This window comes from Brachybacterium sp. NBEC-018 (assembly GCF_024860185.1).
Taxonomy (GTDB): Bacteria; Actinomycetota; Actinomycetes; order Actinomycetales; family Dermabacteraceae; genus Brachybacterium; species Brachybacterium rhamnosum.
The window spans coordinates 3,603,812-3,824,852 of record NZ_CP100650.1 but is presented as its reverse complement, the minus strand read 5'-3'; the positions used below and the strand labels follow the sequence as shown (position 1 = coordinate 3,824,852).

Here is a 221,041-nt window from a genome sequence, read left to right as displayed (position 1 = left end):
CGGCCTGCGCCTGCAGCATGGCGGAGCGGATCTCGTCGCCCATGGAGCCCACGGCGCCCGGGTTCGAGGGCAGGTACAGCACGTTCGAGCGGCCGTTGCGGGCCACGTCCTGCATGGTGTCGAAGTACTGGGTCATGAGCAGCAGCTGCTCGGCGGAGGACTCGATGCCCACCCGGCGCAGCATCTCGTACTGCTCCGCGATGCCGAGCGCGATCGCCTTGCGCTGGGCGGCGACGCCCTCACCCTGCAGGCGCTTGGACTCGGCCTCGGCCTCCGCCTGGGTGACGCGCTTGATCTTGTCCGCCTCCGCGAGGGACTGCGCGGCCACGCGGTCGCGCTGGGCGGCGTTGATCGAGTTCATCGAGTCGCGCACGCGGGCGTCCGGGGAGATGTCCTGGACGAGCGTGTTGACGATGTTGAAGCCGAACTCCTGCATGCGCACCGAGAGCGTGTTCTCGACGCTGCGGGCGATGTCGTCCTTCGACTCGAAGGCCTCGTCGAGCTCGAGGCCGGACAGCGCCGAGCGCACCGTGTCGAACACGTAGGAGCGGATCTGGTTCTCCGGGTTGGAGAGGCGGTAGTACGCGTCGACGACCTGCTCCTCCTTGATCACGTACTGCACGGCCACCGGCACGGTGACGAACACGTTGTCCTTGGTCTTGGACTCGATGTTCACCTCGAGCTGCTGGATGCGCAGGGAGATCGGCCGGGTGGTGCTGTCCACGAACGGGGCCTTGAAGTTCAGGCCCGGTCGCGCGACGCGACGGAACTTGCCGAAGCGCTCGACGATCACGTTCTCCTGCGTGTGCACGGTGAACATGATCGAGGTGCGCAGCCCGCCGAAGAGCAGCGCTCCGAGGATCGCGAGCACCACGACGATGACGACGAGGACGATGAGGACGGCGACGACGCCTTCCATGGGGTTCCCCTTTCCAGGAGGTGGTCGATGTGAGCCACGCTACCGAATGGTCCCGGCCCGAGGGGGCCGACGAAGGGAGGGGATCCGAGGAAAGGTGAGGCGCGCCCTCAGCGGCCGAGCCGCTGCAGCTCGACCTCGATGCGGCGCGCGATCCGCGCGGGCGGCACCGGCGGCGCGTAGCGGCGCAGCACGTGACCGTCGGCGCCCACGAGGAACTTCGTGAAGTTCCAGGCGATGCGGCCGCCGAGCACGCCGGCCTTCTGGCCGCGCAGCCAGGCCCACATCTCCGGGGCGCCCGGCCCGTTGACGTCGGTCTTCGCGAAGAGCGGGAAGGTCGTCTCGTAGCTCGAGGTGCACACCTGCTCGGTGTCCTCGTCGGTCCCCGGGTCCTGGTGGAACTGGTCCGACGGGAAGCCGAGCACCGTGAAGCCGCGGTCGCCGAACTGGCGCTGGAGGGACTGCAGCCCCTCGAGCTGGGGCGTGAAGGTGCACTGGGTCGCGGTGTTGACGACGAGCAGCACCCGGCCCTCGTAGTCGGAGAGGTCCTGCACGTCCCCGCGGATCGTCCGGGCGGAGAAGTCGTGGAGGGTGCGGTCCCCGCCGGGGAGGGGTGCGGAAGGATCCGATGCGTCGAGCTTCGTCATCGACGGGCCTCCTGCCTGCTGTGGTCGCGACCACCCATCCTAGGGGCGGGGACCGGTGATCGGGGCGCTCAGCCGTCCAGGAAGGCGTCGACCTCGGCCCGGGTGGGGGCGGACTGCGGGCCCCAGCGGGTCACCGCGATGGCCGCCGCGGCGTTCGCCCGGGTGGCCGCGGACTCCCAGTCCGCGCCGAGCGCGCGCTCGGCGAGCATCGTGCCGGTGTGCGTGTCCCCGGCGCCGTTGGTGTCCACCGCCTTCTGCGGGAAGGCGGGGATGAACGTGCCCCGGCCGTGGTGGAAGACCGTGCAACCGCGGTCGCCGTCCCGCACCACGACGACGGTGCCCGGACCGATCCGGCGCCGCAGCGCCTCCGGGGTGTCCTCGAGATCGTCGAGGCCCGTGATCGCCCGGGCCTCCGCCGCGTTCGAGGTCCACACGGTGGTGCGCGCGAGCACCCGGTCCTGCAGCTCCACGGGGAAGGAGGCGAAGGGCTCGCCCGGATCGAGCACCACCTCGACCCCCTCGGGCAGGGACTCCAGGAGCGCGAGCAGCGGATCGCGCGTGGGCTCGAACAGCGAGTAGCCGGAGATGCACAGCAGGTCCCCGGGCCGCGGGTCGAGCCTCGCGAAGGACTCGGCGGTGACCTGCCGCTCCGCCCCGTAGACGGTGACGAAGGAGCGCTCCGCGGAGGGCTCGACGAGCACCACGCAGTAGCCGGAGTCGTCGTCCTCCCGCGGGGAGTCCGCGAGCGTCACCCCCGCCTCGGTGAGCACCTCGCGGATGAGGTCGCCGTTGGGGCCGGTGCCGTGGGCGCCGCCGTGCACGGCCTCCGCCCCGGTGCGCGCGGCGGCCACGAGGATCGTCGCGGCGCCTCCCGCGTAGCGCTCCTCCGAGCGGGCGTTGACGTTGTCGCCGCGCACGGGCAGCGAGGGCACCTCGACCACCATGTCGACGAGCGCCTGGGAGGTGTGGAGCACGCGGGGCATGGGGCGAGTCTAGGGGCGGGGATGGTGGACGATGGTGGCATGGCCACCTCAGCTCGCCGCCCCCGCCGTCGCGCCCCCTGGATCATCGGCGTCGCCGCCCTCGCGGTGATCGCCCTCGTCGTGGGCGGGGTGCTGCTGTGGCGGGCCCGGGTGGACGGCGGCCGGGCGGAGGCGGAGGCCTTCGCGGAGGCACTGGACAGCGGGGACTTCTCCGGGGTCCCGCTCGCCGGGAGCACCGCCGAGGAGGCGGCCGCGATCCGGGAGCACGTGACCGCGTCCGTCGTCGCCGCGACCGGCGTCGAGCCCACCGTCGCGCTCACCGACGCCGGTGAGGTGGAGGACGGCGTCCGCACCGCGACGTACACCTGGACCTGGGACCTCCCCGAGCCGATGGGCACCTGGACGTACGAGACCACGGCGACCTTCTCGGGCGACGACGGCACGTGGTCCGCGACGATGCTCCCGAACGTCGTGTACCCGGGGCTCGACGACGACTCCGGCTCCCTCGACGTCGAGATCACCCGCGGCACCGCCGGATCCGTCACCGACCGGGACGGGAACATCCTGGTCGCGCCCACGGACGTCATCGACGTGGGGCTCGACCTGTCCCAGATCGCCGGCAACGAGGACGCCGCCGGGACCGCGCGGGAGCTCGCGGGCCTGCTCGGCATCGACGCGGACTCCTACGAGCAGAAGGTGATGGACGCGCAGGCCGCCGGGGAGACGGCGAGCATCGTCCCCGCGCTCACGATCCGTGCCTCCGCGAAGGGCCAGCACCCGCTCGACACGGCCGCCGCCCTCCCCGGCTACAGCGCGGTCGAGGGCACCCTCCCGCTCGCCGCGGACCGCAGCTACGCCCCCGGCGTGCTCGGCACCTTCCGCGAGGCGACCGCGACGGACGCGGAGGAGTCGGGCGGCGAGATCGTCCAGGGCGAGCTCATCTCCTCGGGCGGGGTGACGGCCGCCCGCCGCGACCAGATCGTCGGCACCGAGGGGCTGCAGATCATCGCCCGCGGGTTCAACGGCTCGAGCGAGGTCGTCAAGGAGAGCGAGCCGACCGACGGCACCGACGTCCAGATCACCCTGGACCCCGAGCTCCAGGAGGCGGCGACCGCGACCGTCGCCGGGCAGGACTCGCCGAGCGCCGTCATCGCGATGAGCGCCTCGACCGGGCAGGTCCTCGCCACGGGCCTCGGCCCGAGCGGCCAGTCCTACCCCGTCGGCCTCGTCGGGCAGTACGCCCCCGGCTCGACCTTCAAGATGGCGACCGCCCTCGCCCTGCTCCGCACCGGCGACACCCCGGACACGCAGGTCGACTGCCCCGCCACGGCGAGCGTGGACGGCCGCTCCTACAAGAACGCGGACTCCTTCGAGAGCGACCTCGTGGGCTCGATGAGCCTCGCCGAGGCGATCGCCCACTCGTGCAACACGGCGATGGTGCTGCAGTCGGGGAACGTCTCCCAGGACGCTCTCGTCGACGCCGCGACCACCCTCGGCATCGGCCAGGACGCCCCCGCGGGCCTCGACGCGTTCATGGGCTCCGTGGACCCGGAGGACACCGGCTCCGAGCACACCGCGGACCTCATCGGCCAGGGCAAGGTGCTCGCCTCCCCGCTCGCGATGGCGACCGCGCTCGCGAGCATCAGCTCGGGCAGCACCGTCCACCCGCGCATCCTCATGGACGACGACGCCGCCGCGGCCGACGTCCCCACCCCGCTCACCGAGCAGGAGGCGGCCGACATGCGCGCCATGCTCGCGCGCACCGTCACCGACGGCACGCTCACGAGCCAGCTCGGCGACCTCTCCGGCGGCGAGGTCATCGGCAAGACCGGCACCGCCGAGTGGACCGACGCGAACGGCGAGGCGAAGCTCCACTCGTGGGTCGTCGCCGCCCAGGGCGACGTCGTGGTCTGCGCCTTCGTCGAGGACGGCGGCTACGGCGCGACGACCGCCGGGCCGCTCGTGCGCCAGGTGCTCGAGGCCGCGCAGTCCGCCGGCCTCGAGTGAGGGATCAGAGCGCCGCGGCGACCTCGACGGCCTGACGGATCGCCCGCTGCGCGTCGAGCTCGGCGGCGACGTCGGCCCCGCCGATCACGTGCACGCGCGGCAGGCGGCCGCTGCGCGCCTCGAGCAGCTCGGCGGCGAGGCCGGTGACGCTCTCCTGGCCCGTGCACAGCACGACCGTGTCCACGTCGAGCACCCGCTCCTCGCCGTCCTCGAGCAGGTGCAGACCCTGCTCGTCGATCCGCTCGTAGGCGACGCCCGTGTGCTGCACGACGCCGGCGCGGCGCAGCTCCGCACGGTGCACCCAGCCGGTCGTGCGGCCCAGGCCCGCGCCGATCTTCGTCTCCTTGCGCTGCAGCAGGTGCACCTCGCGGGCACGGCGACCGTCCGTCGGCGGGTCCGCCGGGGCCTCCGGCGGCGTCCGGCGCGCGGCGACCCCGCCGCGGTGCGCCGAGGGGTCCAGCACGCCCCAGTGCTCGCGCCAGGTCGCGGCGTCGAGCGTCGCCGAGGGGATGGGGCTCGTGAGGTACTCGGCGACGTCCACGCCGATCCCGCCCGCGCCGATGATCGCGACCCGCTCCCCGGCGACCGCGCGCTCCTCGAGCAGGTCCTGGTAGGTGACGACCTGCGGTCCCGTCGTGGGCGCCTCGGCCTGCGGGGCGAAGCCGGGCAGGTCCACGAGCCGCGGCGTCACGCCCGTCGCGACGATGACGTCGTGGAACTCCTGGAGGTCCTCCGCGGAGGGCCGGGTGCCGAGGCGGATCCCCACCCCGGCCGCCGCGAGCCGCATCCGCCACGAGCGCAGCGCGAGGGCGTAGTCCTCCTTGCCGGGGATGCGGGCGGCGAGCCGCAGCTGCCCGCCGATCTCCTGCGAGGCCTCGAAGAGGGTGACGACGTGCCCGCGCTCCGCGGCCGCGAGGGCCGCCTCGAGACCGGCCGGACCGGCGCCGACGACGGCGACCCTCCGGGCGCGGCGCTGGACCACCGGGGTGAGCACGAGCTCCGTCTCGTGGGCCGCGCGGGGGTTCACCAGGCAGCTCGCCCGCTGGTGGTCGAAGACCTTGTCCAGGCAGGACTGGTTGCACGCGATGCACGCGACGATCTGGCCCGAGCGACCCTCGGCGAGCTTGCGAGGGAGATGCGGATCCGCGAGCAGCGGCCGCGCCATCGACACGAGGTCCGCGTCGCCGCGGGCGACCACCGACTCCGCGAGGTCCGGGTCGTGCAGCCGGTTCGAGGCGATGACCGGCAGGTCCACCTCACGCCGCAGCTGCGCGGTGAGCGGCACGAAGGCGCCGCGCGGCACGGAGGTGACGATCGTGGGCACGCGCGCCTCGTGCCACCCGATCCCGCTCGAGAGCACGTCCACGCCGCGCTCCTGCAGGCCGCGGGCCAGCACGATCGTCTCGTCCCAGGTCTGCCCGCCGGGCACGAGGTCCACGAGCGAGAGGCGGTAGGTGAGCAGGGCATCGGGACCGATCGCCTCGCGCACGGCGGCGGCGACCGCGAGCGGCAGCGCCCGCCGGCCCTCCGCGCCGCGGCCCCAGCGGTCCCGGCGTCGGTTCGTCGCCGGGGCGAGGAACTGGTTCAGCAGGTAGCCCTCGGAGCCCATGATCTCGACGCCGTCGTAGCCGGCCTCGACGGCCCGCCGGGCGGAGGCCGCGAACTGCTCGATCGTGCGGGACACGCCGCGGCGGGTGAGGCGGCGCGAGCGGAAGGGGGAGAGCGGGGAGCGGCCCGCGGTCGCGGAGGCCGCGAGCGGCTGGGCGGCGTAGCGGCCCGCGTGCAGGAGCTGCAGCACGATGCGGCCGTCGGCCTCGTGGACCTCCTGCGTGATCCGGGTGTGGCGGCGCAGCAGGTGCTCGCTCGCCTGCGCGCCGTCCAGGCTCAGGCGTCCCGAGCGGTTGGGGGAGAAGCCGCCGGTGACGATGAGGCCCGCGCCGCCGCGGGCGCGCTCGCCGAGGAAGGCGGCGAGGCGGCCGGCGTCCCCGGGATGGTCCTCGAGCCCCGTGTGCATGGACCCCATGACGATCCTGTTGCGCAGGGTCAGGGGACCGAGGTCGAGCGGGGAGAGCAGGGTCCGGTACCGCGACGCTGCGGCAGAGGGGTGCGGGCTGGCCATGTCGAGCATTGTCGCAGGCCCGCCCGCCCCCTCGTGTCAGCCGACGCGCGCGAGGGCCAGCGCGAGGTTGTCCGGCGCCCCCGCCTCGAGGGTCTCCTCGACGATCCGCGCTGCGAGGGCCTCCGGCGCATCGACGCCGGTCAGCAGGCTCGCGAGCCGCGCCGGGTCGAGCACCGCATGGACCCCGTCGGAGAGCAGCGCCACCAGGTCCCCGGGCTCGATGCGGCGGATGAGCAGGTCGGGCGCGGTGGGCGCGCCCGCGGCGAGGGCACGGTTGAGCACCGCCCGCTGGGGGTGGCCCTCGGCCTCCTCCGCGGTGAGGCGCCCGGCGGCGACGAGCGAGCGCACCTGCGTGTGGTCCTGGGTCACCGGGTCGACCCGGTCGCCGTGCACGAGCAGCGCCCGCCCGTCGCCCACATGGGCCACGTGCAGGCGGCCGCCCGTGAGGAGGGCCGCCGTGAGGGTCGAGCCGGACTCGTCCCCCGGGGGGACGAGCACCTCGGCCGCCGCCCACGCCTCCTCGAGCGCGGCCGTCGGATCCGCCCCGGCGGCGAGCGCGTCGCCGACGGCGGCCTCGAGCGCCGCGAGGATCCGGGCGGAGAGCGCGTCCTCCGCGCCGAAGCCGTCGGCCACGGCGAGCAGCAGGGTGCCGGGGCCGAGCTCGGTGTGCAGGACGGCGTCCTGCTGGGCGGGCCGCACGTGCCCGCGGTGCAGGGCGGAGGCGGCGATCAGGGCGGGATGGTCGGTCATGTCGGTCATGGCGGTCTCCTCGGGGAGCTCCCCGAGATCGCGGACGAGGAGGCCGACGGCGGCGGCGCGGGAGAGGGAGTCGGCCTGCTCCTGCCGCCACCAGGAGCGCAGCTCCCAGGCGGCGGCCGCCGGCTCGAGGTCCAGCAGCACCCCGATCCGGGCCAGGCCCATGCCCACGCCGCGCAGGGCGGCGATGCGGCGGGCCCGCGGCACCTGGTCGGCGCCGTAGGAGCGGTACCCCGAGAAGGGGTCCACCCGCCGCGGGGGCAGCAGTCCGGACTCGTCGTACAGCCGCAGCGCCTTCGCGCTCAGCCCGCTCGCGGCGGACAGCTCGCCGATGCTCAGCAGGGGCTCCTGGTCCACGCCGTCTCCTGTCGGTCGTCCTCGCCCGATCCCTCGGGCACCGGGGCGATCCCGGCACGCACGACGCTCGGGACTGCCCCCGGGGCAGAGTCAAGCAGGTCGCGGAAAATCCGTCGACGCCGCCGGTCAGGCCGTGGTCGACTGCCGTCATGCACGTGACGATCCGCCCCCTGGACCTCTCCTCCGACGCCGAGCTCATCCAGTACAACGCCCTCGACGAGGCGCTCGACCTCGACGCCTTCGGCGGCGTGCAGCCCTTCACGCTCGCGCAGCGCCGCAGCACCCTCGAGGACACCCCCTACCACCGCTCGCGCCGCTGGGTCGCGATCGCGGAGACGATCGAGGGCGGCGAGCAGCTCGTGGGCCGCGCCGGCACCTTCGAGCCGCTCCAGGACAACCTCGAGATGATCTCCGTGGGCTGCGCCGTGCACCCCGCCTTCCGCGGCCGGGGGATCGGCACCGCCCTCGTCGAGGAGGCGCTCCTGCCGGCGATCCGCGAGTCCGGCCGACCGCTCGTCGACGCCTGGGGCGAGATCGGGGCCGACGGCGACCCGGACGAGCCGTCCCTGCCCGCGAACCGCATCGCCGCCCGGCTCGGGGTGTCGCGCAAGAACATCGGCGTGTGCCGTGCGCTCACGCTGCCGCTGGATGCGGGGATGCTCGACGAGCTCCGGGCGCAGGCGGAGGAGAAGCTCGGCGACTACCGCATCGAGATCTGGGAGGACCCGGTGCCCGAGGAGCACCTCGCCTCCTACGGGGCGCTGCTGCGCCAGCTCGACCTCGACGACCCCGACGAGGACCTCGAGTACGAGGCTCCGGAGTACACGCCCGAGCGGATCCGCACGTCGGAGCGCCGCCGCGCCGAGCAGGGCATCCTCCAGTACCAGTCCGTCGCGATCGCGCCGGACGGCACCGTCGCCGGGAACTCCGTCATCCACCTCAAGCAGGGGGAGGAGGCGACCCTCGGCTGGCAGGAGAACACGCTGGTCATGCCCGATCACCGCGGGCACCACCTGGGTCTCGCGCTCAAGGTCGCCACGCACCGCGAGCTCGCCGCGCGCGCCCCGCACGTGCGGCGCCTGATCACCTTCAACTCGCACGTGAACCCGTGGATGATCGCGATCAACGAGCAGCTCGGCTACGAGGTCGCCTTCCGCGAGGTGGGGTATCAGGGGCGGCAGCAGCCGGCGTGATCCCCGCCCGCTCCGCCGTCCTCCTCGAGGAGGGCGGAGACGGGCTGGGCGCAGGCCTCGCCGCGCCACGCCTCGAGGCCCTCGCGCACCGCGAGCGCCGCGATGGCGAGCGCGGCGACGGGATCCGCCCACCACCAGCCGAGCAGGGCGTTCGCGAGCAGCCCGAGGAGGACGGCCCCGGAGAGGTAGGAGCAGAGCAGGGTCTGGCGGGAATCGGCGACGGCGCTCGCGGATCCCAGCTCCGTCCCGGCCCGTCGCTCGAGCAGCGAGAGGGCCGGCATGAGCAGCACGCTCACGGCGGCGAGCACGATCCCGGTCGTGGAGCGCTCCGGGGTGGCGAGGCCCAGCAGGGTCGAGACCGCGCCGGCGCTCACGAGCACCGCGAGCCCCAGGAAGGACACGGCGATCAGCCGCAGGGCCGTGCGCTCGCGGCGATGCGGGTCCTCGGCGGAGAACTGCCAGGCGACGGCCGCGGCGGAGAGCACCTCGACGATCGAGTCGAGGCCGAAGCCGATCAGGGCGATCGAGGTCGCGGCGCGCCCCGCCGCGAGGGCGATGACCGCCTCGACCACGTTGTAGGTGATCGTCGCGGCGACGATCAGGCGGATCCGTCGGCGGAGGACGAGGCGACGGTCGGGGGTCAGCTGCATCGGCACTCCGTCCCGGTGCAGCAGTCCGGTTCGAGCGCGAGGGTGAGGCGCAGGAGATCGTCGAGGGTCCCGGCGAGTGCGGGATCGACGAGCGTGTACCAGGCGCTGCGCCCCTCCTTGGTCGCGGTGACGAGCCCGCATCCGCGCAGGCAGGCGAGCTGGTTGGACATGACCTGGCGGGTGACGCCGAGCTCCGCGGCGAGGGTCGAGGGCTGCGCGGGACCGCCGCGCAGGGCGAGCAGGATCCGGGTGCGGGTGGGATCGGCGAGGGCGTGGCCCACGCGGGTGACGGCCGCGGTGTGCCCGGTGGTGGTCGGTGCGCTCATGCCACGAGACAGTACACGCAACGCTGAACCATTGAGAGGGTCGACAGTGGTTGGATGACCCCATGACCGATCAGCCCCAGCCGGGGGACCAGCCCCGCATCGTCACCGCCTCCGCCGAGGTCGCCGCGCCCGCCGCGGAGATCTTCGAGCTCATCGCCGACCCCGCTCAGCAGCCCCGCTGGGACGGCAACGACAACCTCGGCTCCGCCGCGGAGGGCCAGCGGGTCCGCGCGCTCGGCGACGTGTTCCGCATGACCCTCACCAAGGGCTCCGTGCGCGAGAACCACGTGACCGTCTTCGAGGAGGGCCGCTCGATCGCCTGGAGGCCCTCCCCGGAGGGGGAGCCCACCCCGGGCCACGAATGGCGCTGGGATCTCGTGGACCTCGGGGACGGCCGCACCCGCGTCACCCACACCTACGACTGGACGGACCTCGAGGACGAGGCGCGGATCGTCAAGGCCCGCGCCACCACGAGCGCGAAGCTGCAGGCCTCCGTGGACCGCCTCGCCGCCCTCGTCGAGGGACGGTGACCCGCTGAGCGGACTCTCGCGAGCACTGCTCGTCACGGTCACGACCGTCGCGGGGCTGCTCGCGCTCTCCGGCGCCGCGACGCTGCAGGCGACCCGCGCCGTCCGCGCCGCGGCGCCCCCCGGCCCGGCGGCGCCCCGGCGGGAGGTCGTCGTCGTGCTCGGCTACGGCAACGCGCCCGGTGAGCTCAACGGCGTGAACCGGCGCCGGCTCGAGCGGGGGCTCCGCTCCCGCCACCCCCGCGCCGCCTCCTCGGTGCTCGTGCTCAGCGGCGGCGCCGTGCGCTCCACCGTCCCCGAGGCCGAGCTCATGGCCGCGCACCTGCGCGGACCGCTCGGCTACCGGGGCGCCCTCGCCCTCGAGACCGAGAGCCGCTCCACCGAGGACAACGTGCGCCTGTCCGTGCCCTTCCTCGAGGGGGCGGACCGCATCGTCCTCGCCTCCGACCCGCTGCACGAGCTGCGTGCCCAGGAGTTCCTGCGCCGCCTGCGCCCCGACCTCGCCGCGCACCTCGCCCCCGCGGACCGCTCCCGCCCCCTCGAGGGCTGGTGGCTGCGCCCCGCGGAGGCCGTGATCGGCATCGAGGGCTTGCGCCGCGCGCGCATGCTGGGATCCTGGAGGGCATGAACCGCGAGGAGGCCAGGGTCCAGGGCGAGATCGAGCAGGCGATCGCCCGCGGCGACTTCGACGACCTCCCCGGCGCCGGCAAGCCGCTGAAGCTGCCGAGCACGCATGATCCGGACTGGTGGATCAAGCAGCGCCTCGACGAGGAGGACGTCGACCGCGACGCGCTCCTGCCCGTCGTCGTGCTGCTGCGCCGCGAGCACGAGCAGCGGGACGACACCCTCCGCGAGCTGCCCGACGAGCAGTCCGTGCGCGAGTACGCGGAGGACTTCACGCGGCGCGTGCGCGAGGATCGCGCGGCGAGCCCGATGGCCCGCATGCTCGCCCCGGAGATGCCGGCCGACGCCGCCGTCGAGCGCTGGCGCGAGCTGCGCGCGGAGGAGGAGCCGGTGATACCGGCGCCGGTCGCGGAGGTCGCAGCGCGGCGGCGACCCTGGTGGCGCCGCCTGCTCGGCGGGAGCTCAGGCGAGGGGGCGTGACCGCTCCGCGTCGATGATCTCCCAGTTGCCGAGCCTCCGGAATCCGGCGGACTCCGCGAGGGCGATCGAGGACGTGTTCTCGACCTGGCACCGGTACTGCGGCTCGTAGCCGCGATCGAGGGCCGCCGCGCTGATGCCCCGCACCGTGGCACGGCCCAGCCCCTGCCCCCGCTGCTCCGGCAGCGTGATGACGCCGAGGTCCGCGAAGCGGGTCTCCCCCCAGGGGTACATGCTCGAGACGCTCGCGAGCCGCCCCTCCACGACGGTGCCGACGACGAGCCAGTGATCGAGCTCGACGAACGCCTCGTCGAGATCGTCCTCCGGGGCCGCGCGGGTGAACTCCTCGAACAGCGGGGCGTCCGCGGCGGTCAGCTCCCGGGTGCGGGGATCGGGCCCCTCGGCGCGCAGCGCCGTCTGCTCCGCGAGGGGCAGGATGAACAGCACGTCCGGGTCGTTCAGGGTGATCCCGTGCCGGTCCAGCCGGGCCCGGAGCTCCCGGGGCTCGACGTCCTCGCCGCTCGCGAGGCCGAGCTGGTCCGATCGCGCGGGGGAGAGCGTGAGCAGCGACGGGCCCTCCTCGGGATGCAGCAGCGACACGGACCTCCGCTCCGTGAGCGTGGGGTCGACGGCGACCGCCACCCGGTCCGATGCCGCGGGGCGGGCGGCATCCGGGCTCCACTGCGCGTGGACGAGCGGGGAGAACACGAGTGGGGCCTTCCGGTGGGGAGAGAGAAAGAGAGGGTCAGATCCGGTCGAGCTCGGGGAGCGCGGCCGTGTAGTGGTCGATGTCCCGCGCGAGCGCTGCGGGGTCCGGACGGTCGCGCTGCATCGCCTCGGTGGTGAGCACGCGGAAGAGCAGGCCGCGCGCGACGGCGGCCCTGCTCACCCCGGTCCTCCGTGCGAGGTCCGCGCGGGCGCCGTGCCAGCACAGGGCGTCAGCGACGACGATGCCCTCCGCGTACGCGGCGGGCCGCCAGAGCGGGGAGACGTCGATGATCCCCGGCGGCGACCCGGGCTCGAGGAGGACGTTCCCCGTCAGGTCCGCGTGGACGATCTGGTCCGGGCCGAGCGGCTCGAGGAGCGGCTCGAGCGCCTCGACCAGCGGGCGGAGCGGGGCCATGACCTCCTCGGTCCGGTCGCCCCACGCGGCGCGGTCTCCGTGAGCCCACCAGTCGCTGCGCTCCGCGAGCCATGCGGGCCGGGGCAGCGCGCGGGTCGCGGCGTGGAAGGCGCGTCCGGCGTCGAGCACCGTCGCCCAGTCGACCGACCCCGTCTCTGACGAGGTGCCCGGCAGGAAACCCGACGCGCCCCAGCCGTCGACCACCCAGCGACCGTCGCCGGCCCGGCGCACGTCGGCCAGGCGGAACCCGACCTGGTCGAGGGGGCCGAGCGCCGTGCCCGTCCACTCCTGGTGCAGCGGGTCGACGCCCTGCTTCAGCACCGTCCCGCCCACGCGCCAGGCGCCGGCCTGTCCGCCCGTGAGCGGCGTCGGATCGCCGGCGAGACCGAAGGCGCGCAGGACGTCCGGCGGGGGAGGTGACTCGCTCACGACGGCCGGTTCTCGCGCCCCAGTCGTCGCTGCGTCGCGCGGACGAGGGCCAGGGCTCCGGAGGCGAGTTCTGCGGGGTCGGACAGTGAGAGGGCGGCGGCCGCCGCGTCGGCGAAGCCGTGCGTGTCGATGTGCAGTGCTGCGACGCCGGGCACGAGTCCCTTCTCGGTCGTCGCCCACTCTCCGGCCTCGGCGTGCCAGGCGTGCGCGCACCACAGGAGGGCGCTCGCCGCGCACATCTGCACGAACGCCAGGTCGCCGCGGCCGGCGACCTTCGCCCCGCCCGCGGCGATGAACTCGGCGGTCCACAGGTGCCCGATCAGCGTGTCCCGCAGCGCAGACGGATAGGGGAGGAGGCCACTCCGGAGCACCTCGGCCAGGCCGCCGGGATCGGCGAGCGGGCGGCAGATCGCGACCTCAGCCGCATAGGCCACATCGAGGAAGCCCAGCGGATGGCCCGTCTGCTGGTGGACGGTGAACTCGCCGCGCAGCGCCCGGTCCCGCTGCTCCCGCACCCTCGAGGCGTCCCGCAGGATGAGGTCCACCGCCGTGCCGTCGATCCGCAGCCACGCGCCGCCGTCCACCCACGGGCCCCATCCGCCGGGCCCCGCGACCTCGACCTCGGTCCCGGCGATCTCCGCGGCGGCCGCCCGCAGCGCCGTCAGGTCGAGGCCACGCGCGGTGTACAGCAGCCCCAGGTCCACGTCGGAGTCCGGGTGATGGGTGCCGCGGGCGCGGCTGCCTCCCAGGACGACCGCCTCCACGCCGGGAACCTCGACGAGGCGCCCGGCGATCGCGCCGAGGTGGTCGTCCGTGAGCACGGCTCAGTCCATGCCCTGGGCGAGCAGGTCGATGACGTGGGGGACGGCGTCCTCGTCCCCGGAGAGCTCCACCTGGCGGGCGCCGCCGGGCAGGCGGTCCAGGCCCGGCGAACGGCCCCACAGCCACAGGTAGATCGCGAGCGCGGTGCCCTCCGCCTGCGCGAAGGGGAGGGCGTCGGGGTCGGCGTCCTCCGGGAGCGGTCGCGCGACGAGGTGGTCGAACTCCTGGCCGTCGCGGGGACGGGTCCCCGTCCAGTGCGCGATCTCGACGTCCAGCGCCTCCCCGCCCTCGGGCAGCAGGCGCAGCAGGGCGAGCGGGGAGAGCTCCGCCCACTCGGGGATCCAGTCGTGGCCCGCCGCGAACATCACGGCGACGGCGTGGTCGAGACCGTCGGCCGCGACCTCCTCGGAGATCGGCGAGAGGGTCTCGGCGCCCGCCGTGAGCTCGGCGTCGACGCGGTGCATGGTCGCCTCGTGCACCTGCATCCGCCGGGTGAAGCCCACGCTCTGATCCGCGGAGAACCACGTCCACGCGGCCTGGTCGTCGGGACGCTTCTCGAGCTGGGCGAGCAGCGAGGCGGTCGCGCGGGCGCGCCGGTCGACGAGCTGCTCGCGGGCGTCCTCGCCCTCGGGCCGGGGGTCCTTCATGCCGTCGGCCTTCTCGGCGTCCTCGTCGGTGCGGGCCTCGGTGGCGAGCACGGACGCCCAGAACTCGTGGACCTCGGTGACGTGCCACAGCAGGTCCAGAGCGGTCCAGTCCGGGCAGGTGGGGACGGGGGCGGCGGGATCGGTCGCGGCGAGCACGGAGGAGGAGCGGGCGGCCTCCGCGTCGATGAGGGCGAGCGGATCGGGGAGGGCGGCGGAGGACGGTGAGGGCGTCATGGGCTGAGCCAAGCACGACCGGGAGGGCCCCACAACCGAAATCGGACGACAGGGCGGCGCCGGGCGCCGAGACTGGGGCCATGCATCTCGAGAACGTGGTCATCGACGCCGTGGAGCCGCTCGTCACCGGGCCCGAATGGGAGGAGCGGCTGGGCACCGAGCGGCTCACCACGCTGCCCGAGGGTGTCGAGACCCGGATCCATCTGCCCGGGGAGGCCTTCCTGGACCTGTGCGTGATCGCCGTGCCGGAGGCGGAGGAGGAGCCCGAGCGGCTGCACCTGGTGCTGGGCCCGGGGGAGCAGGGGCGCGAGCGGCTCGAGGAGATCCGCCTCGAGAGCGCGGACGTCCCCCGCGACCTCGCCTTCTGGACCTGGCTCTCGGCGTGGGAGCCGGAGGCCGGCGGGCTCCGCCACCCCTCCGGCGAGGGTCCGCTGCTGCGGCTCGTGCCGGAGTCCGCACCCGCGGGGCCGCTCAAGAACCGGGCGCACCTCGACATGCGGCTCGCGCCGGGGGAGGAGCCGGACGCGGCCGCCGCGGAGCTGGTGCGCCGCGGCGGCCGCGAGGTGACGGAGGATCCCACGCTGCCGTGGCGGGTCTTCGAGGATCCCTCCGGCAACGTGCTGTGCCTGCTGCCCGCCCCTGCGCCGGGGAGCTGAGGCTCAGGCCCGGGGACGGAGCGCGAGCAGCACGATCCCGGCCGCGGCGAGCATGAGCACGAGGCCCACGCTCGCCGTGATCGTCACGCCCGAGTCGAAAGCGTGGCGGGCGGAGTCGAGCAGCGCGTCCCCGACGCCTGTGGGGAGCTGCGCGGCGACGGAGGTCGCCCCGCCCAGGGTCTCCCCGGCGGCGGCGGACTGCGCGGCGGTGAGGCCCTCGGGCAGCTCGACGTGGGCGCGGTAGGCGGCATTGAGGATGCTGCCGAGCACCGCGGTGCCGAGCACGGCGCCGGTCTCGTAGGCGGTCTCCGAGATCGCGGAGGCCGCACCGGCCTTCTGCGCAGGGACCGCGGAGAGGATGAGGTCGTTGGAGATCGTCTCCGCCATGCCCACGCCCGCGCCGAGGATCATGAACGCCGCGACGAGGGCGGCGTCGGACCCGGCGCGGCCGCCGGTGAGGATCACCGCATAGCCGACGGCGTTCAGCACGAGGCCCACCGCCATGGCGTGGGCGGGCCGCACCCGCCTCACGAGGCGCACCACGAGCAGGCCCATGACCACGGTGAGCACGAGGCCCGGCACGAGCAGCAGGCCGGCCTGCACCGGTGAGCGGCCGGAGACCAGCTGCAGGTGCTGGGCGACGAAGTACAGGAAGCCCACGAGCGAGAACACGCTGAGCAGGTTCGCGGCGATCGAGGCGCTGAAGGCGGGGACCGCGAAGAGGCGCACGTCGAGCATCGGGTCGCGGCGCACCAGCTGGCGGCGCACGAAGGCGAGACCGCTCAGCAGGCCGAGGCCCGCGGCGAGCACCACGCCCACCGTCACGCCGTCGTGGGCGAACGTCTTGATCGCCCACACGAGCGGGATCATCGTGGCCATGACCAGCACGATCGAGGCGGGGTCCACGGGGCCCGGCTGCGGGTCGCGGGACTCGGGCACGAGCTTCGGGGCGAGCACGAGCAGCGGGACGAGCATCGGCAGGGCGAGCAGGAACACGGAGCCCCACCAGAAGTGCTCGAGCAGGAGGCCGCCGATGATCGGACCCAGCGCGGAGCCGCCGGAGAAGCCGGCCGCCCAGATCGCGATCGCGAGCCGGCGCTCCTCGGGGTCCGTGAAGATGTTGCGGATCAGCGAGAGCGTCGCGGGCATGAGCATCGCGCCGAAGACGCCCATCCCGGCGCGCAGGGCGATGAGCGCGCCGGCGCTCGGGGCGAAGGCCGCGACGGCGGAGACGAGCGCGAAGCCGGCCGCGCCGATGAGCAGCAGGCGGCGACGGCCCAGCCGGTCGCCGAGGGAGCCCATGGGGACCAGCAGGCCGGCGAGCAGCAGCGGGTAGATGTCCACGATCCACAGCAGCTGCGCGCCGCTGGGCTGCAGGGCGGTGGAGAGCGCGGGCAGCGCGAAGGAGAGCACGGTGTTGTCCACCGAGATCAGCAGCACCGGGAGCACGAGCACCACGAGGGCGGCCCAGCGGCTTCGAGCGGTGGTCACGGCGGTGGTGGGGACGTGGGTCGACATGGTCTCGCCTCCTCGGAGCGGATCGGGGGTGCCGCCACGGCCGGCGACACGCTCACGCTAAACCGTCCAGACGGTACAGTAAAGCGCGAGCGCCTATGGTGCTCGTCATGTCCGCCCGTGAAGATCTGCTCGACGCCCTCGAGGGGCTGCTCATCGACGACGGCGAGCGCGCCGCGACCCTCGACGCCGTCGCCGCCCGTGCCGGCGTCTCCAAGGGCGGCCTGCTCTACCACTTCCCGTCGAAGACCGCGCTCTTCGACGGCCTCGCCGGCCGCCTGCGCGACCTCGCCGCCGCGGACCTCGAGCTCATGGCCAGTGCGCCCGACGGCCCCTCCGCCTACTACGTGCGCTCCTCCGTCTGGGAGGACACCGCCTTCGACCGCACGCTCGTCGCGGCCTCCCGGCTCTCCTGGACCGAGGACGCCCCCGTGCGCCGCGCCTTCGCCGACGTCCGCGCGAGCTGGCTCGCGCTGATCCTCGAGGAGGTGGGCGACCCCGCTGCCGCCGAGGCGATCATGCTGATCGGCGACGGGCTGTACTACAACGCGCTGCTCGGCGAGGCCGTCGGTGCCGGTGGGCATTCCGCGGCTGACCTCGTAGGTCTGCTCGAGGTCGTCGCGAGGCTCAAGGCATCGCGCTAGGCGCTCCGCCGCGCCGCCGGCGAGAACAGCAGCAGCCACACCAGGTAGGCGCCGCCGATCGCGGCGGTCACGAGGCCGACGGGGATCTGGAAGGGCGCGAGCAGGCGCTGCGCGAGGAGGTCCGCGCCGACGAGCAGGCACGCCCCCATCGCCATCGCGGGCGGCAGCGAGACGCCGGGGGAGCGGGCGAGGCGGCGCGCGAGCTGCGGGGCCGCGAGGGCGAGGAACCCGATCGGCCCCGCGACCGCGACGCCGGCAGCCGTGAGCCCCACGCCGCAGGCGATCGCGAGCAGCCGGGCCCGCCGCAGCGGCAGCCCCACCCCGGCGGCGAGGTCGTCGCCGAGCTCGAGGGCGCGCAGGGACCGTGACTGCGCGAGACCCAGCGGCACGAGCACCGCGAGGGCGATCGCGAGCGGGAGCACCGGCCCCCAGGTGATCGCGTTGAGGCTCCCGTGCTGCCAGGCGCGCGCCGTCTCCTCCTGCTCGATCGGGGCGCGCGTGAGCAGGTAATCGTTGAGCGCGGCGAGCAGCGCCGCGATCGCGATCCCGCCCAGCACGAGACGGTCCCCGGTCAGGCCCCGACGGGCGGCGACGGCCACCACCGCGGCGGCGGTGAGGAGCCCGCCCGCGAAGGTCCCGAGACCCACGGTCCCCGCGGTCGCCGAGCCCGCGAGCAGGATGACGGCGAGGCCGCCGGTCGCGGCGCCGGTCGTGAAGCCGATGATGTCCGGGCTGCCCAATGGGTTCCGCGAGAGCGACTGGAAGCTCGCCCCGGCCCCCGCGAGCGCGAGACCCACGAGCGCCGCCGCGATCACGCGCGGCAGGCGCTGCCCGACCACGACGAAGCGGTCGAGGTCGCTGCCGGCCCCGGCGAGGGTGCGCAGCGCCTCCCCGGCGCTGATCTCGTAGGCGCCGGTGAGGACCGTCGCGAGCGCGAGCAGCAGGGTGACGAGCGTGAGCACGGCGGTGACGACGGCGGTGCCGCGATGCACGAGCAGGCTGAGCCCTCCCGGCAGCCGCAGCAGCGCATGGCCCGCCGGGACCAGATGGGGCCGCACCGTCGGCGCCGTCATCGCGACCTCGCCGAGAGCACGAGGGCGAGCAGCACCGGGGCGCCGATCGCCGCGGTCACGATGCCGACCTCGAGCTCGCCGGGCGGCGCGACCAGGCGCCCCAGCACGTCCGCGCCGAGCACGAGCACCGGCCCGAGCACCGCCGAGAGCGCGAGCACAAGGCGCTGATCCACCCCCACGAGCAGCCTCAGCACGTGGGGCACCACGAGCCCCACGAAGCCGATCGGCCCGGCCGCGGCCGTCGCCGCCCCCGCGAGCAGCGTGATCGCGGCGAAGGTCGTCACCCGGAGCACGGGGAGCCGCACCCCGAGGGCGGTCGCCTGGTCGTCCCCGAGGGCGAGCGCGTTCAGCGCCGGGGCGGAGACGGCGGCGAGCAGGAGGCCGATCCCGAGCGCCGGGGCGAGCGCGAGCAACGGCTCCGTGCCGCGATCCGCGACCGAGCCGACCATCCACAGGCGGTAGGAGGTGAAGGCGTCGGTGTCGAACAGGGTGATGATCCCCGTGCAGGCGCCGAGGCATGCGCCGAGCGCGGCGCCCGCGAGCACGAGCCGCGCGTGGTCGCTCGCCCGGGAGCGGCGTGCGCTCACGGCGTGCACGAAGCCGGCCGCGAGCCCGGCGCCGAGCAGCGCCCACCAGAAGTACTCGCCGACGCCGCTCGCGCCGAGCACGGAGATCGCGATGACCACCGCGAAGGAGGCGCCCGCGTTGACGCCCAGCAGCCCGGGCTCCGCGAGGGGGTTCCGCGTGAGGGCCTGCATGAGCACCCCGGCGACGGCGAGCGCGCAGCCGGCGCCGATCGCGAGCAGGGTGCGCGGCATCCGCAGCTGCCACACGATGATCGCCTCCCGGGAGCCGTCCGGATGGATCAGGCCCCGCCAGGCCTCGTGGACCCCGATCGGGTTCGATCCGAGCGCGAGGCTCAGCAGCACGAGCACCCCGAGCGCGAGCAGCCCGCCGCCCAGCACCCCGAGCGGCAGGGCGCGGCGGCGGGGCGGCGATGAGGGCGGCGTCACGGTGGCCGGAGGAACGAGCGTCACGTGAGGTGACCCTAAGCTATTTACATGACCGCCCCTTCCCACATTTCGCGTCGCGTGGCCCTCGGTCTCGCCGCCCCCGCCGCCCTGCTCGCCCTCGCCGCCTGCGCGGACGCCACCGGGAGCGGGAGCCCGGCGAGCGACGGCGGCGGGGTCGCGGCCGCGACGGAGCCCACCACCCCGCGCACCATGCCGGAGGGCAAGGGCAGCGGCGAGGCCGACGGCGTCTTCCCCCGCACCGTCGTCCACTTCGCCGGCGAGACCACCATCGAGACGGAGCCCGCCCGCGTCGTCGTCATCTCCACCGGGCAGATGGACGCCCTGCTCACCCTCGGCCTCGTCCCCGTCGGCTCGACCGCCGGCGACGGCGGGGACCTGATTCCCGGCTACCTCGCCGAGGCCTTCGCCGAGCAGAAGGCGCAGCTCGACGAGGTCACCTTCGTGGGCAGCCGCGTCGACCCCGACCTCGAGACGATCGCGAACCTCGCCCCGGACCTCATCGTGCTCAACGTCGCCGGGAAGGACGACGCCGAGACCTTCGTCGCGAGCGCGAGCGAGATCGCGCCGACCGTCGCCACGCAGGGCACGGGCCTGTACTGGAAGCAGGACCTGCTGCTGCTCGCGGACGCGCTCGGCAGGACCGAGCAGGCGCAGACCTGGCTCGACGCGTTCCACGCCGACGCGGCCGCCGCGGGCGAGGCCGTCGAGGGGGACCCGACCGTCTCCTTCCTGCGCAAGAACGGCGACCGCACCCGCGTGTTCGGCGTCGCCTCCTTCTCCGGCTCCGTCGCCGAGGACGCCGGGCTCTCCCGCCCCGAGTCCCAGGCCTTCACCGACACGACCTCCGTCGACATCAGCGCCGAGCAGCTCGACCAGGCCGACGCCGATTGGATCCTCTACGGCGTCCAGGGCGGCGACGAGACCGAGCTGACCTCGCTCGCGCTGTGGCCCGCGCTCGGCGCCGTGGCCGCCGACCACGCCGTCGAGGTGGACGACGACGCCTTCTACCTCAACACCGGGCCCACCGCCGCCCGGCACGTGCTCGCCACGCTCCAGGAGACCCTGGCCTGAGCCCTCAGCGGGCCCGCGGCATCGCGGCGGCGACCCACTCCTCGGCGTCCACGAGGCGCGGATCCGCTCCGTGGGCGCCGAGCCAGCTGCACACGTTGCGGCAGTCCCGGCGCAGGAACTCCTCGCCGTGCGGGTTCGCCACGAGGTCCAGCACCTGCGGCACGTCGATCACCACGAGGTCCTGCCCGCCGGTGCGGGGGTCCACGAGCACGTTGTAGGGGGAGAGGTCCCCGTGGACGAGGCCCAGCTCCTCGCCGAGCGTGACGACGACGCGCCGCAGCTGCGCCGCCCAGCGGTCCGCGAGATCCGGCTCGGGGCGGGCCTCGTGCAGGCGCGCGCCGGCGGTGGGCGTGCCCTCCTCGGTGCCCACGAACTCCATGAGCAGCTCCGTGCCCTGCACCTGCACCGGGTACGGGACGGGCAGGCCCGCGGCGCTCAGGCGGGTGAGGACGTCGAACTCGGCGCGCGCCCAGCGGTCCGCGGCCGCCTCCCGGCCGAAGGCGGTGCCCTTGGCGATGGCGCGCGCCTCCCGCGAGTCCTTCACCCGCCGGCCCTCCGTGTACTGCGCCGTGCGATGGAAGGAGGAGTGCTTCTCGGAGCGGTAGCGCTTGGCGACGTAGAGCGCGCGCTCGCCGGGGGCGCCGGTGCGCCGGTGCTCGGGCAGGGCGCGCTCGAGCAGGAAGGCGTCGGCCTCCTTGCCGGTCTTGAGCACGCCGAGCTCGGTGTCGATCGCACCATCGTGCTGCACGACCCAGTCGGGGAAGGGCTGCGGGCCGCGGTCCATCGTGTGGGCCGTCTGCGGCCACGTGGACCAGCGCTGGTCAGAGCCGGGCTCGTCGGGCACGGAAGGGAACTCGTCGGGATCGGCGAGGCCGGAGGAGACGAGCGAGGCGGAGTAGAAGGTGTCCCAGTCGAAGGACGAGGCCATGGGGGTGTCTCCCGGGGAGAGGGACCCGCAGGAGCTCAGCGGGTCGAGGGGTGGTGGAGGACGGCAGGGGTCAGCACGGTGACAGCCATGGGGTCCTCCTCTCCTCGGGGCGCGCCCCGCACGGGGCGGCGACTGCGCACACCGTAGACGGCGACCGTCGGCCCCGTCGAGCGAATAATCGTCCACGGGGGGATCGGGCGGAACGGACGTGGCTCAACCGATTCAGGGGATCCCCTTTCCCTCGTGGGAATTGATCGCTAGGTTCGTCGCAGCCCGACCCGCAGGAGCCATCCCATTCCCCCTCAGGAGGAGGCGACGATGACGTCAGCCCAGCACTCCCGCTCCCTTCCCGCCCTCCGCCGCCGCAGCGTGCTCGCCGGAACCGCAGGCGCTGCCGGCGCCGCCGCGCTCGGCCTCGGCACCCCGGCGCTCGCCGCCCCGGCCGCCCCCGGCGCCCCGTCCGGCGGCGACGGCCCCGGTCGCGGCGTCCGCTGGCGCAAGGACCACGTGTTCCCGAGCTTCCGCGGCGCCGGCACCGTGCGCGTCGCGGACCTCGGCGAGCTCGACGGCTTCGACCGCCTGCTGCTCATCACGCTCCAGGGCCTCGTCAACCGCGAGAAGCCCCAGCTGTACCTCATCGCCGACCCGGTCGACGAGACCTGGGTCGAGGACCTCGGCGTGCGCACCCTGCGCGAGAAGGATCCGCTCGACCTCGTGGACCGCTACCGCGAGCGGATCGGCGGCGCCGTCGTCTACGACATCGACGTCCCCCACACGATCAACCTCGCGACCACCATCGCCGGCCTCCGGGGCCTCGTCGTCGCGACCGCCAAGCAGGCGGAGACCCACGGGATCGAGATCGTCGAGGACCTCCGCGGCCGCTTCGAGGACGATCCCGCCGCGATCCACGACTGGGCCATGGCCCACCTGTGGGAGCAGTGCACCGACAAGATCCTCGTCGGCCTGCCGCCCACCCACACCGTCGCGGTCGAGGGCGTCGAGTGGACCGAGCTGCTGCGGGAGGAGGAGCGCGTCACCGACTCCTCCAACCTCGACACCTACACCCTCGACCTCACCGGCCACGGCGGCGAGGAGGGCCTGTTCCTCAAGGTCGGCGACTCGTTCCCCGACGACGGCTGGGGCGGCGCCGTGCACCACGTCGAGATCACCGCCGATGGCGAGGTCCTCGCCTCCTTCGTCCCCGGCACCGCCGAGGAGGAGCCCTTCCTCTTCGACGGCTCCGGCTCCTCCACCAAGGAGGGGCTCCGCTTCGCCGACGGCGGCGCCTCCTTCGTCTACCGCGTCGAGGTGCCCGCCGGGGCGAGCGCTGTGAGCGCCGCGATCGAGATGGAGAACGAGTTCGTCGTCTCCGCCGCCTCGTCGGCACCCACCCGCGTCGAGCCGTTCTCCTCCTTCCGCGACCTCGCCGTCGCGACCGGGGCGCTCGTGAGCTGGCTGCCGCCGTCCGGCACGAGCGGCTCCCAGTTCGAGGACCTGCTGGAGCGGGTCGAGGCCGGGACCGTCTACGCCGGCTGGTTCTCGAACGACGTGGCGGGGGAGTGGTCCGGCGTCGAGCTGTGCAGCCGCGCCGGCGTCATCGTCGTCGCCGCGGACTTCTACATGAACGCCTCCGTGCTCTCCGCGATCCCCGCCCCCACCCGGGCGAAGCCCTCGAAGCCCTCGCAGCGGCGGCCCGAGGACCGCGTCTACGTGACCCTCACCGTGGGCGAGGGGGACAACATCCAGTACTGCCAGCGGCACATGCGCGAGCTGTGGGACGACCCGAATCGCGGCCAGGTGCCCCTGAACTGGACCGTCACCCCGCTGCTCGAGGACATCGGCCCCGCGATCCTCCACCACTTCCAGCGCACCGCCACCGAGAACGACCTGCTCGTGTGCGGACCCTCCGGCGCCGGCTACACCTACGGCGACTCCTGGCCGCAGGACGAGTTCGGGGTCTTCACCCGGCTCTCCGGCCTGTACCAGGAGCGCACGGGCCTCGACGTCGTCTACGCGTACTCGACGCCCGAGCCCGGCGAGGCGCCGCCCGTGCTGCCGGACTGGGCCCTCGAGGCCTACGCCCGGGACGTGCCCCTGCGCGGCATCATGCAGACCGACGAGGCCGGGACGATCTCCGAGCCCGGCGCCGCCGTGCCGCTGATCGGCATGTTCTACCCGCCCGGCGGCGTCGACGTGTTCCGCACGGCGCTGCTCGAGAGGATCGAGGAGCACGGCGGGAAGGGACCGCTGTTCATCGCGGGGCTCATCAACGCCTGGAGCTGGACGCCCAGCCACGTGCTCGAGCTCGTCTCCGACCTCCCCGGCGAGGTCGAGGTCGTCCTCGCCGACGAGTTCTTCGATCTGTTCTCCCGCACGGCATGATGCCCGGGTGACCTCTTCCGACACCGCCCTCGCGCAGCTGCTCGCCCTCTACGACGCGCAGCTGCGCGAGGGCACCGAGGTGCTCGGCGCCGGGTGGTCCGCGCGGCTCGGGCCGCTCACCCTCGCCGTGCACCCCGGCGGCGGAGGCTTCGTCACCTACCGCACTCTCGCGGGGGAGACGGACCTCCCCGTGCTCGTCGGCGCCGCCGTCGAGAGGCTGCAGGAGGCGGGTGCCGGCGAGATCGAGTGGAAGACCCGCGGGCACGACCACGCCCCCGGCCTCGAGGAGGCCCTCGCCGGCCGCGGCTTCGCGGCGGAGGAGACCGAGGCGATCATGATCGGCCCGCTCACCGGCCTCACCGGCGAGGTCCCGCTCGCCCCGGGCTCCCGCGTGCGGCGCGCGCTCGAGGCGGAGGACGTGCGCGCCGTGAGCGCCATGACCGACCGCGCCTTCGGCCAGCAGGTCGACCCCGCCCGCGCCGACGCCCTCGTCGAGGCCGTCGCCGCCGGGGACGGGACGCAGCTCTGGGTCGCCGAGGTCGACGGGGAGATGGCCTCCGCCGGGCGGCTCATCACCGTGCCCGGCACGGATTTCGTGGGCCTCTGGGGCGGGGCGACCCTGCCCGTCTTCCGCGGCCGGGGCCTGTACCGGGCGCTCACCGCCGCCCGCTCCCGCGCCGCCCTCGCGCAGGGCTTCCGCTACGCCCACAGCGACTCGACGCCCTTCTCCGAGCCCATCCTCGAGCGCTCCGGCCTGGCGCGAGTCTCCACCACCACGCCCTGGGTGCGCGCGAGGAGTCGCGATACCCTCACGGGGTGAGCTCTCCCGACCCCCACCGCCGTTTCCTCGCCGTCCTGTTCGGGGGGATGGGCGTCCTCCACTTCGCCGCGCCGTCCGGATTCGACGAGATCGTGCCCCGTGCGCTGCCCGGCCGCGCGCGGTTCTACACCCTCGCCTCGGGCGGTGCCGAGCTCGTCGTCGCAGGGCTGCTCATGTCGCCCCGGACCCGGGGCTGGGGCAGTGTGGCGGCGGTGGCCCTGCTGGTCGCCGTGTTCCCGGCGAACCTCCAGATGGCGCTGGACTCCCGTGACGCCTCTCCGCTGCGTCACGCGGTCGCCCTGGGTCGACTGCCGCTCCAGGGGGTCCTCATCGCCCAGGCTGTGGGAGCCGGGAGACGCTGATCGGCCGGCGACCTCCGGCCCTCAGCGGGAGAAGGCGAGACCGGCCGCGACGAGTGTCGCGAGCGGGCGCACAGCGCGGAGCCGCGCCGCCGCCTCGCGGGCGGCGACGTCCACGAGGAGCCCGTCGGCTCCGAGGGGCACGTCGCCGAAGGGATCCTCCTCGAGCAGCACGAGATCCGCGGGTCCGCCCACGGCGAGCGAACGGATCCCGTCGGTCGAGGCGGCGAGCGCCTCGCGCGGCTGCAGCTGCTGGGCGGGGAACCAGCCGGGACGGTGATCGGCGCTGCGATGCACCGCCGCGGCCATCGCGAGCCACGGGTCCACCGGGGCGACCGGCGAGTCCGAGCCCAGCAGCAGCTCCACCCCCGCCTCCGCCAGGTCGCGGAAGCGGTAGGCGAGACGCGCGGCCCCCGGCAGGAACTCCTCGGTGGGGTCGCGGTCGTCCAGCAGGTGCGCGGGCTGCACCGAGGCGCGCACCCCGATCGCCGCCATCCGGGCCACGTCCTCGTCCGCGAGCAGCTGCGCATGCTCGATCCGGCCCGTCACGCCCGCGCCCGCGAAGGCGTCGAGCACCACGCCCACCGCGGCGTCGCCGATCGCGTGGACCGCCGGCTCGAGACCGAGGGTCGCCGCACGGCCCAGCAGGGCGGGCAGCTCGTGGGCGTAGTCGCTGAGCACGCCGACCGGCCCGCCGGGATGGCGGCAGTAGGCGGAGCGGGAGCCCAGGGAGCCGTCCGCGATGACCTTGAGCGGGCCCATCGTCACGAGGCCGTCGGCCGTGAGCGGCGTGCCCGTCGGCCCCGGCACCGTGTCGAGCCCCGAGGCGTAGGTCGCCGCGCGCACCCGCATGCGCGCACCGCGCCCCTGCCACAGCCGCCAGTTCTCCGCCCACTCCATGTCCGTGAGCCCCACGAGCCCGCAGGCCAGCGCGTCCTCCTGCAGGCGGACGATCCCCGCGGCGAGGCCGGCGGCGACGCCGGGCAGGTCGTCGAGGTGGGGGACCGCGTCGAACCACTCGTCCTCCGCGACGACCCCCGTGCGCGGCGGCAGGCCCAGGCCCCGGAGCGCGGCGGAGCTCATCCAGGCGTGGTGCGCGTCCCCGCCGATCAGCACGATCGGCACTCCGCTGCCGTCGTCACCGCCCACCGCGTCGAGGGCGGCGACCGTCGGCTCCCCGGTGAGGTCCACGAGCCGGTGACCGAAGCCCACGAGCGCGGAGCCGTCGTGCGTGTCCCGCGCGGCGAGAGCCTCCCGGGCCAGGCGCACGACCTCCTCCGCGGAGCCCGCCGCGGAGGTGTCGAGCCGGGCGTAGCCCTGCGCCGTCTGCCCCGCGTGCACGTGGTGGTCCCACAGGCCGGGGATCGCGAGCGCGCCGCTCGCCTCGAGGACCTCCTCGCCCTCCCGCGGCAGGTCGGGGCCGATCGTGGCGATCAGGCCGTCACGCAGCAGCAGGTCCACGGGGGAGGAGGCGCCGAGCAGGCGCACGTCACGCACGAGCACCCCGGCAGGGTACCCATGACAGCCGTCATGGGCAGGTCGTGACGGCGGCCGATGGGCCCGCCCCGCCTCCCCGGCGGAGGGTGGAGCCATGAACGACACGACCCTCGCCCTCGCGCTCACCGGGCTCACGAAGAGCTTCGGCGAGCTCACCGCCGTGGACCATGTGGACCTCACCGTCCCCCGCGGCCAGATGCTCGCCCTGCTGGGCCCCAACGGCGCCGGCAAGTCCACGACCACCGAGATGATCCTCGGCCTCGCCACCCCGGACTCCGGCACGGTCGAGGTGTGCGGCACCGCCCCCGTGACCGCCGCCCAGGAGGGGCGCGTGGGAGCCATGCTCCAGAACGGCACGCTCCTCGAGGACGTGCCCGTGCGGCTGCTGCTCTCGCTCGTCGCCGGGGTCTGCGCGCATCCGCTCCCGCTCGACGACGTCATCGAGCGGGCCGACGTCTCCGGCCTGCTCCGCAAGAGCACCTCCCGCCTCTCCGGCGGCGAGGCCCAGCGCGTCCGCCTCGCCCTCGCCCTCCTGCCGGATCCGGAGGTGATCCTGCTGGACGAGCCGACGGTCGCGATGGACGTCGAGACCCGCCACCGCTTCTGGGAGCGCATGCGCCATGTCGCCGCGGAGGGCCGCACCGTCGTCTTCGCGACCCACTACCTCGAGGAGGCGGACCAGGAGGCCGGCCGCGTCGTCGTCATGGACCGCGGCCGCATCGTCGCCGACGGCACCGGAGCCCAGATCAAGGAGCGGATCGGCGGGCGGGTCCTCACCCTCGCCCTCCGCGGCGGCGCGACCGACGCCGCCCCGCTCGCGGCCCTGCCCGGCGTGAGCGCCGTCGACCTGCTCGAGGACGACCGGCTGCGCCTCGCGACCACCGACTCCGACGCGACCCTCGCGGCCCTGTTCGCGCCCGGGGGCCTCGGCGCGACCGGCGCCGCGCGCGACATCGCCGTGACGACCCCGAGCCTCGAGGACGCGTTCCTCCAGCTCACCACCCACTGACCAGCCCGCATCCCGACACCCAGGAGCCCGTCATGACTGCCGTCCCCGCCGCCGCGGAGCCCGTTCCCGTCGCGCACACCCTCGCCGGGCCGCGCACCGTCCCGCAGCTCGTGCGCACCGCCCGCTATGCCGTCGCCACGACCCGCACCACCCTGCGCAACGGCATGTTCGTGTTCTTCACGATCGCCCTGCCCGTGCTCATGTTCCTCATGTTCAACCAGATCTACGGCACCCAGGCCTCCGGGGAGGCCGGCCAGAGCGTCGGCACCTTCATCATGGTGAACATGGCCGCGTACGGCGGCCTCGGCGCCGCGCTCAACGCGGGCGCGATCATCCAGACCGAGCGCAGCAACGGCTGGCTGCGCCAGCTCATGGTCGCCGGGCTCATGCCCCGCAGCTTCGTCGCCGGGAAGCTCGTCGCCGCGATGGTCGTCGTGCTGCCCGCCCTGCTCGGCGTGTTCCTCGCCGGCATCCTGCTCGCCGGGATCGACCTCAGCGCCCTCGAGCTCACGCGCTCCCTGCTCACCCTCTGGGTCGGCATGATCCCGCTGGTCCTGCTGGGCCTCGCCGTGGGTCTCGCCCTCAAGCCGAGCGCCGTCGGCCCCGTCACCACGATCGGCATGATGATGCTGGCCCTCGTGGGCGGCCTCTGGTTCCCCTTCGAGATGTTCCCCGACTGGCTGCAGAGCGTCTCGCTGTACACGCCCACCTACTGGCTCGGCCTGCTCGGCGCCTGGGGGATCGTGGGCGAGGACCTGCCCGTGCGCGGCGTCGTGACCCTCGCCGTGTGGGCGGTCGGCCTCGCGCTGGTCTGCGCGCTGCTGCTGCGCCGCGCCGCCCGCGGCGCCTCCCGACGCTGACGTCACGCCACCGCGGCGGAGCAGGAGAGGGGAGACTGGGGCCATGACCACCGAGACCGCGCGCCGGCGCCGCCGCCGGTCCCGCACGGCCGCCGCCGTCGGGCTCGAGTTCCCGCGCACGGCGCGCGGCGTCCACCAGGCCGCGCGGGCCTCCGGGGCCCTCGCCTACAACGCGCCCTCGCTGCTCTTCCTGCTCTATGTGCTGATCCCCGCGTGGACCGAGCTGTCGCCCGTGCGGGCCGTGGTCGTCACTGCGCTGTGCCTCGTCTACGCGCTGCTGTTCGCGTACACCGCAGGGCTCCGCGCCTACCCGGTGCGGGACCGCCTCGTCTGGCTCGGCGCGAGCTGGGTCGTGCTGGGCCTGCTGGGCCTCCTGATCCACGGCGAGATCCTCTACATGATCATGTTCGTGCAGGTCATGCACGGGATCCTTGTACCGATCACGGTGGCGAGGTTCGTGGTGCCGGGCCTCGCCGCGGTCGCGGTGCCGATCGCCGTCGTCCTCGAGCAGCCGATCGCGATCATCCTCGCGCTCGTGGGCGTCGTGCTCTCCCTCGGCGTCGCCGAGGGGATCGAGCGCTCGATCCTGCAGGAGAAGCTCGACGCGGCGGAGCGGCGCAGCGCCGTCCTCGCCGTCGCCGCGGAGCGCGAGCGGATCGGCCGCGACCTCCACGACATCCTCGGCCACTCGCTCACCACGATCACGGTCTCCGCGCAGCTCGCCCAGCGGCTCCTGGACGCCGACCCCGCCGCGGCGAAGCAGCAGCTCGCCGAGATCGAGCGGATCTCCCGGCAGTCCCTCGCGGACGTCCGCACCACGGCGAGCGGCATGCAGCAGGTGCGCGCCGCGAGCGAGATCGCCTCCTCCCGCAGCGTGCTCGAGGCGGCCGGCGTGCGACCCGAGGTGCCCCCGGCCCTGCCCGCCCTGCCGGACAACCGCGCCGAGCTGTTCGGCTACGTCATCCGCGAGGGCGTCACCAACGTGGTGCGCCACGCCCGCGCGACCCGCTGCACGATCCGCCTCGAGGAGGACATGGTGCAGGTCGCCGACGACGGCGCCGGCATCCCCGAGGACCGCGCCCGCAGCGGCCTCGCGGGCCTCGCGCGCCGCGTCGAGGAGCACGGCGGAACCCTCGACGTGGACTCCGACGACACCGGCACGCGGCTCACCGCGCGCCTCCCGCGCCTCACCGAAGGAGTCCCCGCATGACCGCCCCGATCCGCGTCGCGCTCGCCGACGACCAGGCCATCCTCCGCAGCGGCCTCGCGGCGCTGCTCCGCCTCGAGAGCGACCTCGAGGTCATCGGCGAGGCGGCGACCGGCGCGGAGACCCTCGACCTCGTCGAGCAGGCCCGGCCGGACGTCCTGCTCCTGGACGTGCAGATGCCCGCCGGCACCCGCGCCGACGGCGCGCCCGGCCCGGCCGACGGCCTCGAGGTCGCCGAGCGCCTGCACGCCACCGGCTCGCCGACCCGCGTGATCGTGCTGACGACCTTCGGCCGCGCCGGCTACCTGCGCCGGACCCTCGAGGCCGGCGCGGGCGGCTTCATGGTCAAGGACGCCCCCGTCGAGCGGCTCGTCGACGCGGTGCGGCGCGTGCACCAGGGCCTGCGCGTCGTGGACCCCGAGCTCGCAGCGCAGTCCCTCGCCGCCGGCCCGAACCCGCTCTCCGCGAAGGAGACCGAGGTGCTGCGCGCCGCCGCGCTCGGCGGGACCACCGGTGACATCGCCGCGCGCGTGTTCCTCTCCGAGGGGACCGTGCGCAACCACCTCTCCTCCGTGATCGGGAAGCTCGGCGTCACCAACCGCGCCGAGGCGGTGCGCTCCGCCACGGACAACGGCTGGCTCTGACGCCCGGCACCGGGGCCGCGTAGGCTTCTGCGGTGCGTGCGATCGAGGACATCCTGGTGGGGCTGATCCATGTCAGCGTCCCCGTCTTCGCGATCGCCTCGATGCTGTCGATGGGGCTGCGCACGCCGCTGCGCTCCTTCGGCTCCCAGCTCCGGGACCGCCGCACCGTGCTCGCGGTGCTCGGCGCGAACTTCGTCGTCGTCCCCGCCGTGGGCACGCTCGTGCTGTGGCTGCTGAGCGGGATCCTGCCGGCGCAGACGGGGGAGGGCTTCGTCATCGCCCTGTGCGCGGCCGGCGCCCCGTTCGTGCTGCAGCTCGGGGCGATGGCCCGCATCCCCTACGGCGAGACCGCGGGGCCGATGACGGTGCTGCTGCTCGGGTCGATCGTCTTCATGCCGATCGTCGTGCCCTTCCTCCTGCAGGACGTCGAGGTCGACGGCTGGGCGGTCGCTCGACTGCTGCTCGGCACGATGCTCTCGCCGATGATCGCGGGGATCGTGCTCGCCGCCGTCTTCCCGCGGCGCGCGGACCGGATGGCCCGCGTGGCCGGCGCCGCGGCGGCGGTCTCCGCGGTGCTCATGTTCCTCTCGGGCTTCGGCGCGAACTCGGGCGTCGTCATCGAGCTCATGCTCTCGCCCGCGCTGCTCGTCGCCGCGGGTCTCGTGGCCATGGCCTTCGTCGTCGGCCGCGCCGCCGGGGACCTCGCCGGCCCCACGCTCACCGTGCCCGACGGCCCCGCGATCCTCTCGAGCCAGCGCAACATCGCCGCCGCGCTGCTCGTCGCCCGCGGGGACGGCATCGACCCGTCGGTGGTCGTCGCGATCCTCGTGCTGAGCGCCGTGGGCTTCGTCCTGCTCGTGCCCTACGCCCTGGTCACCGGGGCGGTGCGTCGCCGCCGCGACGGGGAGCGGATCACCGTCGGCGTGCTGCTCGGGATCGTCGGCCCCCGCTCGGACTGACCGCCCCCACACGCGCCACCCGCGGTCGAGCGACGCCTGCTTCCCCTGTCCGGAAGCAGACGTCGCTCGAGCTTCCGCGTCCCCGCCCCGCTAACCTCGTCGCATGTCGCCCCTGTCCGTGCTCGTGATCCTGCGCGGGAACTCCGCCTCGGGGAAGTCGACCATCGCCCGCCGCGTCCAGCACGCGCTGCCGCGGGGCCGGGTCGCGGTCGTGGGGCAGGACCACGTGCGCCGGGACCTGCTGCGCGAGCGGGACGTCGACCCCGTCGAGACGATCGACCTGCTCGAGCTGATCGTGCGCCGCTGCCTCGAGCGGGGCCGCGTCGTGATCCTCGAGGGCATCTTCAAGGAGGCCACCTACGGCCCGATGATGCAGGGGCTGCTCGCCGGCCACGACGGCCCCGCGCTCGTCTACTACCTCGACGTGAGCCTGCCCGAGACCCTCTGACGCCATGCGACCAAGCCCATCGCCGGGCACGTCGACGGGCCGACGGTCGCCTCCTGGTACGAGCCCCACGACCTGCTCGGTGCGCCCGGCGAGGTGGTGCTCGGCGAGGAGCTCTCGGAGGACGCCATGGTCGAGCGGCTGCTGGCGGACCTCGCCGCGCTCTGAGCCGTTCCGCGCTCGGTGAACGGGAGGGCCCGGCCGCGTCGCGGGTCGGTCCCAGCGCCTAGCCTGGGACCGTGTCGTCCCTCCTCCGCATCGTGCGGTTCACGCGCTCCCTCACCCCCCTCTACCTGACGATCATCGCGGCCTCGGTGCTCACCGCCGTCGCGAACCTCGCCGTCCCCTTCATCATCGGCCGCGCCACGGACACCGTAGCGGGCGCCGTCGGCGGCGACCTCGCCACCGGTGACGCCGTGCGCACCGTGCTCTGGCTCGCCGGGGCGCTGCTCGCCGTCGAGCTGGCCACGACCGTCGTCTCCAACGTCGGCGGCTGGTTCGGCGACGTCATGGCGAACCGCCTGCGCACGATCCTCTCGGTCCGCTACTACGACAAGCTGCTGCACCTGCCGCAGCGCTGGTTCGACACGGAGCTGACGGGCACGATCGTCGCCCGCCTGAACCGCTCCATCGCGGAGATCTCGCAGTTCGCGAAGACGATGTCGAACTCGTTCGCGACCATGCTCATCACGACCGCGGCCGTGCTCGGCATCAGCGCCTTCTACTTCTGGCCGCTCGCGGTGCTGCTGATCATCGTGTTCCCGATCTACGTCTGGCTCACCTCGCTCACCTCGGTGAAGTGGCAGAAGCTCGAGGGCGAGAAGAACACCGAGATCGACATCGCCTCGGGGCGCTTCGCCGAGGTGATCGGCCAGATCCGGGTCGTGAAGTCCTTCGTGCGCGAGCGCGGTGAGCTCGGCGACTTCTCGCGCCGCTTCCGCTCCACGGACGCCACCACCCGCGCCCAGTCGACGCACTGGCACTCGATGGACGTGCTGCGCCGCGCGGTCCTCAACATCATCTTCTTCGCGGTGTACGCGATCATCTTCACCCGCACCGTGCAGGGCCACTTCACGCTCGGCGAGATGGTGCTGCTGATCCAGCTCATGAGCATGGCCCGCCAGCCGGTCGAGTCGATGAGCTGGGTCATCGACGCCTCGCAGCGCGCGATCGCCGGCTCGAAGGACTACTTCCGCGTCATGGCGACCCCGGTCGACGCCCGCACCGCGGCGATGCTCGCCGCCCAGGAGGACGCCGACGGATCCGACGGGGCCGACGGGACCGGGGCCGAGGAGCCGCGGCGCGCTCCCGGCTCCGCGGCCGTCGGCACCCTGGACTCGGTGCCCGGCGCTCCCGTCGTCGCCTTCCGCGGCGTCGACTTCGCCTACGAGGACGGCGAGGACGTGCTGCACGGGATCGACTTCGCGGTGGACCGCGGGGAGAAGGTCGCGCTCGTGGGGGAGTCCGGCGGCGGCAAGTCCACCATCGTCAACCTGCTGCTCGGGCTCTACGAGCCGCGCGAGGGCCGGGTCGAGGTGGGCGGCCTGGACACGGAGCAGCTGCCGCTGGACGCCCTGCGCTCGCGGATCGGCGTCGTCTTCCAGGACGCCTCGCTGTTCTCCGGCACGATCGCGGAGAACATCGCCTACGGCCGGCCCGGGGCGAGCCAGGAGGAGGTGGCCGACGCCGCGCGCCGCGCGAACGCGGACGCCTTCATCCGCCGCTTCCCCGGCGGCTACGAGCAGCTGATCGGCGAGCGGGGGCTGAAGCTCTCGGGCGGTCAGCGCCAGCGCATCGCCGTGGCCCGCGCGATCCTCAAGGACGCGCCGGTGCTCGTGCTCGACGAGGCGACGTCGGCGCTCGACACGAAGGCGGAGCGGCAGGTCCAGCGAGGCCTGGACGAGCTGATGGAGGGGCGCACCTCGCTGATCATCGCGCACCGCCTCTCGACGATCGCCTCCGTGGACCGCATCGTCACGCTCGAGGACGGCCGGATCGACGAGATCGGCACCCCGGCGGAGCTCGCGGCCTCGGGCGGCATCTACGCGCAGCTGCTCGCGCTGCAGGACTCGGGGCAGACCAAGCGCCTGGCGAAGTTCGGCATCACCGGCTGACGGGCGCGGCGAGCATCCCGGCGAGGCGGGCCGCCTCGGGGGTGCTCACGAGGATCTCGTCCACGCCGGTCACGTCCCGGTCCACGGCGAGACGCAGCAGCGGCATGCCGCGGCGCATCGCGACGAGCCGGCGCGTGCCGTCCGGGTGACGGAAGGTGCCGAGCTTGCGGAACCCGGAGACCACGAGCCCGCTGCGGATGCCGAGCATCTCGTGGGTCCAGCCCTCCTCGGCGCGGGCGCCGCGCACCGCGGTGAGCGGCACCGTCATCCGCGACCGGCCGGTCATCATCGCCTCCCATCCGGGGAACTCGATGGTGAGCTGGGTGCTCTCGAGCCTGGTGTGCGTCATCGTCCTCACCGCTCCTCCTCGTGACCGTCCCGATAGACTGGTCTCATAGCGAGAACGTTATCAGTATGAGAATGATTGGGGAAGGCATGCCCGCGGATCCCTCCGCCCTCGACCTCGTCCTGCACCCCGTGCGCTCGCGGATCGTCCAGCAGCTCGGCGGTCGCACACGCACCACCGCCCAGCTGCGCGAGGCGCTGCCCGACGTCACCCAGGCGACTCTCTACCGCCACGTCACCGCGCTCCTCGACGCGGGCGTCGTCACCGTCGTCGAGGAGCGGCGCGTGCGCGGCGCGACCGAGCGCACCCTCGCCCTCGGCGACGCCCTCGCCCACGTGGACCAGGAGGGCCTGCGGGCCATGAGCACCGCCCAGCTCGCCTCCGCCCTGCGCGTCTTCCTCGCCGACCTCGCGGCCGACGCCGACCGCGCCCTCGCGGCCGACGCCCCCGCCCTGCGCGACCTCTGGGGCTTCGGCCGCGGGCCGATCCACGTCGACGTCGACGACCTCGCCGCGATCCAGGAGGGCTTCGCCGCGCTCCTCGCCCCGTACCTCGAGGACGGCGGCGAGGGGAAGCACCGCGTGAGCCTCGCGACCGTGCTGCTGCCCGAGCCCCCCGAACCCCCGTCGGCCGGGAATCCGCAGGACTGACCTCCGAGCCCGCCGCGCCGCGAGCTGTCACAGTGGGGGAATGCGGACCTGGGCGGGCACGGCGGCGGCGTATGGACGCTCCTTCGCGACGCTCTGCGCCGGCACGATCCCGACCCTGCTCGAGGCGACGAGCACCCCGGCGCCGCACGCGATCGAGCTGCTCGACGTCGGCTGCGGCGCCGGTGATCTCGCCCACGCCGCCGCGGCGGAGGGGCGGCAGGTGCTCGCCGTCGACCCTGACCCCGGCATGGTCGCCCTCAGCCGAGAGGCGAGCACGGCCGGCCCCGGCACGGTGACGGTGCTCGAGGCGGGCGCCCCACGACTCCCCGTGGCCGATGGCGCCGCCGGCGCGGTGACCGCGAACTTCGTCGTGAACCATGTGCCCGATCCGCGGGCGAGCCTGCGCGACATCGCCCGGGTGGCGGCCCCCGGTGCGCCGGTCGCGCTGACGATCTGGCCCGCCGGTGCCGGACCTCATCTGACGGCCTACGCGAAGGCGGCGCAGGCGGCCGGGGCCCGGCCGGTGCCCGCCGAGCGGCTGGCGCCCGAGCTCGACTTCCCTCGCACGCAGGAGGGGCTCGCCGGCCTGGCCCGGGCCGCCGGGCTGCAGGTGGAGCGCGCCGAGGAGGTCCGGTGGATCTGGCAGGTGTCGCCGGACGACCTCATGGCCGGGATCGACGGCGGGGTCGCCGGGCCGGGCCGGCTGCACCGCGCCCAGAGCCCGGAGGTGCGCGAGGAGATAGAGGCGCGGGCCCGCGCGCTCTGGGAGGCGCACCGCGACGGTGACCTGCTCGCCTTCCCCGTGCGGGCTGCGCTCGTCGTCGCCCGGCGCTGAGCCCGCCGGGAGCTCGGGCCCAGCTGCTGTCCGGCTGATGTCCAGGGCCCGCCGCTACGATGGTGCGCGTCACATGACGGGGGATATCGAAGGAGACACCATGGGCTTCATCCAGGCATTCAAGGGCGCTCTCGGCGGCATGCTCGCGGACCAGTGGAAGGACTTCCTGACGGTCCCCGACGGCCTCCCGCCGACGGCGGCGCTGTTCGCCGCGGTGCCGCGGGGGACGAACGCGGGGCGCGGCTCGAACACCCGCGGCAGCGAGAACGTCATCACCAACGGCTCGAAGATCGTGGTCCCGCAGGGCTACGGCCTGATCACCGTGATCGACGGCCGCGCGACAGCGCTCATCACCGAGGCCGGCGGCTACGAGTTCTCCGACTCCTCGCCGGACGCCCAGTCCGTGTTCGCGGGGGAGGGCTTCCTCGCCTCGACGATCGGCATGTCCTGGGAGCGGTTCAAGTTCGGCGGCCGCCCCACCTCCCAGCAGCTCGCGTTCTACGTGAACCTCAAGGAGATCCCGGACAACCGCTTCGGCACGCAGTCGGAGATCTACTGGGACGACGCGTACCTCAACGCCCAGGTGGGCGCAGTGACCCGCGGCTCGTACACCCTGCGGATCGTGGACCCGCTGCTGTTCGTCCACAACTTCCTGCCCGCCACGTACCTCTCCGCGAACGCCCCGGTCTTCGACTTCGGCGACGTGGACAACCCCGCGGGCGGCCAGCTCTTCCAGGAGGTCGTCGGCTCCCTCGCCGCCGCCTTCTCGAAGTACACGAACGATCCCGACAAGGGCAACCGGATCACGAGGATCCAGGGCGACTCCGTGGGCTTCGCGCAGTCGCTCTCCGCCGCCGTCGAGGAGAACTACCGCTGGTCCACCGATCGCGGCCTCGCGATCGTGAAGACGGCGATCGTCTCCATCGAGTACGACCAGCGCACCCGCGAGCTGCTCACCGAGGTGCAGAAGGCCGATGCGCTCTCGGGCGCCCGCTCGCAGTCCTACCTCAACCAGTCCGTCGCCCGCGGTGTGCAGGCCGCGGGGGAGAACGGCGGCGGCGCGGGCCTGGCCATGTTCGGCGCCGGTGCGGGCGCCGCGGGCGGTCTCGTGAACCCCGTCCAGCAGACCGGCGTCCCGCAGCAGCAGCCGCAGCAGCAGGCGGCCCCCCAGCAGCAGGCGCCCGCCCAGGGCGGCGGGGACGACCCCGTCGCCAAGCTCGCCCAGTACAAGCAGATGCTCGACCAGGGGCTCATCTCCGAGGCGGACTACGAGGCGGCGAAGAAGAACGCCCTGGGTCTGTGACCGGAGGCCGCTGAACCGTCATGTCCGTGCCCCCGCAGCAGCCGCCGTGGCAGCAGCCGTCGGGCCCCTCCCAGGGGCCCGGCGGCCCGCCCGCCCCGCAGCGGCAGCCCACCCCGCCGCAGGGGGAGCAGCCGGCCGCTCCTCCGCAGGAGGCCGCCGCCCCGCAGGTCCCGACGGGGCCGCCGACCGGCGGCGACCGCGTCGTCGACACGAGCTCCTCGGTAGGCGACGGCCTGCACAAGTGCCCGCGCTGCGGCAGCGCGGAGATCCGCTACTCGATCCCCGCCCGCGCCCTGGAGTGCGCGTACTGCCGCCACCGCTGGAACGAGGAGGTCGCGGAGCAGAAGTTCGGTCTGGACTCCTCGATCGCGGAGCTGCAGGGCCACACCCTCGCCTCCGGCACGGCCGACGTCCGCGAGGACCTCACCACCGTCACCCTGAAGTGCCAGGGCTGCGGCGCCGAGGTCGTCATCAACATCGCCGAGCAGATGCAGTCCCGCTGCCACTGGTGCCGGCAGACCCTCTCCGTCAACAGCCAGATCCCCGGCGGGGCCGTGCCCGACGCGGTGCTGCCCTTCCTCCTCACGCGGGAGGAGGCCGTCGAGCGGATCTCCGCCTTCGTCGACAAGCGCCGCACCTTCGCGAGCCCACGCTTCAAGCGCGAGTTCGTGCCGGACAACGTCATGGGCGTCTACATCCCCTACATGGTGGTCGACGGCAACATGCATGCCGAGCTGCGCGGCACGGGCGAGGTCACGACCCGCTCCTACACGGTGCGCCGCAAGGTGGGGGACAACTACGTCACCGAGCAGTACTACGACGCGGACGTCTACCAGGTCCAGCGCGGCTTCGACCTGCTCGTCAACGACCTCGCCGTCGAGTCCGCCCGCCGCTTCCAGGCGGAGGACGCCTCCCAGGCCACGAACAACGTCCTGAACGCGGTGCAGCCGTACGACACGGCGAACGCCGTCGTCTACAACTCGAGCTACCTCACCGGCTTCACCTCCGAGCGCCGCGACCTCAACGTCCGCGACCTCGACCAGGACGTCGAGGAGGACTTCCTCGCGATCGCCCGCTCCAAGGTGCAGCCCACCGTCGCGAACTTCGACCGCGGGGTGCGCTGGGAGCAGGAGGGCGTCGCCGTGCGCGGCACCCGCTGGGTGTCCGTGTACGTGCCGGTGTGGCTGTACAGCTACGCGGACAGCGCCAAGGGCGACGGCTCCCTGATCCACTACATCGCCGTCAACGGCCGCAACGGCAACACGATGGGCTCCGTGCCCGTCTCCCACCCGCTGATCTTCGCGCTCTCGTGCGTCCTCGGGACGCTCGCCGCGGTGATCGGCGGGGCCATCGGCCTCGCATGGTTCCTCAGCTGAGCCCGCACCGGAAGGACAGGACCCCATGAACGACCTGCTGCTCGCCCTCGCCGGCGATCCCGGCGTCACCACGCTGCTGGCCGGGAACTCCTCCGGGGACGGCGCCGCCGGGATCCTCTTCCCCTTCCTCGCGGGGCCCGCCGTCTTCATCGCGGTGTACCTCGGGATCTACCGCTTCTACCGCAACACCGACAAGCGCCACGAGTTCGAGCGCAAGACGGAGGTCTCCGTCGGCAACCTCAGGAGCGCCGACCGTCGCGTGGGCTCGAACAACCGCCAGCGCTCGCGCCGGATGAACGGCTCCAACGAGGACGACCACCTCGTGCGGGTGCAGCGGATCCAGGTGCGATGAGCACCCCGCGCGGGGGCGGTGGGAGCGAGGCCGACGCGATCGTCGTCGGCGCCGGGCTCGCCGGGCTCGTCGCCGCGTGCGAGATCGCCCGGGGCGGGCGGAGCGTGCTGCTGCTCGAGCGGGAGGGCGAGCAGGACCTCGGCGGGCAGGCCTGGTGGAGCTTCGGCGGGCTGTTCATGATCGACACCCCCGAGCAGCGCCGCCTCGGCATCCGCGACAGCCTCGACCTCGCCCGGCAGGACTGGCGCGGCACCGCCGCCTTCGACACCCCCGAGGACCACTGGCCCCGCCGCTGGGCGGAGGCGTACCTGCAGTTCGCCGCGGGGGAGAAGCGCTCCTGGCTGCACGCCCTGGGGCATCGCAGCTTCCCTGTCGTGGGCTGGGCGGAGCGCGGCGACGGCCGCGCCGAGGGGCACGGCAACTCCGTGCCCCGCTTCCACGTCACCTGGGGCACCGGCCCCGGCGTCGTCGAGCCCTTCGCCCGCCGCCTCGCCGAGCTCCGCGCGAGCGGGCAGGTGCGGCTGCTCACCCGGCGTGCGGTCACCGAGGTGCTCGTCGAGGGCGGCCGCGCCGTCGGCGTGCGCGGTGACGTGCTCGCCGAGGACCCTGCTCCGCGCGGGAGCGGCTCGAGCCGCGAGGTCGTGGGCGAGTTCGAGCTCCGTGCGCCCGCCGTGCTCGTCGCGACCGGCGGGATCGGCGGGAACGCGGAGCTCGTGCGGGAGCGCTGGCCCGAGGAGCTCGGCACCATGCCGTGCGACATCGTCCACGGGGTGCCGGAGAGCGTGGACGGCAGCGGCATGATCGCCGCCCACGCCGCGGGCGGCAGCTGGATCCACCAGCGGCGCATGTGGCACTACACCGAGGGCGTGAGGAACTGGGACCCGGTGTGGCGCGGCCACGGCATCCGCATCCTCCCCGGCCCCTCCTCGCTCTGGGTGGACGCCCGTGGGCGGCGCCTGTCCGCCCCCGCCTTCCCCGGCTTCGACACCATGTCGACGCTGCGCCACCTGCGCACCACCGGCCACGACCACTCCTGGTTCGTGCTCACGCCCGCGATCATCGCGAAGGAGTTCGCGCTCTCCGGCAGCGAGCAGAACCCCGATCTCACGGGCCGCGACTGGCGGCAGGTCCTCTCCCGGGTGCGCCCCGGCGCGCCCGGCCCCGTGCAGGCCTTCCTCGACCACGGCGAGGACTTCCTGCAGGCCGGGAGCGTCCCCGAGCTCACCGCCGCGATGAACACGCTCGTGGGGGAGGAGCTCGTGGACGCCGCCGCCCTCGAGCGGACGATCCGCGCCCGCGACGCCGAGGTCGTCAACGACTTCGGCAAGGACGCGCAGATCACCGCGCTGCGCGGCGCCCGCCGCTACCTCGGGGACCGGCTGATCCGGACCGCCGCCCCGCACCGCCTGCTGGACCCGGCGGCGGGCGGGCTCATCGCGGTGCGCCTGCACGTGCTGCTGCGCAAGACCCTCGGCGGGCTCGAGACGGACCTCGGCGGGCGCGTGCAGCGGGCGGACGGCACCGGCACCCTGCCCGGGCTGTACGCGGCGGGGGAGGCGAGCGGCTTCGGCGGCGGCGGGATGCACGGCCACAGCGCCCTCGAGGGGACCTTCCTCGGCGGCTGCCTCTTCTCCGGCCGGGAGGCCGGCCGCGGGATCGTGGCGGACCTCCGATGAGCGCGGGCCCCGGGCGCGGCGCCGGCCGCGCGCTGCTGATCACCGGCGCGGTGGGCGTCGGCAAGACGACCACGGCCGACGCGGTGGGCGATGAGCTCGAGGGGCGCGGGATCCCCGGGGCGGTCCTCGACGTTGACGCCCTGCGCCGCGCCTGGCCCGCCCCGCCCGGCGACCGCTTCCGCGCAGCCCTCACCCTGCGCGCCCTCACGGCGCTCTCCGCGATCCACCGCGAGGCCGGCGCGCAGGTGCTCGTCGCGGCCGAGGTCATCGAGGAGCGCTCCGCCCGCGACGCCTACGAGCAGGCGATGGGCCTCCCACTCACCGTGGTGCGGATCCGCACGCCGCGGGAGCTCGTGCGGGAGCGGCTCCGCGAGCGTCACGCCCTGGACCCCGAGGGCCTCGCGTGGCACCGGGACCGCTTCGACGAGCTCACCGCGATCCTCGACGCCGCCGCCGTGGAGGACGTGTCCGTGGAGCAGGTCGGCTCCCCGCGCGAGACGGCCCGCGCCGTGCTCGCCGCGGCGGGGATCGGGGACCGTCAGACCCGGTGACCACGCGGGCGGACCGCCCGCGTCGCGAGCGGTGAACTTAGGGTAGCCTCACCATATCGTCGCCCCGACATGAACTGCGGGCGGCCCGTCCCCGAGAGGCTCCGCTCCCATGCACGTCCCCCTCTCCCGGCGCGCCCTCCCGCTCTGCGCGGCCGCCCTCACCACCGCCCTCCTGCTCGCCGGCTGCGGCGGCGCGGCCGACGACGCCGCGGACGCCGCCGGCACCGGCAGCGGCGCCGGCACCCGCAGCGTCGAGCACGCCCGCGGCACGAGCGAGGTCCCCGCGGATCCGCAGCGCGTCGTCGTGCTCGAGCCGGTCGAGCTCGACACCGCCGTCGCCCTCGGCGTGACCCCCGTCGGCGCCGCCGTCGCGAGCAACGTCGCCGGCATCCCCGCCTATCTCGGCGTCGACGGCGTCGAGCCCGTCGGCACCGTCCCCGAGCCGGACCTCGAGGCGATTGCCGCGCTGAAGCCCGACCTCATCCTCGGCACCGAGTCGCGCCACTCGAAGCTCTACGACCAGCTCGACGCCATCGCGCCCACGGTCTACATGGCCTCCCAGGCGGATCCCTGGCAGGAGAACGCCCTGCTCGTCGGCGAGGCCCTCGGCCAGGAGGAGCAGGCGCAGGCGCTGCTGGACGACCACGAGCAGCGCTGCGAGGAGATCAAAGGCGAGCTCGACCTCGACGAGGGGACCACCGCGAACCTCATCCGCCCCCGCGACGAGACCACGCTCAGCCTCTACGGCCCCACCTCCTTCGCCGGCAGCGCCCTCGAGTGCGTGGGCCTGACCATCCCCGACCGCGAGTGGCAGGACGGTCTGCAGGCGGACCTCTCCCCGGAGAACATCCTCGACGCGAGGGCGGACCACGTCCTCGTGACCACCGCCGACGTCGAGGACGAGTCCACGATCCCGGCCTCCATCACCCAGAACGCCGAGGCGTTCCCCTCGGTGACGCTCGTGGACACGAGCTACTGGGTCTCCGGCGTGGGCCCCAAGGGCGGGGACCTCGTCCTGTCCGACATCGAGAAGATCCTCTCCGCGCAGCAGTGAGGACCGCACCCTCCTCGGTGTCGGCGCCGGCGGCGGCACCCGCGGCGTCCTCGCCGGTCCTCCGCCGCCGGCGCCGCCGCGCCGCGCTGGGCCTCGTGGGCCTCGGCGCGGCGCTCCTGCTCGCCGTCGCGCTCTCGCTCATGATCGGCTCGAACTCCCTGCCGCTGCCCGTCGTGCTCGAGGTGCTGCGCGGCGGGGGCGACGCTGAGGCGCGCTACGTCGTCGCCGAGCTGCGGATCCCGCGCACCGTCGCGGGGCTGGCCGTCGGGGCCGCCCTCGGCGCGGCGGGCGCGCTGATCCAGGCCTTCACCCGCAACCCGCTCGCCGATCCCGGGATCCTCGGGGTCAACGCCGGCGCGGCCTTCACGGTCGCCCTGGGCGTCGCGCTGCTGGGCCTGCGGGACGTCTCCGCCCTGCTCTGGCTCGCCTTCCTCGGCGCGCTCGTCGTGACCGTCGCGGTGTACCTCATCGGCTCCTCGGGACGGGGCGCCGCGGATCCGATCCGCCTCACCCTCGCCGGGGTGGCGCTCGGCGCGGTGTTCTCCGGCGTGACCACCGGCATGACGCTGAGCGACCCCGACGCCTTCGACCACATGCGCTCCTGGAACGCGGGCTCCCTGCTCGGGCGGGGCTTCGACGTGATCGGCCCGGTGCTGCCGTTCCTCGTGCTCGGCGTGCTGGGGGCGCTGCTACTCGCCCCGGGGCTGAACGCGCTCGCGCTCGGCGACGACGTGGCGCGCGCCCAGGGCGCCCGCGTGCGCGGCATCCGCCTCGGCGTGATCGCCGCCGTGACGGTCCTCGCCGGCGCGGCGACCGCGCTCGCGGGCCCGATCGGCTTCGTCGGCCTCATGGTCCCGCACGTGGCCCGGTGGCTCCTCGGCGTCGACCAGCGGGTCGTCATCGTGATCTCCGTGCTGCTCGCCCCGGTCGTCGTGCTGCTCTCCGACGTGCTGGGCCGGGTGCTCATCGCGCCCGCGGAGATCCCCGTGGGGATCGTGACCGCGTTCGTCGGCGCCCCGGTGCTCATCGTCCTCGCCCGGCGGAGGAGGGCGAGCACGCTGTGACGACCGTGATCCCTCGCCCCGCCCACTCCGCCCACCCCGCCCGTCGCGTACTGCTCGACGTCGGCCACCGCCGTCTCGTGCTGCGCCTCGCCGGCCGCTCCGCGACCCTGCGCAACCGCTCCCTCGTCACGGGCACGGTCCTGCTCGCCCTGCTGCTGGCCCTCGCTGTCGCGGCGCTCGGCCTCGGCACCTACCCGCTCTCCCCGGGCGCGGTGGTGCGGGTGCTCCTGGGCGGCGGCGAGGCGCTCGACCGCACCGTCGTCATCGACTGGCGGATGGCGCGGATGCTCGCCGCCGTCACCCTCGGCGGGCTCCTCGCCGTCGCCGGCGCCCTCGTCCAGACCGTCACCCGCAACCCGCTCGCGAGCCCGGACGTGCTCGGCCTGTCCAACGGCGCGTTCACGGGGATGCTGCTGAGCGTCGTCCTGGCGCAGGCGTCGTGGCCGCTCATGACGGCGGGCGCCGTCCTGGGCGGCCTGCTCACCGCCCTCGTGATCTGGGGCCTCGCCCGCCGCGACGGCGTGCAGGGCTTCCGCCTCATCGTCATCGGGATCGGCGTCGCCGCGATCCTCGCCTCCGCCAACACGTGGATGCTGCTCGAGGTCGAGCTCGAGACGGCGATGTTCGCCTCCGCCTGGGGGACCGGCTCGCTCAACGGGGTCACCGGCCCACCGCTCGCGGGCGCCCTCGCGTGCGCCGCGCCGCTGCTCGTGGTGCTCGCCGCCCTCTCCCCGCGGCTGCGGCAGCTCGATCTCGGCGACGACATGGCCACCGCGACCGGAGCCCGCCCCGGCCTCGTGCGCACCCTCGCGCTGCTCGTCGCGGTCCTGCTCGTCTCGATCGCGACCGCGGTGATCGGGCCTGTCGCCTTCATCGCCCTCGCCGCACCGCAGGTCGCCCGTCGCCTCGCCGCGACCCCGCACCTCTCCCTGGGCCTCGCCGCGCTCGTCGGCGCCGTGCTCCTGCTCGGCTCCGACCTCGTCGCCCAGCACGTCCTCCCCGTCACCCTGCCCGTCGGCGTCGTCACGGTCTCCGTCGGAGGCCTGTACCTCGTCGCGACCCTGATCCAGGAGATCCGCCGCCGTGCCTGAGCCCCGCCCCCGCCCCGACCGCCCCACCTCCCGGCTGCACGCCGAGTCGATCGCCCTCGGCTACGACGGCCGCACGATCGTCCCCGAGCTCTCGGTGACGATCCCCGACGCCTCCTTCACCGTGATCATCGGCCCCAACGCCTGCGGGAAGTCCACCCTGCTGCGCGGCCTCTCCCGGCTGCTCACCCCGGAGAAGGGGCAGGTCGTCCTCGACGGCCGCTCCATCTCGAGCCTCCCCGCGAAGGAGGTCGCCCGGCGCCTCGGGCTGCTCCCGCAGTCGGCCCTCGCCCCGGACGGCATCACGGTCGCGGACCTCGTCGCCCGCGGCCGCTTCCCCCACCAGGGCCTGCTGCGACAGTGGTCCGAGGCCGACGAGGCCGCCGTGCAGGAGGCCCTCGAGGCGACGGGCACCGAGGAGCTCGCCGCCCGCCGCGTCGACGAGCTCTCCGGCGGCCAGCGCCAGCGGGTGTGGGTCGCCATGGTCCTCGCCCAGCAGACGGACCTGCTGCTGCTCGACGAGCCCACGACCTTCCTCGACATCGCCCATCAGATCGAGCTCATGGAGCTGCTCGCGCGGCTCCACCGCGAGGGCCGCACGATCGTCGCGGTCCTCCACGACCTCCACCACGCCGCGCGCTACGCGGACCACATCATCGCCATGCGGGACGGCCGGGTGGTCGCCTCCGGCAGCCCCGCCGAGGTCGTCACGAGCACCCTGGTCGAGGAGATCTACGACCTGCCCAACGTCGTCATCGAGGACCCGATCACCGGCGGCCCGCTCGTGGTCCCGCGCGGCGCGCCGCTCCCGGCGCGTGAGGCGGGGACGCGGTGACCGCGCCGATCGCGCCGGGAACCGCAGGGGCGGGCATGCGGCCCTGGGAGTACAGCGCCTTCCCGGTGCAGGTGCGCCGACGGGAGCAGGTCAGCCCCGGCTTCGTGCGGATCACCCTGGGCGGCCCCGCGCTCGCCCGCTTCGCCCCGTGGGGGCTGGACCAGGGCATCAAGCTCGTCCTGCCGATGGCCGACGGCTCCGCCCCCGAGTTCGGGCTGCTCGACGAGCCCACCCCGCACCCGCGCGAGTGGTACACGCGCTGGAAGGCCCTCCCCGTCGCCGAGCGCAACGTGCTGCGCACCTACACCCCCTCGGCCATCCGCCCCGAGGCGGGGGAGATCGACGTCGACGTCTTCGTCCACGAGCCCGCCGGCCCGGCCTCGACCTGGGCGATGACCTGCGCGGTGGGCGACGGCCTCGTCCTCACCGGTCCCGACGTTCGCGCCGGCCGCACCGGGTACGGGATCCATTACGCCCCGCCGCGCGACCCGCCGCAGGTGCTGCTCGTGGGGGACGAGTCCTCCCTGCCCGCGATCCGCAACATCCTCGCCGCGCTCCCGGAGGGGACGGGCGGCGACGTGCTGCTCGAGCTCGCCGATCCGGCCGACGCCCTGCTCCCCGCGCTCCCGCCCGGCATCGCGCTCGAGGTGATCGGCCCGCGCGGACCTGCGGGGACGGCGCTCGAGGCGGGCGTGAGCGCCTGGGGCGCCCGCCGCCCGCACGCACCGGGGGAGGAGCGGTACGCCTGGGTCGCGGCGGAGTCCGCTGCGGCCGCACGCATCCGGCGCCGTCTCACCGCGGAGCTCGGCCTCCCCAGGAAGCAGGTCGCCTTCCGCGGCTACTGGACCCTCGGCGGCCCGCTCACCCTCTGAGCGCGCACAGAAAGGGCTGGTCAGCCGCCGGTGGGGCGCGCCCCCGGCAGCAGCACGGTCGAGAAGTCGTGGTCGCCGTGTCCCGCGGCGATCTCCGCCTCGAGGGAGGCGAGGGCCCCGCGCAGGGCAGGGAGGTCCGCGCCGGGGCGGGAGCCGTCGGCCCCGTCGGCACCGGTGGCCCCGTCGGACGCGGAGGCGACCGTGTCGATCATGAGCCGGGCGTCCTTCGCGATCGCATCGGCCGTGAAGTCGCCACCCTCGGTGCCGCGCTCGCCGCGCACGAAGGAGCCCTTCATGCCGGCGATGAAGGCGAGGCCCGTCGAGCCGAGCATGTCGAGGGTCTCCTCGTCGCTCACCCCGGCGGCAGCGCCCAGGGCGAGCGCCTCCCGCAGGCCCTGCGCGCTCACCGCGAGGGCGAGGTTCGCGAGCAGCTTCCCGGTCGCCGCGGCCCGGGCGGAGGCCACGCCCCGCAGCCGCTCCGGATCCGCCCACGGCGCCACGAGGTCGAGCACCTGCTCGCGCAGGGCGTCGTCCGCCGTGCCCACGTAGACGCCGAGCGCACCGGCGCGGGCCGGGCCGAGCGTGCCGACCACGGGCACCGCGACGTAGGTGGGGACCGCGGCCGCGAAGTCGTCGGCATCGGCGGGGGAGACGGTCGTCGTGTCCACCCACGGCACGCCTGCGGGGACCAGCCCGGGCGCGAGCACCGTCTCCCGCACCGCCGCGGGTCCGAAGAGCGAGGTGACGATCAACTCGGCGCCGTCCACGGCCTCCGCCGCCGTCGGCGCCACCCGTGCTCCCGCCTCCGCGAGCGGGGCGGTGCGGGCGGCGGTGCGGTTCCACACCGTCAGCTCGTGCTCGGTCAGCAGGTGACGGGCCAGCTCGGTGCCCATCCGTCCGGTTCCCAGGAAGGCGATCCTCATGCCGCCAGTCTGGCACCGTGACCGTTCCCGGCGCCGTCCGGTCCGGGGCCCGGGAAGCGCACCGGACATTCTCGGAGTGTTCACCCACGGCCCCGGCCCCGGCTGGCGAGCCGCACCGGGAGCCGTGCATGATGGAGCCCATGACCTCGAAGATCACCCGTCGTGGAGCTCTCGCCGCCGCAGCCGCCGCCGGACTGGGGGTGCCCGCCGCGGGCACCGCGGCCCGCGCCGCCCAGCCGGCCCTCGGGCGTCGCGGCGAGGGGGTGCGGATCGCGACCTACAACGCCTCGCTGAACCGCGCCTCCGCCGGGCAGCTCGTGAAGGACCTCGAGTCCGGGACCGACGCGCAGATCCGGGCCGTCGCCCAGGTCATCCAGATGAACAACCCCGACGTCCTGCTCGTCAACGAGTTCGACGTCGACGAGGAGGGCCGCGGCGCGGACCTCTTCCGCAGCAACTACCTCGAGGTCAGCCAGAACGGCTGCACCCCCGTGCACTACCCGTACGTGTACTCCGCACCGGTGAACACCGGTGTGCCGAGCGGCCTCGACCTCGACCGCGACGGCACCGTGGGCGGCGCGAACGACGCCTGGGGCTTCGGCGAGTTCCCCGGCCAGTACGGGATGCTGCTGCTCTCCCGCTTCCCGATCCTCACCGAGCAGGTGCGCACCTTCCAGAACCTCCTGTGGAAGGACATGCCCAGCAACCTCCTCCCCACCGAGTTCTACGGCGAGGAGATCTCCGCGCAGCTGCGGCTCAGCTCGAAGTCCCACTGGGACGTGCCCGTGCAGATCGGCACCTCGACGCTCCACGTGCTGTGCGCCCACCCCACCCCGCCCAGCTTCGACGGGCCGGAGAAGCGCAACCAGCGGCGCAACAACGACGAGATCCGCCTGTGGGCGGACTACCTGCGCGCCGGGAAGTCCTCCCGCTGGATCGTCGACGACGCCGGGACCGCCGGCGGCCTCGACACGAGCGCCTCCTTCGTCGTCCTCGGCGACCACAACTCCGACCCGCTCGACGGCGACTCCTGGCCCGGCGCGATCGACCAGCTGCTCAAGCACCCGCGGATCCAGGACCCCCGCCCCACGAGCACCGGCGCGGTCGAGGCCGCGACGGAGCAGGGCGGCGTGAACCTCGAGCACGGGACCGACCCGAAGTACGACACCGCGGACTTCGGCGAGAACCCGCGCCCCGGGAACCTCCGCGTGGACTACGTGCTCCCCTCGAAGAACCTCAAGGTCACCGACGCCCGCGTCTTCTGGCCGAAGAAGGGCGAGGCCGGCAGCGAGCTCACCGGCGAGTACCCCTTCCCGACCTCCGACCACCGCCTGGTGCGGGTGGACCTCCGGATCACCGGCCGCTGAGCCGGCCACCCGGCGGCGGGGGAGCGGGCGCTAGGGTCGGCCCATGACTGACGCGCTGCCCCCGGTCCTCGACGTCCCCGCCCTCCACGAGCTGCTCGCGCAGGAGGGGGCTGCGGTGCGCCTGCTCGACGTGCGCTGGGCGCTCGACGGCTCCAAGGGCCACCACTCCTACCTCGAGGGGCATCTGCCGGGCGCGGTCTACGTCGACCTCCCCACCCAGCTCGCCGCCCCCGCGGATCCCGCCGCCGGCCGGCACCCCCTGCCCTCCCCGGAGGCGTTCGCGGCGACCCTCCGCGGTCTCGGGATCGACGCGGGCACGCGCGTGGTCGCCTACGACGACACCGACCGCTCGCCCTCGGCCCGTCTCGTGTGGATGCTCCGCGCGATCGGTCAGGACGCCGCCCTCCTGGACGGCGGCCTCGCCGCCTGGGACGGACCGCTCGAGAGGGAGGACGTGCGGCCGGAGCCCGGTGACGTCGGCCCCCGGGAGTGGCCCGCGGCCGCGATCGCCGGGATCGACGAGGTCGCCGCGGCGGAGGGCCCCGTGCTCGACGCCCGCGCCCCCGAGCGCTACCGCGGCGAGGTGGAGCCCGTGGACCCGCGTGCCGGCCACGTGCCCGGAGCGCTGAACCTGCCCTATGCCGGGAACCTCGACGAGCAGGGCCGCTTCCTGCCGCCGGAGGCGCTGCACGAGCGCTTCACCGGCGCGGGCCTCGACCCCGACCAGGAGGTGCTCGTCTACTGCGGTTCCGGCGTCACCGCGACCCACGACGTGCTCGCCCTGCAGCGCGCGGGGTTCTCCCGCGTGCGTCTGTTCCCGGGATCGTGGTCCGAGTGGAGCAGCGACCCGCAGCGCCCGGTGGCGACGGGCCCCACGCCCTGAGCGCGACCCGCTGAGCCCGGCCCGCGCGCGCCGGGCTCAGCCGCGGGCGACCTCGCGGATCGCCTTCACGATCCGCTCGTGCCGGCGCCGCTGCTCGTGCTCGCCGCCCGGGGCGACGTCCTGGCCCAGCGCGGCCGCCCAGATCGGCACCATCTCCTCGCGGTAGGAGTGCCCGTGCCCGCCCTGGGCGCGCACCGAGAGCGGCATGTCCAGGGCGACCTGCCAGAAGGTGATCCACGGGAACCAGCGCATCGCCGGGGTCACGTCGTGCCCCACGCGCTCGCGCAGCCAGTCGGGCTCCTCCCACAGCAGGGACGGCCGCCACCAGGCGACCGGGTCGGAGGGGTGCTGGGCGTAGACCACGCGCGGGGAGCGCCACGGCTCGTACAGCCCGCCCCAGTAGTTGCGGTGCAGGTCCCGGGGCCGGGTCACGACCCGCACGTGCCGGCCCTGGTCGATGATCGGCGCGATCGCGGGGGATCCCGGCCGGGAGCGGCCCGTGACCTGCTGCCACAGCGGGGTGAAGGACGGGGTGCCCGTCCAGACGGCGCCGTCGACCTTCGCGAGCAGGTCCGGGAGGTCCCGGAACGCCGCCTGGCCGCCGAACGAGCCGAGCGACTCTCCGGCGACGAACAGCCGGGGCCGGCTCCCCGGCTCCATCGCGTCGAGCCGTCGCCGCACGGCCTGGAAGAGCAGCCGCCCGGCCTGCTTGGGGCTGCGCCGGTCCACGACGTAGCTCAGCCCCGAGGTGTAGACGGAGTACTGCATCGACGCGGTCGCGCAGTCCCCGGCGGTGAGGAACTCGATCGCGGAGAGCGACCACTCCTGCAGCCAGCCGGTCCCGGTGCCCGTGAACAGCACGAGCACCTCGCGGTCCCAGGCGCCCGTGCGGTCGAGCTCCGCGAGCACCGCCTGCACCGTCTCCTCCATCGTGCGGGAGGTCGACTTCCCCGCGTACACGCGGATCGGGTCCATGGCGGGAGCGCCGATCGCCGCGGAGATCGCCTCGGGGCTCGCGCCGCCCGAGACGATCTTGCGGCCGGGGGCCCCGAGGGACGGCCACGACTCGTGGGAGGCGGGGCTGCCGGAGCGGGCGGGGGAGTCCGGGCGCGGCACGTTCGGGGAGATGAGCCGGTTCGCGGCCTCCGCCTGCTCGATCATCTGCTCGAGCACGCGCCCGCGGATCAGGCGGTCCACGGCGACGGCGACCGTCGCGAGGGTCAGCACGAGGGACACCGCGCCCAGCAGACGGGTGGGCAGGTACGGGCGCAGCAGGGCGCGGTAGAGATCCGCGGTCGCCCCGATCGCGCGCACCGCCGCGAGCACGCCGAGCGAGGCGCCGAGCCCCGCGGCCGTCCCCACGAGGTGCGTGGCGAGGTTCTGGGGGCGCTGCTGGACCAGGTGGCTGATCTCGCGCTGGCGCAGCACGCCCCGCACCCACGAGTAGGCGGAGATCCCGATCAGTGCGGAGGCGCCGAGCAGGCGTGCGCGGCGACGGTGGTCCTCGGCGATGCCGACCTCGAGGCCGAGCGCCGCGGCGCCGCGGCGCACGAGCCGCTCGGCGAGCACGCCGGTCGTGTAGCCGTAGGACTGCGACAGCCCGATGTTCACGGCCCACATCCACCAGGTGCGCGGGAGCATCGACGGGGTCGTGGCGACCCAGCCCGCGGCCGCGGCGCCCAGGAAGCCGCCGCTCGAGAGCGGCCGGGTGACCTCCGCGCGGCGCACGCCGCGGCGGGTCGCGCGCGTCACCGAGCGCAGCGTGCGGGCCGTGCGGGTGAGCAGGTGGGCGAGGCGGGGAGCGGAGGGGCCAGGGCCTGGTCGCATGGTTCGAGGCTAGTCCACGGGGCCTCCGTCGGACCCCCTGCGAAGGTCCATCCCCGTAGGCTGGGACGATGAAGATCCTGCTCCCGGACACCATGCCCCTGGACCCTGCGCTGCCCGAGGGCTGGGAGGCGGTCGAGGTCGACGCGCGCGCCCCGATCCCCGCCGCGCACCACGACGCCGAGGCGATCGTGCTGTGGGGACCCAGCCGTTCCTACCTCGAGTCCGCCGCGCAGGACCTCAGCGGCGTGCGGCTCGTGCAGTCGCTCTCCGCCGGGGTCGAGAACATCGTGGCCGCGGGCTTCCGCGACGGGGCCGTGGTCACGACCGGGGCGGGCCTGCACTCGCTCACCGTCGCCGAGCACACCGTGGGCCTCGTGCTCGCCCTGCTGCGCAGCCTTCCCGCCTCCCTCGCCGCGCAGTCGCGCCACGAGTGGGACCGCTCGATCGGCGGCCTGCAGCCGCTGAACCCGCCCGAGCGCCTCAACAGCCTCGTCGGCGCCGAGGTGCTCATCTGGGGGTTCGGTCAGATCGGGCAGACGGTCGCCCCGGTGCTCGCCGGGCTCGGCGCGCACGTGCGCGGCGTCGCCCGCAGCGCGGGGGAGCGGTCCGGCTTCGAGGTGATCGCGGAGGCCGACGTCGCCGCCGCGCTGCCCGCGACCGACGTGCTCATCGACATCCTCCCCGCGACCGCGAGCACCGCCCACGCGATCGACGCGGCCGTCCTGGACGCCCTCCCGGACCGCGCCGTCGTGGTGAACGTGGGCCGCGGCGCGACCGTCGACCAGGCGGCGCTGCGGGAGGCGCTCGTCGCCGGCACGATCGGCGGCGCCGCGCTCGACGTCACCGACCCCGAGCCGCTCCCGCAGGACGATCCGCTGTGGGACGCGCCGCGGCTGATCATCACCCCGCACTCCGCGGGCGGGAAGCCCGTGGGCGCGGATCAGCGGATCGCGGAGAACCTCCGCCGGCTCGAGGCGGGCGAGGAGCTGCTGCACCCCGCGGGCTGAGTCCCCTCAGCCGCGGGCGAGCCGCGCGGCGAGCTCCTGGACCGCGAGCGCGGAGGTCTGCGCGACCTCGTCGAGCTCGAGGTGGAACTGCTGGCCGGCCGCGGGACCGCACAGGTCGGAGACGGCGCGCAGCGCCGCGAAGGGCACCCCGAGGGCCTCGGCCGTGCGGGCGGAGGCGGTCGTCTCCATGTCCGCGCTGAGCGCGTCGGGGAAGCGCTCGCGCATGGGGGCGGCGAGCGGGGCCGTCACGAAGGCGTCGCCCGCGAGCATGAGGCCGCGGCGCACGCCCGCGCCCTCGTCGACCGCCCGGGCGGAGGCCTCCGCGAGATCCGCGATCGCGGCGTCGGCGACATGGCGCTCGGGCCCGCCCGGCACCTGCCCCGGCGCGTAGCCGAAGGCCGTGGCGTCCGCGATCGACCAGGTGAACGCGTCGCCCACGACCAGGGTGCCCACCTCGACATCGGCGGCGAGGCCGCCGCACGAGCCGGCCGCGACCGCCGCCCGCGGCCGCAGGGAGAGGATCGCCCAGGTCGCCGCCGCGGTCGAGGCCGCGACGCCGATCCCCGTGGTGACCACGGCAGTGTCCTGGCCGCCGAGGGACCCGCGCACGGCCGCGACCCCGGCGAGCGGGACCGCGAGCGGCTCGGCGTCCGCCATGAGCGCGGTGATCGCGGCCGCCTCCTCGGGCATGGCCGCGAGGACCAGCAGCGGTCCGGCGGGACGGGCGGGGGCATCGGGGCCGACGGGCACGTCGGAGGCTTGGGTCATGACCGTGAATCTATCGTGCAGGCGGGTTCGTTAGGCTGGGGGAGACCGTCGGCGAGGCGACCTGCGGGTCGCAGGCAGGAGGCAGCAATGGGACGCATCGGGGACGTCGTGCTCCAGGGGGCGCGCACCGTGCGCCGGATCCCGATCCCCTCGGCGGTGTCGCTGCCCGCCCTGCGCGAGGCGCGCCGTGCGCGCCCGCAGGCCGGGGTGCTCAAGCGGCACGGCGTCGAGATCGAGATGATCGGCCGCACCCGCTGCGTCTGGCTCGACGAGCACCGCGCCGACCAGGGCGTCATCGTGCACCTCCACGGGGGCGCCTACGTCTCCGGCCCCTTCGCCTCGGACTGGGCGTGGCTGTCGCGGCAGGCGGAGGCGCAGGGCTGCGCCGCGCTCATGGTCGACTACCGCACGGCCCCCGACCACCAGCACCCCATCGCGATCGAGGACACCGAGTCGGTGCTCGCCGCGCTCGCCGCCGCAGGCCGTCTCGAGGCGCCCTGGGTGCTCACGGGCCAGCACTCCGGCGGCGGCGTCGCCCTCACCGTCGCGCGGCGCCTGATCGAGCGCGAGGACGTGCCGTCCCCCGGCGGGGTCGTCGTCATGTCGCCGTGGCTGGACCTCGAGCTCGCGAACGCGGGCATCTCGGAAACGGGCGAGTCGGATCCCGTGCACGAGCGCCGGGCGCTGCGCGACGCCGCCCGCGCCTACGCCGGCCGCACGCCGCTGGACGACCCGGAGCTCTCCCCGATCAACGCGGGCCATCGCGGCCTGCCGCCGGTGCACCTCGGCGTCGGGATGAAGGACCTGTTCCTCTCCGACGTCCGCGTGCTCCGCCTCCAGCTCGAGGAGGAGGGCGTCGAGGTCGCCCTGCGCGAGGTGAGCGGCCGCCTGGGCCTGCAGCTGTGGCAGCGGCGCGGCGAGGACGTGGACCGCCTGCACCGTGAGCAGTCCGAGGCGATAGGGCGCGCGCTCGGCCGCTGAGGCCGGGCGTCCCGCCCGGAGCGGGAGTGCGCTCTAGCTCTCGACGATGACGAGGGCGGCGCCGGACTGCGCGGGCGTCCAGCGGCGCGAGGGCAGCAGCTGCACGATCCCGGCGACGAGCAGTCCGTGGCCCGCGATGTACGTCGCCATGACCCACACGTCGCTCATGGGGATCGCGGCGCCCGGGAGGAACCAGTCCATCGCGAGCACCGAGCTCGAGACGAGGAACAGCGTCCCGCCGACCCAGGTCAGCGGGTTCCCGCCGGCCGCGATGAAGGCGGTCACGCCGAGGCCCACCGCATAGGCCGCGACGAGCGGGAGCTGGCTGCCCGCGCCGTCCGCGCACGCGACGAAGAGCCCGATGACGACCGCCCCGTAGGGGATCGCGAGCGCGAGGCGCATGGGGTCGCGGTTGTGCGCCCACTGCGGGGCCAGGGCCGCCGCGTAGAGCAGCAGCGCCACGAGGAAGGCCACGGGGGCGATGAGGTGGCTCGGGTCCGGGACCAGCTGGCCGAGCGAGTCCCCGGCCCAGGCGGCGACGAGGCCGCCGAGGGTGAGGACGGTCGTGCGCTGCATCCGCGGCGCGGCGGTGACCACGGCGGCGATGAGCAGCGGAGCCAGCAGCGGCTGGGTGAGCCGGCGCAGCGTCTCGGCCTCCGCCGCGACGGCGAGCACGTGAATCACCCCGATCAGGGCATAGCTCCCCCAGATCGCGACATGAGCTCGTCGACACAGGGGCACGGCTCCAGGCTATGGAGGTTTCCGCCGCCGTGGCCAGCGGGAATGCAGGGTGCGCGGGGCACGGCTTGGTAACGGCCGGGCACGGTCGGGTAACGGTCGCGTCACCCGGGGCCGTGCCCGGCGTCGTCACATCTGCTGCGGGGCGGTCACGCCGAGCGCGTCCAGACCCTCCACGAGCACCCGCTCGGTGAGACGCGCGAGGGCGAGGCGCCCGGCGCGGACGCCCTCGTCGCTCTCCTTGAGGATGGGGGAGGCGTCGTAGAAGGCGGTGAAGGCCTGCGCGAGCGAGAAGAGGTACGCGGCGAGGCGGTGCGGCTCGTAGGCGGCCCCCACCTGGGTGAGGACAGGGCCGTACTGCAGCAGCTGCAGCGCGAGCGCCCGCTCCGCGTCGTTCTCCACGAGCGGCGCGGCGGCCGCGGTCACGCCCTGCGCCTCGGCGCGGCGCCCGATCGAGCGGATGCGCGCCACCGCGTACTGCAGGTACGGGGCGGTGTTGCCGGTGAGGGCGAGCATCCGGTCCAGGTCGAAGGTGTAGTCGGAGTCGTGCGCGGTGGAGAGGTCCGCGTACTTCACGCCGCCGATCCCGATCGCCCGGGCGATCTGCGCGCGCTCCTCCTCGGGGAGGTCGGGGCGCAGCTCGTCGATGACGGTGCGGGCCTTCGTCACGGCCTCCTCGAGCAGCGCCGCGAGGCGCAGCGAGACGCCGGAGCGGGTGCGCAGGATCTTGCCGTCCTCACCGAGCACGGAGCCGATCTTCACGTGGGTCGACTCGACCTCCGCGGGCAGCCAGCCGGCCTCGCGGGCGGTCTCGGCGACCATCGAGAGGTGCAGCTCCTGCGAGGTGCCCACGACGTAGGCGATGCGGTCCGCGCCGAGGTCCCGCACCCGGCGACGCACGGCGGCGAGGTCCGTGGTCGCATAGCCGTAGCCGCCGTCGGACTTGCGGACGATCAGCGGCAGCGGCTGCTCGTCGCGGCCGGTGAACCCCTGCGGGAAGACGCACAGGGCGCCGTCGGAGATCCGGGCGAGGCCGTCCGCCTCGAGCTCCTTGCAGACGATCTCGAGGTCCGCGTTGTAGGTGGACTCCCCGGCGAGGTCGTCGTCGGTGAGGGTCACGTCGAGCAGGTCGTAGATCCGGTGGAAGTACTCCTTGGACATGCCCACGAGGTCCGTCCAGATCCGCAGCGACTCCGCATCACCGGACTGCAGGGTCGCGACGCGCGCACGGGCCCGCGCGGCGAAGCCCGTCGCCTCCGGGTCCGCGTCGAACTTCGCGCGGGCGGCCTGGTAGAAGGCGTTGGGATCGGTCGTCAGCAGGCCCGCCTCGTCGCTGTCCTCGCCCACCTCGAGGAGGTGCTCGATGAGCATGCCGAAGGGGGTGCCCCAGTCGCCGATGTGGTTCTGGCGCACGACCGTGTGGCCCAGCTTCTCCAGGGTGCGGGCGATCGCGTCGCCCACGACCGTGGTGCGCAGGTGGCCCACGTGCATCTCCTTGGCGACGTTCGGCGCCGAGTAGTCGATGACGACGGTGTCCACGTGCTCGGGGACGGGGACGCCGAGCGCCTCGTCCTCCGCGAGCTCCGCGGCCTGCGCGGCGACCCAGTCGGTGCGCAGGCGGATGTTGAGGAAGCCCGGTCCGGCGATCTCCGGCGTCTCCGCTACGCCCTCGAGGTCCACGGCGGCGAGGATCTCCGCGGCGATGTCGCGGGGCTTGCGTCCCAGGCGCTTGGCCAGGCCCATCGCGGCATTGCACTGGAAGTCCGCGAACTGGGAGGGACGGATGATCGGATCGGCGTCCGCGTACTCCGGCCCGAAGGCGGCGACGAAGGCGGACTGGAAGCGCTCGGTCAGCGCGATCTCGGGAGCAGGCATGGGATCCAGCGTACTGGGGAGCGGACACGGGGGTCTTCCCCCTGTCGGCCCGGCCACACCGCCCCTACCGTGGAGGCCATGCGCTCCCTCATCACCCTGGTCCTGAACATCATCTGGCTGCTGACGGCCGGCTGGTCCCTGTTCCTCGCCTACGTCGTCGCGGGCCTCCTCGCGTGCCTGCTCGTCGTGACGATCCCCTTCGGCCTCGCCTCGTTCCGCATCGCCGGCTTCGTCATCTGGCCCTTCGGCCGGGAGGTCGTGGACACCGGCCGGGCGGGCGCCGCGAGCGCGATCGGCAACGTGATCTGGTTCCTCGTGGCCGGCTGGTGGCTGGCCCTCGGGCACGTGGTCACCGCCGTCGCCCAGGCCGTGACGATCATCGGACTGCCCCTCGCGTGGGCGAACGTGAAGCTGATCCCCGTGACCTGCTTCCCCTTCGGCAAGGACGTCGTGGACTCCTCCTCGCTGCGCGCGCAGATGTTCCCGACCGCCCGCTGACCTGCCTCACACGCGGCGCGCCGTCGCCTCCGGGCGGGCCGGCGCTTCGTAGAATCGCCCCGGAGGAGTGCGCATCGGCGCACACCGGCTCGCAGGACGAGGAGACGCAGGGACGATGGCAGGGACGAGGACAGGCGATCCACGCCGCGGGGACAGCCCGGACGACGCGGACTGGATCTTCGCCTCCTCCGATCCGCGCACGCTCCCCACGGAGCGCCTGCCCTCGCGCTCGGAGTTCGACCGCTACGCCGCGCCCCTGCTCGCCCGCCGCGAGGAGCCCGCGCTGCCGCCGGGGGAGGGCGAGACCGCGGACCTCTCCGAGATCGACGCCGCCGCCCTCCGCGCCGCGGGCAAGCCCCGTCGGCCCCGCCCGGCCGTGGGCCGCGGCGACGAGCCCGACGCCGCGACCGGCGTGATCCCGGCCGTCGACGGCGAGGACTCGGCCGGCGAGGGGACCCCGGGCGAGGACGGCGACACCGGCGCCGCGGCGCCGCGGCGCAGCTACGCGCGCTCCGGCACGACCCCGAACGCGGAGGACGACGGCCGCGCCCAGCTCTCCACCATCACCATCCCCGCGCGCTTCCAGGACCTCGGCATCTTCGACGCCCTCCGGGACGTGCTCGCCCTGATCTGCCTGCTCGCGGCGCTCACCACGAGCTTCACCCTGGGCGCGCTGCCGGTCGTGGACCTCGTGGGCCGGATCGCGCTCGGCGTCGCCCTCGTGGCCCTCGTCGCCGTGCACCTGCTGCGCTGGATCCCGGCCACCCCGAACCTGCGCCTCGTGCGCGCCGTGCGGATCATCGGGCTCCTGCCCGCCCTGCTCACCGCGATCGGCACGATCGTCGCGGACCTCGTGCTCTCCGTGCCCGTGCTCTTCGCCTCGCTGCCCGACGGCCCCCCGGTGGGCCTCGGCGTGGGCGTCTCGCTGCTGCTGCTCGGATCGGTCGTCGGCATCGAGCCGCGCGCGCACGAGGGCTACGTGCCCCAGCAGCGGGCCCGCAGCTGGTCCCGCCGCCTGCTCGGGGGCGTCGCCGGCGCGGCGGCCCTCGCGCTGGTCGTGGCCCTCGTGATGATCGTGGGCCGTGTCTTCACGACCGGCTGGCAGTACTCGCTCAACACCTTCGGCAGCACGGTGATCTCCGTGGTGCTGCTGGGCATCGTGCTGGGCTCGGCGCTGCGGCCGGACCTCCTGGGCCGCGACCGCTCCTGGTTCGTGTTCTCGACCGGGGCCGTGGGCGGGCTCGTGGTCCTCGCGCTCGCGGACAACACCGTGCGCCTGCAGTTCGCGGCGCCCGCGAGCTTCGCGACGAGCTACGTCTACCTGCCGTTCCTGTTCGCGGCGTTCGGCCTGATGATCTCCCGCTCGTTCGTGCGCTCGATGCCGGTCTCCTTCCGCCGCGCGGACTGGCTCGTGTACACGGTGCGGGCGATGGAGTTCAGCGCCCTCCTGCACGCCGCGGCGGTGCTGTGGCACCTGCTCGCCGCGATCACCGGGACCGCCGGGATCACCCTGGGCGGCCCCGTGCTGCACCTCGTCGACGCCGCCGTCTGCGCGTGCTTCGTCGCGGTGTCGCTCTTCGCCCGGAAGGCGCTGCTCGAGCGGCCCGCGGCCCTCGCCCGCGCGACGGGCGTCGTGGCGAGCGTGGTGCTCGTGGTCGTCGGCTTCCTCGACATCATCGTCAACTCGATCGCGATCGGCGCCGGTGCGGGCCTGACCACCGGCGGCACCGCGCTCGCGGTCGGAGTGGCCGCGGCGCTCATGCTCACCGTGCCCGCGCCCGTGCGCGACGAGTTCGGCGCCCCGGACCTCTCCCGGATGTTCGCGGACTTCCGCACCCACGGCTCCGGCCGCGAGTCGCTCCTGGCGCGCGTCCCGGACGTCACCGAGGAGCGCTCGCGCAAGAAGAGCTTCCCCGGCTCCTGACCCTCCGCCCGGCATCCCCCTCCCGCTCCTCCCCTCAAGGACGCCCCATGTTCCGCTGGACCCTGCACGGTGACGGCCGCACCGTCGCCCCCACCGCGATCGTCCGCCCGGAGGAGCGCCTCGCCTGGCCGCTCACCGTCGGCATCGGCGCGCAGCACGTGGTCGCAATGTTCGGCGCGACCTTCCTGGTGCCGGTGATCACGGGCTTCCCGCCCTCGACCACGCTGCTGTTCTCCGGTCTCGGCACCCTGCTGTTCCTGCTGCTCACCCGGAACCGGGTGCCCAGCTACCTGGGCTCCTCCTTCGCCTTCATCGCCCCGATCACCGCCTCCACGCAGGCGGACTCGATGGGCGCGGCGCTCGGCGGCGTGCTCGTCACCGGCCTGCTGCTCGCGGCGCTCGGCCTGGTGGTGCAGAAGGTCGGCACCGGCTGGATCTCCCGGCTCATGCCGCCGGTGGTGATGGGCTCGATCGTCGCGCTGATCGGGCTGAACCTGGTGCCCTCGAGCTACGAGAACAACTTCTCCAAGGCCCCCGTCACCGCGGCGCTCACCCTGGTCGCGATCATCCTCTGCACGGCCCTGTTCAAGGGGCTGCTGGGGCGCATCAGCGTGCTGATCGGCGTGATCGTCGGGTACGTCATCGCGGTGCTGCGGGGCGAGGTGGACTTCTCCCCGGTGCGGGACGCCGACTGGCTGGGCCTGCCCGAGTTCCACCACCCCACCTTCGACCTCACGCTGCTGCCGATCTTCCTGCCGGTGATCGTGGTGCTGCTCGCGGAGAACGTGGGGCACGTGACGAGCGTCGGCCTCATGACGGGGAGGAACCTCGACCACATGGTGGGGCGGACCCTCACGGCCGACGGCCTCGCGACCGCGCTCTCGGCGACCTTCGGCGGCTCGCCCACGACCACCTACGGCGAGAACATCGGCGTCATGAGCGCGACCCGCGTGTACTCCACCGCGGCCTACTGGGTCGCAGGCATCGTGGCGATCCTGCTCTCCCTCTCGCCCAAGGTCGGGGCGGTCATCAACACGATCCCGGCCGGCGTGCTGGGCGGTGTCACCTTCGTGCTCTACGGCCTCATCGCGATCGTCGGCTTCCGCATGTGGGTCGACGGGAAGGTCGACTTCTCGCGCCCCAAGAACCAGATCACCGCGGGCGTCTCGCTCACCATCGCGATCGCGGACCTCCACTGGCAGCTCGGCGGCTTCGCCTTCACCGGGATCGCCCTGGGCACCCTCGCGGCGCTCGCGATCTACCACGGCATGGGCGGCCTGGGCCGCCTCACGGGGACCGACGCCCCGGCCGGGGACGCGGCCGCGGAGCCCGTCGCGGCGGGTCCCGCGACGTCGCAGAGCTGACCGGGCGGCGCCCGGGAATCCTCTGGCGTCGCGGTCCGGCGCCGGGGGAGGATCGGGGGCATGAGCACCCACGAGCCCGCCTCCGGTGATCCCGTCCTCACCGGCATCGCCGACACCCGGGACGGCGGCCCGAAGCTCGGCGGGGAGCGCGAGCTCCTGGACTCCTGGCTCGAGGAGTACCGTCTGACCGCCCTGCTGAAGATCCAGGGCCTCACGCCCGCGCAGCTCGCGGAACGCTCGTGCCCTCCCTCGACGCTGAGCCTGCTGGGCGTGCTGCGCCATCTCACCGAGGTCGAGGCGTACTGGCTGCGAGCGGTGCTCCACGACCTCGACGTCCCGGACCGCTACTCGACGCCCGAGCAGCCCGACGGCGACCTCGAGGGCGCCGCCGCCGGCACCGCCGCGGCGGATGTCGAGGCCTACCGCGAGGAGGTCGCGCGCGCCCGGGAGTCGGCCGCGGCCTGGACGGATCTCGATGCGCCGGTGCGCGGGCTGCGGAAGGGCGAGCAGCTGAACCTGCGCTGGATCCTCACGCATCTCATCGAGGAGTACGCCCGGCACCTGGGGCACATGGACCTGCTGCGGGAGCGGGTGGACGGGGCGACCGGCTACTGAGGCCCCTGTCGCCGAGCGTCGTTGCCGAATTGACGCATGGACCGGCTTTCGTAATGAGGTGAGGCGAGGCTAAGCTCGCTCGCGTGCCCCAGTCCTCCGCTCCCGCCCCGACCGTCCCCGCCCCGGCGCTGATCGGCGAGGAGCTCGTGCTCCGCTACGGCCGCACGCCCGTCGTCCACGGGGTCGACGTCGCGCTCCGGCCCGGCACGGTCACCGCCCTCCTGGGCCCCAACGGCAGCGGGAAGTCCACCGTGCTGCGCGCGCTCGCGCGGCTCCACCCGCTGAGCGGCGGCGAGGTGCGCCTGCAGGACCAGGCCGACGGCGGCCCCCGCGAGCGCTCCACCGCGCTGCTGTCCCCGACGGAGCTCGCCCGCGCGATGACCCTGTTCACCCAGACCCGCTCGAGCCCGCAGGGCCTCGCGGTGCGCGAGGTCGTGGCCTTCGGCCGCCATCCCCACCGCCGCCGCTTCGCCGGGCTCTCCCCGGCCGACCGCGCCGCGATCGACCACGCCATGGCGCTCACCGGGATCACCGCCCTCGCGGACCGCGGCGTCGGCGAGCTCTCCGGCGGCGAGATGCAGCGCGTCTGGCTCGCCTCCTGCCTCGCCCAGGACACCGGCATCGTCCTGCTCGACGAGCCCACGAACCACCTGGACCTGCGCTACCAGATCGAGACGCTCGACCTCGTGCGGGACCTCGCCGAGCTCCACGGCACCGCCGTGGGGATCGTGCTCCACGACCTCGACCACGCCGCCCGCATCGCCGACCAGGTGCTCCTCCTGCGCCGCGGTGAGGTCCATGCGGCGGGCGGCGCCGCGGAGGTGCTCACCTCCGAGCACCTCACCGCGGTCTACGAGATCCCCGTCGACGTGGTGCAGGAGCCCGGCACCGGGCGCCTGCGCATCGACGCCCGCGGCCGGCACACCCGCCGCGAGCAGCCGGGAGGCGACGCCGCGCACCGCGGCGACCGCACCGGCGACCCCGAGCTCAGCGCCGCGGCAGCCCGCGCCTGAGCACCCCGCGCCGAGGACCCCTCCGCGCGCCACCCCACCCTGACCCGAGGATCCCGATGACCCCCATGCCCCGACGCCTCGTCGCCGCGCTCGCGAGCTCCGCCGCCGCCCTCACCCTCGCCGCCTGCGGCACCACCGAGGTCGCCGATCCCGCCACCGGCTCCGGCTCGGACGGCGGCGGCGCGGCCGCCGCGATCTCCGAGAGCTGCGCCGCCGACACGACCGCCACCAGCACCGACCCCGTCACCCTCACCGACGGCGTGGGCCGCACCGTGAAGCTCGAGAAGCCCGCCCAGAAGGTCGCCGTCCTCGAGTGGCAGCAGACCGAGGACCTCCTCAGCCTGTGCGTCGCCCCCGTCGCCGTCGCCGACGTCGAGGGCTTCACCACCTGGGACACCGCGGAGACGCTCCCCGAGGGCACGACGGACGTCGGCACCCGCGGCGAGCCCAACCTCGACGCCCTCGCCGGCGCGGACCCCGATCTCATCATCGTCGAGGTCTCCTCCGCGGACGACGAGGTCATCGCCCAGCTCGAGACGCTCGGCGTGCCGGTCCTCGCGACCGTCGGCGCCGACGCCGCGGACCCGGTCGGCCACATGAAGGAGCTCTTCACGCTGATCGGTGACGCGACCGGCCGCTCCGAGCGCGCCGATGTCGTGCTCGGCGAGTTCGACGAGCACGTCGCCGCCGCGAAGGAGGAGGTCGCCTCCGCGGACCTCCCCACCACCGACTTCGTCTACTTCGACGGCTGGGTCGACGGCGGCACCGTCTCGATCCGCCCGTTCGGCAAGGGCGCCCTGTTCAGCGCCCTCGGCGAGGAGCTCGGGCTCACCGCCGCCTGGACCGGCGAGACCGACCCGCAGTACGGCCTCGGCCAGACCGACATCGAGGGCCTGACCACGGTGGGCGAGGCGAACCTCTTCTACACCGGCACCGACGACCCGGCCGGCGACTACGTCACCGAGCTCGAGAAGAACGAGCTCTACGCGACGCTTCCCGCCGTGACCGAGGGCCGCGCCCATGCGTTCCCCACCGGCATCTGGACCTTCGGCGGCCCGCGCTCCGCGGAGCAGGCGATCGACGCCTACGTCGACGCCATCGCCGGCTGATGCCGCGCACGGCGAGCGCACCGACGGCGACCGGGGGCCGCCCGGCCCCCGCGGGCCGGCCCTCGGCCGACGGCGCCCCGACCCCCGGCGCGATGCCGGGGCGGACGGGCGTCGCCGGCCTCGCGGGAGGGGTCCTCACCCTCGCGCTGCTCGCGCTCGCCGTCGCGGCCGTCGGCCTGTGGCACCTCACCCAGGGGACCTCCGGCATCGGGGTCGGGGACCTGCTGCGCCACCTGCTCGGCGCGGACCGCCCCGGCACCGGGCCCGCGATCGGGGAGATCCTCACCGCCTCCCGCGTGCCCCGGCTGCTCGCGGGCGTCGTCGTCGGCATCGCCCTCGGCGTCGCCGGCGCGCTCCTGCAGTCCGTCTCCCGCAACGCCCTCGCCTCCCCGGACACCCTCGCGGTGACCGCCGGCTCCTACTTCGCGATCTGCCTCGTCGCCGCGCTCGGGCTCTCGGTCCCGCTGTGGGCCTCGGGCGGCGTCGCCTTCGTGGGCGGCCTGCTCGCCGCGGGCGCCGTGCTCGCCCTCGCCGGCGGCGCCGGCACCTCGACCACGCGGCTCGTGCTCGCGGGATCCGCCGTCGCCATGGCGCTCCAGGCGGGCACCTCGATGCTGCTCATCCTCTTCGAGCAGGAGACGACGGGGCTGTACGCGTGGGGGAGCGGCTCCCTCTCCCAGCTGAACCTCGACGCCTCGCTGCGCGCCCTGCCGGTGATCGCGCTCGTGCTCGCGATCGCGCTGCTGCTCTCGCGCCGCCTCGACGTGCTCGGCGCGGGGGACGACACGGCCGCGACGCTCGGCGTCCCGGTGCGGCGCACCCGTGTGCTCGCCGTGCTCGCCGCCGTGGTGCTCACCGCGACCGCGGTGACCGTCGCGGGGCCGCTCGCCTTCGTGGGTCTCGGCGCCCCGGTGCTCGCCCGGCTCGTCGCCTCGCGGGTGCCCGCCCTGCATCGCCATCTGCTGCTGGTCCCCGCGGCGGGCCTGATCGGCGCGCTCGTCGTGCTGCTCGCCGACGCGACGGTCCGTGCGGCGCTCGGCGCGACCGCCGCGGCGAGCATCCCCACGGGGGTGCCGACGGCGCTGCTGGGCGCCGTGGTGATCGTGGTCCTCGCCCGCCGGATGCGGGACGCGGGCCCCGCCCGCCGCCCCCCGGAGGCGAGGACGGGCCTGCGCTCCTCCCGCAGATTCTGGATCGTGGGCGGTGTGCTGGTGGTGCTGCTGGTCGCCGTCGCGATCGGCGGGCTGCTCGGCGGGAGCCTCCTGCTGCGCACGGGGGACCTGCTGCTGTGGATCCGCGGCGACGCCCCCACCCTCGTCTCCCGTGCGCTCGGGGAGCGCCTGCCGCGGATGTCCGCCGCCGTGCTCGCGGGCGCCGCGCTCGCCCTCGCCGGCGGGATCGTCCAGTCGACCGTCCGCAACCCGCTCGCGGAGCCCGGCCTGCTGGGCATCACCGCGGGAGCCGGCCTCGGCGCGGCGCTCGTCGTGACGACGATCGGCGGCGGCCGGCCCGCGATGATCGTGCTCGCCGTGGTCATGGGGCTCGCGACCTTCGCCCTCACCGCCCTCCTCGCCCGGCAGGGCAGGGGACTGGCGCCCGAGCGCTTCGTGCTGATCGGGATCGGCGTGGGCTACGGGATGACGGCGCTGACGACCTTCGTGCTGCTGCGCTCGAACCCCTTCGACACCCCGCGCGTGCTCACCTGGCTCTCCGGCACCACCTACGGCCGCTCCCTCGCGGACGTCGTCCCGGTGCTCGTGGTGCTCGTGCTCGCCCTGCCCGTCGTGCTCGCGCTGCACCGGGAGCTGGACCTGCTGACGATCGACGAGGACACCCCGCAGATCCTCGGCGTGCCCCGCGAGCGGGCGCGGCTCGTGGTGCTCGTGCTCGCCGCGGTGCTCGCCGCGATCAGCGTGGTCGCGGTGGGGGTGGTCGGCTTCGTGGGCCTCGTCGCCCCGCACCTCGCCCGCGCCCTCGTGGGCGGCCGGCACCTGCGCATGCTCCCCGTCGCGATGCTGCTGGGCGGGGTGCTCGTGGGCGTCGCGGACCTCCTGGGCCGCACGCTCATCGCCCCGGCGCAGGTGCCCGCCGGCCTGCTCGTCGCCGTGATCGGCGCGCCCTACTTCCTCTGGCTGCTCTGGCGGTCGCGGGCCTGAGCCGTCGGGGCGAGCGCCGCGACGTCGGAGGCGCCGGCGTCCTTCCCGTGGCCTGAGCCGTTCCCCTTTCCGTTCCCGTTGCCCTTGCCGTTCCCGTGACCGTTGCCGTTCCCGTTGCCGTGTCCATGGCCGGGGGTGTCGCCGCGCGGGTGCTGCGCCTGGACGAACACGGCGACGCTCTGCGCGGGCACCGTGGCCGTGCCCTTCTTCCAGCGGGACTCCTTCACGACCGGGTCCGCGCCCTTCGCCTGGATCTTCGAGAGCGCGAGCTTCGTGCCCTCCATCCCCTCGATCTCCTCGGTGATCGGCTCCCCGGAGGCGTTGATGACCACGACGAGGCCGTCGAGGGCCGGGTCCACGTCCTCACCGGCGGTGTCGTCGATCCGCATGACGAGCAGGCCCGGCGTCGCCTCGGGACCGGCGTTGGGGAAGCTGACCTTCTGCTCGATGAGCTCCGCGTCGCCCAGGGTGAACAGCGGCGAGGAGGAGCGCAGGCGCAGCAGGTCCAGGGTGCTCGCCTCGGAGTAGGCGACGTCCTCGGCGGTCGGTCGTTTGGCGGGGTCCTCGAGCATCGGGGTCATGAGGTCCCAGGCCTCGCCGTTCTTCCCCTCGGGCGGGAGGCCGCGGCCGTAGCCCGTGTCCTCCCCGCTCCAGTCGATCGCGTTGAAGTGGTCGCCGGAGTCGTAGGAGTCGCGGTCCAGGGACTTCGAGCGCAGCACGTCCGTGCCGCCCGCCCAGAACGACGGGGACTGGCCGAGCGTGACCGTGGCGAGGGAGAGCGTGTTCATCCGGGCGCGGGTGGCGCTGGACGCGTCCTGCGGCAGCTTCCACACGTTCATGTCGTACAGCGCCTCGTTGTCGTGCGCGTCGACGTAGTTCACGGACTCCTCGGGCCGGGTCGCGAAGCCCGCGGGCACGCCGTTGTAGTCCAGCTCGTCGCCCCGCGTGACGGTGCCGTCGGAGGCGAGCAGCTCGTAGTCCGCGAGGTTCCCGGCCATGCCGAGGCGGACGAGGTCCGTGCGGTGGCGCAGATCCGCCAGCTGGGTCTCCTCGTCATCGGGGGAGGAGCCGTTGGGCATGGTGACCAGGCCGTTGCCGAAGCCCTGGTGGGTGCGCTTGTCCGTGTCGAAGGGGCTGCCGCCGTGCACCGCGTCCCGGAGCCGGTCGTTGAAGGCGCCGATCGAGGTGCCGCCCAGGTTCCCCTGGGTGGCCTGGGTGAAGCGGGCGCCGTCGGCCACCTCGCCGAACTTCCAGCCCTCGCCGTAGAGGTAGATGCTCCTCCCGTCCACGCCGTCGTGCTCGAGGGTCAGCTCGTCCAGCGCCGCGCGCACGTCCTGCATGGTCGCGGCCGAGTGGTGCCCCATGAGGTCGAAGCGGAAGCCGTCGACGTGGTACTCGCGGGCCCAGAGCACCACGGAGTCCACCATCAGCCTGTTCATCATCGCGTTCTCGGTCGCGGTGTTGGAGCAGCAGGTCGAGTTCTCGACGTCGCCGTCGAGGTCCAGCCGCTGGTAGTAGCCGGGGACCACGCGGTCCAGCACGGAGGTCTCCGCCTGGCCGCTCGCCGCGGTGTGGTTGAAGACCTGGTCGACGACGACCTGCAGGCCCATGTCGTGGATGCTGCCCACCATCGAGCGGAACTCGGCGGTGCGCTCCCCGCCCACCTGGTGCCCGGCGCGGGCGTAGGAGCCCTCGGGCGTCATGTAGTGGAAGGGGTCGTAGCCCCAGTTGTAGGCGTCCTCGCCCGCGGCGGCGGTGACCGCGGCCTGCTGCTCGGTGGAGGCGGGCCCGGCCTCGGGGATCTCGGGGGTGACCTGCGCGGAGCGGTCCTCCTCGATCGTCGCGATGTCGAAGGTGGGCAGCAGGTGCACGGTCGTCATGCCGGCATCCGCGAGCTCCCGCAGCCGCGCGGAGCCCTGCGAGTCGGGGTGCCCGAAGGCGGCGTAGGTGCCGCGGAGGTCCTCGGGGAGCTGCTCGTCCCCGGCGGAGAAGTCCCGCAGGTGCATCTCGTAGATGGTCTGGTCCGCGAACTGCTCGACGACCGGGGCGGGGGTGTCCTCCCAGATCGCGGGCGACCAGCGCGGGTCCTCGAGGTCCACGAGCATCGAGGCGGCGGAGTCGAGGGTGAGCCCCACCGAGTAGGGGTCGGTGACCTCGCTCGTGACGACGCGGCCCAGCGCGGGGTCGTAGACCTCGACGGCGAAGCGGTAGGCGCGGTCCTCCCAGTCCGCGGGCCCCTCGACGCTCCACACGCCGCTCGCCGCGTCCCGCTCGAGCAGGACCTCGGTGTACCCGGCCGATCGCACGGCCGCGGGATCGGCGAGGGTCTCCGGGTCCGACGGGTCCAGGAGCTGGAGGGTGACGGAGCGGGCGGTGGGCGCCCACAGCGAGAGGGACACGCCGTCGTCGGAGACGACGGGGCCGAGCTGCGCCTCGGCGGCGGCCTCGGCGTAGAGGGCGTCGAGCCCGCCGGGGATCTGCACCCCGGTGAGCGCCGTGACCCCGTCGGTCCCGGTGCGGGCGACGGCGAGCTGGCCGCGCAGGGCCTCCGCAAGCTGATCGCGGTCCACCCCCGTCAGGTCCAGGGCGAGGAAGTCGGCGAGGTGGCCGCGGCCCTCGAGCTCGGTCTCGGTGAGCCCTCCCTCGCGCAGGGTGAGCGTGCCGAGCGGGGTCCCGCCGGTGACCGCCCCGTCCTCCACGGTGATCCCGCCCTCGGGGGCGGCGTGGAGGGTGAAGGTGTCGCCGGCGGTGACGGGGCCGCCGAGGTCCGCGGGCCAGGCGATCGTGTCCGCGTCGACGAGATGGGCGCGCTGGACGCCGGCGCCGGCCATGAGCGGGTCCTCCGTCTCGATCGTCAGCAGGTGCGTCTGCGGGTCGTAGCTGAAGGTCACGACCTTGCCCTCCTTCGTCGAGAACGGGATGTCCGCGCCGCCGGCGGCGCCGCCCTCACCGTAGTTCTCGTCCCAGGAGCGGTCGTGGGCGACCTTCACGGCATAGGAGCCCTCGGGCAGCGCTGTGGTGGTGAAGGTGTACAGGCCGTCGCCGTCGGCGTCCTGCATCCAGGTGGCCATGCACTCCGGCGTCCAGTCCCCGGGGCAGCCGAGCGCCGCGTCGATCGTCCCGGGGAGGGTGATCAGCGGGCCGTCGGCCGTGGTGGCGACGACGTGGGTCGTGGGGTCGTACCAGAAGCTGATCTCCCCGCCCTCGTGGTGCAGCGGCACGTCGGCCCCGCCGGGCACACCGCCGGCGCCGTAGCTCACGTCCCAGGTCCCGCCCTCGGCGACCTTGTAGGTGTAGTCCCCGGCCGGGAGCTCCGCGGTGAGCGAGTACTTCCCGGAGTCGGCGTCGAGGGTCATCGCCGTCGCCGTGCAGTCCGGCTGCCAGTCGCCGGGGCAGCCGAGCGCGGTGCCGAAGGACCCGGGGAGCGTCACGAGGGTCCCCGTCGTCCCCGCGCCGTCCGGTGCGGTGGGTGCGGTGGGGGCGGCCGGGGCCTGCGGGGCGGGCAGCGCGCTCGCCGGCCCGGTGCCGATCAGGCACGCGGCGAGCAGCAGCAGCCCGCTCAGCGCGGCGAGCACCCGGGCCTGCGGCGAGGCGGTGGGGAGGAGGCGGGGGAGCGGCATGCGGGGGACTCCTTCGTCCGGTGCCGGCGGGCGGGGCGGGGGAGCCGCGTGGGGACGCGGCGGCGCCCCGGGGGAGGGGCGGTTCTTGCGAATCTTGCAGGCTTCCCGGGGCATCGATGCGCAGGGGACCTGCCATGAACCTACGAGCTGTGACAGCGACCTTCAACCGCGCAGGCAGAACCCGCAAGAACTTTCAGCTCGGGGGTGGGTCTCACGGGACCGGGGCGAGCACGTCCACGAGCGAGAAGAGATCCTTCGGATCGTCGGGATCGGCCACGAGGTCCACGGAGGCCTCCAGATCCGTGCCCGCGGTCGCGTCGCGCGCGCAGCGCAGGGCGGAGAAGTCCGAGATCGCGAAGCCCACCGAGTCGAGCACCGTGATCTCCTCCGCGTCGCGGCGTCGCGGCGCGGCGCCCGTGAGCACCTCCCACAGCTCGGTGACGGGGAAGTCCGGCGCCATCTGCTGGATCTCGCCCTCGATGCGGGTCTGCGGGGCGAACTCGACGACCACGCGGGCCCGCTCGAGGAGCGCGGCCTCGAGCTCGGTCTTGCCGGGGCAGTCGCCGCCGATCGCGTTGACGTGCACGCCGGGCCGCACCTGGTCCGCCCGCAGCACCGTCGCCCGGGTCTTGTCCGCGGTGCAGGTGGTGATGACGTCCGCCCCGTCGACCGCCTCGTCCACCGTCTCGGCGTCGTGGATCCGGAAGCCGAGCGGCTCGAGGTTCCGGCGCAGCTTGGCCATGGCCGCCGGGTCGACGTCGACCACGCGCAGCTCCTCGATCCCCAGCAGGCCGCGCATCGCGAGGGCCTGGAACTCGGACTGCGAGCCGGCGCGCACCAGGGCGAGCACCCGCGAATCCGGCCGGGCGAGGTACCGGGCCGCGAGGGCAGAGAGCGCCCCCGTGCGCAGCGCCGTCAGCAGCGTCATCTCCGCGAGGAACACGGGATAGCCGTTGTCGACGTCGGCCAGGGCGCCGAACGCGGTGACGGTCTGGAACCCGCGGGCGGGGTTCGAGGGGTGGCCGTTGACGTACTTGAAGGAGTACGTCTCGCCGTCGGAGGTGGGCATGAGCTCGATGACGCCGAGCGGCGTGTGGCTCGCGATGCGCGGGATCTTCTCGAAGCTCTCCCAGCGCCGGTAGTCCGCCTCGAGGTACTGCGCCATGCGGGTGAGGATCCGCTCCGCGCCGTCGCGCCGGATCCATCGCGCCGCACCCGTCACGTCGAGCAGCTGGGTCATCGTCCTCACCTCCGGGGCGGGCCGGTCGGGGACCGGCAGGGAGTCCTGGCCGTCATCGTAGGACCCCGCACCGGCCGCCGCCGCGGGAACGCACGGACGGGCCCGGCCGCCCCGAGGGAGCGACCGGGCCCGTCCGTGCGGAAGGTCCGGCGGGGAGGTCAGTACTCGATGACCACGCGGCCGTCGATCTTGCCCTCCTTCATCTCACCGAGGATCTGGTTGATGTCGTCGAGCGGCCGCTTGGTGAAGGTCGGGTGGATCTTCCCTGCGGCGTAGAACTCGATCGCCTCCGCGAGGTCCTGACGGGTGCCGACGATCGAGCCGCGGATCGTGAGGCCCTTGAGCACGATGTCGAAGATCGGGGCGGGGAAGTCGCCCGGGGGCAGACCGTTGAAGACGATCGTCCCGCCGCGGCGGGTCATGCCGATCGCCTGGCCGAACGCCTTGGGGTGCACGGCCGTGACGAGCACGCCGTGGCTGCCTCCCACCTTCTCCTGGATGACGGCGACCGGGTCCTCGCTCGACGCGTCGACGACGATCTCCGCGCCGTGCTTCGTGGCGAGGTCGAGCTTCTCCTGGGCGATGTCCACCGCGATCACGCGCATGCCCATCGCGACCGCGTACTGCACGGCGATGTGGCCGAGGCCGCCGATCCCGGAGATGACGACCCACTCGCCGGGGCGTACCTCGGTGCGCTTGAGGCCCTTGTAGACGGTGACGCCGGCGCACAGCACGGGGGCGATCTCGTAGGGGTCGGCGCCCTCGGGGATGCGGGCCGCGAACTTGGTGTCCACGAGCATGTACTGGCCGAAGGAGCCGTCGACGCTGTAGCCGCCGTTCTCCTGCTGCTCGCACAGCGTCTCCCAGCCGGTGCGGCAGTACTGGCAGTCGCCGCAGGCGCTCCACAGCCAGGCGTTGCCGATCGTGTCGCCGACCTCGACGTCCTCGACGCCCTCGCCGATCTTCTCGACGACGCCCACGCCCTCGTGGCCGGGGACGAAGGGCGGGGAGGGCTTCACGGGCCAGTCGCCCTCGGCGGCGTGGAGGTCGGTATGGCACACGCCGGAGGCGATGAGCTTGACGAGGGCCTGGCCGCGGCCGGGCTCGGGGAGGGTGTAGTCCTCGACGGTGAGCTCGCTGCCGAACTCGTGGACGACGGCGGCGGTCATGGTGCTGGTCATCGTTCTCTCTCCTTGATCGGCCCGTCATCGGGCGCGGGGTGAGGGCGGGACGTCGGCAGGGTGCCGGCGGACCGTTCGTGCTGTCTTCGGTCGGACTCCGCGACGGTGGTCGCCGCGGTGCTGCCGACGGGGGCGGGGCTGGCGCCGGGCGGCGCGGCTCGGCCGCCCCCGTCGGGGCTCGGGGTCGGCTCAGAAGAAGCCGAGCTTCTGCTCCGAGTAGGAGACGAGGAGGTTCTTCGTCTGCTGGTAGTGGTCGAGCATCATGAGGTGGTTCTCGCGGCCGATGCCGGAGGACTTGTACCCGCCGAACGCGGCGTGCGCAGGGTAGGAGTGGTAGTTGTTCACCCACACGCGGCCGGCCTGGATGGCCCGCCCGGCGCGGTAGATGGTGTTCTGCTGCCGGCTCCACACGCCCGAGCCGAGCCCGTAGAGGGTGTCGTTGGCGATCGAGATCGCCTCGTCGTAGTCGGAGAAGCGGGTCAGGGCCAGGACGGGACCGAAGATCTCCTCCTGGAAGATCCGCATCGAGTTGTTCCCCTCGAACACGGTGGGGGTCACGTAGTAGCCGCCGGAGAGGTCGCCGCCGAGGTCGGCGCGCTCGCCGCCGGTGAGCAGCTTCGCGCCCTCCTGGGTGCCGATGTCGATGTAGGACAGGATCTTCTCGAGCTGGTCGTTGCTCGCCTGCGCGCCGATCATCGTGTCGGTGTCCAGCGGGTCGCCCTGCTTGGTGGCCTCCACCCGCTCGAGGCCGTCGGCCACGAAGGAGTCGAAGATGCTGTCCTGGACGAGGGCGCGCGAGGGGCAGGTGCAGACCTCGCCCTGGTTCAGGGAGAACATCGCGAAGCCCTCGAGGGCCTTGTCGTAGTAGGAGTCCTTCTGCGCGGCGACGTCCTCGAAGAAGAGGTTCGGGCTCTTGCCGCCCAGCTCGAGGGTCACCGGGATGAGGTTCTGGCTCGCGTACTGCATGATCAGGCGGCCGGTCGTGGTCTCGCCGGTGAAGGCGATCTTCGCGATGCGCTTGTTGGAGGCGAGCGGCTTGCCGGCCTCGACGCCGAACCCGTTGACGATGTTGACGACGCCGCCCGGGAGCAGGTCGCCGATGAGCTCGAAGAGCACGAGGATCGAGGCGGGGGTCTGCTCGGCGGGCTTGAGCACCACGCAGTTGCCGGCCGCGAGGGCGGGGGCGAGCTTCCAGACGGCCATGAGGATCGGGAAGTTCCACGGGATGATCTGGCCGACCACGCCGAGCGGCTCGTGGAAGTGGTAGGCGACCGTGTCCTCGTCGATCTGGGAGAGCGCGCCCTCCTGGGCGCGGATCGCGCCGGCGAAGTAGCGGAAGTGGTCGATCGCGAGCGGGATGTCCGCGTTGAGGGTCTCCCGCACGGGCTTGCCGTTGTCCCAGGTCTCGGCGACGGCGATGTGCTCGAGGTTCTCCTCGATGCGGTCGGCGATCCTGTTGAGGATCACCGCGCGCTCCGCGGGGGAGGTCGTGTTCCAGGTGGGGGCCGCGGCGTGGGCGGCGTCGAGCGCGAGCTCCACGTCCTCCGCGGTCGAGCGGGCGACCTCGGTGAAGATCTCGCCGGTGACCGGCGTGGGGTTCTGGAAGTACTCGCCCTTGGTGGGCGGTACCCACTGGCCCCCGATGTAGTTCTCGTAGCGGGAGCGGAAGGAGACCTTCGCTCCCTCGGTGCCGGGGCGTGCGTAGACGGTCATGAGGTTCCCTTCGTCGCGAACGTAATTGCCGTCCGTTCCGTCGCCGGGGACCGATCGGGGTCCGACGGCGGCGTCGGAGTGATTCGACTGTAATCCGGGTCACGTTGCGGCGACGTTGCACGGCCGCTGCGGTGCCGGCCGCTCCGGGCCCGGCGCCGGCGCGCTCGGAGGTCGGGCGTGCTCGGAGGACGGCAGCGGTCAGAGGACGGCAGTGCTCAGAGGTCGGCGCCGCGCAGCTCCTCGAGCCGCACCACGGCCTCCGCGCGCTCGGGGGCGTCCGGCGGGGCGAGGGACAGCACCGCCATGAGCACGTCCTCGCCCTCGCGGGCCTCGGGGAGCCGGGAGTACCTCCACAGCTGGTCCCAGCTGCCGTTGTCCATGAGCAGCTGGTGCACGAGCGCGGCCGTGCGCTCCCGCAGGTCACGGATCGCGGGGGCGTCGGAGGAGGGCAGCAGCGCGCCACGGTAGCTCGCGAGCACCTGGTCCACGTCACCGCGGGTGATCGCCTCCCGCGCCTCGTGGAGGTCGCTCGTGATCCCGCCCGTGAGGCGGTAGGGCCGGGAGGCGAGACCGGGCCGGGAGGCCTCGGGCCCGGGTAGCGCGGCGAGCACCTTGCGCAGGCGCACGAGCTCCGCGCGCACGGTCCCCTCGGCGGCGCCGGAGTCGTGGAGGTCCTGGGCGAGCTCCCCGCCGCTCAGCCCGTCGCCGGCCCGGTGCAGGAGCGTGAGCAGCTCGGCGTGCCTCCCGCTCAGCTCCACCTGCTCCCCGCCGACGACGAGCAGCGGCGTGCGGCGGCCGAGCACGAGCAGCCGCGCAGCGGGGGACGCCGCAGCAGCGGGCCGGGGCGAGAGGATCGGGAAGGACCGGGGTGAGGCGGCCGTCGGCAGGGCGGATCCGGAGCCGGAGGCGGGGGCCCCTCCGCCGCCGGACTCCTCGGCGAGCAGGGAGCGCAGCTCCTCCTCCGCGGCGCGGGCGGCGGAGGCGAGCAGGGGCAGCACGAGCGGGGCGACGGCGTCCTCGCCGCCGGTGACGTCGATGACCCCGAGGGTCTGCCGGGTGAGCGGATGGAGCACGGGCACCGCGGAGCAGCTCCAGGGGTGGACCGCCTCGACGAAGTGCTCCGCGCCCACGACCTGCGCGGCCGCGCTCGTGGAGAGGGCGAGGGCGGGGGCGGAGGTGCCCATCGCCCGCTCGGACCAGTCCACCCCGGGGGTGAAGCCCATCCGCTCGGCGCGCGCGAGCATCGGCCGCTGGCCCTCGACCCACAGCAGGCGGCCGCCCGCATCGCCGAGGGCGACCACGAGCCCGGCGGAGACCGCGGGGTCGATGAGCCGGTCGCGCAGCAGCGGCAGCACGCGGGCGAAGAGGTGCTCGCGCCGCAGCTCCTCGAGGTCGTCGTCCACGACCGCCGGGTCGACGGCCGCGGCGCCGCGGGCGGAGAGGCTCGCGATCGAGCGCACCCAGCTCTCGAGCACGGGCGCGCGGACGGCGCCGAGCGTGCCGCGGGCGGGATCGAGCGCGGAGCGCAGGTCCTCGTGGGCGCGCAGCACCTGCTGCTGGTAGGCGCGCTCGGTGGGCGGGACCGGGGAGGCGGTCATCGCGCTCCTCGGTCGCCGATGTCGCCGTCGTCGCGGCGGTCCGACCCGCGCGCGCAGGCGCCCGCGAGCCGTGCTCGGTCGGTCACGATCCACCTCGTCGTCCGTCGTGCCGGGAATGGTCCGACGGTACCCGGGGCGACGGGGGAGGGCAACGGTGCTCGGGACCGACGGGGAGGCGGGGGAGAGGACGCGCGAGGGGCGAGGCCCCGCGTGCGGTGATCATGCGGTGACCTCCGCGAGCAGCTCGAGCACGTGGCGGTACTCCTGCCCGGTCGCGGCGTGCATGCCCAGCTCGCAGGTGCGGTTCGCGCTCACGTACGCGGTGGTGGGGCGGGCGGCGACCTCGGCCGCCTCCGCGGCCGTCGCGGAGGCGGTGAGCTCGGGGTGCAGCATGCCGCGGTCCCCGGCGTAGGCGCAGCAGCCCCAGGCGACGGGCACGACGACCTCCTCCGCCGCGGCCTCGGCGAGGGCGACGAGGTCCTCGGTCGCGCCGAGCGCGGTCGTCGAGCACGTGGGGTGCACGGTCACCGAGGGCACGCGGCCGCGGATCTCGAGGCGGGGGAGGAGGTGACGGCGGGCGAAGGTCACGGCGTCGATCACCTCGACGTCCACGCCCTCGCGGTGCAGGCTCTCGAGGGCGCCGAGCACACCCTCGGTGCAGCTCGCGGCGTCGACGACGACCGGCAGCGCTCCGTCCTGCGTCGCCGTGCGCAGGCTGCGGCGCAGGTGCTCGTGCATGCGCTCCTTCGCCGTGGTCATGCCCTTCGAGGAGAACGGCGTCCCGCAGCACAGGGAGGCGGCGTCGTCGGGGACGGCGAGGCGCACCCCGGCCCGCTCCGCGAGCACGGCGAGCGCCCCGGGGGCCCCGGCGCCGGCCGTGCCCCCTGTGCTCCCTGTGCTCCCTGTGCCGAACATCGTGTGGACGCAGGCGGGGAGGTGCACGGCCGCGGTCACGGCGGAGGCCCGGCCCCGCCCCCCGCCCCGCCGCACCGCCCCGCCGCGGCGGGGGAGCTCCGCGGTGTAGGCGGGCACGCGGTCCGCGCCGAGCAGCGCCCGCGCCGCCCCGGTGGCCGCGGCGGGGAGTCCGCGGGGCAGCGCCCCGGCCGCACCCATCGCGAGGGAGGCTCCGCGCGTGACCGTGTCCCAGCTCCCGGCCGCGGCGGCCCAGGCCGCGCCCTCGAGCGGGCCGGCCTCCTCGGCGCGCAGGCGTCGTACGAGGTCCCCGGTGTTGATGCCCACGGGGCAGGCGCTCTGGCACATGCCGTCCGCGGCGCAGGTCGCGAGGCCCTCGTACGGGTAGGCCTCGCGGATCGCGCGGGCGGTGCCCTCGTCCCCGGAGCGCTCCGCGGCGCGCAGGTCGCGGCGCAGCACGATCCGCTGCCGCGGTGTGAGGGTGAGGTCGCGGCTGGGGCACACGGGCTCGCAGTACCCGCACTCCACGCAGCGGTCCACCTCCTCCTCGACCTCGACCACGGGCTTGAGGTCCCGCATGTGGGCCCGGGGGTCGTCGGTGAGCACCACGCCGGGGTTGAGGATCCCGCCCGGGTCCACGAGCGCCTTGATCTCCCGCATCACGGCGTGCAGCGCGGGGCCGTACTGCCGCTCCACGAAGGGCGCCATCACGCGTCCCGTGCCGTGCTCGGCCTTGAGGTTCCCACCGTGCCCCAGCACGAGCTCGACCATGTCCTCGGTGAAGGCCTCGAGCCGGTCCCCGCGGTCCAGGTGCTCGTCGAGCAGGAAGTGGATGTTGCCGTCCTTCGCGTGGCCGAAGATCACCGCGCCGTCGTAGCCGTGCCGGGTGAAGAGCTCCTGCAGTCCCGCGCAGGTCGCCTCGAGGGCCGGCACCGGCACGGCGACGTCCTCGAGCAGGGCGGTGGAGCCGGCAGGCCGGGCCCCGGCGACCGCCGCGTACAGACCCTTGCGGGCCGTCCAGAGGGCCGAGCGGCGGCCCGGGTCGGTGGTCATGGCGAAGCCGGCGGCGGGGTCGAGCCCGCGGGCGAGCTGCTCGGCCCGCTCGACGCGCTCCGTGAGCTCCGCGGGGTCGTCGGCCCGCTGCTCGAGCAGCAGCGCCGCATGACCGCGCAAGTCGAGCGCCGTGATCTCCTGCGGGGCGCCCGCGAGGGCGCGGGCGACCTCGAGCGAGCGCGCGTCGAGCAGCTCGACGGTCGCGAAGCCCTGCTCGGTGAGGGCGGGCAGGGCGGCCGTCGCACGGCGCAGGTCCGGCAGCACGAGCAGCCCGGTCGCGGTGTGCGCGGGGACGGCGACGGTGCGGAACACCGCCGAGGAGACGAAGGCGAGGGTCCCCTCGGAGCCGATGACGAGGTGGGCGAGGATCTGGGCGGGCTCGTCGAAGTCGAGCAGCGCGTTGATCCCGTAGCCCATCGTGTTCTTCAGGGCGAAGCGCTCGCGGATCACGCGCACCGCCTCCGGATCCGCCCGCACCCGCGCCGCGAGTGCGTCGAGACCCGCGTGGAGGGCGGGCTCCGCCTCGCGCAGGAGGGCGTCGGCGCGGGGGTGGGAGGTGTCGAGCACCGTGCCGGAGGGGAGCACGCAGCGCAGCGACTCGAGGGTGCGGTACGTGTTCTCCGTGATGCCGGCAGCCATGCCGGAGGAGTTGTTCGCGATGATCCCGCCGATCGTGCACGCGGTCTCCGAGGCCGGGTCCGGTCCCAGGCGCCGTCCGTGCGGGGCGAGGCGCGCATTGACCTCGCGCAGGGTCGCCCCCGGTCCCACCCGCACCCGGGCGCCGCCCCCGAGCACCTCGACCGAGCGGAAGCCGCGACGCACGTCGGCGAGCACCGAGGAGGTCTGCGCCTGCCCGGAGAGGCTCGTCCCGCCGGAGCGGAAGGTCACCGGGCGCCGCTCCTGCACCATCCGGGCGAGCAGCGCCGCGACCTCCGCCTCGTCCCGGGGCACCGCGACCGCCGCGGGCAGCAGCAGGTAGTGGGAGGCGTCGTGGGAGAGCGCATGGCGGGTGACGGGCGAGGTGTCCAGCGACGGTGCGGGGCTCATGCGCCCACGCTATCCCCGTACGGCCCGCCCCTCGGGCGCGGCGGACCGGTACGGTCGGGGCGTGACCAGCGCACTGAGCACCTACCTCGACCGCCTGACCACCGAGCTCTCCGCGGCCGCCTGCACGGAGACCGACGACGCCGCCCCGCAGGACGCGGTGCTGCTGGACCGCGGCATCATCGGCTCCGCGGAGGTGGCGGGCGAGATCCCCGAGCTGTCCCGCCTCTCCGGTGCCCGGGAGGACCACGTCGGCGTCGCCCTCTGCGGGATCGACGGGGAGATCATCGGCGCCGGGAACGGCCGCGAGCACGCCTTCCCCGTGCAGTCGATCTCGAAGGCCTTCGCCTACGGCGCCGCGATCGATCTCCACGGCATGGAGCACGTGGACTCCGTCGTGGATGAGGAGCCCACGGGGGAGGAGTTCAACGCCCTCAGCCTGGACCCGCACACGAAGAAGCCCAAGAACCCGCTCGTGAACATCGGCGCGATCCGCACGCACGCGATGCTCGGCGCCGAGCAGTCCGAGCGCACCCAGCGCCTGCGCGCCGTGCTCGACGCCGCGGCCGGGCACCCGCTCGAGCTGCACCGCGAGACCTTCGAGGAGGAGCTCGGCACCGCTGACCGCAACCTCGCGCTCGCATACATGCTCCGCGCCGCGGGATCGATGGAGGAGGACGCCGCGGAGGTCGTGGGCGGCTACGTCCAGGGCTGCGCCGTGCTCACCACCGTCACGGACCTCGCGGTGATGGCCGCGACCCTCGCCTCGGGCGGCACGAACCCGCTCACGGGGGAGCGCGTCTTCTCCCGCGTCGCGGCGCGCCAGGTGCTCTCGGTGATGATGACCTGCGGCATGTACGACAACGCGGGGGACTGGGTGAGCGACGTCGGCCTGCCCGCGAAGTCCGGCGTGGGCGGCGGGATCATCGCGGCGCTGCCCTCCCGCTTCGGCGTCGCGAGCTACGCCCCGCAGCTCGACCTCCACGGGAACTCGGTGCGCGGCACCCTCTTCTTCGAGCGGTTCAGCGCGGACTTCGCCCTGCACCTCCTGGACGGCGTGCCCCCGCGGGACCTCCACGAGCGCGCCGAGGAGCTGATCCGGGAGAGGCACGTCGTGCACGGGGACGATCGCTAGACTCGCGTCCATGAGTTCTGCCGCGAGCAACGACCTGGTCCGACGTCCCTTCGAGGGGCTGCCGAACGAGCGGGACCTGGTGGCCATGCGCCAGCTGGTCCCCGCCGCGACCGCCCCGGCGCGCACCACCGCCGAGCACGGGGACGTCCCCGTCGTGCTCGCGACGATCCTGCCGATGGCCTGGCCCGCGGTGCGCCGCTCCGACGGCTCCGTCATCGTCGGCGTCCAGGCGAGCTACCCGGGCGGTGACCTCTCCCGCGGGATCGGCCAGGCGCTCGCCTCCGCGCTGGCCTCCGAGCCCGGCACCCCGGTCACCGCCGTCGAGGTGACGGCGGAGTCCCCGCGGCTGCAGGACCTGCTGGACCCCGCGTCGATCGGTGAGCTGACCGTGCACGACACCTTCGACTTCTGGCTGGACCCGGGTGCCGAGCGCACCGCGGAGATCGAGCACTCCCTGCAGCACGCGAACGAGTCGATCATGGCGACCGCCGCGGTGGAGGGCCTGCCCCATGCGTTCTGGGTGGACGCCGGGGCGAAGGAGCACCTCCGCTGGGTGCTCGACGCGGACGAGGACCGCGTCATCGACGCCGTCACCCGCCTGCACGCGCGGCGTGAGTCCGCGATCGGCGAGGGCACGAAGTACGTGGGCTCCTTCCGCGCGGAGGGCATGACGATCCCCGTGTGGGACCTGCCCAAGGGCTACGGGGCCGCCGGCGTCGCCGCGGAGGCGGAGGCCTTCCGCTCCCGCTTCGAGGAGGCGCTCGCGAGCACGGACCCGCTCACGCCCGCCGAGCGGCGCGCCCGCGGCGGCATCGTCGCGCGGCAGGTGACCCTGCGATGAGCACCGCGGGGCCGCTCGCGGCGAACCGTCCTGAGCGGGTCGCCGTGGTGATCCCCGCCAAGAACGAGGCGGAGCGGATCGAGGCGACGATCGACGCGGCGCGCACGCTCGTGGGCGTCGACCTCGTGGTCGTCGTCGACGACGGCTCCACCGACTCGACCGCCGCGATCGCCATGGGCGCGGGCGCGGTCGTCGTCCGCCACCGGGTGAACCGGGGCAAGGCCGCCGCGATGGGGACGGGTGCTCAGCTCGTGGCCCTGCGGGAGGCGGCCGCGACGGCCGACGGCGGTGCGGACTTCACCGAGGAGATCCACGCCGAGCCCCGGGTCGCCGGCCACACGGGCCCGCTGCCGGTCATCGTCGACCACGAGGCCGACGACGCCCCCGTGCAGCGGGCACTGCTCTTCCTCGACGCGGACATGGGGGCCTCCGCCTCCGCCGCGCAGCCCCTCGTGGACGCCGTGCTCGTGACCGGGGTGGACATGGCGATCGCACTGCTGCCCCCGCAGGTGGGAGCCTCCGGCATGGGCATCGTGGTGCGCACGAGCCGCAACGGGATCCGCCGCGCCACGGGATGGGAGCCGCAGCAGCCGCTCTCGGGCACCCGCTGCATCACCCGCGAGGCATGGGAGGCCGTGCAGCCCCTCGCCGGCGGGTGGGGCGTGGAGACCGGGCTCAGCATCGACGCGGTCACCGCGGGGTTCTGGGTGAAGGAGATCCCCTGCGACCTCCACCATCGGGCGACCGGCAAGGACCTGCGCGGGCAGCTGCACCGCGCCGCCCAGCTCCGGGACGTGGTGCGCGCCCTCGCCGCCCGTCGGCGCCTGTCCCCGGAGATCCCAGGGGAGGAGGAGACCGACGGCGCTGCGCTCACGGACGGCAGCTCTCTCGTGGACGGCGGCTCCTTCGAGGCGAGCGGGGCCGACGCTCCCGCTCCCGCCGCGTACGACGATCCCGAGGAGGGTGCGGCCCCTCTCGACCAGGACGATCCCGAGGAGGGCGTGACGCCCCTCGTCGCGCCGGCTCCCACGACGGCTGACGCCACGGCCACGACGAGCGATGCCCCCTCGGCCGGTCCGCGACCCGGACCGCGCGCCGTCGAGGTGACCGTCGGAGAGGAGTCAGGCGAGGTCCACGAGGCCGACCCCGCTGACCCCGCCGAGATCGGCGTTGCCGCCGATGCCGACTCCGCCGATTCCGCCGATGCCGACGCTGCCAAGGAGGCCGGCGAGGCCGAGACTGCCGTCGAGCCCGAGCCCGAGGCGGCCGTCGAGCCAGAGACGACCTCGCACTCCTCGCTGAGCACGAGCGGATCATCGACGGCGTCCGCCTCCCGGCGTGCCGGCACGACGGGCGGCACCGCATGGGTCCGCCCCGCCGGCCTCCGGCAGCGCCTCGCCGCGCTCCCCGTGGACGGGGAGTTCGAGGAGGACGACCTCACCCGCCTGGAGGACACGGACATCGAGGCGCTCGATCGTGCCCTGCGGGACCTCCCCGTCGAGGGGCTCTTCGACACGGACGACATCGCCTACCTGGCGGGCGTGGACCTCGATGCCCTCGCGGCCCGGCTGCACGCCGCCCCGGTGACCGGGCCCTTCGCACCGATCCACGCGGTGATCATCGCTTCCCATCTGGGGTCGCCCGAGCCGCAGATCCCGGAGGCGCTGCGCGACTCCCTCGCTGCGGACGAGTACACATCCCTCGTGGTCCATGAGGCCGTCGACGCCCAGAACGGCGCCTCCTCTGCGGGTGAGGATCCGGGCCACCCCTCCGCCTGAGCGGATCCGGGGCCCGGACACGCCTCTGACCTGCAGTGATGCCCTTGCGTGAAGAAAAGTGGCCGAGGCCACTCCGAAAAGGGGCCTCTCAAGTTGACCGGACCCGGGGATCCACGTAATGTTCTTCCTCGTGCCCGGGAGATCGGGACAGCGGGAAGGCCAGAAGTGGCGGAACGCGAAATCGACTCCCACCAGGCGCTTCGGATAACTTCAGAACTGATGAGGCGCGGTTCACACCGCACCGAATTGACATGGAGAACCGGATCCCCTAAGTTATAGGGGTTGCCTCGGAGCGAGGAACTCGGAAGGGTTCTGATACTGAGTGCGCGTGTTGCTTGATATCTCAATAGCGTGTCTATTTGTTGATGCCAATATTTGATTGGCAGAATATACGGATGATTAGCAGTTACATGCTGGTTGTTTGTTTTTTGTCAGGTTTATAGTTTTTCATGTTTTTTCATGGAGAGTTTGATCCTGGCTCAGGACGAACGCTGGCGGCGTGCTTAACACATGCAAGTCGAACGATGACGGCCGAGCTTGCTCGGCCTGATTAGTGGCGAACGGGTGAGTAACACGTGAGCAACCTGCCCTTCACTCTGGGATAACCTCGGGAAATCGGGGCTAATACCGGATATGAGCTCCTGTCGCATGGCGGGTGTTGGAAAGTTTTTCGGTGAAGGATGGGCTCGCGGCCTATCAGTTTGTTGGTGAGGTAGTGGCTCACCAAGGCGATGACGGGTAGCCGGCCTGAGAGGGCGACCGGCCACACTGGGACTGAGACACGGCCCAGACTCCTACGGGAGGCAGCAGTGGGGAATATTGCACAATGGGCGAAAGCCTGATGCAGCGACGCCGCGTGAGGGATGACGGCCTTCGGGTTGTAAACCTCTTTCAGCAGGGAAGAAGCGAAAGTGACGGTACCTGCAGAAGAAGCGCCGGCTAACTACGTGCCAGCAGCCGCGGTAATACGTAGGGCGCAAGCGTTGTCCGGAATTATTGGGCGTAAAGAGCTTGTAGGTGGCTTGTCGCGTCTGCCGTGAAAACCCGAGGCTCAACCTCGGGCGTGCGGTGGGTACGGGCAGGCTAGAGTGTGGTAGGGGAGACTGGAACTCCTGGTGTAGCGGTGAAATGCGCAGATATCAGGAAGAACACCGATGGCGAAGGCAGGTCTCTGGGCCATTACTGACACTGAGAAGCGAAAGCATGGGGAGCGAACAGGATTAGATACCCTGGTAGTCCATGCCGTAAACGTTGGGCACTAGATGTGGGGAACATTCCACGTTTTCCGCGTCGTAGCTAACGCATTAAGTGCCCCGCCTGGGGAGTACGGCCGCAAGGCTAAAACTCAAAGGAATTGACGGGGGCCCGCACAAGCGGCGGAGCATGCGGATTAATTCGATGCAACGCGAAGAACCTTACCAAGGCTTGACATGCACCGGACGACTCCAGAGATGGGGTTTTCTTCGGACTGGTGCACAGGTGGTGCATGGTTGTCGTCAGCTCGTGTCGTGAGATGTTGGGTTAAGTCCCGCAACGAGCGCAACCCTCGTTCCATGTTGCCAGCGCGTAATGGCGGGGACTCATGGGAGACTGCCGGGGTCAACTCGGAGGAAGGTGGGGACGACGTCAAATCATCATGCCCCTTATGTCTTGGGCTTCACGCATGCTACAATGGCCGGTACAAAGGGTTGCGAAACTGTGAGGTGGAGCGAATCCCAAAAAGCCGGTCTCAGTTCGGATTGGGGTCTGCAACTCGACCCCATGAAGTCGGAGTCGCTAGTAATCGCAGATCAGCAACGCTGCGGTGAATACGTTCCCGGGCCTTGTACACACCGCCCGTCAAGTCACGAAAGTCGGTAACACCCGAAGCCAGTGGCCCATCCTCGTGAGGGAGCTGTCGAAGGTGGGATCGGTGATTGGGACTAAGTCGTAACAAGGTAGCCGTACCGGAAGGTGCGGCTGGATCACCTCCTTTCTAAGGAGCTACACCAATGATTGGTGGCTGTCTGCTCACCCGCGTGTGGTGAGGATGGTTGCTCAAGGGTGGAACATCAACGAAGAGGCACTTCGCCGGCGGTGACCGGCTCTAGTACGACCCCGAGTGGGTCTGGAACGAGCGGGGGAGTCGTTGGTTTGAGGTGGAGGCACGCTATTGAGTTGTGAGGCTGCACGCAGCCCTGGCACTGGTCTTCGGGTCGGTGTGGGGTGTGTGGCTGGTCCTCCCCTGCATGGTCGGCGCGGTTGCGTTGGTGGTGTGGGTGTGGGGTTGTTTCTTGAGAACTACATAGTGGACGCGAGCATCTTGTAAGCAATTTTAGTGTCTTTGTGTTGCCAAGTCTTAAAGGGCACACGGTGAATGCCTTGGCAAGAGGAGCCGATGAAGGACGTGGGAGTCTGCGAAAAGCCTCGGGAAGGTGACAACCGACCTGTGATCCGAGGATGTCCGAATGGGGAAACCCACCAGGGGTCATGCCCTGGTACCCGCCACTGAATGTATAGGTGGTGTGGAGGGAACGCGGGGAAGTGAAACATCTCAGTACCCGCAGGAAGAGAAAACAAATAGTGATTCCGTGAGTAGTGGCGAGCGAAAGCGGATGAGGCTAAACCGAGCCTGTGTGATACCCGGCAGGGGTTGCAGGTTGGGGGTTGTGGGACGTGCTGGACTGTTCTGCCGGACGGTCGACGTGAATGTGTGATGGTAGTCGAAGTCGTGTTGAGTGCGACGGCGTAGAGGGTGTGACCCCCGTAGACGAAACTGTTGCATGGCGTTGGGCGCTGTTCCCGAGTAGCACCGGACCCGTGAAATCCGGTGTGAATCTGCCAGGACCACCTGGTAAGCCTGAATACTACCTCTTGACCGATAGCGGACAAGTACCGTGAGGGAAAGGTGAAAAGTACCCCGGGAGGGGAGTGAAATAGTACCTGAAACCGTGTGCTTACAATCCGTCGGAGCCTTACGGGGTGACGGCGTGCCTTTTGAAGAATGAGCCTGCGAGTTAGTGGTCGGTGGCGAGGTTAACCCGTGTGGGGTAGCCGTAGCGAAAGCGAGTCTGAACGGGGCGTTCAGTCGCCGGCTCTAGACCCGAAGCGAAGTGATCTATCCATGGGCAGTGTGAAGCGCGGGTAAGACCGCGTGGAGGCGCGAACCCACTTCAGTTGAAAATGGAGGGGATGACCTGTGGATAGGGGTGAAAGGCCAATCAAACTTCGTGATAGCTGGTTCTCCCCGAAATGCATTTAGGTGCAGCGTTGCGTGTTTCGTGCCGGAGGTAGAGCACTGGATAGGCGATGGGCCCCACCGGGTTACTGACCTTAGCCAAACTCCGAATGCCGGTACGTGAGAGCGCAGCAGTGAGACTGTGGGGGATAAGCTTCATAGTCGAGAGGGAAACAGCCCAGAACATCAGCTAAGGCCCCTAAGCGTGTGCTAAGTGGAAAAGGATGTGAAGTTGCTGAGACAACCAGGAGGTTGGCTTAGAAGCAGCCACCCTTGAAAGAGTGCGTAATAGCTCACTGGTCAAGTGATTTTGCGCCGACAATGTAGCGGGGCTCAAGTACACCGCCGAAGCTGTGTCATTCCGGTTCTGCCGGGATGGGTAGGGGAGCGTCGAGCAGCCAGCGAAGCCGCGGGGGAACCCAGTGGTGGAGGCTGTTCGAGTGAGAATGCAGGCATGAGTAGCGAAAGACGGGTGAGAAACCCGTCCGCCGATTGATCAAGGGTTCCAGGGCTAGGTTAATCCGCCCTGGGTTAGTCGGGACCTAAGGCGAGGCCGACAGGCGTAGTCGATGGACATCGGGTTGATATTCCCGAACCGATCGTAGGAGGACCCATACCGAGGCAGTCGATGCTAACCACCCGATCAGTCCTCTTGCCCTTCGGGGTGAGGGATGCTGTGAGGCTGGGAACCAAGGTTGTAGTAGGTCAGCGCGAGGGATGACGCAGAGAGGTAGCTTCCGCGGACTTAATGGAATAGTCCGTCTAAGCGTGCAGCCCGACCCCGGGTAATGCTGGGGTCATCAAGGGTCAGACGTGAAGGGGATCCCGTATGGGCGTAGGTGAGTGATCCTGTACTGCCAAGAAAAGTTCCGGCGTGACGAATACGGTCGCCCGTACCCTAAACCGACTCAGGTGATCAGGTAGAGAATACCAAGGCGTTCGAGAGAATCGTGGTTAAGGAACTCGGCAAAATGCCCCCGTAACTTCGGGAGAAGGGGGGCCTGAAGGGTGAGAGCCCTGAGGGCCGCAGAGACCAGGGAGAAGCGACTGTTTACTAAAAACACAGGTCCGTGCGAAGTCGTAAGACGCAGTATACGGACTGACGCCTGCCCGGTGCTGGAAGGTTAAGAGGACCGGTTAGCTCTTTGGAGCGAAGCTGAGAATTTAAGCCCCAGTAAACGGCGGTGGTAACTATAACCATCCTAAGGTAGCGAAATTCCTTGTCGGGTAAGTTCCGACCTGCACGAATGGCGTAACGACTTCTCCACTGTCTCAACCGCGAACTCGGCGAAATTGCATTACGAGTAAAGATGCTCGTTACGCGCAGCAGGACGGAAAGACCCCGGGACCTTTACTATAGTTTGGTATTGGTGTTCGGAACGGCTTGTGTAGGATAGGTGGGAGACTGGGAAGCATTCACGCTAGTGAGTGTGGAGTCATTGTTGAAATACCACTCTGGTCGTTCTGGATTCCTAACCTCGGTCCGTGATCCGGATCAGGGACAGTGCCTGATGGGTAGTTTAACTGGGGCGGTTGCCTCCCAAAAAGTAACGGAGGCGCTCAAAGGTTCCCTCAGCCTGGTTGGCAATCAGGTGTTGAGTGTAAGTGCACAAGGGAGCTTGACTGCGAGACAGACATGTCGGGCAGGTGCGAAAGCAGGAACTAGTGATCCGGCACCTCATTGTGGAATGGGTGTCGCTCAACGGATAAAAGGTACCCCGGGGATAACAGGCTGATCTTGCCCAAGAGCTCATATCGACGGCATGGTTTGGCACCTCGATGTCGGCTCGTCGCATCCTGGGGCTGGAGTTGGTCCCAAGGGTTAGGCTGTTCGCCTATTAAAGCGGTACGCGAGCTGGGTTTAGAACGTCGTGAGACAGTTCGGTCCCTATCCGCTGCGCGCGTTGGATATTTGAGAAGACCTGTCCCTAGTACGAGAGGACCGGGATGGACTGACCTCTGGTGTGCCAGTTGTTCTGCCAAGGGCATGGCTGGTTGGCTACGTCGGGAAGGGATAACCGCTGAAAGCATCTAAGCGGGAAGCCTGCTTCAAGATGAGATATCCGTGCCCCTTGTGGGTGAGAGGCCCCCAGTAGATGACTGGGTTGATAGGCCAGATGTGGAAGCACAGCAATGTGTGGAGCTGACTGGTACTAATGGCCGATGACTTATCAACATCAAAGTTTGTTGTTTGCTGGTGTTCGCGTCCACTGTGTGGTTCTGGAGAAGCAACTCCTGCCATCGCGTCCCCGTGGGGGTGTGGTTGGTCAGGGCTGGTTGGTCTCGCCGTGTTACGGCGGTCATAGCATCGAGGAAACGCCCGGTTCCATTCCGAACCCGGAAGCTAAGCTCGATTGCGCCGATGGTACTGCACTCGGGAGGGTGTGGGAGAGTAGGTCGCCGCCGGACATCTTCATCGGGAAGGGTGGAGGACGTCGCTGGGATGCTCGTTCGAGTGTCTCGCCGTCCCCCGCCCTTCCCTTTTTTCATGCCGATTTCCAGTGCCGGCTCGGGCGCTCGCTCGCGGTGAGCACTCCGCACGTTCACGAGTCCGGCGACAGCCACCCGCGCCTTCAGCTGGACGTTGCCCATCGCTGCACAACGATTACACGCTGAGGCCCGGGATCTCATCGCGCTGAAGCGTGGGAGCCAATGCTGCTCGGCTCGTTCAAGGCCCCGAGAGCAGAGTGCTGAGCGGAGTGGCTCAACGGGAGAGAGTGGGCCGAAGCCGTCGCCCCCAATGACGTTCTCCGGGATCGCCGGCTCGCTGGCTCATGGATTCATCGGCTAGGCGGATCGTTGCCTCGTTGCCTCGTTGCCTCGTTGCCTCGTTGCCTCGTTCGCTTGTTCCCTCGGCGGAGAGGTGGAGAAGGCGTGGGGGCAGGGAGGGTCTGGGTCGGGCACAGCGCCCGTTGACGCACCAGGCGCTGCAGCGGCCTCAGCAGCGCAGCTGAGCGATTCTCAGAGACATCCCGTGTGGGAGGCGTCCTTCATGGAGGCATGACCGCCTCGTCGCACGCGGGGGCCGGCCCCACGCTCTGGCGTCGGCGTCGGCGTCGGCGTCGGCACCGGCACCGGCACCGGCACCGGACCAGCCTTGGGCAGACCTTCTCAGCGTCCCTCGGCGCTCAGACGGGCGCTGGTGCTGTCATCGGTTCCTGTGCCGGTCGCGTGGGCCGTCGGCCCGTCGCCTGGGTTGGGGAGCGCCGGGGGGAGCAGCACGAGGACGATCCCGAACATGGCCGCGACGAGCACCGGACCGGTGTCGTTCACCGCGTAGCCCAGCCAGCCGCCCGCGACCACCGCGATCATCGTGTGCAGCGCGGAGGGGTGCTCCTCGTACAGCGCGGCGAGCCGTGAGAGTCGGGCCCGGCGGGGCATGAGCGCGGCCACCGAGCAGGCGAGCGCGAGGACCAGGAGCACCGTGAGGGCGGGATAGCCGAGCGTCATCCCCACGTTCTGCGCGAGCTTGCGGACCACGACCGCCACGAGCTTGCCGGAGAGCAGCTCGTCGATGAAGCGCCCCAGATGCGTGCGGTCCTCCGGCGGCCGCAGCCAGTCCAGGAAGGACACCCCGAGCACGAGCACCGCGCCGCCGGCGAGCAGCGAGACCACGTGCCACGGCCGCAGGCGGATCCCCGAGACGAGCAGCGCGAGCAGGCCGAACGTCGGGACCGTCGCGAGCATCGACCCGAAGTCCGCGCCCATCGACGGCGTCACGCACACCACCGCGACGGCGACACCCACGCCGAGCGTCCACAGCACCCGTGCCCGCGCCGTGCGGAGCATGGTGAACAGGCACAGCAGGGCGATCAGCGACGCCGCGAGGACGATCCCGAACAGATGGTTGGAGAGCCCGTAGAAGCGGCCGCCGGAGATCGGCTGCGCGCCCAGCGGGGAGCCCAGCTGCAGCCGGGATCCCATCGCGGACTCCAGCAGGACGATGCCGCCCACGAGCGCCGCGCTCACCGCGACCGAGCCGCGTGGGACCCGCCGCCAGGGACCGGCGAGGACCACGAGCGCGAGCAGCGCGGAACCCGCCCAGACGACGCCCGTGAGAGCGAGCGCAGGATGCTCCGCGCGCCACCAGGGCACGAGCGAGGCCATGAGGCCCACCGGCAGGGCGAGCGGGGCGATCGTCGTCAGCGCCCGGCCGAGGGCGCGCACCCGTGGCCGGCGCGCGAGGGCCGGGACGAGCAGCAGGACCAGCCCCACCACCCCGAGCGCGAGCCAGGAGCCCAGCGCCGGGACCGTCGCGTCGTCCACCTCGAGGGCGGCGAGCGAGCGGTCCTTCACGAGCTGCTGCGGGTCCGCGCTCTCCGACCCCCGCAGGGGCTGGCCGTTGAGGAGACCCTCGGAGCTCGCCCCGTAGGAGGCGAGGATCGTGGGCGCGACGTCCGTCAGCATGACCACGCCCGGCTGCTTCGTCGCCCCCGAGGTGAGGGCACGGCCCGGGAGCGCGGAGTCCATCGCGACCTGCAGCCCCGCCGAGCGGGAGGCCATCGCCCCGGTGCGCTCCGTGGAGTCCGGATCCGCCGGGTCGATCGCCGCGACGGAGAGGGTGAGCGTGCGCGGCAGCGAGGCCGCGTCGCAGCCCCCGGCGGCGTCGATCACCTCGCCCGCCCGCGCGTCCAGGGCGGTGAGGGCGTCGGCCCGCTCCGGGTCGGCGCGGTCCGGCAGACCGCCGAGGTCCACGAGCACGATCCCGTCCTCCGCGCCGAGGCCCTCGGAGATCTCGTCGGCGGCGCCGTCGGGGAGGGTCGCCGCGGTGGAGACCGCCGGATCCGCGGGCTCGTCGGATCCCGCGGCGTCGTCGGACCCGGCGTCGTCCGGCCCGCCGCCTCCGTCGACCTCCGTCACCGGCACCCCCAGCTGTTCCCACTGGTCGACGGCCGGGTTCGGGATGCCGGCGGTGCGAGGGGCGTCCGCCGCGAGGCCGCGGAAGCCCGAGCGGATCGTCTCCATGCCCTGGCGCATCGTGGAGACCACGGAGACCGAGGTCGTGTTCATGGCGCCGAGGCCCGAGCGGTCCGCGAGGCACTGCAGGTGCGGCGTGAGCTCGGGGGTGACGTCGCGCCAGTCCAGGCCCGCGGTCGCGATCACGAGGCGGACGGGCTCGTCCGCCGTGATCGCGCCCTGCCCGTCCCCGCCCTCGGCCTGCGCCGAGGGGGCGCCCGCGAGGACCAGCGTCGCCGCGCAGAGCAGGGCGAGGAGCAGGGCCGGGAGCGCGGTGACGGGGCGGGGGAGGGACGGCATGGATCGATCGTACGGGCGTGGCCGTGCCCGCCCCTGGACCAGCGGTGACGACGCCGAGGAGGAGTGGGGGAGATCCCGGGACCCGGCGCTGCCCGCCCGCCGCGACCGGCCTGCGGTCGGGCACCGGCCCGGCAGCGGCGGACCGATACGCTCCTGGGCATGCGCTACGGATTCCTGGGCCCCGAGACCACCTTCACCCACCAGGCGCTGCTGCAGGCCTTCGAGGGCCCCGCGCCGGTCGCGGACCCGGCCGAGGTGACGATGGTGCCCTTCTCCTCCGTGGCGACGGCGACCACCGACCTGCTCGCCGGGGACATCGACGCGCTCATGGCCCCCATCGAGAACTCCGTCGAGGGCGGGGTCTCCGGCACCCTCGACGTGCTCGCCGCGACGGACTCGATCACCATCGTCGCCGAGCAGGTGGTGATCATCAGCTTCGTCCTCGCCGCGCGGGAGCCGATCGCGCTCGAGGAGCTCACGACGATCTCCTCCCATCCCCATGCGCAGGCGCAGGTGCAGGGCTGGCTGCGCACGCACGTCCCCGGCGCCCGCGTCGCGACCTCCTCCTCGACGGCCGCCGCCGCGCGCGACCTCGCCGAGGCGACACCGGAGCAGGCCCGCGGCCGCGCGGCCGTCTGCTCGCGGCTCGCGGCGGAGCACTTCGGCCTCGAGATCCTCGCCGACGGCATCGAGGACACCGCCGGCGCGCAGACCCGCTTCGTGCTCGTCACCCGTGAGGGCCGGATCCCCGCCCGCACCGGCGCGGACAAGACCACGATCGTCGTCCAGCTGCCCCACAACCGCTCCGGCGCGCTGCTCGAGGCGCTCGAGATGCTCAGCGCGAACGGCGTGAACATGTCCCGCATCGAGTCGCGGCCGATCGGCGACTTCCTGGGCCGGTACTCCTTCTCGATCGACCTCGAGGGCCACCTCGAGGACCGACGGGTCGCGGCCGCACTGCGCTCCCTGCACCGCATGTGCCCCGTCGTCCACTACCTCGGCTCCTACCCGCGCGTGGACGGGGAGCGCACGGAGGTGCGGGAGGACTTCGCCGACGAGACCTACGACGAGGCCCATGACTGGCTCGCGCGGCTCAGCGGGATGATCGAGGCGCCGCGCGGCTGAGGCGGGTGCGCCGACGGGCCCCGCGGACCGTCGGCCCCGGGGGAGAGGGATCAGCGGGCGCGGGAGCGCGAGCTGACCGGCACCCGCAGGCGCAGCACCCCGGGGTCCACGCGCGCGATGAAGTGCGTGGCCTCGTCGTCCGTGTCCCCGTCGAGCTGCACCGGCTGCGGCGCCGCCGTCACGACCTGCACCGCGGGGGAGTGGTAGCGCTCCATCGTCGAGAGCCGGTTCGCGATGCGCGTGCGGCGGCTGGGCACGAGACGCGGGTTCACGACCTCGGTGACGACCTGGCTGAAGCCGGCCGCGCCGCGCCAGCCGGCGACGACGATCTCGAGCCGGCCGTTGTCCACGGTCGCGCCCGGCATGAGCACGAAGCCGCCGGGGAGGCGGCCGACGTTGCCGAGGAGCACGGTGCGGGCGCGATGCGTGTGACGGGTGCCGTCGGGCAGGTCGAGGACGACGTCGACGCTGCGGCCCATGACGGTGCGCACCCCGCCGAGCACGTAGGCGATCCAGCCGATCCGCTTCTTCATACCGTCGTCGGTGTGGCCGATCATCTCGGCGTCCGCCCCGAAGCCGGCGATGACGAGGAAGATCTGCGGGGAGGCGGCGGTCGCCTCGGCGATCGAGCCGCCCGTCTGCAGCCAGCCGACGTCCACGTGGCGGTCCTGGCCGGTGAGCGCGGCGGTCATCGCGGCGGCCGGGTCCTCGAGCGGGACGTCGACGTTGCGGGCGAGCAGGTTGCCGGTGCCCGAGGGGATGATGCCCATGCGCACGTCGGTCCCGGCGAGAACGGAGGCGACCATGCGGACGGTCCCGTCGCCGCCCGCTGCCATGACGAGGTCCGCCCCCTCGGAGATCGCCTCGCGGGCCTGTCCCTGCCCCGGGTCCTCGACGGTCGTCTCGTAGAAGGCGATCTCCGCCTCCTCGACGCGCTCGACGACCTCGCGCAGGCGCGTGCGGAAGGCGTCGGCGTCCGCGAACTTCGAGGGGTTCAGGACGACGGCGACCTTGCGCAGCCGCGCGGGCGGGTCCTCCTGCGCCGTCGGCTCGCCGTCGGCCCCCGCCGCCTCGCCGCCGTCGACGACGGGGATCGCCCCGGTGGTCGCGGCGCGCAGCTCGGCGAGCTCGCGACGGTGCCGGCCCAGGGAGCGCAGCACCAGGGCGAGCAGGACGATCGCGACGACCCCCACGACGAGGCCGATGATCGAGAGCACTGCACCGAGATCCATGGGCACAGCGTACTGAGGTGCGGCGGTGCGGCCCGACCGCGTGGAAGACTCCCTCCCATGGCCACCAGCTCCTCGACGGACCTCGTCGACCCCGACAGCGTCCTGCCGCCCTTCGAGCAGATCCGCCGCGGCATCCTCGCCCAGCTCGCCACCGGCATCCTCCGCCCCGGGGACCGGCTCCCCGCGATCCGTGCGCTCGCCACGGACCTCGGGCTCGCCCCCGGCACCGTCGCCCGCGCCTACAAGGAGCTCGAGGCGGCGGAGGTGCTGCACACCGCACGCGGCGCCGGCACCCGCATCGCGGACCCGCTGCCCGCCGGCGTCGCCGTCGCCCCCGCCGGGGACCTCGACCCCGAGCTCGCCCGCCTCCTCGCCGCCCCGATCGCCGAGGCCCGCGCCGCCGGGCACGACCCCGAGGCCGTGCTCACCGCCGTGCGGACGCTGCTCACCTCCGCGGGCGAGGGACCCGCCGCCGCGGGTACCCTGGACGAATGATCGATCTGCGGCAGCTGCGCGAGAACCCCGACCTGGTCCGAGACGCACAGAGGGCGCGCCGGCGCGACGCCGGCGTGGTCGACTCCGTGCTCGCCGCGGACTCCACCTGGCGCGAGGCCACCGCCGCCTTCGAATCCGCCCGCGCGGAGCAGAAGAGCTTCGGCAAGAAGGTCGCCCAGGCGAAGGGCGAGGAGAAGCAGGAGCTGCTCACCCAGGTCAAGGGTCTCGCCGCGGACGTCAAGCGGCTCGAGGCCGAGGCCGGCGACGCCCTCGCCGAGCGCGACCGCCTGCTGCGCACGATCCCCAACCTCGCCGAGGGCGCCCCCGAGGGCCTCGAGGAGGACTTCGTGCTCCGCGAGACCGTCGGCGAGATCCCCGCGTTCGAGGCGCCCGTCAAGGACCACCTCGAGATCGCCGAGGGGCTGAGGGCGATCGACATGGCGCGCGGCGCGAAGGTCTCCGGCGCCCGCTTCTACTTCCTCACCGGCGTCGGCGCGCAGCTCGAGCTCGCGATCCTCAACGCCTCGATCGACCAGGCCACGCGCGCCGGCTTCACGCCGATGATCACGCCCACGCTCGTGCTGCCCGAGTCGATGGAGGGCACCGGCTTCCTCGGCGAGCACGCCGACGAGGTCTACCACCTCGACAAGGACGACGACCTCTACCTCGTGGGCACGAGCGAGGTGGCCCTCGCGAGCTACCACCGTGACGAGGTCCTCGACCTCTCCGACGGCCCGATCCGCTACGCCGGCTGGAGCGCCTGCTACCGCCGCGAGGCCGGCAGCTACGGCAAGGACACTCGTGGCATCATCCGCGTGCACCAGTTCCACAAGGTCGAGATGTTCTCGTACTGCCGCATCGAGGACTCCTACGCGGAGCACGAGCGGCTCCTGGACTGGGAGCGGGAGATGATGGCGAAGATCGACGTGCCCTACCGCATCATCGACACCGCCGCCGGCGACCTCGGCACCTCCGCCGCCCGCAAGTTCGACTGCGAGGCGTGGATGCCCTCGCAGGAGACCTACCGCGAGCTCACCTCCACCTCGAACACCACCCAGTTCCAGGCCCGGCGGCTGAACATCCGCGAGCGCACCGAGGACGGACTGCGCCCCGTCGCGACCCTCAACGGCACCCTCGGCACCACGCGCTTCATCGCGGCGATCCTCGAGAACCACCAGCAGCCCGACGGCTCCGTGGTGGTCCCCGAGGGCCTGCGCCCGTTCCTCGGCGGCCGTGAGGTCTTCGAGGTCGTCGCCTGAGATGACGGGAGCGGAGCGGAAGGGCCTCGGGCGGCGGATCCTGGCGGCGCTCCGTCATCGTCGGTTCACCCGTTCGTCAGGCGGGGCTGGAACACTGGACGGCATGAATCCCGCGCCCGCGACGACCGACGTCGAGGCCACCCGCGCCCGCCTCGCCGATCACCTCGACCAGCTCGCCGGGGAGCACCTGCTCATCGGGCTCGACGTCGACGGCACCCTCGTGGACCACGACGGCGCGATGAGCGCCCCCATGCGCGAGGCGCTCCAGCGCGCCGCCCGCGGGTCCACCGTCGTCATCGCGACCGGCCGCTCCCTCGGGGCGACCGTGCCGATCGTGCGCGCCGCCGGCATCGAGCACGGCTACGCCGTCTGCTCCAACGGCGCCGTGACCCTCGAGATGGACCCGTCGGCCCCCGAGGGCTACCGGGTGATCGACACCCGCACCTTCCAGCCGGGCCAGGCCCTCGCCACGCTGCGCGAGGTCGCCCCGGACGCGCACTACGCCGTCGAGATGGCCAGCGGCGCCTTCCGCGCCACCCCCGGCTTCCAGGACGCGAGCTTCGGCGTCGAGGCGATCGAGAGCGACCTCGACCAGCTCATGGACCTCGAGGCCGTGCGCGTCGTCGTCCATGTCCCCGACCTCTCCCCGCAGGAGTTCAGCCGCGTGATCGCCGAGTCCGGCGTCCACGGCGTCGAGTACGCGATCGGCTGGACCGCCTGGCTCGACATGGCCGCCCCCGGCGTCTCCAAGGCGAGCGCCCTCGAGGTGGTGCGCGAGCGGCTCGACATCCCCCGCGAGCGCACCCTCACCGTGGGCGACGGCTTCAACGACGTCGAGATGCTCGACTGGGCACAGGTGGGCGTCGCCATGGGACAGGCGCCGCAGGGCGTCAAGGACGTCGCGGACACCGTCACCCTCTCCGTCTACGAGGACGGCACCGTCCTCGTGCTCGAGGCCGTCGCCCGCTGATCCCGCGGGGCCTCAGCGCCGGCGAAGGCCGGCGTGGATCGACTGCTCCGTCCGACGGTTCCGATCGCGCAGGGGACGCGCCCAGCGGGGGTAGAAGGCGCCCGGCAGCGGGAGGAACGTCATCATCGCCCAGAGGAGCGTGACGAAGGCGCCGAGGCCGAGCGGCACGGCCAGCCATGCCAGGTACCTCCCGACCTCGGGGAGCACGATCGCCGCCGCGCACAGGCACAGCACACCCAGCATGGGAGCACCGAGCACGGTCATCCTCTCGTCCCGGGTGAAGCTCCCGAACTCGTTGCCCATCCAGCGCCGTGCGGCCGGGGATCCGCCGTGGCGGGCCCAGGCGGTGTACGCGAGCAGCGCGACCCCCACCAGGGTGAGCCCGGAGGCGACGAGGAGCCGTGCGGTGAGCTGAGAGGTCATGGGCAGCAGTCTCTCATCGGTCCCGCAGGTGAGGGGGGCCGGAGATGGGGACCTCTCCCCATCGCGCCCGGGGATGAACCGCTGGATGATGTCCGGGACAGGTGATGAGATCAGGGGAGAGCATGGGCTTCTACGGAATGGACACCGCGCAGGGCGAGCAGTTCGCCCAGCTGCTGGCGGACCGCAAGGGGACTCTCGAGGAGAGGGCAGGCCAGCTCGACGGGGTGATCCAGGGCATCGACGGGTTCTGGAGGGGCCCTGACGCCGACACCTTCCGCGACGAGTGGGTGCGCATCGACACCTCGCTGGTCGAGCAGGCGGTCGAGCGGCTGATGGAGCTCGCCCGCGAGATCGCCGAGCACGCCCAGGCGCAGGACATCGCCTCGGCGGCGGGCGTCATGGACGCGATGGGGGAGCGTCTGAGGGACATCTTCTCCTTCGACGGCGGGTGGGAGAACCCGCTCTCGGCGTTCGGCGACTGGCGGAACTGGGCGACCGGCGCCATGGGGGTCTTCACCGGCATCGGCGACGACATGCTGAAGAACGCGTGGAAGGTCTTCGCGAAGGGCGGCGAGGATGCGATCGTGCCCTGGCTCCGCACGGCCTACGGGTTCAAGAGCGCCGGCAAGGTGCTGGGGCCCGTCGGCACGGTGCTCACTGGGGTCTTCGCGGGGGTCGACCGATGGAACGAGGACGCCGGCGATCCGAGCCTCAGCACCGGTGAGCGGGTCACTCGCGCCGCCGTCGACGGAGGGGCGAACATGGCCGGCGCGGCGGCGGGTGCCTGGGGCGGCGCCGCCGCCGGTGCTGCGATCGGCTCCATCTTCCCCGGACCCGGCACCGTCATCGGTGGTGTGGTCGGCGGGATCGTCGGTGGCATCGTCGGCGGCGGCGTCGCCGATGCCGTCGTGGACTGGGCGCTCGGATGACCCCCACGGCGCGCACCACTTCCCCGCACCGACCGAGAGAGGCATCGCACTCATGACGACAGAGCTGATCACCCACGAGGTCTCCGTCCCCGGGGTCCCCGAGGTCACCGCCACGGTGGGAGTGCCCGCCGGATGGATCACGGGAGACCTCGAGGAGCCCGCGGCGTTCATCGCTCACATGACGCCCGAGCAGGCAGGGCCCTTCGGCGACAACCTCCTCGTCAGCATCGAGCGGCTCGGGGACGATGCTCCTGCCGACCTCGAGGAGCTCCAGGGTCTCCTCTACGCGCAGGCCTTCGCCACCGTGCCCGACTTCCACGCGATCGACGACCGAGAGCTCGAGGTCGCGGGGAGGGAGGGGTGGTTCCGCGCGTCGCTGCAGACCACCCCGGTGGGCATCACCGCTGTCAACCGCCAGGTCTTCACACGGCGCGGGGACGTCCTCGTGACCCTGTCGCTGACGACGATGGCGTTCCGCGACCGTGAGCACGACGGGCTGTTCGACGATCTGCTCGAGGCCTTCACCATCGACGACCAGGAGGACGACGCCTGATGACGATCGACTACGACCCGGCCACGGGCACGCTCCGAGGGACTCCTCCCGAGGTCGAGGGGGCGAGGCGGCTTCTGACGGAGGGGGACCTCTCCGTCGGCGGCGCGCTGCCCTCGGACGACCCGATCCTCCGGGCGATGGCGGCGTCGCTGCGCACGCCGATGCTCACCCTCGAGATCACGAACTCCGGTCCCGGCGGTCACCATCGGCATCTGATCGACGTCGGCACGAACGCGGTGACGGTGCGGTGGAGCAGCACGGGAGCGGATCTCGCCGAGCTCGTCGGCTCGCCGTTCCAGGTGCTCCCCGGAGCCATCACGCGACTGGTGGGCTTCCTCCCGGGGCGCCCGCCGGTCGAGGGGACCGCGCCCGTGCGCGTTGGAGCCGAGCAGGTGACCGCTCTTGCGTCCGAGGACCGGGCGGAGCGCGCCGCCGCGTGGCCCGGAGTGCGTGATCTGCTCGGCTCCGCGATAGACCCTGCGGAGGCCGACGCCTCCTGGCAGCTGGTCCGTGCGCACAGCGCATGGACCGGGTCCGACGGGGCGCCCGAGGAGGACCTCGCCGTCTACCTGCGAGCCGGCGACACCTATGCCGTCCTGGTCCAGGACGGGGATCGGCTCGACCTCGTTCCCGTGCCGTCGATCACGGCGTGGGAGGCCATGGTCCGGGTGCTCCCGGGGTCCGGCGAGATCAAGGACCCGCGGTCCTGACCGTGGTGCCGCCCTCGGTCTGATCAGTGGGCCGTCACCTCGAGGACGACCTTCCCCAGGTGGCCGCCCTCCCGGAGCACGGCCTGGGCCTCCTCGGCGCGGTCGAGCGGGAAGCGGGCGTGCACGGGCACGCGCAGGGAGCCGTCCTCGAGCATCGGCCACACCAGCTCGCGGGTCGCCGCGAGGATCTCGCGCTTGCCCTCGGTGCTGCGCGAGCGCAGCGTCGTGCCGATCACCCGGGCGCGCTTGCCCATGAGCAGGCCCACCGGCAGCTCGCCGCTCGCCCCGCCGAGAGTGCCGATGATGACGAGGCGGCCGTGCTCCCGCAGCATGCCGACGTGGCCGGCGAGGGCCTCCCCGCCGCCCACCACGTCGAGGATCACGTCGGCCCCGCCGGCCTCGCGGACGGCGGCGAGGAGGTCCGTGGTGCGGCGGTTCCAGGCAACGTCGGCGCCGAGCTCCCGCGCGCGGGCGACGGCGCCGTCGGAGCCGACGGTCGTGAGGACCCGCGCCCCGAGGCGCCGGGCGAGCTGGATCGCGGTCGTGCCGATGCCGCCCGTGCCACCCTCGATCAGCACCGTCTCGCCCTCGCGCAGGCCGCCCTCGACGACGAGGTTCGAGACCACGGTGGCCGTGACCTCGACGACACCGGCAGCGTCGCGGAGGTCCATGCCGGCCGGGACCGGGAGCAGCTGCCCCTCCGGCACGGCGACGACCTCGGCGTAGCCGCCGCCCGCGAGCAGGGCGACGACCTCCTCACCGGTGTCGCGGCGCCGGCCGGCGACCTCGAGGCCCGGCAGCTCGGAGGCCCCGGGCGGCGGCGGGTAGTGCCCCGCGACCTGGGCGAGATCGGCCCGGTTCACGCCCGCGGCGACGACGTCCACGAGCACCTCTCCGTGGCCGGGGACCGGCTCGGGGACCTCGGTGAGCTCGAGCCGGTGCTCCGCGGTGATCGTCATGGCGCGCATGGGACCACCGTAGCGAGCGCGGCCAGGGCGTGGGGGAGAGGGGGAGAGGGCTCAGCGGGAGACGACGACGATCGTCTTCAGCGAGCTCTCGCCGGGGACCTGGGTGAGCGCCGCCTCCGCCTCCTCGAGCGGGAACTCCGCCGTGACGAGCGCGTCGAGGTCCACGCCCGGCGCCTGGGCGGCCGCGATGACCTTGGGCCAGGTGTCGACGTAGCGGAAGATGCCCGTCAGCACGATCTCCTTGTTCATGACCTCCTGCACGGGGATCGGCATCTCCTCCGCGCCGAGCCCCACCATGACGGCGGTGCCTCCCGGGCGCAGCGCCTTCAGCCCCGCGAGCAGGGCGGGGGTGGCGCCGGAGCACTCGATGAAGGCGTCCACGCCGAGCGCCGCCGGGTCGAAGCCCGGGTCCAGGGGATCCACCGCGGAGGTCGCGCCGAAGCCGAGGATCTGCTCGCGGCGCGAGGCGACCGGGTCCGAGACGATGATCTCGGTGGCGCCGTAGGAGCGGGCGGCGATCGCGGTGAGCGCGCCGATCGGCCCGGCCCCGGCGATGAGCACGCGGCTGCCGGGGGCGAGCTGCGCCTTGCCGACGGCCCACATGCCGACGCTGAACGGCTCGAGCAGCGCGCCGGCGTTGTCGCTCAGCGCATCCGGGATCGGGAAGGCGAACTCCGCGGGCGCGGTGACGTAGTCGCAGAAGGTGCCGTCGATCGGCGGGGTCGCGTAGAACTTCATGTCCGGGCAGAGATTCAGGTGGCCCGTGGTGCACTGGCGGCAGGTGCGGCACGGCCGCTGCGGCTCGACGGCGACGCGCTCGCCGATGCGGGAGGGGTCCACGCCCTCGCCCACGCCCGCGATCACGCCGGAGACCTCGTGGCCCAGGATCAGCGGCTGCTCGACGACGAAGTCCCCGATCCGCCCCTCCTTGTAGTAGTGGACGTCGGATCCGCAGACGCCCACGGCGCGCACGCGCACGAGCACCTCGCCCGGCGGCGGGGTGGGGACGGGGCGCTCCTGCATCTCGACCTCGCCCTGGCGCAGCAGCACGGAGGCGCGCATCGTGGCAGGGACGTCGGGCGCGAGGACCGGCCCGGTCGAGGGTGCTGTGCTGGTGGCGGGGGCGGGGACGGACATGGATGCTCCTTCGGATCACGGGTCGGGACCATTGTGCGGGACAGCGCGTTCCCGCGGCAGGTCGCGCCCGTCCCTCGGGCGTCCCCCGCCTCTCCCCGCGCCGGTATGATCTCGGGGTGCCTCCGGGCACCGGGAGGGTTGACAGAGCGGCCGAATGTGGTGGTCTTGAAAACCACTGTGCAGTGACCCTGTACCGCGGGTTCGAATCCCGCACCCTCCGCCCGACGGCCCGTCCGGGGCCTGCCGCACCGGGACGGACCCCCAGCGTGGAGCCGCGCGTCCCGCGTAGCATGAGCCGAGCCCGCGGACCCGGCCCGGCCGGCACACCCCTGCGGCGAACGCGAACGGTTCAAGGGAGAGAACGAGCCATGGCCCAGTACACAGGCGTCCCCGTCAGCCCCGGCCGGGTGGTCGGCACCATCCGCACCATGGCACCGCCGGTCACCGAGCCGTCGGCCTCCCAGAAGGTGCCGGACGGCGTCACCCCGGAGGCGGAGGCGGAGCGCATCCCCGCCGCCGCCGCGGCCGTGCAGAAGGCGCTCACGCGCCTCGCCGAGCGCGCGAACGGCGACGGCAAGGCGATCCTCGAGGCGACCGCCCAGATGGCCGCGGACCCGTCCCTCGCGACCACCGCGAAGGGCCTCGTCGTCACCGCCGGCAAGAGCGCCGAGCGCGCCGTGTGGGAGGCCGGCGACCAGGTCGCCGGCATGCTCGAGAACATCGGCGGCTACATGGCCGAGCGCGCGACCGACGTGCGCGACGTGCGCTCCCGCATCGTCGCCGAGCTGCGCGGCGAGCAGGCTCCCGGCATCCCCGACGTCGACGAGCCCTTCGTGCTCACCGCGATCGACCTCGCCCCCGCGGACACCGCGACCCTCGACCCCACGCGCGTGCTCGCCCTCGTCACCTCCGACGGCGGCCCCCAGTCCCACACCGCGATCCTCGCCCGCCAGCTGGGCCTGCCCGCGATCGTCGCCGCCCGCGACATCCACGAGTTCGCCGACGGCACCGAGGTCTTCGTCGACGCGGGCTTCGGCACGATCACCGACGAGGTCACCGAGGAGCACCACCGCTTCGCCGAGGCCTGGGCCGAGCTGCAGAAGAACCCGCTGACCTACGAGGGCGGCGGCGGTGTGCTCGCCGACGGCACCCGTGTGCAGCTGCTCGCCAACATCGGCGGCGCGAAGGACGCCGAGAAGGCCGTCGCCGCCCATGCCGACGGCGTGGGCCTGTTCCGCACCGAGTTCCTCTTCCTTGACCGGGAGGACGAGCCCTCCGTCGAGGAGCAGACCGCCGCCTACCGTGAGGTCTTCGCGCACTTCCCCGGCCAGAAGGTCGTGGTGCGCACGATCGACGCCGGCGCGGACAAGCCCCTCCCGTTCCTCACCGACGCCGACGAGCCGAACCCGGCCCTCGGCGTGCGCGCCTACCGCACCTCGTGGGAGAAGCGCTCGGTGCTCACCAACCAGCTCGACGCGATCGCCGCCGCGACCGAGGGGACCGAGGCGACCCCGTGGGTCATGGCGCCGATGATCTCCACCCTCGAGGACACCGAGGACTTCGCGGCCCTCTGCGCCGAGCGCGGCCTCGACCCCGCCGGGATCATGGTGGAGACCCCCTCCGCCGCGATCACCGCGGACCGCCAGCTCACGGCCTGCGACTTCGCCTCGATCGGCACGAACGACCTCACCCAGTACACGATGGCGGCGGACCGCATGCTCGGCTCCCTCGCCCACCTGAACAACCCGTGGCAGCCCGCCGTGCTCGCCCTCGTGAAGGCCACCTGCGACGGCGCCCGCACCGCCGGCGGCGACGCCGGCGCCTACGGCGATAAGGCCGTGAAGCCCGTGGGCGTGTGCGGCGAGGCCGCCGGCGACCCGGGCCTCGCGGTGGTCCTCGTGGGCCTCGGCGTGAACTCCCTGTCGATGACGCCCCGCTCGCTGCCCGCCGTCGCGAAGGTGCTCTCCACCGTCACGATCGAGCAGGCCCAGGAGCTCGCGGCCGCGGCGGTCTCCGCCCGCACCGCGGACCTCGCCCGCGACGCCGTGCGCGCGGGCCTGCCGATCCTGGGCGAGCTCGGGCTCTGAGCCGCTCTGAGCGACGCCTGCTTCCACGAACGGGAAGCAGGCGTCGCTCCGTGTCGCCGCGGGGTGCGCGCTGCCGGGTCGTGCCGCTGCCGGCCTCCTCTCCCACGCACGATGCCGCCTAAGCGACATCCGCTTCCGGGATGGGGAGGCAGGCGTCGCCGCGACGTCCGTCGGCGCCGTCGTCGTACGATGTCGCCCGCGGCTGCGGCTTGCGCATCCCACCTCGAGCGACATCTGCTTCCGGGAAGGGGAAGCAGGTGTCGCTCGGTGGTGTCGGTTCCGTGCCGCCGGCCGCGGGAGGTCATGAGTCCCTCACGCGGTGAGGGGTGTTCTCGCGTCCTGGCGGGCGAGGAGTGCTCGGAGCCGGAGCAGAACGTCCGCCGGCTCGTGGAGGTCCTGGGCCGTGAGGCGGAGGACCGCCCAGCCCATCCGATGGAGCGCCTCGTCCTTGACCCTGTCGTCGGCCTGCTGCTCCGCCACCGTGAGATGTCGCAGGCCGTCGTACTCGACGGCGATCCGCTGCGCCTCGTAGGCCAGATCGATGTGGAAGCGCCGGCCCGTCGCCGGATCCACCACGGCGAGGTTGTTGACCGGCTCGGGGAACCCGTTCCGCCACAGCATCAGACGGGTGCGCGTCTCCATGGGCGACCAGACGTTCGCGCGCACCATCGTGATCGCTCGCCGGAGCGAGGGTGCGCCGCGGCCGGTCTCGGCGAGGACGAGGGACGTGAGCTCCGCGAGCGGGACATGGATCGCGGCGCCGTGCCGGCGCGTCGCCAAGGAGTCCATGGCGATGACGAGGTCGTCGAGAGCCCAGTGCCGGGCGCTCTGCGCCAGGGCGGTCACCGGTGGGGCGAGGTCCATGCCGTGATGCCGGAGCCGGGCACTGACCGAACCTCGATGAACGGCCAGGGTCGAGGTGCGGCGGGCGGAGCCGGAGCGAGGTGCCACACAGTGCACACGCTCGCCCTCGGCCCACCCGCGACCTGAGGGGAGGGGGACCTCGAGGAGCTCGAGCGCGGTCTCGTGGCTGACCACGGCGCCGGGGATGACCTCACGTTGGAGCGTCTGCACGACAGCCCGCAACGACGCCGGCTTCGCGACCGTCGTGACCCAGCCGGGCAGCACGCTCCGCACCAGATCCGGGTCGGCGAGGAAGCGCGGGTGCATACCCTGCTCGAGCAATGAAGCACGGCGGTGGACGTCGAAGGGCGGCAGGTCGCGGGGATGCAGGGCCATGCCGAGGAGTGTGGAGGAGCGCCCGCTCTCGCGGATCCATCGGTGCCGGCGATGTGGATGGACGGCCATGGGGGAGGGACGACCGCCGGCTGAGGGCGTTCCTGTCTCACGGGGCGACGTGCGCTTCCCAGATGGGGAAGCAGGTGTCGCTCGGGTGAGTTGGGCGGCCGGGCGGGGCGGGCGTTGCCTGCCCGGCGCTGAGAGCACGCCGCCCCTGACGCAGCACCGCCCGCCGCCGGCGTGGGCCGGGGGCGGGCGGTGCGGTGGTACCGGTGCCGGATCAGGCGTCGGCGTCGAGGTCCTTCTCGAGCAGCGCGGCGAGGGCCGCAACGGCCTCGTCGGCACCCTCGCCCTCGGCGCGCAGGGTGACCTCGTCGCCGTTGCCGGCGCCGAGGGTCATGAGCATGAGCATGCTCGAGGCCTGGACGGGGCTGCCGCCGACCTTCTCGATGGTGACCTCGGCGGGCTGCTCCGCGGCGGCCTTGGAGAAGATGGTCGCCGGGCGGGCGTGGAGCCCGGAGGCGCTGGCGATCTTGACGGTGCGCTCTGCCATGGGAGTGCCTTTCGTTCGGGGCCGCGGCGCGGCCGGTCGCGGACGGGCCGCGGTGGAGGTGTACGGACAGGGACGATATCGGACGGGCCGGGGTGACGCCGGGGAACGCTCGCTCCCCGGCGCCGCCCCGAGGTCAGAGCTGCGCCTGGCGGGCCGCGACGCGGTCGCGGAGCGCAGGGGTCAGCGGATGCTCGGGGGCGAGCCCCGTGATCTCCGCGGTCGCGGCATCGGCGTCCTTCGACGCGAGCAGCTCCTGGAGACGCGTGACCTCCTCGTCGCCCTCGGGGGTGAAGGCGAGCGCGGCGGCGAACGCGTCCTGCAGCGCGGAGGAGCCGAGCTCCCGCTCCGCGAGCTCCGCGGCCGGGCCGACGATGCGGTCCTCCCGGGAGAGCTTGCGCAGCGGCGAGCGGCCCACGCGCTCGACCGGATCGGGCAGTGACGCATTCGCGAAACGGCCCTGCACCTTGGTGCGGTAGGCCTCCATCTCCTCCGGTGCGAAGCCGTGCTTGGCGACCAGCAGCGCGGAGGTCTCCTCGAGCACGGCGGCGACCTGCGCGGCGACGGCGGGATCCGCGACGGACTCCGCGATCGTCGCGTGGCCGGCCGCGAAGCCGTGCCAGGCGGCCGTCGCGTGGCCCGTGTTGACGGTGAAGAGCTTCCGCTCGATGTACGGGCCCAGCTCGTCCACCCAGGTGATGCCGGGGACGTCGGGGACGGTGCCGCCGAAGGGACCGCGCTCGACCGCCCACTCGTGGAAGTCCTCCACGGTGACGTCGAGGCCGGCGTCCGCGTCCTGCACGGGGACGATGCGGTCCACGGCGGTGTTCGCGAAGAACGCCTTCTCGTCGAGGTCGTCGCCCTCGTAGGCCGCGCGGACCTCCTGCTCGAGGATGTCCGTCGCGTTGATCGCGTTCTCGCAGGCCATCACGGCGACGCGCGGGGCGCCGGCCGGCCTGGCCGCGATGCCGGCGGCGATGTTCGGCGCGACGAAGCGCAGGATGCGCACGCCCACCGCGGTGGTGACCACGTCCGCGTCGGCGAGCTCCTCGGTGAGGACCTCGGGCTGCTGCTTCGAGTTGACGGCGCGGAAGCCGGTCACCACGGTCTCGGTCGGGTGCTGGCCGACGGTCGCGACGGTGTAGCTGTCCGCCTGCTGCAGCTGGGCGATGAGGGCGTCGGCGACGTCGGCGAAGACGAGCTCATAGCCGGCCTCGTGCAGGAGCAGGCCGACGAAGCCGCGGCCGATGTTCCCTGCACCGAAATGGACTGCCTTCATGGGTGGATCACTCCTTGTCGGAACCGAAGATGTCGAGGATCTCGTCCGGGCTGGTCGCCTTCTCGAGGCGCTCCACCTGGGCGGGATCGGAGAAGGTCATGGCGACCTTCTGGAGCAGCTCGAGGTGCTCGTTGCCCTGGCCGGCGATGCCGACGACGAAGGTCACCGGGCTGCCGTTCCAGTCGATGCCGCCCGGGTAGCGGGTGAAGGTCATCGCCGAGCGGCGGATCGAGGACTTCGCCTCGTTCGTGCCGTGGGGGATGGCCAGGCCGTTGCCCATGAACGTCGAGACGGAGGCCTCGCGGTCGTGCATCGCGGAGACGTAGTCCTCGCCCACGGCGCCCGCGGCGACGAGCAGGGAGCCCGCCTCGTCGATCGCGGAGTCGGCGCCGGTCGCGGAGCCCTGCAGGACGATCGAGTCCCGGGAGAGGATCTGCGGCGCGGCGTCGGCCGGTGCGCCCGCGCCCGTCGCAGGGGCATCCGACGGGGCCTCCGCCGCATGACGACCCCGGGTCGAGGACTCGGCCCCGGCCGCGGTGGCGCCCGCGGCAGCTGCGCCTGCGCCCGCGCCGGCGGCAGCGGTGAGGGATTCGTTGCCGCCGTCGGCCGTCGCGGCGGTGTCGGCCGTGTCCGCTGCGTCGGAGGCGTCCTCCCCGTTGTTGCGGCTGCGGACGAGGTCGACGACCTCGTCGTAGCGCGGGGAGTTCATGAACTGGTCCACGCTCACATGGATCGCGGAGCCCGTGCGCTGGCGGGCGCGGTCGGTGAGCTCCTTCTGGGTCACGACCACGTCCCACTCGTCGTTCAGCGACGAGATCGCCTTGTTGGTGACCTCGACGTCGTCGAAGCCGGCGCCGCGCACCTTCTTGCGCAGCACGGTCGCGCCCATGGCGGAGGAGCCCATGCCGGCGTCGCAGGCGAAGACGATCCGCTGGATCGGGCCGGTGTGGCCGGAGGTGTCGGCCGCGGAGGCGGCACCCGCGCCCGCCGCGCCGGCGCCGGTGAGGGCGCCCGCCACGGAGGACTTCTTGCCCTTCATCTGCTCCATCTTCGCGGTCGCCGAGGCGATGTCGCCGTCGTCCTGCTTGCCGATCTTGAGGAACAGCGTCGACAGCAGGAAGCTCACGAGCGCGGCACCCAAGATCGCCAGTGAGATGCCCAGGTAGGAGTCCCGGGAGGCCACGCCGAAGATCATGAAGACCGAGCCGGGCGAGGCCGGAGCGATGAGCCCGGTCCCGAAGAGCATGTTGATGAGGACGCCGGCCATGCCGCCGCCGATCGCGGCGAGGATGAGGATCGGCTTCATGAGCACGTACGGGAAGTAGATCTCGTGGATGCCGCCGAAGAACTGGATGATCGCCGCACCGGGGGCGGAAGCGCGCGCGGCGCCGCGGCCGAAGATCGAGTACGCGAGCAGGATGCCGACGCCGGGACCGGGGTTGGACTCCAGGAGGAAGAGGATGGACTTGCCGTTCGCGTCCGCCTGGGCGAGCCCGAGCGGCGTGAGCACGCCATGGTTGATCGCATTGTTGAGGAAGAAGACCTTCGCCGGCTCGATGAGGATCGAGACGAGCGGGAGGAGGTGCGCGTTCACCAGCACCTCGACGCCGGCGGAGAGCGCGCTCATCAGACCGTTGACGAGCGGGGCGAGGCCGAAGAAGCCGATCACCAGCATCACGAAGCCGAAGATGCCGGCGGAGAACATGTTCACGAGCATCTCGAAGCCGGCCGGGATGTGGTCCTGCCACAGGCGGTCGAGCTTCTTCATGAGCCAGGCGGCGAGCGGCGCCATGATCATCGCGCCGATGAACATGTGCACCTGGCCCAGCTCGGCATACTCGCCGGCCGCATTGCCCTGGGCGACCCACTGCTCGAGCAGACGGGCGTTCTCCTGGGCGATCAGCCAGTCCGAGCCGCCGATCACCCCCATCGTGGCGATGACACCGACGACGGCGCCGCGCGCCTCGTAGATCATCCGGCCGCCCGTGTTCGCGATGAGCAGCGGGAGCAGGTAGTGGATCATCGGACCCACGACGCTCGCGAGCGGCGCGTTGGGCGTCCATCCCTTCTCGATGAAGAAGGCGGTGAGGACACCCCACGCGATGAGCGCGGGGATGTTCGGCATCACCATGTTCGACAGCGAGGTGCCGACCTTCTGGAGCGCCACCCGCGGGCTGAACCCGCGGGGCGCCTCGGTTGCTGTGGTCATCACGTGTCCTCGTGGACGGCCGGGGGACCGACGGCGGTGCCCCGGGGGACGGGCCTGGCGCGACGGGTGACGCGCTGCGGTCGCCGGGTGCCCGGGGAAGGGCAGAGGAAGATCCCGGCGGCTGGACGCAGTCTAGTTCTCCGCGGAGCCGCCGGTCAGGCCTTGCCGACCGCGATACCCGGGTCCTGCGCCGCCTCGCCCTCCGCGGGCGCCTGGGCGCGCGTGCCGCGCCAGCGCCGGAAGGCGAGCACGGTGAGCACGATCACGAGAGCCCAGGAGCAGCCGAGCACGACCCCGTGCGGCACGTCCGGCGAGCCCATGAAGGCGCCCACCGCGACGAGCGAGAGCTGTCCCGGCAACGACGCGAGGACCGTCGCGACGAGGAAGTCCCGGGCCGTGATCCCGAGGGCGCCGCTGCCGTAGTTCACGGGCCAGTAGGGGATGCCCGGCATGAGGCGCAGCGTGCACACCGCGTAGAAGCCGCCGCCGGCCAGCCGGTCCTCGACCACTGCGGCGTGGGAGCCGAGCAGGCGCATCACGGTACTCTCCCCGAGCAGGCGGGCGATGCCGTAGCCGCCCAGGCAGCCGGTCACGACGCCGATCAGCGACAGCAGGGTCCCGAGCGGCACCCCGAAGATCATCCCGCCGGCCACGGCCATGATCGTCACCGGGATGGGGGTCGTCGCGACAACCGCGTAGAGCAGCACGAAGACGATCGGGCCCCAGGCGCCGGCGGCGTCGACGTCGGCGCGGATCCCCGCGATCGAGGGCAGGCGCACGTTGAACGCGAGCCAGATCATGACCAGGACGACCACGACGAGGGCGACGTTGCGCAGCACCGTGCCCCAGGGGACGTGGCCGCGCCCGCCGACAGGGCCCTCCGTCGTGGTCACCGGGTCGTCAGCGCTCGGTCGGCTCGACGCGGCGCTCGCCGGCGCGCACCGGGATCGGCAGGTGGTTGCCCTCCGGGGGCTTCGGGCAGGTGCCGAAGGCGCTGAAGGCGGAGGGCCAGTTCATGGCGAGGTTGAGGTCCACGCGGGCGCGCTCGCCGTCGATCTCGACCGGGACCTGGCGCCAGTCCGACGTCTCCGTCCCCGAGGTCTCGTCGGTGAGGATCAGCGTGCCGTCACCCGTGACCCGCAGCTCGACCTGCTCGCCGTCGACGTCGAGGACGACGACGCCGGGGGAGGGCAGCTGCTGGGTGAGCCACGGCAGCGCGGAGCCGACGGTCACCGTCGTCGGGTCCGCGCGGAAGCTCCCCTCGAGCACGGCCGACGGGTCGTGGGGGAAGACGGGGACACCGGTGAAGCCGGCGCGGCGCGGGGTCGCCGGGTCCAGGGGGCGCAGCCCCGTGCGGTCACCGCGACGGACGACGTCGATCCGCACACCCGCGTCGGTCACGCCGAGCTGCACGTCGCCCGGGTCGAGCAGGGTGAGGGTGCGCTCGCCGTCCACCTCGATGACCTGCACCTGTGCGGGCTCGGCGAGGACGGTGAAGTCCGAGGGCGCACCGCGGGAGACGAGCCGGCCGCCCTCGAGCGCCCAGGTGCCCGGCACACCGGGGAAGCTCCGCTCCCCGGCGCCCGCCTCCACCCAGTGCAGGCCCACCTGGGCGAGCACGGAGTGCGGGGCGGCGAGGCCCGCGTCGCGACGTCGGCGGAACTCCTCCCAGTCCTGGGCGTCGGAGACGGTCACAGCAGGCCCTGCTCCGGGGTGCCGGCGGCGATCGGGGTCATGCGGGTGACGACCGCGGGCTTCGCGACGAGATCCGCGACGTCGCCGCGGAGGATCTCGACGACGCTGCCGGAGCCGTGCGCGTCGAGGTCCTCGGCGCTCGACCACTTCTCGATCATCGTGACGGTGCCGTCCTCGGCGGCGTGGATCGCGTACTTCTCGCACCCGGCCTCCTCGTGCACGGCGGCGATGCCGCGCTGCATGGCCTGGGCGAGCTCCTGCTGCTTCCCCTCGGCGGGGAAGAACACGGCGGTGACGACGACGGTCATCGGGACTCCTTCGGGTCGGTGGCGTGACCGTATCAACGGGCCGTCACCAGGGGCGAGGGTGTTCCATCGGCCGGCCCCGTGCGGGGCGGCGGGCCGGGCGGGAATCTCGGGGGGACTACAGTGCCTGTGCCCGTGTCGCCACCGCGGCACGGCATCCAGCACGTCTGCACCGCAGCACCGCGCCTGCGCCCGCATTCCTCCTCACGAGGTCACGTCGCCGCCGGCGACCGTCGGGCCGGGGCGCCCGAGGAGGTCCCTGTGCCCGATCCGTACCCCACCCCGTCGCTCGCGCGGCACCCCGAGCTGCTGCGGAGGCTCGGCGCGCTGCTCGCGGTGACCGTCCTCGCCGCGCTCGCCGTGCTCGCGGGCCCCACCGCCGCCCAGGCCGAGCCGAAGGACACCTACGTCATCGGCACGGACACCACGTTCGCCCCCTTCGAGTTCACCGGGGAGGACGGGAAGCTCCAGGGCATCGACATGGACCTCATCCAGGCGATCGCCGAGGACCAGGGCTTCGAGGTGGAGATCCGCCCGCTCGGCTTCGACGCGGCGCTCCAGGCCCTGCAGTCCGGCCAGGTGGACGCCGTGATCGCCGGCATGACCGTCACGGACGAGCGCGAGAAGACCTTCGACTTCTCCGACCCGTACTTCACCGGCGGCGTGCAGCTCGCCGTGCCGGAGGGCTCGGACATCTCCTCCTACGAAGGGCTCAAGGGCCAGACGGTCGCCGTGAAGAACGGCACCACCGGCAAGGAGTACGCCGAGGAGAACGCCGAGAAGTACGGCTGGACGGTGGACACCTACCAGGAGACGACCGACGTCGTCGACGCCGTGAAGTCCGGCCACGCGGTGGGCTACTTCGACGACTACCCCGTCATCCAGTACGGCATCACCCAGGGCTCCGGGTTCCAGACCGTGGGCGATCCCGTCCTCGGCGGTGACTTCGCGATGGCCGTGAACAAGGGGGAGAACCCCGAGCTCGTGGACGCCTTCAACACGGGCCTCGCGAACCTCGAGGAGAGCGGTAAGTACGACCAGATCGTCGACACCTACCTCAACGCCGACGGCGGCGCGCAGCAGTCCCGCGACGTGCTCTCCGTCGCCGCGACGTACTGGCCGACCCTCGTGCGGGGCCTCGGCCTGACGATCCTCGCGACCGTCGTCTCGATCGTCGCGGCGTTCGTGCTGGGCATCGTCTTCGGTTTCGGGCGCATCTCCCGGATCGCGCCGCTGCGCTGGATCTCCACGGCCTATGTCTACGTGTTCCGCGGGACGCCGATCCTCGTGCAGGCCTTCTTCGTCTTCTTCGCGATCCCGCAGCTGTTCCCGGAGCTCAAGATGGGGGCCTTCGTGGCCGGCGCGATCACGCTCTCGCTGAACACGGGCGCCTACATGACCGAGATCATCCGCGGCGGCATCCAGGCCGTGGACCCGGGACAGACGGAGGCCTCGCGCTCCCTGGGCCTCGGCCACTGGAAGTCGATGCAGAAGGTCGTCCTCCCGCAGGCGTTCCGGATCATGATCCCGTCCTTCGTGAACCAGGGCATCATCACGCTCAAGGACACCTCGCTGCTGAGCGTCATCGGCCTCGCCGAGCTCACCTACCAGTCCCGGCAGATCATCGCCTCGACCTACATGTCCTCGCAGATCCTGGTGATCGTCGCGGCCATGTACTTCATCGTCATCACGGCCCTGACCCTGCTCTCCCAGCGTCTCGAGAGGACGTACGCCGCATGAGCGCGAACGCGAAGATCATCGTCCAGGACCTCCACAAGAGCTTCGGTGACAACGAGGTGCTGAAGGGCATCGACCTCACCGTCGCCGAGGGCGAGGTCGTCGCCGTGATCGGCCCCTCCGGCTCCGGCAAGTCCACGTTCCTGCGCTGCCTGAACCGGCTCGAGGAGCCCTCCGGCGGCACGATCGTCGTGGACGGCGCGGATCTCTCCGCGAAGGACGTGAGGATCGACGAGGTGCGCCAGCGGATCGGCATGGTGTTCCAGCACTTCAACCTGTTCCCGCACATGAGCGTGCTCGAGAACGTCACCCTCGCGCCCGTGGAGCTGGGCCGGCTCTCGAAGGCCGCGGCCGCCGAGCGCGGGCGCACGCTCCTGGAGCGGGTGGGCCTCGGGGACAAGGCCGCCGCGAAGCCGGCGTCCCTCTCCGGCGGGCAGAAGCAGCGCGTCGCGATCGCCCGCGCGCTCGCCATGGAGCCCGAGGTCATGCTGTTCGACGAGGCCACGAGCGCCCTGGACCCCGAGATGGTGGGCGAGGTGCTGCAGGTGATCCGCGACCTCGCCGAGGGCGGCATGACCATGGTGCTCGTGACCCACGAGATGGGCTTCGCCCGCGAGGTCTCCCAGCGCACCGTGTTCATGGACGGCGGCGTCGTCGTCGAGGAGGGCCCGCCGGCGGAGATCTTCGGGAACCCGCAGAGCCCCCGCCTGCGCGACTTCCTCTCCAAGGTGCTGTGACGGCGCGCCCGTGAGCGCCGACGACGCCCTGCACGAGGGGCAGCACTCGCTGACCCGCGCCGTCGCCGAGCGGCTGCTGCGCGAGCAGGCGCCCGCGCACGTCGAGCTGCCCGCCGACGCCGAGATCCACCTGCTCCCCGGGGCCGGCACCACGAGCCACGTGGTGCGGGTGGGGGAGGGGCTCGTCGCGCGCTTCCCGCTCACCGGGGAGGATCCGCGCGCGGTGCGCGCGTCGCTCGGTCGCGAGCACGCCGCGATGGCGGAGCTCGCCGGAGCCGTCCCGGTGCCCGCGCCGCGGCCGCTCATGATCGGCCGCGGCGGCCACGGCTACCCGCTCCCGTGGTCCCTGCAGACCTGGGTCCCCGGAGAGATCGCGACGCCCACCGGCGCGGCGGGATCCGTGCCCCTCGCCCTGGACCTCGCCCAGCTGCTCGAGGCGCTGCGGGCCGTTCCCACCCGCGGGCGGACGTTCTCCGGCACGGGCCGCGGCGGGGACCTGCGCGCGCACGACGCCTGGATCGCCGAGTGCCTCGCCCGCAGCGAGGACCTCCTGCCGGTCCCCGCGCTCACCTGCGCCTGGGAGAAGTGGCGGGAGCTGCCGCGGGAGGACGCCGACGTCATGAGCCACCAGGACCTCATCCCCGCGAACCTGCTCCTGGACGGCGGGACCGCGCCCCGGCTCGCGGGGGTGCTGGACAGCGGCGGCTTCGGCCCCGCGGATCCCGCTCTGGACCTCGTCGTCGCCTGGCACCTGCTGGACGCCGGCCCCCGTGCCCTGCTGCGCGAGCACCTCCGCGTGCCCGAGTTGACCTGGCGGCGCGGCGAGGCCTGGGCCTTCGCCCAGGCGATCGGTCTGGTCTGGTACTACGAGACGACGTCGCCCGCGATGGCGGAGCTGGGACGCAGCACGCTCGCGCGGCTGCTGGCCGACGCGGGGAGCTGAGCGGCGGCAGGAGGCCCGTCGGCCTGCTGCGACCGGAAGGGCGCTCAGCCCTCCCCGGCGAGGTGCGCCCTCAGGTGGCGGCCGGTCGCGCTCGCCGGATCCGCGGCGACCTCCTCGGGGGTGCCGAGGGCGACCACGCGGCCGCCGGCCTCGCCGCCGCCCGGGCCCATGTCGAGGACGTGGTCCGCGTTGGCGATCATGTCGAGGTCGTGCTCGATGACGACCACGCTCGCCCCGCGCTCCACGAGCCGGTCGAGCACGGCGAGCAGGGTGCGGACGTCCTCGGGGTGCAGGCCCACGCTCGGCTCGTCGAAGACGAAGAGGGCGTCGTCCTGGCGGCGGTCGATCTGCCCGGCGAGCTTGAGCCGCTGCGCCTCCCCGCCGGAGAGCGCCGGGGTGTCCTCCCCGAGGGTCAGGTAGCCCAGGCCCAGGTCGATGAGGGCCTGGAGCCGGCGGCGCACGGAGGGGAGGTCGTCGACGAGCCCGATCGCCTCCCGCACGGAGAGGGACAGCAGGTGGGGGAGGGAGATCCCGCCGGGGCCGTCGGCCCGCGGGCGGAGGACCGCGTCGGCCTGCGGCCCGTAGCGGTGGCCGCCGCACTCGGGGCAGTCGATGTCGACGTCCGGGAGGAACTGCACGTCGAGGGAGACCTGCCCGGTGCCCTCGCAGCGCGGGCAGCGCAGGGAGCCGGTGTTGTAGGAGAAGTCGCTGAGGGTGAGCCCGCGCTCGCGGGCGTCCTCGGTGCGGGCGAAGGCGCGGCGCAGCTCGTCCATGACGCCGGAGTAGGTCGCGACGGTGGAGCGGACGTTCACGCCGATCGGGCTCGCGTCGATCCGGTGCACGCGCCGGATACCGGGCGCCTCGAGGGAGCGCACGTGGCCGGGTAGGGGGCGGTCGTCGATGAGGGCCTGCACCGCGGGGACGAGGGAGTCGAGCACGAGCGTCGTCTTCCCGGAGCCGGAGACCCCGGTGACGGCGGTGAGGCGGCCGCGGGGCAGCTCGACCTCGAGCGGGTGGACGGTGTGGATCGCGTCGGTGACCAGGCGCAGCGACTCCCCGTCGCCCGCGGCGCGCTCCCGCACGATCACCTCCTCGCGACCGTCGAGGAAGCCGCCGAGGCGGGAGGCGGGCGCCGCGGCGATCTGCTCGACGGTGCCCTGGGCGATGACGGTGCCGCCCTCCGCGCCGGAGCCGGGTCCGATCTCGACGAGGTGGTCCACGGCGCGCAGCACCTGCACGTCGTGGTCGACGAGGACCACGGAGTTGCCGTCGGCGAGGAGGTCCTCGACGAGCCCCAGCAGGCCCTCGATGTTCGAGGGGTGCAGGCCGATGCTCGGCTCGTCGAGCACGTAGAGCACCCCGGTGGTGCGGTTGCGGACGGCGCGGGCGAGCTGCACGCGCTGCAGCTCGCCGGTGGACAGGCTCGAGCCGGCCCGGTCCAGGGCGAGGTAGCCGAGGCCCAGCTCGGTGAGCCGCCCCGCCATCGAGACGAGCTGCTCGACGAGCACCCGCGCCATGGGGTGCATGCTCTCCGGCAGGGGGTCGATGATCGTGGGCGCCCAGGCCAGGAGCGCGTCGAGGGTGAGGGCGGTGGCGCCGGCGAGGCCCAGGTCGCCGATCCGCGGTCCGCGGGCGCGCGGGGACAGCCGGGTGCCCTCGCAGTCCGGGCAGACGCTCTCGGTGAGGAAGCGGTCCACGCGGGCGAGCCGCTTCTCGGTGTCCGCGCGGCGCAGCTCCTCGGTGACGGTGAGGCGCGCGTTGCGGAAGGTGAAGTCGAGCTCGTGCAGCCCCTTCTTCGAGGTGACGGTGATGTGCTTCTTCTCCTCGGGGCCGTCGAGGACGATCTGCCGCTCCCACTCCTCGAGGTCCTGCCAGGGCACGTCGATGCGCACGCCGAACTCGCGGGCGATCGCGGGCTGCACGTTGAAGCCGAACATCTGCCAGGGGACGACGGCGCCGTCCTCGAGGGTCCGCGTGGGGTCGGGGACGAGGGACGCGTCGTCGACGGAGCGGATCGTGCCGACCCCGTCGCAGCGCGGGCAGGCACCCTCGGCGTTGAAGGCGAGCTCCTCGGCGCCCGGGGCGATCACCTGCTCCCCGCACTCGGGGCAGGAGAAGGGGACCTCGGCGGCGACGTCGAGGGTGGGCGGGACCCGGTGGCCGTTCGGGCACAGGTGCGCGGCGAGGCGGGAGAAGATCAGGCGCAGCACGTTCAGCAGCTCGGTGGAGGTGCCGAAGGTGGAGCGCACGCCGGGCACGGAGGGCCGCTGGCGCAGGGCGAGCGCGGCGGGGACGTGGGCGACCTCGTCGACGTCCGCCCGCGGCGCCTGCGAGAGCCGGCGGCGGGTGTAGGTGGACAGCGCCTCGATGTAGCGCCGGGAGCCCTCCGCGTAGAGCACGCCCATGGCGAGGGAGGACTTGCCGGAGCCGGAGACGCCGGCGATGCCGACGAGGGACTGCAGCGGGATGTCCACGTCGATCCCGCGCAGGTTGTGCACGCGTGCGCCGCGCACGGTGATCGACGTGGGGATCGGCGGGGGAGTGCTGCGGCGATCGGTCACGGGGCCGAGGCTACTCGCGGGGCCCGACGGACGGAGCGCCGACGGGCGGAGCGCCGACGGGCGGCGGCGCCGCGCCGGCCACGTCGGTCCGCGCTCACCAGGACATGGTGTGCTCGCCGGGGCCGACGCTCCGCTCCGGGGCGCCGGGGAGCCGTACGAGGGCCCGCATCGACGCCGGCACCGTCAGCACGAGGCACCGCGACGCGCGGTCCATGTCCACGGCGAGGTCACCGCGCACGGTGCGCCGGGTCATCGCGATGCGGGCGACGTCGACGTCCGGATCCGGGGCGATGATCGCCTCGCCCCAGCCGTCGGGGCCGCGCCGCAGGCCCACCACGTGCTCGTGGATCCACGTGACCGGCGTGCCCATGAAGTAGTGGGAGCAGGAGCGGGGGTTCTCCCACATCTCCATGAAGCTGCTGTTCCCTGCCTCGAGCCAGTCCCGCCAGCCCGGCGCCCCGGAGGCGCCGAGCACCCGCTGGGCGAGCCGGCCGTGGCCGTGGGCGGAGAGCACGGGGAACAGGTGGCGCACCCCGAGGTGCCCGCAGTCGTGATGGGCGTCGCGGGCCTCGAGATCCGCGACGAGGGCGCCAAGCACCCGGCGCTCGAGCTCGGGAGGGACGATGCCCGCGGCGAGCGGGAGGATCTGGCTCGTCTGCCGCACGAGGCCCGTGCCCGGGTCGCGGTAGAGCCCGCGGCCGGGGTCGAGGAAGACGTGGTTCACGGCCTGCTCGAGGTCGCCCGCCTGCGCTCGCAGCGCGGCGGGGGCGGGCACGCCGGTGAGATCCGGGAGACCGGCGAGATCGAGGGCACGGGCGAGGGAGCGCAGGCCGCCCGCGACGGCGAGGGTGCCGCTGAGCCGCTTCTCCTCCGGGGCGGGGCCGGGGCTGCCGGGGGTGAGGTAGTCGCCGAGCACCCCGCTGATCAGGCCGTCCTCGTCGCGGCGGGCGAGCTCGTGCTCGAGGTGGCGGGCCGCGGCGGCCGCATGCTCCCGCAGCGGCTCCGCGTCTTCGTACTCGAGCAGCAGCTCCTCGAGCACGGCCGGCAGCAGGCAGGTCCACTCGGGGGCGGGGGAGAGCTCCTCGTAGCCCCAGCCGGGCGTGGGGGCGATGACGGCGAGGGCGCCGTCGGGGCGCAGCGTGTCCGCCTGGTCGGTGGCCCACTTGGCGAGCATGTCGTGCATGTCGAAGCTCGTGGTCATCGCGGAGAGGGCCGTGAGGGCGTCCCCGGTCCAGCCGTTCTTCTCGTGCATCGGGGTGTCGGTGGGGACGTGGTGCATGTTGTTGGACAGGGAGCGGCGCATGGCGTCGTCGAACCGCTCGAGGAAGGGATCGGAGCTGTTCAGCGTGCTCGCCGTGGTGAGCGCGGCGTGGGCGAGGATCCCCGTGGTCCCCAGGTCGCGGAGGGTGAGCGGCTCACCGCGATCCGCGCCCGCGGGATCGGGCACGCGGTCGATCTGCACGTAGCGGAAGCCCTTGTAGCTGTGGCGCGGGGCGAACGTGCGCGCATGCCCCGGCTCGAGGCGCACCCGGTCCTCCTGGAAGCGGTCGCCGCGCACGTGCTCGTTCGCGCAGTCCACCTCCCCGCTCGCGAGCAGCTTCTCGCCGTGCCGGGCCCGCAGCCGCAGGGCAGGGGCGTCCGGCGGGACCGACGCGGCCAGGGCGTACTCGCACCAGCCCGCGATCACGCGCCCCATGTCGAGCACGAGGCGGTCCGAGCTCGCGGAGACGACGGCCGGGGTGATCCGCTCGATCTCGCGCACGGGCGGCTGCCGCTGCGGCACGAGCGGGCCGTCGGCCGCGTCGTCGGCGAGCACGGACTGCGTCCAGCCGTCCTCCTCCGCCCCCGGCACGAGCCACGCGCCCGGGTCGCCGCTCGGCTCGAAGGTCTCGCCGGCGTACATCGAGTCCGCGGTGATCGGTCCCGGGCGCACCTGCCAGTGCTCGCCGGTGGCGACCTCGAGCGTGCTGCCGTCCTCGAGCTCCGCGACCAGATGGGCCCAGGCGCGCACGGGCCCGTGCCAGGGAGCCTGCTCCCAGCGCCACACGGTGGGCGTGGTCAGGGCGTGGAAGCCGCGGCCCAGCTCGATGCCCAGCACGGAGCGGCCGGGGCTGAGCAGCGCGGTGACGTCGAGCTCGCACACCTGGATCCGTGCGCGGGGATCGGTGAGGCCGGGGTCGAGCCGGCCGGGCCCCACCTCCCGGCCGCCGAGGTGCGCACGGAAGGTGCCGAGCCCCGTGACGCGCAGCGTGGCGGAGCGGACGGGCGCGGGCACCTCGACCACGGTGCGCAGCTGCGGGTTCTGGGGATCCGGCCCGGGCGCCGTGATCCAGCGGGCCGGGGAGGCGTCGATCGGGGGCACGCGGCAGCACCTGCTTCGGCGGAGGGGGCGGGGCGCGGCCAGTCTGGCACGCGGCCGTCGGCCCCGTCCGGCGTTCCGCCCGCCCCGGAGCAGGGACGGTGGGCCGATGGGACGGTGGGCCGAGGGGCCGCTCAGGCGCCGAGCCGGCCCGAGAGCCGCTCCATGCGCCGCGCGCTCGCCCCGTCGAGGCCCACGATCCGTGCCCGCTTGCCGCGCTCGGCGTACTTGGTGACCACCGCGTCCAGCGCGGCGACCGTCGAGGCGTCCCAGACCTCCGCCGCGGAGAGGTCCACGACGACCTCCTCCGGGTCGCCCGCGTAGTCGAACTGGTGGACGAGGTCGTTGCTCGAGGCGAAGAACAGCTGGCCGCGCACCCGGTAGCGGCGCACGGTGAGCGTGCCGCCGTCGACCCCGTCGACCCCGTCGGTCCCGTCGGTCCCGCCCGCCGTCGTCCCCTCCGGCTCCACGCGCACGAGATGCGCGACCCGCCTCGCGAACAGCACGATCGCCGTGAGCACGCCGAGCACCACGCCGATCGCGAGGTTGTGCGTCCACACCGTCACGACCACCGTCACCGCCATCACCACCGTCTCCGAGAGCGGCATGGCGCGCAGGGTCGAGGGGCGCAGGCTGTGCCAGTCCACGGTCGAGGCGCACACCGCGAGCATGACCCCGGCGAGGGCGACCATCGGCACCCGGCCCACGGCCTCGCTCAGCAGCAGCACGAGGATCAGCAGGAACACGCCCGCGCTGAAGGTCGACAGCCGGGTGCGGCCCCCGCCCTGCTTCACGTTGACCATGGTCTGGCCGATCATCGCGCAGCCGCCCATGCCGCCGAAGGCGCCCGCCATGAGGTTCGCGACGCCCTGGCCCCAGGACTCGCGGGTCTTGTCGCTGCGGGTGTCCGTGATGTCGTCGACGAGCTTCGCGGTGAGCAGCGACTCCATGAGCCCCACGAGCGCCATGGCGAGCGCGTAGGGGGCGATGATCCGCAGCGTCTCGAGCGTGAAGGGGACGTGCGGCAGTCCCGGGATCGGCAGCGAGGAGGGCAGCTCGCCCTGGTCCGCGACGTCCGGCACCTGCCAGCCGGTGACGGCCACGAGCACCGTGACCGCGACGATCGCGACGAGCGGGGCGGGGACGGCCGACGTCAGCCGCGGCACCACCACGAGCAGCACGAGGCAGAGGGCGAGCAGCGGGTAGACGAGCCACGGCAGGTCCCGCCCCACGAGGTGCGGCAGCTGGGCCAGCAGGATCAGCACCGCGAGGGCGTTGACGAAGCCCGTCATGACCGAGCGCGGGATGAAGCGCATGAGCCGCGCGACGCCGAGCAGCGCGAGCACGATCTGCAGGAGCCCCGCGAGCAGCACCGCCGCGACGAGATAGGCGGTGCCGTGCGCGGCGACGAGCGGCGCGATCACCAGCGCCGTCGCCCCCGCCGCGGCGGAGACCATCGCCGGTCGCCCGCCGACGACGGCGATCGTGATCGCCATGATCACCGCGGTGAACAGGCCCACCTTCGGGTCCACGCCCGCGAGCACGGAGAAGGAGAGCACCTCGGGGATCATCGCGAGCGCGACGACGAGGCCGGAGAGCAGCTCGATCCGCAGCCGGCGCGGGGAGCGCAGCGCGGAGAGCACGGTGGGCGGCCGCTCCTGGGAATGGGCAGGGGCGTCCGCGGTCACGGCGGGGGAGGGGGTCATGGCGTCCTCGGGGATCGGGGCGGGGCCGGAGCCGGGCGTCCCCGGCGCTCACCGCCGCATGCCAGGGTACGGCGGTGAGCGTCCCCGGCACCTGCCCGCCCGCTCCCAGGGCGCGCCGGGCCGGCCCTGGCACCATGGCCGGATGGACCTGCCCACGCTGCTCGGCGAGATCGGGGACCGCGCCGCGCCCGGACCGGTGCCGAGCGGGACCTGGTGGCCCCTCGTCTCCCTCGCCCTCGCCCTGGTCGCCGTGCTCGTCGCCCCGCTGTGGCGGCTGCTGCGCCCCGCCGTGACGATCGTCCACGAGCTCGGGCACGCCGTGACGGGGATCCTCGCGGGCCGCCGCTTCACCGGCTTCGTCGTCTCCGCGGACATGTCCGGCCACGCGATCACCGTGGGCCGCCCGCGCGGGCCGGGCCGTGTGATCTCCGCCTGGTCCGGCTACCCCGCGCCCGCCCTCCTCGGGGCCGTGCTGATCCAGGTCGCGCTCGCCGGCGCCGCCGGGACCGCGCTCGCCGTCGCGCTCGCGGCGCTGCTCGTCTCCCTCGTCTTCACCCGCTCCGTGCACACGGTGCTCGCCGTGCTCGGCAGCGCCGCCGTCGTGGGGGCCGTGTGGTGGTGGGGCAGCCCCGCGCTCGTCGCCCTCGTGACCCTCGCCGTGGGCGCCTTCCTCCTGATGGGCGCCTGGAGGCACGTGCTCGTCGTCGCGAGCAGCGGCGGCCGCGGGGACGACCCCGCGCAGCTCGCCCGCCTCACCCCGCTGCCCGCCGCCGTGTGGATCGGCAGCTACCTGCTCGTGCTCGCCGCCTGCACGCTCTGGGCCCTCGCCGTGCTCGCACCGGGCCTGCGCGACCTGCTCTGAGCGGCGCCGCGGTCACCGCGCGCTGCGCGCGTCGGCGCTGGTCTACCCTGGTCGCTCCCGTGCCCGTCCCTCCCCGAGGAGTCCGATGACCGCCCTGGCCCCCGCCGTCCCCACCCGCCGACCGGTGCTCGCCGACGCCCTGCTGCATCGCACCTCGTGGCTGCTCGACGCGGTCCTCGTGGTGGCCGGCGCTGCGATCGTCGCGCTGCTCGCCCAGGTCGAGATCCCGCTGCCGATCGTCCCGATCACGGGCCAGACCCTCGCCGTGCTCGTCGTCGGCTCCGCCCTCGGCGCCCGCCGCGGCGCCGCCGCCCTCGTGACCTACATGGTCGCCGGCCTCGCGGGCCTCCCCGTGTTCGCGGGCTTCTCCGGCTCGCTCGCCGCGATCATGACCCCGAGCTTCGGCTTCATCCTCGGCTTCGTGCCTGCCGCGTTCCTCGCCGGCTGGCTCGCCGAGCGCGCCTGGGACCGCCGCCCGTGGCTCGCCCTCGTGGGCTTCGTCGCCGCGAGCATCGTGCCCTTCCTCGTGGGCGTGCCCTACATGGCCTACATCCTGAACGTCGTCATGGGCGCCGGCTACGACCTCGCCGGCATCCTCGCCGTGGGCGTCACCCCGTTCCTCGCGGGCGGCCTCGTGAAGGCCGTCATCGCCGCGGTCCTCATCCCCGCCGCCTGGCGCGGCGTGCGCGCGGTCGACGCGCACTGGCGGTGAGCGAGGAGCAGCAGGCCCCGCGCTACGAGCGCGAGGAGAGCCGCGCCGAGACCCTCGACCGCAACTGGAACGAGCTGCTGCAGGAGATCCGGGTCCTGCAGACGGGATCCCAGATCCTCGCGGCCTTCCTGGTCGTGCTGCCCTTCCAGGCGCGGTTCCCCGAGCTGGACGCCTTCCAGACCGCGCTCTACCTCGGGCTCCTGCTGCTCGCGCTCGTCATCGTCGCCCTGCTGCTCACCCCCGTGAGCCTGCACCGGCAGCTGTTCCGCCAGCGCCTCAAGGACCGGATGATCCACACGGTCGACGTGCTCGTGCAGGTCGCCCTGCTCCTGCTGGGCCTGCTGCTCGTCGCGGTCGCCGTGTTCGTGCTCGACGTCGTCGTCTCCCGCGGGGCGGCGCTGGCCGCCGGTGCGGGCCTCGCGGTGCTGCTGGTGGCGCTGCAGATCCTGCTCCCGCGGGGTCTGGCACCGCGCCGGGAGGGCTGAGCGACGCGCGCGCCGGGCGTCCCGGGGGCGTCCGCAGCCGCTCCCCGCCTGGCCTACGCTGGCCCCGTCACAGCAGGGTCCGGCCAGGGACCTCGAGCGGAGGAGCACTGATGGGCGACCCCATCGAACCGCGCCGCGGCCCGAGCCGCGCCGACCGCCGCACCGCGCGGCGACGCCTCGGGCCCGGCCTCGTGTTCCTCGTCGTGGGGCTCACGATGATCGGCGGCTACGCCACCATCTTCCACGCGCTGATGGCCCGCGAGGGCCGCGAGTACTCGTGGATCAGCGCCGTGTACTGGGCGATCACCACCATGACGACCCTCGGCTACGGCGACGTGACCTTCGAGTCGGACGCCGGTCGCCTGTTCTCCCTGCTCGTCCTGCTCAGCGGCGTCGTCTTCCTGCTGGTGCTGCTGCCCTTCTTCGTCATCAACTACATGGTCACGCCGTGGCTGGACATGCGGCACACCGCGCGCACGCCCCGCAAGGTGAGCGCCCAGCTGCGCGACCACGTGATCCTCGTCGGCTCCAACGCAGTGACCCAGACCTTCATCGCCCGGGCCGAGCGCTCCGGCGCCCCGGCCGTCATGGTCGTCGAGGACCCGGTCGAGGCCGGCCGCCTCCACGACCTGGGCCTCCAGGTCGTCGTCGGCCCCCTCGACTCCGCCTACACCTACCGCAACGCGGGAGCGGACCGCGCGAAGCTCATCGCCTCGACCCTCTCCGACACCGCGAACACGAACGTCGCCTTCACCGTGCGGCAGGTCTCCGGCGAGGTGCCGATCGCGGTCACCGCGGAGAAGTGGGCGAGCGTCGACGTGCTCGGCCTCGCCGGCGCGGACCACGTGCTCCAGCTCGGCGCGGAGCTCGGCACCGAGATGGCCGGCCGGGTGCTCGGATCGACCGGCCAGGTGCACCGGATCGGCAGCTTCGGCAGCACCGTCATCGCGGAGGCCGCCGCGCGCGGCACCTCCCTCGTGGGCCGCACCCTCGTCGAGGCGACCGCGGAGATCTCCTCCCGCGTGCGGATCCTCGCGATCATGCGCAAGGGCCGGCTGCGCCCCCTCAAGCCCGAGCAGCGGATCACCGAGAACACGGTGCTCATCCTCGCCGGGGAGGCGGAGGACCTCGCCGTCTTCGACGCGGCCTTCCTCGCCGGCCAGCAGCTCGAGGCGCCCGTGGTGATCCTCGGCGGCGGCCGCGTGGGGCGCGCCGCCTCCCGCGCGCTCAGCGAGGACGGCGTGCCCAGCATGATCGTCGAGCAGATCCCCGGCCGGGTCGAGGCCTCGACCGGCGCCCGCGAGGGCACCGCGAGCTATCAGGTGGTCCACGGCGACGCGGCGGACCAGCGCGTGCTGCGGGAAGCCGGCTTGCAGGAGGCCTCCGGCGTGCTCGTCACCCCGCACGACGACGACCTCAACGTCTACCTCACCCTGTACTGCCGGCGCCTGCGGCCCGAGCTGCAGATCGTCTCCCGCGCGACCTACGAGCGGAACGTCGCGACGCTCTACCGGGCCGGCGCGGACAGCGTGCTCTCCTACGCGACGATCGGCGCGACGGACCTGTGGAACCACGCCGGGCTCAGCCACCGCGTGCTCATCGCGGAGGGCAACGAGCTGTTCCTCGTGCCCTGCCCGCGGGTGCTCGTGCGCCGCAGCGTGCGCAACTCCGAGGTGCACCGACGCACGGGCTGCCACATCGTCGCGGTCGCGGGGGAGGACGGCACCCTCTCCTACGACTCCGAGTCGATCCCCTCCGGCGCGGTGAAGCTGCTGCTGCTCGGCGATCGGCACGCGGAGCGCATCTTCCGGGAGACCTACCTCCCGCTCGCCCGTCGCTGAGCGCCGCCCGTCGCGCCGCCGGGCCACAATGGGGGAGCACCCCCAGACCCCCGGAAGGGACCCCGTGACCCCCAGCCCCGCAGACCCGACCACCGTCGACCGCACCGCCGCTGTCCCCGCCGACGGCACCGCCGTCACCGCCACGACCGCCCCGGTGAGCTGGGAGTCGATCCCCGCGGGCGCCGCGGACCTCCGCCTCGTGGTGAGCGACATGGACGGCAGCCTCCTCACCCCGGGCGGTGAGATCCCCGAGGGCTTCTGGGAGCTCATGGACCGCCTGCGCGAGCGCGGCGTCGCCTTCGTCCCCGCGAGCGGCCGCCAGCTCGCGACCCTGCAGGCGACCTTCGGCCCCGACGCCGCGACCGGCCGCGAGGGCGTCGCCAGCTACATCGCCGAGAACGGCACCCTCGTGGTGCACGAGGGCGAGATCGTCGGCACCACCGTCGTCGCCGAGTCGACCGCGGCGGCGGTGCTCGCGCTGGTCCGCGAGCTCGCGGCGGGCGGAGCGGCCCTGGGCCTCGTGCGCTGCGGCATCGAGGGCGCCTTCGTCGAGAGCACCGACCCGGCCTTCCTCGCGGAGGCCCGCAAGTACTACCGGAACCTCACCGTCGTCGACGACCTCGCCGACGTCGAGGGTCCCGTCCTCAAGCTCGCCGTGCACGACGCGGTCGACGCCGAGGCCACCGCCCCCGCCTTCGCCCGCTTCGAGGAGACCGAGCAGGTCGTCGTCTCCGGCCAGCACTGGATCGACGTCATGAACCAGGAGGTCGACAAGGGCCAGGGCGTGCTCGCCCTCCAGGAGGCGCTCGGCGTGACCCTTGCGCAGACCGCCGTGTTCGGCGACTACCTCAACGACACGGGCCTGTACGCCGTCGCCGACTGGTCCTTCGCGATGGCGAACGCGCACCCCGGGATCCTCGCCCTCGCCCGCTACGTCGCCCCCTCGAACGCGGAGCGCGGCGTCGTCACCGTGGTCGAGCACCTGCTGGGCCCCGCCGAGCGCTGACGCGCCCCACCTCCCACCGAACCGCCCTCCCGTCCGATCCGCCCCAGAGGAGCAGCCCCATGACCTCCGCCCCCGTCAAGCTCGCCGTCGGCGATCCCGCCCCCGCCCTGGACCTGCCCCTCGCCGGCGGCGGCCGGGTCACCCTCGAGGACCTCGCCGGCGCCCCCGCGCTGCTGTGGTTCTACCCCGCCGCGAACACCTCCCTGTGCACCAAGCAGGCCTGCGACCTGCGGGACAACCACCAGATGTTCCTCGACGCGGGCTACCGGGTCATCGGCGTCTCCCCGGATCCGGTGCCCGAGCTCGACCGCTTCGTCGCCGAGCAGGACCTGCCCTACGACCTCGCCTCCGACGAGTCGCACGCCGTCATGGCCGCCTACGGCGCCTGGGGCGAGAAGAACATGTACGGCAAGCTCGTCGAGGGCGTCATCCGCTCGACCTTCGCGATCGACGCCGAGGGCAGGATCGAGTTCGCGAAGTACCGGGTGGGCACCCCGAAGCACATCGCGCTGCTGCAGGAGAAGCTCGGCCTCTGAGTGCGTCGTCGGCGGGGCACCGGACGGCGCCGATGGTGCCGACGACTCTCGCCGCAGGTGCGGGTCCCGCGACCGGGAGCCGCCCCCGTCGGCCGGTCGCAGGATTGTGACGTGATCGCCCTCCCGCCGCTTTGGTGCGCATGCTCGGGCTCCCGTATGCTGTCACGGCATGTCCTCACCCGGTGCTCGCACCGGACGGTCATGAGGAGACGTGGCAGAGCGGCCGAATGCGCTCCCCTGCTAAGGGAGTAGGTGGTGATAAACCGCCTCGGAGGTTCAAATCCTCTCGTCTCCGCCCTCGATCGACGGGCCCCGGTGCACAGCGCCGGGGCCCGTCGGCGTTCCCGGGCCTGCGTGCGAGCCACGGCCCGCACCGCCCCGCCCGTGCCCGTGCCCGTGCCCGCCTCCGCGCGCGCACATGTGTGGCGATGGTCCGATTCCGTTCCGGATCGGGGCCTGCGATGGAACGGAATCGGACCATCGCCGGTGGGGCGGGGTGGTGCAGCGGCGCGACGGCGGGCGGGTGTCCCGAGGAATGGCCCTCGCGGTGGGGGCGGAACCGGCGCGCGGTAGTCTGGGCGGCGTTGTCCCGCGCCGTCGCGGTCGCTCGCACCGTCGGCGGCCGTGCTGCGGCGCCGCCGATCATCAGGAGGCCCCGTGCCAGAGACCGACGCGTTCCCTGTGCCCACGCTCACGAGCGAGTTCCCCGTCGTCGGGGACGATCCGCACATCGATGCCCCGCTCCGTGCGAGCGTGCGCCGGCTGTCGACGCTCCTCGGCCGCACCCTCTCCGACCAGCACGGGCAGGAGCTGCTGGACCTCGTCGAGCAGGTCCGTCAGCTGACCAAGGAGGCGAAGTCCTCCGGCAGCACCGCCACCGCCCGTGACGTGCAGAAGCGCCTCGCCGAGCTCCCCCTCGAGCAGGCGACCCCGCTGACCCGCGCCTTCACCCAGTACTTCCTGCTCGCCAACGCCGCGGAGCAGGTCTACCGCGTGCGCGCCCTGCAGGAGCGCCCCGCCGCCGAGTCGTGGGTGCCGCGCGCCGTCCAGGGCGTCGTGGACAAGGTGGGCCCCGAGGGCCTGCAGGAGGCCGTCGACTCCCTCGACGTGCGCCTCGTCTTCACCGCGCACCCCACCGAGGCGTCCCGCCGCGCGGTGCTCACCAAGCTGCGCCGGATCTCCGACCTCCTGGCCACGGAGACCGCGGAGGGCAGCGTCGAGCGCCGCCGCCAGGACCACGACCTCTCCGAGGCGATCGAGGGCCTGTGGCTCACGGACGAGCTGCGCCGCGACCGGCCCACCCCGCAGGACGAGGCCCGCAACGTCCTCTACTACCTGCGCCAGCTCTACCTCCAGACCCTGCCCGGGTTCCTCGACGACCTCCGCGAGGAGCTCCGCGCCAAGGGGGCCGAGCTCTCCGAGCGCCAGGTCCCGCTGCGCTTCGGCTCCTGGATCGGCGGCGACCGCGACGGCAACCCCTTCGTCACCGCGCAGGTCACCCGCGAGGTGCTCCAGCTCCAGGCGGAGGCCGCGATCGACATCGCGACCCAGGTCATCAACGACCTGATCGCCGATCTCTCGATCTCCTCCGCGCTCACGGGCGACGACGAGGAGCTCCGCGAGAGCCTCCGCGCCGATCTCTCCTTCGAGTCCGAGGTGGACGAGAACCAGCAGCGCCTCTTCGAGCAGGAGCCCTACCGCCTCAAGCTCGGCGCGATGCGCGCCAAGCTCGCCGCGACCCGGGCGCGGCTGCGCAGCGGCGACGCGCACGTGGACGGCAAGGACTACCGCGACGGCGAGGAGCTCCAGGCGGACTTCGAGGTGCTGCGTGCGGCGCTCTCCCGCCACGGCGCCCACAAGGTCGCCGACGGCACCGTCGCGATCGCCCAGCAGGTGCTCGCCGGCTCCGGCCTGAACCTCGCGACCCTCGACGTGCGCGAGCACTCCGTGAAGCACCACGAGGTCGCCGCCCGTCTGTTCGACCGCGTGGGCGAGCTGGACCGGCCCTACGCCGAGCTCTCCCGCGAGGAGCGCACGGACGTTCTCTCCTCGGAGCTCTCGAGCCGCCGGCCGCTCGTGGGCGCGGCGATCTCCGAGGACGAGACGATCCTCGACGACGCCACGCGCACCACCTACGGGGTGTTCCGCGAGATCCGCGAGGCGCACCGCTCCTACGGCACCGCCGCGATCGAGACCTACATCATCTCGATGACGCACGGCGCCGACGACGTCCTCGCCGCGGCGCTGCTGGCGCGCGAGGCGGGGCTCATCACCCTCGCGGGCGGTCCGGGCAGCGACGAGAACCGGGCGGACATCGGCTTCGCGCCGCTGCTCGAGGAGGTCGCGGACCTCCGCACCTCCGGCGCGATCCTCGACCGCCTGTTCTCCGACCCCTCCTACCGCGAGATCGTGCGCCTGAACGGCGACCGCCAGGAGGTCATGCTCGGCTACTCCGACGGCAACAAGGACGCCGGCGTCATCACGAGCCAGTGGGAGATCCACCAGGCCCAGCGCTCGCTGCGCGACGCGGCGGCGCGCCACGGGGTCACCCTGCGCCTGTTCCACGGCCGCGGCGGGTCCGTCGGCCGCGGCGGCGGCCCCACCTACGACGCGATCCTGGCCCAGCCGTACGGCGTGCTCGAGGGCGAGATCAAGTTCACCGAGCAGGGCGAGGTCATCTCCGACAAGTACATGCTGCCCACGCTCGCGCGCGAGAACCTCGACCTCTCGCTCGCGGCCGTCATCGAGGGCTCCGCGCTGCACACCGCGCCGCGCACCACGCCCGAGCAGCTGGACCGGTTCGGCGAGGTCATGCAGCAGGTCTCCGACGCCGCCTTCACGCGGTACCGGACCCTCGCCGACGACCCCGACCTGCCCGAGTACTTCGTGACCTCAACCCCGGTGGAGCAGCTCGGCGATCTCAACATCGGTTCGCGCCCCTCCAAGCGCGCGACCTCGGACAAGGGCCTCGACGGCCTGCGCGCCATCCCGTGGGTGTTCGGCTGGACCCAGTCCCGCCAGATCGTCCCGGGCTGGTTCGGCGCCGGCTCCGGCCTCAAGGCCGCCCGTGAGGCGGGCCTCGAGCCGGATCTCCACGAGATGCTGAAGCACTGGCACTTCTTCCGCTCGCTCATCAGCAACGTCGAGATGACGCTCGCGAAGACGGACATGCAGATCGCCTCCCACTACGTGCACTCGCTGGTGCCGGAGCGGCTGTGGCCCCTGTTCGAGCGGATCCGTGAGGAGTACGAGCTCTCCGTCGCGGAGCTCGAGCGCCTCACCGGCGTGCTCGAGCTGCTGGACAACCAGCCCGTGCTCAAGCGCACCCTCACCGTGCGCGACCGCTACCTCGACCCGATCTCCTACATGCAGGTCGCGATGCTGCAGCGCGTGCGCGCCGCCGCCGCGGCCGGCGAGGAGGTCGACCCCGAGCTCCAGCGGGCGCTGCTGACCACGATCAACGGTGTGGCCGCGGGCCTGAAGAACACGGGCTGATCCCCGGAGCCCCCTGCACGACGGCGGCCGTCCCCTCCTCGGGGGCGGCCGCCGTCGTCGTTGTCGCGGGGGCCGTCTGCTTCGTCGCGGGCGGGGGAGCTGGACCGGCTCGGGAGCGGCCACGCCCTGCCTCGCTGAGATCTATTGGCACCTGAAGGAGCATCCTCGGCCCACCATGCTCCCTCAGCTGCCAAAAGTGCCGGTGGTGCCAATATTGCGGTTGGTGCCCAAGGTTCCTCTCACGCCAACGGAGCCATGGGAGCCAACAGAGCCATTGGCGGCAACGGAGCCATGGGAGCCAACAGAGCCATTGGCGCCGACAGAGCCATTGGTGCCAACGGAGCCGTTGGTGCCAACGGAGCCGTTGGTGCCAACAGAGCCATTAGAGCCATTGGAGCCATTAGAGCCATTGGGGTCGTGGGGGCCGATGGTGCTGCGGAGCCGAGGGGTGCAGCGGGCTTCGCCGCGCCGTCAGGCGGCCGACCAACGACGGGGCGGCACGGACACGCGGCACAGGTCGTCGCCGGCCTCGCCCAACCACCGCGACTCGGGCGGCGCCTCGGCCCCGTGCGAGACGAAGGCCCGGCGCAGCGTGGACAGGAAGCGCCTCGGGTCGGCGATGTCGTCGGCGTCGAGGAACGGCAGCGTCCACCCCAGGGAGGTCAGGGACTCACGGCGCGCATGGTCGCGGCGCCATTGCCTGATGCCACGGCGGTCCTTGTCCCGCCCGCGGCGGTGGTAGTCCCCGTCGTACTCGGCACCCACCATCTGCTCCGGCCGTCCGTTGTCGAGGCGGCGGATGACTCCCGAGTCCGGGTCCTTCACCGGGAGGTTCGGCACGGGCTCGGGGAAGCCGGCGCACGTGACCAGCAGTCGCGTGCGGGTCTCTCCCGGAGATTCCACGCCGGGCCGGGCGAGCTCCAGCGCCCGCCGCAGAAGGCGGACGCCGTGGGACCCGTCCAGGGAGTCCAGGATCTTGGCGATCTGCTGGCGCGAGCCGTCCGCGTAGCGGCTGCGCGGTCCCAGGAGATGGTCGAGTCCGACGACGAGGTCGTCGAGATCGAGGATCCCGGCGCACTCCACCAGGGCGACGACGGGATGGGACACGGCGATGCCGCGCACCAGCATCGAACATGCAGGTCGCATCCGATGCACGGTGACGGCGGGCCCGGCGCCCCGCCGCGATGGGCCGGGCACGCGGCAGTGGATCCGCGGAGGACGGAAGACCTCGTCTCCTGCGCTGCCCGTCCCCGCCGTGCCATCGGACCTGTCCGTGCCGACGGGCCTGTCCGTGACACCGGTCTTGGCCGTGTTGCCGGGCCCTGCATTGGTGGCGCGCCGACTGGGGATCGGCGCCGGGTACCGGCCACGAGCATCGGGTTCGGCGAGGAAGCTGATGCCGTCGTCCACCCACCAGGGCAGCGGTATCCCGTGGAACGCGGCGGCGGTCGTATGGCTGATGACCGCGTGGGGGAGGACGCTCGTCTGCAGCACCGCAGCGATCCGATCGAGGCTCGCCGGCGCCGACGTCGGTGTGTACCACCTGCCCAGCACCCGAGTGAGCTCGGGGCCGGACACCCGGCGGGACGAGACGCCGCGCTCCACCCACTCCGTTCGAGTGAGCAGGAGCCCTGGAGGCAGCGGAGCGGCGCGCATGCTCGGCACCGTAGGCCGCCTGCGTTGCGCACGCGGCGATTCCGGAGCCGCGGTGGACTGGCGCGCATGGGGAGGAACGACAGAGGTGGCCCGGGCACGGTGCACGTCAACTTCGCGGGAGGCTGCAGCCTGCTCCGCATCGATCGTCGGAGCGCGCGATCCTCAGAAGAATTGGCGCCTCAGAGAGCATGTTCGAGCGAAGATGCTCCCTGAGGCGCCAATGGTTCTTCTGCTGCCAATATCTGAGGCTGGGCTTGGCCGGGCCGGGCCGCCTCGCGGGGGAGGGAGGCGCGTGGCCCTCGGGCTCCGGGCGACGCCGCGCCGGCGCCCCGGGGTCAGCGGGCGGTGCCGTCCACGGCGAACTCGTCGATCGCGGCGAGCTCGTCCTCGGTGAAGGTGAGGTTCTCGAGCGCGGAGATGTTCTGCTCGAGCTGCTGGACCGAGGAGGCGCCCACGAGCGCCGTCGCGACCTGCGGGTGGCGCAGCACCCAGGCGAGGGCGAGCTGGGCGAGGCTCTGGCCGCGGTCGTGGGCGATCGCGGAGAGGCCGCGCACGCGCTCCTGGTAGAGCGGGTCGCTGATCTTCTCCTCGGAGAGCGAGCCGCTGGTCCGGGCGCGCGAGCCCTGCGGGACGCCCTGCTGGTAGCGGTTGGTGAGCAGGCCCTGCTGCAGCGGGGAGAAGACGGCGAGGCCCACTCCGAGGTCCTCGACCGCGTCGAGCAGGCCGTCCTCGACGTGACGGTTGAACATCGAGTACGACGGCTGGTGGATCAGCAGCGGCGTGCCGAGGTCGCCGAGGATGCGGGCGGCCTGGCGGGTCCGCTCGGGGGAGTAGTTGGAGATGCCCGCGTAGAGGGCGCGGCCGCTCTTCACGGCCTGGTCGAGGGCGCCCATGGTCTCCTCGAGGGGCGTCTCGGGGTCCTCGCGGTGGTGGTAGAAGATGTCGACGTACTCGAGGTCCAGGCGCTCGAGCGACTGGTCGAGGGAGGACAGCAGGTACTTGCGGGAGCCCCAGTCGCCGTAGGGGCCGTCCCACATGGTGTAGCCGGCCTTCGTGGAGATGATCAGCTCGTCGCGGTGCCCGGAGAAGTCCTGGGCGAGGATCCGGCCGATGTTCTCCTCCGCGGATCCGGGCGGCGGGCCGTAGTTGTTCGCGAGGTCGAGGTGGGTGACGCCGAGGTCCACGGCGCGGCGCACGATCGAGCGCAGCAGCTCCGGGTCGCGGCCGGCGCCGAAGTTCTGCCACAGGCCCAGGGAGATGGGGGAGAGGCGGAGGCCGGAGCGGCCGACGCGGCGGTAGTCGGTGTGCGCGTAGCGCGTGGCGGCGGGGGAGTAGGCCTCGTTGCTCATGCCTCCAGCATAGTGCCGGGGCAGGCCCGACGGCAGGGGGGAGATGCTGGTCAGCGCCCGGATCCCAGGAACGTCGGGCCCGTGCTCGGCACGTGCTGCTGTGCTCAGGACGCGCTGAGGTCCCGCTCCATGACGTCCATGCCGAGACCGGGGACCTTGAGGTCCTCGTCGCGGCCGGCGAAGGGGATGGTCCGACCGGTCGGGACGAAGCCGTGGCGCTCGTACCAGGCGTGCAGCTCGGGCCGGGACTGCAGCACATGGATCTCGAGCACCCGCACCCCGCGCTCGGCGCAGCGCCGCACCTGCTCCTCGAGGAGGGCACGGCCGATGCCGCCGGACTGCGCGGCGGGGTCGACGGCGAAGAGGCCGAACTCGGCGCGGTCCCCGTCGCGCGAGGTGTAGCAGCAGCCGACGACGGGGGACGAGGGGTCCTCGCCCTGAGCGGCGACGACGAGGTCGACGTCCGGGTCCCCGAGGAGCGTCTGCACCTCGCCCGCGTGGGTGCGGGCGCCGCCCACGAGGGAGCTCTCCGTGGTCCAACCGCCTTCGCCGCGATAGGCGGCCTCGACGATCTCGACAATCCGGGGCACGTCCTGCGGGCCGGCGGGGCGGAGGGAGAGCGAGGTGGCGGTGCCGGTCACGAGGGGAGGACTCCGATCCTGCGCAGGGCGCGCAGCAGGCCGTGGCCGTCGGGGGCGGCCACGGAGGGGATGGGACGGGTGGCGAGGACCTGGGCGTCGGCCTCCGCCGTGGTGGGCTCGCCCGCCGGGGCGGAGGAGCCCCCGCCGACGGTGGCGGGGAGGGTGCCGGGCGGCGGGGCGACGCGCGGGGAGCCGCCGCCGAGCGGCCGCAGGGTGCCGTGGGAGAGCAGCTGCTCGGGCTCGGTCAGCTGGCGGATCGCGATCGCCTCGACCTGGTCGGGCCGGGCGGCCGCGAAGTCGCCGTAGATCGCGGGGTCGTGCTGGCCGTCGTCGCCCACGAGGATCCAGCGGATGCCGGGGAAGTCGCGGGCGAGGTGCTCGAGGGAGCGCTCCTTGTGGCGGCGCCCGGAGCGGAACATGCCCGTGTTCGTGGGGCCCCAGTCGGTGAGCAGCAGGGGGCCGTCGGGGTAGCCGTTCTTGTACAGGAACCGTCGCAGCACGGGGAACACGTTCCAGGCGCCCGTGGAGAGGTACAGGACCGGCATGCCGGGGTGGTCGCGCAGCAGCTGCTGGTAGAGCATCGGCATGCCCGGGACGACCTTGCGGGTCGACTGGTGGGCGACGAACGCGTTCCAGAAGGCGAGCAGCGGCCGGGGGAGCCACGTGACCATGACCGTGTCGTCGATGTCGCTGACGAGGCCCACCTCCGCGTCCGGCGGGAAGACGGTGACGTCCGCGGTGACGGCGTTGGACGGGGTGGTCCACAGGACCGCCTCGTGGTGGCCGGGCTCGAGCTCGACGTCGAGGCGCACGTCGACGATGCCGGCGCGGTCCGCGCGGGTCGTGATCTCCCGGTCGCCGATGCGCAGGTGCACGGTGCGGTGCGGGGCGACCTGGCCGGCGAAGTTCCGCCAGCCGCGCACCGCCATCCGCCGCATGTCCTCGACCGGCTGGTCGTGGTGGTCGGCGGGGGTGTGCGGCGTGGCGTAGCGGACCTTCGCGAGCACGCGCACGGCGTTCGTGCTGCCGTAGCCGTGGAAGGGCTGCAGGCGGAGGTCCCAGCCCAGGCGCCGCAGCACCCGGCCGATGCCCACGTTCTTCGCGTCCTCCACACGGGCCGCCCAGTGGGGGCGCGCGGTGTGCTCGGGTGCGCCGCGACCGTTCAGGCGCGGTGCGGGCAGCGGGGAGCGCACGGGCGGGACCGCAGGCGGCTCAGACGCCGCGGGCCATCTTCAGCCAGGCGCCGTCGGGGTCGTCCTCGACGATCTGCCAGCGCTCGCCCGTGTCCTGGAAGCCGAGGGCCCGGTACAGGCCGGTCGCGCCGACGTTGCTGGGGCCGACGTAGAGCGTCACCGTGTCGGCGCCGTCCTCCTCGGCCCAGGCGAGGACCGCCTCGGCGAGGCGCTGGGCGAGACCGGTCTTGCGGGAGGTCGGGGTGACCCACATGGCCTGGAGCTCGCGCTCGTTCTCCGGGGAGTCCGCCTCGTGACGGACGGCGACCACGGCGAGGGGCTGGCCGTCCTCGACCGCGAGGAACCAGGCGGCGTCCTCGACGCGCTGACGCCACACGGCGTCGTCGTACGTGGACTCCTTCTCCCAGCTCTGGCCGAAGGCCGCGGGGTCGGTGCTGAGAGAGCGGAGCCGGATCTCACGCACGAGCGACCAGTCGTCGTCGTGGGCGCGGATGATGTCGGCCATGGCAGTCCTCCTGAGCCGTCGGTGCGGGGGATGGGCGATGACCACCGGGGGTGGACTCATGCCGTGCGGGGCACGGCCAGGGCCGGCGCCTCCGCCAGCATCATACGGGCCATGGGCGAACGGTGCGCACCTGCCCGCCGGAGTTGCGACAATGGCGCGATGGAGTCCTTCCGCGTCCTCACCGTCTGCACCGGAAACGTGTGCCGTTCCCCGGCGGCGGCGATCATGCTGCGCGAGGCCGTGCGCCTGGACGGGCTCGCGGACAGGATCGAGGTGGGCTCCGCGGGCACGAGCTGGGAGGCGGAGGGCCAGCCCATCGACGAGCGCACCGAGATCGCCCTCGAGCGCGCGGGCTACGACCGCCCCTTCGAGCACACGGCCCGCTCGATCCACCTCACGGAGCTGCTGACCTGGGATCTCGTGCTGCCGATGACGGCCGAGCACGCGCAGGTGCTGCGGCGCATGATCGATCAGGCGCCGGAGGGCTCCTCCGCCCCGGACGTCGTGCTGTGGCGGCAGTTCGATCCCACGGCGCCGGTGCAGGCCGGCGAGGCGGAGCTGAGCGTCAAGGATCCCTGGTACTACGGGCAGAAGGCGTTCGACCGCACGGTGCTGCAGATGCAGAAGTCGCTGCCCTCGCTGCTGCTGCACCTGCGTCTCGCCCTGCGCGACCGCGTCTGACGCGCCGGGCCGACGGGCGCGCCGCCCCCTCCGAGGAGCGGGTGACCGCCCTCAGGAGCGGCGGCGGTGGCCGCGGGGCCCGGAGATCTGCCGGCTGCGGAGGGTCGCGCCGATGAACCCGGCGGCGGTGAGGAAGCCGATGCCGAGGGCCGCGACGAGCACCTGACGCAGACGGCCGAAGCCGTTCCCGTCCTCCTGGGTGATCGCGCTGAGCAGCTGGACGATCGGGCCGCCGCTCGCGTTGGGGTCGTCCGGGGTGGTCGGCGGGGCCGCCGGCTCCTCGGTGGCGGAGCCGCCGGCGCTGCCGGAGCTCGTGGAGCCGCCGGAGTCGGAGCCGCTGCCCGTGCTGGTGGTGCCGGCGCTCGTGGAGCTCCCGGAGGTGCTCGCGGACTCGGATGCGGAGTCGGACTCCGACGCGGACTCCGGCGCGGAGGCGGGCTCGGAGTCGGGATCCGTGAGCACGGGCTCCTCGACCGGGGCAGAGGGCTGCTCGCTCGTGGGCTCCGGGTCCCGCGGCTGCTCGCTCGGCGAGGCGCTGTCCGTCGTGGTGGGGCTCTCGGTGGGCTCGGACGGCTCGGTGGTGAGCTCCGACTCCGGTGAGGTCGACGGGGTCGGGGCCGTCGTGGTCGGAGGCTCGGTCGTGGTCGGATCGGGCGTCGTCGGCTCCGTGGTCGGAGGCGCGGTGGTGGTCGGGGTGCCCGACGGGGATTCCGACGGCGTCTCCGACTCCGAGGGGGTCTCCGAGGGCGACTCGGACTCCGAGGGGGTCTCCGACTCGGGAGGCGTGGTGGTCTCGCCGCCGCCGCCGTCGGACGCGCAGCTCTCGCCACCGGCGTCGGACGGGTCGGTCGTGCACTCCTCGCCCGATCCGGCCTCGTCCCCGCCGCCGTCGCTCGCCGAGCTGCTTTCGGTCGGGGCGGTCGACGTCGTCTTGGAGTTCGTTAGCGACCTCGAGGGGGTCGTCGTGGCCGGCTCGACGGGGGAGTCGGTGGGGTCCTCGGCCGTGGGCTCGGGGGTGGTGGTCGTCGGCGTGGGCTCCGGCTCCGTCGTCGACGGCTCGGTCGTCTCCGTGGTCGTCGGCTCCGTGGTCGGCGCCGGATCCGAGGCCGTGGGCTCCGTCGTCGCGGGCTCGGTCGTCTCCGGCTCGGTCGACGGCTCCGACGGCTCCGGCTCCGTCGTCTCGGGCTCCGTGGTCTCCGGGGCCGTGCTCGCGGAGGGGGACGCGGACTCCGTGGGCGTCGCGGGCGCGCTCGTCGCGCTCGTCCCCTCGGCGCCGGGGGTCGCCTCGGACTCCGTGGTGCTCGTGGGCTCCGCGGCGCCCTCGGGCTCGTCCTCGCCCGCCGCGGGGGTCGACGCGAGCGGCGACTCCTGCGGGGCGTCGGGCTCGTCCGTCGTGGCGTCGTCGAAGGGGGTGGTCCGCTCGGAGGGGGTGGCCTCCTCGGCGGGGGTGCTCTCGCCCTGGTCGTCCTCCTCGGAGGTGCCGAGGGTGACCTCGACGGTGACGTCGTCACCGGAGGCCGCTGCGCTCGTCGAGGCGGTCGCGGGCTGCTGGGTGGTGGTCGTGCCCGAGGAGTCCTGGTCCCCGCCCGCGGCGAGGGCCGGGGCGGCGGCGGGGAGGCCGAGGGCGAGCACCGCGGTGCCGGCGCACAGTCGTGAGCGCAGACGCATAGGCGGAACCCCCCTTCTCCCTGTGTAGTCCTGTGGGCAGGCCGTTCGTGGCATGTGTGGCAGATCCAGCGGGGAAGCTTACCCTACCGAACCTTTACCTTCTCATTCATGATGTGCGGGGAACGGCGGTCGGGGCAAGGACGTGTGCACGGTGCCACGAGCAGTCCGGGAGACCCCCGGGAGGTCCCCGCGAGGTTCCCGGGAGCCCGACGGTGACCGCGCGGTCATCCCGACATGGATCGCCCGCGGTGCCGATCGGCACCGCGGGCGGTGGGGGTCAGTCGGCGAGAGCGCCGTCGACCAGGGCCTTCGCCTCCTCCTGGACCTTCGTGAGATGCTCCTCGCCGCGGAACGACTCCGCATAGATCTTGTAGATGTCCTCCGTGCCGGAGGGACGCGCGGCGAACCACGCGGACTCCGTGGAGACCTTCAGACCGCCGATCGCCCCGCCGGCCGGGGCCTCCGTGATCGCCGCCGTGATCGGCTCGCCGGCGAGGTCCGTGGCCGTCACCTGCTGGGGGCTGAGCTTCTTGAGCTTCGCCTTCTGCGCGCGGTCCGCGGGGGCGTCCGTACGGGCGTAGGCGCTCTCGCCGAAGCGCTCGACGAGCTCGCCGTGCAGGACGCTCGGGGAGCGGCCCGTCACCGCGAGGATCTCCGAGGCGAGCAGCGCGAGGATGATGCCGTCCTTGTCCGTGGTCCACACGGAGCCGTCGCGGCGCAGGAACGAGGCGCCGGCGCTCTCCTCGCCGCCGAAGCCCACCGAGGAGTCGATGAGCCCGGGCACGAACCACTTGAAGCCCACGGGGACCTCGAAAAGCTCGCGTCCCAGATCGGCGACGACCCGGTCGATGAGGCTCGAGGAGACCACCGTCTTGCCGACCTTCGCCCCCGCCGGCCAGCCCGGACGATGCGCGAACAGGTAGGTGATCGCGACCGCGAGGTAGTGGTTGGGGTTCATGAGCCCCGCGTCGGGGGTGACGATGCCGTGACGGTCGGAGTCCGCGTCGTTGCCGGTCGCGATGTCGTACTCGTCGCGGCGCTCGAGCAGGGAGGCCATCGACCACGGGCTCGAGCAGTCCATGCGGATCTTGCCGTCGCGGTCCAGGGTCATGAAGCCGAACTGCGGATCGACCTCGGGGTTCACGACCGTGAGGTCGAGGTCGTGGAGGTCGCTGATCATCGCCCAGTAGTCCACCGACGCGCCGCCGAGGGGATCGGCGCCGATGCGCACGCCCGCCTTGCGGATCGCGTCGATGTCCACGACGTTCGGCAGGTCCTGCACGTAGGTGTGGAGGTAGTCGTGGCGACCGGCCTCCTGCAGCGCCTTCTGGCGCCCTGCGCGGCGCACGCCCCGCAGGCCGGCGCCGAGCAGCTCGTTCGCGCGGTCGGCGATCCATCCGGTCGCGTCGGAGTCCGCGGGGCCGCCGTGGGGCGGGTTGTACTTGAAGCCGCCGTCGCGCGGCGGGTTGTGGCTCGGCGTGACGACGATGCCGTCCGCCCGCGAGGGGTCGGAGGCCGCCTTGCCGCGGTTGTGCACGAGGATCGCGTGCGAGACCGCCGGGGTCGGCGTGTAGCGGTCACCGGAGTCGATGAGCACCGCGACGTCGTTGCCGGCGAGCACCTCGAGGGCGGTGTCGAAGGCCGGGCGGGACAGCGCGTGGGTGTCGCGGCCGATGAAGAGCGGCCCGCGGATGCCCTGGCCCGCGCGGTACTCCACGATCGCCTGCGTGGTCGCGGCGATGTGATCCTCGTTGAAGGCGGTGTCCAGGGAGGAGCCGCGGTGGCCGGAGGTGCCGAAGGCGACCTGCTGGTCCGGGTCGCGGGGGTCCGGGTGGAGGTCGTAGTACGCGTCGAGGAGCTCGTCGACGTCGACGAGATCCTCCGGGAGGGCCTTCTGGCCTGCGCGGGGATGCATGGTCACCACTCCGTTCCGGGGGTCGGGGTCACGCGGCCACTCTAGGTGCCCCCGGTCCCGACCGTGGCCCGCGCGGTCGATCCCTGAGACAGGAGGACCGCGCGGTCGGGGGTGGGGGTGGGAGAGGGCAGGGCTCAGCTCCGCCGGGACCGCACGAGCAGGACGGCGCCCACGATCGCGAGGACCAGGCCGACGAGCCCGACGACGACGCCGATGATCGGCCCCAGGATCAGCGGCAGGGCGATGCCGAACACGTCGAGCGGCCCCATGTAGGCGGGCGCCTCGGTCCCCGTGCAGGTGATCGTGGCGGTCGTGTCCGCCGTCGCGACGACGCCGAGGCTCTGCTCGTAGGACGTGCCGTCGGGCGCGGTGATCGTGCCGGAGGTGGGGACGGTGGTGAGGTCCGACGGGCTCGCGCCCTCCACGGTGCAGGTGGCACCGGCGTCCGCCGTCGGGACGTAGAGGATGAGCATCTCGTTGGCACCCATGTCGACGGTGCCGCTCGCGCCCTGGACCACGGTGGGGCCGTCGGTCGCCTGCCCCATGACCCCGCTGAACCCCCAGATGATCCCGCCGATGGCGGCCGCGGGGCCCACGATGATCAGCAGTGCGAGGCCGATGATCAGCGGGACGAGCCCGCGGCGACGACGAGCGGGGGCCGGGGCCGACGGGCCGCCCGCGGGGGACGGGGCCGCGCCGTGCGAGGTCCAGGCGGCGGGCTCGTGCGGCGCCGGGCTTCCGTACTGGCCCTGCGGGGCCGGGCTGCCGTACTGGCCCTGCGGGGCCGGGCTGCCGTACTGACCCTGCGGGGCGGGGCTCCCGTACGCGCCCGGAGCGGCGGCGTCACCGGGCTCCGGGGCGGGGGCGGGCAGGCCGTAGGTGGGGCGCCGGCTCTGGCCGGGTGCCGTGGTGTCGCCGTCGGACATCAGGGGCTCCTTCGCGGGGGGACCCGGGAAGGATAGCGACGCCGCCTCCGAGAGGGCTCAGAGAGCCCCGAGCACGATCCGCATCCCCATCGCCGTGATCACACAGGTCACGATCGGGGTCGCGATCCAGAAGCCGACGATCTTCGCGGCGACGGTCCAGCGCACGTGCCGCGGACCGATCGCCGCGCCCGCGCCGACCACGCTCGAGGCGAGGGTGTGGGAGCTCGAGATCGGCACCTGGAAGCCGACCACGGCGAGGGCCATGAGCAGCGCCGAGGTGCACTCCGCGACGAAGCCCTGCGCCGAGTTCAGCGACGTGAGCCGGCGCCCGATGGTGCGGATGATCCGGTGGCCGCCCATGAGCGTCCCCGCCGCGATCGCGACCGCGATCGGCACGAGCAGCCACAGGGAGTCCGCGAGCGGGAGCCCGGCCGCCTGGCAGGCGAGGACCACGAGCGCGTAGGGGAGACGGGAGTCGCTCAGTCCGTGCCCCGTCGCGACCGCGCACGCGGAGACGGTCTGGGCGAAGCGGAGGTGCCCCACCCTCAGCCGCTCGGTGCGCCCCAGCGCGAGCAGTCCCCGCATGCCGGCGATGCTGATGAGCATGCCCATCAGCGGTCCCAGCAGCGTCGCGAGGGCGAGCAGGCCGATCACGGGCAGCCAGGCCTCGAAGGCGCCGAGGGCGGCGGAGGCGCCGAGGGCCGCCCCGAGGAACGCGTGCCAGGTCGAGGAGGGCGTCCCGTACCACCAGGTGATGATCTCCCAGGCGAGGGTCGCGAGCAGCATGAGCACGAGCGCGATGCCGATGAGGTCCGGGGTGTCGGCGGCCGCCTCGATGATCGGGCCCAGCCCCAGCAGGGAGACCGCCCAGCCCACGCTGAGCGGCACGATGAGCATCCCGATCAGGGCGCCCAGGAGGTTGAGCACCGCGGCGAGGTTCAGTGCGGTGCTCTCCCGCAGCGAGCGGGTGGAGATGGTCGTGGAGACGGCGCTCGAGGCGTCGTGGAACCCGGTGTAGAACGCGGTGACGAAGGCGAGCAGCACCACGGCGACCAGGAGCGCGATCGTCACCTCAGGCGTCCTTGACGCGCAGCAGATCCGCGGTGCGCGCCGCCCGCTCCTGCAGCTCGACGATCGTGTCCACCGCGTCGATCACGTCCCGCTGGGGCAGCAGGTCGATCCCGGAGCCGCCGCGGGCGTAGAGCTCCCCGAGCGCCTGACGGGTGAGCCGACGGCCCTGCCGGGCGACCTTCCGCACCTGCGCGTAGTAGTCGCCGAGCTCCCGCACGGTGTCGAGCTTCCAGCTCGCGGTGACGGTCAGCTCGGCGCAGCGCTCGATGCCCTTGGCCGCCTCGAGCAGCGGCGTGGGCTGCGTGCCGCTGTGGAAGAGCACGAGCAGCTCGGCGCTGTGCTCCATCGCGGAGATCGAGTCCGCGACCGTGAGGGCGAGGGAGTAGAGCAGCTCCGCCTCGTAGGGCGTGATGAGGGAGTCCGCGAGCCGGTTCGCGATGCGGCGCACGAGCTCCTCGGCGCTCGTGGAGTGCTCGTGGAGGCGGGGGGCGATGCGCATCCGCTCGCGGTAGCCCGAGCCGAGGACGGTCGAGTGGGTGTCCGCGGCCTGCACCTGGATCTCGGCGAGCTCGGCGAACAGTCCGTACATGGGGCGCTCGAGCCGCCGTGGGAACAGCTGCACCATGGCCAGACGCCTCCTCGCGCCCGGTGGCGCAGCCCTCGCCCTCGGCACCCGGATCAGGGGTGCGGGGCCGTTCCAACGTCGATGCGCCGGACCGGGATGCGCCTGTCGGCGCGAAGGCCGCTCGAAGCGGCAAATGTTGGAGCCCGGGGCAACCGCGGCCCGACGCGCGAACCATCGTAGGGCACGTGCCCGGGCGATGTCAGCGGGGAGGCCCGTGGAGCGGCCACAGGCGGGGGAGGAGTGAAGCATCTCGCACGGCGCCCCGCAGCACGCCCCGCCCAGGAGGGGCCGCGGCGCCGTCAGTCCAGCGTGCCCGCCTCGGCGTGGCGGCCGGCCGCGACGAGCTCCTCGCCGGTGCTCAGCAGGCGCTCCGCCTGCGCCGTGAGGCCCTCCTCGGGGGAGGAGTCGGCGAGGTGGGCGGTGCCGTGGGCGACGATCGTGGCGACCGCTCCGGCGCGGATCAGGGCCATGCCGAGATCGCCGGTGAAGGCGCCGCGCAGGATGTCGTCCATCGTGCGGCGCACCTCGTCGACGTCCGGCGGCTCGGAGAGGCCGGAGAGATAGCGCAGGCCGGGCACGGTGCGGGAGCCCTCGCGGTACCGCAGCACCACGTCGTCGCCGGCCCGCTGCACCCACGTGTGCAGCACGTACAGGCGCCAGAGCGCGCCCGGCAGGGTCGTCGCGGGCGCGCGTGACCAGAGCGTCGCGAGGTCGCCGAGGCCCTCGCGCGCGGCGAGGGTCAGCACCCGCTGCACGACCTCCGGGTCCTCGCTGTGGAACACGCCGTCCAGCAGCGCGCTCGCCGAGCTGTGGGCGAGGTCGCTCGCGGTGCCCGGGTCCGGGTCACCCGGCAGCTGATCGGCGACGGAGGGGTACAGCGAGGCGGGACGGCGGAAGCGGGGGGAGGAGCCGGACATGCCCCGCACTGTACGACCGCTCCCTCCGCGCACGCACCTGGGGACCTCTCCCCATGGCGCGGCTCGCACGGCCGCCGTACGGTCGGGCCATGACCGTCCCCCGCTCGTTGGATCCCGGCACCGGCCCCCGGCCGCTGCCGGACTTCTCGCGCGGCGCCGCGACCGTCGAGCGCATGCTGCGCGCGGTCGCCGAGCTCCGTCCCGCAGCCGGGGAGGATGCCGCACCCCGCGACGCCGCTGCACCCCGCGACGCCGCTGCACCCCGCGACGCCGCCGCACCGCGCGACGCCGCCGTGACCCGGCCGGGCGAGGGCAGGAGCGTCCCGGCCCCGCGCGTGCTGCTGCCCGCGCACGCCCTGCGACGCAGCGTGGTCGGCGCGGTCGTCGGCGCGGTGGGGCTCGCCGGGGCGACGGTCGCCGCCGGGGCCGCGGTGCTGCTCGCCCTGTCCCGCACCGGACCCGGGGCGCCCTCGCTCGGCCTCCTCGCCGCGGAGGCGGCGCTCGGCCTGCTCGTGCTGGTGCTCGGCGGCCTGGGACTGCGGTTCGCGCTGTCCGGGCTCGCGGCGGCGCGGGCGAGCGTCGAGATCGGGGCCGAGGAGATCGTCAGCCGCGGCGCCCTGCGGGTGCGGCGGGTGCGCTGGGAGGACGTGGTCGACGTCGAGGCGCGGGTCGTGCACCCGGTGCACTGGCTCACGGTCGCGCTGCGCCTGCGCGGAGGGCGGCGCGTGGTGCTGCCGGCGCTCGACCGACCGGTGCGCGAGCACGGCCGCCCGAGCGCCGAGGGGGTCCGGATCCTGCGGCGCGAGCTGCACCGGCGACGCCGCCGGGGCCCCGGCCGCCGCTGAGGGCGGGCGGGTTCGCGCGGGGGACTGCGCGGGGAGCGGATCCGGGGCACCATGGGCGCACGGCGCCCGCGCGAGGGTCGGGCGCGCGGCAGGGGAGGCGACATGGAAGCGCTCGTGATGACGCTCGGCTCGGGATGGGTGAGCGGGGTGCGGCCCTACTTCATGGTCTTCCTGCTGGGGCTCGCCGGCCGCGTGCTGGGGCTCGAGCAGGTGCCCGAGGTGCTGCAGCGCACCGATCTCCTCGTCATCACCGGGATCCTGCTGCTCGTGGACCTCGCGGCGGACAAGATCGCCTTCCTCGACTCCTTCTGAGACCAGCTGCACCTGATCGTGCGGCCCGTGGCGGGCGGCGCGATCGGCTACCTGCTGGGCGGGGAGACCGACACGACCACCGCGGTGGTGATGGCGGTGATCGGCGCCGCGACGGCCTTCGGCTCCCACGCCGTCAAGAGCACCGCCCGGGCCGCCGTGAACATCTCCCCGGAGCCCGTCTCCAACGTCGTCGTCTCGACGGGGGAGGACCTCGCGGCCGTGGTGATGGGCGTGCTGACCGTGCTGCTGCCGGCCCTCGCGGCGGTGATCGCCGTGATCCTGCTGGCCTGCGGGATCTGGGTCGTGGTGCGGCTGCACCGCCGGTACCGCCATCTGCGCGCCCGCGCCCGGGAGGCCCGGGAGGCGCGGGCCGCACGCGGCGCGGACCCCCTCGCCTGAGATCCGGCGGGCGGGGTCAGCGCACGGGCGGGCTCAGGAGGCCGGTGCGGCGCTGACGCCGTCCTCCCAGAGCGCGCGGACGGCCTCGCCCACCTGCGCCCGGTCGATCGGGGAGACCGAGAGGACCCCCTCCTCGTCGAGCGGGAGGTGACCGGCGCGCCAGCTGCCGTCGGCCTCGACGTGGAGCATGAACGGGGTCTGCTCCTGCGCGGTCTCGAGCTCCGTGCGGCGCAGGGAGACCGTGCGGCCGGCACCGTCCTCGAGGAAGGCGGTGACGATGTCCGTCACCGAGCGGGGCACCTGGGCGGGGTCCGGGAGGGCGGAGACGATGAAGGAGTCCAGCTCGTCCTGGGTGAGCATGAGCACCGCGTCCCCCGCGGAGACCACGAACGCCATGCGCATCGCCTCGCCCTCGGAGAGCGCGAGCCCCAGCCAGCGGTCCGCGGAGGTGAGCGTGCCCGCGACGACCTGTCCCTCCTCGCCGAGCAGCCACTGGCCGTCCTCCGAGCGCTCGACCTTGCCGCGGGCGCGCAGGCCCGAGGTGACGGCGGCGGTGACGAACTCGCGGGCCTCCTCGGGGGCGCTGCGCAGCCCCACCTGCTCGCGGGTGACCGCGGCGTTCTCGGTGGGGCGCAGGGAGATCATGAAGTCGATCTCGTAGGCGGTGTAGATCGTCGGCTGGTCGTCCGCCTCGGTCGTGGCGCTGGTCTGGCTCATCGGGGCTCCTCCTCCGGCGGCAGGTGGCCGCCGCTCGATCGCTGGGGGAAGCATGTCAGATGCCCGGCGGCCCCCTCCAGCCGGGCGCCCGGGCTCAGACCAGGCCGCGCCGCTCGAGCAGGGGCGTGACGTCCCGGTCGCGGCCGCGCAGGCCGCGGTAGGCGTCGAGGAGATCGGCGGAGCCGCCGATCGCGAGGATCGCCCGCGCGAACTCCTCGCCCACCTCGCGCACGGGGCGGCCCGCGGCGAGCTGCTCCTCGAACCAGGCGACGGAGTCCGCGTCGAAGACCTCCGCCCACAGGTAGGAGTAGTACCCGGCCGCGTACCCGCCGGAGAAGGTGTGCTGGAAGTAGCCGGTGCGGTAGCGCGGGGCGACGAGCGGATGGGAGAGCCCCGCCTGCTCGAGCTGCTCCGCCTCGAAGGCGCGCGGGTCCTCGACGCGCGTGCCTGCGGGCAGGCGGTGCCAGCGCCAGTCGAGCACGGCGGCCGCGAGGTACTCCGCGGTCGCGAAGCCCTCGCCCCACAGCGCCGCGGAGCGCACCCGCTCGAGCTGCTCGGCGGGGACCGGCTCCCCGGTGTCGACGTGGCGGGCGTAGTGCTCGACGATCCCGGGCCGCAGCGCCCACATCTCGTTGACCTGCGAGGGGAACTCGACGACGTCCCGCGGCACGGCGGTGCCCGAGGCGGAGGGGTGCTCGACGTCGGAGAGCAGCGCGTGCAGCGCGTGGCCGAACTCGTGGAACAGGGTGCGCACCTCGTCGAGGGTGACGAAGGCCGGCTCGCCCGGGGCGGGGCGGGAGATGTTCAGCGTGTTCATGACGATCGGCCGGGTGCCCTCGGCGCGGGAGCGCACGGAGAGCACGTTCATCCAGGCGCCGCCGCGCTTCGCGTCCCGGGTGAAGTAGTCGCCGATGAACAGGCCCACCTCCTCGCCGTCCTCGCGGTGCACCTCCCAGACGAGCGCCTGCGGGTGCGGGCCGGTGAGGTCGTCCCGGCGCGTGAAGGCGAGGCCGTAGACCTCGCCGGCGGCGCGCAGCACGCCGTCCTCGATCACCCGCTCGAGCACGAAGTAGGGCTGCAGGGCGGCCTCGTCCACCGCATGCTCCTCGGCGCGCACACGCGCCTCGTAGAAGGCCCAGTCCCAGGGGGCGAGGTCCTCGACGCCGTCGCGGGCGGCGCGCGCCGCGATCCGGGCGGCCTCGCCCTCGACGTTGCGCATCGCGGGGCCGACGGTCGCCGCGAACAGCTCCTCGACGGACTCCGGCACAGCGGCCGTGCGATCGGCGACGGCGAGGGAGGCGAAGTCCGCGAAGCCCAGCAGGGCGGCCTTGCGGGAGCGGAGCTCGGCGATCTGCGCGGCGAGGTCCCAGGTCTCCGTGCCGCGCTCGGCCGAGGCGCGGTAGAGCCGCTCGCGCACGGAGCGGTCCTCGAGGGAGGGGAGCAGGCGCTGGACGGTGGGCAGGACGAGCGTGAGCAGCCACCCCTCGAGCCCGGCGTCGATCGCCGCCTCGCGCGCGGCCGAGCGCTGCCCCGCGTCGAGGCCCGCGAGGTGGGCCTCGTCGGTGAGGTGCACGGAGGCGCCCTTGAGATCCGCGCGGGCCTGCTGGGTGAAGCGGGTCTCGAGGCGGGAGATCTCCTGGTTCAGCGCGGCCAGGGTCTCCTTCTGCTCGGGGTCGAGCCGCGCACCGCGCAGCACGAACCGCTGGTGCAGCCGCTCGAGCAGGTGCCGCTCCTCCGCGCTCAGGGCCGCCCGCTCCGCCTCGTCGCCGTGCAGCGCGTCGACCCGGGCGAAGAGCCGCGGGTCCAGGAACACGGCGTCGGAGAGCGCCGTCAGCCAGGGCGTGACCTCCGCCTCGACGGCCTGCATCTCGGGGGTGCCGTCGGTCGCGACGAGGTGGAAGAACACGCGGGAGACCCGGCGCAGCAGAGGGTCGCCGTCCTCGAGGGGCAGCACGACGGAGGCGAAGGAGGGCGGTGCGGTCGAGGTCGCGACCTCCTCGAGCAGCGCCTTCTGGGCGGCGACGCCGGCCCGGAAGGCGGGGAGGAAGTGCTCGGTGCGCAGCGCCGCGAAGTCCGGCAGACCGTGGGGGAGGCCCGAGGGCTCCGCGAGGGGGTTGCCGCGCAGATCCGGCTCCTCCTGTCCGTGCTCGTCGGTGCCGGAGGGGGACGAGGGGCCGGTGGGCGCGGAGGTCATGCCCGTCACTCTAGTGTCCCTGCTCACGTGGGACGGGGCGCCGCCTACTCTGGTGCCCATGACCGCCGCCGCGACCGACCTCCCCGCCGCCCCGGGGTCGCCCTCCGCCGCGGCCGTCTACGAGCACCTCGTGCGCCGCGGGCCGCACGCACGCACGGACCTCGCGGCCGTGCTGGGCCTGTCCCACCCGACCCTCACCCGCCTCGCCCGGGAGCTGCTCGAGAACGGCCTGCTGCGGGAGCTCCCGCCGCGACCCCAGGCGAAGGGCCGGCCGCAGCTGCCGCTCGACGTCGCCGAGGAGCACGTGCGGCTGATCGGCGTGAAGATCACCGCGACGGCCGTGCACACGGCGGTCGTGACCGTGCGCGGCCAGTCCCTCGAGGAGCTCTCCGCTCCGCTGCGCCGCAGCGACCCGGAGACCGTGCTCGCGACGGTCACGGAGCTGTGCCGGACACTGCGGGCCTCGCACCCGCGGATCGCGGGCGTGGGGATCGGCCTCGGCGGGCGGGTCGACGACGACGGCGTCGTCTCCCCCACCTCGATGCTCGGGTGGCAGGAGCCCGTCCCGCTCGGCCCGCGGCTCGAGCAGGAGCTGGGCCTGCCGGTGAGCGTCCGCAACGACATCCATGCCCTGCTCGAGGGGCTCGCCTGGTTCGGGGCGGGTCGCCGCCACGACTCCTTCATCGCGATCACCGTGGGTGCCGGGGTGGCGGTGGGCACCGTCGAGGGCGGGGTCGTACGCCGCGGGGCCGGGCACGTGGCCGGTCTCGCCGGCTCGCTCACGACGGTCACCCGGGACGGTCGCGGGGTGCGACTCATGGACGTGGCCTGCAACGACGCCGTGATCGACGCGGGACGGGAGCAGGGCGTGCCCGGGGCCGGCACGGGCACGCCGGAGGAGCGCCTGCAGGCGGTGCTCGACGCCCTGCGTACGGGGGACCCCGCCGCCCGGGAGCTCGCCGCGGAGGTCGGCCACGCGGTCGCCGTCGCCGCGGCCGGGGTGGTCGGCGTGCTCGATCCCGAGGCGCTGCTGCTCGGCGGGGAGAGCGTGGGGCTGCTGCGGGACGTGCCCGCCTTCGCCGAGACCCTGCGCGCCCTGCTCCCCGCGGAGCAGCAGGACCTCGAGGTGCGCTACCTCCCCGACGACTTCGACGACTGGGCTCGCGGAGCCGCGGTCGTCGCGGCCCGGCGCTTCATCACGGGCACGGACCCGGTCTGAGCAGGCGAGGGGCCCGGGCCGTCTCCCGGCCCGGGCCCCTCGCCCTCCCCAGCGAGCGTCAGCTGAACAGGGCGTTGACCTTCTCGTTGTACGCGGTGAAGGACGAGGCGTCCGTCTTGCGCATCCAGAGGTCGTCGAAGGCCGGCTGCATGATCGATGCGATCTGCGCGGCGTTCTCCACGAGCGGGTAGAGCCCGGTCTCGCCGTTGTCCACCCGGTCGGTGTACGGGGACACGTCCAGACCCTTCTCCTCGTACGCCGCCGTCGCCGCCGCGGTGCCGGCGTCCGTCGCCGGGAAGACCACACCCCGTCGGCCGATGATCTCCTGTGAGGCGTCCGAGCCGAGGAACGCGACGAGCCGCGCCGCCTCCTCGGGGTGCTCGGACTGCGCCGAGATCGAGTCGCCCAGCCCGTTGAACATCGACATCGGATGGCCGATCGGACCCGAGGGGAGCGGGGCGATCCCCAGCGAGACCCCCTCGAGGTTCGCGTAGGTGCCGATCATCCACGAGCCGGCGAGTGCGAGGGCGGCCTTGCGCGACTGCAGCTGGGACTGGGCGGGGCTCGAGTCCCCGAACATGCCGAAGGGCGGCAGGATCCCCTTGTCCACGAGACCGAAGTACCAGTCCATGGTCTGCTGGAACTCCGGCTCGTCGTACCGGAAGCGGGTGCCCCAGGTGTCCTTGTCGGTGAAGGCCCAGCCGGTGGCGAACGCGAAGGTGGACCAGGAGGTCTGGCCCGTGTAGTCGATCCCGGCGTCCGCCCCGAGCCCGTAGGTGGCGATGCTGGTGGCGTCGAAGCCGTCCTCGTCGCCGCGCTTCCCGTTCGTGTCCACGGTCAGGTGCAGCAGCATCTGCTCGAAGCTGCCGCCGTCGGCCGGGTTCCAGTCCAGGGACGCGAGGTCCTCGGGGGAGACCCCGGCCTCCTCGAGCGCCGCCGTGTCGTACATCAGGGCGATCGTGTCGTAGTCCTTGGGGAGCCCGTACCTCTTGCCGTCCTGGCCGGTCCAGAGGTCCTGCAGGCCCGGCTGGAACCGGTCCTCCGGGATCTCCGCGATGGGGGCGAAGTCGTCCAGCGGCACGATCACACCCAGGGCGAGCATCTCCGGGTACCGGCCCAGGTGGTCGGTGAAGACGTCCGGGCCGGCCTCCGCCACGAACCCGGCGGTGAGCTTGGTCCAGTAGTCGTCCCAGCCCATCTGCGTGATACGGACGTCGATGTCGGGGTTCTCCCGCATGAAGAGGTCGATCGCCTCGGAGTAGCCGGGCAGCTGGGTCGCGTCCCACAGCCAGTAGTCGAGCTCGACCTTCCCGCCGGCGGCGCCGGAGGAGCCGCAGGCGGCGAGGGTCGGGCCGGCGGCCGCGGCGCCGAGGGCAGCGGCGGTGCCGCCCAGCAGACGGCGGCGGCTGAGCGGGGAGCGCCGGTGATCGGGTCGACGGGGGTGGAATGTGGTCATCGTGGGTCCCTCACTTGATCCCGCTGAAGCCGATGGAGTTCACGATCCGCTTCGCGAAGAGCGCGAAGAGGATCAGCATGGGCAGGGCCGCGACGAGCGTCGCCGCCATGAGCCCGGCCCAGTCGGTGCCCGTGTTCGGGGACTGCGCGCGGAACACCGCGAGCGCGACGGTCAGGACCCGCGAGGAGTCCGAGTAGGAGACCATCAGCGACCAGAAGTACTCGTTCCACGCGGTCATGTAGGTCAGCAGCGCGAGCGTCGCGAGCGGCGCCGAGGACATCGGCAGGATGAGCGTGAAGAACACGCGCACCTTGCTCGCCCCGTCGATCAGCGCGGCCTCCTCCACCTCGCGGGAGATGTTGTTGAAGAACTGGCGCAGGAAGAAGATCGCGAACGGGGAGATGAACAGGCTGGGCAGCATGATCCCGAGCAGCGTGTCCACGAGGTGCAGGTTCTTGATGAGCACGAAGTTGGGCAGCAGCGTGAAGATCGCCGGGATCATCATCGCGGCCAGGAAGACCAGGAACACCCCGTCCCTGCCCCGCCAGCGCAGGCGGGAGAAGGCGTAGGCGGCCATCGCGCAGGAGAAGGTCTGCACCACGGTCACGGTGGTCGCGACGATCACCGTGTTCAGCAGGTAGCGCCAGAAGTTGATGGAGGCGCCGGACCCGCCCTGGGAGACGGCGGTCTCCACGTCCTGCATGCCGAAGACCCGCTCGAAGCCACCCAGCGAGAAGCCCACGGGGAGCAGGCTGCTGGGGTCGGTGGCGAGCGCCGTGTTCGAGGAGAGCGCGGTGCGCAGCATCCAGTAGAAGGGGAACAGCGTGATCAGCAGGATCACGATCATCACGATCCAGGCCACGATGCGGCCGGGGGAGACCCGGCGGCGGGCGCGGGGCGCGAGGGCGGGAGCGGTGGCGGTGTCCCGGGAGAGGGGAGCGTCGGTGAGCGTCATGGGAGGGCCTCTCAGTCCAGGTCCGACTGGCCGGCACGGGTGAGGAAGTACTGGGCGAAGGTGATGATCATGAGGATCACCAGCAGTGCGACGGAGAGCGCGGAGGCGTAGCCGAAGTTGTACTGGCCGAACGCGTTCTCGTAGATGTACATCTGCAGGACCTTCGAGGCATCGGCGGGCCCGCCCTGGGTGGTCACCGAGATGGTGTCGAAGACCTGGAAGCTGCCGATGATCGACATGATCAGCACGAGCGCGAGGATCGGCCGCAGCAGCGGCAGCGTGATGCGGCGGAAGAGATGCCACTCGCCGGCGCCCTCCGTGCGGGCCGCCTCGTAGAGCTGCTCGGGGATGGACTGCAGGCCCGCGAAGAGCAGCAGCGCCGTGTAGCCCATGTGGCGCCACACGTTCACGAGCGCGACCGTCGGGATCACCCAGGTCTCGCTCGCCCAGAAGGAGACCGGGTCGAAGCCGATCGCCTGCAGGGCGATGTTCACGATGCCCAGCTGGCTGTCGAGCATCCACAGGAACACGATCGCCGCGACCACGTTGGAGACGAGGTACGGGGCGAGCACGAGCGAGCGCAGCCAGGTGGACTGCGTGAGTCGCTGCATGAGGATCGCGATGAGCAGGGCGACCACGATCTGCACGCCGATGTTGATCAGCACGTACAGCACGGTCACCCGCAGCGACTTCCAGAACACCGGGTCGGTGAGCATGGCGCGGTAGTTCTCGAGGCCCACCCACTCGGGCGGGGTGAGGATGGCGTAGTCGGTGAGCGAGTAGTACAGGCCGGTCAACAGCGGCCAGACCATGAAGACGAGCAGGCCGACGCTCGCCGGCAGGATGAACAGCAGGGCCAGCCGGGTGTCGTCCCGGTGGCGTCGACGGCGGGGAGGCGCCGGGCTCGCGCCCGGCGTCCTCGTCGCCTCGGGGGTGGTGGTGGACATCGTCGTCCTCTCTCCGATGGGCAGGGTCAGGGTCGGTCCGCGAGTGCGGTGACCTCGAGCAGGAACGCCGTCTCCGGCGCCATGACGGGGGCGGCGAGGCCCGTGCGCAGCAGCACCGCGCCGGGCACGTCGAGATGGTCCACGAGGGCGGGCGGGCCGTAGCCGGCGCCCTTCGCGTCCGTGGCCGGGTCCGCGCCGGCGCGGGCCCACGCGGGCCACACGTAGCCGGTGGGCTGCGGGCCCAGCACGAGCGGGCGCACGCGGTAGCGGCGCTCCGGGTCGAGGCCGGGGAGGCGGAGCGCGCCGACGGGGGCGATGTCCGGTGTGTCCACGGCGGTGACCGTGTACAGGGCGCGGTCGCGCTCGGGGGAGAGCACGCCGGTGATCCACACGGAGTCCTGGCCGCGGTCCGCGCGCACGAGGTCACCGGTGAACAGCAGCTCGCGGTGCTCCTTGTACAGGGCGATCCAGGTGCGCAGCTCGGCGAGCTCCTCCTCGGTCGCGCGGCGAAGGTCCCACTCGATCCCGAGGTGGCCCAGGAGCGCGCTCGCGGCGCGGAAGGAGAGGGAGTGCAGGCGCCCGGTGGTGTGGGAGCCGCCGGAGGCGATGTGGCTGCCCATGAGCTCGAGCGGCACGAGCTGGGAGGTCCAGCGGTTCATGGTCGCCCGCTCGAGGGGGTCGATGCAGTCGGAGACCCAGATCCTGTCCGCCCGCTCGAGGATGCCGAGGTCCACGCGGGCGCCGCCGGAGGAGCAGGACTCGATCTCGAGGCCGGGGTGCGCGGCCTTGAGGCTGTCCCAGAGCCGGTACACGGCGAGGGTCTGCTCATGGACGGCGGCGGCGCCGGTCGCGCGGGTCGCGGCCTCGACGAGGTCGCGGTTGTGGTCCCACTTGATGTAGGCGATGTCGTGCTCGGTCAGGAGCGCGTCGATCGCGTCGTGGACGTGCTGCCAGGCCTCGGGGATGGTGAGGTTGAGGACCTGCTGGTGGCGGGCGGGCAGCGGCATGCGGTCCGGGCCGGGGGCCATGATCCACTCCGGGTGCGCGCGGGCGAGGTCGGAGTCCTCGTTGATCATCTCGGGTTCGAACCAGAGGCCGAACTGCATGCCGTGGCCGGTGACGCGGTCGACGAGCGGGGCGAGGCCGCCGGGCCAGGCCTCGTCCGAGACGGTCCAGTCGCCGAGGCCCGAGGTGTCGTCGCGGCGGGAGCCGAACCAGCCGTCGTCCAGCACGAAGCGCTCGACGCCGAGCTCCGCGGCGCGGTCGGCGAGCTCGGTGAGCACGTCGAGGTCGTGGTCGAAGTAGACGGCCTCCCACACGTTGAGGGTGACGGGGCGGTCGGTGCCCGGGTAGGGGAGGCCGCCGTGCGCCTCGCGGTCGCGCAGGTGGGCGTGGAAGCGGTGGGCGATCGTGTCGAGCCCGGCGGCGGAGTGGGCGCCGTAGAGCCAGGGGGAGGCGATCGCGGCGCCGGGGGCGAGGCGGCCCTCGCCGGGCAGCAGCAGCTCGCCGCCGCCGATCACCTGGACGCCCGCGGAGAGCCGCTCGGCGTGGTGGGTGTGGTTGCCGGAGAAGGCGGTGTGCACGGCCCAGATCTCGCCGGTGGAGAAGTCGAAGCCGGAGGTGCCCAGGTGCAGCAGGTGCGCGGCGTCGGCGCCGGTGCGGCCGCGGCGGTTCTCGCGCAGGTGGGTGCCGGTGACCATGGCGCGGCGCTGCGGGGTGCGCTCCTTGGTCCAGCGGCCGCCGAAGTCGAGCAGCTCGTCGGCGTCGAGGGGGACCGGCAGGGCGGGGGTGAGCTGGTGGACGGTGTAGGCCGTGTCGCCGGCGTTCGTGACCTCGGCGCGCACGCGCACGAGGCCGGAGGGGAGCAGCTCGACGTCGAGGCGCACGGCGAGGCCGAGGAGCTCGTCGGCGAGGTCGACGGCGACGAGGGCGGGACCGGTCTCGAGGTCGGTCCCCTCGCCGGCGGGGAGCGCGCGCTCGGTGCCCTGCTCGGTGATCCGGACGCCCGTCACGGTGAGCCGCGGGGCGGTGCCGGAGCCGTCGTCGCGGGAGCCGGTGAGGCCGGGGCGGCCCAGCCAGCCGTCGGCGCTCTGGGGGAGGATCCCCGTGCGCAGCGGGACGTCGGGGCCGTTGCTCGAGATCGCGGGGGTGACGGCGGCGAAGAGCGCGGCGAGGTCCTCCCCGGTGAGCGGGCCGAGGTCCGTGCCCCAGTGGAGGATCGCGGGGACGCGCCCGCCGGTCGTGTCGAGCACGAGGGAGACGCCGGCCGCGCGGAGGTGCAGGCGCCGGGTCGTGGGATCGGTGGGCATCGTCGCTCTTCCTGATCGGGAGGCGGGCGTCCGTGCCCGCGAATTACTTACGACCCGAAAATAAGGGGTGCGGGGCGGGTCGTCAAGGGCCTCCCGCGGGCACCCCTCCGCCCGTGCCCCGCACGGCGCTACCCTGAGCTCTCCCCTCCGACCCGACAGGAGCCGACTGATGATCTTCACCCAGTCCTCGAAGCTGCGCGACGTCTGCTACGAGATCCGAGGTCCGGTCCCGGCAGAGGCAGCACGCATGGAGGCCGAGGGGCACAAGATCATCAAGCTCAACATCGGCAACCCCGCGCCCTTCGGCTTCGAGGCGCCGGACGAGATCCTCGTGGACATGATCCGGTCGCTGCCCACCGCGCAGGGCTACTCCGACTCCAAGGGCCTGGTCTCCGCCCGCCGCGCGGTCGCGCAGTACTACCAGACCAAGGGCATGCCCGACATGGAGCTGGACGACATCTACCTCGGCAACGGGGTCTCCGAGCTCATCCAGATGACCTGCCAGGCGCTCGTGGACGACGGCGACGAGGTGCTCGTGCCCGCTCCGGACTACCCGCTGTGGACCGCCTCGATCGCGCTCGCCGGCGGCCGCGCCGTGCACTACCGCTGCGACGAGGAGCAGCAGTGGTGGCCCGACGTCTCCGACCTCGCGGACAAGGTCACCGAGCGCACCAAGGCGATCGTCGTCATCAACCCCAACAACCCCACGGGTGCGGTCTACCCCGAGCACGTGCTCAGGGAGATCGTCGAGGTCGCCCGCAAGCACGGGCTGATGATCCTGGCGGACGAGATCTACGACAAGATCCTCTACGACGATGCGGTCCACCACCACATCGCGAAGCTCGCCCCGGACCTCCTGACCATCACCTTCGACGGGCTCTCCAAGGCGTACCGGGTCGCGGGCTTCCGCGCCGGATGGATGGCGCTCTACGGCCCCAAGGACCACGCGACGAGCTTCATCGAGGGTCTCGACGTGCTCTCGAACATGCGGCTGTGCCCCAACGTCCCGGCCCAGCACGTGGTCGCGACGGCGCTCGGCGGCCATCAGTCGATCCACGAGCTCCTGCTCCCGGGCGGCCGGCTCAAGGAGCAGCGCGACGTGGCCTACGAGGGGCTCAGCGCGATCGACGGGGTCGACGTCGTCAAGGCCCAGGGCGCGCTCTACATGTTCCCGCGCGTGGATCGCGAGATGTACCGGATCGACGACGACGAGCAGTTCGCCTTCGAGCTGCTGCGCTCCAAGAAGCTCCTGGTCACTCAGGGGACGGGCTTCAACTATCCGACGCCGGACCACTTCCGGCTCGTGACGCTCCCCGCCGTGGACCTGCTCGAGGACGCCGTGGACCGCATCGCCGACCACCTGGCCTCGATCCGGCGCTGATCCCGGCCCCCGGGGTCGACACGGACGGGGCGCCCGCCTCCGCCATCCGGCGGGAGCGGGCGCCCCTTCTGCGTGCGCGGGTGTCTCAGATCGCGAGGCCGATCACGAGGGCGAGCACGGCCAGCAGCGGCAGCGTGCCCTGCTTGATCGCCGCGGCGCGGTGCGCGGGGGAGGCGAGCAGCAGCACGAGCGCGGCGGCGAGCATGCTGCCGGTGCCCGCGAGGGCGAGCGCGCCGCCCACGGCGGTGGAGCCGGCGAGCAGCAGGATCGCGCCGAGCGCCGCGAGCACGGCGAGGAAGAGGTTGTAGAAGCCCTGGTTGAGGGCCATGAGCTTCGTCGTCTCGATCTCCTCGGGCGACTGCTCCCCGAACACCGCCTGCGAGCGGGGCGTGCCCCAGAGCAGGGACTCGAGCGCGAAGATCAGGACGTGCAGGGCCGCCGCCGCGAGGGCGAGCACGGATCCGAGGATGATCACAGGAACCTCCGGGGTTCTATTGAAGTAGTCATTCCACTATAGTGGGGGAGCGGCGCCGGCACCAGGGCTCGGCGCCGGCACCCCGGGACGGGGACGGAAGGAGGAGCACGCATGGGACGGCCCCTCACCTTCGATCGCGCCGAGGCGGTGCGCGCCGCGCGCGACGTCTTCTGGCACGAGGGCTACGAAGGGGCGTCCATGGCGACGCTCCAGCAGGCCACGGCGCTGAACGCGAGCAGCATCTACCACGCGTTCGGCTCCAAGCGCGGCCTCTTCGACGCCGCGGTCGAGGACTACCTCGACCAGGTCGTCCGTCCCGGTCTCACCCCGCTGCGCGGGACGGACGTCGAGCCCGGCGCCCTCGCGCGGTACTTCCGCTCCGCCCGCGAGATCTTCGCGGACCCGTCCGGACGCACCCTCCCCGACGGCTGCCTGCTGGTGAACACCGCCTGCTCGGGCCTCGCCCGGGACGACGGGATCGCCGAGGTGGTGCGCGTCTACCGCGCCGAGCTCCACGCCGCGTTCCTGCGCGGCGTCGGGGCCCGGCATCCGGGCCTCCCGCTCGCCGATCGCGAGCGCCTGGCCGAGACCCTCGTCGCGCTGCTCGTCAGCGCACTGGTCATGACCCGGGTGGACACGGGGGCGGCGCTCGCCTCCCTCGACGCCGCCCTCGACTCCTTGGAAGGGGACCCGACATCATGAAGCCCCTGTACACCACCGAGGCCCTCGCGACCGGCGCCGGCCGTGACGGCCACGTCGACGTCGTCGACTCCGACCTCGCCCTCGACCTCGCCGTCCCCACCGCCATGGGCGGCACCGGCAAGGGCGCGAACCCCGAGCAGCTCTTCGCCGCCGGCTACTCCGCGTGCTTCCACTCCGCGCTCCAGCTCGTCGCCCGCGAGCGCAAGGTGAAGATCGACGGCTCGAGCGTCGGCGCGCGCGTGAGCATCGGCTCCGAGCAGAGCGGCGGCTTCTCGCTCGCCGTCGAGCTCGAGGTCGTCATCCCCGAGCTGGACCACGAGACCGCGCAGGCCCTCGCGGACGCCGCCCACCAGGTGTGCCCGTACTCGAACGCGACCCGCGGCAACATCCCCGTCACGGTCACCGTCTCCGACGACTGATCCTCCCGCGCCACCGGCGCGGATGCGGAGGGGCCCCGGCAGGAATCTCCTGCCGGGGCCCCTCGTCGTGGTGCGCCGGGATCAGGGGCGCAGCAGGACCTTGCCCTGGCGTCCGTCGGTCAGGGTCGCCGCGACGGCGTCCGCGACCTCGTCCAGGCCGAAGGCGCCGGCGACCGGCAGGGTCGCCTCGCCCGAGAGCAGGCGCGCGATGATCTCGCCGATCAGGCGGCGGCGCTGCTCGTCGCTCATGTCGGCGGAGATCTGGGCGCCCCAGAAGCCCTCGACCTTCAGGTCCTTGAAGATGATCGGCCCGGAGGGGAGCGCCATGGTCGTCGCGCCCATCGCGCCGAAGACGACGAGGCGGCCGCCGCGGCCCAGCAGCGAGAGCACCTGGCCGGCGGCCTCGCCGCCCACCGAGTCGAGGCCCGCGGCGACATGGGCGTCGCCGATGAGGGTGCGGGCCTGCTCCTGCCAGTCGTCCTGGTCGGTCGCGACGACGTCGCCGATGCCCTGCGCGGCGAGCTCCTCCACGCCGCTGCTGCGGCGGACGAGGCTGATCACGCGCAAGCCGCGGGCGCGGGCGAACTGGGCGACGAGGCGGCCCACGGCGCCGGTCGCGGCGTTCTGGACGAGCACCTCGCCCTCGGCGAGGCCGAGGTGCTCGAGGAGCGACAGGGCGCTGAAGGGCATGGCGACGAGCTGGGCGGCGGCCTCGTCGGGCAGCTCGGCCGGCAGCGGGACGAGCGAGCCGGCGGGGGCGGTGAACAGCTCCGACCAGGTGCCCGGGGTCGCGGTGGCGGCGACGCGGTCGCCGACGGCCACGGAGTCCACGCCCTCGCCGAGGGCCTCGACCACGGCGACGGCCTCGCTGCCGGGCACGGCCGGGAGCTCGGGGCGCACGCCGTAGGTGCCGCGGATCGTCCACAGGTCGTGGTGGTGGATGGGGCTGAGGACCAGCCGCAGCAGCACCTCGCCGGCGGCGGGCGCGGGGGCCTCCGCCTCGCGGGTGGTGAGGACGTCGGCGGGCTCGCCGAACTGCTCGTAGGACACGGTGCGCATGGGACCTCCTAGTAGTGAAATGACTATTCCACTATAGGTCCGGAGCGCCGGGCGCGCACCGCCCCGACGGGCGAGCTCCCTCACGTGGACGCACGACGGGCGCCGTCCGAGGAGGACGGCGCCCGTGGCGCTGCGACCCGGCACACCCGGGCAGCGAGAGGGGGAGGATCAGGCCGGGGTGCTGACCGAGATCGTGGTCATGCCGTCGCGGGAGACGCGCACCATCTCCTCGCGCTCGACGACCTTCACGCGGGCACGCGGCTCGCCCTCGGCGTCGACCTCCGCCGCGCCGAGCGACTTCTCGTGCTCGTCGAGGGCGCGCCAGCCCTCCCACGTCGTGTACTCTACGCCGCGCTCGTCGAAGGTGCGCAGGATCGCATCCGCGTCACGCTCCGGCGCCGGGGTCAGGGCGCCCGCGTCGATGTCCTCGAGGAGCGAGGAGATCGTCTCGATCGCATCGGACTTCGTCGCGCCGATCAGGCCCACCGGGCCGCGCTTGATCCAGCCGTTGGCGTAGACGCCCGGGATGACGGTGCCGTCGGCCTTCGTCACGCGGCCGGCGGCGTTGTGGATCACGCCGCGGCTCTCGTCGTAGGGGACGCCGGGCAGCTCCGAGCCGAAGTAGCCCACCGCGCGGTACACGGCGCCGAGCTCGTAGTCCACGAGCTCGCCCGTGCCCACGAGCGAGCCGTCCTCCTCGAGGCGGGTGCGCTCGAAGCGCATGCCCGTGACCTTGCCGTCCTCGCCGAGCACCTCGACGGGGCGGTGCCAGAAGTGCAGGTGCAGGCGGCGCTGCACGGGGCCGCCGTGGGCATCCGTGGGCTCCTCACCGGCCGCCTCGCGGCGCTTCTGCTCCTCGAGCCAGCCCTCGAAGGTCGAGACGATCTGGTCGGTGCGCTTGTCCGCGCGGATCGCCTCCCACTCCGCCTCGGTGATCTGCTCGAGGTCGCGGCCCTCGAGGACGACCTGGACGCCCTTGGGGTGCGCGAGCTCGCGGGTCTCGAGCGGGGAGAACTTCGACTGCGCCGGGCCGCGACGGCCGAACACGTGCACGTCGGTCGTCGCCGCGGCGGCGAGGCCCGCGTGGACGTTCGCGGGGATCTCCGTGCGCAGCAGCTCGTCCGCGCTCTTGGCGAGCACGCGCGCCACGTCAAGCGCGACGTTGCCGTTGCCGATCACGGCCACGGACTCCTGGTCCAGCGCCCACTCGCGCGGGTAGTCGGGGTTGCCGTCGTACCAGGCGACGAAGTCCGCGGCGCCGAACGATCCCTCGAGGTCGATCCCCGGGATGTCGAGGTCCGCGTCCTTGAGCGCGCCGGTCGCGAAGATCGCCGCGTCGTAGTGGGTGTGGAGGTCCTCGATCGTGAGGTCCGTGCCGAACTCGACGTCGCCGAGGAAGCGGATGTCGCCGCGGTCCAGGATCCGGTGCAGCGCCGTGATGATGCCCTTGATGCGCGGATGGTCCGGCGCGACGCCGTAGCGGATCAGGCCGAAGGGCGTGGGGAGCTGGTCGTACAGGTCGATCTCGACCGCCAGCTCACCGCTCTTCACGGGCGCGGAGCGCAGCAGGGTCTCGGCGGCGTACACGCCGGCGGGGCCGGAGCCGATCACTGCCAGGCGGAAGGGCTGCGTGGAGGAGGACATCTCACCTCGGTCTCGTGGCGCGCGGGGGCGCCGGGTCGCTGAGAATTCCGCGCCATCCTATATGCGGAAATGCCGGCGGCCGAGGAGTGTGAACCATTGCTCCCCTGCGTGACACGGGGCTGCGGGAGGCCCCGGGAAGGCTCAGCAGGGCTCAGGAGGCGCGGCCCCGGGAGTCCGTCGAGGCCTGCTCGGTCGCCGGTGCGGCGGCGGTCCCGGCGCCGGCGGTCACCTCGTCGCGGCGGTAGGCCGCCCAGAAGTACGCCGCGACGAGCGCCGCGCCGCCCACGACGTTGCCCAGCAGCACCGGCACGAGGTTGTCCCACAGCGCGTGCCCCGCCGTGATCGCCGCGAAGTCCGCCTTCGTGACCCCGGCCGCGGTGATCGCCTCGCCCTGCCAGAAGGCGTCGCCCTCCGCGTTCTTCACGAGCAGCCCCAGCGGCAGCATGAACATGTTCGCGACGGAGTGCTCGAATCCCGTCGCGACGAACAGCGCGATCGGGCCGGCGACGGCGAGGACCTTGTCCGCGACCGTCTTCCCGGCGATCGAGACCCAGACCGCGAGGCACACGGCGAGGTTCGCGAGGATCCCGAGCACGAAGGACTGCCCCCAGCTGTGGGTCACCTTCGCCTCCGTCGTGGTGAGGACGACGAGCCCCCAGGCGGAGCCGTTCGTGGACGGGGTCCCGGCGAGGAAGATCAGCAGCGCGACCGTCAGCGAGCCCACGAGGTTGCCGGCGATGCTGATGCCCCAGTGGACCAGCATCTGCCCGGTCGTGATGCGGCGCGAGAGCCATGGCATGGCCGTCATGGTGGTGCCCGTGAAGAGGTCCGAGCCGCTGACCACGACGAGGCCGAGGCCCACCGAGAAGGCCACGCCGCCGATGACCTTGGCCATGCCGACCGGCCAGGCGCCCATGCCCTGCTGCGAGGTCACCATGAACACGAAGCCGAGCGCGATGTAGGCGCCGCCCGTGAGGGACAGCAGGAACATGCGCCCGCGCGGCATGGTCGCCTTCGCGAGCATGCCCTCCTCGAGGGTGCGGGCGAGGGCGGCGGGGGCGGGGATGGCCGTGCTCGCCGGGGCAGGGGTGGAGGGGGTGCTCATGGGTCTCCGTCCGGCAGGGGAAGGGGTGTCGGGAAATGCGCCGACAGGCTAGTCCCCCTGACCCCCGCGCGAGGCGGTTTCCCCCGCATCCGGCCCGGCCGGACGGTCGGCAGCGGGCTGCGGGACCACGCCGACGGCGACCTTCAGCGTGCTGCTCGCCCCCGGCGGGCCGACCACGATGCCCTTCAGCGGCGGGACGTCCGCATAGTCGCGGCCCCAGGCCGTCGTGACGAAGCGCTGGTCCACGAAGGTGTTGTTCGTGGGGTCGATGTCCACCCAGCCGGTGCCCGGCACGAGCACGCTCAGCCACGCGTGGGAGGCGGCGGAGCCGATCATCTCGCCCGCCGGCTCCGTGACGAGGGCGCCGTCCGCCGCGGGGGCCGTGCGCAGATAGCCGGAGACGTAGCGCGCCGCGAGGCCCGCGGCGCGCGCCGCGGCGACCCCGGCGTGCGCGAAGTCCTGGCACACGCCGTGCCGTGCCTGGAGCACCTCCTCGAGCGTCGAGGTGACGGTCGTGGCGGAGGAGTCGTAGGTGAACTCGCGGAAGATCATGCCGGTGAGCGCGGCGAGAGCCTCCCCGATCGGACGCTCGGGCGTGAGCACCTCGCGCGCGAGCTCCCGAGCGGCGGCGAGCGCGGGCACGCGCGGCGAGGGGTGGGTGAAGTCGATGCTCTCCGCCGGCATGAGCGGGCCCCAGTGCTCCGGGGTGCACTGCTCCCAGGGCCGCTCGAGGGTCTCCGCGGGATAGCGGCGCTCCGCGACGGAGACCACGGCGCGGGAGTGCACGTCGAGGTGCTCGTGGGGCGAGTCCACGAGCAGGTAGGTCGAGGAGTTGCCGAAGAAGTCGGTGTGCGCGGTGAGGCGGGCCGGTGCCGGGTCCACGGTCACCTCGTGGGAGAGCACCCGCTGGTGCGGGGTCGCGCGGGGCTCCACGTGGGCGCGGCCGTAGTTGCGGGAGACCGCCTTCGCGTAGCGGTACGCGGTGAGGTGGTGGACGCGGTAGTCGATCGCCGGGGCGTCGGGGCCCTCGTCGCGCAGGGGGATGCGGGGCAGGTTCTCAGACATCGTCGAACCCCCAGGGGGAGGTGGACTCGGAGGCGCGGAAGAACCGGTTCTCGAGGGCGGTGGAGAGCTCGCGCACGGACTCCATGGCGGCGCTCGCCTCGGCGACCAGCCCGGTGGGGGAGCCGGGCTCCTCGTCACGGGGCGTCAGCAGCTCGCGCGGCTGCCAGGCGCCCACCCGGCCGCGCAGCGCCGTGAGCGGGGCACGGAGCTCGACAGCGGGGGTCCGCTCCGGGATCCGGTCGAGCACGGCGCCGAGCCGGTCGAGCTGGAAGGCGAGGGAGCGGGGGAGCGTCGCGTCGCCGATCAGCAGCTCGAGCAGCAGCTCGGGCTGGACCGCCGCGTGGTACGTGCGGCGATAGGTCGCGCCGGACTCCGTGATCGCGACGACGGCGGCCGTGACCCGGGCCTCCGCGGCGGCGCTGCGGCGACCGCCCAGGGCGGCCTTGAGCAGGGCGAGCAGGGTGGAGGTCCGCTCGATCCTCCGGCCCGTCTCGGTGAGGTCCCAGCCGAGGTCGCGGGGCATGGAGTCCGCGACCGCGCCGGAGAGCGCGAGGCAGCCGTCGACCATGTCGGTGAGTCCCTGCTCGAGGGGCTCGTCGGCCTCGCCGAGCGCACGGATGCGGCCGCGCATGCGGGAGATCGAGGGCCAGACGCTGTCCGAGACGAGGTCGCGCAGCCCGCGGGTGGTGTGGGCGAGCGCCGCGAAGGACTGCGCGAGCGAGCCGGGTCGGCCCGTGTCGTGGAGCAGGCTGCGGATCTCGTCGCGCACGGCGCCGGTGTCGTGCACGTCGATCGAGTGGAAGCCGGGGAAGGTCGTCGTGACGTCGGTCGTCGCCTCGAGCAGCACGGCGAGCGCGGTTCGTGGGGCCCGGCCGGGCTCCGCGGAGAGGTCGTTCGTGGAGTCCAGGACCGTGCGCAGCAGGCGCGCGGTCGAGTCGACCCGCTCGAGGTAGCGGCCGAACCAGAAGAGGTCCGAGCCCACCGAGCGCGTCATCGCGGGGTACGGCGAGAGGCCCGTGACGGCATCTGCGCCGCCCGCGCCGGTCGCGTCGGTGACGTCCAGGGGGTCCGCGCCGGCGGAGGAGCTCGGGGGCACCGCGACCCAGACGTCCTTGAGGGTCTCGGGGGAGGAGTCCGCCGTGCGGGCGATCCCGCCGGGCATGACCTCGAAGCCGTCGGACCCGGCCATGACGAGGAGCTGGAGCCGCACCGGGCGCTCGACGAGCGCGTCCCCGCCCGCGGGGTCCAGGGACGGCGCGGTCGAGGGCGTCTCGGCGGGATCCGCGGGATCGGCCTCCGCCGGGCGCAGCAGCAGGTCCTCGTGGAGCAGCTGCCGGCACAGGTCCGGCAGGGCGCGTGCGAGCGCGGGGTTCTCGAGGATCCCCGCGCCGAGCGGGTTGAGGACCTCCACGTCGCCGCAGCGGGCGGCCTCGACGAGGCCCGTCACGCCGCCCAGCAGGGTGGGGCCGAGGTCCAGCGGGTCCAGCAGGGCGGAGGGCACGAGCCGCACGAGCGCGTCGATGCCGTCGCCGGGGTCGGGGTCGGCGCCCGGGAGCCGCAGCGAGAGCGACCCCGAGCCGGTGCGGAGGTCCGTCACGGAGACGACGGGCGCACCGAGCAGGTTCGCGATCCAGTGGTGGTCGAAGGCGCGCAGGGGATCGGTGGAGTCCGTGAGGACCACGGCCCGGCCGGCGCGGCCGTCGGCCCGGCTGCGCTGGTGGAGCGCGGAGCGCATGCCGTCCATGAAGGGGTGCAGCCGTCGCAGCGCGGTCGAGGAGTACAGCTCGGGTGCGCTGCGGGAGAGGGCGCGGCGCAGCTCGAGGGCGACGCCGGCGCCGTCGGGCACGTCCGCGTGGTCGGCGAGGACCTGCCATCCGCCGTCGGCCGCGCGCTGCACCGTGCAGCCCAGGGCCAGGAGGTGGGTGCCGCCGCGGGAGGGGATCGACGTCGCCGTGCGCAGGTACGCGGGATCGGCGAGCAGCGCGGCGGCGGGGGCGACGTCGCTGCCCAGCACGGTGCGCGGCCCGTAGAGATCGGCGTGGAGCGCGTCCAGGAGCCGGGCCCGCTGGACGAGGCCCGCGGAGAGCTCCTCCCACTCCTCCGGCCCGAGCACCACGGGCACCGGGTCCAGGGCGGGGGAGGGGACGGAGACGTCGGAGGCGAACAGCGAGCTCGCCGCCGCCGCGGCGCGACGCCGGCCGGCCGGGCCGAGGGCGTCGAGCGCGCGAGCGGGCGCGGTCGGGATCGCGAAGGTCACCGCGTCATCGTAGGCGGGCCGACCGGGAGCGGGGCGGGCGCCCGCCCCCGGTGACCGGCCGCGTCAGGAGCTCGTGACGACCGGGGCGCCCTCGGAGGGCTGGACGACGACGAAGCCCGGGCCGTGGAAGCCCAGCTGGAAGGACTCGCCGGAGCCGCGGCCGATGAGCGAGCCCATCTTGAAGTCGTTCTTGATCTGCGGCTGCAGGTTCGCGGACCAGCAGACCGCCGCCTGCGGGTCGACGTAGGTGGGCTGCTGCGAGCAGTCCAGGAGCATCGGCGGGCCGTCGGAGGTCACCGCGACCATGCCCTGGCCCTGGAGGAAGAGGTTGAACAGGCCGCCCGCCATGAAGCCGCCGCTGCCCAGGGAGCGGATGTCCCACTGGATCGAGGAGTCGAAGGCGAGGAGGTTCTTCGTGTTCAGCGTGATCGCATCGCCCTCGAGCTGGAGCAGGAAGATCTCCTCGGCGTTCTTCGCGAAGAACACCTCGCCCTGGCCGCGCACGTGCATTAGGTTGCCGCCCTCGCCGGTCGCGAGCTTCTTCAGGAGCTTCATGCCGCCGCCGGAGCCCTGGTAGGCGAAGTCCATCTGGCCCTGGTAGGCGACCATCGCGCCCGCGGCGGCGATGATCTCCGGGGACTGCGGCTGCAGCGCGCAGCGCAGCATCTTCGAGGACTGCAGCGCCCAGCGGTCCGTCGTCTGGCGCTCCTGGTTCGTGGCGTCGAAGAGGTTCGAGCGCATGGGACCCACCCTTCCGCGCCCGGGGGGTCGGCTCCGGCCGCACGGCCGCTCCCGCGCGGCCGTGCGCATCGTCCCACAGGCGGGACCGCCCCGCACCCTGTGCGGAGCCTGCGTGCGCCTCGTGAAGGTCCGCCCCTGATGCACGTCGCCGCGCGGCCCGTTCCGTAGCATGGCGCGCATGGAGGAGACCCGACGCCAGCGCACGCCCCGCCGCGATCCCCGGCTCGGCGCGCTCGCCGAGGAGTCCGGCTACCGGATCGAGGAGCGCATCGGCGCGGGCGGCATGGGCATCGTCTACCGCGCCCACGACGCCGACGGCCGCGAGGTCGCGATCAAGCTGCTGCGCCACGACATCGCCGACGACCCCCGCGCCCGCGAGCGCCTCGCCCGCGAGGTCGCGGCGCAGAAGCTCGTGCGCAGCGAGTCGATCGTGCGGATCCTCGACGCGGAGCTCGACTCGCCGGACGCCTTCGTGGTCACCGAGTTCGTCCCCGGCCCCACCCTCGAGGACGCCGTGCGCGAGCGCGGCGGGCTGCACCCCGAGGCCGTGCGGGAGGTGGGGCTCGTGCTGGGCGACGCCCTGCGCGTCATCCACGCCGCCGGGGTCATCCACCGCGATCTCAAGCCCTCCAACGTGCTGCTGCGCGGCGCCCGCCCGCGGGACCTCGACGGCTTCGACCCCGAGGGCGACCGCCTGGACCCCGTGATCATCGACTTCGGGATCGCGATCGCCGCGGAGGAGTCCCGGCTGACCTCGACCGGGCTCGTCATGGGCACCGCCGCCTACCTCGACCCCGAGGTGGTGCGCACGAACCACACCGCGGAGGCGGGGGACTGGTGGTCCCTCGCGGCGATGCTCGCCTACGCGGCGACGGGCCGCGAGCCCTACGGCAGCGGCCGCGCGGATCTGGTGTTCCTGCGCGCGGACCGCGGGGAGATCGACGTCGACGGGCTGCCCGTCGAGCTCGCCGACTGGCTGCGGGAGGCGCTGCAGGCGGATCCCGCGCGGCGGCCCGATCCGGCGACGCACCTCGCGAAGCTCGCGGATCTCGACATGACCCGTTTCGAGGACGCGGGGCAGACGGAGGCCTTCGGGGTCGACGGCCGCACCGCCGTGCTCCCCGCCGCCGCTGCCGGTGCCTCTGCTGCCGGTGCCACCGCGGCGACGCCGTCGGAGGCGCCCGAGGGCGAGGCGGCGAGCGGCGAGGGGGCGACCACCGTCCTCCCCGTCGCCGACGACGGTGCGGATGCCGCTGCCGCCGACCCCGCGGCGGGCGCCGGCGCTCCCGGCCCGGAGGCCACCCAGGTGCTCCCCGTCGTCGCGGACGGCGACCGCACCGAGACGCTGCCGCGCATCGACGACGCCGGCGCGACCCGGGCCGAGGCCGTGCGCGAGCAGCAGGGCGGCGGGTACGACGCGCCGACCGAGGCCCTGCGCACCGAGGCCCTGCGTGCCGAGGCGCCACGCACCGAGGCGCTCCCCGTCGTCGAGTCGCCCACCATGCGCCTGCCCGTGATCCAGGAGGAGCTCGCCGCGCCGCCCCGGCCGGTCCCCACCCCCGCCCCGAGCGGGAACGACCCGCGCTCCTACGATCCGCAGCGCCCCGTGCAGCGCGGGCCCGACGGCGGCCTCGCCGGCTATCCCGTGACCGCCCCCGTGGCCTCCCCCTACCCGGCGCAGACCTCCGCCCCGTCGCCCTACCCGGCGCCCCAGCCGTACGGGCAGATGGCCCCGTACGGCATGGCGCCGCAGCCCGTCCCGCCGCCGCCCCGCCGGCCGGTGCTCGTGTGGCTCGGCCACCTGCTGCTGATCGGCCTCGGCGTCATCGCCCCCTACATCGCCCTCGTGATCCTGCTGCTGCTGGGCGGCGCCGCCCGCACCTGGGAGCGCTCGCACCGGTCCGTCGCCGCACGGCGAATGCGCGGCTCCTCGGGTGCCGGGCCGCTCTGGGCGGCGGGCACCGCGGTGCCCTTCCGGTTCCTCCAGGGCGTCGCGGAGACGGCGCTCCAGGCGGTGCTGCCGCTGCTGCTGGGCCTGCTCGTCGGCGTCGCGGTGGACGCCGCCACGTATCTCGGCACCGGGACCGCCCTGCCGGACGGCGTCGCGCTCGGCACCGCCGTCGGCATCACGACCCTGCTGACCTGGGTCGGGATCGGCTCGCGCACCACGCGTCTGGGCGCCCACCGGATGGTGGACGCGGCCGCCCCGGACCGCACCTGGACGGCCGTGCTGCTGGGCCTGCTGCTGCTCCTGCTCGTCGCGGTCGTCGCGACGATCGGCGCGCGCCAGGGCATGGTCGACTACTTCCCGTTCTCCTCCGGACCGACCCTCGAGACCATCGCCTTCTGGCGCCGCTGAGCGGGCGGCGTGGGCCGGGTCTCCCGTCCCGGGATCGTCGAAGGTTCCACGGATACACTCGCGGCGTTCCCACCCTCGACCGCCGCACGGCGCAAGGAGAGACCATGGCGTCCGGATCCCCGAAGTCCGCGAGCGAGCGCCGCGAGGCGCAGCGCGAGGCGCTGCGCCAGCAGCGCCAGGCCGAGCTGCGCCGCCAGCGCTCGGTGCGGATCATCATCATCGCCGTCATCACGGTGATCGCGCTCGCCCTGCTCTCCGTCGCGGGCCTGTTCATCTACCGCGCCGCCACCGCGGACAAGCAGCCGGTCACCATGCCGACCGGCGTGAGCGAGGACGCCCCGTACCTCAGCTTCGGCGCGGAGGAGGGCTCCGGCGCCCCCGTCGTGGACCTGAACCTCGACTTCATGTGCCCCTACTGCGGGCAGTTCGACGGCGTGAACTCCGCGGACATCCAGGAGCTCGTCGAGAACGACCAGATGACGCTGCACCTCACGCCGCGCCGCTTCCTCGACGCGAACTCCACGAGCGGCGACTACTCCACGCGCGCCGCGAACGCCCTCGTGTGCGTGTACGAGGAGAACCCGGACAACGCCCTCGCGTTCACGACCCTCATGTACGAGAACCAGCCGGCGGAGGGCTCCGCGGGGCTCACCGACGACCAGATCCTCGAGTACGCCAAGCAGGCGGGCGCGAGCGACGAGGTCAGCAGCTGCATGAGCTCCAAGACCTACTGGGGCTACGTGCGCAAGGCGGCGGAGCCCTACGGCGCCGACCTCGCGAGCTCCACCCCGTACGTCGCGATCGACGGCACCGTCTTCGAGGACTACTACACCGAGGGCGCCTTCAAGCAGGCCGTGCTCGAGGCGGCGGGATCCTCCGCCTCCGACGCCGGCGGCGCCTCCGACGGCGGCAGCTGACCGGAGCGGGGAGCCCTGCTCTCCGCTACCATTCCGGGGTCGATCGGCTCGCTGATCGGCCCCGGCCCGCTGGAGTGGCGCAACGGTAGCGCACCTGTCTTGTAAACAGTCCCAGCGTCGCAGGTCAGGGGCGGATCGCGGTTCCACGCAGGGGCAGGACCACCCCAGCGTTCCCCACGGTTCCCGCCGGATCCTGGCCGTCTGTGCCCATTCCGTGCCCACCGAGCGCGCCGGCCCGAGCCGCCTCCATCGACGCCGCGACCGACACCAGGTCCGAGTCCCACAGGTCGGCGTAGACGTCCAGCGTCACCGCCGCGGACTTGTGCCCGAGCATCCGCTGCACGGCCTTCACTGACGCCCCCGACTGCACCGCGAGCGACGCGGCCGTGTGCCGGAGGTCGTGCGGCGGGAGGTACTCGATGCCCGCCTCGTGGAGAGCCTTCTGCCACCACCCCATCTGCCCCGTCGGCCGCTTCGACGGTGAGGACAGGTACTCGCCGCGGCGCGCGGGGAAGATCAGCTCCTTCGGGCCGACGTCCGGGAGCATCTCGGCGACGAAGCCGGGGAGGTAGATCACCCGCCGCTCGTGCGTCTTCGGGGTGCCGACGTGCCAGCCCGCACGGGTCCGGGTCACGGCCCGGTCGATCCTCACGCGCGCACCGTCCCGCGCCTCACCGAGCAGCGCGACGGCCTCGCCCCAGCGCGGGCCCCCGTAGGAGAGGGCGTACACGAGCGGCCCGTAGAAGTCTCCGGCGGCTGCCGCCGCATCGCGGACCTCGACGTGCGAGAGGTAGCGGTGCGCGCGCTCGACCACTCGAGGAAGTGCGACGCCGCGCGCGGGGTTCGTCTGCAGGAGCCTGTCGCGGACGGCCAGGTCGAGCACCTGCGCGAGCATGGAGTGGGCCCGGCGGACGAGCGTGGGGGAGTACCGCTCGTCGAGGTCGGCGACCCACGACTCCACCATCGACGGGCGGATCGCCTGCAGGGACACGGAGCCCCAGTGCGGCTCGACGTGGAGCTCCCACGCGGACGTGATGTCGTCGTGGGTCTTCGGCTTCACGCTCGTCGCCTTCGTCCGGAGCCACGGCTCCGCGATCGAGCGGAGCGGGACGCGGCCGGCGGACACGGCGACGAACTCGCCGCGCTGCTTCGCGCCCTCGATCGCGGTGAGCCACTGCTCGGCGTCGCGCTTCGTGGTGAAGCCGCGCTTCTTCGTCTGGCCGCCGTCGGGCTTCCGGTAGCGCACGAGGTAGCGGGGCTTCCCCGTCCGCTGGTCCGTGTACTGCTTGATCTTCGGGTTCGAGGTGTCCCTCATGTCGGCGTCACCATGAGGTGCAGGTCGGTCTCTGACTTCCACTGCCACGAGTAGCGGAGCCCTCGCTCCTCCTCCACCTTGTGCAGCGCGTCGTACGGACCGGCGTTCACGTGGATCGTGTTGATGAGCTCCTGGGAGGTGCCGGACTCCTCGAGGACGCAGTCGACCGCGTCCATCGTCGAGGGCGCGGCCCCGTAGGTGATGACGGTGACGCCCTCGTCGTCCGGCATCCACGAGTTCGACGGGAGGCCGCACGACTCGGGGATCTCCGCGAGCGACGGGGCGCCCCCGCAGGAAGCGAGCGCGAGCACGGCGAGGGGCAGGGCGAGGCGACGCTTCATGAGGTCCTCCGGAGGATGGATCGGTAGGCGGCGATGACCTCGCCGGTGACGTCGAGCTGGTCTGCGAGGGCTCCGATGCCGACGCCGACGACGCGCTCGGCGGCCGCGTACGCGCACTCGGGGATGAGGAGATTCGCCGCCCAGCGCCACGCGCGAGCTTCGATGGGTGGGGGCTGCTCGCCGTCGTCGCCGTAGTGGTGGTGGGCGAGCTCGTGGGCGAGGAGGGATCGGGCCTCGGCGTCGGTGAGATCTCGTCGGAGCCAGATGGTGCCGGCGGCGTGCGCGTAGGCAGCCTGGCGGCGGTACGTCGGCGGGGTCCAGCAGACCCTCAGACCGGCGCTGGTCGCACGGTCAATCAGCTGGTCGGTCGTCGGGGCGCTCGACGTGACCTGCGGCGAGATCGAAGTCATCGGGGTTCGGGTCCTCCTCTTCCGCCGGAATCGTCGTCGATGGGTCTGACGACTGGGCGTCGAGGCGGTGCTGCAGCTCGCGGAGGAGCGCGGCGTGCGGGTAGGTGGACAGCGGCTTCGTGGTCTCGCGGACGCGGGCGTCGGCGGCGGTGAGGATGCCGGCGGCGATGAGTGCCTCGAGGGGCGGGGTCCCGTAGTGCTGCGCGATCGCGATGACGGCGTCGGCGCGCGGCTTGATGTGGTCGGGGCGGGTGGGGTCCCAGCGGGTGATGGTCGAGGCGGAGACGCCGGCGACGGTGGCGATCTGGGCGCGGGTCGCGCCGTCGGTGATGTCGTCGAGGTACCCGAAGAAGTCCGTTGCCATGGCGACATCGTATGCGTCTACGCAATCCGGTTCGATGCCCGGTGTGTCCCGCCTGTTCGCTGGGGGCACCTGCGGGAACGATGCGGGCCGGTAGGGGGGGATGTGCGCCCCTGAGATTGCGTGCTCGCAACTACTTGCGTTCCCGGTTGATCCCTGCCTATCATTGCGGAGACGCAAGGCATTGCGTTCCAGCCCCGCAAGGAAGGAGGTGCCCGTGCCCCGATTGGCACTGAACCGCGACGCCCTCGACCGCTACATGGCCGCCGAGGACATCCAGACGAAGTTCGAGCTCGCGAACCGGATGGGGGTCTCCCCGTCCACCATCACGCGACTCCTCGACGGATCCCAGGCCCCCGGCCCCGCCGTCATCGCCGGCTTCCGAGCCGCGTTCCCCGGCCGGAACACCGACGAGCTCACCACCCCCCGATGAAGCAACGAACGCCCCCACCCGGCCAGGGGTGAGGGCGTCCAGAACGAACTACTGCTCAGCAAGGAGATTACCCCATGACCACGACTCTCGCCCCGCCGGACACGGGGCTCTACACGCCGCAGCAGGTCGCCCGGATCTTCCAGGTCGACACGAAGACCCTCGCCAACTGGCGGTACCTCGGCCGCGGCCCCGAGTACGTGAAGGACGGCGGCATCGTCCGCTACCCCCGCGAGGCCCTGCAGGCCTACCTCGCCCAGAGGACGGTGCACACCAATGCCTGACCTCAACGGCTGGCCGATCGCCTGCCTCGCCCTCATGGCCCTCGTCATCACCGTCAACTACCTGTACGAGAAGGGAGGGGATCGCTGATGCCCGCGATCGCCCGACAGATCCTCCGAGCCGACGCCGACGGCACCGCCGAGTGGCTCGCCCAGCGCACCGAGGGGTTCGGTGGCACGGACGCCGCGCATCTCCACAACGGCGTGAAGTCCCGCTTCGCCCTGTGGCGCGAGAAGCGCGGCCTCGCCGCCCGGGAGGAGGTCACGCCCGAGCTGCAGGCGCTGTTCGACTACGGCCACTCCCGCGAGCCCGAGCTCGCCCGGATCTTCTCCGAGCGGACCGGGCGCCGCGTCCGGAACACCGGCACGTGGGCCCGCAAGGACCACCCCTGGATGCTCGCGAACCCGGACCGGCTCGTCGGCTCCGACGGTCTCCTCGAGATCAAGACGACCGGCGCGTACACGGACGCCGCGAAGCACTGGCGCGACGGACGTGTGCCCCCGCACGCGTGGGTCCAGGCCCACTGGTACGCGCACGTCACCGGCCGGAAGGTCCTCTGGTTCATCGCCGAGGTCGACCGCGTCCCCTACATCCTCGGCCCGTTCGACCGTGACGAGGACCTGATCGGGGACCTGGTCCTCGAGTCGGTCGACCTGTGGAACCTCGTCGCCGATGACCGGCAGCCGGACCCGTCCACCGCGGACGACATGCCGGTCGCGTACCCCGTCTCGTCCGAGGGGAAGGTCGTGGAGATCGACCCGTGGGCCGAGACCGTCACCGACGTCGAGCGCCTCGCGGAGCTCAAGGTGCAGGCGAAGGACATTGCCGAGGAGATCAAGCACCTCGAGACCGGGATCAAGGGCGAGATGGGCGACGCGGAGGCGCTGGCGACCACGGACGGGCGCGTGCTCGTGACGTGGAAGTCGCAGGCCCGCAAGGGCGGGATCGACACGAAGGCCCTCGCCGAGAAGGCGGGCCTCGACGTGGAGGACTTCCGGAAGCCGTCCACCACCAGCCGCACGTTCCTCGTGAAGGGAGCCTGACCATGGGCACGGAGCTCGCACTGCCGAAGACCGGCGACGTCCAGGAGTGGAACGACCAGGAGCGCGCCCTCGTCGAGGCCGCCGGCCTCATCACCACCGACAACCGCACCGGCCGACAGGAGCTCGCACCGCGGGCCACCGTCGAGGCGTACCTCGCCCACTGCCGCCGTACCGGCCTGGACCCCATCGCCCGCCAGATCTACGCGATCTGCCGGAAGGGCCGCTGGAACATCCAGGTCTCCATCGACGGCGCCCGCCTCGTCGCCGAACGCTCCGGCGGCTACGAGGGTCAGACCCCCGCGCAGTGGACCGCCGACGGCCGCGAGTGGGTCGACGTGTGGCTCGCGAAGGACGCCCCCGCGGCCGCCCGCGTCGGCGTCTACCGGGCGGGGTTCCGGGAGGCCGTCTACGGCGTCGCCCGGTTCTCCGAGTACAACGCCGGCGGCCCGATGTGGCAGAAGATGCCCGCGACGATGATCGCGAAGTGCGCGGAGATGCTCGCGCTCCGCAAGGCGTTCCCGCAGGACCTCTCCGGCCTGTACTCGACCGAGGAGATGGACCAGGCGGGGCAGCCCCAGCAGTCCGCGCGCGAGGCCGCACCCGCCCCGCGCGAGGCGGCCCCCGCCGACGCCGTGATCGACGCCGAGGTCATCGAGGACGACCCGACCGCCGCATGGATCCAGGCGATCCACGACGCCGGCACCCGCGACGAGCTCATGGCGATCTGGAAGGACGCCTCCGAGAAGGGCGCGGCGAAGTCCCCGGACATCAAGGCCGCGTTCGCGGACCGCGGGAAGGCGATCGCGATCGAGGCCGCCGGGTCGGAGGCGGCATGAGCACCGACATCGTCTCCGAGCTGTCCAGCATCGGCCGCGAGCTGAACGAGCTGTCCTACGAGATCGCACGCCTCGACCGCGCCGCGGTCTACGCGCGCGGGGAGTACCGGAAGGCGTACGCGCGGAAGTTCCTCTCGACGGAGGGGTCCGTGGAGACGCGGAAGCAGGTCGCGACGCTCGACGTCGAGGACCAGCTGCTCGAGGCGGAAATCGCGGACCAGCTCGTCCGAGCGGCCCGTGAGCGGATCCGCGTGTTGCGGGACCGCCTCGAGATCGGCCGGTCGTTGAACGCGGCCCGCCGGGCCGAGTTCGCGGCCGAGCCGGTCGGGCAGCCCGCATGACCCGGCCGCGCGTGAGCGTCGAGGTCGCCGAGCTCGTCCGCTGGCGCGACCGGGACTCGTGCCAGCGGTGCGGGACCTACACGGCGGGCGGATCCCTCCATCACCGGCAGGGGAGGGGAGGCGTGGACCCGCACCGGGTCGCGAACCTTCTCCTCCTCTGCGGGTCCGGCACCACCGGGTGCCACGGGTGGGTGCACGCCCACCCCGCCGAGGCGTACGACGCGGGCTGGATCGTCCGCCGCCTCGGCAACTTCACCCCCGAGGACGTACCCGTCCTCACCCCGCACGGCCTCGTCCGGCTCTCGCGGGACGGCACCACCACCCCCTACTCCCAGAAGGAGACCGCCTGACATGGCGAACGACACCATCATCACGATCGTCGGCAACCTGACCGCCGACCCCGAGCTCCGCTTCACGAACTCCGGCGCGGCCGTCGCCTCCTTCACCGTCGCCTCGACGCCGCGGACCTTCGACCGGCAGGCGAACGAGTGGAAGGACGGGGAGGCGCTGTTCATGCGCTGCTCCGTGTGGCGCGACGCGGCGGAGAACGTCGCCGAGTCCCTCGAGAAGGGCGCCCGCGTGATCGTCCAGGGCCGTGTGCAGCAGCGCTCCTTCACGGACCGCGACGGCAACAACCGCACGGCGATCGAGCTGCAGGTCGACGAGGTCGGCCCGTCGCTCCGGTACGCGCTCGCGAAGCCGCAGAAGATCGACCGCCGCCAGCAGGTCGGGCGCCCGTCGGGGCAGGGCGAGCAGTGGAACCAGCAGGGCGGCTACGGCGGCCAGCAGCAGGGCGGGTACGGGCAGGGCGCCCCGCAGGGGTACGGCCAGCAGGGCCCTGGGAACGCCCCGCAGGGCGGCGGCTACGGCGACGACGAGCCGCCCTTCTGAGCAGCACCGCCCCGGCCCGGCAACGCGACGTTCGAGACGTCACCGGGGCACGACAAGCACCACCACCAGAGAAGGGAGGACCCGATGCGGCAGACGTTCACCATGACCGTCCCCCTCGCCCTCACCGTGAGCAGCAATCGCACCGCGCAGACGTGGAAGCGGCAGAAGGTGAAGGACCAGATGCGGGCGCTCACGCGGCTCCACGGCGCGAACCTCTACGCGTGCGGGACGGCGTCGATCTACGTCGGCATCGTCAAGCGCACCGAGGGGAAGTACGACCCCGCGAACCTCACCGACACGTTCAAGGGCATGGTCGACGAGCTCGTCACGATGGGAGTCCTCGAGGAGGACGACTACCGGCACGTCCTCGGGCCCCTCCCGTACCACCACAGCGTCGACAGGACCCTCCCGAAGGGTGTCCTCCGCGCCGTCGTCACGTTGACCGACTACGCCCCGATCCCGCTGGGGGTGTCGGCGTGAGCTCCGAGTCCTGGGGGAAGGTCTACGGCGACCTCTGGTCCCACCCCAAGTTCATCACCCTCGACCCGCGGGCCGGGTTCCTGTGGCTCAAGGCCCTCTCCTACAGCAAGGCCATGAGCACCTACGGAGTCATCGGCCGGCAGCTGCTCGCGGTGTTCATGTCCTCGGAGGAGGACGCCCAGATCCTCGTCGATGCGGGTCTCTGGGTGGAGACCTCGGCGGGGTGGAGGTTCCACGACTGGGACGACTACCAGACGTCTCGGGAGCGTGACGAGAAGGTGTCCCGTGCTCGCTCGGAGGCGGGCAAGAAGGGTGGGAGGCCGCGTCGCCAGGATCGTCCCGTGACCAGCGGCGATAAGCAAGCGGAAACCAAATTGCCTAGCAACTCGGAAGCAACCGGGAAGCAAGGCGAAAGCAACCGAAAAGCAGACCTAGAACGAGAACGAGACCGACACCGAGACACACCCCGGCGGCGGCTCCGATCTCGACGCCCTGCTCGTCGCTCCCGAGGCCTCTGCGCGGCCGAGCCGCGCGTTCGTCTACCCCGATGCCTTCGAGTCGTTCTGGTCCGCGTACCCGAAGAAGGACGACAAGCGGAAGGCCCTCGAGGTCTGGCGACGAGTCGTCCGGGAAGTCCCGAACGAGGACCTCGTCTCCGCTGCCGAGAGGTACCGCGACGACCCCCACCGCTCCGACGCCTACACGAAGCTCGCCACCTCGTGGCTGAACGCGGGGGCGTGGGAGAACGGCCCGCTCCCGCCCCGCGGCGGCGGCCACGGCGAAAACCTCACCCAGTCCTTCTCCGTCGTCGCTCAGCTCCGCGCCGAGCGGCAGGCCCGCCAGATCACCACCACCGCACCGCCCACTCTCACCGCCAGGAGGACCGCATGACCCCGCTCGAGGAAGACGAGGTGGCCGAGCTGATGACGCTCGCCGCCGCCGCCGACACCCGCTTCCCTGCCCTCACCGGCACCGCGGACCCGCGCATCAAGGCCTGGCAGGGGATCCTCGACTGCCGCATCGAGGACGCGCGCGACGCGGTCCTCCGGATCGTCCGCCGCCCCCAGCTGCAGGTGATGCAGCCCGGCCACATCCTCGACGAGGTGAAGGCCCTCCGGAAGGAGCGACTCAAGGTCGTCTCGGACGACGCGCTCGTCCCGCCGGATGAGCTCGCCCCGGGCCAGTACCCGGCGTGGCTCCGCGCCGCGCGCCGGCACCTCGGCGACGGGCGCACGGTCGAGTACGCCCTCGAGGCTGCCGACGTCGAGATGGGCGCCTCGCGCCGGATGCTCGGCCCGTCGACGAAGCACCGCGTGCACGAGCTGATCCAGGGGAGGACGGCATGAGCATCGACCGGGCTCGCGTGGATCACGCGGCGAAGTACGGGGCGAACATCGTCGTCTCGGCGAGGGAGCTGCAGGCGCTGCTCGCGCGCGTCGACCGGGCCGTGGATCCGCTGTCGGTCACGGTCGTCGCGTCGGACGATCGGGGGACCCGATGAGCGTGGGCCGGTGCGGGTACTGCGGTGCCCCGACGATGACGGGCGCGATCTGCCCGACGCACTGGGCGCGGCTCGTGGCGGTCCTGGACCGTGCCGCGTCGATTGCGCCGGTGCTCGAGCAGGGCGCGGCGAAGGGTGGCGAGTCGGTGGTCCGCTCGACGACGGTGGGGCTGCCGATCAGCCTCCCGGTGATGGACGCGCGGACGGCGCTGACGGGCGCTCTCGCGGGCGCTCTGCGGATGATCTGCCCGGGAGTGCCCCGGCTGGTCGTTCGGGACGCCGTGCGGCTCCTGCGCGCGCACGAGGCGGCCCTGCGCGGGTCGTGGGTCGCGCCGGCGCTGCTCGTGGAGCTCGACGCCGCGGTCGCAGCCGCGGTCGCCGCGGTGGACACCCCGCGCGGGAGGCAGTCGGTGCCGGGGGAGTGCCGGCAGTGCGGGCCCTCGAGCTTCGATCACGTAGGGGGGATGCGCCTGCGGTGCTGGCGGTGTGGCGAGCAGCACTCGGTCGGGGAGGTGCGTCGTGCCGGCTGACCTGGTGGGGACGGATGTCGCGGGGGTCGCGGTGGAGCGTTCGGCGCGGGCGGTGCAGCTGGCGGTTCGTGCTGGTCGCCTGCGCAATTACTCGGAGGTGGGGAACCGAGTACTGGTGTCGCTCGGTGAGGTGCTGGACCTGTACGGGGATCCTCGGGAATTGCGGTAGAGCAAGGGATTGCGTGAGCGGTGATCGTCATCTAACGTATTGCGTAGACGCAAGCACTTGCGAGAAAGGAGTCGCCGTCATGCACACCACCCACCGGGCCACCTACCGCCCCCTCCACGACCTCATCCGACTCATCGCCGACACGGCCAACACCCACAGGGCCGACCGATGACCGCCACCGACACGCCCCCCATGCACGGCGGCGACAACGCCCCGCCCTGGATGCGCTGGTACCGCGCCGCCACCGAGACCACCACCGACCCCACCGACACCACCACCGACGAGGAGCCCCAGCCGTGACCCCCGAGCTGTTCGCCTTCATCCCCACCACCGGCCCGATCGCCGACATCTCCCGCGACCGGCGAACCATCGGCCTCCTCGTCGACCTCGACGAGCGGGACCTCACCGGCCCCCACCGCATCGAGATCTCCCTCCCCGACGCGGCCCGCCTCGCCGCCGCCCTCACCACCGAGCTCACCACCGCGCTCACCGCCCAGCAGCACGACCGCCTCGCGCGCCTCCGCGCCGAGCTCACCACCACCGCCGAGGAGACCCTCCGATGAGCGCCGTCGCCCGCAACACGGACCCCATCACCAGCCACGAGGCAGCCGCCGGCGTCGACCTCATCCGCTCCCAGATGCTCGTCCTCACCTTCGCCCACGAGTACCTCGGTCCGTACTTCACCGACAAGGCGCTCGTCGCCACGTACCGGAAGGTCGCCGAGGCCGGCGCCCAGCCCTTGTTGTCCGACTCCCGGATCCGCACCGCGCGAGCAGAGCTCGCCACCGCGGGCCTGGTCTACCTCGCCGGGTACACCGACCCGGCAGTGGGCCGCCGGGAGCGGATCTGGACCCTCGACGCCGACCTCGCCGGAACGGAGAACTGACCATGCCCCGGATCTCACCCCGACCTCGCATCATCCGCGGCGTGCCCCGCGAGTGCACCTGCACGCCGAGCCGAGGCCACGGAGACCAGCACACCTACGACCTCCACGGATGCGGATGCGAGGACTGCCTGACGGCGTCGCGCCGCTACGCGAAGCTCGGCCGCGCGCTCTCCGCCACCGGCCGCACCCGCCGCCGCGCCGCGGACCCGATCCGTCGCCGCCTCGAGCTGCTCAAGGAGCGCGGCTACACGATCGCCGAGATCGCCGACCAGTCCGGCGTGTCCTTCACGAACCTCCACCAGGTCCTCCGGTCGGGCCAGCCGACGGTGACGGAGCGTGTCCACGCCGCCGTCATGGCCGTCCCCGTCCCGCCCCGGCATCAGCGGGAGGTGGCGTGATGCAGCACGGCACGCGCGCGAACTACCTCGCCGGGAAGTGCCGGTGCGAGCCGTGCACCCTCGCGAACCGCACCTACGCGAGGGACTACTTCCGGGAGGGGAAGGCACGGTCGACCCCGTCGTGGCCGATCTACCAGCACCTGCTGGCACTGCTCGACTCCGGCTGGACCCTGCAGGAGATCGCGGACCGCTCCGGGTACACGTACGCGACGGTCCACGCGATCGCGGGCGGCCGCCGCCGGCGGGTGCGGAACACGACGGCGACGGACTTGTTGTCGCTCCGAGCCCGGGAGGTGGCGGCATGACGCCGGCGCAGCTCGCCCAGCGCCACGCGGTCCACGACGCCCGCCGCATGGCGACCGACGAGCGGATCTCCGAGCTCGAGTGGCTCGTCGATGGGGGAGTGCTCCTCGAGTTCGCACTCCCGCGGGTCGGGTGGACGCCGGCCGCCGCAGAGCAGGCGCTCCGCCGTCGAGGCGGGCACCGGTTCCTCACCGAGCTCCGGAACCTCGTGTCCATCAAGAAGAGGAGGGCGGCATGACCGCCGACCACGGGACTCGCGCCCGCTACTGCCGCGGCTGCAGGTGTGGCGAGTGCCGGGCCGCGAACTCCGCCTACGACCGGGAGCTCCGTGCACGCGCGGGCCTCCCGGAGCACGGCACCCGCATCGCCTACAAGGGCGGCTGCCGGTGCGACGCGTGCCGGGAAGCGCAGACGGACTACTGCCGGCAGTGGCGGCGTGGCCGAGGGGTCACGGCCCGGATCACCGACGAGGAGGTCCGGTATCGCCTCGGCGAGCTCGAGCACCTCCTCGCCGGGGGCGTGTGGGCACCGAGTGCCTGCGAGCGGGTCGGCTGGACGGTGCCGGCGGCGCAACAGTTCGCGGCCTCCCGCGGGCATGCACGGGTCATGTCCATGTTGCAGGGGGTCCCGTCGTGACCGCGACCCGGGTGCGCGACGCGCTCGTCTGCCTCGCGGAAGCGCCCTACGACTCGCTGGCGATCCTCATCGGCACCCGCCCGCCGGACACCGGCGAGATCAAGGCGTCCGCATCCGGGGACTGGGCCTACCGGAAGACCCGCCACGCCTTCCTCTACGAGTCCCGGGAGACGTGGGGCGGCTGGTACGCGCGCCCGTGCCACGAGGTCACGTGGGAGGAGCTGGACGCCGCGGTCGCCGGCGACCCCCGGGCGGACGAGGTCCGCTCCTGGTCGGAGTCCCTCACCGCGGTCGACGCGTGGCGGGACCGGATGCGCCCTCACCGCCTCACGCCCCTCCCCGGCGACTGGCACCCCAGCTACCACGAGGAGGACGAGAACCGGCCCGGCTGGGCCGCCCGCCTCCACGCATGGGAACAGACCATCGCGCTCCTCCGTGACGCCGCCGCCCGCACACCCGATGAACCCGAGCAGCTCGACATGCTCGCCCTCCTGGAAGGACCCACGTCATGACGATCCTCTACGACGGCTACGGTGCGCCGATCACGTCCACGATCCACGAGCCGATCCCGCTCAAGCACCACGGGACGTACGGGGACCGCCCCACCCCGTGGCAGGTCTCCTACGAGTGCGTGTGCGGGGCTGACCTCGAATGCATGGACGAGGAGGGCGGCCTGTACGGCGACGTGGATGCCGCGATGACGGAGCACCTCGAGGGCCTGGGGCTCGCGGACTGCGGCGACGGGGGTGCGGCATGAGCGCGACGACTGCTGAGCGGGCACTCGCCTCCCACGTCGCGCTGCGCCTGGACGGGGACGAGGCCCTCTGCGCGGCGTGGATGGACTCCGCTGACCGTGTCTGCGGGCGATCAGCGACAGCCCCGTGGTTGTGCGGAAGGCACGTGAAGGTCGCCGAGCGCCGCGCCGGCACCGTCCGGACGGTCGAGCGTGCCGACGAGTCGAAGGGCGACTGGTACGCCGACCAGATCGCCGCGACCCGCGACCGGATCGCGAGGGATGAGGCGGCGATCGGCCGGTTCGACTCGATGCCCCGCCCTGACACGTCCGACGCTCTCGCTGCGATCAACGCGCCGCTGAAGCAACGGCAGCGCGGCATGGCGGGAGAGCTGAAGGCGTACCGCGCCTACGAGGCCGCGATGTCCGACCTGCCTGCTGCTCGTGCCCGCCTCGCGTGGCTGACCGAGCGGAGACCCGCATGAGCGCCTGCACCTACTGCCACGAGACAGGCCCGCTCGAGGAGGTCTGCTACCAGGACCACGACGGCACTTACGTCTGCACGCGCGCGCCGGGCCACGCCGGCCCTCATGTCGCGTGCGGCGACGAGCACGAGCTCGAGACCTGGGAGCCGGCATGACCACCGATCCCACCCCGTGGCTGCACGAGAACGGCTCCCGCTACGACGAGTGTCACCACGCCCCGCCGGGTGCCCTGTTCTGGATGCCCCGCCCCGAGTACACCACCGAGAAGGAGACCACCGATGCCTGACCAGAAGATCACCGTGACCGACGAGATGGTGCTCGCGTACCTGAACGAGTACTACGAGCAGGTGGACCGTGCGAAGCCCGCTCCGACCCTGAACCACTTCACGGAACTCCGGGCTACTGTCGTCCGCAACGCTCTCACCGCCGCCCTGGACGCCGCCCCGACGACCAACCCTGCGCACGACATCGACTGGCAGGAGGTCGCCGAGCGCCACGAGGACACGATCAAGGCGCTCGTCGCCGAGCGGGACGAAGCGGAACACGAGCTTCGAGTCTCCGAGAAGCTCCGACGCGACATCGACCCCGGTCCCGTCCTCGATGAGGTCGCGCGTCTCGACGGCGCGCTGCACGAAATGCGCACCCGCGCGGAGAAGGCCGAGAAGGAGCGGGACGCGGCGCGCGCGGACCTGGCGGGCGTTCAGGGCTCCCTCGACGCATGGCTCAACGCGACTCCCCGCGAACTTCTGGACGCCACGTGGCAGGCTGCGTACGTGCCCGAGGACGGGATCATCCCCGCCAGGACGACGTACCTGTACCGCCACTCGAATGGTGACATCCGGGTGTTCCCCGGCACGTACTCCGCAGACCCCGCGGACCAGGTGCGTCGTCTCCTGGACCCGCCCACCCCGAAGCGCCCCGACGGAGCCGAGGAGATCGAGGCCCTGATCCGTGAGGCGAACCGCGAGGGCGACGGGACCGCAGGCAAGCTCGCCGACCGCCTCGCCTCCCGTGGCGTCCGCGTCACCGAGGACGGTGCGTCGTGATCGAGAAGACCCACGAGCACTGCGCGATCTGCGACTGGCTGGGTCGAGAGGCTGAGCGCACCGCACGGGAGCAGGGCACCGACCACTGGTCGTCCTACGACACCGCTCGCGACGGCACCGATCATGCAGCCCACTACCTGGCCGAGGACGGCGCATCGTGAAGCGCGCGATCGTCGCGAAGTACGGCTTCGCATGGCACGTCTGCCACGTCGAGCACGGGTTCATGGTCGGCGACTGCACCAACCACCCCACCCACGCAGATGCCCTGGCGCACGCCCTGGCCGCTGTGGGCCTCACCGAGAAGGAGAAGGGCCGATGAGCAAGATCCTGACCGAGCACGAGGCCGTCGCGGCGCTCACCCTCTGGTACGACGACACCACCTGGTGGCCGTTCACCGAGGGCGAGAACTGCGACATCACCGGCCCCGGCCACCAGCCCCGCGCGGCCTTCGCCGCCATGGTGAACGCCTACGACCGGCACGCGACTGGTGACGACCCCCTCGACGTCGACGAGTGGGTCGAGGCCGACATCGCCCACGGGTGGGCGGTGCTCACCGAGACCGACAGCGGCGACGTGCAGTTCGTGCCTGCGCTGAGCACGGACGAGGGCGCGGTGCCGATCACGAAGCTGTGGGGTGCCCGATGACCCCCGACGACTACACCACCGCCGACCTGAGCGACCATGCGCGAGCCGAGGCCGAGGCCCGCTGGCCCCAGCGCGAGGCGGACCACTACGCACGGCAGCTCGCCTTCGTGGCCGGTGCCGAGTGGGCGCGCGTCTACCTGCCCCAGCAGGAGCCCACCGACGCTGAGGTCGAAGCCGCCGCTACGGCGATCTGCTCCGGCGAGAACGGATGCGACCCGTGCTTCAACTGGGACGAGTCCGTGAAGGGCGGCTGTACCTACTGCACCCGTCACGCCCGTGCCGCTCTCCGTGCCGCTCGTGACGTGAGGGGACAGGCATGAGCGACGACCACAAGTTCACCAGGCGGGGACCTGGAATCCCCGCGTGCACGTGCGGGGAGGTCTTCGAGTGGAAGTACGAATTCGAGGACCACGTCAAGGCGCACGACCGACACCGAGAGGACCCCACCCGATGACGACCCCATGCCCGCCCCACCGCTGGTACCGGGCGACGAGAGCAGACGGTACAGCGGTCCGCCGATGCGAGGACTGCGGAAAGGAACAGGAGCGATGACGACCCCGAACACCGACGAAGACGAGGAGCCCACCCGATGAGCGGACAGGACCAGCAGTACACGCCGAGCGAAGACCTCATCATCGAGGCCTGGAAGCGATACAGCAGCGCACAGGACGCGAAGTACGCCCGACTCTCCGACGGCGACGCAGGAGACGAGGCCCGGCGCTTCCTCGCGCAGGTTCGCAGGGAGGCTCTGACCAAGGCGGCAGAGGTGTTCGACAACTGGGGCGAGGAGCCTGCCGCCGAGTCGATCAGGTTCTACCGCGACCACTACCACCCCGAGGTGACCCCGTGACCCGCTTCCAGCTCACCATGACCGCGTTCATCACCGTGGACGCCGACTCCGAGGAGCACGCGATCGCAGAGGCGCAGGACCTCATGCGCCAGCGCATCGCCTCCCGCGCCGCCGAGCTCCAGATCAGCCCGGACGACATCGCCAACGCCGAGATCGACGTGATCCTGTGACCGGACACATCGACCGCGACGAACTGCGGACCGAAGCGCAAGGGGCCATCGACGATGGATCGTTCGACGGCCCGGCATGGGCGAGCCGCTACCTAGAGCTGAACGGCGAACTCACCCAAGCCAACCGTGAACTCGACTATTGGATGACCCGCGCCTACGCAGCCGAGAAGGAAGCACTCGGGTACGAGAAGCGGATCCAGGCCGTGCGGGACGTGCTCGACCAGGAAGCACCCGACCCCGACGTGGCGACCCGCGTCAGAGCAGACACCATCCGCCGCGCACTCGACGGGGACACCACGAAGTGGAAGTAGCCCCGCCCGCTACTCACAGTTTCCGCCCCGCCACCCGATCGAAGAACCCGTGGGCATTCCCCACAAACCGGTGCGATACTCACATGGAATGCATGTCTAGCAGCGACGAAGAAGGGCAACCCCTTGGCCATCCCCACCAGCCCCTGGAACACCATTGATGCGCAGGGCCTCGGCTATCTCCACGTCGGCCACAAGATCCGCATCTCTGCAGACGAGGATCACGTCATCTCCGGAGTCCTCGAGGAACTCCGGATCACCCGCGAGCGCTACTTCGACGGGCACGAGATCAAGCGGAAGCCGGCCATGGTCAAGATCGTCGTCAGCTTCGGTGACGTCATGACCAGCCTCGATCTCCGCGGCAACGACCGGGTCGAGATCAAGCCCTGAGAAGACCCCGACCAACGCCCCCACAGCCCCGTCACCCCTACTCGGGTGGCGGGGCCCTCTCATGCCGGCGCACAGAAAAACCCTCGCTCGCCACACGCCCCTCGCTCTACCGTGACTCGGTCGCATCCGCGGCCGGGCACCATCACGAAAGGACCACCCCCATGCCCACCAAGATCGCCCCGGACGTCCTGTCCTGGGCCAGCATCCTCGACGACCAGACCCGCGACCAGGCCGCCACGACCGGTTCCATGCCGTTCGTCGCCCCGCACCTCGCGCTCATGCCCGACGCCCACCTCGGCAAGGGCGCGACCGTCGGCTCCGTCATCCCAACCGACCGCGCGATCATCCCCGCCGCCGTCGGTGTCGACATCGGCTGCGGCATGATCGCCGTCCGCACGCAGTGGACTACCGACCAGATCCGTGCCGCCGGCCCCCTCTCCACACTCCGGGAAGGCATCGAGCGTCGCGTCCCCGTGTCCGCCGGCGTCTACAACGACACGATCACCGACACCGCACAGGAGCGCATCACCGCACTCGAGGAGCAGTGGCCCACCCTCGGCACGCCCGACCGGTACGCCCGCAACTGGCGACAGCAGCTCGGCACCCTCGGCGGAGGCAACCACTTCATCGAGATCACCGCCGATGAGACCGCCACCGTGTGGGCGTTCCTCCACTCCGGATCCCGAGGCGTCGGCAACAAGATCGCCCAGCACCACATCAAGACCGCTCAGGCCGTCGCCAAGCGGTACTGGATCAACCTGCCCGACCCGGACCTTGCCTACCTCGTCGAAGGCACCACGGAGTTCGACCAGTACATCGCCGAGCTCCGGTGGGCGCAGGACTTCGCCCTCGCCAACCGGGCCGAGATGATGGACCGCACCATCGACGCGCTCACCGAGCACATGGGCAGCCCCGTCGAGCAGCTCGAGTCGATTCAGTGCCACCACAACTGGACCGACCGCGAGCACCACATGGGACGCGACCTGTGGATCTCCCGGAAGGGAGCGATCCGCGCCCGCGTCGGCGACGCCGGACTGATCCCCGGCTCCATGGGCACCGCCTCCTACGTCGTCCAGGGAAAGGGGAACCCCGCCTCCTTCCACTCCGCACCCCACGGAGCCGGCCGGGAGTACAGCCGCGCCGCGGCACGCAAGAAGTTCACCGCCGACGACCTCCGCAGCGCCATGGTCGGCATCGAGTACCGCGACTCCGACGCCTTCATCGACGAGATCCCCGCGGCCTACAAGGACATCGACCAGGTCATGGCAGACGCCTCCGACCTCGTCGAGATCCGCCACACCCTGCACCAGATCGTCAACGTCAAGGGCGACTGAACCAACCCGCCCCCCCACAGCCCCGTCACCCCTTCTCGGGTGGCGGGGCATTCTCATGCCCTCAAGACGTCGACGGAAGCACTCAGTCGACCTTGCCGCGTGGCAGCGACGCGACGTGAGGGATACCAGCGAGCTTCAGGTCTCCTACGATTGGTTACATGCTTGATCAACTCCGGAGTTTGGCTCCGCTACTCGGCCCGCTCGCTTCCGTCATCATCACGATCATCAAGGCGTCGACTTCGAACACGACCGACAAGCGATTGCGAGAGAATCTGCGGGTCCTTGCGGAGTTGCATGAGAAGGTTGCCCCATCGCAAAAGGCGTCCGTGGAACGTGAGATGCAAGAGCACTTGAGTGATCTGAGCGCAGAGTTGCATTACCAGCGTGTTCGTCGGCTCGACTGGGGAACTGTTGGGACGATCGGGCTCGTGAATACGCTAGGGGCCGGGGTGTTGCTCGCGGCGTTTTTTATCGGGCAGCAGTGGGCCTGGGGGGTCGGCGGAGTCATTGCTTCGCTACTCTTCCTGTTCTCGATCGTCGGGCTCAACCAGCTTTACGAGGTCCCTCCTGAGGACAAGCGCCTGCCCGCCAGGCTGCATAAGAGTAACTGAGTGATGCCGGTTTCCTAGAAGGGCAGCCCGTTCACGATCCCCTCGCCCGGAAACGCGTCAATGCGTCTCGGAAAGGAGCCGACAGAACTCAAGAATCTCTGGTGACCACAGAGCCTTACTCGACGGCGATCGTCACGTCCCGGCCCTCATCTGTCTGCTTCCAGGTCATCGTCACGTTTGACCACCGGTAGGTCGCTCCCTCAGTGCCTTCAACGCCGAGACCACCTGTGTAGTCGCGGTCAGCGAGCCCGGTGGCGTCCATCTCGGTGACGAAGCACTGGCGGTTCAGTGCCGGCCACTCACCTCCCGGCAATGTCACCGAGTGATTCTTGACGACCACACCGTTGAGCGCGCAGGCGACGATAGCCGCCTCGAGGTCTGCGTCCGTGTACGTCTTCTCCGCGAGCTCCGTGGGCGCCTCCGCCGGCCGCGCAGCGCCAAGCGCGTACCCACCGAACAGCGCCCCACCACCGACCATGAGCCCAGCGGTCAGCACCGCAGCCGCGATGCCGACGACACCCCCGCGGCTGATCGTCACCGGCGAGCTCACGCCTCCTGCTCCCCAGTGCCGAACAGCTCGAGCGACACCACCGCACCACGCATCGACACCGACGACACGACCTCCGGCCCGACGCTCACGTCGAGCACCTCCACCTGCTCCTTATCCATGCGACGGAAGTTACCCATGCCGGGCACCGCACCAGAACGCGGACACCTGACATTGCAAAAACGCAAGACCTTGCGTTAATGCCCCGCTTCGTCTAGATTCTGATCGACTGGTCATCACTGTGGAGAGCACCCCACGCGCGAGTGCCCCACCCAGTCCCGCGGCCCCGCCAGGCACACCCACCAGGCGGGGCCGCCACACACCTCCCGGGAGCCCGCACAGGGCGGACACTCTCACCCACCACACGAACACACGAGTCGCCGACCCTCGACTCCCGGGACCACACCACCGGAGGCCACCGACCCCATGGACGGAGCGGCCACCGCTCAACCCCATGAACCGGAGGCCACCATGCGATGCAAGGCCACCGCACGCTCCGGCGACCCCTGCCGCCGCGCAGCCATGAAGGGCGGCACCGTCTGTGCCTCCCACGGCGGGAAGTCCCCCCAGGCGAAGGCAGCAGCCGCACGCCGCCTCGCAGAGCAGGAAGCCGCGAAGGCAGTCCGCCTGTTCTCCGCCCCCGTCGACGTCGACCCCGCACGCGCCCTCGTCGACCTCGTCCAGTGGACCGCCGGCGAAGTCGCCTACTGGCGCACCCAGGTCAAGCAGCTCGCCGACGAGGACCCGAAGGCTCTCACATGGGGCGTCACCCGCATCAAGGACGGCGGCACCGACGGCGGCACCACCCTCGAGGCGACCCCGAACATCGCCTACCGCATGCTCACCGACGCTCAGGACCGCCTCGCGAAGTACGCGGCCGCCGCGCTCCGTGCCGGCGTGGAGGAGCGCCGCGTGAAGCTCGCCGAGGACCAGGGTGCCCTCGTCGCCCAGGCGATCCGGTCGATCCTCGACCAGCTCGACCTCACCCCCGCGCAGGTCTCCCGTGTCCCCGAGGTGGTCCCCGCCCAGCTTCGCCTCCTCACGGCGGCGTGAAGGTGTCCGCCCTCGACTGGGCGGAGGCAGCGGCCCGCATGTTCGACCCGCCCGCCCCTGTCGTCCCCAGGTGGGCGACGCCGGGCGGCATGGCCGTCGCCCTGGACCCCAAGACCCGGCAGACCCCCGCGCTCCGCCTCATCGACGACGCCCTCGTCGACCTCCTCGCGGAACCGGACGGGCGCCTGATCATCTCCATGCCCCCGCAGGAGGGGAAGTCGCAGCGCACCTCGCGCCGCTTCCCCCTGTGGGCGCTCACCCAGAACCCTGACCTCCGCATCGCGATCGCGTCCTACGAGCACGGCGTCGCCCGCCGGTGGGGCCGCGCGATCCGCGACGACATCACCCAGCACGCGGACGCGCTCGGCATCCGTGTGCGGGACGATCTGTCCGCCCAGCACGAGTGGCAGCTCGCCGGTCACGACGGCGGCGTATACGCGGCCGGCATCGGCGGCGCTCTCACCGGCCGCCCCGTCGACCTCCTCATCATCGACGACCCCGTGAAGGACCGCGCCCAGGCCGACTCGCCGACGTACCGGCAGAACGCGTGGGACTGGTGGACGGACGTCGGCTCCACCCGACTCGCTCCCGGTGCTCCCGTCGTCGTCATCCTCACCCGCTGGCACCACGACGACCTCGCTGGCCGCCTGCTCGCCGCAGAGGACGGCCACCGCTGGCGGGTCGTGAACATCCCCGCCGAGGCGATCGACGACGCGGACCCTCTCGGCCGTGAGCCGGGGGAGTTCATGGAGTCCGCCCGCGGCCGCACGACGGACCAGTGGGCGAGGATCCGCACCCAGGTCGGCCCCCGCACCTGGGCGTCCCTCTACCAGGGGCAGCCGTCCCCGGTGTCCTCCGGGATCTTCCCTGCCGACTGGCCCCGCTACACGGCCCGCCCGTGGCTCGAGGAACCGGACGGCACCCGACGGCTCCTCGACAACTTCGACCAGGTCATCCAGTCCTGGGACCTCACGTTCAAGGACACTGGCCACTCCGACTACGTCGTCGGCCAGGTGTGGGGCCGCACCGGCCACCGGGCGTGGCTCCTCGACATGGTCCGCGCCCGCCTCGACTTCACCGCCACCATCGCCGCGATCCGCGACATGCACGCCCGCTGGCCCCAGGCCCGCGCCGTGTTCATCGAGGACAAGGCGAACGGCCCCGCCGTCATCACCTCCCTCTCCCGGGAACTGCCCGGCATCGTCCCCGTCGAACCCGACGGTGGGAAGTACGCCCGCGCGGTCTCGATCCAGCCGTTCACCGCCGCCGGCAACGTCCTCCTCCCGGACCCGTCCCTCCTCCCCGCGGTCACATACCTCACGGAGGAGGCGGCGGACTTCCCGAACGGGCAGCACGACGACACCGTCGATGCGCTCACCCAGGCGCTGAACCAGCTGTTCCTGCACCCGTCGCTCACCACCGACGGGGACGTCGTCACCGCCGAGGACTTCCTCGACCTGACCGGGTTCGACGACCTCACCGACTACTAGCCGAAGGAGGCACCCGATGGGCCTGCTCGATCGCCTCCGCCCCACCCCGGCCCCCGATCCGATGGTCGAGGTGCTCTCCGAGTCGGTCGCGGACCTGTCCCTCCGCCTCGAGGATCGCGGCTGGCGACAGGTCGGCGAGACCGTCGACGCTCTCTCGCGGGAGGCGTACAACATCGCCGCCCGCGACGGTCGTGCCCTCGCGGTCGCGCATCCTCTGGTGCGCCGCGGCCTGTCCCTCCGCACCGCGTACGTGCATGGGCAGGGCGGCCCCCAGGTGACCGTCGACTCGGACTCCGACGTCGACTCGAAGGCCGCCGACGTCGTCACCGCTTGGTGGACCTCGCGGGAGAACCAGGCATCCCTCACCGGTCCGGAGGCTCGGGCCCGCCTCGAGCGGTCCCTCGGCACCGACGGGAACGTCTTCCTCGCCGCGTTCACCGACCCGAAGGCCGGCCGCGTCACCGTCCGCTCGATCCCCCTCGAGCAGATCGACGCGATCCACGCGAACCCCGACGACCGCATGCAGGTCTGGTTCTACCAGCGGACCTACGCCCGGAAGGCGGACCCGTTCGCGACGACGGAGACCACCACCAGCGTCCTCCACCCCGATCTCGCCTACGCCCCCGCGTCGAAGCCGACGATGCTGAACGGCATGCGGGTCCTGTGGGACCAGCCGATCCGCCACGTGAAGGTCAACGACCTCGACGGCTGGCAGTACGGCATCGGCGACACGTTCTCGATCGCCCCGTGGGCACGCGCCTACCGCGACTTCCTCTCCGACTGGGCGAAGCTCATGCGGTCCCTGTCGCAGTTCGCGTGGCGCGCCACCGCCGACGGGAAGCGCGCAGCACGCGCCCGCCAGGCCCTCGCCCGCATCCCCGCAGGCACCGACGGCGGCGCGGGCGCCTCGATGGTCCTCGGCACGGGGGAGAACCTCGAGGCGATCCCCAAGTCCGGCGCGACCATCGACGCCGACTCCGGCCGCCCCATCCTCGCGATGATCGCCGCGGGCCTCGACATCCCCGTCACCATGCTCTCCACTGACCCCGGCATCTCCGGGGCCCGCTCCACCGCGGAGACCCTCGACGAGCCGATGTACCTCGCCATGGCCGCCCGCCGTGACGTGTGGACCGCCGTCTACCAGGACATCGCGGAGTACGCGATCGAGCAGGCCGTCCGCGCCCCCTCCGGCCCCCTCACGGGGCAGATCGTCCGCGACCCGTGGACGAACACGGACGCCGCGATCGTCAACGGCGGCACCCCCGTCGTCCACGTCGACTGGCCGGACCTGTCGACCGCGTCGACCGAGCAGGCCGTCAACGCGATCGCCAAGGCGGACTCGACGAAGAAGCTGCCTCCGGCGACGATCGCCCGCCTCCTCCTCACCGCCCTCGGCGTCGACGACATCGACGGCGTCATGGAGGAGATCACCACCGACGACGGCCAGTTCCGGGACCCGTACGCGACCGCGGGGAACGCTCTCGTCGCGTCGTTCCAGAACGGCCAGGACCCCGCCCAGCTGCTCCGCCAGTACGGCCGCCAGACGCCCGAACAGGCGACGGAGACGCTCCGTGCCGCGACCCCGGGCGTGACCGGTGGCTGACGTCCTCACCATCGAGGACGCGATGCAGTCGATCCTTGACAGCGTCCTCGGCCACCACACGACGACCCTCACCAGGGCGTGGGCGGAGGCATGGGCGGACGTCGAGGTCGACCTGATCGACTCCCTGACGATCCTCGCCGCCGGCGGGGACCTGTCACCGGAGCGGATCGCCCGCGACCAGCGGATGATCCAGGGCCTCGCCACGTCCCGGGAAGCACTGGACACGCTCGCCGCCCTCTCGGGCACCACGATCTCCGACGACGTGGAGCGGGTCCTCGGCCTCGGCCACGACGGCGAGCTCGCGATGATCGCCGCCCAGCTGCCCGACGCCGGCCCGTCCCCGGTGCGAGCGTCCGCGACACAGCTCGAGGCGATCCTCACCCGCTCCACGGAGCAGATCACCGCACTCACCGCCCCGATCTCCCCGGAGACGGACTCGGCGATCCGCTCGCAGCTGCTCCGCGGGATGGTCTCCGGAGACAACCCCCGCACCACGGCCCAGCTGATGGTCACCGCGGCCGGGGGAGCGTTCACCGGCGGCCTCACCCGGGCGCTGACCATCTCCCGCACGGAGATGCTCGACGCGATGCGGGCCGCGCAGAAGACCGCGGACCTCACGAACCCGGGTCTCGTGACCGGGTGGGTGTGGTCGGCGGAACTGTCCGTCCGCACGTGCCGCTCCTGCATCGCCATGCACGGCACGGTCCACCCTCCCGACGAGGACGGGCCCCTGGACCACCAGTCCGGCCGGTGCGCCCGCGTCCCCCAGACCGCGTCGTGGGCCGCGCTCGGCTTCCCCGGGATCCCGGAGCCGGACCTCGGCCTCACCGACGCGGGGGAGTGGTTCGCGGACCTCACGGACGAGGACCAGAAGTCGATCCTCGGCGCCCGTGGCCTCGACGCGTGGCAGCGCGGCGACTACCCGATGTCCGACTGGGCGCAGCGGCGCACGTCGGACGGCTGGCGCGACTCCTTCACCCCGTCGAAGCCCCCGAAGGGAGCGACATGACCACCACGATCACCGAGAGCACCGGCACTGCCACACCCCGGCAGGGCCGCATGCTCGTCCAGATCATCACCCCCGGCGTCGGCAGCAGCGGCGTCTACCCCGCCCCCGTCGTGGAGGCCGCAGCGGCCGCGCGCGTGTTCCCCGCGGGGACGCACATGTATGCCGACCACCCGTCCCTCTCCGAGGCGCAGGACCGGCCCGAGCGGTCCATCAAGGACCTCGCCGGCGTCCTCACCACCGACGCCTACTGGGACGGCACCGCGCTCGTCGCCGAGGCGAAGACGTACGAGCCGTGGACGACGGTCCTCGCGCAGATGCACGACTCGATCGGCGTCTCGATCCGTGCCTCGGCGCGAGTCGAGGAGTCCGACGACCAGGGCCGCCCCGTCATCGCCGAGCTCGTCGAGGGGATCTCCGTCGACTTCGTGACCCACGCGGGCCGCGGCGGGAAGGTCCTGCAGGTCCTCGAGTCCGCCCGACAGGTGCAGGAGACCCTCCCCGGAGGACTCGTCGCCTCCGACCTCGAGCAGCGCCTCGACGCCGCCGTCGGCGACGACTCGTGGGTGCAGGACTTCACCGACGAATGGATCGTCTACCGCACCTACATGGACGGCGACGGCCACCTCGTCCAGCAGTCCTACTCCACCGACGCGGATGGCCGCGTCACCCTCACCGGGACCCCACAGCGGGTGTCCCGACGCGTCACCTACGACGCCCAGGATCTCCCGTCCACCTCGGCCGGGATCGCAGAAAGGAAGGAGCCGACCATGGCTCAGATCCAGATCGACGAGGCCGAGCACAAGCGCCTCAACGAGGCCGCTGACAAGCTCGCCGCCACCGAGGCGGAGCGCGAGTCCGCGGTGAAGCGTGCGGAGGAGGCGGAGGCGAAGCTCGTCGCCGCCAACGAGGCCGCCGACGCCGCGCACGTGGACCGCATCATCGCGGCCGCCGGCGCGGACTTCACGGCGCTCGAGGCGAAGGGCCTCCGCGTCGACATGCCCGTGAGCGAGGGGCGTCTCGACGTGACCGCGTTCGAGAAGACCGTCGCCGAGGCCGCCGCTGAGAAGCGTGCTGCCGCCGGTGAGGGCCGCCCGACCGGTGTCGGCCCCGTCACCGAGTCCACCGACATGACCGAAGCCGACGCCGACGCCGCGCTCGGCATCGAGAAGGGGGCCTGACCCATGGCCAAGAACGAGCACCTCCGCAACGCCAACCACATTTCCCTCCCCGTCCCGTCGGGCACCGTCGCCGGTGGCCCCGTCCGCGTCGGGATCCTCAACGGCGTCGCCCAGACCAACCGCGCCACCTCGACCGACTGGGCCGGCGGCAACCTGCCCGGCGAGGCGTCCGTGTGGCTCGACGGCTCCCACTATCTCCCCGTCACCGGGGCGGTCGAGGCGATCGGCCAGGCGATCTACATCGCCGACGGCGCACTCACCGCGACCGAGCCCGAGACCGACGGCGTCGTCTTCGGCGCGGCCCTCGCCACCCAGGCCGGCGACGGCACCATCCCCGTCAAGATCATCCAGGCCGGAGCCTGAGAACGGAGTCCATGATGACCACCAACCTCAAGAAGGTCGTCGAGGCATACCAGCTTTTCGAGCGCGCCATGAACGGCGACCTCCGCGCGAAGGCCGACGTCCGCGAGTCCCTCACCACGAGTGACTTCCCGGTCCTCCTCGGCCAGGGCTACCAGCGGAAGCTCCTCGCCCAGTACCAGCTCATCGACCCGGTGTGGCAGCAGTACTCCGTCCGCTCCCTCGTGCCGAACTTCAAGAAGCAGCGGCTCGTGGACATCCTCGGAGGCGCCCGTGGCCTGTCCCGTGTCGCGGAGGCGACCGAGTACCCGACCCGCGACTTCGACGAGAAGGAGTACGACTTCTCCGTCGAGAAGTACGGCGACCGGATCCCCCTCACCTGGGAGATGCTGATCAACGACGAGCTCGGCGCGTTCCGCAACCTCGACCAGGTGCTCGCTGCCGATGCCCGCTTCACCGAGGGCACCGTCACCGCGGACGCCCTCCTGAACGCGGGCCGCACGGACCTGAACACGTCGTTCTTCGGCACCGTCGCGAACGATGCGCTCACCGCGGACGCCCTCAAGGCCGCGATCGAGGCCCTGTCCAGCAAGCGGAACTCCGCCGGCCAGACCATCGTCCGTCCGTCGCTCAAGCTCGTCGTCGCCCCCGGCCTCGAGTTCATCGCGAAGGAGCTCGTCGCCGCGGTCGAGGTCCGCACCACGAACGGCAACCGCACCACCGTCATGAACAACCCCCTCGCCGGGGTCGTGGACGTGGTCGTGGAGCCGAACCTGCTGCGGAACACGAACGCGAAGGCGAACACCACGTGGATCCTCGTTCCCGCCCCGGGCGCGGCGCGTCCCGCCGTGGTGACCGGCTTCCTGCAGGGCCAGGAGTCCCCGGACCTGCGCGTGAAGAACGACCAGGGCGTCCGCCCCGGCGGCGGCTCCATCGGTAGCGGTGAGGGCTCCTTCGACGATGACACGATCCAGTACCGGGTCCGTCACGTCGTCGGCGCTGCCGTCATCGACAACCAGTTCACGTTCGCGTCGCGCGGCGCGTGAGACCCCCCCCTCTGGTGGGGCGCGGTGGCATGACTCCCGCGCCCCACGGAGGGCCAACCCAAGGGGGCACCTGTGGCCGACATTGCGCGCCTGCGGGCGCTGACCGGTATCACCATCGAGCAGCTCGACGACTCCGTCCTCACGGAGCTGCTCGAGCTCCACGATGGACGGATCTACTGTGCGGCCGCCGACGCCGCCGATCGGGTCGGGAACGGCCTCATCGGTGACCTGGACGTGACCGCGGTGGAGGACATCTCCATCGATACGCGCCGCGTTCTGGATGGGTGGCGGGGCCTCGCGGACCGACTGCGGAAGCGGTGCTTGCTCGAGGAGATCGAGCAGTGGGATGACGGGCCTTCCGTGGTGGAGTTCCACCCGTGGGGGCGTGGTGGACCGGAGGCGGTCGAGCATGGGTGACCCACCCCGCTATCTGGTCCGTGCCCGTGAGATCCAGTCCTCGGTGATGCCCGACGCCTGCCGCATCGAACGCTCCACGGGCCTCGTCTACAACCGGGAGACCGGGGAGGACGAAGAGCAGTGGACCGATGTGTGGGCGGGGGAGTGCCGCCTGCCCCGCTTCGACTCCGCGTCCCGCGGCTTCGGCCGCGTCATCGTCACCGGCGAGACCATCACCCCGGCGACGCCGACGGTGAAGCTCCCCTGGCACGTGCAGGGGGTCCTCGCGGACGACCGGGTCACCGTCACCGCCTCCGTCTCCCCGGACATGGTGGGACGGATCCTGTGGGTCACCGCAGCTGCCCCGCGGACGTTCCAGTCCGCCGTGAACCTCACCTGCCGGGAGGTCCGATGAGCAGCGACGGATCCGCGGAGATGGGGCGCCTCGCCGCCGACCTGCAGGCCGCGTCCCGCGAGGTGATGCCGAGGGCCCGGCTCGCCCTCCGGAAGGCTCTCACCGACATCCAGGCGGGCGCCCAGAATCGGGCCCCGGTCGACACGGGCGCTCTCAAGGGGTCGATCACCGTCGAGGTGCAGGGCAACCGGGACTTCGCCCGCGGCGAAGTCGGCCCGACTGTCCACTACGGCGGCTTCGTCGAGACCGGCACCTCGAGGCAGCGCGCCCAGCCGTACCTCCGCCCCGCGACGGACGCGGTGATCCCCGGCTACCACGAGGCGCTCGGCCAGGTCGGCGCGGACATCCTCGGAGGTGGCTGATGGACGTGCTCACCCTCCGCGACCTCGTCATCGAGGCGCTGCTCCCCGTCGGCGTCGACATCACCGACGGGGAACCGGCCACCGACCCGTCCGGCCGGATCCGCCGCACCGTCATCGTCGGAGCCACGCCCGGCACCGCGTCCGGGAGGCGCGCGGCCGGCGGCTCCGTGAACCGCGACGGCACGCTCGCCGTCCTCGTCGTCACCCCGTCCCGCGACTCCTGCCTCGCTCTCACCGAGAAGACCCGAGACCTCCTCTCCGACTTCCCGATCCCCGGCGGCGGCCGCCTCACGGACGCGTCCTACGACGGCGAACCCACCCCCGAACCGGACACCAGCCCGGCGCGATGGTCGAAGGCCCTCGCGTTCACCGCAACCAGGAAGCGAGGCAGCTAATGGCGACCCGCCGACGAGCCTCTGACCGCGATCCCGCCCTCGACGAGATGCCTGCCGAGCCCGCCCCGGCCCCGTCGCTCCTCGAGGGTGGCCCGGCCTCCCAGTACATCCGTGTGCGCCACCCCGAGACCGGCGACCACTTCACCACCACGAGGGTCCTCGCGCACCGCATGGGCGCGATCCTCCTGCCCGACCACGACGCCGTCGACCAGTACGGCGCGCCCCTCCCGCGCAAGCCCAAGACCCACAAGGAGTCCTGACCATGAGTGTCCCCGCGATCTCGACCGGCCTCGACGGCATCATCGCCTCCGGCAACGTCCCCACCTGGATCATTCAGGAGGCCGACCTGCCCTCCATCACCGAGTCGACCACCAGCATCCCCGCCGCGGCGCTGTCCGCCGCCGGGTCGGTGAAGGCCGACTGCTACCACAACATGGGCGACGTGTCCTTCACCCGCACCCCCACCACCAGGGACCGGAAGCGGGCCTGCGAGAAGGTCACCGTCACCGTGAAGACGGGCGAGACGATCGACGGCACCATCACCGCGATCTACGACCAGCAGGCCGACGCTGACGCGACCATCAACGCCGTCTACGACGCCCTCCCCGAGGACTCCACGGTCTACGTCGCGATCGCCTACGGCCACGACTCCATGTCCGCCTCGGCCCCGAAGAAGGTCGACATCTACCGCGGCAAGGTGTCCACCCGCGCGAAGAACGACCCCGTCGAGGGCGAGGACCTCGAGTTCACGGCGACCATCGCCGCGGACCTGTACCTCGAGGACGTCACCGTCGCCGCAGCGTGACCCCTCTGGCGGCCCCGCACCACCCCCTGCGGGGCCGCCACACCTCTCCACCCCGATCCTGGAAGGACCCACCCGTCGTGCAGTACACGCTCACCACCGCCCCCGACCTCTCCGAGCGGTGGTCCAAGGTCCACGCCGACGAGCAGACCCACGACCGGATCGGGAACCGCGCCACCGACCCGAAGATCCGCGCCGCCGCAGACGCGAAGTCCACCGAGCTCGCCACCGAACGCGAGAAGCTCGAGAAGGACATCGCCGTCGCCGCCCGCATCATCACCATCGACCGCGTCGCCCCGAAGGTGTGGGGCCGCGTCGTCGCCGAGAACCCGCCCCGCCCCGGCGACCCCTACGACGCCCGCCTCGGCGTCAACACCGACACCTTCGACGCCGCCCTCATGCCCCACGCGATCACCACCGTCACCGACGGCAACGGCGACCCCGTCGACTGGGCGTGGGACGAGCTCGCCGCCGCCATGACCCCGGGCCTGTACGAGCAGGTCATCTCCGACGTCATCCGTCTCCACATGGAGCGCGATGCCGTCCCTTTCTCGCTTCCCGCGTCGCAGCCCAGCCCGGGCTCCGCGCGGAGCTCGAAGTAGCGCGCACCCACGGGATCCCGTACTCGACGTTCCTGTCGTGGACGAGGCATGACCAGGAGCTCGCCCTCGCCCTCCACTCCGTCGAAGCGGAAGCGGACACGCACCGCTGCCCCGTCTGCGGCGGGGACGCCCGCGAGTGCCAGGACCCAGCGAACCAGCGCGCCTACGAGGCCGCGTTCACCCGCTGCTACCGCACGAAGACGATCGGGAAGGCCGTCCGGTCCCGCGAGGACGACCCGGACTCCCGCGCCCTCGTCGCCTCCACCCGCTTCCACCCCGAGCGGGTGAAGCCCAGAACGTAGAAGGGGGATCCCCGCCGTGGCCGAGACTCGCACGATCCGCACCGTCCTCGAGCTGAACGCGTCCCGCTTCCAGGCCGGCGCTGCCGCCGCCGCGAAGTCCGCGAAGGAGGTGCAGTCCGAGCTCGGCCGCATCACCGACTCCTCCGGGAAGTTCCGCGCCGAGTACGACCGCGCCGGGACCGCCCTCCTCGGCCTTGGTGGGGCCGCCGTCACCGGCCTCGGCCTCGCCACGAAGGCCGCGATGGACTGGGAGTCCGTGTGGGCCGGCGTCCGGAAGACCGTCGACGGCACCGACGCGCAGATGGCAGAGCTCGAGCAGGGCCTCCGCGGTCTCGCGAAGGAACTCCCCGCGTCCCATGAGGAGATCGCCGCGGTCGCGGAGGCCGCCGGCCAGCTCGGCGTCGCCCGCGAGGACGTCGTCGACTTCACCCGCACGATGATCAACCTCGGCGAGACGACGAACCTGTCCGCCGACGAGGCCGCGACCGCGATCGCCCAGTTCTCGAACGTCATGCATGTCTCCGCCGACGACACCGACAACTTCGGTGCCGCGCTCGTCGACCTCGGCAACAAGGGCGCCTCCACGGAGGCGGACATCCTGAACATGGCGCAGCGCCTGTCCGGCACGGGCGCCCTGATCGGAGCGTCCTCGCAGGACATCCTCGGCCTGTCCTCGGCCCTCGCCGACGTCGGCATCTCCGCGGAGGCCGGCGGTGGCTCCATCTCCCGCGTCCTGCAGAAGATGAACACCGAGGTCCTCGACTCCGGCGACAAGCTCGAGGTGTTCGCCGAGACCGCCGGCATGACGTCGGAGGAGTTCGCGGCCGCGTGGCGCGAGTCCCCGATCGAGGCGTTCCAGGCCGTCGAGCAGGGCCTGCAGAAGGTCACCGACTCCGGCGGCAACGCGGTCGGAGTCCTCAAGGAGATGGGCATCAAGTCCTCCGAGGAGGTCCGCTCGGTCCTGTCCCTCGCCTCGAACTACGAGGGCCTCGGCGCGTCCCTCGACACGTCGAACCAGGCGTGGGCGGAGAACACCGCCCTCGTCGCGGAGGCCGCGAAGCGGTACGAGACGACCGAGTCGAAGGTGCAGCTCGCACGGAACGCGCTCGTCGACGCGGGCATCGACCTCGGGTCGTCGGTCCTCCCGGTCCTCGCGACCGTCGCGGAGGGCGCGGCGGGCGTCGCGGACGCGTTCACGAACCTCCCCGGCCCGCTGCAGAACTCCCTCGTCCTCCTCGGGTCCGTGGCGGGCGCGTCGGCGCTCCTCGCGGGCGGCCTCATGAAGGTCGTTCCCGCCGCCGCCGAGACGATCCAGTCGTTCCGCACCCTCAAGGCGGAGTCCCCGAAGACCGCCTCGGCGCTCACGAAGGTCGGCGGGGCCGTCGGCAAGATGACCGTCGCCCTCGCGGCGACGTCAGCCCTGTCCTCCCTCGGCAACTCCTTCACGGACTTCTCCATCGGCGCGAACGAGGCGGCGGACATCGCACTCCGCACCGCGGATGCCGTCGATCCCCTCGGCACCGTGTTCGCGGGGATGGGGGAGGACTCGTACCTCGCGACCGCGGGGACCGCCGACCTGGCGGACACCCTCTCCGAGCTCGCGAACGGTGGCGCGCTCGGCACCGTGAGCGACGGCCTCGCCGGCCTCGTCAACGTGTTCGGCGCGGACATCTCGACCCTCGAGGATGCGCGGCAGCGGCTCGAGGAAGTCGGCCAGGCGATCGCTGGCCTGTACGAGTCGGACCCGGAGAGGGCCGCCGCGGCGTTCACGAACCTGTGGGACGCGTTCGGAGGCGGTCAGCAAGCCGGCACCGACCTCCTCGACACGATGCCCGCCCTCCGTGACGAGCTCGTAGGCGTCGCGAACGCGGCCGGGCTCGCGACGGACGACGCGACCCTCCTCAAGATCGCGTCCGGCGAGATCACCCCCGTCATGGACGACACCACCGGTGCCGCCAGCGGCCTGTCCGACGGCCTCGACGACGTCGCCACGGCGGCAGAGGACGCGAAGGCAGCGACCGACGACCTCGTCGACTCCCTCGTCGAGCAGGGGAGCGCGTTCCTCTCCGCGCGCGACTCCGCACGGCAGTACGAGGAGTCCGTCGGTGAGGCGATGACCGCCGCCGCCGAGAACGGGAAGGCGTGGGAGGACGGCACCGACAAGGCCCACGAGAACGCTGCCGCCCTCGACGACCTCGCCCAGGCCACCCTCGACAACATCGGCGCCCTGCGCGACGCCGGGGACCCCGTCTCCGGATTCATGCAGGACGCCCGCGACGAGATCATCAAGACGGCCGAGTCGATGGGCGCCTCGGAGGAGGAGGCCGAGGCGTACGCCGACGCGCTCGGCCTCGCACCCGACGACATCACGACCGTCGTGAACCTCGAGACCGAGGAAGCGCAGGCGAAGTGGGACGCCCTGTGGGGCGACGCGGGCTTCCACCCGCCGGAGGTCGAGGTCCCTGTCGGCGTCGACACGAACCCCGCCGTCGAGGGCGTCCAGAGTTTCCAGGGCACCCTCTCCACGGAGCCCCCGACGGACCTCTCCGTCGGTGCCGACACGGCCCCCGCCGAGGGGGACGTGCAGGGCTTCGTCGGAGTCCTCGAGGGCGAGGGGGCGGACGTCCCCGTCGGGGCGGACACGACCCTCGCGGAAGCGGACCTCTACGGGGCGCTCACCGAGATCGAGAACTCCGGCGGGACGATCACGATCGACGGGGAGACGTACACGGCCGAGCAGGCCCTGTCGTACCTCCTCTCGCAGACCGACGGGTCGACGGGGACGATGACGATCGAGGGTGACAACTCGGGCGCCCTCGGGTCGCTCAACGGGGCCGTCACCATCGTCAACAACGCCGACGGCACGATCACGATCCGTGGCGACAACTCCGGGGCGAAGTCGTCCGCCGACTCCGCGAAGTCCTACACGGACGGGAAGCGCGGCGTCGTGGACGTCGACGGCAACAACACGGGCGCGAAGGCGTCCGCGGACGGTGCCGCGAACTACGCCTCCGGGAAGACCGGCCGGATCTCCGTCACCGCGTCCACCAGCAGCGCGGAGACGGCGATCAACCACGCGGCCCGTGATCGCACCTCGAGGATCACGGTCACCTACTCCGACCCCGGTTTCCGCGGGGGCGGCGGGTCCTCCGGCTTCGCCGGCGGCGGGTGGCTCCGTGACGGCCTCACCACGCCGGGCCTGTCCGCCGGCGGGTGGGTCCCCGGCCCCTACCCGGGGAAGGGCGTCGACAACGTCCTGTGGCCGTCCCTCGCGGGCGCCGCCTCCGGCCGTCTCCTGTCCCAGCCCCTCGCGGGCACGGAGTACGTCGTCAACGGCCAGTCCGCCCAGACATGGGGACCGGCGCTCGAGGCGATCAACTCCGGGGTCTCCCCGAAGCAGCTCGCCGAGCTCGCGGCGCGCCCCTCGACAGGGGGCCGCCTCGCGCTGACGCAGAACATCACGGGGCAGGATCCGGCGACCGTCGCCGCTCTCGCCCTCGAGAACACGAAGCACTTCGTGAACACCCAGTCCACCGGCTACCGAGGAGCGTGACCATGCAGCAGTGGGGACCTCCCGCCGTCCGTGAATGGAGCCGGGGCCGCGTCGACGACGGCATCACCTTCGCCTGGTCGGGCATCACCTTCGCGACCCGGCACCTGACGGGGGAGTCCCCGCAGTGGGGCGTGGAGGACACCACGTGGTGGGACGGGGCGACCCTCGACTCTGAGGAGCTCCGTGCCGCCCGTGGTGTCCTCGTCGGCCAGGAGCACTACCAGCCCCGCACCGTCTCATGGTCGGGGCTGCTCGAGACGTGGTCTCGGGACGAGCTGATCGAGCAGATGCAGGCCCTGCAGACCGCGAAGGGCACACGCCTCGAGGTATGGGAGCAGGATCTGGGACGGCAGGCGTCGTGCCGGAAGGTGCAGACGCAGATCACCGCGATCGGCGACCGTGCGGCGACGTTCTCCGTGTCGGTGCAGCTGGACGATCCGCTGCTGCATTCGATCGACGAGCTCGTCCTGAACCAGTCCGTCACGGTCCGCAACGACGGCTCCACTCGCTCCTACCCGAGGGTCACGGTGAACGGTCCGACCGCCGCCGGCCCGAAGGTCACCATCGGCTCCTGGTCCACCACCGCGCCGCGCGCGCTCGCGAGTGGGGAGTCGTTCGTCGTCGACACCCGCCAGGGCGACATCTACATCGGCGGTTCCCGGGTCTTCCCGATCCTCGCGGACTTCCCGTCGATTTCCGACGGTGCGACCGTCACCATCTCGACCGACCGGGGTACCGGCAACGTGGAAGGGGTCTCGGCGTGGATCTGAGAGCGTGGATCGTCGAAGCGACCACCGGTGACGTCGTCACCCGCGTCACCCTCACGGAGGGGTCGCGGGCGACGTCGCTCCTTGGCGGTGGGTCCCTGCAGGCGGAGGTCGTCCTCCCCGAGTACTGCGCCGCCTCCGGTGGCCGTGACGCCTCCGCGGTCGAGACGATCCTGTCGCTCGTGACAGGCGGCCGGCACACGCTGCTCCTCACCGACGGCACCGACGTCGTGGGGGAGTGGCTGATGTGGACCCACGAGCGGGACCACGACGCCCTCACGGTCCCCGTCACCGGGTTCGAGTGGGAGCAGTACCCGCAGTACCGGTCGAACCACCAGAACTACCGGTACAAGAACGTCGACGCGGGCACGATCCACCGGAACGCCCTCCACGACGCCTACAACACCTTCCAGCCCGGGTCTGCGCAGATGGTCGTGACGCCGACGCCCAGCTTCGGGAAGACGATGGAGATGAACACGCCGGTCCGCACGGCGTACTACAGCGACATCCTCGAGGACATCGACGCGCTCGGCATCGCCGAGTGGCGCGTCATCCCGACGGCCACCTTCTCCGGGAACGTCCCCCAGAAGGTGACCCGCACGGTCACCTACCAGAAGCCGGTCATCTCGAGCTCGCACCCTGACCGGCTCGTGAAGACCGCCGACACCCGTCTCGGCGGGAACGTCATCGCCTTCACTCGTTCGCACGACTACTCGCGGCTCATCCAGTCCGCCTTCGGGTGGGGTGCGGGCAAGGGCGGCAAGCAGCGCTTCGCCATGAGCCAGGAGTTCGGGTGGACGGCCCGCGGGTACATCGCCACCACCAGGAACTTCCGCTTCCAGGGCGAGTACAACAACTCGCAGCTGCAGGCGAAGACCGACGCGGCCCTCGCCGCCGGCCAGGACCCGTGGGAGACCACGGTCGCGACGCTGGACACGCGCCGCATGGGCACCCTCCCGAGGATCGGCGGCGTCCACGACGTCACCGTCCAGAGCTCGTGGACATTCCCGAACGGCGGCTCCTGGCGGATGCGCGTCGGGCAGATCACCTGGACCTACGGCAGCCCCTTCGTGGGCGTGGAGATGGAGGAGGTCGCATGACCTGGCAGAAGCGTGTCGACGTCGGTGACGACCTCACCCGGCTCCATCGCTCCTCGCGGGCGGCGGACATGTCCCGCGACATCGGCTACTCGTCCGTGTCCATGGGTGAGGGGTCGCTCGACTTCATCGTCGGCGACGACGCGGAGAACACCCGTGTCGTCCTCGGCGACCAGGCTGACGGCCGCTTCGGGATCGGCCTCTGGCACCGCGGCGGGATGAAGTACCTCCCCGACGTGCTCGAGGACGCCGAGGACCGGATCACCGGCACCGAGGAGAAGAACGCCGACCAGGACACCGTCATCGACACGAAGGCCTCGAAGGTCTACGTCGACAACACCCGCGACGCGCTGCAGGCCGACATCGACACGAAGGCGTCGAAGACCTACGTCGACAACGCCGACGGGGCCCTGTCCGGCCGGCTCGACGGGTACGGGTCCCGCCTCGGGGATGCCGAGGCCGAGCTCGGCACGAAGGCGTCGAAGGCGTACGTGGACAACGCGAATGCCGCGCAGGACACGGCGATCGACTCCAAGGCGTCCAAGGCCTACGTCGACAACAAGAACGACTCGCAGGACGAGGCGATCAACTCCAAGGCCTCGAAGACGTATGTGGACAACGCGAACGCGTCCCAGGACGAAGCGATCGCGACGAAGGCCACCGCCGTCGCACTCGCCGCCGCCGTCTCACGGATCTCCGACCTCGAGGACACGCGACCGACGAAGGCCTACGTCGACAACCTGAACGCGGCGATGCGCATCTGGGTCAAGACGTGGGTCGCGGACGCCCAGCAGTCCGTCCCCGGCCTCCCCAACATCCCCGACTGACCCACACCCCCTCCCAGCCCCGTGCGCCATGCGCCGGGGCCCTTCGGCATGCCCTCTAGGAGGTCCCCTTGACCAGCGTCGCCGTGCCCGACAACGACCTCGCCCCCAACATGCCCTCCCGGGTCGTCACCATCTCCGCGACCAACGTCACCGAGGGCGGTACCACCGACGGCGGCGTGACGATCCCCGGCAAGTGGGTGAACTTCGCCCTCTCCGACACCCTCGACGTGACCCCCGGTGGGGACGTGATCGCGCGGACCTCGCAGACCGTCACCCTCGACTCCGCTGGCAACGGCCAGATCCGCCTCCCTGTCTACGACACCAGCCACGGCAAGGGCTGGGAGCGCGACAAGGACTGGGCGATCATCGTCACCACCTCGTGGGGATCGTCGAAGGCGATCCGCGTCCCCGCCGGATCCACGAGCATCCCCCTGTCGCAGATCCCCGCGGTGCGGCCCCTGTCTCGCAACGAGATGCGCTACGCGATCACCGGCGTCTCCGTCTCCGTCTCCGTCGGCTCCACCCCCGGGCAGGCTTCCGGCAATGCCACCCTCGACGGTGGCATCGTCCGCTTCGGCTTTGTCCTCCCCCCGACCGGTGCGCACAAGCATCCCGCCTCGGACATCACCGACCTCGACGACGTCCTCGAGGAGTCCTCGTTCTGGCGGCCCGTACTCACCGGCTCCGAGAACCTCGACCAGCTGACGACGCCGGGCATATACCCGATGCAGCTGAACGCCACCGCGAACTCCCTCGGGATCCCCGTCGCGAACGACGTGAACGGCACCCTCGAGGTGACCTGGGCCGGCTCCACCTCCAACGCCCGCCAGATCTTCCGCGGCAACCCCAAGACCTACGAGGTGTGGGAACGTTCCTCCCTCGCCCAGGTGTGGTCCGCGTGGAAGCGGTCGCCGACCGCCGACACCCGCATCCTCGGCGCGGACGCCAACCTCAACTCCCTGGACGACGGTTGGTACGCGTTCTCCGGGACCGCGATCCCCGCCGCGCTCGGCATCCCCGTGCCCGCATCGGGCGCCGCCGCCCTCGGCTACCTCCACCAGCGCACCGCGTTCTCCGGCACGAACTACATCGTCCAGGAGTACCGCCTGATGTCGGGGGCGCTGCTGTCCCGCTCTCGGACCGCCGGCGTGTGGTCCGCGTGGGTGCAGCAGATGACCCCGCAGTCGCGGATCCTCGACTCGAGCGCGAACCTCGACGCTCTCGACGATGGCTGGTACGTCTTCTCCAGCACTGCCCTGCCCGCCACGAAGGGGATCCCGGTCGCCGCGAGCGGCGTGGGAGCACTGGGCGAGCTGTACCAGCGCAACAACTACACGAACAGCAACTACATCACCCAGGAGTACCGGCTCTTCCTGTCCGGGAAGGTGCTGCGCCGCGTGAAGAACACCGGCACCTGGGGTGCGTGGGTCGAAGCGGGAGCCTCCCAGGCGATCCCCACCAACGCCCTGCCCCTGGGGTCCAGGGAGCTGCGGGTGCAGCTGTTCGAGCAGGCCTACCCGCTGGTCTCCACCGGGGGGAAGGGCTGCGTCGTCTTCCGCTACGACCACGGCCTGACGAACTTTAAGTCGACTCTGCTGCCCCTGCATCAGCAGTACGGGATCAAGGCGTACATCGCCATGAACTCCCGCAACTGGGGCATCACCGAGAACTCCGGTGCGACGCAGGCCGAAGCGGCCGCCTGGGCGAACGTCGAATGGGGCAACCACACCTCCGACCACAACGACCAGACCGGCATCGCCGCGATCTACGACAGTGTTGTGAAGGGCCGCACCGAACTGGAATCCCAGCTCGGCCGGATCATCCACGGCTTCACCGTTCCCGGGCTCGTCGCCAACGGTGACGCCACCGGCAAGTTCGACGGATGGGGTGCTGGCGACGCCGCGGGCTACTCCTCCACGTACGCCGGCGGCCTGATCCTCGCCCAGCATGCCGTCGTCTCCGGCACCATCGGCGACCAGCTCCGCGAGCTCGACGGCCGCAACTACATCGGTGGCCGTCACTTCACGTGGGAAGCGGCGGCATGGGCGGACATCAAGGCGATGATCGACGCCGCCGCGGCTCAGAAGAAGGCCCTGACCATCATGTGTCACCCCCGCACGATGGGCGCGACCGGCTACTGGACCGCCGCGATCGCCGAGCAGGTCATCTCCTACGTCCGTTCCCTGATCGACGCCGGCCAGCTCGCCGACATCAGCTACTACCAGTCGCACCGCGCGACCCTCTGAGAAGGAGACCCCGATGGCGCTTGACCAGTATCGAGAGTGGTCCGACGAGGCACTGCGCCAGCATCAGCAGGCGATCAGTGCCGAGCTGGGTCGGAGGGCGTCGCTGGCGCTGATCCCGGAGCAGGTGCGGGAGCTCGCGCAGGCGTACCGAGATGGGGGTGGTGATGCGGAGACCCTCGCTGATGCGCTGACCGCCCGCGTCGAGGACGACCCGACCGACACCCCGGACCCGATCGACGAGACCGCCTGACCCCAGCATCCACCAGGCCCCGCGACCACCCATGGTCCGGGGCCTTCCTCATGCCCAGGAGGCACCCATGACCGACCTCGACCTGACCGCGCTCGAGCACGAGCAGCCCGACGACCCCGACCTGGCCGAGCAGGAAGCGGAGGCGGTCCCCGTCACCGATGCACCCGACCCCGCCGGCGAGATCGCCGCGGCCTACGCGGAGGAGTCCTGACATGGCGATCGCCGCCAGCACTGCAGCGTCCCGTGCGCTCGCCCGCGGGAAGTCCTTCCTCGGCTACCGCGAAACCCCCGCCCGCTCGAACCGCACCCGCTTCGGGAAGCAGTACGGGTGGGACGGGGTCGCCTGGTGCGTCATCTTCGTCTGGTGCATCCTGCAAGACACCGGCACCTCCGGCGGCGTCATCAAGACCGCCTCCACCGGTGCCATGGAGCGGTGGGCGAAGACCGTCGGCCGGACCGTCACGACGCCGCGCGCCGGCGACCTGATCATCCTGCGCAACAGCAAGGGCGCGACGATCCACACCGAGTTCGTCTACTCCTACAGCGGCGGGCGACTCCTCGGCCTCGGCGGCAACACGTCCGGCGGCGCGGGATCGGTCGCCGACGGCGGAACCGTCGCGATCAACGACCGGACGTCCCTGTGGAAGCGGGGCCGGATCCGCTTCGTGCGCCCCTTCTACGGCGTCACCACCGACGACGTCCGCACCGCCCAGAAGGCCGCAGGGATCACCGCCACCGGGACCATCGACGCGGCGACCGTCGCCGGCGTGAAGCTCCTGCAGACCGCCGCCGGGCTCACCGCCGACGGGTTCCCCGGCCCGACGACCATGTCCGCCCTCGCGCTCGGCACCGGGGGTGGCGGGGCGTCCGTCGCGAAGCCGGTCACGTCCTCGAAGCTCGCCGTGGACGGTGTCTTCGGTGTCGCGTCGGCGAAGGCGCTCGAGGGACGGCTCGGCCTTAAGCAGGACGGCGTCCTTGACGCCGCTGACATCAAGGCCTGGCAGCGCCACGAGGGCACGTTCGTGGACGGTGTGATCGACGGGCAGGTGAAGGCGATCGACACGGCCTTCCCCGCGATCAAGGACTCCGTGATCAAGCGCGGCGGCGGCGGATCCAACCTCCTCCGCGCCGTGCAGCGGAACCTCTCCGTGAAGCCGGTCGACGGGTACGGCGGCGCAGACCTCGCCAAGGCCATGCAGCGCGCGATCAACACCAACCCCGGCGCATTCAAGAAGCGGGGGTGACGTCATGCTCTCCTCCCCGTACCCCGTGCCGAACCTGCGCATCTGGCGGACGGCGATGATCCTCGGCTGGCTGTGCGGGGCCGCGGCCGGCGTGTGGGTCCTCGTCGACCCGCCGAAGTCCTACCAGGGCATCGGTCTGACCCTCACGATCATGTGGGGGATCATGCTCGCCCTCGGCTCCGCAGCGACCGCTCTCGCCCACGCGATCCGCTCCTACCAGATCGAGATCCCCGGCCTGATCCTCGCGCTCGGGGGGATCGTCGTCTACGACTACCTGTCCTGGCAGGCCACCTTCGGAGACTCACCCGGGTCCGGGCCCCGGGCGCTGCTCCTCGCACTCCTCGCGTTCCTGGTCGTCGGCCGGATCCGCATGCTGCTCTACATCGACCGTGAAGCCAGGAAGCTGGTCGACCTCCGGGAGGCGGTTGGATGAACAGCGACGCGGTCGGATTCATCCTCGCGCTCTTCACCGGTGGCTCCGTCGCGGGGATCATCACCGCAGTCTCCTCGCGTCGGAAGGGGATCCGGGATGCCGATGTCGCGGAGGAGTCCACCGCCGTGCAAGGGCTCAAGGAGCTCACCGCCGAGCTGCGGGCCGAGCTGAACCGCCTCAAGGACGACCGGGAGAAGGACCTCGCCCGCATCGAGAAGATCGAGAAGGAGATCTCCGTCGAGCGGGACCTGCGGTGGCTCGCCATCTCCCACATCCGCGACATGTACGCGTGGATCTCCGAGCACGTGCCCGGCGTAACCGTCATCCCCGTCCCCAGCGCCCTCGCGCCCTACGTCCACGTCTCCCGAAAGGACCCCTCATGAACTCCCCCCGTGCCGTCACCCCCACCCGTGAGCCCGTGCTGACGACCGCCGGGGTCACCGCCGCGGCCGCCGCAGTGGTCGCCCTCGTCGTCGCATTCGGCGTCGACCTGACCCCTGCCCAGACCGAGGCGATCCTCGGCGTCGTCGCCGTGATCGCACCGCTGGTCGTGATCATCGCCCGCCGCTGGGTCACCCCATCTGCGGACGTCGTCGAGCAGCGCACCGGTGGCGAGGTCGTCGCCGGCGCGGGCCACGACACCATCCCGGAGGGCGAGGTCATCCGTGTCGTCCACGACTGACGCTCTCGTCCACGAGTGCCCCCGCTGCTCGGCGAGGTTCTCGTCCTACTGGGCGGCCGAGGAGTGCCGCCGCGAGGACGACCTCGCCGACCGTGATGCCCGACGCAGATGAGAGTCGAGCTGAGACGTCTCTGCCTCGTGCATCGGAGGGCCTGCCCAACTCGAGTGCAAGAAATTGCAATGCTTCGATCCCGGTGTGAATCCAAGCGGCTCAGGTCACAAATCCCAACCTGACACTTGGCAGCCGACCTGACAGTATTCATCGTTGTGGGTGCGCTCTCACGGGACTGAACTGGTTCATCTCGGGGTCCCTTGAGCAGTCATGCAGTCGGCGGCATGTTCTGTCGGAATGAACCAGTTCACACCTTTGTCCGCTTTGTGGGCGGCTACTCGTCCTCTAGGTAGTTTCCCGCTCATGGACAGCAACGACCAGACCCCGCTAATCAGCCGACGGACGCTCGCTCGCGGTGCCGCGTGGACCGCTCCGACCGTCATCGCCGCAACCGCAGCCCCCGCGATCGCGGCATCGCCCGTCAGCTGCCCCACCATGCCCATTGGGGCTAGCTGGGTACGCACCGCGAGCGGCACCGTGAACACGGCACCGGCATCATGGAGCGGTTCGCGACTGCAGGTTCTCACCGACGCCAATCGCTCCACGGGGACCTCGGCGATCACGTTCACGACAACGGTGCCTGTGCAACAGGGGTACACCTACGGCATCTCGTTCACCCTACAGACCGCCAAGGGGTACATGAACCCGAGCTCCAGTTGCACAACGGTCCCGACCCAGTTCCGCGCCACGGCGACCACGGGGTCCAGCACGGTCACGCTCGCGAATGCTACGACGGCCACAGGCAACCCGAGCGGACTCACCTCCGTCGCGCCTCCGGTCAACTGCACCACCGGTATCGGCAACGGCGTCTCCCAGTTCGGATCGGACGGGACCGTCGGAACGACGAAGGTGATCACCAGCAGCTTCACAGCCACCACGACAGGCAGCATGACCCTGACAATGGTGTTCTCCCTCCCCGCGACAACGTCGGGCAACAACGACGACTGGCGTGTCACCCCGGCATTCACCACCTGCTCCCGCTGAGCCGGATTGCGGCGAGGGCTGACGCCGGCCTCATCTGGCAGTGCCGCCGGTGCGGGTCCATGTGGGCCTCCGCCGCGGCGCGCCGGGAGGGCGAGCTCGAGGACTACCTCGCCGACCGCGACGCGCGGCGGAGATGATGCTGGGGTCTGATGACCGCGACCCTGCAGGATGACGAACCGGGCGCAGCTCGACGGCATCATGGTCGACATGCAGTTGATCATGATCATCGGATGCGCCGTCGCCGCGCTCGGGCTCATCCTCCTCGCGGTCTCCACGCGTTGGGTGAAGTCCTGGGGCAACCAGTACGCCACTACCAGTGTCGCCACCTCGTGCGCCGGCTGGGCCCTCCTCGTGCTCGGACTGGGATTGATCCTCGGCCCGGCGTACTTGTCCGGTCAGATCGGGTGACAGCGAAGCGCCCCCACTCTCCTACGGGAGGGCGGGGGCGCTTTTGCGTGTCAGCCGTCGGTACGCGTTGTTCGGACCTCGTCTGCCAGAGTCCGAACGGACTGAGCGAGCAACTTCACCGCTGCAGCTAGGTCCTTTGTGTGCCGGTCAGTGTTGCCCATGGTCGCCTGATCGGCGAGACCACGCGCCTTCCGAACGTCCCGCTGGACCTGCTCAAGTGCATCATCGACCACCACGTTGCCCCCTGTCCGATGCCGGCACAGGATGCGCCGACGCATGGGCCGATCTTACCGACCACCCTCCGCGTTTTCAGCCGACTCCATCCGTTGCACCCAGTCCGCGTGCAAGTCGCACACCATGATCGGCTGCTCGCCGTCGTCGAGGCGCAGCGAGAGGACCATCGGCACCGTCCCGGGGGCGGTGCAGTCGAAGAGGTCGCAGACGTCCATGGCTGGACGATACGCCGCGGTGCGCGGCGCGAGCAGTGGCTCGGCCTTGTGGGCGCTGCGGCTCAGGGGCGCTTGGTGGCTCCGTGTTGGAGCAGGAGGTGCAGGAGCAGCTGCTCCGCGCTCGCGGCCTCGAGTTCCGGGTCCTGTGCGGCCCACTGCCGGATGGGGATGCTCGATCGCGGGGAGCGCACGGTGAGCAGGGTGCCATCCGCGAGCCACAGCCATAGCGTGGGGATGCTCATGGGGAAGATCCTGTGGAGCTGCACCGCCAGAGGGAGGAGCGGGGCGCGCACGAGCCGGCGTCCGGTGTCGGCGTCGTAGACGTCCAGCCACCCGTCGGCGATGAAGAGGGTTCCCTCGGTGCTTCGTCCGTGGAGTGAGGTGTCGTCGTCGAGGAGATCGACTCTGCGGTCGGCGTCGAAGTGCCGGAAGTGTGCGGCGAACCGTGCAGGTGGTGCCCCGGGTGTGCCTGGGAGGTCGCCCTCGGCAGACTGGTCGGGTGTGACAGAGTGCGCCATGATTCGGATATTACTGGCACCTGTCGTTCGCTGGTACTGCTTGTGGCTAGGGTCGGATCGACGTAAGTTGGTCAGCGGCTGACCCGGTGATTGAAACCCCCTGGATCATCCTTGCTGGGTGCCCCCGTCCTCTCCTCCGGGAGGATGGGGGCGCTTTCGTTTCGCCCGGCGGACAGGACCTGCTGCCATGCCCGCAGCGACCGCCAAGAATGAACTCCCGTAGCGCCAATACGCGTGAAACCATCAAGACATGAGCACCGGACGCAAGATTGAGGTCGACGGCGAGACGTTCATCGTCACCCGTCGAGGCAGAGGTGCGTACGACTACGAGTGGCTCAGTGGGCCCAATCCCGGGTACGGCTTCTCGACCGTTGGCCATTCGGCCGCCGATCTCGTCGAGGGAGATCATCGCGACGGTGTCCGCGACTTCCTGGCCGAGATCGATCCCGCGACCGGCTACCTTCGAGATACGTGAATCTGAGCAGACCCTAGACCTACGTATACCCGGAAATGCGTCTCGCATCGCCGTGTCGGCACAGACCGCCACGACGAATGCTGACAACGCGCGGGCTCTCGCACAGGCCGCTCTCGAGCGCGCCGAGCCCGCCCACCGCGCCGACGGCTAAGACCCCCACCAACGTGAAGCGCCCCCATCTCCTTCGGGAGGTGGGGGGCGCAACTTCTTTTCTCACGAACGAACAGCTCCTGCTCGATCGACTGACCGACTCATCCAGACTCGATCAATGCGCAGGACTGGGGGCATCCGAACTCACGGTCCGGCCCTCACCATTCCCGCTTGCCGTACGGGGGGGAGCTTCCAACTCGACCAGAACCCGGCCGCGCTACAACCCAGATAGCTGACACGACCAGGATCGACACCACCGCTAGAGCAAGTCCCACCCAGACTAGGTACTCGAAGATCGTCCCTTCCTGACCAGCATCTCTGAGGTATCCACTGGCCATCGCAGACACAAGAGCGAGGGTCACACCAGCCGCGAGACCCATGCCTCCAACAACAGACGAAGCAATCCGAAAAACTCTCATCCTGACACCTACTCCCAAATTCTAGGTCTCAACTGGGGTTACACCCGGCGGCCACCGTGGCCGGGAAACTGACCTGAGGCCGCCAAGCCTCGATATTCCAGGTCTTCTTCACACGTGCCGCCTCGCTCTGTGGATGGCAGACGTACTGATTCTTGAGGCTCTGACTACCCTTCCCGACACCTTCCGCCCTTGCCTCTTTCCAGCCTGCCCCGGCGTGGACCAGGGAGGGCGCAACCCTTCCGGCAGTCGTCGGAGCGATCAAGTAGCGCGGCTTGCCCTTCTCGCTCGAGACAGTGACTTTCGCGATGAGCCCTGTGCTAGCGAGCGCCACGATGGGCGTGGAATCTGACTGGCTAGGCACAGTTGCTGTCGCGGAGTCACCGTCGATCATCCAAGACCCGTCCGCCTGGTCAACACCGTCCCCCGTTGAGGGAGCTGTCGCGGCGAATACGAGATCGTCGTTCGCGTCGAGCGCATACACGCCACCATCGAGGCCCTGGTATGCGGTCACTCCCGCCCCCAGGGTTACAGAGATGGTGTTGTCTGGCGACTCCCACTTCTCTTCATCTTCTGACTGCGCGAGATTATCGTCAGCTCCCGATAGCTCGAAGGCACCCCCGGCACCTCTCGGCGCAGTAGGTTCGGCGCGCGCCGCGCCGGCACCCCCGTAGACCAATGCTGCCACCATCACTGCCGTCGCCAGCTTCATTGCGCGAACGTTTCCCATGCCCCCCCTTGGCGTGTGCTGCGTCACAGTAGCAGTGGGCCTGGCTCGAGCACCACCGGGTCCCTCACGGCAAGGTTCGGTGCGCGCCGCAAACGCTCCCCGCGCGCCAACCCGGCATGCAGAGCGCCCTCATGTCGGGCAGCACAGCATGGATGCTTTACGGAGCGCCGTTGCCGCCGTCCGGGTGGACCTTTTGCCACGCCCGCAGCCACTCTGGCGCGAGCCGCTTCGAGTCCGTCTGCAGTTTCGCCGCGTGCAGGTCGACGTGAGCCAGCAGCCAGCCGAACGCCCGGGGCCGCACCTCGTCCGTCCGTCCCACCCACTCCTCGGACCGGAGCACCAGCTCGTGGCCGCCCGTGCTCACGCGCACCGAGTACGCCGGCAGGGAGCCGTCCAGATCCGAGTGCGTCCACTCCACCTCCGGCCCGTCCGCCGTGATCCCGTACCGGATCACCAGGCCCGCCACGTGCTGCTGCACCGCCTGATGGGTCAGGTACACCTCGTGGCCGGTCATGGGCCTATGTTGGGGGAGGGGACCGACAGTCGGTAGGCTCTCCTTTCGGTGCGACCCTCGAGGGTCATGTGCCCATTCCGTGCCCAAGTCGCCGAGGTCCCGCCTCGACGCGCGGCGGGAAGTGGCTCTGACCTGCAGGGATGTGCCGTCCGCTGGAGTGGCGCAACGGTAGCGCACCTGTCTTGTAAACAGGTGGTTGCGGGTTCGATTCCCGTCTCCAGCTCGAGAGAGAGTCCCCCTGCCCGTGATGCGGGCAGGGGGACTCTCTGCGTCATGGGGACGGTTCAGGCCTCGACGGGGACCTGGTCCCCGGCATGTCGCCGCACCGTGTCGCGGATCTGCTCGGCGTAGCGGTAGATGTCGTCGAGGTCCTCGATCAGGTGCCGGGTCTCCACCTTGTTCTCGTCGAACAGGCCCAGGTGCTTGCGGGACTTCCCGTTGAACCACAGGCGGGCGATGGACTTGCGGTTGTTGTCATCCAGCATGATCGCGAAGTAGGTCTTCGAGTCCCGGTGGGTGATGCGCTGGGGCTTCACGTCGCTGCAGGCGATCGCCTTGATGATCTGGTATCCGGCGAGCTCCTGCTCGGTGGTGACGACGTCGGCGGGGCCGGTCGCCTCCTCGGCGGTCGACGCGCCGATCTCGGCCACCGCCTCCGGTGCCGATGCACCAGTGACGAGCGGCGCGGGCTCCGCCTCCCCGAGCGCCGACTTGAGACGGGCGTTCACCTGCTCCTTGAGGAACTGCTTCATCGCCTTCGAGGTCAGCTCGGTGAACTGGCGGATGTTCTCCGCCGTGCCCCGACGGTCGGAGACGCGTCCCATAAGCATCTTGACGAGCTCGGGTGCCGGCTCGCGGAACTCGTCCGCGATCTCGCGCCGGAGGGCGCCCACGTACTTCAGCTCCTCGGCGGAGCTGATCACGGAGTCGAGGTTGAAGGTCCCCTTCGTGAGCTTGCGCAGCTCGGGGAGGATCGTCTCGTCGATGTCGGCCAGGTCGAGCACGAGGAACGGTCGGTCGTCCATCATGTTGGGCTTGTCGAGGTCCGTGTAGAAGTTGAACACCTGCCCGTTGGTCAGCACGCCGATCCGGGCGTTGGTGACCGAGAAGTACCGGAACAGCTGCGAGGCGTGCTTGATGTGCAGAGGGTCCCCGATGCGCTTGCACTCGATGAGGATCTGGACCTCGCCGTCCTTCATGATCGCGTAGTCGACCTTCTCGCCCCGCTTGGTGCCGTGGTCGGCCGTGAACTCCGGGACCACCTCCAGCGGGTTGAAGACGTCATATCCCAGGACGCGGGAGATGAACGGCATGATGAAGGCGTTCTTGGTCGCCTCCTCCGTCTCGATCGACGGTCCCTGGCTGATGATCTTGCTCGCGATATCCGCGATGGCCTCGTCGAAGTCCACCGTGCTTCCCTTCCTCATCGCTCGACGGGCGAGATGCCCGATTAATGAGGAGTGTGGCAGGAGGGTCGGACATCTGTCCGATACTTCGCAAGAACGGCATGAGGGCGGACGTGTGCCGCGAGGTCCGTCCTGGCGACGCCCCGCCGCTCCGGCTCGTCCTGTTCGTCAGATCTCCAAGGGACGGAACCCGCTCTGCCCGGCGTAGTCCTGGCGGCGCATCTCGAGCGCCGCCTCGATCTGACCCGGGGCGTCGTCGCCGAGGACGAGGCGCAGCGGGCGCTGATCCACCCGGTCCAGGTGCGCCACGATCCCCTCCGCGATCGCCTCGGGGGAGGTGCCGCCGCCGGTCGCGCCCGGCTCGCTCGGCCAGGGGACCTCGGCGGTGCCGAGGGTCTGCGCGCGCAGCTCGTCGTACTCCGGGCGGGGTGCGCTGAACGCCATCCCCGCTGTCGCCCATGCCGTGTCCATCGCGCCGATCTCCGCGATCGTGACGCCGATGCCCCACGGGGCGACCTCCGCCGCGAGCGCCCCGCTGAATCCCTCGAGGCCCCATTTCGCGGCGTTGTAGAGGCCGAGGAACGGCATCGACCCCACGGCGCCGACGCTGGAGATCTGCACGATCTCCCCGCGACCGCGCTCGCGCATGCCGGGGATCACTGCCCGGGAGAGCCACAGCGGGGCGAGCAGGTCGACGTCGAGGATCGCGCGCGCCTCCGCCTCGTCGACCTCCTCGATCGCGCCCACGAGCCCGTAGCCGGCGTTGTTCACGAGCACGTCGACGCCCTCGCCGAGCCCCTCGGCCTCGGCGACGACGCGGCGGCAGGATCCCGGATCGGCCGGGTCGAGCGTCAGGACGCTCAGGTGCGGATCGGTGAGCGGCAGGGAACCGCTGCGGGAGGTCGCGACGACGCGGTCGCCGTCCGCGAGCGCCCGGCGCACGAGGGCGAGGCCGAGCCCGCCGCTCGCGCCGGTGATGAGCCAGGTCCGGGAGGTCGTCATGCCGACATCCCACACGAGTCGGAGGCCCGTGTCCTGCTCTTTTCCGATCCGGTCCGGTCCGGTCGCGGGGCCGTGCGGGATCAGAAGGTGTCGTACGAGCCGCGGCTCACCGTGAAGCCCTTCCCGGTCATCACGTTCCAGCAGGTCATGCCGTCGGACTCGCTCGTGCAGGCCACGTCGCCGTTCACGGCGCTCTCCCCGTAGGCGAGGGTCTGCGCGCCGCTGCCGAACTCCTGGGAGCAGTCCGGGGCGGCGTCCTCCCCGGCCACGACGATCGAGAACGGGCCGTCGGCGCAGCCCTCGATGTCGTCGCCGTAGCGGTGCTCCGCCACCGAGCAGCCCACGCTGTCGCCCTCGAGGCTGCAGGTGATGTTGCCGGTGGGGGAGGCGACCGCGTCGAGCTCCTGGGCGGAGTCCGGGGCGGGGGAGACGGGGTCGGCGCTCGGCTCCTCGGCGGCGCTGGACTCCTGCTCCGAGGGCTCCGCGGAGGCGGAGGTCGTGCTGTCGCGGCTGTACGTGTCCTCGCCGTCGCTCAGCCAGGCCCGGCCTGCGAGCAGGCCGACGATCGCGAGGATCAGGGCGAGCAGCAGGCAGCCGCCGCAGGCCCACCAGACGCGGCGGCGGGACCGGCCGTCGCCGTCCGACGGCGGCGGGTTCTGGCCGCTCGTGCCCCACGGGACCGGCCCGGCTGGGGCCGTGGCGGCAGGGCCGGCGGCGGGGGCGGCTGCGGCACCGTCCGACGGCGCACCGCCGGAGTAGCCACCCGCTGCGGCTCCGGCGACGGCCGGGAAGGCGGCCGTGGGGGTGGGCGGCGCGGTCATGGGGGCGGTGTCGGGCTCGGGCCCCGGCGCGGCGGCCCCGGCGGCCGCTCCGGTCGAGGGATCCGGCTGCGCGGGGGACGCGGGGTCGGCCGAGGGGCGGACCACGGTCCACGCATCCGCCTCCGGGGCGTCCTCGGGGTCGGCGGGGTCGGCGGCCGCGGCGGGGGAGCGCATCGGCGCCGGGTCCGCGGAGGGTCGACCCGCACCGGGCGGCAGGGCGACGACCCCGCTGCCCTCGTTGATGCGCACCCCGCTGCTCGCGGGGACCGGCTCGTGCGGCTCGGTGGGCGGGCCGGCGTCCAGCGGCACGGAGGCCTCCGGCGCGGCGGTGATCGGGGCGAGCGAGGTGTCGGGCTCCGCCGCGGGGGCGGCGTCGGTGTCGGACCCGGTCTCGGGTTCCGCAGCGGGGGCGGCGTCGGCGGGCTCGGCGTCGGCCTCGGCGGAGACGGGGGAGCCCGCCTCGGGCGCGGAGCCGGCGCTCTGCTCGAAGGCCTGCTTCGCGGCAGGGTTCGTCGCCAGGATCCACGAGCGCGCGGCCTCCGGGCAGGACGGGTTGGTCACGATGGCGTCGTGCAGCTCGGGATGGCTCTGCGTGAGCTCGAGCAGCCGCTCCGGCGTGGTGCGCGGGTCGCGCGCCTCCTGCTCGGGCGTTCGAGGTGTCGTCACTTCCGTCTCCGATTCCGTCGTCCAGGCCGCAGGCGCGGCCGAGTCCGGGCGAGCACGATACAGGTCCCGTCTCCGGACGCCGGTGAGACGGCGGCGCGGCGGGCCCGAGACGGTCCCTCCACCGGGTCAGATCCCGACCGCGGAGTCGTCGATCACCGGCATCGCCGTGGTCTGGGTCATCGGCTCGCCGTCCTCCCGCAGCGGGCGCACGCGCAGCCAGTAGAAGCCGTGCGAGCCGAGGGTCAGGGTGAGCGTGCCGTCCTCCGCGATCGGCGGGAACTCGTGGCCGCCGAACAGGTCCCGCATGGTGCGCCGCTCGAGCCCGGTGACGTCGAGCGTCGTCGTCACGGGATGCGCCGCCAGGTTGAACACGCACAGCAGGGTCTCGGCGTGCTCGGCGGCGTCCTCGCGATGCTCGGCGCCGTCGTAGCTGCGGGTGAAGGCGAGGACCCGCTCCGAATCCGCGGCGACGGGCCCGTACCCGCCCATGCCGAAGGCCTCGTGGGCGCGGCGCACCGCGAGCATCCCCCGCACGAAGTGCAGCAGCGAGCTCGAGTGCGCCATCTGCGCCTCCACGTTCGCGGTCGCGTAGTGGTAGACGAGGTTCTGCACCACTGGCAGGTACAGCTTGCCGGGGTCCGTGATCTCGCTGAACCCGGCGTTGCGGTCGGGGGTCCACTGCATCGGGGTGCGCACCGCGTCGCGGTCCTCGAGCCAGATGTTGTCCCCCATGCCGATCTCGTCCCCGTAGTAGAGGAACGGCGAGCCGGGCAGCGACAGCAGCAGGGCGTGGATCAGCTCGAGCTCGGCGCGGGAGTTGTCCAGCAGCGGCGCCAGGCGGCGGCGGATGCCCACGTTCGCGCGCATCCGCGAGTCCGGGGCGTACCAGCCGAGCATCGCCGCGCGGTCCTCCGCGGAGACCATCTCGAGGGTCAGCTCGTCGTGGTTGCGCAGGAAGGTGCCCCACTGGGCGCCGCGGGGGATCGACGGGGTCTGCGCCATGATGTCGATGATGTGCCGGGCGGAGCCCTCGCGCAGGGCGTAGAACAGCCGCGGCATCACCGGGAAGTGGAAGCACATGTGGCACTCCGGGGACTCCTCGGAGCCGAAGTACTCGACCACGTCGCTCGGCCACTGGTTCGCCTCGGCGATGATCACGCGGCCCGGCCAGTGCTCGTCGACGAAGCCGCGCAGCTCCGCGAGGAAGGCGTGGGTGGCGGGGAGGTTCTCGCCGTCGGTGCCCTCCTCCTCGTAGAGGTAGGGGATCGCATCCGCGCGGAAGCCGTCGATGCCCTTGTCCAGCCAGAACCGCACGACGTCGAGCATCGCCTGCCGCACGGCGGGGTTCTCGAAGTTCAGGTCGGGCTGGTGGGAGAAGAAGCGGTGCCAGTAGAACTGCCGGCGCACCGGGTCGAAGCTCCAGTTGCTCTCCTCCGTGTCCACGAAGATGATGCGCGCGTCCTGGTACTTCTCGTCGGTGTCCGACCACACGTAGAAGTCGCCGTACGGCCCCTCGGGGTCGGAGCGGGACTCGAGGAACCACGGGTGCTTGTCGCTCGTGTGGTTCATCGGCAGGTCGATGATGACGCGGATCCCCCGGCGGTGCGCCTCGGAGACGAGCCGCTCGAAGTCGGTGATCGACCCGAACTCCGGCAGCACCGCCTCGTAGTCGGAGATGTCGTAGCCACCGTCGCGCAGCGGGGACGCGAAGAAGGGCGGCAGCCACAGGCAGTCGATGCCCAGCCACTGCAGGTAGTCGAGCCGCTCGATGAGCCCGCCGAAGTCGCCCGTGCCGTCCCCGTTGCCGTCCGCGAAGGCGCGCACGAGCACCTCGTAGAACACGGCGCGGCGATACCAGTGGGGGTCGTAGTCGACCCCCGGTCCCTGCGGGGTGAACTGGGCGGAGTTCAGGGGCATCGGTTCCTCCAGGGGGAGTCGTGACCGCCGCGGCGTGCGCGCGGGGGTCGCGGGCGATGGCGACACGGTACTGCGCCGGCGGCCCCCGCCGTAGCATGGGCCCGATCATCCGGGGGACGGGGAGACGCATGAGCGAGCAGTGGGGCCCGCAGGGGCCGACGTCGGCCCAGCAGGGCCATCCGAACGGTCAGGGCCCGCAGGGTCATCAGGGCGGGTACCCGCAGCCGCCCGCGCCCCCGCAGGGCCGCCGCTGGGGGATCTGGATCGCCGTCGGCTGTCTCGCCCTCCTGCTCGTGCTGCTGCTCATCGCGACCATCGGCGGCGTCGTCTACCTCGTGGGCCGCGACGGTCGCGAGGACCCGCCCGCGACGACCAGCGCCCCCGCGACCGTGACCTCCACCGGCACCACCTTCACGCTGACCCATCCCGACACCTGGGCGGAGGGCGAGCGCACACCGGACACCGGCATGGAGCTGAACCTGCGCCGCACCGCCGGCCAGCAGGAGGACGACGACGGCATGCAGCACGGGGACAACGTGACCGTCTACCAGTTCCAGTCGGAGCGGCAGGCCGTCGCCGAGTGCCGCTGGCAGGCCCCGTTCCTGGGGTGGGGCTTCGACGACCACGAGGACGCCGAGGAGCTCGACCGGACGGAGGTGGGCGGCGCCCCGGCCGCGCACCACCGGGTGCACGGCACGTGGGACGGCCAGCCGGTCGTCGCGGAGACCTGGTGCCTGGACGTGGACGGCGGCGTGCTGCAGATCGTCGCGGAGACCTACGGCGCGGAGGAGATCTCCTCCGAGGAGGCCCAGATCGTCTCGAGCCTCGTGGTCACCGCGGGCTGAACGGGCCGGCTCAGTCCTCCTGCCAGCTCCAGTCCTCGAGCAGCTGACGCGCCGCCTCGGGCTGCTCCTGCTCCGTGGCCGGCGCCGACTCCGTGAGCACGGCGATCGCGGCGGTGCCGTCGGCCGCGCAGACCAGATCGGCGCGATAGGCGTCCACGGGCACGGCCTCGAGGGTGCGGCGGTCCGTGGTGCGGCCGTCGAGCGGCGGGGGATCGGCGAGATCGGTGCCGACCTGGGCGAGGCCCTGGGTGAGCGAGCCGGCCTGCAGGGCGTCGCACAGGGCGGAGGGCCCGGTGCCGTCCTGCGAGCGGAGGATCGCGATGCGCTGCGTGGAATCCGCGGACTCGAGGCCGGCGACGAGGGTGAGTCCCGCGCCCGCGGGCGCGCTGCGGGCGCCCCAGCCGGCCGGGGCGACGGTGGTGAAGCTGCCGCCGTCGATCGCGGTCCCCACCGGCTCCTCCCGGGCGATCGCCATGCCCACGCCGACCGCCACCCAGAGCGCGGAGACCACGAGGAAGGCGATCGCGCCGGCCCGCCGTCGCGGATCGTCCCGGAGCGAGCGCAGCAGGGCGCGTGCGCGTCCCGCGCTGCTCGTGCCGCCGCTCATGGTCCCCTCCTCCGTCGGCCCCGCCCCACGCTAGACCGAGAGCGCCCCGTGCCCGCGCGCGTTGTGGACAGCCGGCGGGCAGCGCCGCGGGCGGGCCTCAGCCCCGCTCGACCCGCCAATCCACCGGTGCGGCGCCCTGCTGCTCGAGCAGGGCGTTCACCTGCGAGAACGGCCGGGAGCCGAAGAACCCGCGGGAGGCGGAGAGCGGGCTCGGGTGCGGCGAGGCCACGTGCGGCACGTCCCCCAGCATCGGCACGAGGGACTGCGCGTCGCGGCCCCAGAGCACGGCGACGAGCGGACCGCCGCGCTCCACGAGGGAGCGGATCGCGAGCTCGGTGACCTCCTCCCAGCCGCGGCGGCGGTGCGAGGCAGGCGCCCCGGGCCGCACGGTGAGCACCCGGTTCAGCAGCATCACGCCCTGCTCCTGCCAGGCGGTGAGGTCCCCGTGGGAGGCGGGCGGGATCCCGAGATCGGCCTCAAGCTCCTTGTAGATGTTCACGAGCGAGCGGGGTAGCGGGCGCACGTGCCGCTCGACCGCGAACGAGAGGCCGATCGGGTGCCCCGGGGTGGGGTAGGGGTCCTGGCCGACGATCAGCACGCGCACGTCCGCGAGCGGGGTGGTGAAGGCGCGCAGCACGTCCTCGCCGGCGGGCAGGTAGCCGTGTCCCGCGGCGACCTCCTCGCGGAGGAAGCCGCCGATCCCGTGGATGCGCTCCTCCACGGGGGCGAGGGCGCGGGCCCAGTCCTCGGCGAGGGTCTGCGAGAGGGGTCGGGGAGTGCTCGGCATGGTCCCAGTGTGGCAGGGGCGACAGGTCCCCGCGGGGCGGGCGGCGCGCCGCCGACGCCCGCCCCGTGCGCCGCCGTAGGGTCGATCCATGCCCGCCGAGCTCCCCTCCGATCCGTCCGCGTCCGCCCTCTCCGAGAGCGACCGCCGGATCCTCGAGCTCGAATCGCGCACCTTCCGCTACGTGGGGGCGAAGGAGCGGGCGATCCGCGAGGAGATCGGCATCTCCCGCATCGCCTACTACGTGCGTCTGAACGCGCTGCTGGACTCCCCGGACGCGCTCCGCGCGGCCCCCGCGCTCGTGCACCGCCTGCGCGGCCGGCGCGTCTCCGCGGACCCGACCTCCGCCGCCGCGCAGGACCCGGGCCAGGTGGCCTGAGCCGCCGCATCCGACGGGACGCGGCGCGTGTGCTCCCGCGACCTCCCCGGCCGAGCTGGTTCAATGGGCCCGTGGCAGATTCCCAGTACCCCTACCCGCCCGACCGGTTCGACGACGAGGCGGACGCCTCCTCGTTCCACGGCGCCCACCGCGCCGAGGAGCCGTTCTGGCGCCAGAACCTGGTCTACATCGTCATCATCGCGGCCGCGTTCGTGACCCTGGTGGTGCTGCTGTTCGTGATCGGGAACCTCGGTCGCGGCGGGGACGAGCGCTCCGCGGATCCCACGACCCCGGCCGCCTCCTCGCAGGCCGCGCAGAGCGACGGCGGCGGCGACGCCTCGGAGTCCCCGGCCGCCGAGGCCGACAAGTCCACCCCGGTCCTCGTCGTCAACGCCGGCGGCATCAACGGCCTGGCCGGGACCTGGCAGAGCACCCTCGAGGACGACGGCTGGGAGAAGGTCGACGTCGGCACCGCGGACAACCGCCAGCAGGAGGCCGTGGTCTTCTACCGCGACGAGGCGGACGCCGCGAGCGCCCAGGCCCTCGCGGACGCGGTGGGCGCCGGCGAGGCCCGCCAGAGCGACGAGTACGACGCGAGCATCACCTTCGTGGCGGTCGAGCAGCCGGCCGACGACTTCGGCTCGGGCGACGGCGAGGGCTGAGCGCCCGGCAGAGCCCCCGAGGACGGGCCGCCCACGCCGACCGGACAGCACGTCCGGGGCGCAGGGCGGCCCGTTCTGCATCAGCCCGGGAACCGCGCTGTGCTCGAGGCGAACGGGGTTAGCACTCTCAGGGCGAGAGTGCTTATGATGATCTGGCACTCGGTGCACGGGAGTGACAGCTCTCCGCGTGCCGGGCCCTGAACATTCCGATCCCGTGAGGGATCCGCCGCCGTGGGACAGGAACACGGTGTCGGATGCCGTCCGTCGCGGGCACTGGATCGGGTGGACATCACAGACACGGGAGAGATTCCACCATGGCCAAGCTCATCGCTTACGACGAGGAGGCCCGTC

The 221,041-nt window shown here is 72.6% G+C and carries 219 protein-coding genes, 4 tRNA genes, 3 rRNA genes and 2 pseudogenes (2 of these 228 cut by a window edge); 145 read left to right on the top strand and 83 right to left on the bottom strand.

Annotated elements, in window-relative coordinates; all coding sequences use genetic code 11:
* The 3 genes from NLU66_RS17520 to NLU66_RS17510 all read right to left on the bottom strand — a co-directional run.
* Positions 1-919: the 5' portion of an SPFH domain-containing protein gene (locus tag NLU66_RS17520; protein WP_259360877.1), read on the bottom strand. The gene continues 215 nt to the left of window position 1, outside the view; 919 of the gene's 1,134 nt are visible here — the first part of the coding sequence; its start codon is at positions 917-919; its stop codon lies beyond the left edge, outside the window.
* 107 nt (positions 920-1,026) lie between these two features.
* The gene (locus NLU66_RS17515) at positions 1,027-1,563 is read right to left on the bottom strand and encodes a glutathione peroxidase (protein WP_259360876.1); all 537 of its coding nucleotides are present in this window, start codon (positions 1,561-1,563) and stop codon (positions 1,027-1,029) included.
* Between the two features lie 68 nt (positions 1,564-1,631).
* Positions 1,632-2,546, bottom strand: a complete 915-nt coding sequence (locus NLU66_RS17510; RefSeq protein ID WP_259360875.1) for a PfkB family carbohydrate kinase — start codon at positions 2,544-2,546, stop codon at positions 1,632-1,634.
* 39 nt (positions 2,547-2,585) lie between these two features.
* Here NLU66_RS17510 and NLU66_RS17505 point away from each other — a divergent pair, with 39 nt between their 5' ends.
* Positions 2,586-4,553: a penicillin-binding transpeptidase domain-containing protein gene (locus tag NLU66_RS17505; RefSeq protein ID WP_259360874.1), complete on the top strand. Its 1,968-nt coding sequence runs from the start codon at positions 2,586-2,588 to the stop codon at positions 4,551-4,553.
* Positions 4,554-4,557: 4 nt separating this feature from the next.
* Here the strand turns inward: NLU66_RS17505 and NLU66_RS17500 are convergent, their stop codons facing one another.
* Together NLU66_RS17500 and NLU66_RS17495 are read right to left on the bottom strand one after the other, a co-directional pair.
* Positions 4,558-6,672, bottom strand: a complete 2,115-nt coding sequence (locus NLU66_RS17500; protein ID WP_259360873.1) for an NADPH-dependent 2,4-dienoyl-CoA reductase — start codon at positions 6,670-6,672, stop codon at positions 4,558-4,560.
* Positions 6,673-6,708: 36 nt separating this feature from the next.
* A complete protein-coding gene (locus NLU66_RS17495) occupies positions 6,709-7,785 on the bottom strand; it encodes a MerR family transcriptional regulator (protein WP_259360872.1) in 1,077 nt (358 codons plus the stop codon).
* A 149-nt stretch (positions 7,786-7,934) separates the two neighbouring features.
* Here NLU66_RS17495 and NLU66_RS17490 point away from each other — a divergent pair, with 149 nt between their 5' ends.
* Positions 7,935-8,978, top strand: coding sequence for a GNAT family N-acetyltransferase (locus tag NLU66_RS17490; RefSeq protein WP_259360871.1), 1,044 nt, complete (start codon positions 7,935-7,937; stop codon positions 8,976-8,978).
* Here the strand turns inward: NLU66_RS17490 and NLU66_RS17485 are convergent.
* Both NLU66_RS17485 and NLU66_RS17480 read right to left on the bottom strand, forming a co-directional pair.
* The gene (locus NLU66_RS17485) at positions 8,954-9,628 is read right to left on the bottom strand and encodes a cation transporter (protein ID WP_259360870.1); all 675 of its coding nucleotides are present in this window, start codon (positions 9,626-9,628) and stop codon (positions 8,954-8,956) included. The genes NLU66_RS17490 and NLU66_RS17485 overlap by 25 nt on opposite strands.
* Positions 9,619-9,954, bottom strand: coding sequence for an ArsR/SmtB family transcription factor (locus NLU66_RS17480; protein ID WP_259360869.1), 336 nt, complete (start codon positions 9,952-9,954; stop codon positions 9,619-9,621). The genes NLU66_RS17485 and NLU66_RS17480 overlap by 10 nt, the downstream gene beginning before the upstream one ends.
* A 62-nt stretch (positions 9,955-10,016) precedes the next feature.
* On the opposite strand from NLU66_RS17480, the gene NLU66_RS17475 reads away from it, so the two are divergent.
* From NLU66_RS17475 to NLU66_RS17465, 3 genes are all read left to right on the top strand, one after another.
* On the top strand, positions 10,017-10,484 hold the full coding sequence (locus NLU66_RS17475) for an SRPBCC family protein (RefSeq protein WP_259360868.1): 468 nt from the start codon (positions 10,017-10,019) through the stop codon (positions 10,482-10,484).
* 154 nt (positions 10,485-10,638) lie between these two features.
* Positions 10,639-11,109 carry a YdcF family protein gene (locus tag NLU66_RS17470; RefSeq protein WP_259360867.1) on the top strand — a complete coding sequence of 157 codons (471 nt, stop codon included), beginning with the start codon at positions 10,639-10,641 and terminating at the stop codon, positions 11,107-11,109.
* Positions 11,106-11,585, top strand: coding sequence for a DUF1992 domain-containing protein (locus tag NLU66_RS17465; RefSeq protein ID WP_259360866.1), 480 nt, complete (start codon positions 11,106-11,108; stop codon positions 11,583-11,585). Before NLU66_RS17470 ends, NLU66_RS17465 begins: the two co-directional genes overlap by 4 nt.
* On the opposite strand, the gene NLU66_RS17460 is transcribed toward NLU66_RS17465, so the two are convergent.
* The 4 genes from NLU66_RS17460 to NLU66_RS17445 are packed head-to-tail and all read right to left on the bottom strand — an operon-like array spanning position 11,568 to position 14,837.
* On the bottom strand, positions 11,568-12,290 hold the full coding sequence (locus tag NLU66_RS17460; protein ID WP_259360865.1) for a GNAT family N-acetyltransferase: 723 nt from the start codon (positions 12,288-12,290) through the stop codon (positions 11,568-11,570). The genes NLU66_RS17465 and NLU66_RS17460 overlap by 18 nt on opposite strands.
* Positions 12,291-12,327: 37 nt before the next feature.
* Positions 12,328-13,134, bottom strand: a complete 807-nt coding sequence (locus tag NLU66_RS17455; protein WP_259360864.1) for a TIGR02569 family protein — start codon at positions 13,132-13,134, stop codon at positions 12,328-12,330.
* On the bottom strand, positions 13,131-13,955 hold the full coding sequence (locus tag NLU66_RS17450) for a nucleotidyltransferase domain-containing protein (RefSeq protein WP_259360863.1): 825 nt from the start codon (positions 13,953-13,955) through the stop codon (positions 13,131-13,133). The genes NLU66_RS17455 and NLU66_RS17450 overlap by 4 nt, the downstream gene beginning before the upstream one ends.
* A gap of 3 nt (positions 13,956-13,958) precedes the next feature.
* Positions 13,959-14,837: a maleylpyruvate isomerase N-terminal domain-containing protein gene (locus NLU66_RS17445; RefSeq protein WP_259360862.1), complete on the bottom strand. Its 879-nt coding sequence runs from the start codon at positions 14,835-14,837 to the stop codon at positions 13,959-13,961.
* Between the two features lie 80 nt (positions 14,838-14,917).
* Between NLU66_RS17445 and NLU66_RS17440 the strand changes: the two genes are divergently transcribed.
* Complete coding sequence (locus tag NLU66_RS17440) at positions 14,918-15,493, top strand: VOC family protein (protein WP_259360861.1); 576 nt, start codon at positions 14,918-14,920, stop codon at positions 15,491-15,493.
* 3 nt (positions 15,494-15,496) lie between these two features.
* Here NLU66_RS17440 and NLU66_RS17435 read toward each other — a convergent pair whose 3' ends face one another.
* Positions 15,497-17,011: an MFS transporter gene (locus NLU66_RS17435; protein WP_259360860.1), complete on the bottom strand. Its 1,515-nt coding sequence runs from the start codon at positions 17,009-17,011 to the stop codon at positions 15,497-15,499.
* A 107-nt stretch (positions 17,012-17,118) separates the two neighbouring features.
* Between NLU66_RS17435 and NLU66_RS17430 the strand changes: the two genes are divergently transcribed.
* Positions 17,119-17,652, top strand: coding sequence for a TetR/AcrR family transcriptional regulator (locus NLU66_RS17430; protein WP_259360859.1), 534 nt, complete (start codon positions 17,119-17,121; stop codon positions 17,650-17,652).
* Here the strand turns inward: NLU66_RS17430 and NLU66_RS17425 are convergent.
* On the bottom strand, positions 17,649-18,725 hold the full coding sequence (locus tag NLU66_RS17425) for a FecCD family ABC transporter permease (RefSeq protein WP_259360858.1): 1,077 nt from the start codon (positions 18,723-18,725) through the stop codon (positions 17,649-17,651). The two genes, NLU66_RS17430 and NLU66_RS17425, sit on opposite strands and share 4 nt — an antisense overlap.
* On the bottom strand, positions 18,722-19,762 hold the full coding sequence (locus NLU66_RS17420) for a FecCD family ABC transporter permease (RefSeq protein WP_259360857.1): 1,041 nt from the start codon (positions 19,760-19,762) through the stop codon (positions 18,722-18,724). The genes NLU66_RS17425 and NLU66_RS17420 overlap by 4 nt, the downstream gene beginning before the upstream one ends.
* Before the next feature lie 24 nt (positions 19,763-19,786).
* Between NLU66_RS17420 and NLU66_RS17415 the strand changes: the two genes are divergently transcribed.
* Positions 19,787-20,830, top strand: coding sequence for an ABC transporter substrate-binding protein (locus NLU66_RS17415; RefSeq protein WP_259360856.1), 1,044 nt, complete (start codon positions 19,787-19,789; stop codon positions 20,828-20,830).
* Positions 20,831-20,834: 4 nt separating this feature from the next.
* Here the strand turns inward: NLU66_RS17415 and NLU66_RS17410 are convergent, their stop codons facing one another.
* Complete coding sequence (locus NLU66_RS17410) at positions 20,835-21,758, bottom strand: serine protein kinase RIO (protein WP_259360855.1); 924 nt, start codon at positions 21,756-21,758, stop codon at positions 20,835-20,837.
* A 318-nt stretch (positions 21,759-22,076) separates the two neighbouring features.
* On the opposite strand from NLU66_RS17410, the gene NLU66_RS17405 reads away from it, so the two are divergent.
* From NLU66_RS17405 to NLU66_RS17395, 3 genes are read left to right on the top strand one after another with little or no spacing between them, the layout of a single operon-like run.
* Positions 22,077-24,140 (top strand): GxGYxYP domain-containing protein, encoded by a 2,064-nt coding sequence (locus tag NLU66_RS17405; RefSeq protein WP_259360854.1) that lies wholly within the window; start codon positions 22,077-22,079, stop codon positions 24,138-24,140.
* A gap of 7 nt (positions 24,141-24,147) precedes the next feature.
* Positions 24,148-24,960 carry a GNAT family N-acetyltransferase gene (locus tag NLU66_RS17400; protein ID WP_259360853.1) on the top strand — a complete coding sequence of 271 codons (813 nt, stop codon included), beginning with the start codon at positions 24,148-24,150 and terminating at the stop codon, positions 24,958-24,960.
* Positions 24,957-25,322, top strand: a complete 366-nt coding sequence (locus tag NLU66_RS17395) for a MauE/DoxX family redox-associated membrane protein (RefSeq protein WP_323374432.1) — start codon at positions 24,957-24,959, stop codon at positions 25,320-25,322. The genes NLU66_RS17400 and NLU66_RS17395 overlap by 4 nt, the downstream gene beginning before the upstream one ends.
* 21 nt (positions 25,323-25,343) lie before the next feature.
* On the opposite strand, the gene NLU66_RS17390 is transcribed toward NLU66_RS17395, so the two are convergent.
* Positions 25,344-26,822 carry an amidohydrolase gene (locus NLU66_RS17390; protein WP_259360852.1) on the bottom strand — a complete coding sequence of 493 codons (1,479 nt, stop codon included), beginning with the start codon at positions 26,820-26,822 and terminating at the stop codon, positions 25,344-25,346.
* 88 nt (positions 26,823-26,910) lie between these two features.
* Here NLU66_RS17390 and NLU66_RS17385 point away from each other — a divergent pair, with 88 nt between their 5' ends.
* The 7 genes from NLU66_RS17385 (at position 26,911) to NLU66_RS17355 (ending at position 34,054) form a co-directional block, all read left to right on the top strand.
* Positions 26,911-27,825 (top strand): ABC transporter ATP-binding protein, encoded by a 915-nt coding sequence (locus NLU66_RS17385; protein ID WP_259360851.1) that lies wholly within the window; start codon positions 26,911-26,913, stop codon positions 27,823-27,825.
* Between the two features lie 32 nt (positions 27,826-27,857).
* On the top strand, positions 27,858-28,685 hold the full coding sequence (locus NLU66_RS17380; RefSeq protein ID WP_259360850.1) for an ABC transporter permease: 828 nt from the start codon (positions 27,858-27,860) through the stop codon (positions 28,683-28,685).
* Positions 28,686-28,728: 43 nt separating this feature from the next.
* On the top strand, positions 28,729-29,895 hold the full coding sequence (locus NLU66_RS17375; protein WP_259360849.1) for a sensor histidine kinase: 1,167 nt from the start codon (positions 28,729-28,731) through the stop codon (positions 29,893-29,895).
* Positions 29,892-30,536 (top strand): response regulator transcription factor, encoded by a 645-nt coding sequence (locus NLU66_RS17370; RefSeq protein ID WP_259360848.1) that lies wholly within the window; start codon positions 29,892-29,894, stop codon positions 30,534-30,536. Before NLU66_RS17375 ends, NLU66_RS17370 begins: the two co-directional genes overlap by 4 nt.
* A gap of 32 nt (positions 30,537-30,568) precedes the next feature.
* Positions 30,569-31,495 carry a bile acid:sodium symporter family protein gene (locus NLU66_RS17365; RefSeq protein WP_259360847.1) on the top strand — a complete coding sequence of 309 codons (927 nt, stop codon included), beginning with the start codon at positions 30,569-30,571 and terminating at the stop codon, positions 31,493-31,495.
* A 103-nt stretch (positions 31,496-31,598) separates the two neighbouring features.
* Positions 31,599-31,943 carry an AAA family ATPase gene (locus NLU66_RS17360; RefSeq protein WP_259360846.1) on the top strand — a complete coding sequence of 115 codons (345 nt, stop codon included), beginning with the start codon at positions 31,599-31,601 and terminating at the stop codon, positions 31,941-31,943.
* A 236-nt stretch (positions 31,944-32,179) separates the two neighbouring features.
* The gene (locus tag NLU66_RS17355; RefSeq protein ID WP_259360845.1) at positions 32,180-34,054 is read left to right on the top strand and encodes an ABC transporter ATP-binding protein; all 1,875 of its coding nucleotides are present in this window, start codon (positions 32,180-32,182) and stop codon (positions 34,052-34,054) included.
* Here NLU66_RS17355 and NLU66_RS17350 read toward each other — a convergent pair.
* On the bottom strand, positions 34,044-34,403 hold the full coding sequence (locus NLU66_RS17350; RefSeq protein WP_259360844.1) for a hypothetical protein: 360 nt from the start codon (positions 34,401-34,403) through the stop codon (positions 34,044-34,046). The two genes, NLU66_RS17355 and NLU66_RS17350, sit on opposite strands and share 11 nt — an antisense overlap.
* A gap of 86 nt (positions 34,404-34,489) precedes the next feature.
* On the opposite strand from NLU66_RS17350, the gene NLU66_RS17345 reads away from it, so the two are divergent.
* The 12 genes from NLU66_RS17345 to NLU66_RS17290 all read left to right on the top strand — a co-directional run bounded on the left by NLU66_RS17345 (position 34,490) and on the right by NLU66_RS17290 (position 46,056).
* Entirely contained in the window at positions 34,490-35,050 is a 561-nt protein-coding gene (locus tag NLU66_RS17345) for a helix-turn-helix domain-containing protein (RefSeq protein WP_259360843.1), read from the top strand.
* Between the two features lie 40 nt (positions 35,051-35,090).
* The gene (locus NLU66_RS17340) at positions 35,091-35,885 is read left to right on the top strand and encodes a class I SAM-dependent methyltransferase (protein ID WP_259360842.1); all 795 of its coding nucleotides are present in this window, start codon (positions 35,091-35,093) and stop codon (positions 35,883-35,885) included.
* 100 nt (positions 35,886-35,985) lie between these two features.
* Entirely contained in the window at positions 35,986-37,188 is a 1,203-nt protein-coding gene (locus NLU66_RS17335; protein WP_259360841.1) for an SPFH domain-containing protein, read from the top strand.
* Positions 37,189-37,214: 26 nt separating this feature from the next.
* Entirely contained in the window at positions 37,215-38,564 is a 1,350-nt protein-coding gene (locus tag NLU66_RS17330) for a TFIIB-type zinc ribbon-containing protein (RefSeq protein ID WP_259360840.1), read from the top strand.
* Between the two features lie 25 nt (positions 38,565-38,589).
* A complete protein-coding gene (locus NLU66_RS17325) occupies positions 38,590-38,916 on the top strand; it encodes a hypothetical protein (protein ID WP_259360839.1) in 327 nt (108 codons plus the stop codon).
* On the top strand, positions 38,913-40,592 hold the full coding sequence (locus tag NLU66_RS17320; protein ID WP_259360838.1) for an FAD-binding dehydrogenase: 1,680 nt from the start codon (positions 38,913-38,915) through the stop codon (positions 40,590-40,592). The genes NLU66_RS17325 and NLU66_RS17320 overlap by 4 nt, the downstream gene beginning before the upstream one ends.
* Positions 40,589-41,143 carry an adenylyl-sulfate kinase gene (locus NLU66_RS17315; protein WP_259360837.1) on the top strand — a complete coding sequence of 185 codons (555 nt, stop codon included), beginning with the start codon at positions 40,589-40,591 and terminating at the stop codon, positions 41,141-41,143. Before NLU66_RS17320 ends, NLU66_RS17315 begins: the two co-directional genes overlap by 4 nt.
* Before the next feature lie 109 nt (positions 41,144-41,252).
* Positions 41,253-42,197, top strand: coding sequence for an ABC transporter substrate-binding protein (locus NLU66_RS17310; protein WP_259360836.1), 945 nt, complete (start codon positions 41,253-41,255; stop codon positions 42,195-42,197).
* A gap of 17 nt (positions 42,198-42,214) precedes the next feature.
* Positions 42,215-43,261, top strand: a complete 1,047-nt coding sequence (locus NLU66_RS17305; RefSeq protein ID WP_259360835.1) for an iron chelate uptake ABC transporter family permease subunit — start codon at positions 42,215-42,217, stop codon at positions 43,259-43,261.
* A complete protein-coding gene (locus NLU66_RS17300; protein ID WP_259360834.1) occupies positions 43,258-44,352 on the top strand; it encodes a FecCD family ABC transporter permease in 1,095 nt (364 codons plus the stop codon). The genes NLU66_RS17305 and NLU66_RS17300 overlap by 4 nt, the downstream gene beginning before the upstream one ends.
* On the top strand, positions 44,345-45,184 hold the full coding sequence (locus NLU66_RS17295) for an ABC transporter ATP-binding protein (protein WP_259360833.1): 840 nt from the start codon (positions 44,345-44,347) through the stop codon (positions 45,182-45,184). The genes NLU66_RS17300 and NLU66_RS17295 overlap by 8 nt, the downstream gene beginning before the upstream one ends.
* Positions 45,181-46,056 carry a siderophore-interacting protein gene (locus NLU66_RS17290; protein ID WP_259360832.1) on the top strand — a complete coding sequence of 292 codons (876 nt, stop codon included), beginning with the start codon at positions 45,181-45,183 and terminating at the stop codon, positions 46,054-46,056. Before NLU66_RS17295 ends, NLU66_RS17290 begins: the two co-directional genes overlap by 4 nt.
* 20 nt (positions 46,057-46,076) lie before the next feature.
* Here NLU66_RS17290 and NLU66_RS17285 read toward each other — a convergent pair whose 3' ends face one another.
* Entirely contained in the window at positions 46,077-46,979 is a 903-nt protein-coding gene (locus tag NLU66_RS17285) for an NAD(P)-dependent oxidoreductase (protein ID WP_259360831.1), read from the bottom strand.
* 140 nt (positions 46,980-47,119) lie between these two features.
* On the opposite strand from NLU66_RS17285, the gene NLU66_RS17280 reads away from it, so the two are divergent.
* Together NLU66_RS17280 and NLU66_RS17275 are read left to right on the top strand one after the other, a co-directional pair.
* Positions 47,120-48,346: an endonuclease/exonuclease/phosphatase family protein gene (locus NLU66_RS17280; RefSeq protein WP_259360830.1), complete on the top strand. Its 1,227-nt coding sequence runs from the start codon at positions 47,120-47,122 to the stop codon at positions 48,344-48,346.
* 43 nt (positions 48,347-48,389) lie between these two features.
* Complete coding sequence (locus NLU66_RS17275; RefSeq protein WP_259360829.1) at positions 48,390-49,229, top strand: sulfurtransferase; 840 nt, start codon at positions 48,390-48,392, stop codon at positions 49,227-49,229.
* A gap of 36 nt (positions 49,230-49,265) precedes the next feature.
* On the opposite strand, the gene NLU66_RS17270 is transcribed toward NLU66_RS17275, so the two are convergent.
* A complete protein-coding gene (locus NLU66_RS17270; RefSeq protein WP_259360828.1) occupies positions 49,266-51,056 on the bottom strand; it encodes an alpha/beta hydrolase in 1,791 nt (596 codons plus the stop codon).
* Positions 51,057-51,124: 68 nt separating this feature from the next.
* Between NLU66_RS17270 and NLU66_RS17265 the strand changes: the two genes are divergently transcribed.
* Positions 51,125-52,063, top strand: a complete 939-nt coding sequence (locus NLU66_RS17265; protein WP_259360827.1) for an NAD(P)-dependent oxidoreductase — start codon at positions 51,125-51,127, stop codon at positions 52,061-52,063.
* A gap of 6 nt (positions 52,064-52,069) precedes the next feature.
* Here NLU66_RS17265 and mtnN read toward each other — a convergent pair whose 3' ends face one another.
* Positions 52,070-52,831: a 5'-methylthioadenosine/S-adenosylhomocysteine nucleosidase gene (mtnN, locus tag NLU66_RS17260; protein ID WP_259360826.1), complete on the bottom strand. Its 762-nt coding sequence runs from the start codon at positions 52,829-52,831 to the stop codon at positions 52,070-52,072.
* A gap of 87 nt (positions 52,832-52,918) precedes the next feature.
* On the opposite strand from mtnN, the gene NLU66_RS17255 reads away from it, so the two are divergent.
* Entirely contained in the window at positions 52,919-53,812 is an 894-nt protein-coding gene (locus NLU66_RS17255; protein ID WP_259360825.1) for an alpha/beta hydrolase, read from the top strand.
* 33 nt (positions 53,813-53,845) lie between these two features.
* Here NLU66_RS17255 and NLU66_RS17250 read toward each other — a convergent pair whose 3' ends face one another.
* Positions 53,846-54,496, bottom strand: a complete 651-nt coding sequence (locus NLU66_RS17250; RefSeq protein WP_259360824.1) for a lysoplasmalogenase — start codon at positions 54,494-54,496, stop codon at positions 53,846-53,848.
* A 183-nt stretch (positions 54,497-54,679) separates the two neighbouring features.
* Complete coding sequence (gene argS, locus NLU66_RS17245) at positions 54,680-56,425, bottom strand: arginine--tRNA ligase (protein ID WP_259360823.1); 1,746 nt, start codon at positions 56,423-56,425, stop codon at positions 54,680-54,682.
* A 78-nt stretch (positions 56,426-56,503) separates the two neighbouring features.
* On the opposite strand from argS, the gene NLU66_RS17240 reads away from it, so the two are divergent.
* From NLU66_RS17240 to NLU66_RS17210, 7 genes are all read left to right on the top strand, one after another.
* Positions 56,504-56,923: a YccF domain-containing protein gene (locus NLU66_RS17240; RefSeq protein ID WP_137768896.1), complete on the top strand. Its 420-nt coding sequence runs from the start codon at positions 56,504-56,506 to the stop codon at positions 56,921-56,923.
* Between the two features lie 115 nt (positions 56,924-57,038).
* The gene (locus NLU66_RS17235; protein ID WP_259360822.1) at positions 57,039-58,847 is read left to right on the top strand and encodes a hypothetical protein; all 1,809 of its coding nucleotides are present in this window, start codon (positions 57,039-57,041) and stop codon (positions 58,845-58,847) included.
* A gap of 47 nt (positions 58,848-58,894) precedes the next feature.
* Positions 58,895-60,211: a uracil-xanthine permease family protein gene (locus tag NLU66_RS17230; protein WP_259360821.1), complete on the top strand. Its 1,317-nt coding sequence runs from the start codon at positions 58,895-58,897 to the stop codon at positions 60,209-60,211.
* Between the two features lie 60 nt (positions 60,212-60,271).
* Complete coding sequence (locus NLU66_RS17225) at positions 60,272-60,826, top strand: DinB family protein (protein ID WP_259360820.1); 555 nt, start codon at positions 60,272-60,274, stop codon at positions 60,824-60,826.
* Positions 60,827-60,909: 83 nt separating this feature from the next.
* A complete protein-coding gene (locus tag NLU66_RS17220; RefSeq protein ID WP_259360819.1) occupies positions 60,910-61,839 on the top strand; it encodes an ABC transporter ATP-binding protein in 930 nt (309 codons plus the stop codon).
* A 56-nt stretch (positions 61,840-61,895) separates the two neighbouring features.
* Positions 61,896-62,948, top strand: a complete 1,053-nt coding sequence (locus NLU66_RS17215) for an iron-siderophore ABC transporter substrate-binding protein (RefSeq protein ID WP_259360818.1) — start codon at positions 61,896-61,898, stop codon at positions 62,946-62,948.
* On the top strand, positions 62,948-65,104 hold the full coding sequence (locus tag NLU66_RS17210) for an iron ABC transporter permease (protein ID WP_323374431.1): 2,157 nt from the start codon (positions 62,948-62,950) through the stop codon (positions 65,102-65,104). Before NLU66_RS17215 ends, NLU66_RS17210 begins: the two co-directional genes overlap by 1 nt.
* Here NLU66_RS17210 and pulA read toward each other — a convergent pair.
* From pulA to NLU66_RS17180, 6 genes are all read right to left on the bottom strand, one after another.
* Positions 65,068-68,724: a pullulanase-type alpha-1,6-glucosidase gene (pulA, locus tag NLU66_RS17205; RefSeq protein WP_259360817.1), complete on the bottom strand. Its 3,657-nt coding sequence runs from the start codon at positions 68,722-68,724 to the stop codon at positions 65,068-65,070. The genes NLU66_RS17210 and pulA overlap by 37 nt on opposite strands.
* A 211-nt stretch (positions 68,725-68,935) precedes the next feature.
* Entirely contained in the window at positions 68,936-69,964 is a 1,029-nt protein-coding gene (locus tag NLU66_RS17200; RefSeq protein WP_259360816.1) for an ornithine cyclodeaminase, read from the bottom strand.
* A 158-nt stretch (positions 69,965-70,122) separates the two neighbouring features.
* The gene (adhP, locus tag NLU66_RS17195; protein ID WP_259360815.1) at positions 70,123-71,145 is read right to left on the bottom strand and encodes an alcohol dehydrogenase AdhP; all 1,023 of its coding nucleotides are present in this window, start codon (positions 71,143-71,145) and stop codon (positions 70,123-70,125) included.
* Positions 71,146-71,334: 189 nt separating this feature from the next.
* Positions 71,335-72,858 (bottom strand): aldehyde dehydrogenase family protein, encoded by a 1,524-nt coding sequence (locus NLU66_RS17190; protein ID WP_259360814.1) that lies wholly within the window; start codon positions 72,856-72,858, stop codon positions 71,335-71,337.
* Between the two features lie 215 nt (positions 72,859-73,073).
* Positions 73,074-74,456, bottom strand: coding sequence for a helix-turn-helix domain-containing protein (locus NLU66_RS17185; protein WP_259360813.1), 1,383 nt, complete (start codon positions 74,454-74,456; stop codon positions 73,074-73,076).
* Positions 74,457-74,675: 219 nt separating this feature from the next.
* Positions 74,676-77,468, bottom strand: coding sequence for an FAD-binding and (Fe-S)-binding domain-containing protein (locus tag NLU66_RS17180; RefSeq protein WP_259360812.1), 2,793 nt, complete (start codon positions 77,466-77,468; stop codon positions 74,676-74,678).
* Between the two features lie 61 nt (positions 77,469-77,529).
* Here NLU66_RS17180 and glsA point away from each other — a divergent pair, with 61 nt between their 5' ends.
* From glsA to rrf, 6 genes are all read left to right on the top strand, one after another.
* Positions 77,530-78,600, top strand: coding sequence for a glutaminase A (gene glsA / locus NLU66_RS17175; protein WP_259360811.1), 1,071 nt, complete (start codon positions 77,530-77,532; stop codon positions 78,598-78,600).
* A 10-nt stretch (positions 78,601-78,610) separates the two neighbouring features.
* Entirely contained in the window at positions 78,611-79,441 is an 831-nt protein-coding gene (locus NLU66_RS17170) for a DUF5926 family protein (RefSeq protein ID WP_259360810.1), read from the top strand.
* Entirely contained in the window at positions 79,438-81,219 is a 1,782-nt protein-coding gene (locus NLU66_RS17165; protein ID WP_259360809.1) for a glycosyltransferase family 2 protein, read from the top strand. Before NLU66_RS17170 ends, NLU66_RS17165 begins: the two co-directional genes overlap by 4 nt.
* Positions 81,220-81,675: 456 nt before the next feature.
* Positions 81,676-83,194 (top strand): 16S ribosomal RNA (locus NLU66_RS17160).
* Positions 83,195-83,548: 354 nt separating this feature from the next.
* Positions 83,549-86,612 (top strand): 23S ribosomal RNA (locus NLU66_RS17155).
* A 116-nt stretch (positions 86,613-86,728) separates the two neighbouring features.
* Positions 86,729-86,845, top strand: a 5S ribosomal RNA gene (gene rrf, locus NLU66_RS17150).
* Together the 16S, 23S and 5S rRNA genes form the textbook arrangement of a ribosomal RNA operon.
* Before the next feature lie 702 nt (positions 86,846-87,547).
* Here the strand turns inward: rrf and NLU66_RS17145 are convergent.
* Entirely contained in the window at positions 87,548-89,692 is a 2,145-nt protein-coding gene (locus NLU66_RS17145) for a hypothetical protein (protein ID WP_259360808.1), read from the bottom strand.
* A 159-nt stretch (positions 89,693-89,851) separates the two neighbouring features.
* Between NLU66_RS17145 and pheA the strand changes: the two genes are divergently transcribed.
* Positions 89,852-90,817, top strand: a complete 966-nt coding sequence (gene pheA / locus NLU66_RS17140) for a prephenate dehydratase (RefSeq protein ID WP_259360807.1) — start codon at positions 89,852-89,854, stop codon at positions 90,815-90,817.
* 50 nt (positions 90,818-90,867) lie between these two features.
* On the opposite strand, the gene NLU66_RS17135 is transcribed toward pheA, so the two are convergent.
* Complete coding sequence (locus NLU66_RS17135; RefSeq protein WP_259360806.1) at positions 90,868-92,049, bottom strand: diacylglycerol/lipid kinase family protein; 1,182 nt, start codon at positions 92,047-92,049, stop codon at positions 90,868-90,870.
* Positions 92,050-92,106: 57 nt separating this feature from the next.
* Here NLU66_RS17135 and NLU66_RS17130 point away from each other — a divergent pair, with 57 nt between their 5' ends.
* The 3 genes from NLU66_RS17130 to NLU66_RS17120 all read left to right on the top strand — a co-directional run bounded on the left by NLU66_RS17130 (position 92,107) and on the right by NLU66_RS17120 (position 94,773).
* Positions 92,107-92,544, top strand: coding sequence for a GntR family transcriptional regulator (locus tag NLU66_RS17130; protein WP_259360805.1), 438 nt, complete (start codon positions 92,107-92,109; stop codon positions 92,542-92,544).
* Positions 92,541-93,803, top strand: coding sequence for a serine--tRNA ligase (gene serS, locus NLU66_RS17125; RefSeq protein WP_259360804.1), 1,263 nt, complete (start codon positions 92,541-92,543; stop codon positions 93,801-93,803). The genes NLU66_RS17130 and serS overlap by 4 nt, the downstream gene beginning before the upstream one ends.
* Before the next feature lie 103 nt (positions 93,804-93,906).
* Positions 93,907-94,773 (top strand): HAD family hydrolase, encoded by an 867-nt coding sequence (locus NLU66_RS17120; RefSeq protein ID WP_259360803.1) that lies wholly within the window; start codon positions 93,907-93,909, stop codon positions 94,771-94,773.
* Between the two features lie 12 nt (positions 94,774-94,785).
* On the opposite strand, the gene NLU66_RS17115 is transcribed toward NLU66_RS17120, so the two are convergent.
* Positions 94,786-95,196 carry a hypothetical protein gene (locus NLU66_RS17115; protein ID WP_259360802.1) on the bottom strand — a complete coding sequence of 137 codons (411 nt, stop codon included), beginning with the start codon at positions 95,194-95,196 and terminating at the stop codon, positions 94,786-94,788.
* A 122-nt stretch (positions 95,197-95,318) separates the two neighbouring features.
* Between NLU66_RS17115 and NLU66_RS17110 the strand changes: the two genes are divergently transcribed.
* Genes NLU66_RS17110 through NLU66_RS17100 form a run of 3 tightly spaced genes read left to right on the top strand, consistent with a single transcriptional unit; the run spans position 95,319 to position 97,388 of the window.
* Positions 95,319-96,125 (top strand): WXG100 family type VII secretion target, encoded by an 807-nt coding sequence (locus NLU66_RS17110; RefSeq protein WP_259360801.1) that lies wholly within the window; start codon positions 95,319-95,321, stop codon positions 96,123-96,125.
* A 52-nt stretch (positions 96,126-96,177) separates the two neighbouring features.
* Positions 96,178-96,678, top strand: coding sequence for a hypothetical protein (locus NLU66_RS17105; RefSeq protein ID WP_259360800.1), 501 nt, complete (start codon positions 96,178-96,180; stop codon positions 96,676-96,678).
* Positions 96,678-97,388, top strand: coding sequence for a hypothetical protein (locus NLU66_RS17100; protein WP_259360799.1), 711 nt, complete (start codon positions 96,678-96,680; stop codon positions 97,386-97,388). The genes NLU66_RS17105 and NLU66_RS17100 overlap by 1 nt, the downstream gene beginning before the upstream one ends.
* Positions 97,389-97,411: 23 nt before the next feature.
* Here the strand turns inward: NLU66_RS17100 and NLU66_RS17095 are convergent, their stop codons facing one another.
* Positions 97,412-98,356: an NAD(P)H-quinone oxidoreductase gene (locus NLU66_RS17095; RefSeq protein ID WP_259360798.1), complete on the bottom strand. Its 945-nt coding sequence runs from the start codon at positions 98,354-98,356 to the stop codon at positions 97,412-97,414.
* 51 nt (positions 98,357-98,407) lie between these two features.
* Positions 98,408-99,493: an NAD(P)-dependent alcohol dehydrogenase gene (locus NLU66_RS17090; RefSeq protein ID WP_259360797.1), complete on the bottom strand. Its 1,086-nt coding sequence runs from the start codon at positions 99,491-99,493 to the stop codon at positions 98,408-98,410.
* A gap of 132 nt (positions 99,494-99,625) precedes the next feature.
* On the opposite strand from NLU66_RS17090, the gene NLU66_RS17085 reads away from it, so the two are divergent.
* Together NLU66_RS17085 and ptsP are read left to right on the top strand one after the other, a co-directional pair.
* Positions 99,626-99,713, top strand: a tRNA-Ser gene (locus tag NLU66_RS17085).
* Positions 99,714-99,861: 148 nt separating this feature from the next.
* Complete coding sequence (gene ptsP / locus NLU66_RS17080) at positions 99,862-101,580, top strand: phosphoenolpyruvate--protein phosphotransferase (protein ID WP_259360796.1); 1,719 nt, start codon at positions 99,862-99,864, stop codon at positions 101,578-101,580.
* 312 nt (positions 101,581-101,892) lie between these two features.
* Here the strand turns inward: ptsP and NLU66_RS17075 are convergent, their stop codons facing one another.
* The 7 genes from NLU66_RS17075 to NLU66_RS17045 form a co-directional block, all read right to left on the bottom strand.
* Positions 101,893-102,819, bottom strand: a complete 927-nt coding sequence (locus NLU66_RS17075; RefSeq protein WP_259360795.1) for an endonuclease domain-containing protein — start codon at positions 102,817-102,819, stop codon at positions 101,893-101,895.
* Positions 102,820-103,099: 280 nt separating this feature from the next.
* The gene (locus tag NLU66_RS17070; RefSeq protein ID WP_259360794.1) at positions 103,100-103,372 is read right to left on the bottom strand and encodes an HPr family phosphocarrier protein; all 273 of its coding nucleotides are present in this window, start codon (positions 103,370-103,372) and stop codon (positions 103,100-103,102) included.
* 133 nt (positions 103,373-103,505) lie between these two features.
* The gene (locus tag NLU66_RS17065; protein ID WP_259360793.1) at positions 103,506-104,648 is read right to left on the bottom strand and encodes a mannitol-1-phosphate 5-dehydrogenase; all 1,143 of its coding nucleotides are present in this window, start codon (positions 104,646-104,648) and stop codon (positions 103,506-103,508) included.
* Positions 104,649-104,655: 7 nt separating this feature from the next.
* Entirely contained in the window at positions 104,656-106,857 is a 2,202-nt protein-coding gene (locus NLU66_RS17060) for a PTS sugar transporter subunit IIA (protein ID WP_259360792.1), read from the bottom strand.
* Positions 106,858-107,012: 155 nt separating this feature from the next.
* Positions 107,013-107,750 (bottom strand): TVP38/TMEM64 family protein, encoded by a 738-nt coding sequence (locus NLU66_RS17055; protein WP_259360791.1) that lies wholly within the window; start codon positions 107,748-107,750, stop codon positions 107,013-107,015.
* Between the two features lie 7 nt (positions 107,751-107,757).
* Positions 107,758-108,552, bottom strand: coding sequence for a DUF1684 domain-containing protein (locus tag NLU66_RS17050; RefSeq protein WP_259360790.1), 795 nt, complete (start codon positions 108,550-108,552; stop codon positions 107,758-107,760).
* Entirely contained in the window at positions 108,549-108,860 is a 312-nt protein-coding gene (locus tag NLU66_RS17045; RefSeq protein WP_259360789.1) for a putative quinol monooxygenase, read from the bottom strand. Before NLU66_RS17045 ends, NLU66_RS17050 begins: the two co-directional genes overlap by 4 nt.
* Before the next feature lie 258 nt (positions 108,861-109,118).
* On the opposite strand from NLU66_RS17045, the gene NLU66_RS17040 reads away from it, so the two are divergent.
* The 3 genes from NLU66_RS17040 to NLU66_RS17030 are packed head-to-tail and all read left to right on the top strand — an operon-like array spanning position 109,119 to position 112,274.
* Entirely contained in the window at positions 109,119-110,597 is a 1,479-nt protein-coding gene (locus NLU66_RS17040; RefSeq protein WP_259360788.1) for an amino acid ABC transporter substrate-binding protein/permease, read from the top strand.
* Positions 110,594-111,331 carry an amino acid ABC transporter ATP-binding protein gene (locus NLU66_RS17035; RefSeq protein WP_259360787.1) on the top strand — a complete coding sequence of 246 codons (738 nt, stop codon included), beginning with the start codon at positions 110,594-110,596 and terminating at the stop codon, positions 111,329-111,331. The genes NLU66_RS17040 and NLU66_RS17035 overlap by 4 nt, the downstream gene beginning before the upstream one ends.
* Positions 111,332-111,341: 10 nt before the next feature.
* Positions 111,342-112,274: a phosphotransferase gene (locus NLU66_RS17030; protein ID WP_259360786.1), complete on the top strand. Its 933-nt coding sequence runs from the start codon at positions 111,342-111,344 to the stop codon at positions 112,272-112,274.
* Between the two features lie 44 nt (positions 112,275-112,318).
* Here NLU66_RS17030 and NLU66_RS17025 read toward each other — a convergent pair whose 3' ends face one another.
* From NLU66_RS17025 to NLU66_RS17015, 3 genes are all read right to left on the bottom strand, one after another.
* Positions 112,319-114,835, bottom strand: coding sequence for an excinuclease ABC subunit UvrA (locus NLU66_RS17025; RefSeq protein WP_259360785.1), 2,517 nt, complete (start codon positions 114,833-114,835; stop codon positions 112,319-112,321).
* 94 nt (positions 114,836-114,929) lie between these two features.
* Positions 114,930-117,197 carry a glycoside hydrolase family 78 protein gene (locus tag NLU66_RS17020; protein WP_259360784.1) on the bottom strand — a complete coding sequence of 756 codons (2,268 nt, stop codon included), beginning with the start codon at positions 117,195-117,197 and terminating at the stop codon, positions 114,930-114,932.
* A gap of 131 nt (positions 117,198-117,328) precedes the next feature.
* Positions 117,329-118,900, bottom strand: coding sequence for a SulP family inorganic anion transporter (locus tag NLU66_RS17015; protein ID WP_259360783.1), 1,572 nt, complete (start codon positions 118,898-118,900; stop codon positions 117,329-117,331).
* A gap of 142 nt (positions 118,901-119,042) precedes the next feature.
* Between NLU66_RS17015 and NLU66_RS17010 the strand changes: the two genes are divergently transcribed.
* From NLU66_RS17010 to ppc, 8 genes are all read left to right on the top strand, one after another.
* On the top strand, positions 119,043-119,762 hold the full coding sequence (locus NLU66_RS17010; RefSeq protein ID WP_259360782.1) for a M50 family metallopeptidase: 720 nt from the start codon (positions 119,043-119,045) through the stop codon (positions 119,760-119,762).
* Between the two features lie 85 nt (positions 119,763-119,847).
* Positions 119,848-120,474: a biotin transporter BioY gene (locus NLU66_RS17005; protein WP_259360781.1), complete on the top strand. Its 627-nt coding sequence runs from the start codon at positions 119,848-119,850 to the stop codon at positions 120,472-120,474.
* Positions 120,471-120,959, top strand: a complete 489-nt coding sequence (locus NLU66_RS17000) for a DUF6328 family protein (protein ID WP_259360780.1) — start codon at positions 120,471-120,473, stop codon at positions 120,957-120,959. The genes NLU66_RS17005 and NLU66_RS17000 overlap by 4 nt, the downstream gene beginning before the upstream one ends.
* Positions 120,960-121,069: 110 nt before the next feature.
* Complete coding sequence (locus NLU66_RS16995) at positions 121,070-122,800, top strand: potassium channel family protein (protein ID WP_259360779.1); 1,731 nt, start codon at positions 121,070-121,072, stop codon at positions 122,798-122,800.
* Positions 122,801-122,864: 64 nt separating this feature from the next.
* On the top strand, positions 122,865-123,806 hold the full coding sequence (locus tag NLU66_RS16990) for an HAD-IIB family hydrolase (protein WP_259360778.1): 942 nt from the start codon (positions 122,865-122,867) through the stop codon (positions 123,804-123,806).
* 59 nt (positions 123,807-123,865) lie between these two features.
* On the top strand, positions 123,866-124,342 hold the full coding sequence (locus NLU66_RS16985; protein WP_259360777.1) for a peroxiredoxin: 477 nt from the start codon (positions 123,866-123,868) through the stop codon (positions 124,340-124,342).
* A 205-nt stretch (positions 124,343-124,547) separates the two neighbouring features.
* Positions 124,548-124,637 (top strand) — tRNA-Ser (locus NLU66_RS16980).
* A gap of 362 nt (positions 124,638-124,999) precedes the next feature.
* Entirely contained in the window at positions 125,000-127,837 is a 2,838-nt protein-coding gene (gene ppc / locus NLU66_RS16975) for a phosphoenolpyruvate carboxylase (RefSeq protein ID WP_259360776.1), read from the top strand.
* Positions 127,838-128,308: 471 nt separating this feature from the next.
* On the opposite strand, the gene NLU66_RS16970 is transcribed toward ppc, so the two are convergent.
* From NLU66_RS16970 to NLU66_RS16950, 5 genes are all read right to left on the bottom strand, one after another.
* Positions 128,309-128,983, bottom strand: coding sequence for a hypothetical protein (locus tag NLU66_RS16970; protein ID WP_259360775.1), 675 nt, complete (start codon positions 128,981-128,983; stop codon positions 128,309-128,311).
* Positions 128,984-129,828: 845 nt separating this feature from the next.
* A complete protein-coding gene (locus NLU66_RS16965) occupies positions 129,829-130,842 on the bottom strand; it encodes an aldo/keto reductase (RefSeq protein ID WP_259360774.1) in 1,014 nt (337 codons plus the stop codon).
* Positions 130,843-130,946: 104 nt separating this feature from the next.
* Positions 130,947-131,483: a GNAT family N-acetyltransferase gene (locus NLU66_RS16960; RefSeq protein ID WP_259360773.1), complete on the bottom strand. Its 537-nt coding sequence runs from the start codon at positions 131,481-131,483 to the stop codon at positions 130,947-130,949.
* Positions 131,480-132,676 (bottom strand): App1 family protein, encoded by a 1,197-nt coding sequence (locus tag NLU66_RS16955; RefSeq protein WP_259360772.1) that lies wholly within the window; start codon positions 132,674-132,676, stop codon positions 131,480-131,482. Before NLU66_RS16955 ends, NLU66_RS16960 begins: the two co-directional genes overlap by 4 nt.
* Positions 132,677-132,695: 19 nt before the next feature.
* Entirely contained in the window at positions 132,696-133,181 is a 486-nt protein-coding gene (locus NLU66_RS16950; RefSeq protein ID WP_259360771.1) for a GNAT family N-acetyltransferase, read from the bottom strand.
* A 159-nt stretch (positions 133,182-133,340) separates the two neighbouring features.
* On the opposite strand from NLU66_RS16950, the gene NLU66_RS16945 reads away from it, so the two are divergent.
* The gene (locus tag NLU66_RS16945; RefSeq protein ID WP_259360770.1) at positions 133,341-133,862 is read left to right on the top strand and encodes a protein tyrosine phosphatase; all 522 of its coding nucleotides are present in this window, start codon (positions 133,341-133,343) and stop codon (positions 133,860-133,862) included.
* A gap of 51 nt (positions 133,863-133,913) precedes the next feature.
* Here NLU66_RS16945 and NLU66_RS16940 read toward each other — a convergent pair whose 3' ends face one another.
* Positions 133,914-134,324: a hypothetical protein gene (locus tag NLU66_RS16940; protein WP_259360769.1), complete on the bottom strand. Its 411-nt coding sequence runs from the start codon at positions 134,322-134,324 to the stop codon at positions 133,914-133,916.
* On the opposite strand from NLU66_RS16940, the gene NLU66_RS16935 reads away from it, so the two are divergent.
* Entirely contained in the window at positions 134,317-135,558 is a 1,242-nt protein-coding gene (locus NLU66_RS16935) for a hypothetical protein (RefSeq protein WP_259360768.1), read from the top strand. The genes NLU66_RS16940 and NLU66_RS16935 overlap by 8 nt on opposite strands.
* 249 nt (positions 135,559-135,807) lie before the next feature.
* On the opposite strand, the gene pgm is transcribed toward NLU66_RS16935, so the two are convergent.
* The 5 genes from pgm to NLU66_RS16910 form a co-directional block, all read right to left on the bottom strand.
* The gene (gene pgm / locus NLU66_RS16930; protein WP_259360767.1) at positions 135,808-137,445 is read right to left on the bottom strand and encodes a phosphoglucomutase (alpha-D-glucose-1,6-bisphosphate-dependent); all 1,638 of its coding nucleotides are present in this window, start codon (positions 137,443-137,445) and stop codon (positions 135,808-135,810) included.
* A gap of 134 nt (positions 137,446-137,579) precedes the next feature.
* Positions 137,580-138,371: a hypothetical protein gene (locus tag NLU66_RS16925; RefSeq protein ID WP_259360766.1), complete on the bottom strand. Its 792-nt coding sequence runs from the start codon at positions 138,369-138,371 to the stop codon at positions 137,580-137,582.
* 57 nt (positions 138,372-138,428) lie between these two features.
* The gene (locus NLU66_RS16920) at positions 138,429-139,442 is read right to left on the bottom strand and encodes an inorganic phosphate transporter (RefSeq protein WP_259360765.1); all 1,014 of its coding nucleotides are present in this window, start codon (positions 139,440-139,442) and stop codon (positions 138,429-138,431) included.
* Between the two features lies 1 nt (position 139,443).
* Complete coding sequence (locus tag NLU66_RS16915) at positions 139,444-140,067, bottom strand: hypothetical protein (RefSeq protein ID WP_137771534.1); 624 nt, start codon at positions 140,065-140,067, stop codon at positions 139,444-139,446.
* A 299-nt stretch (positions 140,068-140,366) separates the two neighbouring features.
* A complete protein-coding gene (locus NLU66_RS16910; protein WP_259360764.1) occupies positions 140,367-140,984 on the bottom strand; it encodes a hypothetical protein in 618 nt (205 codons plus the stop codon).
* Between the two features lie 89 nt (positions 140,985-141,073).
* On the opposite strand from NLU66_RS16910, the gene NLU66_RS16905 reads away from it, so the two are divergent.
* Positions 141,074-141,829 carry a PH domain-containing protein gene (locus tag NLU66_RS16905; protein ID WP_259360763.1) on the top strand — a complete coding sequence of 252 codons (756 nt, stop codon included), beginning with the start codon at positions 141,074-141,076 and terminating at the stop codon, positions 141,827-141,829.
* 51 nt (positions 141,830-141,880) lie between these two features.
* A pseudogene (locus tag NLU66_RS16900) lies at positions 141,881-142,540 on the top strand (DUF4126 domain-containing protein).
* A gap of 33 nt (positions 142,541-142,573) precedes the next feature.
* Here NLU66_RS16900 and NLU66_RS16895 read toward each other — a convergent pair.
* Positions 142,574-143,257, bottom strand: a complete 684-nt coding sequence (locus tag NLU66_RS16895) for a hypothetical protein (RefSeq protein ID WP_259360762.1) — start codon at positions 143,255-143,257, stop codon at positions 142,574-142,576.
* Positions 143,258-143,351: 94 nt separating this feature from the next.
* Entirely contained in the window at positions 143,352-145,451 is a 2,100-nt protein-coding gene (locus NLU66_RS16890) for a M3 family metallopeptidase (protein ID WP_259360761.1), read from the bottom strand.
* A gap of 58 nt (positions 145,452-145,509) precedes the next feature.
* Here NLU66_RS16890 and NLU66_RS16885 point away from each other — a divergent pair, with 58 nt between their 5' ends.
* The gene (locus tag NLU66_RS16885) at positions 145,510-146,670 is read left to right on the top strand and encodes an ROK family transcriptional regulator (RefSeq protein ID WP_259360760.1); all 1,161 of its coding nucleotides are present in this window, start codon (positions 145,510-145,512) and stop codon (positions 146,668-146,670) included.
* 58 nt (positions 146,671-146,728) lie between these two features.
* Here the strand turns inward: NLU66_RS16885 and NLU66_RS16880 are convergent, their stop codons facing one another.
* From NLU66_RS16880 to NLU66_RS16865, 4 genes are read right to left on the bottom strand one after another with little or no spacing between them, the layout of a single operon-like run.
* Positions 146,729-148,126 carry an ABC transporter substrate-binding protein gene (locus tag NLU66_RS16880; protein WP_259360759.1) on the bottom strand — a complete coding sequence of 466 codons (1,398 nt, stop codon included), beginning with the start codon at positions 148,124-148,126 and terminating at the stop codon, positions 146,729-146,731.
* A gap of 10 nt (positions 148,127-148,136) precedes the next feature.
* Positions 148,137-149,081 carry a carbohydrate ABC transporter permease gene (locus tag NLU66_RS16875; RefSeq protein WP_259360758.1) on the bottom strand — a complete coding sequence of 315 codons (945 nt, stop codon included), beginning with the start codon at positions 149,079-149,081 and terminating at the stop codon, positions 148,137-148,139.
* 11 nt (positions 149,082-149,092) lie between these two features.
* Positions 149,093-150,028 carry a carbohydrate ABC transporter permease gene (locus tag NLU66_RS16870; protein WP_259360757.1) on the bottom strand — a complete coding sequence of 312 codons (936 nt, stop codon included), beginning with the start codon at positions 150,026-150,028 and terminating at the stop codon, positions 149,093-149,095.
* Positions 150,029-150,054: 26 nt separating this feature from the next.
* Positions 150,055-152,337, bottom strand: a complete 2,283-nt coding sequence (locus NLU66_RS16865) for an alpha-galactosidase (protein ID WP_259360756.1) — start codon at positions 152,335-152,337, stop codon at positions 150,055-150,057.
* A 169-nt stretch (positions 152,338-152,506) separates the two neighbouring features.
* Between NLU66_RS16865 and NLU66_RS16860 the strand changes: the two genes are divergently transcribed.
* Positions 152,507-153,718, top strand: a complete 1,212-nt coding sequence (locus NLU66_RS16860; RefSeq protein WP_259360755.1) for a pyridoxal phosphate-dependent aminotransferase — start codon at positions 152,507-152,509, stop codon at positions 153,716-153,718.
* An 85-nt stretch (positions 153,719-153,803) separates the two neighbouring features.
* Here NLU66_RS16860 and NLU66_RS16855 read toward each other — a convergent pair whose 3' ends face one another.
* The gene (locus NLU66_RS16855; protein WP_259360754.1) at positions 153,804-154,193 is read right to left on the bottom strand and encodes a DUF1304 domain-containing protein; all 390 of its coding nucleotides are present in this window, start codon (positions 154,191-154,193) and stop codon (positions 153,804-153,806) included.
* 111 nt (positions 154,194-154,304) lie between these two features.
* Between NLU66_RS16855 and NLU66_RS16850 the strand changes: the two genes are divergently transcribed.
* Together NLU66_RS16850 and NLU66_RS16845 are read left to right on the top strand one after the other, a co-directional pair.
* Positions 154,305-154,895 carry a TetR/AcrR family transcriptional regulator gene (locus NLU66_RS16850; RefSeq protein WP_259360753.1) on the top strand — a complete coding sequence of 197 codons (591 nt, stop codon included), beginning with the start codon at positions 154,305-154,307 and terminating at the stop codon, positions 154,893-154,895.
* Positions 154,892-155,314, top strand: coding sequence for an organic hydroperoxide resistance protein (locus NLU66_RS16845; protein ID WP_259360752.1), 423 nt, complete (start codon positions 154,892-154,894; stop codon positions 155,312-155,314). Before NLU66_RS16850 ends, NLU66_RS16845 begins: the two co-directional genes overlap by 4 nt.
* 81 nt (positions 155,315-155,395) lie before the next feature.
* On the opposite strand, the gene NLU66_RS16840 is transcribed toward NLU66_RS16845, so the two are convergent.
* From NLU66_RS16840 to NLU66_RS16815, 6 genes are all read right to left on the bottom strand, one after another.
* On the bottom strand, positions 155,396-156,373 hold the full coding sequence (locus tag NLU66_RS16840; protein ID WP_259360751.1) for a zinc-binding dehydrogenase: 978 nt from the start codon (positions 156,371-156,373) through the stop codon (positions 155,396-155,398).
* A gap of 168 nt (positions 156,374-156,541) precedes the next feature.
* Complete coding sequence (locus NLU66_RS16835) at positions 156,542-158,017, bottom strand: FAD-dependent oxidoreductase (RefSeq protein ID WP_259360750.1); 1,476 nt, start codon at positions 158,015-158,017, stop codon at positions 156,542-156,544.
* A 151-nt stretch (positions 158,018-158,168) separates the two neighbouring features.
* The gene (locus NLU66_RS16830) at positions 158,169-159,122 is read right to left on the bottom strand and encodes a formate transporter FocA (RefSeq protein WP_259360749.1); all 954 of its coding nucleotides are present in this window, start codon (positions 159,120-159,122) and stop codon (positions 158,169-158,171) included.
* Between the two features lie 48 nt (positions 159,123-159,170).
* Positions 159,171-160,187, bottom strand: a complete 1,017-nt coding sequence (locus NLU66_RS16825; protein WP_259360748.1) for a transglutaminase family protein — start codon at positions 160,185-160,187, stop codon at positions 159,171-159,173.
* Positions 160,180-162,444: a circularly permuted type 2 ATP-grasp protein gene (locus NLU66_RS16820; protein ID WP_259360747.1), complete on the bottom strand. Its 2,265-nt coding sequence runs from the start codon at positions 162,442-162,444 to the stop codon at positions 160,180-160,182. The genes NLU66_RS16825 and NLU66_RS16820 overlap by 8 nt, the downstream gene beginning before the upstream one ends.
* A gap of 63 nt (positions 162,445-162,507) precedes the next feature.
* Positions 162,508-163,185, bottom strand: a complete 678-nt coding sequence (locus NLU66_RS16815; protein ID WP_259360746.1) for an AIM24 family protein — start codon at positions 163,183-163,185, stop codon at positions 162,508-162,510.
* Positions 163,186-163,363: 178 nt separating this feature from the next.
* Here NLU66_RS16815 and NLU66_RS16810 point away from each other — a divergent pair, with 178 nt between their 5' ends.
* From NLU66_RS16810 to NLU66_RS16800, 3 genes are all read left to right on the top strand, one after another.
* Positions 163,364-165,544 carry a serine/threonine-protein kinase gene (locus NLU66_RS16810; protein WP_259360745.1) on the top strand — a complete coding sequence of 727 codons (2,181 nt, stop codon included), beginning with the start codon at positions 163,364-163,366 and terminating at the stop codon, positions 165,542-165,544.
* A gap of 104 nt (positions 165,545-165,648) precedes the next feature.
* The gene (locus NLU66_RS16805) at positions 165,649-166,461 is read left to right on the top strand and encodes a DsbA family protein (protein ID WP_259360744.1); all 813 of its coding nucleotides are present in this window, start codon (positions 165,649-165,651) and stop codon (positions 166,459-166,461) included.
* A 71-nt stretch (positions 166,462-166,532) separates the two neighbouring features.
* A tRNA-Thr gene (locus tag NLU66_RS16800) sits at positions 166,533-166,656 on the top strand.
* Between the two features lie 100 nt (positions 166,657-166,756).
* Here the strand turns inward: NLU66_RS16800 and NLU66_RS17750 are convergent.
* The 4 genes and pseudogenes from NLU66_RS17750 to NLU66_RS16780 form a co-directional block, all read right to left on the bottom strand.
* Positions 166,757-167,776: pseudogene (locus tag NLU66_RS17750) on the bottom strand (tyrosine-type recombinase/integrase); the annotation flags it as partial.
* Positions 167,773-168,117, bottom strand: coding sequence for a hypothetical protein (locus NLU66_RS16790; protein ID WP_259360742.1), 345 nt, complete (start codon positions 168,115-168,117; stop codon positions 167,773-167,775). The pseudogene NLU66_RS17750 and the gene NLU66_RS16790, both read right to left, overlap by 4 nt.
* Positions 168,114-168,527, bottom strand: coding sequence for an ImmA/IrrE family metallo-endopeptidase (locus NLU66_RS16785; RefSeq protein ID WP_259360741.1), 414 nt, complete (start codon positions 168,525-168,527; stop codon positions 168,114-168,116). Before NLU66_RS16785 ends, NLU66_RS16790 begins: the two co-directional genes overlap by 4 nt.
* Entirely contained in the window at positions 168,469-168,891 is a 423-nt protein-coding gene (locus NLU66_RS16780) for a helix-turn-helix domain-containing protein (RefSeq protein ID WP_259360740.1), read from the bottom strand. The genes NLU66_RS16785 and NLU66_RS16780 overlap by 59 nt, the downstream gene beginning before the upstream one ends.
* Before the next feature lie 214 nt (positions 168,892-169,105).
* Between NLU66_RS16780 and NLU66_RS16775 the strand changes: the two genes are divergently transcribed.
* The 34 genes from NLU66_RS16775 (at position 169,106) to NLU66_RS16610 (ending at position 184,186) form a co-directional block, all read left to right on the top strand.
* Positions 169,106-169,321 (top strand): hypothetical protein, encoded by a 216-nt coding sequence (locus tag NLU66_RS16775; RefSeq protein ID WP_259360739.1) that lies wholly within the window; start codon positions 169,106-169,108, stop codon positions 169,319-169,321.
* A 74-nt stretch (positions 169,322-169,395) separates the two neighbouring features.
* Entirely contained in the window at positions 169,396-169,602 is a 207-nt protein-coding gene (locus NLU66_RS16770) for a helix-turn-helix domain-containing protein (protein WP_259360738.1), read from the top strand.
* Between the two features lie 87 nt (positions 169,603-169,689).
* The gene (locus tag NLU66_RS16765) at positions 169,690-170,643 is read left to right on the top strand and encodes a YqaJ viral recombinase family protein (RefSeq protein ID WP_259360737.1); all 954 of its coding nucleotides are present in this window, start codon (positions 169,690-169,692) and stop codon (positions 170,641-170,643) included.
* 2 nt (positions 170,644-170,645) lie between these two features.
* The gene (bet, locus tag NLU66_RS16760) at positions 170,646-171,479 is read left to right on the top strand and encodes a phage recombination protein Bet (RefSeq protein WP_259360736.1); all 834 of its coding nucleotides are present in this window, start codon (positions 170,646-170,648) and stop codon (positions 171,477-171,479) included.
* The gene (locus tag NLU66_RS16755; protein WP_259360735.1) at positions 171,476-171,820 is read left to right on the top strand and encodes a hypothetical protein; all 345 of its coding nucleotides are present in this window, start codon (positions 171,476-171,478) and stop codon (positions 171,818-171,820) included. Before bet ends, NLU66_RS16755 begins: the two co-directional genes overlap by 4 nt.
* Complete coding sequence (locus tag NLU66_RS16750) at positions 171,817-172,170, top strand: hypothetical protein (RefSeq protein WP_259360734.1); 354 nt, start codon at positions 171,817-171,819, stop codon at positions 172,168-172,170. The genes NLU66_RS16755 and NLU66_RS16750 overlap by 4 nt, the downstream gene beginning before the upstream one ends.
* A 1-nt stretch (position 172,171) precedes the next feature.
* The gene (locus NLU66_RS16745; protein WP_259360733.1) at positions 172,172-172,711 is read left to right on the top strand and encodes a single-stranded DNA-binding protein; all 540 of its coding nucleotides are present in this window, start codon (positions 172,172-172,174) and stop codon (positions 172,709-172,711) included.
* A gap of 84 nt (positions 172,712-172,795) precedes the next feature.
* The gene (locus NLU66_RS16740) at positions 172,796-173,191 is read left to right on the top strand and encodes a hypothetical protein (RefSeq protein ID WP_259360732.1); all 396 of its coding nucleotides are present in this window, start codon (positions 172,796-172,798) and stop codon (positions 173,189-173,191) included.
* Positions 173,192-174,078: 887 nt separating this feature from the next.
* A complete protein-coding gene (locus NLU66_RS16735; protein WP_259360731.1) occupies positions 174,079-174,537 on the top strand; it encodes a hypothetical protein in 459 nt (152 codons plus the stop codon).
* Complete coding sequence (locus NLU66_RS16730) at positions 174,534-174,692, top strand: hypothetical protein (protein WP_259360730.1); 159 nt, start codon at positions 174,534-174,536, stop codon at positions 174,690-174,692. Before NLU66_RS16735 ends, NLU66_RS16730 begins: the two co-directional genes overlap by 4 nt.
* The gene (locus NLU66_RS16725) at positions 174,689-175,222 is read left to right on the top strand and encodes a hypothetical protein (protein ID WP_259360729.1); all 534 of its coding nucleotides are present in this window, start codon (positions 174,689-174,691) and stop codon (positions 175,220-175,222) included. The genes NLU66_RS16730 and NLU66_RS16725 overlap by 4 nt, the downstream gene beginning before the upstream one ends.
* Before the next feature lie 337 nt (positions 175,223-175,559).
* Positions 175,560-175,691, top strand: a complete 132-nt coding sequence (locus tag NLU66_RS16720) for a hypothetical protein (protein ID WP_259360728.1) — start codon at positions 175,560-175,562, stop codon at positions 175,689-175,691.
* Positions 175,688-175,954 (top strand): hypothetical protein, encoded by a 267-nt coding sequence (locus tag NLU66_RS16715; RefSeq protein ID WP_259360727.1) that lies wholly within the window; start codon positions 175,688-175,690, stop codon positions 175,952-175,954. Before NLU66_RS16720 ends, NLU66_RS16715 begins: the two co-directional genes overlap by 4 nt.
* Positions 175,951-176,277, top strand: a complete 327-nt coding sequence (locus NLU66_RS16710) for a hypothetical protein (protein ID WP_259360726.1) — start codon at positions 175,951-175,953, stop codon at positions 176,275-176,277. The genes NLU66_RS16715 and NLU66_RS16710 overlap by 4 nt, the downstream gene beginning before the upstream one ends.
* 2 nt (positions 176,278-176,279) lie before the next feature.
* Positions 176,280-176,675: a hypothetical protein gene (locus NLU66_RS16705; RefSeq protein WP_259360725.1), complete on the top strand. Its 396-nt coding sequence runs from the start codon at positions 176,280-176,282 to the stop codon at positions 176,673-176,675.
* Entirely contained in the window at positions 176,675-176,980 is a 306-nt protein-coding gene (locus tag NLU66_RS16700; RefSeq protein ID WP_259360724.1) for a hypothetical protein, read from the top strand. Before NLU66_RS16705 ends, NLU66_RS16700 begins: the two co-directional genes overlap by 1 nt.
* Positions 176,977-177,216: a hypothetical protein gene (locus tag NLU66_RS16695; protein ID WP_259360723.1), complete on the top strand. Its 240-nt coding sequence runs from the start codon at positions 176,977-176,979 to the stop codon at positions 177,214-177,216. The genes NLU66_RS16700 and NLU66_RS16695 overlap by 4 nt, the downstream gene beginning before the upstream one ends.
* Positions 177,213-177,614, top strand: coding sequence for a hypothetical protein (locus NLU66_RS16690; RefSeq protein ID WP_259360722.1), 402 nt, complete (start codon positions 177,213-177,215; stop codon positions 177,612-177,614). The genes NLU66_RS16695 and NLU66_RS16690 overlap by 4 nt, the downstream gene beginning before the upstream one ends.
* The gene (locus NLU66_RS16685) at positions 177,611-178,126 is read left to right on the top strand and encodes a hypothetical protein (protein ID WP_259360721.1); all 516 of its coding nucleotides are present in this window, start codon (positions 177,611-177,613) and stop codon (positions 178,124-178,126) included. Before NLU66_RS16690 ends, NLU66_RS16685 begins: the two co-directional genes overlap by 4 nt.
* Entirely contained in the window at positions 178,123-178,371 is a 249-nt protein-coding gene (locus tag NLU66_RS16680) for a hypothetical protein (protein ID WP_259360720.1), read from the top strand. Before NLU66_RS16685 ends, NLU66_RS16680 begins: the two co-directional genes overlap by 4 nt.
* Positions 178,372-178,514: 143 nt before the next feature.
* On the top strand, positions 178,515-178,832 hold the full coding sequence (locus NLU66_RS16675; RefSeq protein ID WP_259360719.1) for a hypothetical protein: 318 nt from the start codon (positions 178,515-178,517) through the stop codon (positions 178,830-178,832).
* Entirely contained in the window at positions 178,829-178,987 is a 159-nt protein-coding gene (locus NLU66_RS16670) for a hypothetical protein (protein ID WP_259360718.1), read from the top strand. Before NLU66_RS16675 ends, NLU66_RS16670 begins: the two co-directional genes overlap by 4 nt.
* A complete protein-coding gene (locus NLU66_RS16665) occupies positions 178,984-179,118 on the top strand; it encodes a hypothetical protein (protein WP_259360717.1) in 135 nt (44 codons plus the stop codon). The genes NLU66_RS16670 and NLU66_RS16665 overlap by 4 nt, the downstream gene beginning before the upstream one ends.
* Complete coding sequence (locus NLU66_RS16660; protein ID WP_259360716.1) at positions 179,111-179,878, top strand: hypothetical protein; 768 nt, start codon at positions 179,111-179,113, stop codon at positions 179,876-179,878. The genes NLU66_RS16665 and NLU66_RS16660 overlap by 8 nt, the downstream gene beginning before the upstream one ends.
* Entirely contained in the window at positions 179,875-180,039 is a 165-nt protein-coding gene (locus NLU66_RS16655; protein WP_259360715.1) for a hypothetical protein, read from the top strand. The genes NLU66_RS16660 and NLU66_RS16655 overlap by 4 nt, the downstream gene beginning before the upstream one ends.
* Complete coding sequence (locus NLU66_RS16650) at positions 180,036-180,197, top strand: hypothetical protein (RefSeq protein ID WP_259360714.1); 162 nt, start codon at positions 180,036-180,038, stop codon at positions 180,195-180,197. The genes NLU66_RS16655 and NLU66_RS16650 overlap by 4 nt, the downstream gene beginning before the upstream one ends.
* A complete protein-coding gene (locus tag NLU66_RS16645; RefSeq protein ID WP_259360713.1) occupies positions 180,194-180,523 on the top strand; it encodes a hypothetical protein in 330 nt (109 codons plus the stop codon). The genes NLU66_RS16650 and NLU66_RS16645 overlap by 4 nt, the downstream gene beginning before the upstream one ends.
* On the top strand, positions 180,520-180,843 hold the full coding sequence (locus NLU66_RS16640; protein ID WP_259360712.1) for a hypothetical protein: 324 nt from the start codon (positions 180,520-180,522) through the stop codon (positions 180,841-180,843). Before NLU66_RS16645 ends, NLU66_RS16640 begins: the two co-directional genes overlap by 4 nt.
* A gap of 269 nt (positions 180,844-181,112) precedes the next feature.
* Positions 181,113-181,373 carry a hypothetical protein gene (locus NLU66_RS16635; protein ID WP_259360711.1) on the top strand — a complete coding sequence of 87 codons (261 nt, stop codon included), beginning with the start codon at positions 181,113-181,115 and terminating at the stop codon, positions 181,371-181,373.
* Positions 181,370-181,543 (top strand): hypothetical protein, encoded by a 174-nt coding sequence (locus NLU66_RS16630; protein ID WP_259360710.1) that lies wholly within the window; start codon positions 181,370-181,372, stop codon positions 181,541-181,543. Before NLU66_RS16635 ends, NLU66_RS16630 begins: the two co-directional genes overlap by 4 nt.
* Positions 181,540-181,854, top strand: coding sequence for a hypothetical protein (locus NLU66_RS16625; protein WP_259360709.1), 315 nt, complete (start codon positions 181,540-181,542; stop codon positions 181,852-181,854). The genes NLU66_RS16630 and NLU66_RS16625 overlap by 4 nt, the downstream gene beginning before the upstream one ends.
* Positions 181,855-181,977: 123 nt before the next feature.
* Positions 181,978-182,241, top strand: a complete 264-nt coding sequence (locus tag NLU66_RS16620; RefSeq protein ID WP_259360708.1) for a hypothetical protein — start codon at positions 181,978-181,980, stop codon at positions 182,239-182,241.
* Positions 182,242-182,402: 161 nt separating this feature from the next.
* Positions 182,403-183,575 carry an RtcB family protein gene (locus NLU66_RS16615; protein ID WP_259360707.1) on the top strand — a complete coding sequence of 391 codons (1,173 nt, stop codon included), beginning with the start codon at positions 182,403-182,405 and terminating at the stop codon, positions 183,573-183,575.
* 158 nt (positions 183,576-183,733) lie between these two features.
* Positions 183,734-184,186, top strand: coding sequence for a hypothetical protein (locus NLU66_RS16610; RefSeq protein ID WP_259360706.1), 453 nt, complete (start codon positions 183,734-183,736; stop codon positions 184,184-184,186).
* Between the two features lie 115 nt (positions 184,187-184,301).
* Here the strand turns inward: NLU66_RS16610 and NLU66_RS16605 are convergent, their stop codons facing one another.
* Positions 184,302-184,724: a hypothetical protein gene (locus NLU66_RS16605; protein WP_259360705.1), complete on the bottom strand. Its 423-nt coding sequence runs from the start codon at positions 184,722-184,724 to the stop codon at positions 184,302-184,304.
* Between the two features lie 8 nt (positions 184,725-184,732).
* Positions 184,733-184,855 carry a hypothetical protein gene (locus NLU66_RS16600; RefSeq protein WP_259360704.1) on the bottom strand — a complete coding sequence of 41 codons (123 nt, stop codon included), beginning with the start codon at positions 184,853-184,855 and terminating at the stop codon, positions 184,733-184,735.
* Between the two features lie 349 nt (positions 184,856-185,204).
* On the opposite strand from NLU66_RS16600, the gene NLU66_RS16595 reads away from it, so the two are divergent.
* The 27 genes from NLU66_RS16595 to NLU66_RS16465 all read left to right on the top strand — a co-directional run bounded on the left by NLU66_RS16595 (position 185,205) and on the right by NLU66_RS16465 (position 208,349).
* A complete protein-coding gene (locus NLU66_RS16595; protein WP_259360703.1) occupies positions 185,205-185,786 on the top strand; it encodes an HGGxSTG domain-containing protein in 582 nt (193 codons plus the stop codon).
* A 2-nt stretch (positions 185,787-185,788) separates the two neighbouring features.
* The gene (gene terL / locus NLU66_RS16590) at positions 185,789-187,276 is read left to right on the top strand and encodes a phage terminase large subunit (protein ID WP_259360702.1); all 1,488 of its coding nucleotides are present in this window, start codon (positions 185,789-185,791) and stop codon (positions 187,274-187,276) included.
* Between the two features lie 16 nt (positions 187,277-187,292).
* On the top strand, positions 187,293-188,879 hold the full coding sequence (locus tag NLU66_RS16585; protein ID WP_259360701.1) for a hypothetical protein: 1,587 nt from the start codon (positions 187,293-187,295) through the stop codon (positions 188,877-188,879).
* Positions 188,872-189,888, top strand: a complete 1,017-nt coding sequence (locus NLU66_RS16580; RefSeq protein WP_259360700.1) for a phage head morphogenesis protein — start codon at positions 188,872-188,874, stop codon at positions 189,886-189,888. The genes NLU66_RS16585 and NLU66_RS16580 overlap by 8 nt, the downstream gene beginning before the upstream one ends.
* Positions 189,885-191,066 carry a hypothetical protein gene (locus NLU66_RS16575; RefSeq protein ID WP_259360699.1) on the top strand — a complete coding sequence of 394 codons (1,182 nt, stop codon included), beginning with the start codon at positions 189,885-189,887 and terminating at the stop codon, positions 191,064-191,066. Before NLU66_RS16580 ends, NLU66_RS16575 begins: the two co-directional genes overlap by 4 nt.
* Before the next feature lie 3 nt (positions 191,067-191,069).
* On the top strand, positions 191,070-191,429 hold the full coding sequence (locus tag NLU66_RS16570; protein WP_259360698.1) for a DUF2190 family protein: 360 nt from the start codon (positions 191,070-191,072) through the stop codon (positions 191,427-191,429).
* Positions 191,430-191,443: 14 nt separating this feature from the next.
* Positions 191,444-192,472 (top strand): Mu-like prophage major head subunit gpT family protein, encoded by a 1,029-nt coding sequence (locus NLU66_RS16565; RefSeq protein WP_259360697.1) that lies wholly within the window; start codon positions 191,444-191,446, stop codon positions 192,470-192,472.
* Between the two features lie 72 nt (positions 192,473-192,544).
* The gene (locus NLU66_RS16560; protein WP_259360696.1) at positions 192,545-192,889 is read left to right on the top strand and encodes a hypothetical protein; all 345 of its coding nucleotides are present in this window, start codon (positions 192,545-192,547) and stop codon (positions 192,887-192,889) included.
* Positions 192,882-193,283 (top strand): DUF6093 family protein, encoded by a 402-nt coding sequence (locus tag NLU66_RS16555; RefSeq protein ID WP_259360695.1) that lies wholly within the window; start codon positions 192,882-192,884, stop codon positions 193,281-193,283. Before NLU66_RS16560 ends, NLU66_RS16555 begins: the two co-directional genes overlap by 8 nt.
* Entirely contained in the window at positions 193,280-193,645 is a 366-nt protein-coding gene (locus NLU66_RS16550; RefSeq protein WP_259360694.1) for an HK97-gp10 family putative phage morphogenesis protein, read from the top strand. The genes NLU66_RS16555 and NLU66_RS16550 overlap by 4 nt, the downstream gene beginning before the upstream one ends.
* On the top strand, positions 193,645-194,040 hold the full coding sequence (locus NLU66_RS16545) for a hypothetical protein (RefSeq protein WP_259360693.1): 396 nt from the start codon (positions 193,645-193,647) through the stop codon (positions 194,038-194,040). Before NLU66_RS16550 ends, NLU66_RS16545 begins: the two co-directional genes overlap by 1 nt.
* 47 nt (positions 194,041-194,087) lie before the next feature.
* Positions 194,088-194,300, top strand: a complete 213-nt coding sequence (locus tag NLU66_RS16540; protein WP_259360692.1) for a hypothetical protein — start codon at positions 194,088-194,090, stop codon at positions 194,298-194,300.
* A 2-nt stretch (positions 194,301-194,302) separates the two neighbouring features.
* Entirely contained in the window at positions 194,303-194,845 is a 543-nt protein-coding gene (locus NLU66_RS16535) for a hypothetical protein (RefSeq protein ID WP_259360691.1), read from the top strand.
* A 77-nt stretch (positions 194,846-194,922) separates the two neighbouring features.
* On the top strand, positions 194,923-195,444 hold the full coding sequence (locus NLU66_RS16530) for a hypothetical protein (protein WP_259360690.1): 522 nt from the start codon (positions 194,923-194,925) through the stop codon (positions 195,442-195,444).
* 318 nt (positions 195,445-195,762) lie between these two features.
* A complete protein-coding gene (locus NLU66_RS16525; protein WP_259360689.1) occupies positions 195,763-199,299 on the top strand; it encodes a phage tail tape measure protein in 3,537 nt (1,178 codons plus the stop codon).
* Entirely contained in the window at positions 199,296-200,069 is a 774-nt protein-coding gene (locus NLU66_RS16520) for a hypothetical protein (protein ID WP_259360688.1), read from the top strand. Before NLU66_RS16525 ends, NLU66_RS16520 begins: the two co-directional genes overlap by 4 nt.
* Positions 200,060-201,166 (top strand): hypothetical protein, encoded by a 1,107-nt coding sequence (locus NLU66_RS16515; protein ID WP_259360687.1) that lies wholly within the window; start codon positions 200,060-200,062, stop codon positions 201,164-201,166. The genes NLU66_RS16520 and NLU66_RS16515 overlap by 10 nt, the downstream gene beginning before the upstream one ends.
* Entirely contained in the window at positions 201,163-201,990 is an 828-nt protein-coding gene (locus NLU66_RS16510) for a hypothetical protein (protein ID WP_259360686.1), read from the top strand. Before NLU66_RS16515 ends, NLU66_RS16510 begins: the two co-directional genes overlap by 4 nt.
* A 68-nt stretch (positions 201,991-202,058) precedes the next feature.
* Positions 202,059-204,236 carry a polysaccharide deacetylase family protein gene (locus NLU66_RS16505; RefSeq protein WP_259360685.1) on the top strand — a complete coding sequence of 726 codons (2,178 nt, stop codon included), beginning with the start codon at positions 202,059-202,061 and terminating at the stop codon, positions 204,234-204,236.
* 13 nt (positions 204,237-204,249) lie between these two features.
* On the top strand, positions 204,250-204,486 hold the full coding sequence (locus NLU66_RS16500) for a hypothetical protein (protein ID WP_259360684.1): 237 nt from the start codon (positions 204,250-204,252) through the stop codon (positions 204,484-204,486).
* A gap of 67 nt (positions 204,487-204,553) precedes the next feature.
* Positions 204,554-204,697: a hypothetical protein gene (locus NLU66_RS16495; RefSeq protein ID WP_259360683.1), complete on the top strand. Its 144-nt coding sequence runs from the start codon at positions 204,554-204,556 to the stop codon at positions 204,695-204,697.
* 1 nt (position 204,698) lies between these two features.
* The gene (locus tag NLU66_RS16490) at positions 204,699-205,730 is read left to right on the top strand and encodes a peptidoglycan-binding domain-containing protein (RefSeq protein WP_259360682.1); all 1,032 of its coding nucleotides are present in this window, start codon (positions 204,699-204,701) and stop codon (positions 205,728-205,730) included.
* Between the two features lie 4 nt (positions 205,731-205,734).
* Complete coding sequence (locus NLU66_RS16485) at positions 205,735-206,163, top strand: hypothetical protein (RefSeq protein ID WP_259360681.1); 429 nt, start codon at positions 205,735-205,737, stop codon at positions 206,161-206,163.
* Complete coding sequence (locus tag NLU66_RS16480) at positions 206,160-206,546, top strand: hypothetical protein (protein ID WP_259360680.1); 387 nt, start codon at positions 206,160-206,162, stop codon at positions 206,544-206,546. Before NLU66_RS16485 ends, NLU66_RS16480 begins: the two co-directional genes overlap by 4 nt.
* Entirely contained in the window at positions 206,543-206,845 is a 303-nt protein-coding gene (locus NLU66_RS16475; protein ID WP_259360679.1) for a hypothetical protein, read from the top strand. The genes NLU66_RS16480 and NLU66_RS16475 overlap by 4 nt, the downstream gene beginning before the upstream one ends.
* Before the next feature lie 415 nt (positions 206,846-207,260).
* The gene (locus NLU66_RS16470; protein WP_259360678.1) at positions 207,261-207,941 is read left to right on the top strand and encodes a hypothetical protein; all 681 of its coding nucleotides are present in this window, start codon (positions 207,261-207,263) and stop codon (positions 207,939-207,941) included.
* A 168-nt stretch (positions 207,942-208,109) separates the two neighbouring features.
* Positions 208,110-208,349: a hypothetical protein gene (locus NLU66_RS16465; protein WP_259360677.1), complete on the top strand. Its 240-nt coding sequence runs from the start codon at positions 208,110-208,112 to the stop codon at positions 208,347-208,349.
* 287 nt (positions 208,350-208,636) lie between these two features.
* Here NLU66_RS16465 and NLU66_RS16460 read toward each other — a convergent pair whose 3' ends face one another.
* Together NLU66_RS16460 and NLU66_RS16455 are read right to left on the bottom strand one after the other, a co-directional pair.
* Complete coding sequence (locus NLU66_RS16460) at positions 208,637-208,798, bottom strand: hypothetical protein (protein WP_259360676.1); 162 nt, start codon at positions 208,796-208,798, stop codon at positions 208,637-208,639.
* Positions 208,799-208,860: 62 nt separating this feature from the next.
* Positions 208,861-209,040 (bottom strand): hypothetical protein, encoded by a 180-nt coding sequence (locus tag NLU66_RS16455; protein WP_259360675.1) that lies wholly within the window; start codon positions 209,038-209,040, stop codon positions 208,861-208,863.
* Between the two features lie 526 nt (positions 209,041-209,566).
* On the opposite strand from NLU66_RS16455, the gene NLU66_RS16450 reads away from it, so the two are divergent.
* Positions 209,567-209,791, top strand: a complete 225-nt coding sequence (locus tag NLU66_RS16450) for a hypothetical protein (RefSeq protein WP_259360674.1) — start codon at positions 209,567-209,569, stop codon at positions 209,789-209,791.
* Between the two features lie 597 nt (positions 209,792-210,388).
* Here NLU66_RS16450 and NLU66_RS16445 read toward each other — a convergent pair.
* Positions 210,389-211,069: a DUF2599 domain-containing protein gene (locus tag NLU66_RS16445; protein ID WP_259360673.1), complete on the bottom strand. Its 681-nt coding sequence runs from the start codon at positions 211,067-211,069 to the stop codon at positions 210,389-210,391.
* A 175-nt stretch (positions 211,070-211,244) separates the two neighbouring features.
* Positions 211,245-211,601, bottom strand: a complete 357-nt coding sequence (locus NLU66_RS16440) for a hypothetical protein (RefSeq protein WP_259360672.1) — start codon at positions 211,599-211,601, stop codon at positions 211,245-211,247.
* A 151-nt stretch (positions 211,602-211,752) separates the two neighbouring features.
* Here NLU66_RS16440 and NLU66_RS16435 point away from each other — a divergent pair.
* Positions 211,753-211,824: transfer RNA gene (locus NLU66_RS16435), tRNA-Thr, on the top strand.
* 61 nt (positions 211,825-211,885) lie between these two features.
* Here NLU66_RS16435 and NLU66_RS16430 read toward each other — a convergent pair.
* From NLU66_RS16430 to treS, 4 genes are all read right to left on the bottom strand, one after another.
* The gene (locus NLU66_RS16430) at positions 211,886-213,010 is read right to left on the bottom strand and encodes a type I restriction endonuclease (protein WP_259362611.1); all 1,125 of its coding nucleotides are present in this window, start codon (positions 213,008-213,010) and stop codon (positions 211,886-211,888) included.
* Between the two features lie 165 nt (positions 213,011-213,175).
* On the bottom strand, positions 213,176-214,009 hold the full coding sequence (locus NLU66_RS16425; RefSeq protein WP_259360671.1) for an SDR family oxidoreductase: 834 nt from the start codon (positions 214,007-214,009) through the stop codon (positions 213,176-213,178).
* A gap of 80 nt (positions 214,010-214,089) precedes the next feature.
* A complete protein-coding gene (locus NLU66_RS16420) occupies positions 214,090-215,496 on the bottom strand; it encodes a hypothetical protein (RefSeq protein ID WP_259362619.1) in 1,407 nt (468 codons plus the stop codon).
* A 126-nt stretch (positions 215,497-215,622) separates the two neighbouring features.
* Entirely contained in the window at positions 215,623-217,413 is a 1,791-nt protein-coding gene (gene treS / locus NLU66_RS16415) for a maltose alpha-D-glucosyltransferase (RefSeq protein WP_259360670.1), read from the bottom strand.
* A gap of 128 nt (positions 217,414-217,541) precedes the next feature.
* Here treS and NLU66_RS16410 point away from each other — a divergent pair, with 128 nt between their 5' ends.
* A complete protein-coding gene (locus NLU66_RS16410; RefSeq protein WP_259360669.1) occupies positions 217,542-218,258 on the top strand; it encodes a hypothetical protein in 717 nt (238 codons plus the stop codon).
* Between the two features lie 10 nt (positions 218,259-218,268).
* Here NLU66_RS16410 and NLU66_RS16405 read toward each other — a convergent pair whose 3' ends face one another.
* Both NLU66_RS16405 and NLU66_RS16400 read right to left on the bottom strand, forming a co-directional pair.
* A complete protein-coding gene (locus NLU66_RS16405; protein ID WP_259360668.1) occupies positions 218,269-218,865 on the bottom strand; it encodes a hypothetical protein in 597 nt (198 codons plus the stop codon).
* A gap of 97 nt (positions 218,866-218,962) precedes the next feature.
* Positions 218,963-219,652 carry a uracil-DNA glycosylase gene (locus NLU66_RS16400; RefSeq protein WP_259360667.1) on the bottom strand — a complete coding sequence of 230 codons (690 nt, stop codon included), beginning with the start codon at positions 219,650-219,652 and terminating at the stop codon, positions 218,963-218,965.
* 88 nt (positions 219,653-219,740) lie between these two features.
* On the opposite strand from NLU66_RS16400, the gene NLU66_RS16395 reads away from it, so the two are divergent.
* The 3 genes from NLU66_RS16395 to groL form a co-directional block, all read left to right on the top strand.
* Positions 219,741-220,028 (top strand): DUF3263 domain-containing protein, encoded by a 288-nt coding sequence (locus tag NLU66_RS16395; RefSeq protein WP_259360666.1) that lies wholly within the window; start codon positions 219,741-219,743, stop codon positions 220,026-220,028.
* A 71-nt stretch (positions 220,029-220,099) separates the two neighbouring features.
* Entirely contained in the window at positions 220,100-220,690 is a 591-nt protein-coding gene (locus tag NLU66_RS16390) for a LytR C-terminal domain-containing protein (RefSeq protein ID WP_259360665.1), read from the top strand.
* 314 nt (positions 220,691-221,004) lie between these two features.
* Positions 221,005-221,041: the 5' end (the start) of a chaperonin GroEL gene (gene groL, locus NLU66_RS16385; protein ID WP_259360664.1), read on the top strand. It continues 1,601 nt past the right edge of the window; only the first 37 of its 1,638 coding nucleotides appear in the window; its start codon is at positions 221,005-221,007; its stop codon lies beyond the right edge, outside the window.

What these genes read in the sequence shown, in the direction of transcription:
- NLU66_RS17185 (WP_259360813.1), bottom strand. Translation starts at nt 74,456, where the DNA reads ATGACCGCCTCCCCGGTCCCGCCCACCGAGCGCGCCTACCAGCAGCAG.
- NLU66_RS17280 (WP_259360830.1), top strand. Translation starts at nt 47,120, where the DNA reads ATGACCTCGAAGATCACCCGTCGTGGAGCTCTCGCCGCCGCAGCCGCC.
- NLU66_RS16465 (WP_259360677.1), top strand. Translation starts at nt 208,110, where the DNA reads ATGACGAACCGGGCGCAGCTCGACGGCATCATGGTCGACATGCAGTTG.
- NLU66_RS16555 (WP_259360695.1), top strand. Translation starts at nt 192,882, where the DNA reads ATGGGTGACCCACCCCGCTATCTGGTCCGTGCCCGTGAGATCCAGTCC.
- argS (WP_259360823.1), bottom strand. Translation starts at nt 56,425, where the DNA reads ATGCCTGCTCCCGAGATCGCGCTGACCGAGCGCTTCCAGTCCGCCTTC.
- NLU66_RS16770 (WP_259360738.1), top strand. Translation starts at nt 169,396, where the DNA reads ATGACCACGACTCTCGCCCCGCCGGACACGGGGCTCTACACGCCGCAG.
- NLU66_RS17310 (WP_259360836.1), top strand. Translation starts at nt 41,253, where the DNA reads ATGCACGTCCCCCTCTCCCGGCGCGCCCTCCCGCTCTGCGCGGCCGCC.
- NLU66_RS16660 (WP_259360716.1), top strand. Translation starts at nt 179,111, where the DNA reads ATGCCTGACCAGAAGATCACCGTGACCGACGAGATGGTGCTCGCGTAC.
- NLU66_RS17230 (WP_259360821.1), top strand. Translation starts at nt 58,895, where the DNA reads ATGTTCCGCTGGACCCTGCACGGTGACGGCCGCACCGTCGCCCCCACC.
- NLU66_RS17485 (WP_259360870.1), bottom strand. Translation starts at nt 9,628, where the DNA reads ATGCAGCTGACCCCCGACCGTCGCCTCGTCCTCCGCCGACGGATCCGC.
- NLU66_RS17045 (WP_259360789.1), bottom strand. Translation starts at nt 108,860, where the DNA reads ATGACCGTCGTCGTCACCGCCGTGTTCTTCCCCGCCGAGGGGAAGCAG.
- NLU66_RS16925 (WP_259360766.1), bottom strand. Translation starts at nt 138,371, where the DNA reads ATGTCCGACGGCGACACCACGGCACCCGGCCAGAGCCGGCGCCCCACC.
- NLU66_RS16750 (WP_259360734.1), top strand. Translation starts at nt 171,817, where the DNA reads ATGACCCGGCCGCGCGTGAGCGTCGAGGTCGCCGAGCTCGTCCGCTGG.
- NLU66_RS16480 (WP_259360680.1), top strand. Translation starts at nt 206,160, where the DNA reads ATGAACAGCGACGCGGTCGGATTCATCCTCGCGCTCTTCACCGGTGGC.
- NLU66_RS17360 (WP_259360846.1), top strand. Translation starts at nt 31,599, where the DNA reads ATGTCGCCCCTGTCCGTGCTCGTGATCCTGCGCGGGAACTCCGCCTCG.
- NLU66_RS17350 (WP_259360844.1), bottom strand. Translation starts at nt 34,403, where the DNA reads ATGACGCACACCAGGCTCGAGAGCACCCAGCTCACCATCGAGTTCCCC.
- NLU66_RS16995 (WP_259360779.1), top strand. Translation starts at nt 121,070, where the DNA reads ATGGGCGACCCCATCGAACCGCGCCGCGGCCCGAGCCGCGCCGACCGC.
- NLU66_RS17090 (WP_259360797.1), bottom strand. Translation starts at nt 99,493, where the DNA reads ATGTCCGTCCCCGCCCCCGCCACCAGCACAGCACCCTCGACCGGGCCG.
- NLU66_RS16895 (WP_259360762.1), bottom strand. Translation starts at nt 143,257, where the DNA reads ATGAGCCAGACCAGCGCCACGACCGAGGCGGACGACCAGCCGACGATC.
- NLU66_RS16470 (WP_259360678.1), top strand. Translation starts at nt 207,261, where the DNA reads ATGGACAGCAACGACCAGACCCCGCTAATCAGCCGACGGACGCTCGCT.
- NLU66_RS17325 (WP_259360839.1), top strand. Translation starts at nt 38,590, where the DNA reads ATGAACGACCTGCTGCTCGCCCTCGCCGGCGATCCCGGCGTCACCACG.
- NLU66_RS16705 (WP_259360725.1), top strand. Translation starts at nt 176,280, where the DNA reads ATGCCCCGGATCTCACCCCGACCTCGCATCATCCGCGGCGTGCCCCGC.
- NLU66_RS17335 (WP_259360841.1), top strand. Translation starts at nt 35,986, where the DNA reads ATGGGCTTCATCCAGGCATTCAAGGGCGCTCTCGGCGGCATGCTCGCG.
- NLU66_RS16690 (WP_259360722.1), top strand. Translation starts at nt 177,213, where the DNA reads ATGACCGCCGACCACGGGACTCGCGCCCGCTACTGCCGCGGCTGCAGG.
- NLU66_RS17130 (WP_259360805.1), top strand. Translation starts at nt 92,107, where the DNA reads ATGGCCACCAGCTCCTCGACGGACCTCGTCGACCCCGACAGCGTCCTG.
- NLU66_RS16440 (WP_259360672.1), bottom strand. Translation starts at nt 211,601, where the DNA reads ATGACCGGCCACGAGGTGTACCTGACCCATCAGGCGGTGCAGCAGCAC.
- NLU66_RS16640 (WP_259360712.1), top strand. Translation starts at nt 180,520, where the DNA reads ATGACCCCCGACGACTACACCACCGCCGACCTGAGCGACCATGCGCGA.
- NLU66_RS16535 (WP_259360691.1), top strand. Translation starts at nt 194,303, where the DNA reads ATGAGTGTCCCCGCGATCTCGACCGGCCTCGACGGCATCATCGCCTCC.
- NLU66_RS16485 (WP_259360681.1), top strand. Translation starts at nt 205,735, where the DNA reads ATGCTCTCCTCCCCGTACCCCGTGCCGAACCTGCGCATCTGGCGGACG.
- NLU66_RS16410 (WP_259360669.1), top strand. Translation starts at nt 217,542, where the DNA reads ATGAGCGAGCAGTGGGGCCCGCAGGGGCCGACGTCGGCCCAGCAGGGC.
- mtnN (WP_259360826.1), bottom strand. Translation starts at nt 52,831, where the DNA reads ATGACCCAAGCCTCCGACGTGCCCGTCGGCCCCGATGCCCCCGCCCGT.
- NLU66_RS16450 (WP_259360674.1), top strand. Translation starts at nt 209,567, where the DNA reads ATGAGCACCGGACGCAAGATTGAGGTCGACGGCGAGACGTTCATCGTC.
- NLU66_RS16600 (WP_259360704.1), bottom strand. Translation starts at nt 184,855, where the DNA reads ATGGATAAGGAGCAGGTGGAGGTGCTCGACGTGAGCGTCGGGCCGGAG.
- NLU66_RS16615 (WP_259360707.1), top strand. Translation starts at nt 182,403, where the DNA reads ATGCCCACCAAGATCGCCCCGGACGTCCTGTCCTGGGCCAGCATCCTC.
- NLU66_RS16585 (WP_259360701.1), top strand. Translation starts at nt 187,293, where the DNA reads ATGGGCCTGCTCGATCGCCTCCGCCCCACCCCGGCCCCCGATCCGATG.
- NLU66_RS17480 (WP_259360869.1), bottom strand. Translation starts at nt 9,954, where the DNA reads ATGAGCGCACCGACCACCACCGGGCACACCGCGGCCGTCACCCGCGTG.
- NLU66_RS17415 (WP_259360856.1), top strand. Translation starts at nt 19,787, where the DNA reads ATGACCGCCCCTTCCCACATTTCGCGTCGCGTGGCCCTCGGTCTCGCC.
- NLU66_RS16540 (WP_259360692.1), top strand. Translation starts at nt 194,088, where the DNA reads ATGCCTGCCGAGCCCGCCCCGGCCCCGTCGCTCCTCGAGGGTGGCCCG.
- NLU66_RS16945 (WP_259360770.1), top strand. Translation starts at nt 133,341, where the DNA reads ATGGAGTCCTTCCGCGTCCTCACCGTCTGCACCGGAAACGTGTGCCGT.
- NLU66_RS17240 (WP_137768896.1), top strand. Translation starts at nt 56,504, where the DNA reads ATGCGCTCCCTCATCACCCTGGTCCTGAACATCATCTGGCTGCTGACG.
- NLU66_RS17430 (WP_259360859.1), top strand. Translation starts at nt 17,119, where the DNA reads ATGTCCGCCCGTGAAGATCTGCTCGACGCCCTCGAGGGGCTGCTCATC.
- NLU66_RS16445 (WP_259360673.1), bottom strand. Translation starts at nt 211,069, where the DNA reads ATGAAGCTGGCGACGGCAGTGATGGTGGCAGCATTGGTCTACGGGGGT.
- NLU66_RS17235 (WP_259360822.1), top strand. Translation starts at nt 57,039, where the DNA reads ATGGCAGGGACGAGGACAGGCGATCCACGCCGCGGGGACAGCCCGGAC.
- NLU66_RS17110 (WP_259360801.1), top strand. Translation starts at nt 95,319, where the DNA reads ATGGGCTTCTACGGAATGGACACCGCGCAGGGCGAGCAGTTCGCCCAG.
- NLU66_RS17270 (WP_259360828.1), bottom strand. Translation starts at nt 51,056, where the DNA reads ATGCGACCAGGCCCTGGCCCCTCCGCTCCCCGCCTCGCCCACCTGCTC.
- NLU66_RS16495 (WP_259360683.1), top strand. Translation starts at nt 204,554, where the DNA reads ATGACCGACCTCGACCTGACCGCGCTCGAGCACGAGCAGCCCGACGAC.
- NLU66_RS17005 (WP_259360781.1), top strand. Translation starts at nt 119,848, where the DNA reads ATGACCGCCCTGGCCCCCGCCGTCCCCACCCGCCGACCGGTGCTCGCC.
- NLU66_RS16610 (WP_259360706.1), top strand. Translation starts at nt 183,734, where the DNA reads ATGCTTGATCAACTCCGGAGTTTGGCTCCGCTACTCGGCCCGCTCGCT.
- NLU66_RS16565 (WP_259360697.1), top strand. Translation starts at nt 191,444, where the DNA reads ATGACCACCAACCTCAAGAAGGTCGTCGAGGCATACCAGCTTTTCGAG.
- NLU66_RS17285 (WP_259360831.1), bottom strand. Translation starts at nt 46,979, where the DNA reads ATGAGGATCGCCTTCCTGGGAACCGGACGGATGGGCACCGAGCTGGCC.
- NLU66_RS16970 (WP_259360775.1), bottom strand. Translation starts at nt 128,983, where the DNA reads ATGCGACCTGCATGTTCGATGCTGGTGCGCGGCATCGCCGTGTCCCAT.
- NLU66_RS17265 (WP_259360827.1), top strand. Translation starts at nt 51,125, where the DNA reads ATGAAGATCCTGCTCCCGGACACCATGCCCCTGGACCCTGCGCTGCCC.
- NLU66_RS16745 (WP_259360733.1), top strand. Translation starts at nt 172,172, where the DNA reads ATGGCGAACGACACCATCATCACGATCGTCGGCAACCTGACCGCCGAC.
- NLU66_RS17225 (WP_259360820.1), top strand. Translation starts at nt 60,272, where the DNA reads ATGAGCACCCACGAGCCCGCCTCCGGTGATCCCGTCCTCACCGGCATC.
- NLU66_RS17385 (WP_259360851.1), top strand. Translation starts at nt 26,911, where the DNA reads ATGAACGACACGACCCTCGCCCTCGCGCTCACCGGGCTCACGAAGAGC.
- NLU66_RS17440 (WP_259360861.1), top strand. Translation starts at nt 14,918, where the DNA reads ATGCATCTCGAGAACGTGGTCATCGACGCCGTGGAGCCGCTCGTCACC.
- pulA (WP_259360817.1), bottom strand. Translation starts at nt 68,724, where the DNA reads ATGCCGCTCCCCCGCCTCCTCCCCACCGCCTCGCCGCAGGCCCGGGTG.
- NLU66_RS17105 (WP_259360800.1), top strand. Translation starts at nt 96,178, where the DNA reads ATGACGACAGAGCTGATCACCCACGAGGTCTCCGTCCCCGGGGTCCCC.
- NLU66_RS16880 (WP_259360759.1), bottom strand. Translation starts at nt 148,126, where the DNA reads ATGACCACATTCCACCCCCGTCGACCCGATCACCGGCGCTCCCCGCTC.
- NLU66_RS16830 (WP_259360749.1), bottom strand. Translation starts at nt 159,122, where the DNA reads ATGAGCACCCCCTCCACCCCTGCCCCGGCGAGCACGGCCATCCCCGCC.
- NLU66_RS16395 (WP_259360666.1), top strand. Translation starts at nt 219,741, where the DNA reads ATGCCCGCCGAGCTCCCCTCCGATCCGTCCGCGTCCGCCCTCTCCGAG.
- NLU66_RS17180 (WP_259360812.1), bottom strand. Translation starts at nt 77,468, where the DNA reads ATGAGCCCCGCACCGTCGCTGGACACCTCGCCCGTCACCCGCCATGCG.
- NLU66_RS16425 (WP_259360671.1), bottom strand. Translation starts at nt 214,009, where the DNA reads ATGACGACCTCCCGGACCTGGCTCATCACCGGCGCGAGCGGCGGGCTC.
- NLU66_RS16460 (WP_259360676.1), bottom strand. Translation starts at nt 208,798, where the DNA reads ATGGACGTCTGCGACCTCTTCGACTGCACCGCCCCCGGGACGGTGCCG.
- NLU66_RS16875 (WP_259360758.1), bottom strand. Translation starts at nt 149,081, where the DNA reads ATGACGCTCACCGACGCTCCCCTCTCCCGGGACACCGCCACCGCTCCC.
- NLU66_RS16730 (WP_259360730.1), top strand. Translation starts at nt 174,534, where the DNA reads ATGAGCATCGACCGGGCTCGCGTGGATCACGCGGCGAAGTACGGGGCG.
- NLU66_RS16805 (WP_259360744.1), top strand. Translation starts at nt 165,649, where the DNA reads ATGGCGTCCGGATCCCCGAAGTCCGCGAGCGAGCGCCGCGAGGCGCAG.
- NLU66_RS17035 (WP_259360787.1), top strand. Translation starts at nt 110,594, where the DNA reads ATGAGCGCGAACGCGAAGATCATCGTCCAGGACCTCCACAAGAGCTTC.
- NLU66_RS16725 (WP_259360729.1), top strand. Translation starts at nt 174,689, where the DNA reads ATGAGCGTGGGCCGGTGCGGGTACTGCGGTGCCCCGACGATGACGGGC.
- NLU66_RS17315 (WP_259360837.1), top strand. Translation starts at nt 40,589, where the DNA reads ATGAGCGCGGGCCCCGGGCGCGGCGCCGGCCGCGCGCTGCTGATCACC.
- NLU66_RS16545 (WP_259360693.1), top strand. Translation starts at nt 193,645, where the DNA reads ATGGACGTGCTCACCCTCCGCGACCTCGTCATCGAGGCGCTGCTCCCC.
- NLU66_RS16950 (WP_259360771.1), bottom strand. Translation starts at nt 133,181, where the DNA reads ATGGCCGACATCATCCGCGCCCACGACGACGACTGGTCGCTCGTGCGT.
- NLU66_RS16570 (WP_259360698.1), top strand. Translation starts at nt 191,070, where the DNA reads ATGGCCAAGAACGAGCACCTCCGCAACGCCAACCACATTTCCCTCCCC.
- NLU66_RS16790 (WP_259360742.1), bottom strand. Translation starts at nt 168,117, where the DNA reads ATGAAGCGTCGCCTCGCCCTGCCCCTCGCCGTGCTCGCGCTCGCTTCC.
- NLU66_RS16845 (WP_259360752.1), top strand. Translation starts at nt 154,892, where the DNA reads ATGAAGCCCCTGTACACCACCGAGGCCCTCGCGACCGGCGCCGGCCGT.
- NLU66_RS17210 (WP_323374431.1), top strand. Translation starts at nt 62,948, where the DNA reads ATGCCGCGCACGGCGAGCGCACCGACGGCGACCGGGGGCCGCCCGGCC.
- NLU66_RS17015 (WP_259360783.1), bottom strand. Translation starts at nt 118,900, where the DNA reads ATGACCCCCTCCCCCGCCGTGACCGCGGACGCCCCTGCCCATTCCCAG.
- NLU66_RS17500 (WP_259360873.1), bottom strand. Translation starts at nt 6,672, where the DNA reads ATGGCCAGCCCGCACCCCTCTGCCGCAGCGTCGCGGTACCGGACCCTG.
- NLU66_RS16835 (WP_259360750.1), bottom strand. Translation starts at nt 158,017, where the DNA reads ATGTCCTCCTCCACGCAGCCCTTCCGCCTGGCAGTGATCGGCTCCGGC.
- NLU66_RS17120 (WP_259360803.1), top strand. Translation starts at nt 93,907, where the DNA reads ATGAATCCCGCGCCCGCGACGACCGACGTCGAGGCCACCCGCGCCCGC.
- ptsP (WP_259360796.1), top strand. Translation starts at nt 99,862, where the DNA reads ATGGCCCAGTACACAGGCGTCCCCGTCAGCCCCGGCCGGGTGGTCGGC.
- NLU66_RS16500 (WP_259360684.1), top strand. Translation starts at nt 204,250, where the DNA reads ATGGCGCTTGACCAGTATCGAGAGTGGTCCGACGAGGCACTGCGCCAG.
- NLU66_RS17405 (WP_259360854.1), top strand. Translation starts at nt 22,077, where the DNA reads ATGACGTCAGCCCAGCACTCCCGCTCCCTTCCCGCCCTCCGCCGCCGC.
- NLU66_RS17255 (WP_259360825.1), top strand. Translation starts at nt 52,919, where the DNA reads ATGGGACGCATCGGGGACGTCGTGCTCCAGGGGGCGCGCACCGTGCGC.
- bet (WP_259360736.1), top strand. Translation starts at nt 170,646, where the DNA reads ATGGGCACGGAGCTCGCACTGCCGAAGACCGGCGACGTCCAGGAGTGG.
- NLU66_RS17115 (WP_259360802.1), bottom strand. Translation starts at nt 95,196, where the DNA reads ATGACCTCTCAGCTCACCGCACGGCTCCTCGTCGCCTCCGGGCTCACC.
- NLU66_RS17215 (WP_259360818.1), top strand. Translation starts at nt 61,896, where the DNA reads ATGACCCCCATGCCCCGACGCCTCGTCGCCGCGCTCGCGAGCTCCGCC.
- NLU66_RS17475 (WP_259360868.1), top strand. Translation starts at nt 10,017, where the DNA reads ATGACCGATCAGCCCCAGCCGGGGGACCAGCCCCGCATCGTCACCGCC.
- NLU66_RS16635 (WP_259360711.1), top strand. Translation starts at nt 181,113, where the DNA reads ATGAGCGGACAGGACCAGCAGTACACGCCGAGCGAAGACCTCATCATC.
- NLU66_RS16825 (WP_259360748.1), bottom strand. Translation starts at nt 160,187, where the DNA reads ATGTCTGAGAACCTGCCCCGCATCCCCCTGCGCGACGAGGGCCCCGAC.
- NLU66_RS17190 (WP_259360814.1), bottom strand. Translation starts at nt 72,858, where the DNA reads ATGACCGTCTACGCACGCCCCGGCACCGAGGGAGCGAAGGTCTCCTTC.
- NLU66_RS17375 (WP_259360849.1), top strand. Translation starts at nt 28,729, where the DNA reads ATGACCACCGAGACCGCGCGCCGGCGCCGCCGCCGGTCCCGCACGGCC.
- NLU66_RS17165 (WP_259360809.1), top strand. Translation starts at nt 79,438, where the DNA reads ATGAGCACCGCGGGGCCGCTCGCGGCGAACCGTCCTGAGCGGGTCGCC.
- NLU66_RS17340 (WP_259360842.1), top strand. Translation starts at nt 35,091, where the DNA reads ATGCGGACCTGGGCGGGCACGGCGGCGGCGTATGGACGCTCCTTCGCG.
- NLU66_RS16870 (WP_259360757.1), bottom strand. Translation starts at nt 150,028, where the DNA reads ATGTCCACCACCACCCCCGAGGCGACGAGGACGCCGGGCGCGAGCCCG.
- NLU66_RS17380 (WP_259360850.1), top strand. Translation starts at nt 27,858, where the DNA reads ATGACTGCCGTCCCCGCCGCCGCGGAGCCCGTTCCCGTCGCGCACACC.
- NLU66_RS16645 (WP_259360713.1), top strand. Translation starts at nt 180,194, where the DNA reads ATGAGCAAGATCCTGACCGAGCACGAGGCCGTCGCGGCGCTCACCCTC.
- NLU66_RS17275 (WP_259360829.1), top strand. Translation starts at nt 48,390, where the DNA reads ATGACTGACGCGCTGCCCCCGGTCCTCGACGTCCCCGCCCTCCACGAG.
- NLU66_RS16785 (WP_259360741.1), bottom strand. Translation starts at nt 168,527, where the DNA reads ATGACTTCGATCTCGCCGCAGGTCACGTCGAGCGCCCCGACGACCGAC.
- NLU66_RS17505 (WP_259360874.1), top strand. Translation starts at nt 2,586, where the DNA reads ATGGCCACCTCAGCTCGCCGCCCCCGCCGTCGCGCCCCCTGGATCATC.
- NLU66_RS16965 (WP_259360774.1), bottom strand. Translation starts at nt 130,842, where the DNA reads ATGAGCAACGAGGCCTACTCCCCCGCCGCCACGCGCTACGCGCACACC.
- NLU66_RS17145 (WP_259360808.1), bottom strand. Translation starts at nt 89,692, where the DNA reads ATGCCGTCCCTCCCCCGCCCCGTCACCGCGCTCCCGGCCCTGCTCCTC.
- NLU66_RS16680 (WP_259360720.1), top strand. Translation starts at nt 178,123, where the DNA reads ATGACGATCCTCTACGACGGCTACGGTGCGCCGATCACGTCCACGATC.
- NLU66_RS16455 (WP_259360675.1), bottom strand. Translation starts at nt 209,040, where the DNA reads ATGAGCATCCCCACGCTATGGCTGTGGCTCGCGGATGGCACCCTGCTC.
- NLU66_RS17065 (WP_259360793.1), bottom strand. Translation starts at nt 104,648, where the DNA reads ATGAAGGCAGTCCATTTCGGTGCAGGGAACATCGGCCGCGGCTTCGTC.
- NLU66_RS16665 (WP_259360717.1), top strand. Translation starts at nt 178,984, where the DNA reads ATGACCACCGATCCCACCCCGTGGCTGCACGAGAACGGCTCCCGCTAC.
- NLU66_RS16710 (WP_259360726.1), top strand. Translation starts at nt 175,951, where the DNA reads ATGAGCGCCGTCGCCCGCAACACGGACCCCATCACCAGCCACGAGGCA.
- NLU66_RS16885 (WP_259360760.1), top strand. Translation starts at nt 145,510, where the DNA reads ATGACCGCCGCCGCGACCGACCTCCCCGCCGCCCCGGGGTCGCCCTCC.
- NLU66_RS16890 (WP_259360761.1), bottom strand. Translation starts at nt 145,451, where the DNA reads ATGACCTCCGCGCCCACCGGCCCCTCGTCCCCCTCCGGCACCGACGAG.
- NLU66_RS17100 (WP_259360799.1), top strand. Translation starts at nt 96,678, where the DNA reads ATGACGATCGACTACGACCCGGCCACGGGCACGCTCCGAGGGACTCCT.
- NLU66_RS16700 (WP_259360724.1), top strand. Translation starts at nt 176,675, where the DNA reads ATGCAGCACGGCACGCGCGCGAACTACCTCGCCGGGAAGTGCCGGTGC.
- NLU66_RS17135 (WP_259360806.1), bottom strand. Translation starts at nt 92,049, where the DNA reads ATGGATCTCGGTGCAGTGCTCTCGATCATCGGCCTCGTCGTGGGGGTC.
- NLU66_RS17410 (WP_259360855.1), bottom strand. Translation starts at nt 21,758, where the DNA reads ATGGCCTCGTCCTTCGACTGGGACACCTTCTACTCCGCCTCGCTCGTC.
- NLU66_RS17445 (WP_259360862.1), bottom strand. Translation starts at nt 14,837, where the DNA reads ATGACGCCCTCACCGTCCTCCGCCGCCCTCCCCGATCCGCTCGCCCTC.
- NLU66_RS16755 (WP_259360735.1), top strand. Translation starts at nt 171,476, where the DNA reads ATGAGCACCGACATCGTCTCCGAGCTGTCCAGCATCGGCCGCGAGCTG.
- NLU66_RS16915 (WP_137771534.1), bottom strand. Translation starts at nt 140,067, where the DNA reads ATGGTGCAGCTGTTCCCACGGCGGCTCGAGCGCCCCATGTACGGACTG.
- NLU66_RS17095 (WP_259360798.1), bottom strand. Translation starts at nt 98,356, where the DNA reads ATGCGCGCCATGACGATCACCGCGGAGCACCGGCTCGAGCTCACCGAG.
- NLU66_RS16815 (WP_259360746.1), bottom strand. Translation starts at nt 163,185, where the DNA reads ATGCGCTCGAACCTCTTCGACGCCACGAACCAGGAGCGCCAGACGACG.
- NLU66_RS17510 (WP_259360875.1), bottom strand. Translation starts at nt 2,546, where the DNA reads ATGCCCCGCGTGCTCCACACCTCCCAGGCGCTCGTCGACATGGTGGTC.
- NLU66_RS16850 (WP_259360753.1), top strand. Translation starts at nt 154,305, where the DNA reads ATGGGACGGCCCCTCACCTTCGATCGCGCCGAGGCGGTGCGCGCCGCG.
- NLU66_RS16695 (WP_259360723.1), top strand. Translation starts at nt 176,977, where the DNA reads ATGACGCCGGCGCAGCTCGCCCAGCGCCACGCGGTCCACGACGCCCGC.
- NLU66_RS16985 (WP_259360777.1), top strand. Translation starts at nt 123,866, where the DNA reads ATGACCTCCGCCCCCGTCAAGCTCGCCGTCGGCGATCCCGCCCCCGCC.
- NLU66_RS16475 (WP_259360679.1), top strand. Translation starts at nt 206,543, where the DNA reads ATGAACTCCCCCCGTGCCGTCACCCCCACCCGTGAGCCCGTGCTGACG.
- NLU66_RS16400 (WP_259360667.1), bottom strand. Translation starts at nt 219,652, where the DNA reads ATGCCGAGCACTCCCCGACCCCTCTCGCAGACCCTCGCCGAGGACTGG.
- NLU66_RS17435 (WP_259360860.1), bottom strand. Translation starts at nt 17,011, where the DNA reads ATGTCGACCCACGTCCCCACCACCGCCGTGACCACCGCTCGAAGCCGC.
- NLU66_RS17075 (WP_259360795.1), bottom strand. Translation starts at nt 102,819, where the DNA reads ATGGCCCTGCATCCCCGCGACCTGCCGCCCTTCGACGTCCACCGCCGT.
- NLU66_RS16905 (WP_259360763.1), top strand. Translation starts at nt 141,074, where the DNA reads ATGACCGTCCCCCGCTCGTTGGATCCCGGCACCGGCCCCCGGCCGCTG.
- serS (WP_259360804.1), top strand. Translation starts at nt 92,541, where the DNA reads ATGATCGATCTGCGGCAGCTGCGCGAGAACCCCGACCTGGTCCGAGAC.
- NLU66_RS17370 (WP_259360848.1), top strand. Translation starts at nt 29,892, where the DNA reads ATGACCGCCCCGATCCGCGTCGCGCTCGCCGACGACCAGGCCATCCTC.
- NLU66_RS17345 (WP_259360843.1), top strand. Translation starts at nt 34,490, where the DNA reads ATGCCCGCGGATCCCTCCGCCCTCGACCTCGTCCTGCACCCCGTGCGC.
- treS (WP_259360670.1), bottom strand. Translation starts at nt 217,413, where the DNA reads ATGCCCCTGAACTCCGCCCAGTTCACCCCGCAGGGACCGGGGGTCGAC.
- NLU66_RS17465 (WP_259360866.1), top strand. Translation starts at nt 11,106, where the DNA reads ATGAACCGCGAGGAGGCCAGGGTCCAGGGCGAGATCGAGCAGGCGATC.
- NLU66_RS16575 (WP_259360699.1), top strand. Translation starts at nt 189,885, where the DNA reads ATGACCACCACGATCACCGAGAGCACCGGCACTGCCACACCCCGGCAG.
- NLU66_RS16810 (WP_259360745.1), top strand. Translation starts at nt 163,364, where the DNA reads ATGGAGGAGACCCGACGCCAGCGCACGCCCCGCCGCGATCCCCGGCTC.
- NLU66_RS17010 (WP_259360782.1), top strand. Translation starts at nt 119,043, where the DNA reads ATGGACCTGCCCACGCTGCTCGGCGAGATCGGGGACCGCGCCGCGCCC.
- NLU66_RS16670 (WP_259360718.1), top strand. Translation starts at nt 178,829, where the DNA reads ATGAGCGCCTGCACCTACTGCCACGAGACAGGCCCGCTCGAGGAGGTC.
- adhP (WP_259360815.1), bottom strand. Translation starts at nt 71,145, where the DNA reads ATGACCAGCACCATGACCGCCGCCGTCGTCCACGAGTTCGGCAGCGAG.
- NLU66_RS16840 (WP_259360751.1), bottom strand. Translation starts at nt 156,373, where the DNA reads ATGCGCACCGTGTCCTACGAGCAGTTCGGCGAGCCCGCCGACGTCCTC.
- NLU66_RS16865 (WP_259360756.1), bottom strand. Translation starts at nt 152,337, where the DNA reads ATGCCCACCGATCCCACGACCCGGCGCCTGCACCTCCGCGCGGCCGGC.
- NLU66_RS16510 (WP_259360686.1), top strand. Translation starts at nt 201,163, where the DNA reads ATGACCTGGCAGAAGCGTGTCGACGTCGGTGACGACCTCACCCGGCTC.
- NLU66_RS17170 (WP_259360810.1), top strand. Translation starts at nt 78,611, where the DNA reads ATGAGTTCTGCCGCGAGCAACGACCTGGTCCGACGTCCCTTCGAGGGG.
- NLU66_RS16490 (WP_259360682.1), top strand. Translation starts at nt 204,699, where the DNA reads ATGGCGATCGCCGCCAGCACTGCAGCGTCCCGTGCGCTCGCCCGCGGG.
- NLU66_RS16765 (WP_259360737.1), top strand. Translation starts at nt 169,690, where the DNA reads ATGCCCGCGATCGCCCGACAGATCCTCCGAGCCGACGCCGACGGCACC.
- NLU66_RS16405 (WP_259360668.1), bottom strand. Translation starts at nt 218,865, where the DNA reads ATGAGCGGCGGCACGAGCAGCGCGGGACGCGCACGCGCCCTGCTGCGC.
- NLU66_RS16860 (WP_259360755.1), top strand. Translation starts at nt 152,507, where the DNA reads ATGATCTTCACCCAGTCCTCGAAGCTGCGCGACGTCTGCTACGAGATC.
- pheA (WP_259360807.1), top strand. Translation starts at nt 89,852, where the DNA reads ATGCGCTACGGATTCCTGGGCCCCGAGACCACCTTCACCCACCAGGCG.
- NLU66_RS17070 (WP_259360794.1), bottom strand. Translation starts at nt 103,372, where the DNA reads ATGGCAGAGCGCACCGTCAAGATCGCCAGCGCCTCCGGGCTCCACGCC.
- NLU66_RS17425 (WP_259360858.1), bottom strand. Translation starts at nt 18,725, where the DNA reads ATGACGGCGCCGACGGTGCGGCCCCATCTGGTCCCGGCGGGCCATGCG.
- NLU66_RS16595 (WP_259360703.1), top strand. Translation starts at nt 185,205, where the DNA reads ATGCGATGCAAGGCCACCGCACGCTCCGGCGACCCCTGCCGCCGCGCA.
- NLU66_RS17060 (WP_259360792.1), bottom strand. Translation starts at nt 106,857, where the DNA reads ATGACCACAGCAACCGAGGCGCCCCGCGGGTTCAGCCCGCGGGTGGCG.
- NLU66_RS17320 (WP_259360838.1), top strand. Translation starts at nt 38,913, where the DNA reads ATGAGCACCCCGCGCGGGGGCGGTGGGAGCGAGGCCGACGCGATCGTC.
- NLU66_RS16735 (WP_259360731.1), top strand. Translation starts at nt 174,079, where the DNA reads ATGACCCCGCTCGAGGAAGACGAGGTGGCCGAGCTGATGACGCTCGCC.
- NLU66_RS17200 (WP_259360816.1), bottom strand. Translation starts at nt 69,964, where the DNA reads ATGACCCAGCTGCTCGACGTGACGGGTGCGGCGCGATGGATCCGGCGC.
- NLU66_RS16720 (WP_259360728.1), top strand. Translation starts at nt 175,560, where the DNA reads ATGACCGCCACCGACACGCCCCCCATGCACGGCGGCGACAACGCCCCG.
- NLU66_RS16550 (WP_259360694.1), top strand. Translation starts at nt 193,280, where the DNA reads ATGAGCAGCGACGGATCCGCGGAGATGGGGCGCCTCGCCGCCGACCTG.
- NLU66_RS16780 (WP_259360740.1), bottom strand. Translation starts at nt 168,891, where the DNA reads ATGGCAACGGACTTCTTCGGGTACCTCGACGACATCACCGACGGCGCG.
- NLU66_RS16740 (WP_259360732.1), top strand. Translation starts at nt 172,796, where the DNA reads ATGCGGCAGACGTTCACCATGACCGTCCCCCTCGCCCTCACCGTGAGC.
- NLU66_RS17515 (WP_259360876.1), bottom strand. Translation starts at nt 1,563, where the DNA reads ATGACGAAGCTCGACGCATCGGATCCTTCCGCACCCCTCCCCGGCGGG.
- NLU66_RS17490 (WP_259360871.1), top strand. Translation starts at nt 7,935, where the DNA reads ATGCACGTGACGATCCGCCCCCTGGACCTCTCCTCCGACGCCGAGCTC.
- pgm (WP_259360767.1), bottom strand. Translation starts at nt 137,445, where the DNA reads ATGCATCCCCGCGCAGGCCAGAAGGCCCTCCCGGAGGATCTCGTCGAC.
- NLU66_RS16910 (WP_259360764.1), bottom strand. Translation starts at nt 140,984, where the DNA reads ATGTCCGGCTCCTCCCCCCGCTTCCGCCGTCCCGCCTCGCTGTACCCC.